Source organism: Paenibacillus sp. FSL k6-2145, from assembly GCF_037976585.1.
Taxonomy (GTDB): domain Bacteria; phylum Bacillota; class Bacilli; order Paenibacillales; family Paenibacillaceae; genus Paenibacillus.
This window is the reverse complement of record NZ_CP150267.1, coordinates 5,651,576-5,882,261: the sequence shown is the minus strand read 5'-3', so window position 1 is coordinate 5,882,261 and position 230,686 is coordinate 5,651,576. Positions and strand designations below refer to the sequence as shown.

Genomic DNA, 230,686 nt, shown 5'->3' with positions numbered 1-230,686 from the left:
AAGGCCTGCCAAACGGAGTCTAGGCAACGGTTCACCCAGCTTCTGCGAGTGAAGAAAAGCGAACAGCACATGGTCACTTGCGGCGGCATCACTGTACTGGACAGCAGTAACCCCCTTATGGCGAAGCGAAGTCAGGCGGAATTGTCTGCCGAATTGCACCAGGTGGCGAATGGATTTGTACTGACCGATGAATTCCCCGGACTGTTCAATCCATTCATCACTCCACTCGTTCAGATTGGAGCCGACACCAAGCGTGCCCATCATTGCACTGTGGAAACGATACTTCAGCGAGACGTTGCGACCGTTCATTCCTGTAGGTGACTCGGTTACCCAACAGGTCATCATACGTGGTGCGTACGTATACGAGAAACCTTCCTGAATGCTCAGGCGGTCGAACGCATCCGTGTTATCACTCGGCCAGGACTGATCGGCATAACGGAAGATGCCCAGATCAATCCTTGAGCCGCCTCCTGCGCATGTCTCAAACTCTACATCCGGGAACTTTGCTCGGAGCCGTGCCCAGATATCATAGAGACTCTGGACATGCCTTACCCATACTTCTTTCTGGCGGTTATTGGGGTGACCCTTCATGCCCGGCTCCGTGATCGTCCGGTTCATGTCCCATTTAATGAACTTAATCTCATGATTACCAAGCAGTTCGGTCATAAAATCGATAATGTATTGCTTGACCTCCGGCTTGGAAATGTTCAGCAGCAGCTGATTGCGAAGCTCCGTCCGTCCCCGGGTCTCAAAATGATATACCCAGTCCGGATGTGCTCTATAGAGATCACTATCCGGGTTAACCGACTCCGGCTCCACCCATATGCCGAATTCCATCCCAAGTCCGTGAACCCGGTCAATAAGCTCAACAAGTCCGTTCGGGAACTTCTCTTTGTTCACGTTCCAGTCGCCCAACCCCGCACGGTCGGAATGCCGCTGCCCAAACCAGCCGTCATCCACAACGAATAGTTCCACACCCATTTTGGCTGCCCTTTCGGCAAGTGCCATTTGGTCCTGGGCGTTAACATCGAAATAAGTAGCTTCCCAGGAGTTGTACAGCACTTTACCGATTTCACTGCGCGGCAGTATGTAATTGTATTGGTACTGATGCAAGCGATGGCTCATGCCGCCAAAGCCCTCAGAGCTGAATCCGCCGACAAAGACAGGCGTCTCAAACGTTTCTCCCACACCCAGCAACCATTCATTGTCAAAATCATGGATGCCACCTGTCACCCTCACATGTGTGAATGGCGTCTTCTCTGCAACAATCTTCCAGTTACCGCTCCAGGCAAGAGCACCAAACCATACCCCACCGCCGCTTTCTGTGGAAAGACCATCATCAATCGCAAACCATGGGTTGGCATGACCGTCCGTGAAACCTCTCCGCGATTCAAGTACCTTTTTTCCCTCTGTCAAAATGGTATTGCGCAGTTGGAATTCACCTGACCATTTCCCCGTAACATGCGTCAGGCGGTAATCCTGGAGATATGACAAGGTCCAGGCTGCGGATTGCATGCTTTCCAGCACGATATCCTCCTGTCCCTTATTTACGATATTAGCGTACCGCTCCACCAGGTCGAATTCCGGGATGACCCGATATACCAGCTGTGTTTCAAGTGCATACACCTGATCCTTCAACGTAATAATCAGCGTCTGTCTGCCATCCTGTTCAATGATCTCGTGACAGTCATATCTAACCTGAAGATCGCGGACACCATCAGACATGCGCAGTTTCAGAGATGGCTCTGTATAAGATGCGCCTCCCCAGAAGCTGTACTCCTCCACCTCTCCTTCCACTTCCGCGTCAAAAGAGCTGTGGGATTGTAGATGGAGCAAAGGGACACTGTCCTCGATACTCACTGGATCTCCCCAATACAGATGCTGAAGGTGCTCTCTCTCATTAATTCCGAAAATATAGGATGAATGTTGTGTCTGTATTGCAAATATACGCAATTGTTCATGATATTGAATCGTCATGTTTACCCCTTTCAGGTTCCGGTTATGGTACCTATATGCTGTGTGTTGTGAACATACATATTATTGTAGGAAGCAGCAGGCGGATTAGCCATATCGCAATCTTACAATCCATAGGGGAAATCATCTGTCATCTCAAAGTTATGAAAATAAGGCTGCGATATAATTCGCAGCCTTAAAGCTTACTTCAAAATCAGGTTATAAATGACCTGAGCCGCTTCTGCCCGGGAAGCAATCCCTTTAGGCACAAACTGTCCCTGTCTTTGGCCTTGGACCAGTCCCAATCGGGCTGCATCCTTCACCGAAGCCGTTGCCCATGAAGAAACCTGATCCATATCGGTAAACAAGATATCTGTAGAACCAACAGGCGGTACTTTCCCAACATTCCGCTCATAAGCTTTCATCAGCATCACCGTAATTTCTTCACGAGTAATCTGTGCGTCCGGTTGGAAACGGGCTGCGCTTCGGCCGTTTACAATACCAGCTTGGATCGCAATCGAGATGGGTTCCGCGTACCAGGCATCTGTCGCTACATCTGTAAAGTGTACTTCCCCTGCTACAGTCAGTCCCAGGGAATGAACGAGCATAGTGGTGAATTCAGCGCGGGTGACAGCGCGTCCTGGCTCAAATTGATCTACATGTGTGCCTTCAACATAGCCCTTTGCTACCAACTCCTTGATTACAGTGCTGGCCCAATGATTGGCGGGAACATCGGTAAACGTCCGATCCAGTTCCAGAACGGCATACTTGCTGAAGTGGCTCACTTTAGTCGTTAATACGCCATTCACGTTATCTGATTTGAGAAATTCCAATGTCCCATTTTCGTTAATATAATATATTCCTCCCTGCTTAACGTTGAAGCCTTCAGCCGCTGCCAGGCTCAGCGTAACCGGGTGATTGAACGAAGAAAGTATTTCGGTTGTACCTGATTTGGTTGTTGCCGAAAGGCTGAATTCAACGATTTCTCCCTTAAGGGAAACCGTTGACCGGGAGGAAGATTTCACTGCAGCAATGACCTCCTGGGCCTTGCTTCCAAGGGCAAGCATTTTCAAGGAAATCGTACTATCTTCCCGTTGCCCAGCTGGTAGCTTGCTCAACAGCTGTTGGAACAAACTTGCAGGTATTTGTAGGGTTAGCTTTACTGATTTTACTTCCAGTGTATGGTTGCCGAGTTGGCGTAAGACAGCTGATGACAGTTGCAGCTCCTGAGTACCAGCCTCGATGTCTATAACGACTTTCCCTGCCCCACTGTCCACCTTCAGCATATCGGCTGTGATGACCCGTGTTGCTGTATCGTTCTGCGGAGTCGCGCTGTTGCCCGAGTTCCCACTCCCGCTAGTATTACTGTTATTACCATTGTTGCCATTGTTGCCAGGATTACCTGGATTGCTTGGATTACTTGGGTTGCCTGGATTTTCTGGATTGACTGGTTTTTCGGTCACTTTAACCAATTTCGATTCAGCCGGTCCCAGCGAGATGGACCATGCACCCGTGGCTGACGAAGATTCACCTGTCCACAAGTCTTTTAACGTGTAGGTTTTGGATTCATTCAATCCGGCACGACCCAGATTAATCGTTTTGTTCGCTGAACTATTGGCGCTGTAATTAAATACGGCGAGGTAATAATCATTGCCGTCTTTCAGAACAAACGTATCTGCGGCATTTGCATTCGTATTTCCTTCAAGCGGCTTGAATACTTTGCCTTTCAGCGCCACCTGAAGAACATCCGTGTTATTGTACAATGCTGTCATGTATTCCTGTGCCTTGGGATCGTTCACATCATCGGAATCCATCATCACCGTGCCGGCAATTACACCGGAATTCACCCGGCTGCGGGCTTCCTCCAAGCTTGAAGCACGGCTTAATACCAAATGATCTGGGTCTGTATAAGAATAGATCGTTCCATTTTGCCAGAAGCCATAGGTCAGTGAATTGAGCATATACTCCGTTTCATTGATTTTGCCATAGGTGTCGCAGGAGATCCGTCTGCTGTGCGCATATTGGCTCGGAAAGATCGGTGCAATGGACGCACTAATAAACATTTTTCCATCCAATCGCTCTTCGACATAACGCATCCCTTCATTGTAAGCCTGGATTCCTGTCGTCACGGTTGTATCATAATGCTGACCTTCCAGTGAGCCGTGGGTTAGGAAATCCAGTTTGATGAATGTGAATCCAAGTGATTTAAACTTATCCAGAAAATAATTCATGCGCATTTTGCTCCCCGGATGAGTCACATCCAGTGCATATGCTCCATCCAGTGTCGGCAGAGGTTTACCCTCAGCATCCTTGAGCACAATATCACCATACGTATATTGTCCGTTGGTACCATCTACTTTTTGGCTCATATCGTTGCCCCAATACACAAATGGTCCCCAATAGATGCCTGCATGCTGACCATTGTCCTTAATGACAGATACGGCTTGGGCAAGCTCAGCATCACTTAGATTGTCCCAGTAGGAATCCATATTAATGAATACATTGCCGTTATTGTTGAACTTCTTAAGATTGTTCTTGAAATAATTGGACACATCCACTACGTTCTGATACGAAAGCCCGCTATCATAAGCTCCCCAGCTATTCCAACCTACTGGAACACCTTGTGGCAGCTCCGGATTCAACGCCAGCGGAGGAGTAATAATCGCATTGACTTTACCGTATTCTTCAAGTCCTATACGGTAGTCACTGAAACCACCTACCATAATCAGTGGTGAGGACAGTTCAGTACCAGTCAGGCTGCCATGTGGCTGAGTATCGCGAGTAACGTCACTCGCTGCACCACCATACACAGCAAATTCATTCAGACGATTAGCTGAGCCTTTCCAGTCAATACCGGTCTTCCAGGTGTCATGGGTTACTGAACCGATCACCAGACCGTTACGTGTCGAGTTATTGAATACCGTTGTCATCTCATAGCTGGTATCCGCCCGGTTCATCGTTTGAGATTTATAGCGAATCCAAGCGTCATTGTCAAATGGCACTGTCAGTACACGATTATCCGAGCTGACGCCGATATCCACACCGCCCGTATTTTTAACCGTAATTGGTGACATGTAATTACTCTGGATCTCTGTATCACTGATGGCGTCCAGACGGTTGAGGAAATACGATTTATCATCATAAAACCGATAGACCTGCTTCATGGTTGGTTTGCCAGTTGACGTATGAACAAAGCTCAACTCAATGCCTTTGCCGAATCCATCCTGAATCTCCAGCGGTGCTCCACCGCTCGCATGACTCTCATAACCTTTGGTTTCCACAAGACTCTCACCAAGTTTAATGCTGCTGAAAATCCCCCGCATCTTCTGTCCTTCTGCCCAGCTATAGCCGACGAATCCAGTCTGGGTATTATAAGACACTTCGTATTGTCCGTTCGATACCAAAAGACCATGAGTGTAATCAGTCACCGTAATTTCCCCGTATCGTTGCGAGTCACCCGGTGTTCCCAGATCGTCATCTCCTTCACCTGGATTTTCGTGTTCTGTCTCTATCGCAGGCTCTACGATAATCCGGTCCAGATCGGGAGAATAGCCATTGTTGTCTGAAAAGGTAATCGTATTCTCGCCTTCAGTTAATGGGAGTGTAAGATCATACGTACCTACCGTATCCCAATCCGGTGTTTTGGGCAGGTCGTGAAACTGCTCTTCCCCGTTATTTGCGCGGACATAGAAACTGCGCGGATCACCGGAAAAATAGGCAACCGTAACACGGTAATTACCTGTCATCGGGGCTATAATCTTATTGAATGTTAAGGAGCTCCCGCCATTCAGATATCCGACCTTTTTGCCACCTGATGCTGAGGGGCTGTCCGTTACACGCGCTTCACCAGTCAGCGTATTGTCCGAATCTTCGGCTTCATAACTAATTGTATACGGAATCACTTCAATTCGGTCCAAATCAGGGGAGTACCAGTCATGATCCGAGAACGTGATGGTATTGACACCCTTATGAAGAGATACCTCCACATCATACGTGCCAATCGTGTCCCAGCTTGCCGTTTTGGGCAGATCAATCATCTCGTCCGTGTCATTGTTCACCTGCATATATACAGGTCGCTGATCACCAGAAATATAAGATATTCGGATCAAATATGTACCATCTGCTGGTACGTTGATATTCGTAAATTGCAGTGAACTGTTTTTGTTCAGATCGGTTACTTTCTTCCCACCCGAACTAATGCTGCTGTCCACCACCTTGGCATTGCCTTTCAAAATATTGTCGGCCGCTTCTGCCTCAATAATTGCACCATGCAAATCTTTCTTCCAGTCGTCTCCGCCTCCTTCCTCTGGAGGACTACTGTCCAAACCGCGGATCACGATCTTGTCGATGTCGGGAGAATACCAGTTGTTGTCATCAATCAGGATTGTGTTGGTTCCAGCGTTCAACGGAAGGGTCACATCATAGGTTCCCACCGTATCCCAGTCGACTGTCTTGGACGGTTCTTCAAATTGTTTCTCCCCGCCGTTCGCACTAATATTGAATGGCCGCGAATCACCTGAAATGTAGTAAACGGAAATTTTATAATATCCTGTTTCACTTACAGTGACATTGTTAAATTGCAAGGAACTGCCTTGGTACATGCCTCCGACCTTTTTGCCGCCTGAAGCTGCCGGGCTATCAGAGATTTGCGCGTTGCCAAGCAAAATATTCCCCGCGGCCTCGGCTTCATAGGTATTCATATCATCGGCGTGAGCTGTTCGGGCGAACTGGCCTCCGCCAACTACCAAGCAAAAAATGATAAAGAACACAAATCCTTTTTTCATCATCCGTCCCAACATAACATGCCTCCATTTTCTAATGATTGAGTTAGATCTCCCTATGCCTATTCCTGCAGTGGTTCACAGCCATTGCCTGTAATCGCTTTCATAAAGAGCTGTTAAATCCCCTCTCTCCTCCTTTCTTTCCTATATGGTTAATTGTAAAAAGGAGGAGGGGGATGTTCCATACCACAATGTTACTATTCATACAGGAAAGCCTCTTTCATTTGCCATATCACAGGTTAGTAAGAGGGAGCCTATTCAAATCATGTTCAAGGAAAACAGAGCATCAATATCATCATTACCAGACAGTCTCTATCGTCACATACTTTTCCTGTATTCGTTGGGTGTTACGCCCTGTGTCTTCAGGAATAGAGAAATAAAATAGGATGTACTCTCATAGCCCACGGTCTGCGCGATATCGTGAATCTTGAGCGAGCCGTCTGCCAGTAGTTCCCTGGCTTTATCCAATCTGATGCGTGTCAGATAATCGTGAATTGTCATCCCTGTTTTGTCCTTAAAAATGGATCTCAAATAGTTCGGTGACAAATAGACCTGATCAGACAGGCTGTTGATGGTAATCGGCTGATTGTAATTCTGGTCGATGAGGGTACGGACCTTGTGAATCAATTTTGCATTTTTGTCCATAAACCGCTCGCCCAGCATGCTCACCGCATCTTCCGCAGTACCGAGAATCAGATCCTCGATCTCATGCAGAGTCAGCGCATTATAGATGGAATGATACAGCTCAGCCCGCTTCGGAACAGGTTTGTGAAGCTGCTCCAGCAGTTCATTCACGAGATCTATCGACCAGTCGCAGATGATTTTTTTCTTGACTCTCAGTGTTGCCAATCCCTCAATATACCCGTGCAGCTTCTGTGCCGCCCATTCAAAATCCAGTCGGTTAATGGAATCGAACCATTCCTTTTGGTCAAAAGGGGGCATATGCTCTGTATAAAACTGATTCGAAACGGTCCCAGCATGAATAATTGTGCCTGAACCTTCATAGAAACGCTCATTCAAGATGGTTCGTGTCTCTTCGTACAGACAGTGAATATGGGATAACGCGGTCTCTTGTCCGCCTACAGCAGCCGTCACCGTAAAATCCAGGGCACTACGGATAGCCTCAGCCAAGTCCTCCCACGCATAATGTCCCGGCTGCTGGGCCGCTTCCATAAATACACCGGTCTCTCCTTCCTTGTAATCCACAAAGATCGCTTTCAGGTTCTTCGCCTTGAAGAAATGATCGAGAAAAGACACCAGACGACCTGTACATTCCTCCAGACTTTGCTGTTCTCCTTCGGCCTCCTTGGGATCGATACTAAACAAGGCCATTGCATATCGGGTGGTCTCAGGTTGCCGGGTTAGACGGCTGAAACTAAAAGCGAGATCCATAGCACGATCCTCATTTTTTTCGTAAGATAACTCCTTCAGGATATTGGCTTTGGCCGCCTCCATGGAACGGTTCTTAATTCCAACTTCGTCACAGCGCTGTTTAACTTTATTGACAACGCTTTCAATTTCGTTTAAATCCAGAGGTTTTAGCATATATCCCACGGCGCCTACGTTGATAGCCGATTTTACATATTGAAATTCATCGTGTCCGGTCAAAAACATCACCTGGATCGAGTCGTAGCTCTCATGTATCTTTCTCGCCAGATCAATACCGTTCATGATCGGCATCTGAACATCGGTAAGAACGATATCAGGCTGGGTGGCCTCAATTTTCTCCATGGCCTCCCTGCCGTTACTCGCCGTTCCCATGATATAGATACCCATCTCTTCCCAACGGATATAATCCCTCATCATCTCAAGTCCCAGTTCTTCATCGTCTACCAAAAAAATACTGTACATCAACGTCCCCTCCCTTTGTATCTTTCTGTCTCTATTATATGTTTTTCCCTCCGTGGGACCATGGTCCATATAAATGAAAGTTATTTTCAAGTATAGATCGTTATTTTACCAACTGTAGCTCGCTATTGAAATAGTAACTTTCGCCTGCTTCGGCATGAAGGATCGTTCTATGTTTGCCCCAACAAATGGTGAACGTTCCTGCAGAGAAAGTATGAATGTTCGTAGAAATTAACTGTCCGTTCTCCCAAACGATATCAACCTCGGCATTCCCTTTTGCTCTCAGCCCGGTTATCGAGCCTGTGCTCCATGCCTGTGGCAGCGCTGGGAGAAGGTGAATCTCGCCCGCATAACTTTGCAGCAGCATCTCCGCTACGACAGCTGTACCGCCGAAATTTCCATCAACGACAAAAATATTACTCTCTGCTCCAGCAATTCCGGATTTGGAATAGGTGAACAGATTATCGAAGCACAGGCCGCCAATCAAATGTGAGAGGTGTTTATAAGCCGTCTCCCCATCATGCAATCTCGCAAAACCCAGTCCCAACAAAGCAGCTGTAAATTCAACATCCTCCAACTCTTCCTGGACCATGCGGTTCTCCAACGTTATCCGTACTGCCGCACTGAGTTCCGGTGTATGGTCAGGTGTAATCTGATTGTCTGGATATAGCGCATACATATGAGACAAATGCCGATGCTCCGGCTGCGCCTCCTCATAATCCTCAAGCCACTCTTGTAACTGCCCTTTCTTGCCGATCTGTAGAGGTGGAAGCTTGCCAATTGCTTCTTCCAGCTTGCGTCCGAGTTCTTTGTCTTTGTTCAAAAGTTCAACTGAATTAAGACAAAATTCAAAGAGCCTGCGCACCAGCATCTGGTCCATTGTTGTTCCCATAGACAGCTGCTGTACCCCCTCTCTCGAATTATCGGGATAAAAATGATTCTCCGGCGAATTGGAAGGACCCGTCACCAGCCAACCGTTCCGAGGATGCTCACACATGTAATCCAGATAGAAGGCCGCGGATTCTTTAAGTACAGGATAAGCCACATTCTCAAGGAAAACACGATCCTGACTGTACTCATAATGCTCAATCAGGTGTGCAGCCAGCCATAATCCGCCTGTAACGTTCAGCCCCCACGAGGTTTCCCATCCAGGCAGCGTAAAGCCCCATACATTGGAGAAGACATGAGCGACCCATCCGTCGCATCCATACACATGACGAGCCGTTTCCCTGCCCGCCTGTGCCAGATCCTCAACATACCGAAACAACGGAAGATGACTCTTCCCCAGGTTTGTAATCTCTGTAGGGAAATAATTCATCTGAGTATTCACATCAAGGTGATAGTCACAGCTCCAGCCCATTCGGCACGCTTCACCATCATTCCAGATTCCCTGGAGATGGAGTGGCAATGGAGAGTTCTCGCGAGACCCCGCGATGGTCAGATACCGTCCATATTGGAAAAACAAGGCGAACAGCTGCGGATCTTCATCTCCACCACTCTGTTCCAACAAACGAATACGCTGATCTGTAGTGAGGCCGGATTTCCCCGTGACCCCGAGCTGAATATCTATCTTGTCAAATTGCTCACAGTAATCGCGGATATGATCCTCTCTCAGTGAGGTATAACCTTTATTTAAAGCTTTCACTAGCGTATAATTGCTCTCTGTTTTCCAATCCGAATCGGTACGACGATAATCCGTGCTTACACTAAAATAAATCCAAGCCTCATCCGCTCCGGTCACGGTCAATCGGTTTCCATCTTTCCTAGCGATTGTCCCCCCGGATACAATCAACTTCAACAGGCCCTTGGCCCATACGCCGCAAGTTCCATCACTATGTACATTTTCCGTTGCCTGTCCTTGGAATTCAAGCGTGTTGTCATCTAAGGCTGCAACCTTGAATGATTCCGTTCCCCCTTCCAAACCTAGCGTAAAGGATACGCCACCAGGAGCTTCGCTCCAAATTCGGGAGGCCAGTATATCATCGGCGTGAGAAGCGAAAACTTCACGTCGAATCGTGGTGTCGTCATCTTTCCAGAACGCCCCAGCCAGTGCATGAGTCAGATCCAGCTCACGTTGGAAGCTTCCAGCTTCATCAGAACCCGGATTCCTCTTCTCAAAATCAATAACAACTTCACATAATCCAAGATGGGTGCCGAAATTACGCTTCTTTGGCTGCAGATGCTGTTTGGCAAGACGATCCCCTTCATCATAATCACCCGAGAAAAAATAGCTGCGCATCTCTTCCAAAGCAGCCTTGCCTCCCGCCGGAGGATACTCCGGGTCAATCTGTCCTGACCAGTAGGTAACCTCGCTCATACTCCACACCTCACGATGCGAAGACGCCATAACCACTGCTCCTATTCTACCATTGCCCAGCGGCAGGCCTTGAGACCAATCCGTAGCAGTAGTTGAATACCATAAAGTAAAATCGTTCATATCATGTCCTCCAGTCCCCAAACAAATAAACGCGCGATCTGTGAGATACAAAAGCGCGCGTTTGACTTTGTTTTTATTTTAAAATCGATCATGGTTCCGCTTAATTATTTGACTCCGATCCGTTTTCCTTCACGGTCAATCTAAAGATTTTGGATTCCGCCGGTTCCAGCGAGACAATAAGCTCTCCAGACGTTTCCCCTTGTGAGCCTTCCCACAGATCTTGCACATTGTATAGGGCATTGGCGTTTAGCCCGGCCCGTTCCAGCGAGATGGATTTCTCCGCAGCCTGTGCAGAATCAAAATTGAAGACGGCGAGATAGAAACTCTTTTCTTCCGGCGATTCCAGGACAAACACGTCAGAAGACAGCTTCCCAAAATCGCTTTCAACTGGACGGAAGGTTTTGCCCATACGAGCAACGTTCAAAATCTCCTTGTTACCTAGCCATTCTTTTGCTCGTTCGGCAGCTTCCTCTTTACGGAAGTCATCCCCGAGTAAAAGCACCGTACCGGCAATGACTGAAGCAGTCAGGCGGCTGCGTCCTTCATGCCAGCCTGTAGCTTCCTGGTTGAAGCTCTTGTATAACACCGAATGATCCGGATCATTGTAGCGATAGAGCGTATTGCTCATCCACCAGCCGTGTGTCAACGAGTTCAACAGATATTCCGTATCCGCAAGTGTACCGAAGACATCACAGGAAATACGGCGGCTGTGGGCAAAAGCATATGGAAATAATGGAGCGATGGACAAGTTTATGAAAAATGGTCGTCCGATTACTTCTGGCGAGAGTTTATGCTGCAAATAAGACATGCCATAGTGATAAGCTGCTATCCCTGTTGTAATACCCGAATTGTGGTGCTGTCCTTCCAACGAGCCATGCGCCAAGAAATCCAGTTTGATATATTCGAAACCTTCGGAGATGAATTTGTTCGTGAACCAATCGATTCTTTGCAGGTTGCCAGGATGTGTCGGGTCTATCGCCAGACCACCGTCTACATCTGGCAGAATTTCGCCCTCACTGTCACGCAGCAGAATATCTGCATAGGTGTATTTGCCGTTCGTTCCTTCGACCGCCTGACCGAACTGATCGGGCCCTCCCCAGAAGGCAAATGGAGTCCAGTACGTTCCGGCTCTATGCCCGTTTTGCTGCACCCGGTCCAGCGCATTCTTCATTTCTTCCGGCGTAAAGTTGTCCCAGAACGCATCAAAGTTGATGTATAACGTTTCCTCATTCTCGAATCCAAGCGGTTGTACTTCATTTTTCAGAAAATCGCTGGTCGCTGTATACAAATCATAGTCCAGATCACTCATGGCTGCGGACCAGCTGTTCCATCCAACTGGGACACCGCCCTCCCACGGTAACTGAGCCTCAATCCAGGTATGCGCCTGACCGTAGGCTTCAAGACCTTCACGGTAGTCTTCATAGAATCCGATGAATACCAGGGGGGATTCAACTCTCGTTCCCTTCACATAACCATGAGGCTGGGAATCACGAGTCAGTTCACTTACGGCACCGCCGTACAGATCAAGTCCCTCGATATGTCCACTTTGTTCGCTTTGCATACGGATCCCTGTTTTCCAAACCTTATGCGTAAGGGAACCCATCACAATTCCCATGCGGCTGTCGGGCGCGAACAAGGCAGTCACCTCGTAACTCTCCACATCCAGTGGCGGCTTGACCACCGTATATCTGACCCATTTGTCGTTATCAAAAGGTACGCGCAGAATGCTCGGTTCATCCTGGCCGGATTCTCCACCGATTGATATGGTTTTGGATTGGATCACAGCCATCCGGTTCGCCTTAAGCTCTTCATCCCCGACTATAGCGGTCTGCACCAGTACAACCGGTGAGGATTCATATATATAGAAATGCTGCTCCAGTTGCGGCAGCAACGAGGCTGTATGCAGAACAACCAAGCGGATGCCTTTTCCAAATCCTTCTCGAACAATATCTTCCTGTTCCTTCAGCTCATGGTTCTGATAATGATCCGTGCTGTATTCCCGGCCCCGCCAGCGAAAAGCACTTCGAATGCCCTTCACATGGGAAGAATGCTTGCCGATGCAGGACACTTCACCATTTTCAAGATTGATCTCCAGGCTCACGTGCCTATTTGTAACGCTTACAAGATTAACATTCTGTTGCTGCACTTGTACGGCTGTATCGCTAGTTAGCATCATATGCCTCCTTATTGTTGCATGCTGTGCCCTGAGCGGAGCTGGTTATGTCTCTCCTGCCCAAGTCTGCCCTCATTATAAAGACCGAATAGAGCATTTTCCATGCAACGATCTTCCGATCCATAACGCGATTTAATTCAATTTAACCTTCTAGGGATGGTTGAACCCGGACTGACCGCTGTTACGCCTTCCGCTGTCCGGAATTTATGCTCCGATGAACCAAATTATCAAGTATAAATTTAAACAACCGATTCCCAGGTAGAAATATCGGGAATCGGTCGTAAGCCAATTTTAGAGTATGAGATCTCAGGTTCTCCGGTTTGCCCAGCATCTGTTCCATCTGCTCTTCATTCGCTCTACGCGAAATCGCAAATTACTGTTCTTTATACACTCGTACATAATCCACTTGCATAGTCGCAGGGATATCAGAGGCGTTCGGAGTACGACCACCGTCAAAGTTTCCGCCGATTGCCAAGTTCATAATAAGGTAAAACGGCTCATCGAAAGGTGCATTCGGATTATTCGGTGCAGCTGCGGAATACCACTGCTCGTTAGTGACTTTATAGAAAAACTTGCCGTCTACATACCATTTAATGTTGTCCTCTTCCCAGACTACTGAGTATACATGATAATCATTGGCAAAAGTTTGCCCCGCCGGGAAGTGATAATCACCGCCCGAATACTGGTTCCCTGGCCATTGTCCACCAAAGTGTATGGTACCACTTACTGATCCAGGCAGACGGCCTCTCGCTTCCATAACATCAATTTCTCCTGATGCAGCCCAAGTGCCGTATACCGAATCTTTTGGAAGCATCCATAGTGCTGGCCATACACCATCACCTGTAGGAAGCTTGGCACGAAAATCTACTCTGCCGTACTTCAAGGACAGTTTATCCTTGGTGTTAATCTTTCCTGAAGAATACTGTGCATACCGATTTGGATCCTGCGGGAAAGATTTACTATCGTTCATGGCTTTGATATTCAGCTTTCCGTCCTGTACATATACATTTTGAGTGCTGTTTGTGTAGTGCTGCAGTTCTGCATTTCCCCATCCCCAAGTAGCGGGATCGTTGTTGAGATAATATCCTGTTTCATAGTTCCATTTGCTTGTATCCAGCGTAGTTCCGTTAAATTCATCTTGCCAAATGAGGTTCATGCCCGCGATTGCCGGGTCGGTTGGCGTTCCGATTGAGATATCCTCTTGATCGGATACATCCGGACGCGGGGCATTTGGATTGCCGATGAAGGTATAGTTGACGAAGTTGTTGCCAATATTTCCACCCGTCTGTCCATTCAGCGGATATCCAATACGGATCTGCATATTTTCTTGGATTGGCTGGAACCAAAGACCATAGACATAATCGGCCCAGTAACCCCACTGGTTGGCATCGGACATATTGTTATACCCATTACCGGAGTATGCAAATTTGCTCTGGCTGGAGTTACTCAAATCAACCCATTGTCCATTGATGTTAATTTGGTATACAAAATTACCCAGTTCCTTGGCGATTGGCGCCCCTCCATCAATTTTCGGAAGCGGAACCCCGATGGACCCATTTGCATCTGCTGTGAAGGTTGTTCCTTCGTATGGCGTAATGACATATGAATTTCTTGTAGGTTCATTAAACGTAATGGTATAAACAAGATTAGCTGAAGAAGTCTTTGATTCCAATTTGACATTGATCGACTCCGTTACGTTAAACCAGTACCCGCCGCCGCCATCCGTGAATTGACCAAAATTGTGATCGTAGATCCAGCCGCTGGCTGCGTTATTGTCAATATCAATCCAGGTGTTACTGTTTACAGGTTTGACATACACCTTCAAATCATCCGCAACAGCTTCATAAGTGACCGCAGGATTATTGTTGAACGTTGGATATGTAAAGCCTGCACCGCCTGTGAAACTTGCTGTGATTTGTGGACCTTGTGTCGGATTCATCGCTGTGATGGTTGTTTTGTTGATGTTTTGGAATACAAGTTGATACTCCAACTTAACACCATTCGCTTTGGAGTACAGTTGAATCTCGGTTGTTGCGGAGAGGGTGAACCAATAGCCATTGAAGCCGCCATCGCTCCAGTGCCCCCAGTTTTGGTTATAGATATAACCGCCTGCCTGGTCGATATCAACCCAGTTGTTGCCCACTTTTACATTAACGCCTACATCACTGTAAACATCATTCCATGTCGCGGAGCCTCCATTGAACTTAGGCATAACAAATCCGTAGCTGGCCTTGCCAACCCCTGATTTTGAAATAACAGGCCCGTCTGCTGGTGAGAAGTACTCCATTGAGGTTACGGTAGTTCCCGCTGCCTGAACCTTTGAAGCTGGCAGTATGCCAATACTAGCTAGCATCACAACCACAAGAAACATACCGAGTACCTTTTGCATAAACTTTTTTGCCGTAAAGTGAGATGGTTTCATAATTGCCCTCCTTTAATAGAATAATAGCTTCTCCCAATCCATGCGCATTAAGGAAATCGCTTACAAGTGGGAATATCTTTATTCTATCGAATAGGTTAATTTGCTGAAAAGGTACAATTGTTTTTGTGGTATCCCATTTTTTTGGCTTTTGATTCAATTGGCATATTTAACAAGGGAGATGGTCCGTTTGATTATGCTGTTTCATGGTATAGCGTTATAGGAATGAGCTTTGTGCTCTGCCTTCTGCCGCATCATCTGTCGGTACTCTGTGGGTTGGATCTGCATCACAAGTCGGAACGCGCGTGTAAAGCTTTTGTAGCTTTCATAGCCAACCATAGCAGCCACCTCCACAATTTTATGGTCGGTTTCGGCGAGAAGCCGCCGCGCTTTATCCAGACGCACATCTCGTAGGTATTCAGCAAAACCTTTACCAATATTCTTCTTAAACAGATTTGAAAAATAAGCATAATTAAGCGATACATGATTGGATACCATCGCGAGGTCCAGCGGTTTGTGGTAACTCTCGTGTATAAAACGAATGGCTTCATTTAGATCCTGCGAATGGCGATAGCTGCACTTATAGTCATAATATAACTGATTCAGCCGAAGCAGCTGCTGTTGCAGTGCTTGTATATACTCACGCATCCCTGGATAATCAAAGAGGTTACGCAATGATTCAAGGTCAAGCTTTTCTTCCCCCATATAAGGGCGGATAACCCGTTCGTATTCCTCCATCATCTGAATAGTGGCGGCGCAGAGCTGTTGAGTATAGCGAATGGGATAACGTTGCAGCACCTTTTTGTGAAATATTGCAGAAATACCCTTCGTTATTGTTCCACTGTTATCTGTTCCAACCGACTGGAACAGTTCATATAAGTCTTCATAGGGAAGTTGCCACTGCTGTTCCATATGCTCAATATGCGCTGGGAAGATACTGGACTGATCAGGAAACAGGTAACTGTGCCGATAGAGCTCAAGCACTTGGTTATAGCTGTCGGGTAGTTCTTTTAACCCCTGAATCGGGTTCGTCATGGCCGTTATGGCATCGATCTTTCCTTCCTTGAGCGCTGCAGGCAAAACACTTGGATCTATGGACGCATCCACCGCTAGAATCAGGTATGGGCGATGTTGCAGGCAAATACAACCTTGTTTGCCAAACACACGATAAGCAATGGCTTCCATGCTATGGGCGCTGCTGGCTCCGGGCTGGTTCATGCAAACTTCTTCCCGCAGCAGGGCTAGGCGATAATTACGCCATAACGCATCATTTTGTTCCTCAATCTGAAGAATCCATGCGTCATCACTTAACGCACCTTGCATAAACATTCTTAATTCTTTACGATCGGTCTCTTGGGCGAGACGGGATACACGCTGCATATTATGCGTAAGTGCCTGCCGTGTCTGGATCTCTTGCCATACATGCTCCAGGGAATTTTGCAGATCCTCTCGCTTCAAAGGTTTGAGCAAGTAGCCCTTTGCCCCAAGCCCGATAGCTTTTTGGGCATATGTAAAATCACGATAACCGCTGATAATGAGGTATTCCACATCCATGTATTCCTCTTTGGTTTGAGCCATGAGTGCTAATCCATCCATATCGGGCATCATAATATCGGTAATAACGATGTGAATGCAATACTGCCTCAATAGGCACAGCGCCTCAATCCCGCTTGCGGCACAGTATATGTTGTTCAGCTCCAGAGGAAATTGATGCAGCATGGCCTGCAGGCCGTCACGAATGTGTTTTTGATCGTCCACAATCAGGATATTAATCATGCTCTACCACCCTCCAAGATTTACATTTTCCCAAGGCAAGCGTATCGTTACGCAGGTATATGCACCTTGCACACTATCAATCCAAAGACCGCAATTCTTGCCATAATGAAGCTGCAATCGCTTATTCACGTTTTCCAAACCAAGTCCGCTCCTGCTAGTAACCATCGGCGTATCCGATTCGCTCCGCAGTACTGCCTGAAGACGTTGTAACATCTCAGGCTCTAACCCCTTTCCGTCATCTCTTATGTTAATGTAAAGCAGACTGTCATTCTCCACAGAAAAGGTAATCTCTATAGTTACCCTGCCGCCTGAAGGTGCCCCGTGATGAACTGCATTTTCAACGATGGGCTGCATACACATCTTGGGAATGGCGTAGCGAAGTATCTCCTGAGGAAGATCCGCCGTCATAACGATACTGCCGCCTTCCATAAAGTTGATAAATTCAATATAACTTTGGATATTGGCAAGCTCCTCACGAAAAGCAACGGTATCGCTACGCCACTGCATGCTGTAACGTAGTTGGGAGCCCAACGACACCAATGAATTGGCTATAGCAGGCTGCCTCTGTACCTCTGCCACCATACGGATCGATTCCAGGGCGTTATATAAAAAATGAGAATTAATCTGCGAATGCAAGGAGTGCAATTGTGCGTTTTTGGCAATTAACTGTTTATCCACGACCTGTGTCATTAGACGTTTGACCTCTTGTAACATTTTATTGTAATTCACCGCCACCTCATCGATTTCATCCCCTCTTTCGTTCTCATCAAGGCCTGTATCAATCGTTGCATCCAGCTCGCCTTTCCGTACCTGACGCATGGATACCAGTACGCTGTCCAACCGCCGGAAAATACGCCGCGTCGTTTGGGATACGAGTAGCATAATCAGCAGCAATACACATAATGTAATCGTTACCACAAATGCATACCAACTACGCGGCCCCTTCATCAATGCCTGATGGGAAGCAATATCAACCACATAAGTGTTCAACGGAGCAATGTATCGATACAATGCATAGAAGCTCTGATCTCCCACCTTAACCTGAAGCGGGCTTTCCTGCGGCAATATATCCAGCTGGCGATGAATACTGCCAAGGATCTCCTCCATCCCCTGCCCGTATTTCTCAGAAAACTCATGCTGGGGATTGTAAACATACTCGGGAGGATCGCTTGCGTTCATCAACACCGAAAAGAAGTCTCCCTTGCTCTCCTGGAGCAGGTCGCTGAAAAACATGCTGTGCGGGACTCGCACTTCCATAATACTAGGGCGTTTTTGTTCCTGCCCTTGAAGACGAACCAGACGATAGTAGGATAAAGTGTGTTCACCCTCCCTAAAAGAAAATAAACGGTAAGCCGCACCACCTTCGTCCCGAAGCTTTACCCAATAATCCTGCGGCCAAAATTTCTTATAATGATAGATTTCAGGCCAGATTTCATACAAGTTTGGGTTATCGACGTAAAAGCTAAGCTCACTGATCATCGCATTGCTTTGAATGATATTAAGCATTTGCTCAAACTGGTTTTGCTTAAACTTCACCAGACGTAATCCATCTACAAGCATATTGGAATGAATAAAATCCACAAATGACTTTTGAGTGAGGGCTATATTGGAAGCGTTCTCAATCATGTCCATTCTTCTGCGCAATTGTTCATTCAACCATGAAACGTGGCTGTTGCCCGTTGCCATAGCATCCTTATATAGCTGGGTTTCTTGCATGCGGATATACACAAAGGATATCAAAATAACAGGTATGGCAATCATCAGGCTAAATGCCAGAAACAGCTTTTGGGATATACGGGCATTGCGATAAAGCTTCCTCAATCTCGTTAGCGGGTATTTCATTCTGATGTATTCACCACCTTTGTTATACCATATACCATATATCACCAGTTAGCTGTTAGTTAACAATGTAGGGAATGGTTATCTGGCTATCTTGGCTTTCCGCAGTTCCAGTTCAGCCTGGCGATATTCCATCACCTGGTTAAAGCCGTAGTTCACACGACGTATCAGAAAATTCTCAAAAATTTTGTCAAAGGCAGCTTCATCCTTCGCTGTAATCAGTTCTGGCAGCACTTCTTCCCAATTCTGAGAAATACGTGACCAGGCTAACGCGATATCGGAATCCCCTATTGGATCTAGTCCCTTATAGATGCTGCTATCGAGATCGGCCTGTTGGTTGGCGAACTCCTCCATTTGCTTAATGGATGGGGCATTCTCTGGTCTCCACTTGTTAACAAAAGCAGGGTTTCGCAGCATCCAGTAGGTATCCATAATGCCATATTCCTTTTCCAGCCGCTCCCTATCCGTGTCATGCAACTGGACCATTGCCGCCGTCAACTGCGGTTTGCCGTTCTTCATCGCCCAGGTTTCACCTTCTTTGCCCAAAAATAAATCCCGTTGGCCTTCTTCACTGGCCAGATAGGTCAAAAATCGGATGGCTCGTTCAGGGTTTTCCGTGGATCTGCTAATCATCGTAACCATCCAGCCATCCATGCTGCCGGGAAACAGTTTGGCGGATTCTCCCCTGCTGCTCCGGGGCCCATCTACAGCAATATAGTATGAACTCTGATTCGTAAGGACTTCCAATTTCGAATTGAGGTCCGATATGTCTGTCCATTCCCGAATCATCATAAAATATTGGACATGGTTGGTTTTTTCCTGAACCTGTGCACTGGAGTCGACCAGAAAATCAACATTAATCAGGCCCTGCTCGTAAGCGATACGAAATGTTTTCAGCCACTCAATATAATCGGGATCTGTCATTCGGTCGTATACTTTACCGTTCTGTTCATGGGGGATCGCAAGCAGATTTTGCAAATATTCGGTCATCCCATAGGATGCATTCCCCTGTGCCCAAAACGGACTGATCAGCTGGCCTTTATAAACAGAATATTGATTCTTCAGCAATTGCAATGCATTTAGAAAACCTTTCGGTGAGGTAAGGTCCGGTTTGCCCATCGACTCATACAGATCTTTACGTACGAGAAAGGTTTGGTTCGCTCCCGTCAAGCCGGTTGAACGCATCTGTTCGGGACTGTACGCATCATTGGGGATGACATAGGTATGGCCGTCTTCCTGCCGATACCATTGTAGAGCACCATCACCTGTTACCTTGTAAAAGTAAGGATCATACTGGTTGGCTAGCTCATCCAGGGCATAGATGAGATTACTCTCCCGTAGTTTGTTAACCGCACTCTCCCAGGAGCCGATGGTTATCAAATCTGGCAGACTACCGGTCGTCAACATCCGTGATAACATCTCGCTTGGTTCACCAGTGGATACTTCAAATTCGATATTGACCCCTGTTTTTTGGGTGACATATTTGGAAGTCAGGCTCTCACCCCAAGTATGCCCGTACCATTCGGCTCCAACGAACCACGTTAGATTCACGGGGGTGGTATCCAGCTTCCATGACGGTTCTTCCAGATTCAGATTAAGGCTCTGTATCTGCTCCGTGAAGTCAGCCTTTGTCGAAGCACCCCTATCTTCCGATTGCTCTGACTCAGAACAAGCAGACAAGCCTGACATCAGAAACGTCATCAACAAGGCTATAATAAAAGGACTTCGAAACATAAACACCTGAGCGCCTCCTTTCTATGCTGGCCATCTCCTTCCCCATCTGCACCAGCATTCATACTAGTGGTGGTACAACCGATTTTACTATCCTTGGATTAAAATGGAAATGGTTTAGTGGTCGATTCGCAGATGATCCGCAACATTCCCCCTAACGAAACATAACTTGTAATAAATCAATGGAAGGGAGACCAATTCGTGTATTTAATCTGGATACTTATTGTCGGTGGGCTAATTGGCTGGTTAAGCGGAAATCTGATTGGACGGGATGTGCCGGGAGGCGTACTCGGAAATATCATTGCTGGCTTTGTTGGATCATGGTTAGGGTATGAACTGTTGGGACCGAGGGGGCCGGTGGTGGGTGGATTTCATATCATACCCGCGATCGTCGGGTCGATCATTGCTCTCTTGATTTTCTATGCTCTGGCACGCGGTGGAGCGTTCCGAAGACGTTAAAAGGCGGAGACGACAAGTTTTTACCCAATTGATTGGGTATTGAAGTAAAGCTTCTTTCACCACCGTTGCATAATCTTCTTCACAAAGCGTAGTTTCCACCCGGTAGTCGAATAAAGCCGCCGATCCTATTGATCGGCGGCCTCCTTTGGTTTTATGGAACATTGTTTCCCGTTAGCTTGATGAATTAAAGTGCAAAATAACGAATACACCTATTCGGTAATAGGAACATGTTCTTGTCCCTCGACATCTTTAATCAATCTTACATGGTCTAAAAGTTTCATGTGTAGCTTCATACTCTTCTATTAATCGGATTTTATTTCCATCAAATCTAATCATTGATATCCCATCAAATGAATAAAGTTGTTTTTCTTTTGCTTTAAAATACCATTCTACAAAAAATAAGGTTTCATTTACTTGATGAATATTTTTAATCTTCCATTTTAAAACAACTTGCTTGAGTAACATTTTTTTGATCCACAAATGGACTTCCTCTATACCCACATACATTGCTCCATAACATTCGCGGTAGATAATATCATCAGAAAAATACATATCTAAAAACGTAAAATCTCTAGTTACCCACATAGAGAAATATTTTTTTATAATTTCTTCTTTCATAAGTTACTCCTCTATTTTTTAATTAAGCGAAGTTCTTGACGAGTGTTTTGAATCTATTATATTAAATGAATTAATTCAGAAAAAAAGAGAATGAATAAACAAGAAAAAAACGAACGACTATAAACTAATTAATGATAATCGTTCACCCTGTGCATGGCAAAATAAACATAAGCCGCCACGTTCAGCCAGCTCCACCCTATCGTAAAACAACCACAAAAAAAGCCAACCAGTACGCCACCGATTACCTCTGCCTGCCCGTCTGTTATATGCGTTCATTAATTTTGATCAGTAATTTCTTTAAGATTTGCTTCTCCTCGTCATTAAGGGCTTGAACGATTTCATCCTCCACTTTTTGAAATGAGTTATTGAAGTCTTCAATTAAGTCAACCGCTTTTGGTAATACATAAATATTTTTTTGCCGTTCATTATTGGCCGGGATTTTACGTTCGATGAAACCTTTTTGCTCTAAACCTTGAAGCATGCTTGTAACGCTTGCCCCACGCAAATGAAACCGATCTGCAAGATCCTTTTGAATAATATGATTGTCTTGATTCTCATAAATATAATCGATTACTTTTCCTTGTTGAGAACTTAATCCTAGCTCTTTTATACTCTCATCCGCTCTTTTCTTTAACTTAAGACCGATAATTTGAAACAAATCCATATAAGGCGTATCTTCTCGGGAATGCATGACCGTCCATCGTCCCCTCTGTAATTGTTAGGAATCTAATTGTAAGTAGCTAAAATATACAGTGATCCCAGTAGGCTTGTCAAACAAAAGTTAGACTATTGACTGTTAGATATCTAACAGTTATACTCCGAAGTGTTGAATCACAAACACATTAGGAGGAGTTATGATGGAGAAATTAAATCAGAATGCTGGGTTAGAAAAAATTACGGCGATTACAAATGTACGAATCTTTGATGGATATCAAATTATTGTTCCCAGACATATTGTCATTAAAGGGGTGTCCATTATTTCAGTGGGCGGAGACATCCCAAGCGACGCAACAATTATCGATGGAGAAAATGCGACATTAATACCTGGTCTAATTGATGCACATGTTCATACCTCAATTGGCGGATTACGAGATGCCTTAAAATTCGGTGTTACAACAGAACTCGAAATGAACGGCGATTTTACTAAAAGAGGGCGCGAAATTCAGCTAAAAAATGTCGATGACATCGCAGACGTCCGATCTGCTGGTACAGCGATTACCGCTCCTGGTGGGCACCCAGATGAATTACTGCCTGATGGAGATGAAATACCTGAATTCGTATTAAAGAAACTAGAGCAGTTATCGGAGGAAGACCGGGAAGCAATGTTGGCCGCTTACGCTCACGATCACGACGAAATACCTCAAGTGACGACGGTTGAAGAAGCGATCAAACATGTGCATACCCAATTGGAGAATGGATCTGACTATATTAAGATCATGATTGAAGAGGGAACGGTTATGGGTGCACCCGGCCTGCCTGTTCTAAGTGATGAGATTCTAAAAACAGCCGTTACTGAAGCCCACAAGTTCGATAAGTTGGTCATTGCCCACGTTTTGACGGCTCTTTCATCGAAAGCAGCCATCGATTTTGGAGTCGACGGTTTGGGCCACTTGTTTATCGACAGACCCGAGTACACGTCCGAATTGGTTAAATCCATAGCTGATTCTGGAGCTTTTGTTACACCGTGCTTGGTTTTGAATTCATCAATTATTGGTAATCCGGCATCGGAATTGGCTAATGATCCACGAGTTCATTCCAAATTAAGTCCGGATTGGATCGATATTTTGAACTCAAGCTTCAATACATTCCCACAAGGCAATATGGAGAACAGCTTTAAAAATGTGATGGATCTTCACCGTGCCGGAGTTGATATTCTTGTAGGGACGGATGTCGCACCGGTTCCAGTTCCGAACCTTGGCGGCCTTGCTCATGGGGCCAGTGTTCACCACGAAATGCAGCTGCTGGTGAAGGCTGGGTTCACTCCGATCGAAGCTCTTCAGTCGGCTACTTCCAAACCGGCCCGTTGCTTTAATCTACATGATCGTGGTCGGATTACCGAGGGTGCACGTGCTGATCTTATTCTCATAAACGGTGATCCGATCACTAATATTTCAGATACCTTGTCAATCCAATCCGTGTGGTTCAATGGTTCGCGAAAACTAGGCTAAAACTAGAAGATTATATCTTCCTAATTGTAAAATCACTAAGAAGAGGGAGTGCAAAATGCATTCCCTCTTCGACTTTAATCTATTTATCCAACTCCCAATTTTTTAGGAACGATGCCCAGATCAATGAGATGTAATTATGCTTTTGGAATTGCCCCTATTTGTTGAAGCAAGCCAAGCATATCGGGTTGACCATACTCTTCAATAATTTGGCCATTAGAGATCCGATAAAAATTCATTGCATTTACTTCGATTTTTTTGCTCGTTGGTGGAAACCCGAGAAACTCTCCGTCTTGTGTGCCCTTCATGACAAAATGAGCTGCTATTAGATCCTCTTCTGCTACCAGCTCCTTAACAGTCCATTGTATATCGGAAAAACCAGATCTCATCATATGAATTATGGAGAGATAACCACTTGGACCATTCATTGGTTCTTTTTGCATAGGTACATAAAAAACAGCATCTGGAGCAATCAACTCTTCAGCAAGTTCTTTGCTTGCCGTATTAATGAAGTTCGTGAAACGATACATCAATTGTTTGTTTTCTGTAATCGTCATATTTAAACCCCTTTCTATTTTCGTGAGCATATGCCTTCACTTAAATTTTATCTCTACTTTAGATAATTGGTAAGTAGGCACCTTAATGTTGCATAGGAACCTTTTTGTAACTATTATTTTATCTTTAGGTTACAGAGAAGTTATCCCTTGTACAGATTCAAGTAAAGACATGGACACACCTTGTAACCCGGATACTGTATTCATTAGGTCCCATTTCTCGGAACGACCGTATGTAGTTGATAAGGTACCTAATGTAACTCCGATAAGTGTAGAACCCATCAATGCCAATAAACTGATCTTTAAATGCTGTCTCCAAGAATTCAAGAACGTTAACATATGATTCAAAAATATTCACTCAGTTGCATCCATAAACTCTCTTGCAAACTCCCTCCTCCCTTCATTCATTCTCATTTGATTTTTCATCGACAGAATTATAATATAAGCAATGTATTGTTTTGAAAGTAGGCACCTTTTTGTTATATAGGAACCTAATAGTAACTATTGGAGGTGATAATGTAGTGATTTCAAAAAAAGAGTTGCCGTTGTGTCCCGTCGCTACGACAGTTGGATTGATAGGTAACAAGTGGAAGTTATTGGTTATGAGGGATCTTTTGAAGGGAACTCATCGATTCGGAGAACTTCGTAAAAGTATACCTGAGATCAGTCAAAAGGTTCTCACTGAAAATTTACGTTCTATGGAAGAGGATGGAATTGTCATTCGTACTGTTTTTGCAGAAGTCCCTCCGAGAGTCGAATACAGCTTAAGTGATTTAGGAAATTCACTGAAACCAATTATATTCTCTATGGAAACATGGGGACTCGGGTACCAGAAACTCAATGATGAACTTCCAAACGATATTCATCAGAGTGAATGATGTCAAATTGTTACTCCACGGTCATTTCAAAATAGAATAAATTCCTCTACATCTTCAAGTTAAGTCAATGGAGGACTCATGCGTCCTCCATTGATTCGTAAGAGAAAGTTGATCTTCGAACACGAGTTTCTGCAATATTTCTATTGCATAAAGAAAAAACGGACAAGATCCTCATTAAATGAATGGCTAGTTAAAATCAAAATGGATATGCGCTGTTTTTAGATACATGAATTATTTCAGATGGGAACCTTGCCTTAAAATATTTTTCCACTTTTAGATGAATGCTTCTCTCATACCATTTGTCCCAGCCGTTCGCCTCAAAGAATTGTGGCATCCCTAAACGCTCAGATCTCATCCCCATTTGACCATCACCAATCAATAGCGTATCAATCCAAATTCGATCAGTTATGCCCTGTATCATGTTAGCGAAATTAGGTGAAAAAGGTAGCACAGGGGAAATAGATACTTGTGTATGTATCCCTGCATCCTTTATCTTTTTCAAGGCTTTAACTCTTAAATTTATTCCAGGAGCATAGGGCGAAAAAATGCGCTTCACGTCTTCGCGATCTGTCTCGATTGTCATTGAAACCATAATTCTACATTTTTCCTTTAATTTCAGTAGTATATCAAGGTCTCTGGCAACCAACGGGCTTCTAGTTTGAATTTGAAGTGAATCTGGTGGGTTTTTATCCATTTCTTCCAGTAGGCTTCTTGTAATATTTGCCCTCTGCTCTACAGGTTGATAAGGATCTGTGGCTGATGACATGAATATACTTATGGGTTTGTTTTTACGTCGTAGAAGAGAGACTTCCTTTAGATAGTTTTCTGCTGCATTTTTCTTGACATCCACCCACGATCCCCAAGGAATATCCTTAAACTTTTGAATATGCATTTCTCTGACGTAACAGTATTCGCAAGCAAATGCACAACCCGTATAGGGATTTAGTGAATGAGTAAAACCAATATCTAGATAACCTTTTACTTCACTTAATATTTTCTTAGACACAATGTCTTTGATTTCAATTGGCATGACGCTACCATCCCCTCAATTACTTTCGTCTAATCTCCAACTTAATCGGTAAATTGAACGATCACAATATGCATATCTTCTACAAAATTTCATCTTAAAATTTCTCATGCTACTTGAAAAGTAGGCACCTTTTTATTAGATAGGAACCAGAATGTAACTATTGGGTGTTAACAACAAAACAACCGTTTCAACTCGATTACTCTACTGCTCCAGTGGCGCCGATTCGAAGATCAACTTCCACATCAAAATGTGCTCGGGATAGTTCTTTCCCCCAGTCGGCCTGTGCTTCCTTGTATAAGGGATACTGATATGCCCTGGCATAAAAACCATACCCGAAAGGATCGATATTATAATTTTGGCACTTTTTAATAAGCGCCTCCATGTTTTTTTTCATTTCCTTGCTTAATTTATTTGCCATTTCCTCGGAATTTTCCAGAAGTTCAAATTCAAGAAACTTTTCAGTTATGCTGACGATCGACTTCACTTTAATGTTGAATTGAAATCTGCCTTTTTCATGAGAGGATTTCGTTTTTACCGAAATGTCACCTAAAGAAAAACTCACTTTGTCGATGTTAAATGGCATGGTTTGTTGTAAATCATCAACAGAAAAAGTGAGACTGACCCCTGGTTTAGCTTCATTTTTCAGAATGTGAAGAAGTGACGTCTCCTGATAGGTCAGCGAAGTTCTGTACTCCCCTTTTCGGGATAAAAGAGTTGTTCCTTTTAGCATGATTTTATTATTTTCGATCTTGATTTCCGATATGGAAGGCGTCATCGCTCGATCATACAATTGTCTATGTAGCTCCTGCGCGGTTGTTTTTACCGTAGCTGAACTTCTGCTTCCTGAATCGACAATTGCTTTTATAAATAAAGGTAACGGCGGTTGATCTTTGGCTTGAAAATTAAAAATATCCTCCATAGGACCGTCAAAAGCAATGATGCGGTCGGTAATCGTATTGCGAGGATCGCGAAACATGACATCAAGTACTTTAAACCAATCCTTATATTGAAGCAATTGTTTCCCTACAATGATGACTTGAAAATTACGTCCCGCAAGCGAACCGGGAAATTGGGCATCCTGCTGATTTCTCGACTGTCTTAAACCTTCTGCTATTCCTCCCCCTTCACGGCTTTTCTTTTGAATGTCTTTACTGAATACAGGGGCAGATATATAATAATGGAGCTTTTTATCTTTGACATCCAACCCAAGAGCCAAAGGAACCGTTGCATCTTCCAAATTGGTTTTGTCACTGGCGCAACCTGCGAGCGCAACCAATAAAATGCAGGAAACAACCGAGATAATGAATTTTCCGACCCATCTCATGTGCGTTGCCCCCCACCCATCTTTTTGCGGATCGCTACATATAGAAGAATACCCGCAGGCAGAGCAAACTCCATCATAAAACCAATATAATTGAGTGCGTAGTTTATTTGAGTAGATTTGATAAAGCTGGGCCGATAGAGGAGAAAGCTAATTTCAATGACAATACACCACACGGCAAGGTGGAATCTTTCCTGACCTTTTCCTACCAGGGACGCGGAGCATCTCGAGACAATATACATGGAGGGAATCCATATGCAAGAAAACACGAACAGATAAAATGCGATGAATACCACTTCCACCCGCTCAATAAACTGAAATTCAACGGACTTCATAATGCTAATCACGGGGTCGTTATACTCCCCGATCTCATCAGGACTAAAGTACACGTAACAAATCAGGGTGATTCCCAAGTAAACGATGCAAGTAAGCGTGTTGGAGATGATCATGGCAGGTAATGCTTTTTCTTTGTTGACTAGTTGGGGATAGAGAAACAAAACCAGGCCGATGCCAAGCATCGGATAGATCATAAATTTTACGGATGAAAGAATCGGAAGCCATCCCTCTTTTAAGATGGGCAGTAAATAGAGCCAATGGGCATTACTCAGTGTAGATATATAAATGAACGGAATCCATATGGAGAGCATTGTGACTATTTCGCTGTACCGCCCGATCGCCTGAAAACCATGTTGCGCAATCTGGAATGTGGGGATGAGCAGCAGCAGAACTAGAATATAGATATACGTGCTTGGCAATAACCATAATTTAATAACGAGTGAAGCGATCATGTAACCGTCATATGCCAGAAGCAAATAATAGATCATAAATATAAAAGCAGCTACTTTTGCTGCCCACACGCCAGTATAACGCTGAATCAATTCGAGTATTGAACTGTCTGGACTATGTTTCATCAGCTTGACGATTACTACAGAGGATATCGTGGCCAGCCCCCAGCCTAAGAAAATGACCATCCAGCCATCTGTTCCCGCATGCCTCGCCAGCTCTCTGGGAATAGACAAAAAAGCAACACTGATTTGGAAAGAAGAAATAATAAGAATGAATTGAAGCATCGTTACCGGGCGTAATGACTTCATGTTCTATTTATTCTCCTTCCATCCTCTGCTTTTACCCTGTCTTTTTGACTGGCGTGAATTCGTGCTTGCGGGGCGGTTGTTCATCATCCACAACGGTACCCGCAGTAAGGTATCCTTCCAATCCATGGCCCTAAATGGAGCTATAGGTGTGCTATAGGAGGCACCGAGCGAGTTTAATGTTATAAGTCGACCGATGAAGCTCATCATGCCCACCACCAGTCCAACAAACCCGAACCAGGTAGCTAGTATCATCATCATGAACCGCATGATGCGTACAGCTGCCATCATGTCTTGATTGGGAATAATAAAAGATGAAATAGCTGTAAAAGCCACTACGATAACCATTACATTGCTGATCAACCCTGCCTCCACAACTGCCTGACCAATGACAATACCGCCAACGATTCCTACCGTTTGTCCTACTGGAGCTGGAAGGCGAACTCCCGCTTCCCTTAACATCTCAAGTGTTATTTCCATAATAATCGCCTCTACAAATGGCGGGAACGGAACTTGCCCCCGTGACTCACCAAGCGTTAATAGAAGCTTCAAAGGTATAATCTCAAAATGAAACGAAATGACGGCTATAAAAATTCCAGGTAAAAAAATAGCAATGAAAAAGGCAAAGATGCGCAATATTCTGAGGAATGACGAAATGGACCATCTGGAACTGTAATCATCAACCGTCTGAAAAAAAGACATGAACGTAGCTGGCGCAACCAGAACACTTGGCGAACCATCGACTACAACGACACAACGGCCTTGCAGTATTTGAGAAGCTGCCGTATCCGGTCTTTCTGTCGTAATCATTTGGGGAAGCAACGCAAGTGGTTGGTCCTCAATAAATTCAGCCAATTCTCCGGTGTTAATGATGGCATCCACATCAATGGATTGAATCCGTTCTTCCAGTGCTTTAATGATGTCCGGCTGGATCACATCTTCCAAATAAAGCAAAGATACTGGCGTTTGTCCCCGCTGCCCAACAATATACCGCTTCACCTTTAACTCTTTGTCCGCAATATAACGACGGATCATGGCTATATTTTGAGAACCTGTCTCTATAAATCCTTGATGAGCCCCTTTCAGTGAGGGCTCCTGCTGAGGATCCTCAACAGCGCGTTGCGGAAATCCTTTTGTATCTAATGCGTATGCAGTACTTCTTCCTTCAATAAATAACACGCTGTAGCCGAGTATAATGGAAAGTCTGAGCTCTTCCCACTTGGAGTGAGGTTTTACATAACCCACTGTTGTAATGAAATCTCCGGAAGGATTTCCGGTTTCTAGTTGAAGCGGAGCAAGAACATTTTGATTAAGTGACGCTTTATCTGTCAATTCTTCCATATAGATTATAGCGGCTAGTTCTCCGGTCTGTTTTATGCTTAACTTTCGGATGATTAAGTCGGGAGTATTCGTAAAGATTTCTTCAATTCTACCCAAGGATTCGTTCAAACTTTTGGTGATATTTTCCTCTTTTGTGTTCATGGCAGATTGATCATCCACTACCCTTACCTCCCTTCTTACAGCAACATTTCCTTATTATGACGATTATTCTTCTTGATATACATCGCGGCTTGTTCGCAGGTACATCTTATTTTCTATGTTCATTTGAGCAAATCAGTAATATCAACGTTCATATGTTCAGTAAGCATTAAGGTTACATCCACTTTTACTTTGCTCCATAATAATGTCATTTTATGAATGTAACCTCTCACCGAATAATCTACCGTTAAACTCAGCTCAGATCTCACTTCATCTATGATTTTAATATGATGTTCCTTTAGCCTTTGTTTTGATTTGTACATCTCTAAAGCAATTTTCTTTTGGGTACCGTCCAGGTAGTCAACATACACAGATTTCATTTTGAAGTTGGAAGCGTATATTTTATGCTTATCTACCTCCAGAGCACCTAAAAGATAAGGGAGCTCCACCACCCTCTTCACGAGTGAAAGTTCCTCGAAAGTCTGTCGCAATTTACACGCCTCCTTCTTCAAGTTTTACAGCGACCAATTGATCAAAATCGACCCATTCAAATCCATTCTCCATTTCAATTTTGATTTTCTTCCCAAAGGTACTGACTGAAGTGACGATCCCGTGTTTATACCGATTGCCTGACTCAGTAAATATTTCAAAGGTGGCTTGCAATGTATAATTGAGCGACATATCTATATTCTGAGTAATAATCTCCCACTCATCTTCATGGATCAGTGGTTTCGCTTGATAATGAATTTGAGTTCGATGCTGTATAATTCGTTCTTTATGTTGAGGAAGCATCATGCGGCTCGATTCCCATAATCCATTGGCCTCCAGTTTTTTGCTCATTTATAATGCCCCCCAATTTTAGATGCTCGATCGATCGCTTGACCCGCAGCCGTAATGGAGCTCGCTCGTAGAATGGCAATGTCGCCAAATCGATCCTTAATGTCGTCCATCACCTGATCAATGGCCCGTTTCTGCTCTTGATCATCAAAAAAAGATAGTTGATATGTATCCGCGTTGGATAATTGAGACAGGGATACGCCTACACGGCGCACAGGTTGCCCATCCCAGTGTTGATGGAATATGCGTTTGGCTATCTTGCATACATCAACGGTTATGTTTGTAGGATCAGACAGTTTAACCTGCCTGTGAAAACCAGTGGGGTGGTCAAAATCCGCTCCAGACACACTTACGGATACGACACTACCCATCAGTCCCTTTTGCCGGGCTCTTCTGCATACTTCTGTACAGATATCGAGAATAACCACTTCGATCTCCCATGCCTCTGTGAAATCTCTAGGCAGGGTCATTCCGTTTCCGATATCCTTTTGTGTACTGTGCGTGTTCACGGTTACCGGCGAATTGTCGAGTCCATTTGCGACTCTCCAGATGACTTCTCCATTAACACCCCACTTACTTCTTAATTTGGAAAGAGGCGTATTCGCCAGGTCTCTAATGGTTCGGATGCCCATCTTCCACAGATGTTTTTCCATTCTTGAGCCTATCCCCCACATATCGCGGATGGGCTTATCTCCAATATGGAGGTGTAACTCCTCTTTCTTTAAGTGGAAAATGCCCCCCTCTGCTTTTTTAGCGATCATATCGCAGCATAATTTACTGATGATTTTGTTTTCACCAATGCCAGCTCTCGCGTATACGCCTGTTTCATTATAGATTTTGTCTTGAATTTGCTTGGCCAAATCGACTGGATCATTACCAAATAGATGCATAGACCCTGTAAAATCAGCGAATAATTCGTCTATACTGTAAGGTTCGACCAGATCGGTGAACTCCTCAATAATGGACATGATTTGAGTGGATACTTCGATGTATTCTTGCATGTGTGGTCTCACAATGATCAGTTCAGGGCACTTCTGAAGAGACTGCCAGAGTGGTTCCGCGGTAGATACACCCTTCGCTTTGGCTAGTGGACAAGCGGCAAGGATAATTCCAGAACGTCTTGCGGGGTCTCCCGCGACAGCTAATGGTCTATTTTTGTATTGAGGCATTTTTGCCTTTTCGACTGAAGCATAAAAGCTCTGCATATCAATGAGCATAATGGTTCGTTGCTTAGTCAACACTGAAATCACTCCTGTACTTTTAAGAACGTATGTTTGTATATATTATAAACCGAACACATGTTCTTTATGCAAGAGGTAAATATTTATATTTAGGCTACGACGAAGTGATGGATTCAAATCATACTAAGTCACACCAGCTTCTCCATCATTTGAACTCCCACCTGTAAACACAGTTTTCATTTTCCTGACTTAAATGCGAAAATACTTGAATATGTAATTAAGGGTGCTATTCAAAAGCCAATGCACAAAAAGCCGCTAAATTAGCGACTTCAATTGGACCATGTTCTTGTCCCGCGACAAATAAATAAAAGCAGCCGACATCAGCTGCTGCTTTTTTAGTATTTTATTGTTGGATGCTACTCCATCCGCTTACATCACATTGTCCATAATCATTATCACCCACAGCAACCATCGTACCATCCGATTTCAGTCCAATTGTATAGGCACACCCCGCAGAAATAGATCTAATTTCGTGCCAGCCACTTACATCACATTGGTGATGTTTATTCGAACCCACAGCAACCATCGTCCCGTCAGACTTAAGACCAACGGTATGATAACTCCCCGCTGCAACTGCTACAATATCGCGCCAAGCGCTTACGTCGCATTCCCCTTCATTATTTCTACCCACAGCCACTACCGTGCCATCCCATCTAAGCCCAACAGTATGAAGATACCCCGCCGAAACAGCTAATATGTCGCCCCAGTCGTTTACGCTACATTGGTTATACTTATTGTTACCAACGGCTGTTACTGTTCCGTCTATTTTTAGACCAACTGTATGCCAGTCACCCGTCGTGACCGATACAATATCATGCCAGCTGCTCACGTTGCATTCCCCTCCATTATTTCGCCCCACCGCAACCACGGTGCCATCTGATCTAACCCCGACAGTACGGCACCAACCTGCCGAAACGGTTACTATATTGCGCCATTCGCTTACATTGCATTGGTCATGCTTATTCCAACCGATAGCTGTTACCGTACCATCGGATTTAAGACCAACTGTATGTGCATTACCGGTGTTCGTAGCCATATGAACATTACCAGTCGCAACTGCGACGATATGGCACCAATCGCTTACCTTACATTGACCGTATTTATTATCACCCACAGCTATTACTGTTCCGTCAGATCTAAGAGCAACGGTATGACGACGACCTGCCGCTATGGTACAGTTACGGACCCGTTTCGCCTCAAATACTGCTTCCTTCCGTGAATTGTAGCCCATATCTTCCTCCTCTCCACCAATTGAAAATCCTCGGTTAGTTCAACTGTAAGTCATAAAGTTTGTTGTTACATCGTACTGTTACAAAAGAAAGGCTCGCACAGACAGGGTATTCTTACTTCCCTGCCCAATACGAGCGTCTACGTCAAATTGCACTCAAACAGTTGATCCATGTGTGTATTTTTAGCAATCGTTTCATTTCATGTAGCGATATTCTAGAAGATCCTTCAGATTTGAGATTTTCCACAGCAGCTTTTCGCCTACATTGGTTTCCCTCACCAGCTTCCGCGCCAGTTCTTTGTCCACCAATCTTTTTAGAGATAACACGTCCGTTCCGTTACATAACACATCTTCTTTTGAATTAAATTTCTGATGGGCGACGAGCTGCATACCAAAGGAATTGTATAACAAGGTATATCCGGCAATGCCCGTTGTGGACTGATAGGCTTTGGAAAAACCGCCGTCAATCACGATCATTTTTCCGTTTGCTTTAACAGGGCTCTCTCCACGACTTTCTTTGACTGGCGTGTGACCGTTAATGACATGTCCGTGATCTGGATTCAAATCAAACTCCTGCAAAATTTTTCGAGTGATCTCTTCATTTTCACGTAAATGGTAGTAAGGGTTCTTTCTCTCCTTATGTGCTTCTTTATCTTGGATAAAATACCGTTCAAAAGTGGTCATTTCTCTCTTTCCAAATAGCGAGGAGCATTCCCCTGTCCAGATGTACCATACCATATCCGTCGCCAGATCTTCTGTCTCTTCCGGATGCGCAAAGGCGTAACGTAAATAATCTTCAAAAACATCAAGCAATTGACGGCCCGCATATGTCTTGTCTTCAATCTGCATTTCTTCCATATTTCCTTCTTCATCCAAAGGAATACAGCCGTGGATTAACAAATTCCCGTTGTATTTTAAATAAAGACTACCCTTTTTCATAAGAAAATTCATATGTCTGGCCATCTTTTCGGAATGCTGAACGGAAAACAGCAGCTTTTCCATCACCTGGCGTTCTTCCTCCAGCAATTGTTCAGGCTTCTGCGGATTTATGGTTGCGAAACAGGTGTTTTCCAGCAGGTACGTTTTACCGCAGATGTTGATTTCATTTTTGTCGTAATCAATCTGCTCCAGCAAAAGTCTTTCAGACATATTAAAGTATGGGCGTCTCTTGATAATCGGGATTTCAAGTTTAAACTGAATCATGGCAATGGCTTGGTGAATTTTGGTGATCTGCAGAATTTCCTGCTCCGATACATGATGGCCAGCCTGTAACTTAGGTCTGAAGGACGGATTGTCTTCATAATATTTCTCCGCCAGGTTTAGCAGTGGGCGCAGATTGATTCCGTATACATCTTCAATGATGTCCAGATTATCGTATCTGGCGCAGATCCGAATAATATTCGCAAGGCAGACCAGAGAACCTGCGTAGGCTCCGATCCAGAGGACATCATGGTTCCCCCACTGTATGTCTACAGAATGGTAGTTGATCAGCGTATCCATAATTTTATCGGGGTACGGCCCCCGGTCATAGATATCTCCAACCACATGAAGATGGTCAACCACCAGGCGCTGTGTCGTATAAGCAAGGCCGATAATGAGATTGTCCGCCTGGCCCAAGGATATAATTTGCCGATATATTTCCTCGTAATAAGGATCCTTATTGTTGGTCGAATCCGTCTTGTATAAAAGCTCTTCTACAATATATACATATTGCTCCGGCAGAGCTTTACGCAATTTTGAGCGTGTATACTTGGAAGAGGCATAAGAAATAAGCTTAAGCATGTGTTCAATTGTTAGTCTATACCACTGGTTCAAAGCCTGTTTATTGCTCATTTCCCCTATAACCAGCTGTATTTTTTCTTCCGGGTAATAAACCAACGCCGCAAAATCATTGATTTCTTGATCCGTCCAAACCTTCCGGAATAATTCTTTGATTTTCTCTTTGACGGTACCCGAACCGTTTCTTAGTACATGCTGAAAAGCCTGGAACTCCCCATGCAAATCACTGACAAAATGCTCGGTTCCCTTCGGGAGATTGGAGATCGCTTCAAGGTTGATGATCTCTGTTATAATTTTTTCTTCGGTATCATATTTCTCGGCCAATAAATCTAGAAACTGCTCATCCAAAACAGATGTCCCCCTTCAAGATAGTATGGTGTTGTATAGCCGGGTCCAAAAGCTTTAGACCTACATAAAATTACTCTATACTTGGCATTGATTATATGGTAATTATCAGCATCGCCTTCCCCCATCATACTCCAGTTCATCATATATGAACAAATTTCATTGAATGGATTTTGAACGAAACAATGTTTTGGAGTTATAAATAAAAAAGCCGCTAAAATAGCGACTTTCAATGGGATCATGTTTTTGTCCCTCGACATTTTTTAACTAACTGCTATTTTACACAATGAAAAATAAACGATCTATTCTCAGAATTTGCTTGTTTGAATTCCCAATCACCATATGTTTTAATTTTCGAAAAACCGATTTGTTTCAGCGATTCATCGAATTCGTCTTGATTTCGAAACCTTAGCTGCATTTTTTCATGAACTAACACTTCGTCTGTTTTTGTATTTTTTACAATTTCATAGAAAGTGTAAATATCTCCCTCAAACCCTTCATATTCTGTATAAATTTCTAAAGGATCTCCGCTTAGTTTATCTTTAGCTAAGTCAGGAGTTTTGTCCTTCTCCCATTCTTCCCATACTTTTACCAAAGGGTTTCTTGTATCAAAAATAAAGTGACCCCCAATTTTTAGGGATCGGAATACGTCTGAGATTACTCGCTTCCAACTATCATCTGTAAGAAATACCTGTGCAACATTAGCTGTCATAATTACCGCATCATAGGTATTGGTTTGTAATTCTGCACTATCACCTATAATCCAATTCACATTTCCAGAATTATCTTTACTTCTCGCCAATTCAATCGCTTCTTCATTGGGATCTATAGCGGTAATTTTATAACCGCACTGAACAAGATGAGTAGTCCATCTTCCTGTTCCACAGCCCAAGTCAGCTATGAAGTCTACTTTTAATCTCTTTAACAATGCAAGGAAAAATTCATCGTCTTTTCCCCAATGGTTAATCTGGTCGTATACTAATGGAATCATAAATAATGTCTCCCTACTTTCAACAGCGTTTTACTGTGCTCAACAGTTTGATGTCTCATACATAAGCTATACGGTTTTATTTTCATTCTGTGAACCAAAAACTTCCCTGGTTGCTTCTATAAAAGATAACATCATTGGTGAAAGCCACTTGTCTTTATGCCACAACATCTGTGTATATACCTGCAAGTCCGGAATATGCCATGGGAGGACAACAAGTTCTCCACGTTCAACTTCAGATTCAGCGACGATCTCAGGAAGAAAGGCAATACCGATTCCTGAAATTGCACATTGTTTAATGGCTTCAGCACTTTGAAACTCTAAATATGTAATGTTATCAATGCCCTCTTTCTCAAATGACCGATCAAACATCGTTCGATATGGACACCCCTTCTCATTTGTCAGGAACACTTCTTCATGGAAATCTTCCAATTGCAGCACAGTTCGTTTGGCGAGTGGGTGATCAGGAGGAGCTAACAATCGGAAATGTTCTTCCAGCAAAGGTTCCACGGAAAGTCCACTCGAGCGAATGGGTTCATCCAATATATAAACAATATCCGTGGTTCCCTCAAAGAGCGTTTGCTTGAGCACTTGATTCGGAACTGAGCGGAAGATGAGGCGAACACCTAGCTCATCTTCCAATGCTTTAATTTGCATCGTGACGTTGAAAGGAACGTAGCTCAGGACTTCTGCTGCCCGCGTGAAATTCAAAGCAGTGCAATTCTCAATTCCGAAACTGAAACCTCTGCCAGTCTCATTTCTATGGCTTTCATCTTTAATTCTACCGGATAACTCACTCTGGTTGCCATTACAAACACACCTCCAAGATGATCTCCCCTATCTTACGACAAGGTTTCATTCTCTTAAAGGTGTGTTTGATTAATACATATTCCTAATGATTATAACTACAATTAAGTAAGTACAGTCATCGCCTCTCTTGTGAATGGAACCAGATCACCAGTACGTCCTTCTTGAATTTTCTTAGCCCATTCAGGGTCGACTAGAAGAGCACGGCCTACAGCAACCAGATCAAACTCATCATTCTGAAGTCGTTGTACCAATCCCTCTATACCGACGTTACTTGCGCCTTTACCTTCTGTGAACAGACTTGTAAAGTCACCATCAAGACCAATCGATCCAACAGTGATTGTCGGTTTACCAGTCAGTTTTTTGGTCCAACCAGCAAAATTCAGATCAGACCCTTCGAATTCCGGCTCCCAGAAACGGCGTGTGGAGCAGTGGAAGATATCGACTCCAGCTTGAACCAACGGTGCGAGAAGCTGCTCCAGTAATTCCGGTGTTTCAGCCAATTTAGCCTGATAATCATCTGTCTTCCACTGAGATAAACGCAGTACAATAGGGAATTCCGATCCCACTACTTTACGGCAAGCCTCAATCACTTCAACTGCAAAACGTGTGCGAGCCATCATATCTCCACCATAACGATCCGTACGAGAGTTGGTTTTCTCATACAGGAATTGGTCGATTAGATAGCCGTGTGCTCCATGGATTTCAACACCATCGAACCCAACGCGTTTCGCTTCTGAGGCTGCTTTTGCGAATTCTTGAACGATTGTAGCAATCTCAGCTTCCGAATAATCATTAACATGACCTTTGGCTCCCATATGCCAGATCTGTGGAATAATTCGACCGCCAGCTTCATGTACTTCAGATACAACATGTGCCCAGCCATTCATTGCAGCTTCGCCATAAAAGTGCGGCACATTGGCTTGATTGGATGCATCCGGATGATTAATTATTGTCCCTTCCGTCACAATCAGCCCCACTGCGTTCTCTGCTCTACGGCGGTAATAGCCCGCAACATTCGAACCCGGGATACCGTCCGGAGAAAATTGACGCGTCATTGGCGCCATCACGATCCGATTGGATAACTTCAAGTGACCTAACTCTATAGGTTGGAACAATGCTTCTACGGATTGAGAATAATTCATAATAACCTCCACATATTTCGTTTTATATAAATTGACCTAGGAGATGTTAAACAGCAACCAGCCTGGTTAACAACTAGATGTTACTTCCAAATGAATCAATACACGATCTTTATCGAAAAGCCCCACCTCCTTCAAGGTTTCGTGGTGTATTGATCCGCCTTCATTTATTTTTGACTTCGTAGTCAAGAATTTCACAAAAAAAAGATCAAGACATGATCATGCCAAATGAAGTACGCAGAACCGTCTCGATCTGTTCACGGGATGAACCAGATTTCTCCATAACTCTCACACCAAGGATGGTGTTATTTAGATAAGATGCAAGCTCTATACTCGTATACCGGTTGGAAATTAACTGTTGTTTCTGGCCACTACTTATGATCTTCTCTAATACCAGTTGAATCTCTTCTGCCATGAGCTCAGCTTCGCGGGTGACCTGCTCGTCATCTGTTCCGAATTCGAGTGATGCATTTACAATTAGACACCCTTGGCAGCCAGTTTCATCGTCTAAAAGGGAATATCGTAAGGTATCCAGTTTATCAACGGGAGACGAATCCAGGGTTTCAATCTCTTTCAGTTTCGCTATAACCTGTTCACGGTAAAGTGCCAACGCCTTCAGGAACAACGATCGCTTGTCTTTAAAAACACAGTACAAACTTTGCTTTTTGACTCCTGTAGTACGCGTAAGGTCCTCATAAGAAGTTGCTTTGAAGCCTTGATTCCAGAATACTTCCATAGACTGGTGTAATACACGATCGACATCAAATTCTCTTGGTCTGCTCATGGGATTAATGTATCAGTTATTGACCATGCAGTCAAGAATTGATCATTTTTCATCCTAATCTCTACGGTAATTTCCTGCAGGTCCATTGAATGCGGTCTAACTCTTCCGGTAAGCAACCTTGTGAAAAGCATTGATATAACGAAACAGTGCTTCACCATCATCAGGCACATGCGTACTTGTATCCATTGGCAGCATCATTGCCTGATACGGCTCTGGCACCATTCTATATTGATGGACATAGGAGGTTAGGATGAACCCGTTGCGTTGCCAGAACTGAATGCGTTCCTGATGAGCCTCCGTTGTCCCGAACTCCGCCTCGATAATCATACCTTTGATCCGGTGTTCCCTTAACGCCCAGGCTCTGAGCTGCTCCAGCATCCAGGTCCCTAAGCCCAACCCGCGCAGCTTCTGTTCAACCGCGAGGTAATCGATGATCAGAATGCGGTCCGCAACCTTCCCCTCCAGTCCAGTAACAGCCATCGCAACCACTTCTCCATGATGCACGCCCGTGTGTAAATAACCAATTTTCCGGTCCAGCATACTGCGCAGAATCGCTTTTGTCTTAGCACCGCGTTGAAAAGCCTCATGATAGATTCGCTCCATCCGCGCCCACAATGCTTCATCCCACTCCTCTATAGTCGTAAACTCTAATTCCAGCATTTCATTCGCCTCCAGCTTTAATTCAGATTTATCGTGATCACCCTTCTCTTGCCTGACGATAGGCACTCTACTGCCTAGTTCTTTTATACTTCCTTTGATGAATTCTGCGATTCTGAAGACTGTAGCATGTCTTTAATCTTAAAAGTTTATGTTTTTATCGTTCGCATACCTGGCGTATATTCACAAAATTCATCTATCCTGCCCGTCAGCGTAATAAGCATTAACTTTTAATATCTTCTTTAGTCTTTTGTCTATATCGAATTATGGAAAGAGGTAAATTAACTACTCCAAGAATAAAAGAAGAGCTAATGGATATCCATTGAGATATTGAAGGATAATTCGGTTTTCCGTCTCCTACAGGTCCTATTTTGGGTTGGTGGCTATCCCACAAAACATATAAGAGACCAACAGCAGGTAACAATATGCAAATTACACTTGCAACTATATGTAACACATACTTGTTCAATCCTACCCCTCCATTTATTGTATTCATGTCTTGAACTCTGTTTATATTATAACGTTAACTAAAACGGGAAATTACACTAACCTGACAATAGTCAACAAAATAAACAAAGCCGCGAAAATGACGACTTCATCATGATAAGTTATTCCATTAAAAGAGTTTTGCTTGCTTCCAGGTTGATTGCTCCTCACTCGTGGTCAATGATAGATTTCATATTTACAATCTTCTGGAGACTGTCATTAATCTGATTTGTAACTTCGTTACCATGATACGTAATCACTTTTTTAATATCTAGCTCTAACAGTTTGGCAATCGACTTCAATGCAGACGTGGTGGATATATCATCTTGAAGAAGATGTTACGGCAGAACAGATGGATGAGTATTACTATCAGATGGTTAACGAGAAAATCATGTTAGATTAGCACGAGGCTCACTCTACGCAACGCACCTAGCCCAGTTATTCAGCCTGACCTATTTTCACCAGAATAAGAAGGTATCTTATTGTTGAGATAAAATAAAAACCGATGGGCATTTACAAATGTAAAGTTCCATCGGTTTCTTTAGTTTTAGGATAGTTCGGTTGAAGGCCACAAATGCTGTGAATCTAAAATATAAGTCGATAAAATTATGCCTACTGATCAAAAAAATGGGTTACTATGTAGCAAACCAGCAATTGTTTCTTACCAAAGACCTAAGTAACAACTACCCTTACGAGAAATATTCATTGTAAGCATCTTCAGTCGTCTGCACGTTCTTCATATACATAATCTTTCCCTCTTCATTTAAACGCATAATATCTATACCTTCTTTGGTGAAAACCGTGCCATCTACTGCTTGACCGCATACTGCCCAGTTAGTTCGATAACTGCCGTCGGGCTGAAGTACCCATGCATCCCACATATGTTTAATGTCTTTGTTGTATTCATAAATAGTCTTAATAACTACTTCGAATCCTGTTCGGCTGCTACCGTTCGAAATAACTTCGACATCCTCCGTAAATAAGGATAACAAGTCCTTCATAGCCCGATCGTCAGTGCGAGATGCATCAAACAAGCGAAAATAATTATTTAACATCGTGATGTTTGCATCGGTTTTCAGAGAGTTAGTAGTATTGCCAGCGGTTGCTGTATTGGACATGTTATTACCTCCTGTATTTTCTATACTGTCTTACGTAGTATAGTTTTCAGTTCGAATATTTTCGAACTGTTTGGCCTGAAAAGAAATATATCACACTTCCCACATAGCTGCAATACATAATTCGAAAATTTTCGAACAATAAAAAAGAGGTTGAAAATGCTAGTATCTATCTTATGAGAACTTTAAGAATCCATACAGGTTCGGAGAGAGGTCTTCAGAGAAGAAATCTCGTTTGGTAGTGAAATGTACAAACTTCATAAATTCCTTCGTTTTTATACCACTCCTTCTTCATTTGAGTCCTGTAGTATGACTTACATCGGGATAACAAAGGAGCAGAACGAATGAAGAAAACGATGATGTTAAGCTTACTCATAGTCATTACGGCAGGAATGATCTGGTGCAACTGGGGGCTTGTTAGGACAGGTCAGAATCAGCTGGAATCTACAGCTGGCACCAGCGACTGGCAGGAAAATAGGCTTATTGCACATGCATTTGGTGGAGTTAACGGGGCTAGTTACACCAATTCTTATGAGGCATTTATAACCAATTACAATAGAGGGTACCGTTTGTTCGAGGTTGATCTTGTGCAGACGACGGACGGGAAGCTTGTAGCCAGACATGATTGGTCGCAGAGGCTACAGCCGGATTTGGCGGCTCATCGCGGACGAAACGTAACAAGGATTCAATTTGCAAAGTCGCTTATCATGGGAAGATTCCACCCTCTTACACTGCCAGACATACTGCAGCTGATGCAGCAATATCCTGATTTTGACTTAATTGTGGATACGAAAGCAGGCAGCAAAGAGCAAATTCAGCAGCAGTTTGCGCATCTAGTCAATGAGGTTCGACGTACGGATCCTGCACTGCTCAACCGGATTATACCTGAAATTTTCAGCCCGGAAATGTATGACGCGGTTATGGGAATCCACCCCTTTCCAAACAAAATATATTCACTTTACAAAACTGGCGCCTCCGCCGAAAGTATTGTAGAATTCGTTAGGGACAAACAACTGACAGCGGTTGCCATGCCTGTATACCGCGTGTATCTAAACCCCAATTTAGTTCCAACACTACATAAGTTTGGGGTGAAAAGTTATGTTCACACCGTCAACAGCAGACCGGTTATGCAGATTCTGTCCAGGTTCGGGGTGCATGGATTTTACACGGATCAGGAAGAATCACCAGAGGAGCTGATGCTTGCAGACGCTCTCCCCGGCCATGTTGAATTTTCTGGATACATGAGTTCCGGATTAGTAAGTATAAGAAATATCGTGATGAAGGTGAGAAATAATGGCTATAAATAACATTCTTGTTGTAGACGATGAACCGGAAATTCGAGAAGCGCTCGTTATTTATTTGAAAAGCGAAGATGTGGATGTATTAACTGCCTCTAACGGATTGGAGGCGCTGGAAATTCTTGAACAAGAAACCATTCATCTTATTATCATGGACAACATGATGCCACAGCTCGATGGAATTAAAACGACATTTAAAATTCGTGAAAACAAAAATATACCGATCATTATGCTTTCCGCCAAGTCAGAAGATAACGACAAGATTTTGGGACTCAACGTTGGGGCTGATGACTATATTACGAAGCCGTTCAATCCTCTTGAGCTGATCGCTAGAGTCCGATCTCAGCTGCGCCGGTTTACGAATTTAGGTTCCTTCCAGTCAAACGGGGATGAGCTCATTCAAGTAAGAGGACTCGTGCTGAACAAAAGCTCGAAGACTGTTGAGATAGATGGAGAGGACGTCAGATTGACCCCGAAAGAATACAAAATTTTGGAGCTGCTGATGGAGAATAAGGGTAGGGTTTTCTCAATCGAAGAGATTTATGAGCGCGTGTGGAATGAACTGATCTTCACTTCAGACAATACGGTTGCCGTACATGTGAGAAACATTCGTGAAAAAATTGAAATCAATCCCAAAGACCCAAAATATTTAAAGGTGGTATGGGGAATTGGATACAAAATCGAGAAAAAATAAAGCCGATCGGAAGGTTCCAATCGACCTTATTGTCATCATTGTCGCCGCGATTTTATGGAGCCTCGTACTCATAAACAGGTATTCATACACGGGGTTGAGTCTGAGCTATTCAACCTCAAGTTACATCCAGACACTGCTTGCCTTAATTATTCTTTGCCTGCTGGCAAGCAGACTGGTTTTTTATTTTAAGGCACCCCATAGTAGGCGTTCCTTCTGGCATGGCAGTCTGCTGATGGATTACTTTCATATTTGGAGAACCTGTCTTAGAGCCAGTTTACAAAACTGGAGACTAACGTTTGGCCTCATCATGATGCTTTTGCTAACCGCGATAGCCGGCATTTGTATTTGGCAGGCAGTCACATATTACGGACAGGGGTGGCTTCTACTTTATTTGTTGCTCTACGTGTTGTTCTTGGTTCCATATATACTTTCCAAGCTTAGAAGATTCATCGCCATTATCAACGGGAGCAAAGAGATTGCCGAAGGGAACATTCAGAACACAATTCAGGATACCGGCAAGGATGATCTATCCAAGCTTGCTGGCTATATTAACAATATGAAGGCCGGGTATCAAAGCGCGCTGGAGAATCAGATGAAGAGCGAACGGTTAAAAACAGAGCTGATTACCAACGTATCACATGATTTGAAAACCCCGCTTACTTCTATTATCAACTATGTTGATTTATTAAAAAAAGAAGATCTGTCTAGTGAGACCACCCGAGCCTATATTGAAACCCTGGACCGGAAGGCGCTACGGATGAAGCTGTTGATTGAAGACCTGTTCGAAATCTCAAAGATGGCCAGCGGTACAGTAGAGCTGGATATTGAGTACGTCGATGTCGCGACATTGTTGACACAGGCGATTGCCGAGTCCAACACCAGTATGGGACAAGCGTCGCCTGTGATTCGGGAGAGGATTGCGAAATTCCCGATCCATGCACATTTGGACGGCAATAAAATTTGGCGTGTATTCGAAAATTTAATTGGCAACGCGCAGAAATATTCGCTTCCGGGAACCAGAATCTATATTTATTTGGATGAGTCTGATGATCTGGTGCTATTCAAAATTCAAAACACTGCTGCTTATGAGATTGATTTTGCTGCGGAAGAGTTGTTCGAACGGTTCAAAAGAGCAGATGAATCTCGCCAGACAGAAGGCTCCGGCCTAGGGATGTCCATTGTGAAAAGTATCGTTGAGCTGCACGGCGGGGAGATCAAAATCGAAATTCATGGTGATCAATTCAACGTTATTATGCATTTGCCCAAGCAGCGCTTAATTTAAAGGTCCTAAAACTACGTTAACCCTCAATGCTCCTTTTCAGGAGTATGAGGGTTAACTTTTCATTGTTATTCAGGTGTTAAAGGTGAATCGTATGAATGGCTTACCAACATCGATTCCTAAATATTAGTCCAGAAGGCTGTAGATCTGAATGCTCTCCACCTTGGCATCCTTGATATGAAACGACATCACATCCACATAATTGGATGGCTCGTAACGGAAGTCATCCTCCTCATCTGGAGCTCCATCACCAAGCAGTTTCCCCTCAGGGTAGGCGTTTTTGAGTGTATCCAGGCTGTCTCCTGCTTTAATGTTTCGGACTGTCGCATACTTGGGGTCTGTGATTTCAATATGAAAGATGGAGTCTTGTTTCCCCTCCGGTATACTGATTGTTTTAATCTCCAGACCAGGATACGTGTACACTTTTTCTGTAAAACCGATTAACGTATCCATGTTTGTTCCATCGTCGGCACTGTACGTATGAGATTTCAGGTTATCGGGTTTGCCCAGCATCTGTTCCATCTGATCTTCATTCGCTGTATCCGAAATCGCAATGGTGTGCTCATTATAGACAAAAGCAAGCTCCTTCAGCACCACATTGCCTTCCTTTTCCATCGAACCTTCCTTAATCGCTTCAGTACCCTTTTCTTCCGAATTTTCTGAAGCAGGCGCAGTAGAATTGGTTGCTCCTTCGCCTTTGCTTTGTTCATTCGTTGTGTTCTGTCCGGTTGTTGGGGGCGTAGCATCACTGGACTGACAGCCCGTTAATGCCACCGTTAGTAAAGCACCTAGTACGATAAAACCTGCAGCTTTCTTTGTTAACTTCATCATGATCCCTCCATAAATGTGTGATTTGTTCTTATGAAGTGATTATAAATAAAACATTTGTTAGTCTCATAACAGAAATGTACCAATCTTGTAACGTTACCTATTCAGGCTTGGGTTTAGATGCAGGTCTACGAACGAGGCAAAACAATCGTAACGGTTGTACCTTCCCCAATTTGACTTTCCATGTCGATATATCCATTAAACCGCTCTACAATCTCTTTGCAAATGGAAAGTCCAAGACCTGAACCGTTCGCTGTGCTTGCATTTTTCGCCCGGTAAAAACGTTCCTGCACTCTCTCCAGCTCATCGCCCGCGATGCCGATCCCTTGATCACGTATACGTATAACCACCTCACTTGGCGTATGCTCCATCTCTACTTTAATCTGTGAGTGACTTCCTGAGTATTTGATGGCATTGTCCACAAGGTTGGCGATTGCATGGGACATCAACATTGGATTGACCTCGGCGTAGACTCTTGTCAGACCTCCATCTGCCGATCCTCCCTCCACTTTACTAACTTTGATCTCGATCCCTTTATCCTTAGCCTTGGCTCCCATATTCATTGTGACTTCCTGAATCAGTTCATTCATTTCCGTCTTTTCAACTTCCAGTTCGCTGGAACCAGCTTTGTCGAATCGGGATAACAACAACAGTTCATTAATCAAGCGCGTCAGCCGATCTGATTCCTGCAGCAGATGAGCATAGATTTTTTGCAGTTCCTTGTTCTCAGTCTCCCCTTCAACCAAGTATTGAGAGAAACCACGAATGGCTGCCAATGGTGTTTTTAACTCGTGAGATACGTTGGAGACAAATTGTTTCTGGTACTGAATGTAATCATGAAGCTGCCGCCCCATGGAATCCAGCCCATCTGCTAGCATGCCCAGCTCATCCTTCCGGTTTAGTTGGACTCTCCGAAACTCCTGTCTAGAGAAACTTTGCGCAGCGCCAAGCAACAGTTTAATCGGCTTGGTTGTGTTGCGGGCAATCCACAGACTGGATAATGTAATCAGTATAATAAATCCGCCTGCGCCGACAAACAGGATATAACGGATTTGATCCATAATTGCATAAAAGTAGGAAATGTCCTCCACGAACTCATACACATAAGCGTTCTCGTAGAATTGATCCTGAATGGGTGTCGCAAAATAAAGCAGATGATTTTCCGTAACGGTGTAGGCATAACTGCCGCTCAGTGCTTTCTCAATATTTTTGTCAAAAATAAGCGGTTTGCCATCATTAATGATGATGCCATCCACAGCCAGGCCCAGCAATTGCTTGGAGCTGTCATAGATACGTACTTCCTTGCCTGAAGCTTTCAGTTTCTCCAGAGCAAGTCTGGCAATTTCCTTCGTCTGGGGCTCTCCTGACGATGACCTATGCTGTGCCAACACCTCACGGAAGGACAACTCCGACAGATCTGCCTTCTCCATCATCTGTTTCTCAATGGTAATGAAGCTGTAGTAATCGATGGCTTTATTCACCGCAAAAATGATGATGCCAAAGGAGAGCACGGAGAAAAATAAATAATTCAGCAGTAACCGGGTTGCATACTTCAGGCCTCGCCACCTCCAAGTTGATAGCCAAATCCATAGATCGTCCTGACATACTTCGGTTCGTCCGCGTTATCCTCGAGCTTCTTCCGTAATCTCATGATGGTCATATCCACACTGCGACTGTCTCCCATAAAGTCATATCCCCATCCGATCTGCAGCAGTTCGTCCCGGGTAAAGATTTTTTCTGGCCTTTTCAGTAACGTTTCCAGAATTTTAAACTCTTTGGCCGTTAAAGACACGGGTACACCGTTTTTCAGCACTCTTCGGCTCTCCAGGTCAAAAGTCAGCTCTTCATGAATGATACGTGTCGATTGCACTTCTGTCCCTTCACTTGTGTCCTCCCTGCTCTCGTTTCTTCTCAGAATAACCTTGATCCGAGCGAGCAATTCACGATTGTCAAAGGGTTTGGTCATGTAATCTTCCGCCCCTAGCTCTAGTCCCAACACCTTGTCGATTACCTCATTTTTGGCAGAGAGCATGATCACTGGAATGGCACGCTTTCCGGTTATTTCCTTACACAAGTCATATCCAGAGCAGTCTGGCAGCATCAGATCAAGTACGACTAAATCGGGTTGAAAAGAGTCAAGCAGCTGCAAGCCCGTTTTGCCGTCCTCTGCGGTCTGCACATCGTAGTTTTCTCGCCTTAGCACCAGCTCAATTAAATCTCGAATTGCGATTTCATCATCAATGACTAGGATTTTCTTCAACTGTACACCCCTATCTAGCCTTGTTTTCACCAGCTTTAATCAATTATTAACCCATCTTAGCACAGGCGCTTTAGTTTCCTCCACCAACTGGAAGGTGAGGTATATTCCACTCAGCCCAACATAACTTGTAATAAACCCGAAGAAAGGAGAACAATCCATGGATCTGCTCTGGGTACTCATTGTTGGTGGACTTATTGGCTGGTTAAGCGGCAACTTGATTGGACGGGACGTACCGGGCGGTGTACTTGGGAACATTATTGCGGGTTTTATCGGTTCCTGGTTAGGAACGGAATTGCTGGGACCAAGGGGACCGGTGATTGGCGGATTTCATATTATTCCAGCCATTGTTGGCTCGATTATTGCCCTGCTCATCTTCTTCGCTCTGGCACGCGGCGGAGCCTTCCGAAGACGTTAACCAAGAGAGGCGGAAACCGATACCGTCGTTTATTAGATATTTTTATAATGATACTGCCAAGGCATAAAAGTACAGGATAAACATAAAAGGACCGAAAGCATTCATCGATGGAAGATGAACATTTACGGTCCTTTTTTTATTTTTGAACAAAAACGCAATCCGCATGATGGCTGATTTTCGTTTTAATTGGTACGAGGTGCATAAGCACAAAGAAAGACGCGTACGCCTTCAGTGATGATACGTTTGATTTGTTGCTCTTCCAATGCCTCTGTTTTTCTAGGTTGATTAAATACCAATAAAAACGTTAATGCAGCGAAGTGTTTTGTAGCCATTTCAGGATCGGGCACATGGAGCAATCCGGTATGTCCAAACTCTGTAAACCTCCTGATAATCCCCTCTTCAGTTGCGTTATCCAGCCTTTCAAAAAACGAGTCTGGCAGATTGGCGGCTTCCACCATAACCAGACGGATCAAAGCCATGTAATCGGACGAACCGTTCGCAGAAGCTACGATTTGTTCGCAAAATAAGATGAGCGCCTGTTTCAGATCCTCGAATTCCAAGAGGTGATCTGAAATTCCTTGCTCAATCATGTCTAGAACCGCCAAACTGGATTCTTCAACAACGGCAAGCAGTAGGTTCTGTTTGTCGCCATAATAATCATAAACTGTCCGTTTGGAAACTCCCGCTTTAGCTGCGACCGCATCGACGCTAGATCGATCAAACCCATCGGAAAGAAACAGGTCTCGTGCTGCCGCAATAATTTTAGCTCTTTTGTCTGAAGAGCCTTTGCGGATTTTCTTGTTTTCCGTATGATCCATTCTTACGTTGCCCCCTTATAGGTATACCATCAGAAATTGATTAGAGTTCTGTTCTGTTTACAAACTACACTGCACGGTGTAGTATAACAAATGTAGCATATCAAATCAATGATCAAGGAGGATTCTATTCATGAATACCAAGCCGTCTTTTGTTGATGTTCTCATTGTTGGGGCCGGACCTACAGGGCTTACACTTGCCTGTGATCTGGCTCGTCGAAACGTCGACCATCGTATTATTGAACGAAGCTCCTTATATCACGTTGCTTCTCGCGCCAAAGGCATCCAGCCTCGCTCGCTTGAAGTCGTCGATGATTTGGAGGCTGTCCACTACATTATTGACACAGGTGTTGTGGATTTGCCTGTTCGTTATTATACCGCAGATGGAAGGAGTGTGGACAAACCGGCTATTACCGTTGCAGCCAGCCCCGAACTTGAAACACCCTATCGTGATCCGGTCTGGATTGCTCAATATGATGTAGAAAAAGCTTTGCGCGACCGATATGCAGTGCTTGGCGGTCAAGTTGAGTTGGGCATGGAAGCTGTAGAGCTTGTTCAGAATGTGGATGGTGTAACGGTAACCGTAAATTCACCACAAGGAGAAGAGAAAATTCGCGCGCGTTATGTCGTCGGCGCTGACGGGGGCAAAAGCAATATCCGCAAGTTTATTCACTTACCGCTGGTTGGGGAAACACATGATCATGAGCGTTGGTATCTTGGCGATGTACGATTGGAAGGGTTAGATCGTGACCATATCCATATCTGGACATCTTCGGAGGGGATGGTTGGGGTGACCCCGCTGCCAAAATCCGATATTTGGCAACTGCAGGCTACAATTCCGCAAGAGATCGAAGAACCAGAGAAACCGTCGATAGAGGCGTATCAAGCCATGTTTGACCGCCGCGCCGGGGCCGGACGTGTTCGGCTGACGGATGCTTCCTGGCTGTCCATCTACCGGGTCAACGTTCGTATGGTTGAATGTTACCGCAACGGCCGGGTCTTCCTTGCCGGCGATGCTGCTCATGTTCATTCGCCGGCCGGTGGTCAAGGCATGAATACGGGGATGCAGGACGCGTACAATCTCGGCTGGAAGCTGGCGGCTGTGATACGGGGAGCGGACACCTCCTTACTCGACACGTACGATGAGGAGCGCCGCCCAGTGGCTCAAGCCGTGCTTGAGGACAGCACGAAGAAGATGGGAGTGGTCATAGGAACGGCGACTGAAGGCGGAGGATTGTCCCAATCCTTGAGCACCATATCCGACGATCTAACGAGTGGGCTTCTCATTTCCTATCGCTCAAGTTCGCTTACCCGTCGTTCTGCTCGAACCAATGCTACCCGTTCATTTCCTGGGGATCGTGCTCCTAATGCTACGGGCTTGCAAGGCACCGGATTTGCAGGAAGTCTCTTTGACCTATTGCGAGGCCCACACTGGACGCTTTTGGCTTTTGCAAACAGCATCCATCCTTCTCTGAAGAACTTCACCAACAACGAACTCCATATACATTATATCCTGCCATCCAACGTGGAGGGGGCGGCGGAAGGTTTAATAGATACAGCAGGTAATGCCTATCGAATTTACGATGTAACAAGTAAAGAACTTGTATTGATTCGTCCCGACGGATACATTGCAATGCGTACCTCCATTGATGATACTTCATCGATTTCGAATTACTTGAATTCCATTTATCGGGCGAACTGATTTGGACAAGGTCAGCGGGAAATAAGATAAATTCAAGAGGAAATCAAAGAAGGGCAACTTTTGTCACCAAAAGCGGCCCCTCTCCTTTTACTTCAATCCATTTTTTAAATCTACGCAATGTTACAATCCAGACTACTGAAAAATCGTTCAACAAAAACATCACCGTATATTTTCTTCATATGCGCTGTGTTAAAAATATATTGTTCCATAGGCTCAAGCCTGCGCAGACTGCGTACCAGTACTTTCCGATCATCATCAGATAGATTAGGGTCATCGTCTATCTTCGTCAGAGCATTTTTCACACGAGCGGATACCTGTTCAACATACACATGGTTTTTGGATTTTGGCGGAATACATTGCGTCAGGTCACAGCTTACAAAACGAACACCGTCAAGGATGCAGTTTTCAAAATTGGCGATTAGCTTTTGTTTGCCATTTCCCTCAAACGTAATATCCACTAGCTTGCCGGTAAAGGAACAATTGACGATATTCGCCGCTCGTAAAATCCGGTCATTGAATCTACATTTAACAAAAGTACAGTCGATAAACGTAGCGTTCTCCAATGTCATCCCTCTCATATCACAGGAGGAAAATTCGCAATTGGTGAAAACAGCCTCGTCTCTGGCAATACCAACAGAGCGCAAGTCGGAACGAATAAATGTACAACGATCAATTTTACTACCGGCAAAAAATCTCGCATTTGTAAGATCGCAGGTATCAAATATAAGATGCTGCAGGTCACAGCTCCAAAATATGGGTGAACCAACATTTGAGTTGATTATGGTCGTTCCACTTATCGTTTCGTGTTCATACCTGACAATATCAGAAAATAATTCGTTGTTTACTGACATACCAGACTCAAGTCTTCTCATCCCTATCACCCTATCATTTCTTCAGAATCTTTTTCAATTTATAATAACCTTATTTTGGAGTTGAATTCTCTTTGGTATCCCCTTCTCATTTTACTCTAAAATGGTTTTGAGCATATTTGGTTACGAGAAGGACAGCACTGGATAAATAGGCTAAAGTCAACACCATGATAACAGCGGTTAATCCCCATAGTGTAGGACCTAGTAACATCGCCACAATAAAACTCAATGAAATAAGGCCGTTTACGAATGAGAAAAGAGGACTATTGGTTTCCAACTCCGTTGTGTAGGGTTGAATTACATAGTATAACAACAGATGATGTATTGAGAAAAATACAGCAAGTGCAATGGTTATAACCCAGATAGGAAGTAGCAAACTTATATCCTGTCCTCCAGTTAATACAAGTATAGATACACTTAGCACAGCTGCTAAACAAGAACCTAACTTTAGATTTATGCTTAATATACTTCTAAATCTTAACAGAAAATGCTGCTTTGCATGCTGGCGATAAAATGGATAGCGCATCAGCGGCTTATCACAATGGCAAAATAGAGCCTTACAAATCTGGCTACCTACTGTCAGATTTAGCATGACCATAATGATTAAAGGTGAGAATCTATCAATTGAATTTAGTGAAAGATGATCTTTGAAAATGAGTACCAACAAAGGTAGGAGTATGCCCATGATCATAATAGCCAATAAACGTCTGTGGAACGGTGCACGGAGGAGAGTGGTATGCCTGGTAACAAAAATTTCGTGTAATTGCTCGTATCTCTTTTTTTCAAATGCGCTCTGCTCGTTGACATGAAGGTTAGACGAGGAAGGTCTGGCAAGATCATGATCTTTTGACTGAACCATTCTCTGTTGAAGATCAGCAATCCGTATTTCTGGATTTAACAATGGATCGGCATGGTTTGTTACTGCGCACACTGCAGATGTGAAATCTGTATATTTTAGTAAAACATAACCACACATAACCCCGGACAACGATATCAGTGTCATAAGCCATGGTTGATCCAATATCACAGACCCAAATAGAGGAAGGTTTAGTTTTGTGAAGGGAAGGTATGCAAAAGTAAGTGCCAGCAACATGCTCAAACTCGTAGCCCATGTTTTCTGTACAAGAACAATCCCCTTCCATTTAAATAATGCCAAATGTAAAAATTCACATATCAATCGCCAAAAAGTCATCATTCCCACAATCAGCAATGCATGAGTCATTGGAAATTTAAAGAGTACCGCAACCAGAGTCATTGCAATCCCTTGATAGATGAAAAATGTCGTATACCGATAAAATAGCGTAGCTCGCATATACTTGGTTGGATTTATCCGCATAAGTCGGATAGATGTATACTTCATTTTGTTTGATTCCAACACTTTTGCACTCGTTACCCCAGCCATTACGCCACTTATGCAAAAATACATGTGAAGAAGAAGGTTAAAATGCTCCGTACGATTAACATTTTCCGTCCATAAGAGCATGGGCAATGCAAACATTCCCCCGAAATATAATAAGCTTCCCAATAAACCAGCGACAAATAATAAAATAACCGCAATTGCACCGATGGTACGTTTCGTCCGAAAAGCAGCATAAGTTTGTGCACTGATTAAATTGCCTGCAAACGGTAACTTTTGCGTGAAATAGATTAAACGGTTGACCAGCGTAATCATCTGTAACTGCCACATGCGAGAAATTGTACTAAAGATTCCCGTCATAGGCGTTCTCCTTCGTACTTCCATTTTGGCTTTCATTCCGTAATAATTCAATTACATGCTCTTCAAAGTCGGGCTGAGTAAGGATTTCGGGTGAAATCTGTGTTAAACTTCCATGATTTAAAATAATTAACTCATCACAAAGATCCGTTGCCAATTGCAATATATGGGTCGAGAAAATTAGGATATGATCTTTTTTTAAATCACGTAACAATTGTTTCATCTCACTCGCAACGATGACATCAAACGAAGTTAAAGGTTCGTCCAACAGAATCACTGCAGGTTTTATGAGTAAAAATAACAACATTTGAACTTTATTTTTCATTCCATGCGAGTAATGTTTAATGAGCTTATGTCGGTCATCCTGCGCAATGTGCATCATATCAAACAGAGCATCAATATTGTTACCTCGTCCTTCAATTACATCTACGTTAACATCGATGAAAAAACGTACAAATTCATATCCTGTCAGAAATTCTGGTAACAGTGGCAGTGAATAAACGTATCCTACATCACCCATTTTCAAGTCACGCGATTTTGATCCGTTGACGAGTTTCATTTTGCCGCCATCTACTTGGATCTCGCCACCTAAACAATTGAATAACGTTGTTTTTCCGGCGCCATTGCGCCCAAGAAGACCATAGATTTTTCCCTTTTCAAATTGAAAACTTAAATTGGCTAATACTTTTTTTTCACCAAAACTCTTCTCTACATTTTGCAATACCAATTCCATTTATTTGTTCCTCGCTTTCAAACCATTTCGTTTTTTGTTTAACTGAGAATTCAATAGTTACATGCATGCCATTTTTCACGTTTTTATTCATATCTAATAATTGTTTAGTTTTCATCCGTATCAATCCCTTCAATTTCTTTGATAAAAGGATAAGAATTAATATCCCTTTAATAGGTGAATCGTCTCACTTGACCAATATAACTGATCTTGGAAATAGACAATCACTCTAAACTGGTATTCTATTTTGAACGTTATAATTCCTTGTATTTACATATAAAAGTCTAGTTGATACAACAAAAAAGCCGCTATAATAGCGACTTTCCATAGGAATTCGTTCTTTTACATAGATAATTATGCTCAGATTCCGGATTAATACAAATATCCTAATAAATCTTGAATCTTTGTCGCTAATTCCCCACTAAAAAAGGGAACGAATAAACCGACGGGTGTTTCATTACATAGCGGTTTGTTTTAATTTATCAACAGCTAGCTTTCCGAAATATTACAGGTCGGACTAGCACATACTAAGACATAGTTGGCTGAAGCTTACATAACGGAGGTCTCATCATGGTATTTACAATCACAATTATCATCGTTGCACTGTTTGCAATATGGGGAGCCGTCGCTCCTGATCAGCTGGCGGATGTGGCTAATGTTGCCTACAACTTCTCTATTCAGAATTTTGGCTGGTTTTATTTGCTAGCGACACTGTTCTTCCTGATCTTTGCTTTCTATCTGGCGTTCAGCCGATTTGGCGGTATTAGGCTTGGGGATGACGATGATGAGCCGGAGTATTCTACGGTTTCCTGGCTGTCCATGCTGTTTAGCGCTGGTATGGGCATAGGGCTGGTTTTCTGGGGAGTTGCTGAACCGCTGTCCCACTATTTATCTGCCCCTGAGGGGGCGGTACCCGAAACAACGCAAGCAGCCATACTTTCAATGCGTTACTCCTTTTTCCATTGGGGGCTGCATCCTTGGGCTATCTATACCGTCATCGGCCTTGCGCTTGCTTACTTCCAGTTCCGGAAAGGATACAAAGGGCTGATCAGTTCCACCTTTATTCCTCTGATAGGTGAGCGTCTTGCTTCAGGCTGGCTTGGTAAGGTCATTGATATTCTGGCGGTCATTTCCACCATCTTTGGTGTTGCGACCTCGCTTGGATTGGGTGCACTTCAGATCGGCGGAGGTTTGAATCACTTATTCGGTATTCCTAACTCGACTTTGACTCAGGTTGTCATTATCACAGTTGTAACCGTACTGTTTTTAATCTCGGCAACCTCCGGTCTGGATAAAGGTATTAAGATTCTGAGCAACGTCAACCTCGTTATAGCTGTGCTATTGATGTTGTTTGTATTGGTGACTGGACCGACTTCTTTTATATTTGACACATTCACAACAACCTTGGGCAGTTACATGCAGAATATTATTAACATGAGTTTGAGACTGACGCCGTTCTCAAGAGAAACCTGGATTGGAGCATGGACGTTATTTTACTGGGCATGGTGGATCTCATGGGCTCCTTTTGTCGGCACTTTTATCGCAAGGGTATCCAGAGGAAGAACCATAAAGGAATTTGTAATTTACGTCATGGTTATTCCAAGTCTTTTCGGTTTTATCTGGTTCTCCGTCTTCGGCGGAACAGGACTTCACATGGAGTTGTTCAATGCCGCTCATCTGGCGGAGGCCGTCATGGAAGATACGACAACCGCTTTATTCCTTATGCTGGAGCAGCTGCCTTTGGGCACAATCGTGGCATTCATCGCCACAATCCTGATCATGATTTTCTTTATTACGTCAGCTGATTCAGCTACCTTTGTACTGGGCATGCTCACTTCAGATGGCAAGTTGGACCCGAGTACAAGAGTGAAATTAACCTGGGGGATCATGCAGTCCGCCATCGCGGTAGTACTGCTAATCAGCGGGGGGTTAACTGGCCTCCAGACGGCATCCATTGTAACCGCATTGCCGTTCGCTATTGTCCTTATCGGTATGTGTTTCTCCCTGCTCAAGGCTCTAAAGGCTGAGGACAAAGAGCGCCGTCAGAAGGAAAAACGGCAGCGTCAAAAGCTGAAACGACTGCTGGAGGAACAAGAAATCTCGCTGAATGAAATTTCTGGCAGGTAATGTATACTTTTCTCTATAGAAATACTTCTGTAATATGACATCTTTATGCACAAAAGCTGATTATGTAGTTTGCAGCTTTCATGTTTTTGAACTAACCTGCCTTTTAACGTAATGAAGCTGCCGGTCCAATACAAGCAGCTTCATTTTTGTCGTTTATTCAGTTTATTGTTTCACGTTAGTTTAATTCGCTATTCAATACCCAGTTATTAATTATGTTTTTTAAGGAATTGAACCATCATTTTTCCTATTTCCTTAGCGTGTGTTTCTAATGCAAAATGACCCGTATCCAATAAGTGAATCTCTGCATTGGGAAGATCCCTTTTAAAAGCCTCAGCACCTGCAGGTATAAAAGATACATCATTTCTCCCCCAAACAGCTAATAAAGGAGGTTGATATTGCTGAAGATATTGCTGAAACAGTGGATACATTCTCACATTTGTTTGGTAATCGTATATTAAATCCAATTGCTTTTCATCGTTTCCTGGTCGATTCATATAAGCACGATCTAGAGTGTAGCCATCGGGAGAAACCAAATTATTTTTCGTTCCGTCCACATATTGATGTTTAATGGTATCTTGTGCAAAGGCTGTTCGATAACTGTCTCTCTTCTCCAATGTTGGATTCTGCCAATACTCTTCTCTCGCAGCCCACTTTGTCCCCAAGCCCTCACGGTACACGTTACCATTTTGACTTATGATCGCTGTAATATGTTCTGGATTACGCATTGCAATCCGGAAACCAATGGGTGCTCCGTAGTCAAAAACAAATAATGCGTACTTAGTAAGGTTTAGCTTAGCGATAAAACGTTCGATGATATTCGTGATATTATCAAATGTATATTCAAAATCAGTACGTTCAGGTGATGATGAGTTTCCAAACCCTGGGTAATCCGGAGCAATTAAATGAAAGTGCTCTTCTAATACAGGAATTAGTTCCCTAAACATATGACTCGCGCTTGGAAAACCATGTAGTAAAATAAGTACCGGTTTGTCTGCTGATCCCGATTGACGATAAAAGATTTCAATCCCATCTACATCAACTATATGGTAAGTTGTCACGTGTAGTAATCATCTCCTATTTCTAAAAAAATATCTTATAATTTTTTATTCAAAAACTGTTTGATACGGACGGTGCTCATGAAATTAGTGTATTAAATCAAGATTTTTCTAGCATCTGTAACTATTTGGTTAATAATATCGCCTGCTGCTTGATCAGCTGTAAGCATTCTTGTTCCTTGTCCTGCCCAAAGTGCCATATATTCAGCATTATTCTGACGAGCAGAAACATTTCTAATTTCTCGTGTTAAAGTATTCTGTGTAGGAAACCGAAGAGGCTCAATCCGACTCGTTTCCCAGTGTTGTACAAATGTATTTCGAATTACTCGTGCTGGTCTTCCCGAAAATGCGTTTGTGATCACTGTACTTTCCTCAGTACTTTCAAGCAATGCACGTTTATAGACTGGATGTGCGCCCGACTCTGTCGACGTTAGGAATCTTGTTCCCATTTGTACACCTTGTGCGCCTAAAGCAAGTGAGGCTACGAGACCCCTACCATCCATAATTCCACCAGCAGCAAGAACCGGAGTCTCTACGTGATCGACAATCTGTGGCACAAGTGCCATTGTTCCAATATTAGCTCCGGAGGGTCGAGATGACGTATCAAATGACCCGCGATGTCCTCCAGCTTCACTACCCTGAGCAACGATAACGTCACATCCCCGGCTTTCGGCCTGGATCGCCTCATCTACAGTAGTTACTTTATTTATAATCTTGATTCCTAATGATTTGGCTTGTTGCACTTGATAATCAGATAATAGGCCGAAAGTTGAACTAATAACTGGGATCCTTTCCTCTAATAGAACATGAAATTGTTCTTCAAAGTGATCAGGTGTCCATATCTCTTGTTTATCAGGAGATAGTATCCCTAATGATTCACGAATGATGTTCAATTCTTTGTTAACCGCATCAAAGTTTTCATAATTATCTGAACCTACGTTAGAAAAAATATTCACGGCAAAAGGGGCATCCGTTAGCTTCCTAATGGCTTGTATAGCATCCTTTATTTCTTCAGGTGTCATGTAAGCAGCTCCCAAGGTTCCAAGACCGCCTGCATTAGAAACTGCGGACACAAGCTGAACCATATGAGGAATCCCGGCCATACCTGCAAGTACAATGGGATAACGAATATCTAAAAGTTCACACAATTTGTTGGTTAGTTGTATAGAAATGGCTATTCCCTCCTTTATTTATCTTGCTTCATTGTTTAGTTTACATCCGTTCTTTCCATCATGTATAATTCGAAAACATGATCTTATCTATCTTGATTTCAGATACTTTAATTTTAGTGGAGGCTTTATGGACATTCATTTGTTAGAGATTTTTATTCAAGCAGCTCGTGAAAGGCAGCATTTCCAAAACAGCCAAAAAGTTAAACTATGCTCAGTCCAATGTCACAAACAAGGTACAGCAATTGGAAGCTGAGCTTCAGACAACATTGTTTTATCGCCATAAAAAAGGAATTACCCTTACTCCTTCTGGAGAAGTTTTGGTATCTTATACCGAAAAGATTTTAAACATGATGGATGAAGCAAGAGCGGCAGTCGGGAATGCTTCTATTCCTTCCGGCCCTCTTACCATTGGTTCTATGGAAACCACAGCAGCGGTTCGGTTACCCACAGTTATTGCTAAATATCATTTAAAATATCCTGCTGTAGACTTTTCTCTTATTACCGGACCAACAGAAAAGCTGGTTCAGGCAGTTCTTCATTATGAACTTCACGGAGCATTTGTCTCTGGACCTATCCAACATCCTGATTTATCACAGGAAAAAGTTTTTGAAGAGACACTTGTACTCGTAACGTCCCCTACACATCCTTGGGTTGATTCTATCCATGAATTACAAAATCATACCATGTTGGTATTCCCTAAAGGATGTACATATCGTGCCAAGCTTAATTCTGTTTTACAAGATGAAGGTTTACTACCCGCCAAACTAATGGAATTCGGAACTCTTGAAACAATTCTTGCTTGTGTAAGTGCAGGGTTAGGGATTACTTTACTTCCATACTCAATAATTGCCGATTATGAGGATCGAGGAAAGGTAATCAGTCATCCACTTCCCGCTAAGCTTTCTTCTGTAACAACCATGTTTGTAAAGCGTAAAGACACCTTAACTACACCGGCATTATCTGCTTTTTTAGTCGAAGTGAATAATAATCTTTCCGAAAAACTTCACTAATCTTAACCAAGTTTTTTTCACAACTTGTATCGAAAAAAGTCGCTAAACCGGCTGTGTATTGCGCCAGTTAAAACTAAACTGCCCGTTATTTAAAACAAAAGCAACCAATCTTAAATGATTGGCTGCTTGTTATTGTGATTAGGATACGTTTCCCGTTAGTTTAATGAGAGTTACAGATTGCAGTTAACTAATTAAAGACTATAAGAAATACTCTACTGTTACTTCACATTGAATCCATCATGGATTCTGTCTGTCTAGAATCAGCACTTGATAAATTTTTGTGTTTTTCTCCCCAGATTTTCATTTCCATAATGATCGGCACTAATGTGCGTCCGAATTCCGATAGCGAATATTCCACTTTGGGAGGAACTTGCGGGTACACTTCACGGTGCACGATCCCGTCTTCTTCAAGCTCTCGAAGCTGTAGAGTCAGCATCCTCTGCGTAATGGTCGGACATATTCTGCGAAACTCATTAAATCGTACGGGACCTTCGATCATATGATACAGAAGTAGACCCTTCCACTTGCCGCCAATGACATCCAACGTATACTCGACGGGACAACCTTCTTCATTCGGGCATTGGCCATATCCCGATTTGCGGTCACGCATGTATTTATCCTCCTCATTTAACAGTATACAAATTGATACTACATCACACTATTGTGCGTACTATTCATGATTGTTAATATACGTTATATTACAACCAGAAAGCAATAAGTGATGTACATTCAAGGAGGAATCGACAATGTCAAACCGACAAATGAAAGCCATCGGCCTGCTGAAGTATTTACCCATTAATCAACCTGAGAGCTTGCTGGACGTTATGATGGATATACCTGAACCTACAGGGAGAGACTTGCTGATCCGAGTCAAAGCCATTTCAGTCAATCCCGTCGACGTCAAAGTGCGCGCTCCCAAAGATCGGACCGAAAACACGCCAAAGGTTCTCGGTTGGGACATTGCAGGTGTCGTCGAACAAGTTGGACCGGAATCTTCGCTGTTCAAACCCGGCGATGAAGTGTATTATGCCGGTAGCATTGCCCGTCCTGGGGGGAACAGCGAACTTCATCTCGTCGATGAGAGAATCGTCGGTTTTAAACCGGCAACACTGGATTTTGCGCATGCAGCAGCTCTGCCATTAACCGCTATCACCGCTTGGGAAGGATTATTTGATCGTTTGGACGTGTCTGCTGTCACAGAGCGCAACGAAGGCAAAACGATTTTGATCATCGGCGCTGCGGGCGGTGTTGGTTCCATTGCGACACAACTGGCCAAACACGCTGGTATGACCGTCATAGGCACGGCTTCCCGACCGAAATCGGCTGAGTGGGCTAAAAACATGGGTGCTGACCACATCATCAATCATTACGAAGCATTTCTCCCTCAGCTGAAAGCGCTGGGTTTAGAGCATGTTGATTATATTTTCTGCCTGAATAGTACGGAGAAACATTGGGTCAATATGGCCGAGGCCATTGCTCCCCAAGGGAAAATCTGTTCCATTGTGGAGACGGATGAGCTGCTCGATCTGACCTTGCTGAAAAACAAAAGCGTAACTTTTGCCTGGGAGCTGATGTTCACCAGACCTTTGTTCCAGACTGCGGATATGATTGAACAACACAACCTGTTAAATGAAGTTTCCCGTATGATCGATGAAGGTCGCTTACGCACTACGGTTGCCCAGATCCTCTCTCCCATCAATGCTGCCAATTTGCGTAAAGCACATGCGATACTGGAAGAAGGACGTATGACAGGTAAGATTGTAATTGAGAATTTCGAGTAATAGCTATATTTGTTCCTGCCCTGCTGAATTGCTAATAAGGGTGGGAACGTTTTTTTTCGAGACTAATTTACCTCATAAGAAGTCTTCGCAAATGGATTATATGTCTACACCTCGCGTCGAGATCTTATCCCTTCGAATTGCTGCCCAAAAACAGCCGACTACGTTGATCGTACCTAAAATTGAGCTACTATCTTTTCTAACCTGACAATTTGTTCTATGTAATCTCTTATGATCTTTGACCTTATAGTAAGAATTATTATCATACTTACTTAAACATTATATTGCCCCCGCTTACCACAGCGGGGGCACAACAAAACCTGTATACGAGGGGTTCCTTTATACAAATACAAATACATACTTCTGCACTACAAATTATCTAACGACTTGTCCCATTGAATGTCAGAGTCAGTAGAGATTTAAGCCTCAACTGCTTCTGGTCTCTTCACCTGAAGAGGGGGAGGAATAAGCCACCCTTTTTCTTTGCTCATTTGAAGAATACGAAGGCCTAAAGCCGTTTTAGTAACGTGATATTTCGCAAATAAGGCGCCAATATCCTCTCTAATGGATTGGCCCATAACTTGACTACACGCCACTAATCCCATTGAAGTATCAGAAGCAATACTTGCTGCTATTTCCGGATCCGTAAATCTTGCACCAACAGGAATGTCTTCAAGCTTTACTGGAGGTCTTTCTGGTAATACTGGTGTTGAAGCAATTCCGTTATCTGTCAGCAGGGTATCGCACTCTTTAATTTCTAATTTAGCTTGATCAATTAGTGCTTCGAGTATTTTTTTCAGATCCTTATCTCCTGCGTGATTCAAAAAGGCTTGGTAGAAGGAAAGAGCTCCCTTTGCAACCGTTGAACATTGCCATACGCTGAAGATTTCACCATAATGCATAGGTTCATTTTTTGGATTACCACTTAATATTCCCACCATAACAGCTCCTTTTTTATTTTATTTCCCACCAAAAGTATAGTTCCATATTCATGAACAACATATTCAAAAGTAATAAAATACCAATGGAATAAGGAACTGATTTTTGGAGAAATTAACTTAATCACACATACAGGAGGGAACTCTTATGAAGAAAAAAATAACAACTGTTGTTGTATCCATTTGTCTATTAGGTGCCTTGGCTGTTCCTGCATCTGCTCAAGGTGTAAATGAAGCAGCCCAAGATGGACGAGGCATTAACACCTACCAAAACAATAGTTCTAATTATCAAACAAACAGTGTAAGGGCAAATGCGACCGATAACGATAATGATATGGACTGGGGATGGCTGGGTCTACTTGGATTATTAGGTTTAGCGGGAATGCGTAAAAGAGTATCCGATCATTCCACTCGATAACAGGTTATGTTTTTGATCTCCCTACGTCTTTGATGGAAAAAGGAACCCTGGTTTTATGGGTTCCTTTTTTGTTTCTTACCTTTTTACGTTTTATTTAAGTATTTAAATCATGTAAGCCTGGGCTATGCTCATTTGGAAGCTCCGGCATATACGGGAGTGGGAATCCCTGAGGAGGTTCCGTGACTTGTAGCTCACCACCATTACGACTAGGTGTTTGACCGCTGAATACTTCAGCGATTCGTGTATTGTCCAAACGGAAGTTAAATTGGGCATTGTGCAAGCCGAGGTCAACATATTTCTGACACTCTGGATATTTGTTGATATCGTAATTGGGAACAGGAAATACTTTGCCCCAATTTACGCCTAATGTCTCCAGCGCCTTCTCGAATGCATTTTGGTGAGCGTTGTCACGAACGATTAGAAATGCCAAAGTTTCACGGAACGCTTTGTTGTTACTCATTTCATAGATTCGTGTTTTTTGTAATACCCCGGTTGATTCCAGTACAACGTTATCAAGCAGATTGCTTACCAAGTTGCCATGATCATATACATAGTTCCCGAGCCATGGATTACCGGCAGCATCTACAGGTAGGGAACTTTGAGCGCCCATAATATAATGATGTGGGTTGGCATGTTTAATAGCTTCGTCCAGCGGAGCCCCATCAATGCCTGCATTTCCTACTCCCTCGGCTCCAGCTCCGGTCAGCAATTGATTTATTGTTTGTTGTACCAGTTCAACATGACTTAATTCCTCCATAAATACACCACGAATTAAGTCTCTATACTGCTTCTCTTTCCCACGGAAATTACTACTCTGAAAAAAATACTGCATCATAGTTCGCATTTCACCAAATTGTCCGCCAAGGGTTTCCTGTAACACTTTTGCGGCAGCCGGATCGGGCTTGTCCGGGACGATCATGTTGATCAGATCTTCTCGATAAAAAAACATGGTTGTCCTCCATTCAAGTAAATTACAACTTTTGGTATTTAATTCACCCTTGATTTTATGTAAATGTGTGATTAACCAATTGTTGGTACTCTATCATTTGCAGTGTTCCTTTGATTTTCTCCCAATAAGCCGCTTGTATAGCGACATGAATGCAAAATGCGCCTATTCTTGTCAATCGACTGTTTTTTACAAATCAACCTGTGGAGTCTGTGGAAGTCGGATAATTTTTAACTTCTGGGTATACTACAGCAAGTCAATTCAACAAATCAAGGAGGATGAGTAATGAATCAAGAATTGAATTACGGTACAGATTACAAGTTCGTCCCCGTAACTTCAGTAGGAAATGGTGTGGGGATTGAAATATTACCTGATTTATTTTGCTACACTATCCAAATCGTCAATATCTGTCTAGTGGGTAAACCGGAATCTGACGAGTTCGTTTTAGTAGATGCGGGAATGCCAAAGTCAGCAAATGAAATAATCTCTGTCATTGAGGAGCGTTTCGGTGTAAACAGCCGCCCCAAAGCGGTAATCTTGACCCATGGACACTTTGATCATGTCGGAGGGGTGATCGAACTTGTCAAACACTGGGGAATTCCGGTTTATGCGCATCCGTTGGAGCTCCCCTTCCTCACAGGGGTGAAAAACTACCCGGAACCAGATCCTACAGTTGAAGGTGGTTTGGTAGCGAAGATGTCCCCATCGTTTCCGAATGAACCAATAAACCTTGGAAGCCATGTACAAACGTTACCTCCTGACGGAACTGTACCCCACATGCCAGGATTTAGATGGATTCATACGCCAGGACATTCTCCAGGGCATATTTCTTTGTTTCGGGAAAGTGATGGAGCGTTAATCGCAGGTGATGCTTTCGCTACTGTAAAACAGGAGTATATGTATAAAGTATTTACTCAGGAATTGGAGATAAGTGGCCCCCCTCGCTATTTGACAACAGATTGGGAAGCTGCAAAGCATTCTGTTGTTAAACTTGAGAATTTAAAGCCCTTGGTTGCTGTAACTGGCCATGGATTACCCATGTCGGGGAACTTGCTGACAACAAGCCTGAAAAAACTGGTTGATGAGTTTGACCAAATTGCCGTACCGGATTATGGAAAGTATGTTAACTAATTTTGTTCCCTTCGAGCATAGTGGTTGAACATCCGATCAAAGCCCTTCTTGTTGCATAAGAAGGGCTTTACTTAGGGTTAGCCGTTTTTTTGCGTTAATATAGAATATGGTTTTTCATCTTTAGCGTCAGCATGTGAGCAACTATAGGAATATAGAAACAGCGGCATTGTAGGACACTAATATCCTGGAGTGCCGCTGGTTGATTCATACTACAAACGTTCCCCAGTTCCTGGAGGAGTTAATGTACAATGAGGACTGGGCAACTTGATAGCTGTGAAACCTTGTGGCTGACACTTCCAAGCATCATTTCTTTAATGCCCCTTAGCCCACGGCTTCCGATAATAATAAGTTGCTGCTCGGTATCCCTTGCATAATTCAATAGTTCATGCGCAGGATCTCCCTTAAGATGAACAGTTTCCGCGTTAATCCCCGCAGACTTTAATTTAGATTTCGCTTGATGCAACTGTTCCAAACTCTCTTTCTCCATTTCGTTCAGTATGTCTTCCAAAAAATTCTCTGGTACATATGTCATGCCATTTGACACATAATCCTGGCTGACATTAACCAAGGTAACTTGAGCTTGTTTATTTTGGGCTATTTCAACGGTTGCATCAAGGAGTTTGTTCGTTATTTCAGATTTATCAATGGCCACCATAATTTTGTCAAACATAGTTATCACCCTTTCCGTGGCAATTCGTAACCATTTCGACTACCTACAACACGATTACTTGCTGCTCCGATACCAACTATAAAGAGTAACACGGAAGCCCCAAGTAGAATGAAAAGTGGCAGGTTCCAACTATTTGTTGCATCGTGCAGATATCCTATAAGGGCTGGACCGATTGCGGCAAGAAGATATCCGATCGATTGGGCCATGCCAGATAGTTCCGCTGCTTGATGCGCATTTTCAGTGCGTAACCCGAAAAACATCATAGCCAAACTAAAGGCGAAGCCTCCACCAATTCCGAGTATGACGATCCACAACAGAATGACATTAGAACTTCCGTAAAGAAGTCCGAGCGTCCCCGTCAAAAGCAAAATGGTTGTGATGACCACTAACAAACGTTGGTTAGACATACGCCCAGCAATAACAGGAACAATAAAGGTAAATGGAAGCATCGCTAACTGCATGATCGAGAGGTACCATCCAGATTGGTTGGAGTCAATTCCTTGCTGCTTTAAAATTTCAGGCAACCATGCGATCAATACATAGAAAACCATAGACTGTATACCCATGAACAAGGTTACTTGCCAGGCAAGCGGGGATCGCCATACATTCACATCATTACTGACCATTTGTTGACTTGTCTTGGCTGTTTGTTTCGTTTGATTTCTTAATTGAGGTAACCAACAGAGGATCGATACAAAGCTTAGAATCCCCCATACTCCCAATGCTCCCTGCCATTTTAGCCCTGCGTTCATGGCTAGCGGTACACTGATTCCCGATGCGATTGCTCCACATAAATTCATCGAAATGGAGTAAACTCCTGTCATGGAGCCAATTTTATTTGGGAAATCCCTTTTGATTATACTTGGCAATAATACATTACATATGGCAATGGCGAATCCAAGAACTGCTGTTCCAATAAACAGATTAACTGCGCCAGATAAAGATCGTATTACAATACCAACAGTCAAAAAGATTAGGGCAATCAAAATGATACGCTCAACCCCATACCTCCGTCCTAATTTTGGTACAAGAGGGGATAATAAAGCAAAGGCTAGCAAGGGTACCGTTGTGATCAGGCCTGCTAATGTATTTGAAATATGAACGTCATCCCTTATAAAACCCACTAAAGGACCAACTGAGGTTAAGGGAGTACGTAAATTAGCTGCAATAACAATAATGCCGAGAATGATCAGCGCTACAGAGGATGGCACGAATTTATTATTTTGTTTATTCGGCATTCTTCATTTCTCCTTCCTGATTCTTAAGTCTAATATTTGCTTCTTGTTGGCTGAAAAACTTTGCTATAACATCCGCGCGAATAATAAAAGTATAGTATAATATACTTTTATAAACAATAATTATTTTATAACATACTAAAATTGATTAAAAAAATACAACTCTGAATTCCCGTCATGGAATTCGGAGTTGTATTTAATAAGTGGATTTTCGGCTTTTAGAAGCCATACTTTAAGGATATATGGAGCACTGTTTCGTTATTCGTATGATTGGTATAAGCGTGAGGATAATCTGCACGAAAACTGATCGTATCATATTGATTCAATGTGTAAATCTCTCCATTGACTTGTAACTCAATGGAACCAGTCATTACTGTCGCAATTTCAGTTGTATTCACATGATGACCTTCAGGGTAATATGAGCTATTAGGCTGTAAGTATGCCCGACACATTTCAATATCGTTGCTTTTAAAGACGGGTTCAATGATCCAATTTTTTTCATCATTAGAAAACCGCAGTCCCTCCCCTGCTCGATACAAACTAACAGGTTTCTCTGATGTGAACAAAGCCAATAGCGGTAAGGATATTCCTTTTGAAATTTTCCATATAATTGCTAAAGTTGGATTTGTCTCGCCACGTTCGATATTCCCCAGAGTAAGTTTGCTTACGCCCGTTAATTCTGATAAGTCGTCTAAGGTCATATTTTTTTCTTTTCTATACTTTTTTAATGCACCGCCGATTTGTAATACAATTTGTTTTGACTCATCAATTTCATCCATTTGATATTCACCTCAACAAAAAAACTATATAGCTAGTATATTGTTTATCTAGATTCTTTTCCATTCCGGTTCAATAGAACGTGATGAGATTTTCTTGATAAAATTGAATTAAAAGGATACAATGACGAGCATCAAACGGTTTTATTCGAAGAATGGTAGCTTATGAAAGGTGGTTTAGCAATGAAGATTCTCATCGTTGGCTATTTTAGCGAAACCTCAAAATCAAATATTGCAAGGTGTTTTCCGCAAGACTGGAACGTTGTAATTGTTCCGCCAGGAAAAGAAATGCTGCATCATATTGAAGATTGCCAGGTAATCATTCCTGAACATATTAAAGTGGACCACAGCCTGCTTTCTAACGCAAAAAAATTAAAATTGGTACAGACGGGTGCAGGATTTGATAATGTAGATGTCCCTGCCTGTACACAGCTCGGCATTTGGGTGGCCAATGCTGCAGGGGTGAATGCACAGGCAGTGGCCGAGCACGTAATGGCACTGATAATGTCTTATTATAAAAACATACCGTTTCTTGATACTTTCATGAAAAACAAGATGGATGAAAATCAATTGGACTATACAGGTAGTGAATTAAAGGGCAAAACGATTGGGATTATCGGTTTGGGTGCTATTGGAAAAAAAGTTGCTGCGTTTTGCAGGGTTTTTGATATGCATGTGCTGGCGTATGCGAGAAATGCCACTGTACAATCGGACGGTTTTGTGAAAATGACGGATTTCGATACTCTTGTAAGCACATCGGATATAGTCAGTGTACATGTACCCTTGAATGAGCAAACCAAACAGCTGATCAACAAAACGGCATTCAAAAAAATGAAAAACACCTCTCTTTTTATCAATACAGCCCGCGGCGGCATTATCAACGAAAGAGACTTAATTGATGCATTAAAAAACGGGGATATTTCAGGCGCATGCCTGGATGTGTTTGAATCTGAACCGCTTCCTATTGATAGTGAGCTCCGGAATCTGGGTAATGTGATACTTACTCCCCATACAGCGGGAATGCCTGATGGTCGGAAATTTCATAAAACAAGATATGATTTCTTTATAAAGAATATAAAACGTGTAGAAAATGGTGAGGAGCCTGAAAGCAAGCTCAATCAGTTATGATGTTTTGGTGCAATAAAAATTGATCGCCACCCTACAGCAGTTCAAAATGAAGTTGAGTCTCAGGTAACTCAGTATTCCCTTTCCACTGATTTGCACCGTATCCCAATTCCAGAACCGCAGCAATGCGCTCGTTACTCTGTACACCAAACATTTCAGTACGGCTCGGGTCGTACATCCAGTCATGCAAGGTACAGCGCACACCCAGACTTTGCTCATGAGCCAGCAAGCGAAAATTCTGAATTAGGCAGCAGACAGCCGCAAAGTCCTCTTCCCGCTTATATTGATCCGCCTCTTCCTTCACCAAGACCAGAAGATATGCAGGGGCAGGCTCCTGTAATCCCTGCATGATGTCCCCATACCGGTTATCGGCGAAGATGAATCGCCACGGCTCTCGGAGGCCATCATTTGGCGCCCATACGGCATGATTAAGCAATTCAAGGATTAGATCCTGCGATACCGATTGTTCCAAAAACTCACTCGGACCGGCCATGTCTCCTTCCAGATCTGACAATTTCATTTTTACATCCTCCTCTTCTATGTAGACTGTCCTCGCAATACGGTCCACTTCTGCTCAGCTGGTGTCCTTTTCCGACTTCTTGGCGCTTTGTCGTAATATCCTATATGAAGAATACCAACAAATCTTTCATTCTCACGTAAGCCAATTCCATTGAAGAACCCTTCATGCTGAATCATGGACTCTGTATCCCACAACATTCCTAACCCTCGTTCCCAGCCCAGCAGTTGGAAGCTCTGCATCACCCCGCAGGCAGCCGCATAATTACGGTCATTGGTCAGACGATTCGGTCCTACAGTCGACATAACAATGACGTGGGCAGGAATATCGGTAAATCTCTTTTTAAAAACATCCAGAAGTTTCCCTGGAATCAGCTTGCCGAGCTTGCTTTGTGACATCTGTTCCAGCATGCAGTCCACCAACCGTTTGCGTGCTTCTGGCGTTCCGGCATATACTACACGCCACGAGCCAGACTCGACAAATGGTTGAAGCCTTATAGCCTTACTCAGTAATTCTACAATTAACTCTTGGTCCACCGGCGTAGAGTTACATTTACGAATACTCCTGCGCTCCCTGATCAATTCCGCCAGACTCAAATGCCTCACTCTCCTTTGTTCTATCTGGATTCAATATTTATACTGCTGTCTTGAAGAAATTGATGGATTACTTTTAGCTCCGTTTCCGAATATTTGTCGAGAGTACGATAGAAGCGCTCAGCCTCATGTATATGCAGACGTTCATGCAGTTCAAAGATTTTTTTGCCTTGCGGTGACAACCGGAAATAGCTCTCCTTTTTGTTGTCGTTCATTTTTGTACGTTTGACGAATCCTTCCTCCAGCAGTTTGTTGCCAATTTTGGTGATACTTGCTTTGGACAAATTCATCGCCTCGGCAATCCCCGTGTTGTTAATAGGCTCATGCTTGCCTATGCAGTCTATCATATGAACCGCGGTCAAATGCTGAGGGATTTTCTCGATGCTTTCTCGCTGGGCGATACTTAGGAAATGCTCGATTTCTGTATCCTTGTGGTTCTCATACACATGTAAAAAACGGATGAATTGGTCATAAAGCAACTGTTTTGTTCGATCTTTTGAGATCATCCTGGATCGCTCCTTATTTACTTGTAAACAAAAATATCACTTAAATAATGGGGTTTTTATAAATAATTTTTTTATATTTAGTTTACTAGTGAACAATATAACATGAATGATAATGCTTATCAACTATATTCTCTGGCATTACAACATTACTCTATAATCCAGGCCAGAGACCTGCCTTGAACGGATTATCTTTTAACCTGCTCGTTAGTTAAACAAAAGCAGCCGATCATTGGATCAGCTGCTTTCTTAAACTTGGGTTATTGGACTCAGTATCATTCTCTCTACTTAAATTATACGGTTATTTTTTATTTTTTTATAGACTGTTTTTTTTAGAATTCCTACACTATACTGCTAGATACAAAACTAAAAAAGAAGAGGTGGATCAGTATGGATGACAAAAAAGTGATCATAGATCAAGGTCCTTTTTTTCATGGTACAAAAGCAGAACTGCAAATTGGTGATTTATTAGAACCACAGTTCTTATCAAATTATCAAGAGAAAAATTCTAACCATATATACTTTACTGCAACATTAAATGCTGCCAAATGGGGTGCTGAATTGGCAAGATCTAATGCAAAAGAAAGAATCTACATTGTAGAACCATTAGGAGATTTTGAAAGTGATCCAAACGTAACTGATAAAAAGTTTCCTGGAAATCCAACACGTTCATATCGATCTAAATCGCCACTTAAAATAATAGCTGAATTAGCTTCATGGGAAAGACACTCTGAAGAAGAGATTAATCACATGATTACATCATTAAGAAAACTAAGTGAAGAAGGAAAAAATATAATATATGATTGATTCCTCTCGTTAGCTGAATAAAAGCAGCCGATCATTGGATCAGCTGCTTTCTTAAAATGATTGATTTATCGTTTCCTGTCACTTTAAATTAACTTTTTCTGTATATCAAAAAGCTTAGAAATGCGGGGAAATAGACGAAAGGCATTGCCATAAGCGATCGCCTTCGCGTTTTCTTCGCTGATCTGCTGTGCTTCATGAAATACCGACTCCCGCTGTATACGAAGGACGCTGTCCGCAGGCCAAGGTATGTCCGCTCCGAACAGAATCCGATCAGGCGAAATCAACTTTTGGATTGTGCCGAGGTTCAACGTGGAATCATAATAAAGGTGGTCCAGTTTGGCTATTTCAGCTTGAAATTGTTCCGGTGTTGTTTCAACCTGAATCGAATCTTGCCCGATGGCGGCAAGCGCAATTCTCCATTTGATATAAGGAACCATGCCCCCGGTATGGGGAAGAATGAACTGAATGGATGGATATTGGTCGAAAATGCGATGAACAGCCATCGTAGTGACGGCCCGCGTCGTATCGAAGGTGCCCTCAAGCAATGCAGGACTAAGTCCAGCGATTTTTTGCGGTATGAGGATGGGATGCAGAAACACAACAGCACTGCGTCGGTCCAATTCGGTTAACAATTCGGTGTAATCCGGATGGCTTAAATATTTCCCCTGATAACTTGTCAGCATTGCAACACCATCCATCCCGAGAACATCAAGTGCATACAAGGTTTCTTCCATGGCTGCTGCGGGATCCGGGAGTGGAAGCGTTGCAAACGCACCATACCGCTCAGGATGAAGTTGAGCATACGATGCGAGCTCTTCATTCATTTTACGTGCCAATGTGTTGGCAGAAGATTGGTCGATGAACGTCAGGTCTGACGGGGCTGAAAGGAATGAAAACGAGATGTCACATACATCCATTTTTTGCATCCCGATCTCAGGCGTCCACTTCGGCATAAAACTTGGAATCTCCATTCCCAGCTCCCGCTGCTTTCGTTGCATTTCTTTAGAGATGATATGGTGGTGAACATCAATGACAGGATTAAACATGCGTGATCAGCTCCTTCTATTTATTTTCAAGCCATTGGTTTAACTGGTTTTGCTTCTCCGTCAATATTTTCTCTACGCCTGCATTCTTTAGTTTGTCGAGATAAGCACCCAGTTCTGACGGGTCAAAAGTTCCTGTCTGAAAGCCTGCATCATACTGGTTTTGGACGTTGGCCACCGAGGTAATTTGTGTTTTGACAGGATTGATGTCGAAGCTGAAACCCATCGCCCTTGATTTTACGGCACTCTCGTTTTCGCCCCTCAACTGCTTCCACATGTCAGGATCATTCCCTTCCCATATATAGGACAGGAAATTGTTCCCCACGGCATATTGGTTTGAATCGTATCCTGTTGCAGTGACACCTTCCGGTTTGCCGATCAGGTCATTATCCCGCTTAACATAATGCTTGCCCTCAATTCCATTGGTAAACAGATTAATGACTGCTTCGTCCGAGTAAAACAGTTCCAATACTTGAATCGCCTTATCCGGCTGCTCACTGTTCCTTGCCAAAGACATCATGTTGGAAGCTACGCTATTTCGCGTCATATACGAGTCCTCAAGAGGTACGCATACAAGTTCAGTCCCAGCCGCAAGTGATTCCGAGTAACACTCATTGATATTCCGGATATACGAGAAGGCTTTGCCTGCCTTGATCAGATTGGACCCCGTTTCCTGTGACGTTGCGACGTCTTTGCTGAAATAACCTTTTTGATACCAATCACGCATCAGGTCAGCCATTGTGGAGAACCGCGAAGTCGCAAAAAGGTTCTGCACGGTGAAGTCCTCCCCGCCAAAATCCAGTACGCCAGGTGCTGTTCCCAATGGATCAAAATTCAGCATGGCTTGTCCGGGTGTTTCCTGCGAGGTATAGCTGACAATCGGCGTGACACCTGGCTCATTGTCCTTGATAAGCTGCAATACAGCAGAGATATCATTCCAGGTTTTTATGGCGTTAAGGTCAATATCATGCTTATCGGCAAGCTCTTTGTCCATCACAAAACTAGGGGAAAGTGCCCAAGCTTTAATGCTGGGAACGCCATATGTTTCACCATTCATCTTACCGGCTTCTGCGGCTTCCTCCGGAACAGCCTCCAGTATCTTTTTACCAAATTCATTCAACGATTCGTCCATGGGCAGTAACTGTCCCCTGCCGATTTGGGATTCAAGGCCGAACCAAACGCTGGTATACACCAGATCCAGTTTCTCGCTGCCCGCCAACATCAAGTTCATTTGATTGGCATAGTTCGATCCATTAACAGGCAAGAGCTTCACGGTGGCGCCTACCTTCTCCGCTGTAATATCGCTGATGGCTTCCTGAATTTCCTTAACATCCGTTACATCCCCAAAAGCCGGATACGTCATGACCACTTCATACATATCTGTTGCTGAAGCTTTCCCAGGTTCTGCTCCCTCCTTACTGTCTGGATTTCCGCATGCCGTCAACAATAGAGGGGCCGCACAAATTAAGGACATTACCGTTATGAAACCCGCAGGTAATCTTTTTCTGAACATCTTCATTCACTCCCCGTGTTTGCTTTTGGATGAGACATCTTGGATACGAAGCATGACTAACCTTTTACGGCACCAATGGTCAATCCCTTGACGAAGAACTTCTGGAAAAACGGATACGCTGCGATCAGTGGCAACACGCCGATTACGGCAATAGCCATTCTCACACTGCCAAGAGGTACGGATGAGACAACAGCCGTCTGGCCAGACAAACTGTTTTGCTGTAAGTACTGGACATCAGACAACATTCGATTAAGCAGGTTTTGAATGCTGTAGAGGCTTCCGTCATTGATGAAGATTAGACCGTTAAACCAATCGTTCCAATACGAAATCATGAGCATCAGACCAATGGTTGCCAGGCTTGGGAGAGCAAGCGGGAGAACGATTTTGCAATAAATAATCCATTCGTTGGCTCCATCCACATAGGCTGACTCCACGACTTCGCCGGGAATTGATGTGGAAAAGAAACTGCGCATCAACAAAATGTAGAACCCGTTGGTCAATAAATTCGGGATGATTAGCGACCAAATGGTATCTTTCAAATGGAAGAGGTCCGTATAAACCAAGTACATCGGCACCAGCCCCCCATTGAAAAGCAGGGTGAAAAATACGAAGAATGACAGGAACGAACGAAATGGAAGCACATTTCTGGATAGCGGATAAGCGACCAGGGTTGTGATCAACAACCCAACGATCGTGCCCACGACCGTGATGAACGTCGTAATTCCATACGACCGCAGAATCAACGAATACTGATTAAACAGATACACATAAGCATCGAAGCTGAATTGAGTCGGTAACAAACGATAACCATCCCTGATAATGGCTTGTTCCTCGGTTAGGGAAGCGGATATCAGAAGTATAAACGGAAACACTGCAGCGATTCCCATCATGATGAGCACGAGGTGAACAGCCATTTGATATATCCTATTTGAATACATGTTGTCCTCCCCCTTAGCTAAAACAGCGCCAAATCCCGGTTTTTGCGACGAACAATCGCATTGGTCGTCAATACTAACAGAAAACCGACTATGGACTGATAAAGTCCGGCAGCGGATGACATTCCGAAATCCCCAAAAGTCATCAATCCACGATAAACGTATGTGTCAATGACATCGGTAGTCGTTTGCAGTGCACCCGAATTCAGCGGAACCTGATAGAACAATCCGAAATCGGAATTGAAAATGCGTCCCACTGCAAGAAGCACCATAATGACTATCGTGGGTTTAAGCAGAGGAAGGGTAATGCTCCAGACTTGCCTCCACTTGGATGCTCCGTCCAGCGTAGCGGATTCATAATATTCTTGGCTGATGCCTACGATTGAGGCCAGATAAACAATGCATGTATAACCGACGTTTTTCCACAGATATACGACACTTAATATAAAGGGCCATTTACCGGAATCCGCATACCACGACACGGGATCAATTCCCAGCAAAGGAAGCACGTAATGGTTGACGAATCCGTTTTCCTCGTTGAGCAATGCCAGAACCAAGTAAGCGACAATGACCATCGAGATCAGATAGGGCAGCAAAATGATGCTTTGGTACAGTTGGGAGGCAAATCGCTTTTTTACCTCGTTCAACAATACGGCCACAGCTATGGAGAGCACTGTTCCAAGCACGATAAATGCGCCGTTGTAGAGTAACGTGTTTCGGGTAATCACCCAAGCATCCTGCGTTTGGAACAGATAGGCGAAATTATCGAAGCCTACCCAGTCACTTCCCCAGATTCCTTTTGCAAAATTGATATCTTTGAACGCAATCACAATGCCGAACATGGGCAAGTAATTGTTGATGAACAGATAGACGATGCCTGGCAAAATCATGACCAATAACAGCCCATGCTTTCTGATGTTTTGGATGCGGTTTGCATGGAAACCTCGACGCATGTCTCTCTCCCCCTGTTCTTAACAATGATGTTTGGTTTGTGTAACTCCTCCAATATCCCTCCTATTCTGTTAATGTCAGTTTATATGACTCAAAAATGTTCTTATATGAATAATACGATGTAAGGAAGCCTCAGTCATTGGTGTGATTCACTAAAAAAAATGATTTCATTTGGATTATTACACCAAAAGAAAAGCCTGTTTAAATTAAAGCGTCATGTATTATGACATTCACTGCATTAAGCAACGTTTTATACGTCATGTGATCAGCCTTTTCATGCCAAAAAGCAACGCACCTGAAAAAGGATGCGCTGCTTCATGTATGATTAAAGATTGTTACGAATGGATGGCTGCCATCTGTCTGCTGTTCGGAAACATTCGACCACCAACAAGCACACCACCCGAAAATACAGCTTCGCGTGGAGGTGCTGCAGCCAACGCATGCATCGCATTTATGGCATTTACCAAAGAGAAAGCGCCTCGTTCACCCACTTTTGGAGTTAATGGCGCATTGGAAATAAGCTTGTACGTTTCTAACAACCAGAAGTCTTCCACCCAACCGGATACTTCAGCGAGACGTGAACCACGGGAGAGCATATCGCCATTACCAAATGGGCTCCACGAATCCAAAATGTTATCGGAACCGATATGCACGGACACTCCCGTTTCCATCAACAGTTTGATGGGGGGCATGGGTCTGTCAATGGGCACGCTCGTCATGATGGCTACGCCGGTCGCACACAACCTTTCCGCGAGTGAGCGCACCTCTGTTTCCCCAACCTGGCCCAAACAGTAGGCATGGCTTACCGCGGTACGGCCGGACATACCGGCTTGTTCTGTCAGTTCGGCGAAGCGGCTGATCGTGTATATTCCGAGATGACTCGGGTCATGCAGATGTAAGTCGATGCCCGCAGAGAATTCTGTCGCAAGTTCAAACATGGCTTCCAGACTGGCATCCACCCGGCGGTCCAGTCCGGCCGGATCCACACCACCAACATAGTTGGCTCCAGCACGAAGCGCTTGCCGCATGACGGAAATGGAGTCAGACCGAAGCAGGCCTTGCTGGGGAAACGCCACAATTTCCATATCGATGCGTCCTTGGTACATCTTACGCACTTCCAAGACCTCCTCAAGATGAGAGAGACCAATTTGCGGATCCACGTCAACGTGTGTGCGGATTGCCGTTGTACCTTGGGCTAGCATTAAATCCAACATTCGTTTCGCACGTTCTCCCGCCCCGGTTGGTAGTTCTCCCAACATACTTTTCTCAAATTCCAACTGTCCGGGCAGCGTGACAAACGGCTGCAAAGACTTCCACGGCTCTCCAATAAAATGCTTGTCCAGATGGGTATGCATATCTGCCATTGGTGGTACATAGTGGAGCCCATCCGCGTCAATGACGGTTGTCGCCCTACCGGCAATATTTACAGATGTGAGATCCGCATCAGTTCCGGCAGTCTCAATGCTGACAATAAGTCCAGTTGCTTGATCAATCGTTAGATCAAACAGGTTTTCCGACCATTTGACATTTTTTACGAGTGTTAATCCTTTCTCCATAACTCCATCCCCTTACTTCATAATTAGATTGTTTCCATCCCATCCGTCAACCACGGTAATTCCAAAAGTTTTGAGTCGGTACAAGCTACCTGTAATCCCGATTTCCAGACCGTACGGGCCTCCGGTTTATTAAGCAGCACTTCCCTTTCCGACCGCTCTTCGAACAATACCATATCAGCCGGAGCGCCAACCTTAACTCCATAATTATCAATGCCTAACGCCTGTGCCGCGTTATGCGTCAGCATGTTGGTCAAGATGAGCGCATCCCGTTTGCCGCCCATGTACGAAGTAATCGCCAATAGCCAGGCAGCCTCAATCGGGTCTGCCTTGCCAAACGGCGTGAATGGGTTGCGCACATTATTGACGCCAATCACCACATTCACTCCACAATCCTGCAGCAGTTTCACAGGAGTCAGACCTCTATGATAACCTTCGGAGCCTTCCCTTCCATTCAAAAAGAGGTCGGTCATCGGCAGCGTAATGACGCTGATTCCGGCAAGACACAGAAGCTCTCCGATAGCCGAAGCTTCGTGTTCAATGAGGGAACCGAGCGAGGTTACATGTCCCGCGGCTACATGCCCCTGCATTCCTGCAGCAATTGTCCTTTTTGCAATTTCCACAACGGCACGGTCGTTGGAATCGACCGAGAAATCCGCGTGGAAATCCAACGGTTTTCCGTACTTCCCGGCCAGACCAAATGCAAAATCCAAGTGTTCCCCCAGGTTTGCATCCTGATAAGTGATTCCTCCAATCACATCGGCTCCCATACGAATGGCCTCTTCCATCAGCTCAGCAGTCCCAGGACTCTTAAAGACCCCTTCTTGCGGAAAGGCAACTACCTGTAAATTCAGTTGATGTTTTAAGGATTGTTTGAGACGAAGAGCAGATTCGACAGCTTTGAGTCCAAGGACCGGATCAACCTCTGCATGGCAACGCATATGGGTTACACCATTCCTGACGGCTTTTCGAATGACAACCAGCGAGCGACGATACATGTCCTCCCTCGTGAACGAACTTTTAAGTTTGGATGTTATCCGAATCGCGTCCTGGATAGACTCCGCCTCCCGATCCATGGAATCCAGCAAATATGCTTTTTCCAAATGAATATGCGGCTCGACCAATCCGGGCAGCAATAAACCCCCTTTGCCCTGCACTACACGAGACGCTTCGGTTTTCCTCTCCCCGCATGGCGTGACAAATGCAATCTTGCCTGAGGATATCCCGACATCCATTCGCCTTTCATCCCCGGAAATCACCGTATCTGTGATAAGTAGATCAATCATTACATCCTCCGTTCATGTACGCTTTTATTACACACAAGAAACACTTTAAGCATAATTCACTCCTTACGAGAAATCATTGGATGAAAAGGATAAAAATAATTAGCATTATTGGATGATCAAACCAAAGATATTTACTCTACATGATCGTAGTGTTATATTACTTAACAATAAAATAACTTGTTCCAGAAAGGGATGGGTCGATGTGCTGCTGACAGATTTGCTGAAAAACGGCATTTACGATGATGCCAGAGTGATTACGGGGCATAAGGGTCTAGTACGTGAGGTTCAAACGGTCAATATTATGGACTGTCCAGATATCATTCGGTTTCTAAGGCCAAATGAGCTCTTGCTGACCAACGGCTTTTTCATGAAGCAGCAGCCAGATATGTTTATTCATCTCATCAGGGACATGCAGCGGCTTCATTGCTCGGGATTGGCCATCAAAACCAAGCGCTTTGAATTGCCGATCCCTGATGAAATACTTTGGGAAGCGGATCAGAACGAATTTCCCATCATCGAAATTTCCGATGTGCGTCTATCCCTCGGCGAAATTTTGCAGCGATCGACCAGTGTGATTCTGAATAACAAGAGCGACGAACTGCAATATGCACTCAGCATCCACAAAAAGTTCTCCGAGATGATCATGCGCGGCAAAGGAATTTCCAGCATTATCGATTCTCTATCCAAACTGTTCTCATCCCCAGTCATCCTGTTAAACTACAAATGGCAAACCATCTCCGCTTCCAGCCAGAATACAAGTATTGCTGAACTCACTGCAGCCGCTGTGAATACACTTCAAGACTTGTCCGATATTTCTAGTCCTACTTCGTTGTGCTTCATCAACACATCAGTCCGAGAGCGTTACTGCATGTTAATATATCCGGTGAAAACTTACCGCCACGAAGGCTATTTGCTATCCTTTCATTCTCCGGATGAATGGACTGGCCTTTTTGGTCTGACGCTTGAGCAGGCCTCCAACGTCATTGGAATGGAGCTGACCAAATCACAGGCTGTCAAAGAGCGCTCTCGCAGGCACAAAAACGAATTCTTTTCCGATCTGATTGAGGGATATATCACTTCTGAGCAGGAGGCGCTGAACCGTGGCAAGAGATGCGGGCTTATCAAGGGGCGTGCAAGTGTCGTGCTGACCATGCGTAATGACGAGGTGCATCACATGCATCAAAGATTTCCTAATCACGAAGGTTCGGCGTTTCCGAAAGGAGATAATATCACGGAGCAAGAGGAGCAATACGAGCACATCAAACGTGTTTTTGGTGGGTTAGATCATTCCTTCGTCATGTTTACCAAACATGATACCTACTGTCTTCTGCTATCTATCCCTGAGTCGGGGTGGGATGAGGCGAAAATCACCGAGCAGCTGTCAGGAATGCTGAAAGTGCTGCATCATGAGACTGGACTGAGTCTGTCTATCGGCATGGGCAAACCTGCAACAAATGTACTTGGCGTTCGTCATTCTTATACAGAAGCGGTTAATGCATTGCAATTCGGCTACTGGCTAAAACGAAAGCAATTTGTCCAATCTTACCAAGCCAAGGACATCGGATATTTATTCCACATGCTTCCCCACAACGAACTGAAACAATTTTACGACGCGACCTTAAACGGATTGCTGTACATTGCAGACGAACATGAAAAAAAAGAGTTGCTGCGCACCTTGAACGCTTTTTACGATACCCAATGCCAGCTTGTCGAAACATCCAAGCAACTTTTCGTTCATCGAAATACGGTGGTCTATAGACTGGAAAAGTGTGAAAAACTCTTGGGTGTGAAACTCAAAGATCCAACTGAAAGCTTACGAATCCGCATAGCGATAGCCATCGAACCTCTGCTACTGCAATAAGACTAAGTGAGAAATCTTCTTGTAAGGCTCTATTCCCACACAAAGTTATTCCGAGCGTTTAATCTACCTTACATCACCGGAACAAAAGTACTGTTATCAGCAATATGAGCACGGTTATCAGTAGAGCGTCCTTGTCCGTTCTGCAGAAACATGGGGAGTATAATCGCGAGCGACAGGCCATTCAGCATACTCGACGCATCATAAGCAGGCTGACATTGTACATCCAATATTCGCCGTATGTTTCAATTTTCGAAAAACCTATTTGTTTTAGCGACTCATCAAATTCTTCTTGAGTTCGGACTTTAGCTACATTTTTTCAATACATCATGATAATATAAAAAACCTCAGCTGAGTTAACCGAGCTGGGGTTAAAAAATTAAATATTTTTGTGTTTTCTTTATTTGATTCTGTTGAATACTTGAGTCGCATCTAGCTTCTTCATTTAATAACTTCAACCTTTTTATCCCCTGCTGATTTCGCTACCTCTAACGTTGTGTTACCTTGGATAGCGACTATCACGCCAGTAGCCAGCATAGAAACGATTAAAGCTGCGCTGAGGGCTGTGGAAGTTTTCTTCTTCACCATAACCATACCTCCGATATCGTTTGCTTAGACTCACTGATAAATTGAAATATTTAACTTTTTTGATGGGTAATCCACCTGGTGATTGTATTATAACGTACTGACAATGATTGTAAAAGGTTTTTCCTTGTGCAGCTAAGTTAGCGGCTTGGAATTTGCGCAGTGTTTAGCTTTTTGACCATTCGATATGAAGGTAAGTCTACCAAGGCAATTATTTAAAATCTTGCATTAAATCATGGATGACTGTTTCTACAGTTCTAATCTCTTTAATTGGTGTGATTCCTGTGCCAACAGTGACATAGCCATCATCTGTATTGCCTTCTAGCATTCCGATACGCATTCCAATTGATCCACGCATCAATTTTGCTGTTTCTTCACGACTGGCACCTTGTTTATCCATTTCGACTAGTTTATTCGCCAATTTAGTAGGTAAAGAACGATAGTATGCTGGTAAAGTACGAAACATTTGTAAGTCTTCTGCTGTGGCATCAACAATCATTTGCTTTACATTTTGAGCTGTCGGATTTTCTTTTGTCGGAATAAAGACACTGCCAGCAAACACACCTTCAGCACCTAAAGCAAATGCGGCACGCACTCCTCTAACGTCTCCAATACCACCAGCTGCCATTACAGGAATATTTATAGCATCAACAATCATTGGAACAATCGAAAATGTTCCAATAACTCGTTCTGGAACTGTACCACCTTCATCAAATCCAGTCGCTACATAAACATCTATTCCAAATTTTTCTGCAGCTTTTGCATTTTCAATAGTAGGCGTAAGGGGTCTATAAACAATTTTAATGTTGTTTTCTTTTAATGGTTTAAAGATCCTTTCATCCAGTGTATCATTCACCAGAACAACAGGAACTTTCTCGTCAATAACTGTTTCTATAAGTGGCCATGTGTAAGCTAAATCACGATTCACGATCACTGGAATTCCAAATGGCTTATTCGTTAAAGTTTTTGTTTTTTGTATTTCAGTTCTCATTCTTTCCGCACTTATTTCTGGTGAGCGAGTTATATCAACCTGACCGGCATTTGGACCTAGAAATCCTAATCCACCTGCATTGCTTATTGCTGCAACAAATTCGGCATTAGTAACCCAAGACATTGGTCCTTGTATAATTGGCTTTTTAATATCTAATATTTCACATACTCTGTTAGTCATTTTATTTGTTTCCCCCTTGTTAAATGAATTTTATATTATTACTTCGTATAATTATTTTCTGGGTAAGGTAAACCTAAATTTCCCCGAAGTGTGTCGTCCTCATATTCATTACGGAATATGCCTCTATCTTGCAAGATAGGAACAACCAATTGGATAAAGTCCTTAAATCCTGCAGGATGATCTTGTCTAATCAGCAAGATATCCATGACGCCTTCTCGATACCAATGTTCAATTTGTTCGGCAACCTGCTCTGCCGATCCTATCAATCCAGGTTTCGGCATTCGATAACCTTTAGGCATCCATGATTCAATTTCCCTTAGCTTTTCAAGGGCTTCTTTTTCCGTTCTACCAACGATCGGGTTATGAGAAGGCATCATCAACAGGTCATATGGTGAACGCCCTTGATTTTGAACTTTACGTTTAAGTTCATTAGTAAATGCCTTGAGATATTCCAAATCATGTCCAGGTGCCATGATGACTTCGGCATGCTCTGCAGCAATATCCATGAACTCCGGTGAAGTGCCCGCTTGAAAGACCACTGGTCTTCCTTGCCTCGATCGACTGATGTTTAAGGGTCCCTCCACGGAAAAGTAATTCCCGGTATAATCTAGTGGATGCATTTTACGCGGGTCATAAAATACCCCACGTTCCTTATCACGTATAAAGGCATCATCTTCATACGAGTCCCAAAGTCCTTCAACAATCTCCAAAAACTCTTTTTTCATGGGATAAAGATCTGCTTTCTTCAGATGGGACCGACTGTAATTGGCTAACCCTCCAGGATTGGAGGTGATTGCATTCCACCCTGCTCTGCCCTTGCTAATCTTATCAAGGGAAGCAATTTGCCTAGCAACCGTAAAGGGATCAGCATATGAAGTCGCTATCGTAGCGGTTAAACCAATAGAATGAGTTACCATACTCAATGCAGATAAAATGGATACACCCTCAAACATGCTTAGATAGTGCGGGATCATGCCAGGTCCGATATGACTTACGTCTGCTAAAAAGATGAGATCGAACTTCCCCTGTTCAAGTTGTATAGCTTTCTGTACGTAATACTCAATATTTTCACTGGCATCTGCTGGAATATGTGGGTGTCTCCAACCCGTGTAATTCCATCCCACGCCATCAATAATTCCTCCTAGTTTAAGCTTTCTTTCTTCCATAATTGAAAGATCCCCTTTTCATGAGTTCACTTACTTTCCTTGTAATACACCTAATTCCTTAGCCAATAATTTATGCCCTTTTTTCCGACTCTCTTGATTTGGATAGAAGTCAGCAATCCGTTACTCCTTGCCCTCTTAAGTTTATTATTTAGCTTGCTAACTATTAGGAGTGAAAATATTTGGTTGTGAGCCAATCTTAAGCGTAATCGTTTCGTTTGCAAAGAGGGCAATTTAAATGAACATAGTACATCTTTTTGTACGTATAGAAGGGAGTGGTTTGAAGATTAGACTCTATTTTAAATAATGAGTCTGTCTTTCAAACCCAAAAGGCCATCCTTTTTTGGATGGCCGTATGTGCTTTGATATAAACCTCCAGTTGTCGTCCCCTTTGAGTCTATCCCAACCAATATAATTGGAATATCTATGAGATACGCCGTCATGGAATAAATTTTGATTATTTCGTTAATATCCATTTTTGTCGATCAAGTGATGGATCCAGTTCACTTAGCAAGAGTTCGGTCCCATCTTCCGATACTTCTAATGCTTTTTGATGATGAGCTGAAGTAATATGAACTGATCCGTCTTTGTTCTGGTGAAGGACCCAACGCTGGTTATTGTACCCTAAGTAATGATATAGCTGAAGTTTATTTTGCCCTATATCCAGATCAAGCGTCTGACCGGCCGTAGTACGAATCGAATACGAACCTGCTTCGTCGCCTGTCGGAACAAATATCCACTTCTGTACGGAAGCTGCACTTGCATCTTGCAAGGTAACCGGCTCCCCGTTGACAAGGTTAACTGTATAAATGAATTTCTGTGTTGTGGCATTTACAAGGCTGGACTTAATGAGGTTCGCAGGTTCGCTGTTGCTCATATTGACGTTCTGATAAGATGCGGAGCCGCCAAATACATTGAGTCCAAAGTGGCCTTCTGCAAAAGTACCATCCATGATATCTATGACTTTTTGACTGTCCACGTGAACGACAATATGCGGACCATTCGCTTCTATTTTCACCTTATACGTATGGCCTGGCTGAATGAAAGTTGGTACTTTTGCAAGAACCTGCCGTTCTTCAAATCCTCCATTGATTTTATAGAACAGACGGATTGCCTTCATGTTAGGGTCTAGATTCAGATAATAACCACTGCGACCATCCTCGCTAGCCCTGAACAAAATAGAACCTGCCCCTCCTGTTTCACCAAGCATCATGTCTGCTTCATACGTAAAATTCCCAGCCTTCTCTTTGGCAATATAATTCGAATCGCTAAAATATTTACCACGAATCCCATGTTCACTAACTAACCATGAAGCAGCAGACAGATCTTTAGTCCATCCACTCAGGTTTGTCCGGAACTCGCCACCTGAGACTTTAACGAGCACACTACTGGAAGCTTTACCATTCGGTGTAGATACAGTGACTGTGGACTCCCCTTCTTTTTTTGCCTTAATAACTGCATGTGAATTGTCTACCAACTCTATGGCTATTACTTCGTTATTACTGGAATTCCACTTAAGTGGTTGAACGCCTGGACCTGGTCCATACTCGACCATGGCCTGCAGTGTATCCGACTCGCCTACCCCCAGTTCCCGAACGCTCGTATCCATCTTTATTTGAACTTTTGAAGGAATGTCCTCGTTCCAGACAGATTGAAGTTGATGCACTTTCAAGGAAACAACGTTCACCTTCCCACCTTTCACGTAAAAACTCATCGCTCTACTAGCAGGATCAGGAAATATAACATCTGAAAAGACAACTTTGCCGTCGTTACCAAAGGCTTCAACAGAAGACTCATCCACAAGAATACGCATCTTGATCCGATTATTCTCCATTTGCGTAGACGCTTCATGTTTCTTACTGAAAAGGTTAGAAAAATCCGTTTCACCGGATGCAGTTCGGTCCACAAACATACGACTATCACTTGCCTTATAACCCACGACCGTCTTCTGATTTGCACCCTCACGAATGTTAAAGCCAAACTCGGTCACCGTGCTGGCTTCAGGGATTTCAATTTCAGCTTCAATTTCGTAAGCACCTGAAATAATACCTTTTAGCAGATTCCCGGAAGAAGGACTCACCGACTTGTTGGAAGCAGAATACAAAGGTTTACGCAGTGATTCCAATTCTTTGATTGGACTTTGCACCATTCGAATTCCATCTTCGGTCGTTACCAATGATACTTCTCTCGGAATGGTTAGTTCACCTTTCCAATTGGACGTTGGGAAAGCGAACGGATAATCCCAATTCGTCATCCACGCCATCATCACTGTGCGATGATCAGGCATGTTAGCAAAAGACATCGAAGCGTAAAATTCTTTACCAAAATCTGTTCTTAACACCTTACCCGCCGGATTATCGTTCACGAATTTACCATCAGCTGTTAAATGACCGATAAAATACTCGGCATCTGATCCGCCTGTTTTGGGATTCGCTCCTGTACTGATCATCATAACCCACTTCTTCTGTGACGTTCCGTCTACCGGAAGCTGGAACAAATCAGGGCATTCCCATACGCCTCCGCGGACGTAATCCCCATATCCCCAATTATCTGTCAATGTCCAGTCAAGTAAATTCGTTGACGTATAGAAACGAATATGATCTCCTCCGGACACAACCATAACCCATCGGTTATTCTCATCATCACGGATCACTTTCGGATCGCGGAAATCCCAATTCCCAACTTCATTTCCGCTCTTACCTGGGTTCTCGATCACAATCGGGCGTTCCTTCGAATACTCCCAAGTACGACCTTGGTCTTTACTGTAAGCCAGACCTATACGCTGGTTCCCATTTGGGCTATCCGGATTAAAGGAAGTGTAGTATGCAATAAGGCCCTTGCCTCCTGAATCTCCGAATAAACCAGATGCATTTGTCATATCCGCAACAGCCGACCCAGACCAGACATGTCCGTGATCATTCCAGGGAAGTGCAATCGGAAGCCGTTTCCAGTTCAGCATATCTTTACTTACAGCATGCGCCCATGTTCCTCCATCCTGATGAAAGAGATGATATTCTCCTTCGAAGTAGACAAGTCCATTCGGATCACTCGCTGAACCACGTATTGGCGTGTAGTGATATTGTGGGCGATATATCTCATTGTAATATTGGCTCAATTCCGTCACATAAGTATCATTGAAGTAAGCCGTCCCCTTTTTTACGACGATTCCGGTACTTCCACTCCTGTAAGTTGTATCTTTCACGTCAATCGCGGCCGTAGTGTATCCGTCCAGGAAGACCTGAATTCGATCTCCCTTTGCCTTGATTTCCACATGATGTTTGGCTCCCATCTGACTCGGATAAGAACGTTGCGAACTTGCAATTACTGTTCCTTTTGTATTCGTCAAACTTACACGAACCTGATCCCCTTCCTTCGTAAGAGTAGCTTCATATCCTTCCGCTCCATCGGATGAAGATCGAAATGCGAGAGCTGCAATAGAATCGGGATGAAGGGTAATATTCCCTTCATACACCATGTCAGTCGCTTCTTTAGTATAGATTTGCTGTGCTTTGCTCTCCTGTTCTACTATCCCTCTTTTGCCGTTTATATCAGGCTGCCATTTTCCCTTGCTAGAAAGCAACGTACCCAGATTACCCTTCAGATCGCTCACTACGATGTTCGAAAACAAGGCGGATCCATCCCATACATGGAGTCCAAGCCTTCCGCTTTGATACGAAATGTCTTGAACATCAATTAATGGTTTATATTGATTGCCCCAATATACTTTTAGCGAGGAACCCACTGCCTTCACTTTGAGATGATAGATTTGCCCCATTTCAACAGAAACTTTACGCTCCTCCTTTAATTTCCCATCTCCATTTTTTGCATCTCTTAACCGAATCAGACCTGCGTCCGGAACGATTTGCAGCATGTACGAGCTAAAGCCGTCCTCATTAGAACGAAACAACAATGTTGCGTCTGCCTTCGTATCCCTGATCATGACATCAGCTTCATAGATAAAATCATCGGACACTGTCTCTGAGATGGCCATTACATTTTCTTTAGGCTGCGAAGTCAGCAAGATTCCTTCTGAAGTATCCTCTAATCCCCCTTTTCCTTTCACTTGCCAGCCTATCAGATTGGTGTTTGGTTTGGATGCGCTTTCAAAAATATCAAGCTCCTCCTTTGCCTGTTTATTTGTTTCCTGATCAGCGAGCACAGCACTAGCCGCAACTGAGTTAGATGTAAAAATACCGTTTGAAGTCAGAGCTAATCCCGTTGCCATCAGGAGACATATTGCGAATTTAGATTTATCGTTCATTCCTTACCCTCTTTTCTAATGGAATTGTAAAGTCGGTTCAAATTTAATTGGTTTTGGACACCCAGTTCAGTTCAGTTCGGTTGCCCAAAACCGCGCAGTAGCCATTATGTCGAATCCAGCCATTGCTAAAGTCTAAACACTCTCATTTCCCCAAATGCTTACGAGATCATTGATTTGAAGCGACACGACCTTTAGTTCTCCGCCAATGGCATAGAGTTCTAGTCCTCTACTTCCCAAGTCAGGGAAAATCATGTCTGAAATGATAGTTGTTTCATTGTTGCCAAAGATCTCTACACTTGACCAATCAACATAGATGCTCAACTGTATCCGTTTATGCTGTGGCTTCATGGGGGCCTTGTGTTTTGCACCAAAATCGGGATGGAAATCAACAGTGTTTGACTTCGTCCGATCGACGAACAACTCCTCATTCAAGACATTATATCCGATGACTGTCTCCTGGTTGGAAGAGGAAGACTTTCGCACCTTGAACCCAAATTCTATTGCATTACCGATTTCAAATTCTGCAATAATTTCCATCTTTGCAGCAGAAATAGCAGACAAAACGTTCATATCTGGTTTAATTGTAATGTCTTGTAGAGATAGAATTGATCTTCTAAGTTGATTTAACTCAGTTATGGGTGCTTGAATTAAGCGAAGTCCTTCCGAATGCGTCCTAAGCTGAATCTCTCGTGGGATTGACATATGGCCACGCCATTCTTTAGAAGGAAGAGTGGAAGCATAACGCCAATTATTCATCCAGCCGACCCAAATCTTTCGCCCATCCTCATTCGGGATACCATCCCAGGTCACGGCCGCGTAAAAGTCAGATCCGTAATCTATCCATTGGATTGTATCGAATGATTCCAATGGTTCATCTAGTGTAAAAACCTTACCATCAAATTGACCTATAAAATACATCATGCCAGAACCGCCTGCGGGTGGTTCTGAATCGTTTGGATTTACGCCATTTCTATCTCCGACACTTAGTGTCAGAATCCATTTAGTGGTATTAGGGTCCTCATCCACTTGGAGTTTAAAAACATCAGGACATTCAAATATTCCACGATGGATGCCCGGAATATCAGAACCGAAACCGCTTGCAAAAGACCAATCCTTAAGATTCGAAGATGTGTAAAATTCTACACGATCGCTTACAGCAAGAACCATTACCCAGTTTGAAGATTCTTCATGCCAGAATACCTTTGGGTCTCGAAAGTCTAGCGTCTCCATGGGGAATAAAACAGGGTTACCTTCATATTTTGTCCAGGTTCTACCTTTGTCCTTGCTGTAAGCGATGCTTTGAACCTGCGGTTTACCGGGTTGAGCGCTGTTACCATTATTGGTATAAATTGCAACCAATCCTGATCCTGCTTCGTTGAAGAATCCGCTTGTATTGTTCTTATCGACTACCGCACTTCCGGAAAAGATCGCTCCATCTTCCCCAGGTGAGATGGCTGGTGTAAGTTCATCCCAATGTACTAAATCATTACTTACTGCATGCCCCCAATGCATTCTGCCGAAGTCAGGCTGCGTATCATGAGGAGTATACTGGTAGAAAAGGTGATATTCTCCTTCATAATAAACCATTCCGTTAGGATCGTTAATCCAGTTTCCCTTAGGGGAATAATGTATTTGTGGTCTGTATTCATTTTTATAAATAAAGTTTTCCGGACCTTTGCTGATACTATTTTCTTCAGCTGATAGAAGTATTTTTTTGATTTTATTCACGCTCCTTTAAGGCTATTTAGAATCTAAAAGAAGAAATATGCATTCCTTATTAACAAAATAATCCACTCGTTTTCATTTGTCAAAGTATTTTTGTATAAATGAACATTATTTTTTTGTTTATATACCTGTTTTAGTTTACATTTGCACATTTTATGCCTGATTATAGAAAATATCAATTTTTATTTAAGTCGATCTAATCATTTTTTTTATTGTTTCAAACCTAATGGTTTACAAATGTAAAAAAGGTTACATCTAAACTTCTCTTTACTTGTTCAACAAAATATTGTTAGTATTAAACCCAATTTTACCGATAAAACAAAAAAAGCCGCTAAAATAGCGACTTCAATAGGAATATGTTCTTGTCTCTTGAAATGTTCTAAACAAATTAACGTCTCTTATGCTTTAACAACTTCAACCTTTTTATCCCCTGCTGACTTCGCTACCTCTAACGTTGTGTTACCTTGGATAGTGACTATTAGACCAGTAGCCAGCATAGAAACGATTAAAGCTGCGCTGAGGGCTGTGGAAATTTTCTTCTTGACCATAATCATACCTCCGATATCTATTATGTTGTAATAAGCGACTCAAAGAACTATGACGAGCCGAGTGTGACTGGATATTACAATATTTCACTTTTTTGTTGGGTAATCTACCTGGTGATTGTATTATAACGTACTGCCAATCATTGTAAAAGGTTTTTTTCCTTGTTTTCAAATAAAATAAAGTATGAACTGGCAGCATTGGGTCATCAGAAGCGAGTTTCCCGAACGGGGAGCTATCGCATCCATTCCATATCCGCACGTCTATATAGCTAAACGTGCTATTGAGTTACTGTTCTTGTTAAATGAGGATTCTTGGCAGGAACATTGTCACTGACGAACAGGTGGTGCAAAGACTGGAGCCAATCTAGACGGATGTACCTTTTCCCCAATACCATAAAACTCACAAAAGTTCATTATTAGCGGATTCCACTTATCTGGATCGATATAATTTTCTTCTCCATCCATCAATATCTGCTCGTTAATGTGCGACTTCACAATGTTAACTTCGATAGCAGCTAGTTTACTTGGATCCTCTCCAAAATCATGAACATGTTTGACAATTGCTTCAAGTTGCACGGGGCACTCCTTAACACAGGAAGGTTTTACTATATCTGATGGTGTTTGAGTTAATTGGGCCGCACCAAATTTGTCTGGTTCGTACCTATACCCCTGTCGTACTTTGTAATCAGGAACAGGGTTACGTCCAGTGAGAAGAGCCAGTCGATCCACAGCGTGAACAAGATCTACCGAAGCCAGGTTTAGGACACACTCACGTTCACGCAGAATATTTTGCACGGTTGAGATCGGTTACTTATTCCAAGCATAAATGACTGATTTAGCGACCATACAGATGAAATAGGAGCTAAATTTACCGAATGATCCTCGTTTAGAGTGCTGATAAGTACGACTGGAGTTCCAAAATACAATTTTATGCATAGATATGCTCCTTCGCATTCAATTTTACTCATTGATTATAACAAGGGAGCAATTTCGAAATCTTGTTGTCTTATTCAAAAAACTTTAGGGATTGTATTCTCAGATTCTTTTCAAAACTAAAAATTTGGCGGTCATTCTCCTTGATGTAAAGTATCCACATATTCAATAAACCTTTTCGCTGCTGGGGAAATATTATGATCATCTCTCCACTTTAATCCTATTTCCCAGTACCATCCTTCATCAATGATAGGGATCCAGACCAATTCATCTAACATCAACCCCAGCGTCTTAGGCAGCACTGATACACCTAGACCCGACTTTATAAAACCGGCTACAGTGATCAGGTCCTCCGCTTCATAAGCCGAAGCAAGAAAAAATCCGGTATTTCGGAACCGGGATATAATCGTTGCTTTTAACCCACAGTTGTTTTTCAATCCAATAAATGGCTCTCCAGACAGCTCTGCCAAACTAAGAGCGCTGCAATCTGCATAACGATGTTGGGAGGGAACAACAATGTATAAAGGAACATTTTGAATAGTCTTCCAGTGATGATTATCCATAGTAGATTCCCTCGATGTAATCATAACATCCGAAAATCCTTGCTCCAGATGTTCATCAATATCCCCTAAGTTCCCTTGTGTCAATTCGAACCGAACTTTGGGATACTTCGATTGATAACTTCGAATTAGGCTAGGGATCAATTCAACCCCGAGAATGTTTAGATAAGACAACGTAATCACACCAGTATCCGGATTGGACCACTCTTCAATTTCCCTTAGGCCATTTTCAATATTATGTAGGGCTCTACCAATCCATTTAAAGAACATAGTACCGTTTCGGTTGAGCTTTATATTTCGTCCATTTCGCTCAAATAAAGGAGCTCCTATTTCGTTTTCAAGCTTGGCAATTGCATGACTTAACGCTGGCTGAGTAATACCGAGTTTTTTGGAGGCTAAGGTCATATGTTCAAGCTGTGCAACGGTCATAAAGTATTCCAATTGTGTAAGTTCCATTAAAACACCCCTCCATATATTAATAATATTCATCATTTTTATTATTATAATAAATTGGACGTTATGAAAGTAGCAAGTGTAGTATTAGTTCTAGCTTCTCTCGAACTACACATTAAGGTTTAGAGACAGAGCACTTTCAAATTAATCATTGAATACCATCACTAGGAGGAATAGTTATGCATAAAGAATTTGAGTTCTCTGTATCAGAATTTGAAGGTAAAAAGGTGCTTGTAACCGGAGGAACAAAGGGAATGGGACAAGCAGTTGTAAAAAGACTTGCAAAAGGCGGAGCTACAGTCCTTACTACTGCCCGTTCTCTATCTACTGACTTGCCCAATTCGGTCAAATTTGTGCAAGCAGATGTCGCCACACCTGAAGGTGTAGAGCAAATAATTACAGCAGTAAAAGAGCAACTTGGAGGTATCGATATTATTGTCCATTGCGTAGGTGGATCAACGACACCACCAGGAGGCGCACTTGTATTGAGTGATGAGGATTGGCTTCATACATTAAATTGGAATTTACTCGCAGCAGTTCGACTTGATCGTGGCTTAATTCCACTTATGTTAGAGAATAATTCAGGCGTTATTCTTCATTTCACTTCCATCCAGAGACGTTTGCCTTTATATGAAACTACACTGGCTTATGCATCTGCCAAAGCCGCGCTGACTAATTATAGCAAGGGATTATCGAATGAATTTTCCCCTCAAGGAATTCGCATTAATACATTGTCTCCCGGATTTATTCAGACAGCAGCAGCTGACGCATTAATTGATCGGATCGCAACGGAAACCGGAAGTCGAGAAAGTGCGCTCGAACAACTTATGACTTCACTCGGAGGTATTCCAATTGGCCGGCCAGGATTTCCTGAAGAAGTCGCTGAGCTGGTCGCATTTCTGGTCTCAGACCGAGCAGCATCTATTACAGGTAGTGAATATGTCATAGATGGGGGAACGATCCCTACCGTCTAAAAATTAATTAATAAAGGGAGAGAACAATATGGATCTCAGTCATTTACCGTCTGTAATTGGCAAATACATTACTGCATCTAACAAGCCAGACCCAGTAGTATTTGTAGATTGTTTCTCAGAAAATGCTGTCGTGTTGGATGAAGGGAAAAAGCGAAATGGCAAACAGGCGATTCGGAAATGGAGTGATCAAAACCATTTCGCGGCGAATGTAACGTTAGAGCCAACAAAAGCAAAAAAAATAGGTGATGAAATTGTGTTAACATGCAAGCTGGATGGTACCTACGACAAGACTGGTCTACCCGATCCACTATTATTGGATTATCATTTTGTTATTGTTGACGATAAAATCGTCAGACTTTCCATTTTCTAAACGTATCCAAATGTAAAAACAATGTTTTCCGTGGGCTTATTACCAACTGGGATAGTAAGGTCAATGATTCATATAATGGGCATATAGTTGCTCGAAGGTTGTAAAATGTTCGACTTTTCTACCAACCTTATCATACTCTTCTAGATAATCATCCATCACTTCAAGGAGCTTCTCTTTCATAACTGGTAAATTACTTGCATCAAAGTACTGCATAAGATCAAATTTCTTGGTTCCTTTCTCCATGGCCATTTCATCAAGATATCCATGTGCTCCAAAGGCCGAAAGAAAGACGTAGGAAGGATCGTTCGTTGCAACACTCTTCAAAATTTTATTACGGTAGTTGCACCACAATTCTTCGTATGTCCCTCTCAGATTATCAAAGGTCGGAGCCGGTTTAACAATGAAGTTATCACACATTGTGTTATGTAACCTCGTAACGCTATTCAACATATTAAAGGATGTTATTCGAATATCTTCAATGGTATGAGCTTCGATGATTGACATGTATAAGGATTCGAGATTATCCGGAACATAGCGAAACGAACGTATCTCTTCCAAATATCGCTTGATCCCTCGTTTGATGCACGTGTTATTCATACTCACCAAGGCATTGACTAGATTGTACAGAACCTCAGCAGATGCATATCGCACTGAACCGATATCTTCACTAAGCATCGTATCGCTGTATGCTTGCTTAGCCAGGTCGATCCATTTATTTGCTCGATTAAGACACGCTTCTCCTATCGGTTTTGCAAGTGCATCAAGAGCTTTTTGCCGGAAGACGTTCAATTTCTCCAAATCCTCAGGCTTTGCATAGTAGAGTATTTTGAGCTCGGTTAGGCTCGATACGTTGGGACTCTCCAAGTTGGATTGCTCTTGTATTCTTGAATCCCATGGCGTGCAATAGATATCATATCCAACGTCGTCCAAGATGAAGCAATCGGATATTTCCCATCCCTTTTCTGTATTATTAATGATAATTAAATCAAGATCGCTCTTCTCGTGAAAGTCATCGGTGCTAAATGAACCAGTAAGCCCAATAATGGCGATATCATCTAGAAAATCTCTTTTTACGCGTTCAATCACCATATTAATTAGCAGTTCATTTTTGTCCAGCAGCTTCTTCTTTATGATTTCGTTCATTCGTTACACCTCTTTGTATGATCCGGCCGTCCTTCATCACAACAACCTTAACTTGAGTCTATCGATTTAGAGGTACGGTTACTATGTATAAGTTCATTTAAGTCATCTTTGCACAAAATCCGCTAAACCGTCGAAACGACGAGTTAGCGGATTTCATTAGTTCCTTGATTAGTTCTTTGTATAGACTATTTTCTTTATGCTTTCGCAGGACAAGAAATACCGACCCGCCAACTCCTCTATCCTGACTCCATTGCGGAATAAGGATTTAATCTCAGCGTTTCGAGCAGAGACCTTACTCTTGCTCTCTGTTTTCTCGCCCCATTTTAGGTGCGCCTCTTTGGGTTTGGGGATATAAACCAATTCGCCTTGAACGTATTCTTGAATGATACGTAGCAATTCTTCCGGAAAAATAGACTCGGCTTTTGAATATTTCATGGGCCTCACTCCTTATTTAATAGATCAATAAGGTGCAAAGCCAGTTAGTAGAATATTACGATTCGTCGTTGGCAATGTGATTCTTCCCAGGCTCTATGCAAAGCATTGCCATATCCTTCACTGGCTTTGCATAGAGCTGTGCATGTAAGAATCCTACCCCGATTGTTTTCAATAGCCTCACCTCCATAGAAAATAGATAGTTGCTATTTGCTTATTATATCAGGGCTTGTTGTTGAAATGTATAATCATGTCTTTTGGGGCTGACACGATTGTACGCGTAAAGTGGGATGTATATCAAAAGGTAGGAGCAGGTAATTCATCAATTTTCATGCGTAGTAAACTATAGGGTTTTTGTCGCAGGTCTCTTCCATAATGAAATCTCGCCTGCCTATGTAATTGGTTCACAATTACATATAAGTATTGATCCGGACCAATAGAAAACGTATCTGGCCATAAAATTCGGGGATCATGGGCGATGGTTTCCATGATTCCATTTGGCAATATCTTTCGAATACTATCGTTTTCATAATCTCCAGCATAAACGTTTCCTTTTGCGTCCGTGATCATCCCATCAGATGCACCCTTCTCTCCCCAATACTGCACAAGATCACTTAACTTAAAATCCGGTATCGTTCTGTCTCTTAACGATTCTGTTGAGATCGAGTATAGCTGGCGACTGGTTAATGGACAATAGAATAACATTTTTCCATCAGGGGAAATGGCTATACCATCAGAGGCCAATCGAAAGGGCGATGTTGAACCATCCGCGTTTCGATTCATCAAAATTTTACCTTCCACTTTCGGCACAAAATATGGATCGGGTGAGGTCGAGCTTGCTCCATGCAACCGTCTATACGCATTTCCGTTTTCTAAATTTACGACGATAATAGCGCCTGGACCATTGGAAGAAGAATCCGTTATATATGCGAAACCTGCTTTTCCTACACGAAAGTCAAATCGGACATCATTCAGATACGTTGTCGGCAAGACTACATCATCAGCAAATGTATATACTTTTCTTATTGTATTTGTTTCTAAATCTACCGCGACTAATTTTGCCCCTCCTTTAATTGGCTCAGAAAAATTTGGTGCAGCCGTGTCCAGTACCCACAAGGTTCCCCTTCCATCTGCAACAACACTTTGGACACTGATGAAGGACATAACGATATTCAATGGGTTGATCAAATTCGTTTCTACATTAGGATAAGGTTGCATCTGACCCTCAACAATTTCCGCTACCGTAAATCTAACGTCATCTCCCCATTTTGGAAAGCAAATAAAGATACGCCCGGTTTCGGATACACTAACGCCTGTAGGCATAGCCCCGTAAAAGGAATGAACGAGTTCTAACTTACCAAAATATTCTTCCATAGGTAACATAGGCTGTATGATGTCCTCCTCAACATAGTTGAATAGATATTACCTATAATTATGTTCGAGACTTTTTCTAATGCCTGGCCCTTAATCATTCTTTTTCAACCTCGATTTTGAAAATGTCCGATACATCTAAAAATACAAAAAACTTCGGCGTAAGCCGAAGCATGTTGACTGTAACTATATGTGTTCTAGGAAAAATGCTTCCTCCGATCGTCAACGCAGGGTAATTCCCCCATGCAGAGAGTATCGGAGAAAATTCGGAAAAGAAGGAAAAACTCTGCCAAGCTTATCAGTACCAAAACCGTTTTATTGTTGGTCCGGCAGACGTAATGCGTTGGCTGAAGTTTGCGCTTGATCTAAAAATTCATCTGCTCGGGTCAATTGCTGCCGGGCAATCTCCAACGCTTGTGAATTTGTTGCATTAGATTCATTTAACGAGCTTATTGCCTGATTTAAAGCCGTCTGCACCTCAGAAACCGCGTTAGATGCATGCTGCTCCAGCGTATTACCACTCGAGTTAAGTGCACCTTCTGCCGGTTTTCTTGCATTTTCGGTGGCTAGATCAATTTTGTTTTTATTGGGCACCGTGACTCCTCCTTCCTTGAGTAAGATCATTCATTTAAACAGAAATAAGTATGGGATTGAGATTTTGTTTATATCCCTGCGAGTACATGGGAATATTCGGATCTTACCTCTCCGGTGATCCATATTAGTATAAGATCCGATGCATTGGAAAATCTAATCTTGATGAAAAAGGAGGTGATCATTTCTGAATGGCTAATCCAACGCTAGCGCCGCACGAATCGATGGAACTGCATGAAGCGTTAAACTTCAAAACGCTCTGCATCGCTAAGTCGAAACTTATGCAAGGCCTGGTCTTTGACCAAGAGCTAAAAGCCTTAATGCAGAAAGACGTAACTCAATCCATACAACAGATCGCTGAGCTGCAAGCAATCTACGCAAGAGCTCCTTTCCAAGCACCCGTTCCAAATAATCCGACACCTATAACACATTAAGGGGAACTCAGATGAATACCGATTATTTAGATCTGATTAATTCATTGAATATGCCGGAAATGGCAGATATGACTTTTGCCATGGACTTCCTTCTTCGTGCCAAGGAGGGTGTACGTAATTTGTCCATCGCCCTGACGGAAACGGCTTCACCGGATGTAAGAGCCCTGCTGCATACTCATCTTAAGCAGGGGATTGCAATGCACCAAGAAATCTCGGAGCTCATGATGCGCAAAAAGTGGTTTCATCCTTATGAGTTGAACGAACAGTACCAACTCGATCAGCTTTCGGCGAAAAATACGGTGATGATCGGGCAGATGAATCTGTTCCCGGGTGATACGTCACGTAAAGGGATGTTTGATCGGACCCCAGATGAACATATTGGAGGACATAAAGCATGAAGGCGGTAACGTATCAAGGGGTTAAAAATGTCGTGGTCAAAGAGGTGCCGGATGCGAAGATTGTGAAACCGGACGATATGATCGTAAAGATCACCAGTACCGCCATTTGCGGTTCTGACCTTCATCTTATTCACGGGATGATCCCTAACCTTCAGGAGAACTATGTCATCGGGCATGAGCCGATGGGGATCGTAGAAGAAGTAGGTCCTGGCGTGACCAAGGTAAAAAAAGGTGACCGTGTGATCATTCCGTTTAACATCGCATGCGGAGAATGCTTTTTTTGCAAAAATCAGCTGGAAAGCCAATGTGACAATTCAAACGAACACGGGGATATGGGCGCATATTTCGGCTACTCCGGAACGACCGGCGGATATCCCGGCGGGCAAGCCGAATATTTACGGGTCCCGTTTGCCAATTTTACCCACTTTAAGATCCCTGAAAACTGCGAACAACCGGACGAAAAGCTAAGCTTGATCGCCGATGCCATGACGACGGCATTCTGGAGCGTAGATAACGCCGGCGTTAAGAATGGTGATACAGTCATCGTGCTCGGCTGCGGTCCGGTCGGACTCCTGGCCCAGAAGTTCTGCTGGCTGAAAGGTGCTAAGCGGGTCATAGCCGTCGACTATGTCGATTACCGCTTAAAGCATGCAAAGCGAACAAACAATGTGGAAATCGTAAACTTCGAACAGGATAAGAATATTGGGAACACTCTCAAGGAAATGACCAAAGGCGGCGCCGATGTCGTGATTGATGCGGTAGGAATGGACGGTAAGATGAGCGATCTTGAATTTCTAGCCAGCGGTATGAAACTGCAAGGCGGCACCATGAGCGCATTTATCATTGCATCTCAGGCTGTCCGCAAAGGTGGCACCATTCAAGTCACTGGTGTATACGGCGGACGTTATAACGGATTCCCGCTCGGTGACATCATGCAGCGAAACGTGAATATCCGTTCCGGACAAGCTCCGGTCATTCACTACATGCCATACATGTACGAGTTGGTTACGTCTGGCAAAGTGGACCCTGGGGACATCGTTACGCACGTCATTCCGCTCAGCGAGGCCAAGCGGGGCTATGAAGTGTTCGATACAAAAACGGACGATTGCATTAAAGTCATCTTAAAGCCTTAAATATGAATTGATACATGGGAGGACAATCTGAATGGATTCCACATACGCTTTGCATGAGATGCTCGAGGTGCATGAAATAGCTGCGTTCAAGACGGTTTGCATGACAAAATCCAAGACCATGCAAGCTCTGGTAACCGACCCGGAGCTCAAGCAAATTTTGCAACAAGATGCGACATTATCACAACAGCAGCTTCAGGAGCTCGGTGGAGTGCTGTCTAAAGCGACTGTATAGGAGATAAAAAAATGAACCCAATATTAGAACACATGACTGGTCTTAATACGCTGACCGATGAAGTGATCGCAATGGATTTTTTGATGAACGCCAAGAGCGGCGTCAGAAACTACGCCATGGCTGTGACCGAATGTGCTACCCCCGAAATCAAACAAATTTTGATGAAACAGCTCGATGAAGCCATAGACTCTCATGAAAAGATATCAAATTACATGATGCAGCATGGCTTATACCACCCTTACCATATTGCAGAGCAAATTCAGCTCGATCTGAAAAACATTCAGACTGCTATGAACATTCCGTCCTGACGCCCTTTTTGATTTCAGCCAGAGACTTCAGAGTATAAAATGCTCCTGTGTCAAGAATTTCAACAATGAAAAAAGGCGGATACACTCCGCCCTTTTTTTGGCATCGTCACGAAACACGCTTATACTAGCGTTCCTTTACGTAAATCTACTTATTTTCCATTCTGAGACTGATTACCCTTTGCAGCTCCACGACCGAGACCTTTAATCAACTACCAGTAAGCTCAAGCCTCCAGCCTCCATGACATCTCCCAAAAATCAAGTTCAAAGCGACTGCACATCACGAAAATATCTTCCATCCGTTGGTACGTTACCTCGCTACAGCCTTCTAATAGCTTATCCGTTAACGCGACAAGGGATTGATTGTTGCTGTTGTATTCAGAGGAAGCATATCCTGTGATCCATTCTCCATAAAAGGGATGATCAGCTGCACCTGGCTTTTGGGAAAGAACTTGACCAATCTCTGCATAGCTCCATGAGCAGGCCAGAATGGATACAAGTACTTCTGCTATGCCGCCCGCATGGGAAACAGAGAGCATATAGTTAGTATACGCTGCATTCTTCAGTGCAGGTTTTACCTGAAAAACATGATCCTCTGTAATTCCTAATCGCTCCATATAAGAACGATGAATTTTCATTTCACCATTCAGGATGTTATCTACGTTTTTACTAAAAAACTGCATCAATTTGGGGTCGTGCGACTTGACAATACCTAGTGCAAATACACGGGCATAATCGTACAGGTACATGTAGTCTTGCAGCAAATAATAACGAAATTGTTCAACCTGTAAAGAACCATCTCCGATCCCTTTAACAAAAGGATGCTCAAGACATTCCTTCCACACAGGCTGTGCTGCCTGATATAGTCTCTCTGAAATAGTCAACATGTGTTCCTCCAATTCATAATGTACGTATTTAAAAACAAAAAAACGAAACATCCATAGGATGTTTCGCAGACAAATACACTAAAACAAGGGGGTTCGCATGAGCTACCCAAGTACAGCGTTTCATCGTTGCATCCCTACGTTGGCATGATCCAAATCAGGTAAGGTCGGTTTAACACCCTCTCAGCCGGTTAAGGCTCCCTTGCAAACGGTTGTATGTAGTTGATTACTTTCTTATCCGCATAAAAGAAAAAATAACATCCATTTAGTATATCAAGGGCTGTTAAATATAGTCAAGGCAGTTTGTATCCCACCTCATCAGCTTGAGAGACGTATTTAAACGACGGAAACCATCACAACAATGGTTGAGTTTTAGCTACTGTTATGATGGTTTCTATTCTTTGAACTACTGCCAATGATTTAATGCCCGAGTTTGTTCTTTCCGACAAAAGTGAGTATTCCGTACTGGGAAGTGTTTCTCCAGCTCTCATTGGTCGTATCATTCCATTTGGCTACGTTCTGTTTACCTCCGCCCTGATTGTCGTTAATTTGAAGATCGAAACCGAGAACATTTCCTGCTTTGGGCGTCAGTGAATGTAACTGGATTCGGGCTTCTACGAGATATCCTTTATTTGTTTTCTTCACAGCACTTACAAGGCGTCCGGGTGAGGCACCCCCTGCAAAGGTTCCTACATTGTCTGCACTGATTCTGAACTGGGCATCATCATATTGAAAATACGGTGTGCGCTGGTGATTCTCATCCAGGAAAATCTCAATCGAATCCTGATCCCATGGGTTGATGCTATCTGTGATGATGTTTGGATCAGTGACGTCAATCAGCAGATATAGATACTCCCCTGACCACATTGCGCGAGCCACTGCCTCTGCACCTTCGGTCTCATTCAACCTTTTTACTTCAAATGGAACAGCCTTATTCCATAGGGCGTCTTTCTTCCCATCAATCTGAACAATCCCTTGCACAGCTTGTGCAGATTTGGGCATAGGGGCAAGCTGAATCACGCCGTATTTGCTTGTATCTTGTTCCTGAGATTGTGTTCGATCATTCCAGTACAGTGGATTATAAGGTTGTGTCCCACTTGCACCGCCATCAGTCACACGGATATCCAAGCCAACTTCATATTCTGAATCGGCTTGGATACCATCCCATGGAATGGACAATTCAACCTGATATCCAGCTTTTGTCTCGCGTACACGATATGAACGCCGCTCCGCGCCCTCAGCTTTGCCTGACCGCTTGATGATTACATGTCGGTCATCTGCTTCATATGTGGAGGTCTTGCCATTATTGAGATCAACAAAGAGTTCTACTCTGTCATTCACATCTGACTTCGCATCCTGAACATCCACAAGGATATACAGGTTACTTTGATCCCATAAGGTTCTGAAACTGGCTGATCCCGAAGAGTCACCCTTCAGTGGAGTAGACACCGCTTTGTTCCAGAGCGGATCTTGTGACTGTTTTTTGATATCCGGTTTACCCGAAAGTGAGACGGCTCTCTGTGTCAACACAGGCAAGCTGGATTCATCCACGAGTCCCCAGTATGCTTTTTTGGCCTTCAGGGCTGAATCAAACAGCATCGCCTGGTTGTTGTAAGACTTCTCATCTTGGAGTCCCCATAAGGTAACTGAAGAAATGTGATCTTTGTGTTTTTTGTACAAATCCAACAGTTCCTTATATCGATACGCCTGTTTTACCGCAACTTCATCCGACATCTCTTCACCAAATGGAATTCCGCTATCCACATCCAGTTCCGTGATCTGAATATCCAATCCAAGTTCGACGAACATGTTGATCGTTTTTTCAATTTCCTCGATGGGCGGGGATTCCAGGTTATAGTGGGATTGCAAACCCACACCATCGATGAGTCCCTTCTCTTTCAGTCGTTTGACCAACTGAAACATATGCTCTCTTTTCTCAGGGATTTCCGTGAAGTATTCGTTGTAGTATAATTTGGCATCCGGATCGGCTGCACGAGCGAATTCATAGGTTTTTTCAATGTAATCCGGACCGATTAGTTCATAAAAGGAACTTTTACGTAAACCGTTGGCATCACCATTGCTATCCGCAATCGCCTCGTTTACCACATCCCAGGCATAGATCTTACCTTTGTATCGGGTCATGACGGTTTCGACATAATCCTGAATCCGGGCAAGCAGTAATTCTCGACTCGCAGGGTTACCCTGAGGATCCTTGAACATCCACTCTGCAGCATCAATATGCCACAACAACGCATGTGCGCGTACGCCCATACCATGCTCCTCAGCGAACTGAACATATTGATCGGCTGCCTCGAACTCATAAACACCTTCGGAAGGAGACATGTACTTCGGTTTCATCTCATAGGTTGCGGTCAAGCTGTTAAAATGCTTTGTGAGCAGTTGTCCGTATGCGCCTTCCAACTGCCAGCGATACACCGCTGCACCAATGGGGAAATCATCTTGATACAGGTCCTCCAGAGACAGAATCCCTGCTTCAATCTCCAGTTGCTCGGCCAGAGTAAATGATACATCATCCACATAGAACGATAACGTATCTACGCTATCTTCAGAGATGTAGGGTGTTTCGATGAACAAATTCAATTCAGTGGGATCATCGCTATACTGAAATTTTCCGGTGATCTTGTGCCATGTGTTCCATTCTGTTTTGGCAATCTTCACGCTACCGATCGGGTTCCAGCTTTCGGCCGTTGTTTTTTTATATGTGGTGAGCTGTAGTGTTTGATCCGTGGTGGGCTCCTGGGTAAGTCTTACATATGCCGTAATTTCATACTCTTGGTTACGCTCAAGCAGATCCTTCATGGATAACATCGGTCCATGGTAGGAACGATCACGGTTGGAAACTAGCATACTAGACTGGCCTTCGTGTGCTTCCTGCTGTGTCACTGTCAGATTTTCACTACCGACACGTGGAGTCCATCCTTGAAGTGTACCGTCTTCAAAGTTTGTGCTTAAATGACTTCCCTCCACTTCCGTAACTGCCTTGGCTGCATGTGAGACATTCGAAAATGGAAGCATGGCGAGTACCAGCACAAGAACCAAGGCTGTTATATTCCATTGACCTAACCGTTTCATACAATTCCTCCTCATGATTTGGTCTAAGTATTTCTGAACGGATTAACATCCAGATAAATAGATTATAGTTCTTTCGATAGCGCTTACATATAACAAATTCCCAATAATTATAATAAAAAGTTATCATTTGGTAATCTCATGTGAGCTTAGGAAGCTGGAGTTCGTTCGCGTGGAATATCAAAAAAGCCGCTACATATTTGCAAAAATAAAAGACCGTTTCCCGATAAAATACGAGAAAACGGTCATAGTTAAAAAGTATCTTTTTTCCTGTCTGCTAACAGGCATATAAACTTTGTTTTATAATCGTCCCTCGTCACCCTGTTCCTCCTGCACAATTCGTGCAATGTGAATCATCAAATATAATAATTCCTCGTTTGATATGGAGATGTCCAGCATATTCTGCACGTAGGTTTTGATCATCTCCGCGCATTTGTATTCAAGCGGATGCTCCTTCACCATGTGTTGAAATATAAAATCTTTCGCCGAATTGCCCAGACGCCCTTCTTGTAAACGCTGGATGAAGAATTGCAGATGTGTGACGAGTCTCACATAATGGATAGAATTTTTGTTCAATTGCATATCAAAGGTGTATTGAATCAGGTTAAAAATATCTTTTAACATCTTAACGGATTGCATCGTGCGCTCCATATTCTGTTCATGCGTTTGGGCATTCACGAAATGAAAAGCGATATTCCCTGCTTCTTCTTCCGGCAGTTCAATACCCAATTCTAGATTCAGCATCTGAACGGCTTCAAGGCCCAGTTCGAATTCGACAGGATGAAACCTCTGTATCTCCCATAACATGCGATTCTGTAATGCTACACCTTTTTTCCATCGTTCAATGGCAAACGACAAGTGATCCATAAGCGTAAAGAAGATTTGGTCGTCAAGAGACAGCTTTTCTTTTGCATTGGTAATCAGTTTGTTTATGACATTCACATGTTTTTCTGGCATGCTTTCGATGGTTCGTACGTAAGCCTGGGCAGACGGATTATTTTGCAGAATGAATCGTTTCTGGATATGCTCCTCATCGAGTCGCTCGCCGACTCTGCCTTTGAATGCCAACCCTTTTCCCATGACAATCATCTCTTGTCCCTGTTCATCTTTGGTCAGAAGCAAGCTGTTATTTAATATTTTGATTACTCTCATGAATTCATCACGATCCTTTATTCTTTCGTGACCGCCTGATCCGAATTTCCGATACATCTGCCATTCTGTTTAATGACCTCTTGATACCACGAGAAGCTTTTCTTCTTCAAACGCTTCAAGTCTTTCAGATCCTGTTCACCGCGGTTTACATAGATCATTCCATAACGTTTCCCATACCCCTGATGTGTGCTTACCACGTCAATAACGGACCAAGGGCAATAACCAATCACATCTACTCCATCCGTTAGAGCCAGTCTGATCTGTTCCAGATGTTTCTCGATAAAATCAATCCGGTACGTATCGTTAATCGTGTAATCTGCCTCCAGTACATCTGGGGCTCCTATACCATTTTCCGTAATTAAAATCGGGAGACCATATCGTTCACATACCTTACGCAATGTCAGCCTTAGGCCAACCGGGTCAATGACCCAGCCATATTTCGTTTTTTCCGTATAAGGATTCTCCGCGGCCCGGTATACTCCCTGCTCGCCAAGCATAATTTGCTGATCACCCGCACGAGCTGTAACATCCGACGCATCGCCCATACTGGCGGCAATGGTTGCCGTCGAGTAGTAGTTGATTGCTACCAGATCGGGGCGGCCAGACTGGATATCTTCCATGTCACCCTGCTCAATAACCGGCTCGATGCCGCGTTCCTGTAAATAACTCCAGAATAATGGATTATACCGTCCCCACACCGATAAGTCGAGAAAACCCCATCCGCGAATCGTCTCCCAGTTATGTGCAGCGATTGCATCGGCTGGTCTGGAGGTTGCCTGGTACATGGATGTCATGTTTAATGCAGGACCAATCTTGCCTTGCGGGAGCATATCATGAAATAGTCGCATCGTTCTGCCTTGAGCTACAAACATGTGATGATTTTGCTGATACAGTTCCTTACTGGAAGGCAGACGTCCGTCTTTTGGTGTACCAATGGCACCTGGATGGAGAATCATCGTATTTTGCTCATTAATGGTCAACCAATATTTCACTTTATGCCCGTAATGCTCAAACAAGATACGCCCATACTCGACAAAGGCATCGATCGTCCCCCGGTTGTTCCATCCTCCGGTTTTCTCAAGCTCGTAGGGTAAGTCGAAATGGTACATGGTCACAACGGGTTCAATACCATGGAGCAGCAATTCGTCAATTAATTGGTGATAAAAATCGAGTCCCTTCTCATTAACAGCCCCTGTGCCTGAAGGCAAGATTCGAGTCCATGCAATTGAAAAACGATATGCTTTGAGGCCCAGCTCTGCAAAAAGCTTCACGTCATCTCTGAATCGGTGATAGTGATCGCTCGCAACTGTGAAATCGGCGGTTCCAGCCGGATGATCACACATATCGATGACGGACAGGCCTTTGCCATCTTCGTTCCAAGCTCCCTCCACTTGATAGGCCGAGGTAGAGCCTCCCCACAGAAATTCATTGGGGAATGGTTTGATGTGTTGATATAACATCTCAAACACTCCTTCATTTTAAATGTTGATCAAGATATGTGACGGACCATATTACGGTTGTTACGAAAGTTGGATAATCGTCGCTCCAACCTCCACAGGGCTCTGCTTCTCCAGCTTAATGTCCGGGAAACGATCCGAATTGGCGATAATGATCGGGGTTATGACTTCATACCCTTCCGCCTTTATGGCATCGATATCAAAGTGGATCAACAAGTCACCCTGTTTTACGCGATCCCCTACTTTAATGGAAGAGTCGAAATGTCGCCCCTTCAGGTTGACGGTATCCACTCCAATATGAATGAGCACCTCTTCTCCATCATAACCATTTAATTTGACCGCATGTTTGGAGTCCATGAAAGCCGTAACTTCACCTGCGATTGGTGCATACAGTTCTCCTTTTGAAGGAATGATTGCAGCGCCCTTACCCAGCAATCCCAAAGAGAAGACATCGTCTGGTACACGGTCAAGGTGGACTAATTCTCCTTGCATCGGGCTGGCGATTGTAAGTGGGCGTAATTCATTTTGGCTCGGCCCATTTGCATTTGTTGTTGTAGAAGACTTAGTGTCTGTGCTGTTGTCTTGAACAGGCTGCCCGGAAATTGTCTTGTCATCGTTAACGTTGGTATTTCCTTCTTCTTCATCGTCTACTGGATCTTCAAAACCAATGATCCATGTCAGAGCAAAGGTAACGACAAAAGCGATCAGACAAGTCACAATGGCATGAACGATGTTCATCGGATTGCTGCCAATGAAGGCAGGTAACGCGGCAAGCCCTGGTGACACGAAGGCATAACGTACTAATCCGGTCAGACCTGCGTATATCCCTGCTACACCACCACCGATCATTGCGGCTATTAAGGGTTTCTTCAGTTTCAGTGTTACACCGTACAAGGATGGTTCCGTGATGCCCAGTACGGCGGTGAAACCGGATGAAGCAGCGAGCTGTTTCAGTTTTTTGTTTTTTGTTTTTAATGCTACAGCAAGCGTGGCTCCACCTTGAGCAATATTGGACGCGAGCATTCCCGGACCGTTGATCATTTCATATCCATTTTTGGTCAGTTGGCTAGTTGCAATCGGCGTCATCGCCCAAGCAGTGCCTGTCACGATCAGGAAGGGTTGCAAAGTTCCCATTAATAAAGGAATCAGCCAACTGGCTCTGGCATTAATTGCTTCTGCACCCATCGCAACCAGATCATTGAGGTATGTTCCGAAAGGCCCGATTGCCACTAATGCAAGTGGTGCTGTAATCAACAGCACAATCATCGGTTTCGTGAAAAATTTGATCATGGAAGGCGATACCCGATCGGCAAAACGTTCAATGTAAGACATGAGCCAAACAACAATAATAATCGGCAAGACGGAGCCTGCATAGTCAGTTAATCGAACCGGAACACCGATGAAAAACACGTCTTTTCCTTCCGCCATCAGTGCGCTCCATCCTGGGTGTAACAATACGCCAGCAACCGTCATCGCCAGAATGGGACTTGTTTCAAACTTAATGGAAGCTCCATAAGCCAACAGAATAGGCATGAAATAAAAAGCCGCGTCCGCAATGGTATTAAGGATATAGTAGTTTTGGCTTTCCGTCGTTACAAGGCCTGTCAGCACAAGCACGGCTAATATCGCTTTGATCATACCCGCGCCAATGATTGCCGGAATGACCGGAGTAAATGTCGTTGAGATTACGCTGATGAATCTGGAGATCCAGCTCTGTTTTTGTTTTGGTCCGTTATTTTTGCCAGAAGCCGATTTGGAGTCCGCACTTCGGGTTGCAGAACCCATCTGTTGAGTGATAACACGATAGACCTGTTGCACCTCATTGCCCACGACAACCTGGTATTGCCCGCCATTATTCACAACGGTAATGACACCTGGAAGTGCTTTAAGCTTTTCTGTCTCTGCTTTGGAGATGTCGTGCAGTTCGAACCGCAGTCGGGTTGCGCAGTGCGTAAGCCGGGCGATGTTGTCTTTTTTTCCAACCAACTCCGTAATCTCTTGTCCCAATTTGCGATAATCCATACGTTTGCCTCATTTCTGAATTTGGATATAAAAAAAGACCAAAACGATATGCTTCCCCTACTCACATAAGGAAAATGCAAAATCATTTTGGTCATGCCTGCTTTACCAGTAACAGCCAAACACTGCTAATATTCAATTCGTTATCGATGTAAACGTTTACTGGATCATAATATCACACAATAAATTAGTTAGCAATCACTTTATTCGACATTTTTCTGCATTTTGATATGAAAATTTTTCTCCATCTGCGACCCTAAGAATAGCTCTAAATAATAGATATTTAGTAAAACATTTCATTTAATTGCTAAATAAGTATGATTTATGTTAAGTTTGATTTAAATAATGATAGGTTGACTATCATTATTTTGTGATTTCCAATCTACATTAAAGGATGGCGAGGAGACATGCGGACTGATAACAGATCGATCGTTATTCATCAGGTATCTAATTTAGAGACACCTGAAGAACTTTGGAATCCATATGCTTACTATGAGGACATGCTGGAGAATCATCCCATTTATTTTGACGAAGAGCAGCAGGTATGGAATCTGTATCGTTATGATTATGTCAATTCCGTTTTAACAGACTGGAAACGTTTCTCCAGTGTACGTAAACGGAGTGTATCCCCGGTTCCACCGGTAGTTACCCGAGTGGACATCAATTCTGTCGATCCCCCTGTTCAACGTGATATTAGAAAGTTAGTCTCTAGCGCCTTCACCCCACGTCAGTTAAAAACCTGGGAGCCTCAAATCGCGGCTATCGTTGATGAGTTAATGCTTGAGATGAAGGCAAAAGATGATGTGGACATCGTTCGAGACCTTGGGGTCCCACTTCCTGTTACTGTCATTGCCGATCTGCTTGGGGTGGAGAGGCAACACCGGGCACAGATCAAAGCCTGGTCTGACATGTTATTTTTCCCCAATGCTGCAGGTAATGAGCAGGAGCAGATGAATGCGAAGTATGCGGCTATGCAGGAATTTAACGAATTTTTGCTCCCCATTGTTCAGCAGAAGAGAAAGCATCCTGCCGAGGACATTATTTCCGATCTCACACTTGCCGAGCTGGATGGGGATCAACTGACCGATGAAGAGGTTGTTACCTTTAGCTTGGGCCTGCTTGCTGCTGGGAACGAAACTACGACCAATATGATAAACAGCCTGTTCTACAGTTTTATGTATGATCAACCCGGAATCTATCAGGATATTGCCGCAGATCCAGAGCTGATTGAGAATACCGTGGAAGAATCGTTAAGGTATCGTTTTCCAACGACACTTGATCGTGTGGTAGTAGAGGATACAGACATCCTGGGCGTGCCTATGAAAAAAGGAGACGTTGTGTTAACCTGGCTGGGTGCAGCCAACAATGACCCTAGACATTTTCCCGAACCTTCCCGCTTTGATATCTACCGTCCCAACAGCAATCGTCATCTAGCCTTCGGCAAAGGACCTCACTTTTGTCTGGGCGCTCCATTGGCCAGGCTAGAGGGCCAACTGGTGCTGAGAGGGTTCACGAATCACTTTTCCAATATTACTGCAAAAATCAAATTTGAAGCGGCAAGACAGCTCTACCCGGGTACACAGACTCTTCAAAACCTGCCGGCCATTTTAACACCCAAGCTTTTTTGAACTAATTGTATCAACATAAAAGCGCCCTTACACACAAGCGATTGGCTGTGTGTAAGGGCACCTTTATGTTATTATGCCTTTCTTCTATCTTCAAGCTCTCTAATAATGGTTGGATATTCCTTGTCCAGCTTGTTTTTATAAAGGAATACTGCAAGAAGTATGAATACAACAATCGGGACGTATATATTCAACGCAATGATGGCCTGCTTGGCTCCTTCTCCTTGGGTTGTGGCTTGTTCAACATATCCTCCCAGTGCGAGGAACCATCCAATCATAGCTGTGCCAATGGCTGTTCCTACTTTTGAACCGAAACCGATGACACTGTTCGTCAAACCAACGAGTCTTTTGTTAAATTTCCATTCACCGTATTCAATCGTGTCTGTGACCAGTGCTCCACCTACTGCCATGAGTGGAATCGTACCAAGCGTTTGGAAGATTGAACAGATCAGACCAAATGTAATGCTCTCTGGAGCGACTAACCGAACAGCTGCTCCGAGGAATCCGATAACAATACCGCCAAGGGCCGTGGTACGCTTGCCGTAACGTTTGATAAACGGTCCGGATAAGGCAAATCCGATAATCACGGGAATCAAGCCAATAGCGCCCATGATGCCGATCAGGCTGACATTACCCCAAATGTACTTGGCATAATAACTTCCTGCTGCTACACCCAGAGCAAACAAAATGTTGGCGAGAGCCATTACGAAGAACATGTACACCCAGTATTTATTGGCAAAAAGCAATTTCAGTCCTTCACGAATCGGCGTTTTATCCTGAAACATGCCGAGTTCGTCCAGTTGAACATTATTGTACTTTTCTTTATTGGACAGGAATGCAATGAAGATCCCGATTGCTGCAACACCAGCAAAAATTGCTGCGAGCAACGTCCAGTCACTTCTGCTATTCCCCATGGTTGTAACGACTGGAACAAATGCAACGGCAACAACCATACCTGCCAGATACCCGCTGCTTGAACGGATGATACCCATTAAGGAACGCTCGTAACTGTTACGCGTTGTTAACGCCATCAAGCTGGTATATGGAATCGAGGTTGGAGTGAACACCAAAATGTAGAACACAAGATTTGTAATAATCGCATATATTATTTTGCCTGTTGAACTTATATCCGGCACGGAAAACATTAAGAATAATGAGATGAACATTGGAATGGTCATCCATAACAACCAGGGACGGGCTTGCCCATATTTGGTTTTGGTTCGATCCACCAGTACACCCATACCGATGTCTGCAAACGCATCCAAAACTTTGGTCAGCAGCATTACTGTACCGACTACCGCGGCAGATACACCAACGACATCCGTGTAATAATACGTGATCAAACCCAACAATCCACTTGAAATGTTTAACCCGAACTGTCCCATTGAATCACCAATTAACTTTTTCGTTGGTATTTCCCGGGGTGGCTGAGTCGGCGTATTATCTACTTTAATATGCTGCTCATTCACTGCAACTCCCATAACACTCGCCTCCGTTACTCTTCATGTTGAATTTCTCTTCCTCTTCTATACTTTCATTTTATGTCCTGGCACATATAACAGATATAGCGCATTGTTAAGATCAAATAACGCAATCCAAACAGAAAGTATTGCTGCTGTTTGAACGACAAAAAAACTGATTCAGGTATGCTGAATCAGTTTTTTTGTCTTTATATTTTATGCGCGATTCTTATGAATAAAATGAAACGAAATAGATCAGGATTCTGCTTTAAAATCGCTAGAAACATGATCGAAAGACTTGCTGTTCATCCTTAAAGTGTCAATCCACCGTCTGCTACAATGATGGAGCCTGTCATATAACTGGAGCCGTCCGATGCCAAGAATGCAACGAGTTCAGCAAGCTCCTCCGGCTCTGCAAAACGCCCAATTCTCATATTCGGGAATTCTTCAGGCATGTAGTCGCTCTCTTGCAACATTTGTGGAACAGCTGCGGTCAGCGTAGTGGCTACACCCCCAGGGCAGATGGCATTCACACGAATGCCTTTTCTGACGTACTCAATCGCTGCGGCTTTTGTCAATCCAGCAACACCGTGTTTACTCGCTGTATAAGCGGCCAGACTGTGCTCAGCTCGCAGTGCTGTTGTTGATGCGGTATTTATCACATGGCCGTAGCCTTGTTGAACCATCACGTTGAGCGCATGTTTCATCCCTAGGAAAATCCCTTTTAGGTTAACGTCGATGATTCGTGAGAAATCGTTTAGAGACGTCTCATGGAAAGGCTGGAACTTCTGAATGATTCCTGCATTGTTGAACGCGACATCGATTTTGCCAAATGTTTCAACTGCTTTTTGAATATAGTTCTCTACATCCTCTTCCTTGGATACATCGGCTTGAACAAAAATCGCCTCGCCATCTTGCTCTTTCACAAGCTCAAGTGTCTCTTCCCCTGTAGTCACGTTGTAATCCACCAGAACCAGCTTGGCTCCTCTCGATGCCATCAACACTGCACTTGCTCGGCCAATACCGCTGCCAGCGCCTGTGATGGTAATCACTTTGCCTGCCAGCGAATCGGATTTGAGGTTCATAGCTTTGCTCGTTTTAGGAGCCTCTGCGGATTCGAAGGTTACGTTAGCAAGATCCGCTTTCAGTGCGGACAAAATGTCTTCTGGCAGATCGACCTGTGGAATGTCTGCGAGCTGGTCCAGCGTAAAATGGGAAGCCATTTTGAATGATGGCTCGTTAATGAATTCAGGCAGATGTTTGGTAAGCAATGCTGTGGCTTCATCATTATTCAATAGTTCCGAAATTTTAATGTTTTCATTGTAAGTTGTCATGGTTGTTTCCTCCGAATTTTTATTTTGATAGTTATACTATTATATAGATATAAATACTATCATTCCGTGTCGATTTTTGCAATTCGTCGTTTTAATAGATTTGGAACGAATCCGAAAATGGTTAAAGGGTTAAGCTGCTTCTGCTCTTCCTCAGTCAACAGGTCCCCGCCATAACTCAAAATCGTACGAAGTGGCACTCCCATCGCATCAGGATGTGGAGTTTCCCCGAGTTCAGGGATAGCGGCAAGAATCTACTAGTATTGCTGGGCGCTGTTTAATAATTGGAATCTCGGGTGAAGAATCCAGCAAGTAGGCGGTCAATGTGACGTTTGTATTGCTCAGGGTAACTGATTGTATTTTCATTTAAAATCTGTCTCCTTAACTCAGTGAAATGGCAAAGCTAAAAGGATACTTCTATTGTAGATTTCAAGTGAGACGATCGACTATAACGCGATACAAAGATACCGTAGCGTAATTCAAGCCCATTGCCAGTTGAAAACAAAGAAAAAACCGCGAAATCGCGGTTAAGTATGATGATCCTGTTTTATAACGAAGGATATTGTAATGGGTTAAAAGGAAACCGGAAAATCGTGCAGTCCGCGAATAATCATGCCTGGACGCCATTCCAGGGAATCAAGCTGTGTCTTTAATTGAATATCCGGCATTTTACGAAGCAACTCATTAATGGCGATCTCTCCTTCAAGTCTGGCGAGCGGGGCTCCAAGACAAAAATGAACACCTTTACCAAAGGCAATGTGATTATTGACCTTCCGTGTGATATCAAACGCATCCGGGTCAGCGAACTGATTCTCATCCCGGTTGGCTGAGGAAAAGGAAACAAAGAGCATGTCGCCCTTACGGATGTGCTTGCCCCCGAAATCTACATCCTCAGTAGCCCAGCGAATATTACTCACCTCAGCTGGCCCGTTATATCGCAAGATCTCTTCAATGGCAGGTCCAATCATGTCTGGCTTCTCCAGCAGCAAGCGCTTCTGCTCCGGATTTTCGAGCAAGGCCAGTATACCGTTGCCAATCAGATTTACAGTGGTTTCATGCCCTGCAATGATGAGGACAAAAACAAGGGCATACAACTCCTGTTCGGACAATACGTCTCCTTCCTCTTCTACATTGATGAGGTCGCTAATCAGGTCCTCCTGAAGAGACTGTCTCCGTTCTGCAATAAGCTTCTGCAAATATTCGACAAAGGCACGCATGACTTGATCACTCTGTTCACTCATTTCGGGGTTATTGAAGCCTTCCATAATTGTATTGGACCATTCACGGAACTGCTCTTGATCCTCGTGAGGAACCCCTAACATCTCACAGATTACAATGATTGGCAGAGGAAAGGCGTAGTCCTCGATCAGATTCATTTCTCTTTTACCTGTGGCGAGTACACCATCAAGCAAATCTTCACTAATTTCATGGATGCGACCTCGGAGACGTTCAATCATACGTGGTGTAAAGGCCTTCTGGATCAACCTTCTCAACCGACGATGGTCCTCTGGCGTCACACTAAGCAAGTTGCGAGAGATAATCTCCTGATGTGGTGGAGCTGAGCCGTCAGCTTCTCCCATGTACGGAGAGTTGGTTACAAAGCGTTTGTTGTCCTGCAAAATGGCAGAGGCGTCATCGTAGCCAGACACTAACCAGGCAAAGTGGCCGCTCGGCAGAAGAAAACGGTGAACCGGATCTTCTGTACGCAACTGTTCATATACCGGGAACGGATTTTGAATAAACGTTCTATCCATAAAATCAACTTTGGACTGGGGATCGTTTTTGCTCTCGTTTGTAAACATCATAACGCCTCCTAAATGATAGAATGGGTATCAACACAATATTAATTCTATCATTTCACCATTTGGCTTTCAAATTTTGATAAAATACTCATTTTTTGCTAATCAAAGATGCACACAAGATCAACTTGTGTGCATCGGTATGAGATGATTTGCATTTAAAGAACGCTATCCTGTTTTGTATCAATGAACAATGATTTTTCTAAACGAGTTGAATGGTCTCCAGCTTGAGATCGAGCTGGTCGAGTTCTTCCTCTGGGGTACTGAACGAAGGATAGCTGGATAGCTCACGCAGGCTTGCTTCCCCCATTGGGCCAATTGTCCCCGGGTCCAACGAAGCCAGCACCGGTGAAAGCTCGTGCAGCATACTCCGGCTATGCTCGTTACGAAGCAGTACATTCAGAGGTGTACGGGTGCTTAACGTTTGTTTGTATGGCACGGACGGTACATAGCTGAAATCATACGTGCCACTCACCACTTCGACGATCACTTCATCTTCACCCTGAACAACAGTCAGACCTGCATCTGAAAGTGTAATTCCGTTTATCATCACCTGATCGACTATGGCACGTGGCAGCTTGATCGTTGCTGTTGCATTAAACGGAACAGAGAAGCTTAAATACAGCTTGCCAGCTTCGTCAAACTTCCATTCACTGCGATAAGTTCCTGCTGTGGTGTCGATGCGCGCTTTGGTCCACTGGATTCTGAAATCAGGCATCGGTGCCAGCTTTGCATGGCGGAAGCCAGGCCGATCCTCTACTGGATTGATCCCCGCCATATGACGATACATCCATTCAACAACGGCACCGTAGGCATAGTGATTGAGCGAGTTCATACCATTTTCACTGATTGTACCATCTGGCAAAATGGAGTTCCAACGCTCCCAGATTGTTGTTGCTCCCATATTGACCGCATACAGCCAGCTTGGGTAATCATCATTGAGCAGAAGTGTATAGGCGATATCATTGCTGCCATGCGCTGACAGCACTCGGTTTAAATAAGGCGTACCTACAAAGCCGGTTCTCAGATGATTTTGATCTTTTCGTACACGCAAGCGAATAGCTTCTGTAGTCCGTGCCTTATGTTGCTCAGGAACGAGATCCATATACAACGCTACAGCGTATGCGGTCTGTGTATCTACTGCCAGACGTCCATTCGCAGTAAAGTATTCCTTCAGAATTGCAGCTCTAACCTCTTCCGCCAACTGCTCATAGGATGCGGCAAGATCATGATGTCCAAGTACTTTGGCAGCCTTGGCTACGATATCTGAAGAATAGGCATAGTAGGCTGAGGCAATAAAGTAATTATCTGTTCCCCCCATCGGAGAGTTCGGATCATCCCCATCTAGCGCGAGCCAGTCACCAAAGTGAAAACCTACCGTCCACAAACGTGTACCACCGGATTCGTCATCTGAATGCTTGATATAATCTACCCATGCCTTCATGCTGTCAAACTGCTGCTCCAGAATGGACTGGTCCCCGGAATGCAGGTACGTATTCCAAGGAATAATGGTTGCCGCATCTCCCCATGCGCTGGACCCTCCGCCCTGCACACGTCCAACCGGAATGACCATCGGAACCATACCGTTCCGATCCTCCTGTTCCATCCACAGATCATATCCATACTTGTTAAAAAAGGCATACGTGTCCATATTATAATTTGCTGTACCGGAGAATACCTGTGCATCCCCTGTCCAGCCCATGCGCTCATCGCGCTGTGGACAATCGGTAGGGGTATCTAGGAAATTTCCCTTTTGCCCCCATAGTGCATTTTCGAACAAACGATTCACGCCAGCATGACTAGTTTCCAGATATCCCGTGCGCTCCATATCCGAGTAAACCACACAGCCTGTGAAGTCATTCAGATCCAGTTCACCTACCCAGCCTTCAACCTTAACATATCGGAACCCGTAAAATGTGAAATACGGACGCACAATAGCTTCTTCACCGTTTGCTGTATAGATGTACTCCGCCTTAGCCGAGCGAAGGTTCTCCCGGTAGAAATTGCCTTTCTGCAACACTTCGCCATATTGCAAATGGATGACCGTTCCACTTGGTGCCGTAGTACGGAATTGTAGCCAGCCTACCATATTTTGGCCCATATCAATAACCGTTTCGCCAGCAGGCGTGGTTAAAATTTCGATCGGCTTTAAGGTTTCCTTGATCACGACCGGAAGACTTTTTCTTGCTTGCAGGCGCTCGTAGCCCAGATCACTTTCCCGAACGGGGAAAGTCTCGTTCGCTTCCAGCGTGGCATCATAGATTTCTCCGTCATAGATGTTTCCGTCCAAGACATTCGAGCGGATGGCATGCCAGGACAGATCTGACGGAACAACGTCTTCTGTTCCATCCGCATACGTAATCACTAGCTCGGACAGCAATGCAAAATGATCACCATACAAATTGGCAGTGGTATCTCCTTCAAAACCAAACCGTCCCTTATACCAACCATTCCCTAAACGAACATCTATTGCGTTGGCCCCTTCTTGCAGCAGGTCGGTAATATCGTAGGTTTGATACTGAAGCCACTTGTGATAGGCATTATAATGAGGGGCCAAGTACTCATCCCCAGCCTTTACTCCGTTTAGTTCCAATTCGTATACTCCCAAACCACAGATGTACGCCCGTGCTTTGGCTATGGGACCTTTGACTTCGAACGTTTTTTGGAGGACTGGATGAATCGTCGGTTCCAGCTCAGGTGTAATCCATTTTGCTGTCCATGGCTCATCCTGCTTCGCTGTTTCAAACCAAGCCGCTTCACTGGTCGCCTTTTCTCCAAGCTCGTTCCATACTCGAACTCTCCAGAAGTAACGCGTCCGTGCAGCCAATTCCAGATCCGGCGAATAAGCGAGTGAATCCATATCCTCTGTTATTCCGCTATCAAATACAAGCTCTGTAAAGGATTCATTTAGTGAAATTTCTACCTGTGCGGCGATCTGCGTTGTTGCTGTCGTATCCGTAACGGTATAAGAAAAGGTTGGCTTGATTACCGCAAAACCGAGCGGATTAGTGATGTGATTTGTTTTCATATGAGTAATGTTCATCGATGAAACCTCCCCCTGTCGATTACCTTTCGGAACGTTGTGACATCCTGTTTTAGGGCTGAGTCTGCGCCGATTGGTACCATTCATTCACTTCTTCCGTGATCTTTTTTCCACCTGAATTCAGCCATTTTTTCACGAATTCATCAAAAATGGCGAGTGGCTCCTCTCCATAAATAATGGAGTTAAAGGTGTCGAGTTCCATTTTTTGCAAATAAGTGTTTCGAGTTTGCATTGTTTTTGTCGGGGGCCCCTGAAACAGATTGACTCGATCAATCTGCTGCTGCCTGGTCTCTACAACGTTTGCGTTCATAGTGGCATACTGCTTCTCATCCTTAGGGTCAATTCCCATACTGTACAAAATGGCGCGATCATACGAGCTGAGCTCTTCTCCCTTGCCCATTCTCAGAAGTGCTGCTCTGAATCGGGAAGGGTAACTCGCATATTGTCCCATGAGGGTATATTTAAACGTTAACACTTTCCCCCCGGGAATAACGCGGCTGTCACTATCCACTGAACCATCCGGGTTCAGCACATAATCATATCCATTCTGATACGCACTCAGATACAACGGATTATCCGTCACCGTGGCCTTATACAGATAGTTCTGATACTTGAAAAAAGCTTGCAAGGCTTCTTCAGAAATGTCAGCGCTAATCATTATGGCCCCGCTGTAAGAGTTTCCTTTGAATCTCGCTGTGGTTCCGTCCATTCCTGCAGGAATCGGATAAGGTACAAACTCAGCCTTCGGATCCTTTTCATTAAGTTGTTGCAGCGGATAATCTCCAAACCAGCGTGGACCAGCCACCATGCCAACTTTGCCATCAATGATATTTTTATTGACCTGATTGAAGTCTTGCAGAGCTATGTTATTGCCCACATATCCTTTTTTCTTCCAGTCTTGCAGTTTTGCCAGCGCGCTTTTGATCTGAGGCTGAATACTTCCGTATACGAGCTTGTCTTGTGCATTCTTGCTCCATATACTTGGAATCGCTCCATACGCACCAAACACCCAGGATATGTCTCCTGTGGGCGAGGCCAGATACTGGTCCTTGATTGCAAAATCAATACCGTAGGTATCCTGTATGCCATTACCGTCTGGATCATCATAGGTAAAGGCTTTCATTACCGTTTCCAGTTCGTCGAGATTGCTTGGTGCCTTCAGGTTCAGATGATCTAGCCAATCCTTGCGAATCCAGAGTACGGACTGCGAGGCTTGCTCCGTAATGATCGGAATCGACATCCGTTTCCCGTCAATCTCAAAGGGCTTCCATACCTCTGGCACTTCAGCCATAGCCGCTTTCCAGGTGGATGAGGCATATCGATCAAAGGCTTGTCCAGCGTCCAACAGTTTGCCTGAGATCATGAATCCATTGACCGTGTCCATGACATTGGATGAGAAAACATCAGGTAACGTATTGTCGGCAGAGAGCATTAATCGAAGCTTCATATCGTAGTCATCGACAGGAGCACTCCATTTGGTCCGAATATCCACGCCAAGCGTTTCTCTGGCCCAACGGATATGAACATTATCCGCGGCGGTTTCGCCATTTTTGTAGTTCGTGGTTGGATCATTCATTTTGACCGTTGTTACGACCACACCTGTTTTTACAGGCTTAGGCTCCTGTGCTTTACCACTGCAAGCGGCGGTAAACAGAATCAAACAAGCAACAGAAAGAGACAGGTATATTTTGCTACAGCTCATGCGAAATGCGCTCCTTCATCTAATTCATCTTCATCATATCGTGCCAGTTATATAGTCGAAATAACGCTTTTCCAACATTAGATAATTCATTCTTAACCTTCATCTATATTACATTCCAAATCACTTGTATTTCATCCAATGCCAGCCTACAATAAGGTGAATTTACATCGTTGGCAGGAGGCGTTAAAGGTTGAAAAAGAAATACAGGACCTTTATGAACATGGTGGCCATCACGCTGATTATGCTTGTCGCCGTCCTGGTCATGTATACCTTCTCGGTTCAATCCAGTCTGGATACGGTTCAAAAGGATATTGAAACCAACAATCTCAATCGCGTGCAGTTTGTTGTTAACTCACTTGATCAGAGCATAAATCGGCTGAATATGTTATCCATCTCCATGGAAACGGACAATTCTATTGCCCTGCTGCGATCCATTGATGTGATGAGTTCCTTTGAGCAGGTACAGTTGATTCAAAATGTTGCTGCGAGAGTTAATCTGCAAAGTCTGTCCGAGGGATGGAATAACAAAATATCGGTCTACTCGGTTCTGTTGAATCAATGGATTATTTCTTCGGAGTTAAATATGAAGACTCCTTCTGTAGATTCACTGGAATCAGGTTGGAACTATGATGCAGCTACAGCTAAATATTATAAATACAAGGTCAGTCCACAGATCATTATTCGGTTGGAGTTCCCGCGCAGCAATCTGGAGGAAATAGTTGAGAACTCGCATCAGGGCGAGAATGAGACGTTATTTTATAACCCGGACGAACAATTGATTACTCGCAAAGAGGCCAATCCCATTACCCCTCTTATCATGAAGGAACTAACCGGATATCTACAACCATTCTCTGGTACAAAAAACGTTTCGGTTAACGGAGCCCAGTACATTGTCAATTATGTGTACTCTCATCAGCTCGGCTGGTATTTAATTGATTTTATGCCACTTGATAAAGCATTACAGCCTATACGAATGACTCAATTCTGGTTTTACTCTGCCTGTGTCATGCTGTTTATGGCGGGGGTCACGATTATTGTTGTTCTTTTCCGCAAGGTACAGATTCCCATACTTGCTCTATTAAAAGGTGTTCGTCTTTTGAAACATGGCGACTTCTCTTATCGGATTCAACGACAGAGCGGTAATGAATTTGATTACTTATATGGTCAATTCAATGATATGGCCGGACAGATTGAGGATTTGATTGAAAAGGTATACAAGGAAAAAATCGTCGCCCGCGAGGCGGTGCTGAAACAGCTACAAGCCCAGATTAATCCTCACTTTTTATATAATTGTCTCTTTTTCATTAATAATATGACAAGATTGGGCAATGAGGAAGCGGTTACTGCCATGACCCAGAACTTGGCTGAATATTTCAGGTACACCACACGCCTTGACGAGCCGATAACCCGATTGGAAAAAGAGTTGGGCATCGTCCGCAATTACCTTGAGATACAGAGCTTACGCATGGACCGTCTCTCTTATCAGATTGAGCTACCGGACGAGCTAAGATCTGTCCCGATTCCCAAACTACTTATTCAGCCTTTAGTGGAAAACAGCATCATCCATGGTATAGAAGCCAAGCGGGATTCCGGTTCCATTCATATCACAATTGAGCGCACGGAACACGGGATCTGTATTGTGGTTGATGATGACGGGAGAGGCATGACGGAGGAAGAAATCAATGCACTTAAGGCCAGAATATCCGAGCCGCCTGTGGACACGATGGGGTGTGCGCTCTGGAATATTGCGGAGCGTCTGCGCATCCAGGACGCTACCCATTCGGGTATCCAGTTTGAACAGAGTCCCCTTGGGGGCATGCGTGTGCGATTAAAATGGTCGCTCGCAAAATCGTAGGGTAAAGAAAACACTGTATAATAGAACAATGCCTCTGATCATCACTTCGAGTGACGGCAGAGGCATTGTTTGGCTTAATAGTAATTTTTTGATCGCCAATTGGCAGAATGAATCCTTGCGTTGACAGAAAAGAGTCTAGTTTGATAGCATAGTTTGAGTTCATTCCAACAAGGAGGTTTTTACAATAGAACCCCGTCAACGGCTTCAACAAGAGCGCAGTGACCTCAAAACAAGAAGACGAGCAGCTATAATTGAAGCAGCTAAAATTGCTTTTTTGAATAAAGGCTTTGAGCAAGCGACCATGCAGGATATAGCAGACGAGGCAATCCTGGGGGTGGCGACAATCTTCCGCTACTTTCCGCGGAAAGAGCAGCTTATTGTTGCCGTAGCTTCAGATATTGTCCAGTCCGAGGTACTGGTATTCTCCGATATTATCAGAGGTGAAGGCACCTGCTACGACAAGCTTGGCCGCCTTTTTGACTCGCTTATTTTTTTCCAGCAGGTGGAAAGCCAGCGAAGCTCCAAATTAATAGAAGCGTTTGAGTGTTACGTCGCAATGTCCAAGTCCCCGTTGGAGGATATCGAGATGTATCATTCTAACTACCAACAGATTATTATGCTTTGTGCAGAGCTTGCTGAGCTTGGTAAAAAGGATGGATCTGTTCGTAACGACGCCAATGTGGTTGAAACGATTAACACGATGATTAATGTCTTTGGCAACTTCTCCAAAAAAACAGCGATGCTCCATGGCATTAAAGCCTTCCAAACAAAAGTGGACGAAGCCGAGCAATTTAATATCCTCAAGAACATATTTTTGGATCATCTCAAGCCCTGAACAGCGGCTCCGATTTTAAGATATAACTGATCGCTATGCTATGAGGACCGCTGTGAGAGCAGATAGAGCAACCTCCTTCGATGATGTGCACATGTTGAATGGAGGTTTGTTCCTGGATGAAGTTGCGGACCCACTTCGCCTTCTCCTCCTCTAATGTTTGGGCGATAATGACCTGCGCGTGATCAATACGGTGGATCTGACTCAACATGTCATTTAACAACTTGTTCACGACTTTGTCCTTGCTGCCTCTGTATTTGACTCCGGCATGAACCAGTCCATCTTGAACATACAAGCCCGGTCGAATTCTCAGCAAGCTGCCCAGCATATGTTGAATGCTGCTGACTCGTCCTCCCCGATGCAAATAATCCAAATTATCCACAAGCACATTTAGTTGTACCTCATGACGTACTGCTTCCAAAGCCTGAGCGATGGTTAGTACGCTTTTCCCTTCCCTAGCCATCTGCACTGCAAGCAGTACATGCATTGCGGTGCCTGCCGATACATTGAGAGAATCCACCACTGTTACTCTGCCCGGGGGGAACTCTCTGGCCGCACTACATGCATTCTGATACGTAGATGAAAGGTGAGAGGACATACTGATGCATAGTATATCTTCTCCATTTTCAATGACCGGGCTGAAAGCCTTCATAAAATCTGCCGGTGGAGGAGCCGCCGTTTTGGGCAGCTCTCCATATAATTCGACCATGTTATACATCTCTTGCGGGGTGATTTCTATCCTATCCAAATACGATTTTTGCTGGAAAACGATATATAGTGGAATAATCCCGATATCATACTTTTCTACCCATTCCTTGGGTATATCAGAGATACTGTCTGTGAAAATGCGAACATTAGCCATTGGACTCCTCCTGCTCACGGTGTTCTATGATCTATGAGATGCAAACCTTGTTTTATTTGTTGGCATTGTCTGGGGTATTGGATGAGTGATGTCCTTGAACATCTTTCATCACAGATTCTCCCTCGATATCAATGTTAGGCAACAAACGATTTAACCATTTTGGCAAATACCATGCACTCCGACCCATGAGTACCATCAGCGCTGGAACAAGGGTCATTCTTACGATAAATGCATCAACGAGGATACCGAACGCCAGCGCAAGTCCCATCGATTTGATAATCGTATCCCCGGCAAAGATGAAGCTTGCAAATACTGCGATCATAATCAAACCAGCAGCCGTGACTACAGGACCGCTATGGGTTATACCGCTTCTTACCGATTTCACAGCATCTCCGGTGTGCGTATAATCCTCACGCATCCGGCTCACGAGAAATACCTCATAGTCCATTGCCAGACCAAACAGAATACCTGTAACCAAAATTGGCAGGAAGCTTAGTACAGGTCCTGGCTCAGGGATTCCGAAGAAACTTCCCAGATAGCCATCCTGTATGACCCAGACAATAAAGCCGAGCGTTGCACCCAGAGTGAACAAAAATCCGGCTACAGCTTTGATGGGAACGAGAATGGAACGGAATACAAGCATGAGCAGAACAAAAGCAAGACCAACAATCAACAAGGAAAACTTTGGTAAAGCTTCGGACAACTTCTCTGAAATATCGATATTAACGGCAGTTCCACCTGTAACCATGATCTCGACATCATGATCCTTGAGGACCTGCTCTGCCTGATCACGAATCGTTTGAACAAGTTCGGTTGTTTTAATATCATTCGGTCCTGATTTGGGTAACACCGTAATAATCGCCGTAGTACCTGAAGGACTTGGGATCTGCGGAGCTACAGAGGCTACATCCGGAAGTTTGCTGATGAATGTGGTTGCCTTTGTAATGTCTGCCTGTGCCTCCTCACTGTTTGCAGCCTTGGCAACGACGATGAGCGGACCGTTAAATCCTTTGCCGAAACCTTCGGAAAGCAGATCATAACCTCGGCGTTCTGTCGTTTCTTTGGATTTCAGACCATTATCGGGTAGGCCAAGCTGCATATATGTGAATGGAACGGTACACACCGCCAGAATACCAATACACAGAATGGTTGTGAGCCATGGCTTGCGAGTAACCATTTTGCCCCAACGATTTTCTGCTTCGGCAGATTTTTTGTGACCAGACCACTTGCGCAGCCATTTGTTCTCACGAGCAGGATGGATGCGATCTCCTGCTGCTGCCAGCAGCGCCGGGGTAAATATAATAGCGATCAATACAGCGACCAGTACACTGATTGCCGCAGCGAGTCCCATCATCGTGATAAACGGAATCTGTACAACGGACAGCCCTACGAGGGCGATAATAACGGTTAAGCCTGCAAATACAACGGAGCTGCCTGCTGTTGCATTAGCTTGTGCAATAGCGGTAGTCCGATCATAACCTGCGGCCAATTGCTGCCGATATCTGGACATAATGAACAAGGCGTAATCGATCCCTACCGCAAGTGCAAGCATAACAGCCAGCGTAATGGAGAATGAAGCCATCGATACCGTGTTGGAGCCGATGATGATAATCATGAGTCCTATGCCAAGCCCAACAACCGCAGTCAAAATGGGAAGTCCTGCTGCAAGGAAAGACGTAAAGGTGAACGCCAGAATCACAAATGCAATCAGGATACCAATCACCTCGGACACGCCGCCAATTTCAATCTCTGAAAAGGCTACGCTTCCTGCAAGTTCGGTTTGAACACCCTTGTCACGTAATGTATGGACAACATCAAGGATATGCTCTTTGGACATCTCACTTACATCTGAGGCTGGTTGCGTATATGTAATGTCCGCATAACCAACCTCTTTGTTTGCACTGATCGTTCCCCCATCATAGGGGTTAACAACAGCTTTTACAGAGGAATCGGACGTAACCTCTTTCAGCGCTGCGAGAATTGCTTTTTGGGTGGAGTCTGTTTCAAGCGTGCCCTTCTCCGATTTATATACCATTCGAACCTGTCCACCATCATCAGAGGACGGGAATTCCTGATTTAATACATCAGCCGCCTGTTCTGACTTGGTTCCGGGAATCGTCATCTCTCCGGTAAAGGAGGTTCCCAGCCCCATGCCGATTGCTGCCAACAGCAGCAGGATGACAAGCCCTCCTGTAATTACCCCTTTTTTCTTGGCTACAGCCCATTCACCTAATTGATACAAAAATTTAGCCATATATATGGATAGCTCCCTTCTAATCTGAAACTCAGGTTCTCTTGTTCGGACAACCTCATGACATCATCATAGTGGAAACTAAAACAAAAAAAATCGTACGTAGGGGCATGCCCTTCATGTACGATCGGGTTGAACCAAAGGGCAGCCTGCGTACAGGCTGCCCTTTGAAACCTACAACATTATTCTATATTCTACAGATGCAGAATGCCCCTCTCTACGGATACAGCAACCGCTTCGGAGCGCGAGTCTACCCCCAGCTTATTATAGATATTAGTCAGCTGAGCTTTTACTGTTCGTTCTGCAATGCCCATATCAAATGCGATTTCCTTGCTTCGCAGTCCGCGAGCGACTGCCTGAAGAATTATAAGTTCTTTTTCTGTCAGTAATGTATCTTTGTGCTTGTGCACTACCGCCGGCTTCTGGTGAAAGGCAAATACCCTTGCCGAAATTTCAGGTTGCAGCAATGTTTCACCGCGAAGGGCCGACTCCAGCGTACGGAATAAATGATCACGACTTGTATCCTTGAGCAAATACCCTTTTGCCCCCAACCCAAGCCCGTTGATCATTAGTTCATCCTCATTGTAGGTCGTCAAAATAATAACTGGAATGTTGATTTGTTCTACGTTCATCTGTTTTAACGTATCCAGACCGCTCAAGCCGCCAGGCATGTTCAGGTCCATCAGGATGACATCAGGCTGAAGTTCCTGCATCAGCTCCAGCGCCGTATGTCCCTCTTCAGCCTCGCCAATCACTTCATAATTGTCATCCGTCCCCAAAATCATTTTGATGCCTTCACGTACAACCCAGTGGTCATCTACAATCAGAACTTTATGACTCATTGTTTATGTCCTCCCTTCTATTCAAAATGGTATAGATAAGGTAATACATGTACCCGCATCGCTGCTTTCAACTTGAATCTGTCCTCCGATGAGTCTGGCTCGTTCATAAATGCCAATGAGACCGTAATGCCCGGTCTTTTTTCCGATAGTTGCTGTATTGAATCCTCTGCCATTGTCCTTGATCACCATTTGGAGTGAGCCGGAGATTTCTATAATAGATATATGAACCTGATCAGCATGGGCATGTCGTGCCACATTCATAAGTGTTTCACTCAAAATATGTAATACATGTTCCATGGTAAAACCGGTCAGAGCCGAACGAACCTGCAACTCCAGTTGGATTTGAACGCCTGTAGCAATTCGAAAGCGTTGTAATTGGTCTTGTACTGCCTCGTTGAAATCAAACACTGGAGTAGCCCTTGTTCGCAAGTCATCAATTGCTTTTCTTGCATCACCCAACGTTTGCCGAGCTTGCCCCATGGATGTCAGAACAATCTCGTGAGCACGCTGGATGTTTCCCCGGCTGAGGTATGCATCCATGGCTTCGAGCTGCATAATGAGACCTGCCTGTCCCTGAGCGAGTGTATCATGTAAATCTCTCGCCATACGTTGGCGCTCGTTAGCGAGTGTAAGCTCCTCAACTTTCTGATGGGTAAGCTCCAGATCACGCAAAAACGTTTGTGTGCGCACCCGGGCATTAACCTGCCTGTAGTACAGGAGTGCATAGGCCATTACCACAACAATCATCAGAAATAACAAGGGGATAAACAGTGCAAGATCCTTAGCATCTTTAATCCAAAGCGTAACCAGACAGAAAAGGAAATAGAGGAAAAACGCAAAAAAAACAACCTTTTTAGGTTCAAACAAAATAGCTACGGTCTGTCCAATCAATACAGGAATCAAACCAATGAGTATGACGGGAAGACCATCTGGCATCAAGGCAGCGCTCCCGAAAATCAAGCCGGCCTGAAGAAACAGATATAACACCCTGGATACCTGAATCAACCTGCTCACTCGCCAGTATAACTGAATATGTGCCGCCATCAAGCCTACAAAAAACAGGCTGGGCACCAGCAACGGTCCTAGCAAGGTTTGCATCGCTACCGTAACAATAGTGACCAGTATAATCCATAACGCAATGGGAAGTCGGGATGAAGCGATTCGGTCATCCTCGGCATCCTGACTCATTTGCAAGAAGCTGGATCGTTCCGTCGTCTCATTCATAAGATCACCTCTTCTCCAATGATTATATTACGGATGGTTGTCCTTTTGTATGTACGTTGGTGCATGCCCTTTCGTGCATGAGCTAACATCCCATAATATTTTAAATGAAAAACGCTCATAAGTCATGACTTATGAGCGTTTTTCGATGTTGTATAGTGAAAGCTGTTGTATAGTGTTTTACTGACGAACAGCGGCATTTAATCCAGCAAGCAACTGGGAAAGAGTTTCCTCTGTAAGAGCGCCTCCCGTAAACGGAATCAACGCACGAAGCGGCATATATTTCATGGATGCCTGAATCATCTCGGAGGATATGGCATCGGATTGGGCCTCTTCCGCTCCCTGTGGAGCCAGTCCCTGTAACTGACTCATGACAGCCATCGTTTTTGGATTGGCGAGCAGCTCACCCAGCGTTGTATTACGGTCAAAGGTAGGTACTGGCCCGGTTGTCGTGGACTCCACGTTGACCGTCTGTTGCAGCAGAATGGAACGAGAGGATGAGCCAATCAAAATATCATAGGAGCCACTCTCTACATGCCATTCCTTCAAATCAACATTATAATAAGCAAAGCTGCGTTTATCCAGTGTGAAGGAAACGCTACCCTCAGCGCCCGGCTCCAGTCCGATTTTGGCAAAACCTTTCAGTTCCTTGTCCGGACGACTTACTACGGTTTGCTGATCCCGCACATACAATTGCACAACCTCTTGGCCGTAACGAGTGCCCGTGTTTCGAATCGTAACAGTTACCGTAACCCGATCCGTATCCTTGAACTGTGTATCGTTCAGACTCAGACCAGTATATTCAAACTGCGTATAGCTCAATCCATAACCAAACGGGAACAACGGTTCAATGTACTTACGATCATAGTAACGATAACCAACATATATGCCTTCACGGTATTCCACACGATCTCCGTCCCCGGGGAAGAACAGAGCCGAAGGGTTATGATGCAACGATTGCGGGAACGTTTCCGCCAGCTTACCGCTTGGATTGGTTTCTCCGAACAACAGATCCGCCATGGCTCCTCCAGCTGCCTGACCACCCAGATACGCCTCCAGTACTCCCTTCACATCATCAAGCCATGGCATCACAATCGGTGATCCATTGCTTAACACAACAACAAGGTTAGGCTGCTCTGCTGCAACGGCTTTGATCAGCGCCGATTGGTTAGCTGGAATGTCCATGTGAGACCGATCATATCCTTCCGATTCATAGCGGTCAGGCAGACCGATGAACAGCACAGCGGCTTCCGCTGCTTTGGCCGTCTCGATGGCTTCCTTCATCAATAACGAGTCACTTTCATCTGAAGCAAGCTTATAGCCCGCAGCATAAGTCACCGATGCATCCGCTTCAGCAAGTAAAACCATCTGTTCATAAGCGCTATCCAGTTGAGTCGGATGGATATGCGAGCTACCACCGCCCTGATATCTAACTTTCTCAGCCAGCTCTCCGATAACGGCGATGCGGCTATTCTTGCTCAGCGGAAGAATATCGTCCTCGTTTTTCAACAACACCATCGTTTCTCTTGCCGCCTCTCTGGCAATCTGATGATGCTGCTCAGAATCAAAGGTTGCTTCTGGACGTTTATTTTCTGCCGCCTTGAAAATAATAGCTAACAACCGTTCCACGGCTTGATCAAGCTTTTCTTCGGATAACTCGCCGCCATTCACCGCCTCCACAATTTTGCGTGGTCCTTCTCCGTTGGAGGAAGGCATCTCCAGTCCAAGTCCCGCAGCGATGCTGGCTGCGATCTCATTCACTGCGGACCAGTCTGTCACAACAAAGCCCTCATGTCCCCATTCTTCCTTCAAAATGGTATTCAGCAAATATTCATTCTCCGATGCATATGTTCCATTCACTCTATTGTAAGAAGACATTACTGTCCATGGCTGCGCCTGCTTGACCGCTTTCTCAAAGCCGGTCAGATAGATTTCTCTTAACGTCCGCTCATCGAGTACCGCATCGGTAGTCATCCGGCGATGCTCCTGATTGTTCACTGCAAAATGTTTAATTGAGGTACCCACACCCTGGCCTTGCACACCTGAGATATGAGCTGCAGCAAGTTCACCCGTCAGGTAAGGGTCCTCTGAGAAATATTCGAAGTTGCGCCCGCACAACGGGGAACGCTTGATGTTCGCCCCTGGGCCGAGCAGAATGGCGACATCCTCCGCCTGCGCCTCTTTACCAATGGTTTCTCCGACAAGCTGTACAAGATCCCGGTTCCAGGAGCTTGCCAGCCCAACCGCCGAGGGAAAACAAGTGGATGGAACACTTGCGTTCAGTCCCAAATGGTCGGCATCACCTGCTTGCTTGCGTAATCCATGAGGACCATCCGTCATCATAATGGATGGAATATCCAAACGTTCTACAGCATGCGTTGTCCAAAAGCTGCTACCTGAGCAGAGTGTTGCCTTTTCGTTTAAGGTTAACTGTTTCACAATTTGCTTGATATCACGATTCATTATCCAGACACTCCTTCATCTATCGGCAGGTATCCTTGACATGTAATACGGCTATGTAAGGTCCCGCATAATATTATAGGGCTTGAGTTTAGTTCTCTTTTTAATAGTACTGTCTGGTTTAATGACATGAAATAGCGCTTTCTTAATGTGATATAACGCAATCCGAATAAAAAGAAAGATCTCTCATGCCTCGCTGGCCACTTGCAACGCTAATTCGCATAAGTATATCTGAACATCTGTATCGTTTTCTTAAGATTACAGGTCAGCCAAGGCGGCACGCATTGAAATGATAGTTCGGCCATCATACAATACAATAAGTGTTGTAACACTTGTCTATAGAGGGGGAATTAGTATGTACGGTTTATTAATAGTGGATGACGAGAAATCGGTTGTTGATAGTCTCGCGCTGACAATTCCCTGGGAAGATTATGGCATCCAGGAAGTACATAGAGCTTACTCGGCTGCGGAGGCTCTCGATATCGCTTCCAAATACGCTGTTGATATTATGATTACCGATATTCGTATGCCCGAGATGGATGGATTGGAGCTTATTTTGGAGATTCGCCGATTCTCCAGTAAAATTAGATGCATTATTTTGTCTGGTCACGATGAGTTTGAATATGCCCAAAAAGCAATTCAGTATCAGGCTGCTAATTATCTGCTGAAGCCGATTAATACTGATGAGCTCATCCAAGCTGTAACAAAGGCTATCGCCAATATTGAGCACGAATGGGAGCGCATCAGTTCATTTCAGCAAATTCAGCATGCCCTGCATGCCAATATGCCCTTGTTGCGCAATCAACTTCTCAAGGAACTTCTTCAGAACAAAGCCATGAGCCATCAGATTCTGGCCGAGCGTCTCAGCATGCTGGAGATTCCCTTTGCGTCCACTGACCCCTTTATTATGATGGTCATTCGGATGGAGGAGGAATTCTCCGGTTATGATCTGCGGTCATTATCCTTGCTCGAATATGCTGTAACCAATATAGCCGAAGAAGTGTTTCAGCATCCGTTCAAGCTGTGGCACTGCATTACAGAGCAGGGATATCTGGTATTTCTGATCAAAAACAGTGATCTTCATGCACTTGATTCAGTTGACTCCCACGCGGTCAGACTGCAAAACAATGTACAAAAATTTTTAAAGGGAGCCATCTCCATTTGTCTGAGTAAAGAGCAATGCTTCCCTGACCACCTCTCCGATCTGTATTTAGCCTCCGTGTCAGCCATCAATCGGAATGTGGGTAGCAATAAAAGCTATTTTATTACGCTGGACAAAAAGGATGCGGATTCCCATGAACAGCAAAATCTGATTAATTTGTATGAGCCACCCTTGCTCTCTAATTTGCTGGAATCAGGTAATTGGGATGAGGCCATAAGCAAAATTTCCAGAATTCTTTTCTTAAACGAAGTTGGCAAAGAACTGTCCCACGATCAATTGTTTACAGTACTACTCTACCTGTCTTCCACATTCTCGATTTCACTAAAATCGCAGGACACAACGGTTGAGGAAATGCTGGGGGAGGAGTTCGAATTTTTGCTTCGGAAAAAAAGCCAGTTATCAGGCCAACGCATATATAGCTGGGCAGAGAAAATGATTAATCAGCGGCGCAAGCAGGCTTCTAATCAGTTGATGAATGCGCATGAACAAATTACGTCTAAAGTGAGAACATACATTCAGGAGCATTTGGCAGAAGGCATCTCCCTTCAGGTCATTGCCGACTATATCGGCCTGCACCCCGTTTACCTGTCCAAGGTGTACAAAACGGTCACCGGAGAAACGATTGGCGATTATTTGTACAGCTTACGTATGAACAGAGCATCTTACTTGTTACTGAACTCAGACCTCAAAATTGCAGATGTCAGCAAGGCGCTTGGCTTTTTGGCTCCGCCGCATTTCATAAAAATATTTAAAAAGCATTATGGTTGCACACCGCAGGAGTTCCGTACTCGTTAACGAAATGAATGTAAAAAAACATATTGGGTTTATCGCCCATTTTAAAGGGAAAATGCACCGTGATTTTGTCCAATTTTCCTATAACATGAAAGAAACTGACTACTCCACACGCCTGAGAATGAATGGTCGCAGCTTGAGCATTTCTCTATTTTGAATCTCCGCCTGACAAGCTTATGACCAAATTAGCGGCCTTTTATAGGCTTTCACCCATTCCCCTGCTCAATTGCCTACATACAATACATTAGACTAATGAACAGGAGTGATGTGATATGACATTTTTACCTCCTTTTGGACCTGGTGGAGGGTTTGGCGGACCTGGGGGTCCCGGAGGACCAGGAGGACCCGGTGGACCCGGAGGATTTCCTGGTCCTCCATCGTTCCCCGGGGGTGGAGGCGGCGGACCACAAGGCGTGCAGGCACCTACAGGGCCGCCACCATCATTCATTCCACAGCAACCCGCTTCGTTATATGCGGTAGATCCAAGAGCCATATCCGGCTGTCTGTTTCGCTACACATATATTTGGCCGGATCGTGGTCCCGGCTTCTGGATGTATCCGGTATTTGTAGGTAGAAATTCGGTAGCTGGCTTCCGTTGGAATGGCTTCTTCTGGCTATACACCGGCATTGATCTGCAGCGAATCAGCTCGTTTAGCTGTTTCTAGAAGTAATCTCCCCTGTATGCGGATCAATCCGCATACAGGGGGATTTACATGTAAATAAATAGACGTTAGCTACTCAACCATTGACGATCGAAAATAGGCCATATATTTTCAACCGGTTACTACTTTTTTTAAAAATCGAACTTGATCACATAATCAAAAAAAGACGTAATTACAATAGCGCCAAGAGGAATCAATAAATAAACCCAAAGTGGATTATTAGGAGCTTCACCAGGAGCTGTTCTCCACCTGATATCACACTATTTTTTCAGCATTTCCCTTCGGAATAGTGACCCCACAGAACTCATACAAAATATCAGCCATGTACGTATCACTTTCTTTCATGCCATTTAAAGCCCATTCGATTAAAACGCAATAAAATCCACCTACATAAAACTTAGCAATATAGTTTTCTTTGAAAGAATCGTCGTAGGTTTTAACTACAATTCTTGTGGCTAATTTGTGTAGGTATTCATTACACTTGGCTAGCAATAAGTAACTAACGTTGGACTTTACCAGATTTTCTACTAAGATTTTCTCATTCCTGAAACATCTGAAAAATAATAGTGTTGAATAATAATTATCAAAGTTCTCCCCTGCCAATGCCTGATCAAAAAAGTCAGTAAACACTTGATCAATGCGTTCCACGATTACATCCTCAATGATGTTGTAATTTCTATAGAACCCCATGCGTGAAACACCAGCTTTTGTACACACCTCAGTAATAGATATGTTATTTAGATTTTTGGTTTGCATTAATATCATGAGTGCATTGAAGATCCATTCTTTCGTCAGTGCACTTCTGACTTGATTAGATGGGTTTGACATTACAACATCTCCTTTTATGTCACACTTGCCTTGAAATGCATTGATAACTTTATGTTATACACATTATACTGAGCTCAACAAGACGTTACAACAGTAACATCTTAGCGTTTAGCGAATAAAATTTGAGGAGGAATATAACATGTTTAAAAAATTGCAAGATACGGTGGCGTTGGTAACTGGAGCAAGTAGTGGAATCGGTGAAGCCACTGCCAGAAGGCTCGCTGCTCAAGGAGCAACCGTTGTCCTTGTCGCACGTCGTAAAGATCGATTGGAGAATCTGGCTTCCGAGCTAAAAAACCTTGGAGGTGAGGTTCTTGTAATAGAAACAGATATAACAGATAAGAAGCAAGCGGAACATGCAGTTCAGCAGGTTATAGATAAATATGGACGTTTGGACACCGTTATAAATAATGCAGGACTCATGTTAATCGGGGGTGTGGCAGAGGCGCCCTCAATCGAATGGGAACGAATGATATCCGTGAATATAAATGGGTTGTTATACATATCCCATGCTGCACTACCGTATCTAATCCAATCAGCCTTGACTTCCGACCGGAAAGTTACTGATTTAATTAATATTAGTTCAGTATCTGGACGCAGACCATCGGCAGGGCAAGCGGTATATAGTCTCACGAAATCTGGTGTTGCAGCGTTTACTGAAGCACTGCGGCAAGAGACGGCCGGGCTTAACGTTCGTGTGGCTGTTTTAGAGCCAGGTGCAGTGGGAACGGAACTAGGCAATCACTTACGTGAAGACGTGCGTGAGCAACTTTCCAATATTCTGAGCCATATTGAAGTTCTTGAAGCAGAAGATATTGCAGAAACGATTGAATTTATTGTAACTCGCCCACGTCGCGTTGCGGTCAACGAGATTTTAGTTCGTCCAACGGATCAAGCAATGTGATCTGATCCGATTCTTATTAGATACAGTTGCGATGCATTAAGCATAAACATGATTGACCTTCGATTGGACTACTAAACAAAAAAAGTCGCTAAGATAGCGACTTTTTTCTGGTCTATCATTTCAATCAAAGCGTTGTAACTTAAAGCAACTTAATCAGCTTTTCTAGCTCATCAACCAAACTCTTTGCAAGTTCAAAATTAGTATCTTTTAAAGCCAATTCGATTTTCATTTCAACAGACTTTTTCTTTTGTTCATTTTCTAGATAGTTTTCATCAAAATGACTCGTATAAATCATCTCTCTAAATTCTTCTATACTCATTTTACTAATCGTTTTGTCCCCAATAATTAAAACATAATCCATACCATTGACAACCGAATAGAAATCATGAGAAATCATGAGAATCGCACCTTTGTAGTCCTCAATAGCTTTCTCCAATGCGATTTGGCTATAGATGTCTAAATGGCTTGTCGGTTCATCCAGAAGCAATACGTTGGCTTGACTGGCAGACACTTTAGCCAATTGAAGCATGTTTTTTTCTCCGCCAGATAACGATTCAATCTTTTGATCAAAGATTTCTCCTTCAAAGCCATAGTTTGGAAGATACGATCTAATCTCGTCATACGTTTGAAACCCTGAATCAATGAATTCATTTAGTATGGTATTCGAATCTTTTAGCATTTCGCCTTGAACCTGAGATAAATAAGCCACATTAACATCAGCATCGATTTCAATGGAATCCAGATTGTTTTTAAAGATTTCTCGGAGTAAAGTCGTTTTCCCGGTACCGTTAGGACCGATCAGGGCTACTTTATCTGTCGATTTGATCTCAAAGTTCACATTTTCCAAAAGCAACTCGTCAAAGGAAACGCTATAGTTATTGACGTTAACCACAACGCTGTCTTCCATTTCCTTATCGATCCCAAAACGGATATTCGGCTGTTTGATATCGACAAATGGCTCTTTTATTCGACGTGCTTCCAATCTCTCTTGAAACTTGACTCTGGCTTTTAACGCTCTGCCTCTGGAGGCTTCCGAATTATACGTGGCGATCTCTCTAAGATTGTCGATGATGTGATCGTATCTCTCAATTTCTTCAGCCTCAGCAACCGCGATTTCTTGCAGCTCAATCTTCGTCTGAAGCAGCGAGAAGTTATAATCGATATAGCGCCCGTCAAACTCTTGGAGCTCTGTGTTTTCTAGGTGTATGATCTTGTTGAAACAATGGTTCAATAGATATCGGTTGTGCGTAACGACCAGCAGCATTCCCTTGTGGGAATTAATCAATTTTTTAAGCGCGTTCAGGTTTTCAAAGTCTAAAAATACATCAGGTTCGTCCATAATCATTAAATCTGGACGATTCAGCATTTCCTTCATCACTTGAATAAGTTTGAATTCCCCGCCGCTTATGGCGGATATACTAAGATCTTTGAGCTTCATGAGGTTGGCAAGGTTTAACTGTTTATTGATGTTTTTTTCGTAATTATCCCCATCCATCGCTTCGAAGGCATCCAAAGCCAATTGAAGCTTTTCCATCAGGGAATCCATATCCGATGTGGTAGCCATCTCCGCATAAATCGCTGTAATTTCATCTTGTATCTTGATGAATTCTTCTGCGATATATTCAAAAACGGTCACTTCTTTTGTTTTGTCTACTTGCAAAAACTGACTCACATACCCGATTCTGCAATCGGGGTCTATCTCTAACTTGCCCTCGAACAAATATCGTTCCGGATCCATCAGGATATCGATCAATGTACTTTTTCCACTTCCGCTTGTTCCGATAAAAGCACAATGTTGTGCCTCTTCAAACGTAAATGAAATGTTTTTATATAGTTCCTTTTGTGGAAATGAGAAGGATAGGTTTTCAACTTGTATCATAGTGTTACCTTTCTTTATAACTAAATTGGTGGCTAGTATTAAATATATTGTCGAACACAGACTTTTAGAGTAACACTGTTTACCACCAAGTACAATCGATTTTTAGCCCTTACCCTCACTTCGTGTCTATTAGCCTTCCAGTGTAAAAATGAGTATCGAACGTTATGGATGAATGCAAAGAGAGCCGACAACTGCGATTCTGCTCGCGGTCATCGGCTCTGCACTTTACGTCTGGCTCTGAGATAACGGATACATTCAGTTGTACTATTTTGATTAATGTTACCTGTTTTTGCCTCATAATTCTTTACGGCTTAGCCATCTAGGGCATATGATCCATGAGAGTATATATACGACAACACTAAACGCAGCTACTACTCCGTATAATAAAAGTAGATTTTCTTCTATATTCATATAGTAACCTAGCAATGTTCTTAATCCTGCAATGGCAAGGGCAGTGACTACATAAGAAAGGATTATTCCGGCAATACTTTTTTCTCCATCGAGTAAAAAAGAACTAGGGATATTCACACTGGCTGGAAGAAATGCAAGAATAAACGCAAAGGATACATTCACATATACAGCAGATAACTCAAAGCTCGATAATATCATAGAAGCAATAACACAAATTATCGTGGCAATCAAAATTCCAAATAGACTAAGGAGCACATACAAACCATATTTGCTTGAAGCGCTTTGAATCCTTGAGACAGGGAGTGTTGCGCAAAATTTATCCCACTGGGCTGTTTTGTCACTTTGAATGCTCATTACTGCCATCATTCCAAATGAGGTTCCCGCGATTACAATCAAAAGCCAAGGAGAGCTTACGACGGACAAAACGATTCCAATGACGACCATTAATAATAGGGGGATAAGCAACGCATCCTTAATAGCATAGAAATCTTTAAGCATAAGTCCTCTCATGTTCTCTCCCCCTTGATATACAACAGCATAATATCATCAATTGTGGCAGGATCAATCACTGCATTCGGGTATTTCTTTTGTGCCAAATCTTTATCAGCAACTAATACTTCCCAAGCATAATCCTGCTTTCGGGAAGAGATTATATCTTGTTCGTCGAGAGCATCAAACTGTGCTGCACCACATTTAATGATCCCGTACTTATATCGCAATTCGTCCTTTGGTTTGTTAAAAATAACCTTGCCGTTATGAATGAATACGATATAATCAGCGACTTTCTCCAAATCACTTGTGATATGTGAGGATACCAGGATAGAGTTGCTTTCGTCCTGAACAAAATCCAAAAACATATCTAAAATATCATCACGGACAACAGGATCAAGTCCGCTCGTCGCTTCATCCAATATCAGAAGTTTGGAGCCGTGAGAAAGTGCGACAGCGATAGACAGCTTCATTTTCATCCCTTTGGAAAACTCTTTGATCTTTTTGCCCGCAGGTAAGGATAATTCATTTAGTAAAGAATAGTATTTTTCTTCATCCCAAGCTGCAAAGATATTTTGGAAGACACGGTTTAGCTTTTTAGGTGATAATCCTTCCGGGAAATTACTGCCGTCAAAAACAACACCAATCTGATTGCGAACGGCATTATCAATTTCCTGATCCTGCTTGCCCAAAATTGTCACCGTGCCGGAATCCTTGTTTTTCAATCCAAGAATCGAATTGATCGTTGTACTTTTTCCTGCCCCGTTCTGGCCAATCAATCCCACAATCGACCCGCGAGGCACATGAAACGATACATTGTCCAGAACAAAGTCGTGATAAGCCTTTGTCAGTCCATTTACAGTCAAAGCATGATTCATGATTCTTACTCCTCCTCATAGAATAGCTTTAATAACTCGATGAGTTTTTCGACAGGAATACCATTTGTGCGCCCAATATCTGCGGCTTCTTGCAAAAGTCCCTCAGCTTTGCGCTGAATTTCTTCTTGATAGAAATTTTTGTTTTGTGCGGATACGAAACTTCCCCGTCCTACGGTAGTCTCTATAAAACCGTCCCTCTGCAAATCCTCATAGGCTTTTTGAACAGTAATCACACTGACATGAATAGATTTTGCCATAGATCGCATCGATGGAATGGGGTCGCCAGTCTTTAATTCACCGCTCATAATCATCGCTTTGATCTGTGATGTAATTTGTTCATAGATGGGCTTACTTGTATTGCTGCTTATGATAATCTCCATATTAGTACTCCAATTAGATTATTTTTTTAGTAAAGGTTTGCCGTTTTGAAATATGCTGCACTCCAAATCTGGTTTCTTTTTTTCATCATTCTCCTCCTTGCTTTTCGTTTAAACACCGTCTTTCTGTTAAAAATTCAGCGATGCCTGTGTACTATATTGTACTCATACAACAAGTACAATATAGTACACAGGAGTACAATTGTCAATTATTCTTATAAAGTCTTTAGTGCTTCCCCATCAATGCTATAACCGGCCACTGTGAGATCCCTCCCCGCGTTATCGTTTCTCGTTAGTTCAATCCGACCATTTTTATTCTATGGTTAATTCATAAAACACTACTGACATACCGTTGTCAGTAGTGTTTTTGTATAGTCGGAGTAAGTAATCGTAATACTTATTATAGGAAGGATGATATCTCGTGAATTTTGCTTCTGTGCGCATCATTACTGATGACGTGGATCGTCTCGTCGAGTTCTATGAGAAAATTACGGGTGTTTCAGCAGAACGCCCTGCACCTGTCTTTGCCGAACTCGTTATGCCATCGTGCACTCTAGCGATCGGCCACTCCCAGACGGTGCAACTGTTTGGTGCTGGTTCCGCTGTGGCGGCCAACAATCGTACTGTCATTATTGAGTTCCACGTCCACGATGTTGATGCCGAATACGAGCGCTTGAAGCCGTTGGTCGATGAGTGGGTAAAGGAACCTACCACAATGCCGTGGGGGAATCGTGCTTTGCTGTTTCGCGATCCTGACGGTAATCTGGTTAATCTCTTCACGCCGGTGACCGAGGAAGCAATCCAACGGTTCAGTGGTAGGTTATAAAGGACAGTTGAAATAAGTAAGGCAATTTTTTATTAATTTTTATGACCAGTAGAAAGAGACCATAGCGATGAGCTATAGTCTCTTCATTTTTGTATAAAACGGAAGAAGTATTTTAACAAGAAATTAACAGAAGACACTCTTCTCATTTCTTACCATAGGGAGGCATGCTTTCTAACGATCTCAATAAATGCTTCTACTTGGGGAGAGATCCACTTGTTTTTGGGATACAGCAACTGCGTAGCTAGATTTTGTTTGTACTGCTGACCTGAAAGTTTTTCTTCCTTCAGCTCCTTCTCTACCGTAATTCGAGGTAACAAGGATATGCCCATACCGCTCAATATCGACTGTTTCACAGCTTCAATACTCCAGAATTCAATATTGGAAGTAATCCCAATCTGATACTCTTCAATGCATTGTTCAAACAATGTGCGATATCCACAACCTTTTTCGGTAAAAAGTAAATTGCTTCTCACAATGTCCCGTTGTAGCTCAAATGAATTGGGGTACAGCAGCATCATGGGCTCCTCAGCCAATTTCTCACTGTACAGATTGGGATCATGCACCTCTGTCCCCAGCATGAAGGAAATATCACTTTTACCTTGCATCAAATTCTCTTTATAATGTACGGAATCTAATTGGTGCCACTCGATATTGACATGAGGATGCAATTTTTTGAACTCTTCAATAATAGGTGGAAAACGATAGATCAACAACGTTTCTCCAATACTGATCACGATATTACCCGTTAATTCACCTTGTGCAGCAGTCACTTCCTTAATCATTTGATACAGCTCAAGCATTTTTTGTGCATGTGGCAACAATTTTTTCCCGGTCTCCGTTAAAATAACCCGCTTACCAATTCGATCAAATAAAGGGTAGTTAATCTCCTCTTCCAACGCCTTGATATGCAATGTAATTGTAGATTGCGCGTATCCAAGATGCTCAGCAGCTTTGGTAAATCCCTCGTGTTCCACAATTGTGATAAATGTGACCAAATGACGTATTTCCATCATTGGCTCCCTTCTTTTTAACATCATTAAAACTGATCGTTTACATATAAACTATCAATTTCACTAATGGAAAGCAATCGTTTATATTCAATCTAGCTCATTAAGAGCCCATTTCATTTTTAATCTCAATCGTTTATGGAAGGGAGTAATCACTATGCAAACGGCAGCAACGTCATCCATCTTGATTAATGGATATCGAATCGCTTATGAACAATATGGAGAAGGCTCTCCCATATGGCTCCTTCATGGAACACCGTCTTATAGCTATGAATGGAGAAAAGTAATACCCTCTCTGGTTCAAAAAGGGTATAAAGTCTACGTTCATGACCTTCTTGGATATGGAGCATCCGAAAGACCACTTGAAGCAGATACTTCTGTGGCAGCACAATATAGGATTTTCAGTCAGCTTTTAGACGAACTTGGAATGGATCGTTTACATGTCGTAGCCCACGATCTGGGTGGAGTTGTTGGCCTCCAACTGGCTCAGGAACAACCTGAGCGTATACAATCGCTTACGTTACTTAACATGCCCAGCTATGATTCGTGGCCCTCACCAACCTGGAAGAAAATTATCGAAGAACAGCTAGAACAGTTTGAACAAATGCCCCGTGCTGATTTTGATACCATGCTAAAGAAACAATTACCCATGGCAGTGTATAATAAAGAGCTTATGACTGGAGATACACTGGATGCATATCTGGAACCCCATGCAGGTTCACTGGGGAAAGCCTCTTTTTTCTCCCATCAGGTAGCTCACTATAATGCAAAATATACTGAATCCTATGGAACAGATTTACCCAAGCTGAAAGTCCCCGTTCAAATTATATGGGGGGAAGAAGATGAATGGCAGCCCCTCGATTATGCAAAGAGGCTTGTCCAGGATATTCCCCATGCCTGCCTACATGTCATTCCCAAAGCTGGTCATTTCGTTATGGAAGATGAACCTGGGCAATGTTCTGATTATATCGACCGTTTCTGCAATAAACATCCGTGAGTATGTATGTATATTGAACAGAATGTCTTAGAGAAAAATTAAGCTTTCCACTGGCATAAAGCTGGTGGAGCTTTTTTGGGTTAATGGCAACGTTTCTTGGTGCAAGACGTAACTTCTACATTCGGTTTGAATGCACTGGCACCACAAATGATCACATTCTCCAATGTATATGTATATACAAATTTAGTGTTAGTCTTCATTTCCCCCTTCAATATTACGATAAATAGTATGGGGTCATACGAATAACCATATTTACTTTATTACATCCAAGGGGGAACCGAACGTGAGACAGACTCTCAAAAAGAAGATGGATTTAAGATTCAAACTGTATTTGATTATTCTGGTTCCGCTACTGGCCATGGGCGGTCTAATCATGTGGGCCACCATCGACTCCAGTGAAAATGCATCATTAATGACCATGCAGCATAACAATCAGCAGCTGGCTGTGAATACCGCCTCTCAACTAGGTCAGGAATCGGAATTAATTAAGACATTAGCTTCTACTGCTTCAGAGGAGAGCAACGAATATAAAAGTCTTAGGGACGAACTCGTTAAAGTTAGGCTTCAATCGGGAGCCTTGTATGTTTATATGTATAACAAAACTTCGGACGGGTGGTTCTACACCGTAGATGGAGCGGATTGGAATGATACGGAATATAGCCCTTACGGGACTGCAATGGAATTCAATCCCCAGATTCAGGAACGCTTGTTACGCGGTGAAGTCGTCACAACAGGCATTGTAGACGATCCGACCTGGGGCCAGCTATTGTCCTCCTTTACACCAATCAAGGATTCGCAAGGCGTTGTTATTGGTTATCTGGGCATTGATATTTCTGCTGGAGCAGTGAATCAAGTCTCCGCGACATCTGTGAATAATGCCTATCAGACCATTATCCCGATTTTTGTGGTTGTACTGATTCTTTCTTTGGTCATGATGTTATTCGTAGTACGAGGTATTCTTAGACAAGTACGCGATATTAAGTCAAGCCTCGAGCAGGTTGCTGATGGGAATCTTAAAGTCGTATCCACACATATGACCAATGATCAACTCGGTGACATCAGTGATTTGATTAACATCATGGTTGCCCAATTGACGAACATTCTGATGGGAATACAGCAAGGATCAAATACGTTACAGCAGTCATCAAAAGATATTTCGGAAACCGCTCAGACGAACCAGCGTCAGAGCGAAGAACTTTCCAGAGCGATTGAGGAAATTGCCATAGGTTCAATGAAACAGGCTGAAGAGACAGAACACTCCGTCCAGCATTCAGAGAATCTCGGCAAAATAATGGATGAAGTAGGTTCATATGTGAAACAGTTTACTTATACTTCAGAGCAGCTATCTTCTGTTCAAGTACAAGTTACACGTGAACATGAGGTTCTGCTTGAGAAGGGCCGAGAGAATGCCAAGCGTGTTGAGCATCAACAGGATATTTCCAGGTCTCTGACGACTCAATCCGAACTCGCTTCCTCTATTAGCGGTCAAATTCACAACATTTTAAAACAAACTCAAATTCTATCCCTGAATGCTTCAATTGAAGCAGCCCGAGCTGGAGAAGCGGGTAAAGGCTTTGCAGTCGTTGCTGGGGAAATGGGACAGCTCGCTCAACAATCCGAACGTTCGATCCAGGAGATTGATGAGATCCTGGGTTCATTTGTTCAAGAGATACATCGGATGGGCAGTCATTTTGATGCGAATATGGTAGCTGTTAAGGAACAGGAGAAACAGATCGCGGATTGTCTCCAGGCATTTGGACAGGTTAGCCGCTTATCGACCGAAGTGCATGAGTTGGCTCAGAGTTTAGACAGCCGGACGATGGATATGCACTCTATTCGTCAGGAGTTGGAACAAAACCTCAGTTATATTGCTTCCGCAACCGAGGAAACTTCAGCCATGGCCGAAGAAGTCACGGCTAGTGCTGTGGAGCAGCAGCGTTCGGCGAGCGAACTGTCGAACATCTCCGGGGAACTCGCCGGTCTTGCAGGCAACCTGAAATCATATTCCGATCAATTTCAGATCGAAATCACTAAATAAGTGCCCAATCTCATTAAGACTGTTGTTAGATGACAACTTAGAATCGCCGGAAACATAACTTTCTTGGAGCGTTAATGTTTCGGAGGGCCCAGGGTTATGATCAGCACATAGAATGACCGTGTTCTTCTCCTGTGTCACGTTGACTTATTAACGATTCCTCATTTATAATTCGGACATTAAGAGCCTTGCTGACATGGCTTACCATGGATGCCTGGAGTATGGACCTGTAAACAAACTCAAACTCAAAAGTGAAAGATGTGAATGCATTATGGTTAAAGAGAAATTATACTACGGTAAAGATATCGAGGTTATGTTTAATTCGGATGTCTGCATTCATTCCGGTATTTGTGTAAAGGGCCTCCCTGCTGTTTTTGATTTAAGCAACCGTCCTTGGGTTGATCCTGATGGTGACACTTCGGAGGCCATTGCCCGACATATTGACACATGTCCAAGCGGAGCATTGACGTATAAGCTTCTGGACGGTGAATTTTCAACAAAGAAAGAGGATGAACATGCATAATGTAGAACATGAACCTGCCAATAAAAGATTCCTTATCCAAGATAACGGTGATATTGCTGCGGTGATGACCTATGTAATCTCGAGTCCAGAGCTATACATAATTGATCACACTTTAGTGGAAAATGCTTACCGAGGACAAGGGCTTGGCGATGAACTTATCAAAGCTATGGTGGAATACGCGCGGGAAAACGGTATTAAGATTCTACCTTTATGCCCGTTTGCCAAGGGACGTTTCGAACGTATCTCTGAATACGCGGATGTTCTCCATCAATAAAACGAATATTCACAGCTAATTTTCATGTGGTTGCACAACAATAAAAGGCGTCTATATCATTCAGAAAATGATATAGACGCCTTTTGCCTTTTTTTACGTATCCTACTCAAACTTTATCGCTTAATCCAACAATGGTTTCAAACGGTCGCAACACCAGTGGCAGCATGCCATTCTCATAATTGGTAAGCCAGATCTCTGAGAAGTTGAGGCCAAGCTCATCTTCCTCAAGCTCCACCATGTGTTCAGTAAGATTGATTACTACCAGCACCTGTTCGTCTGCCAGTGTACGTGTATATGCATATACACTCGGATGATCCGGCATATGAAGCTCATAGATCCCATAAGTCAACGTATCGTGCTCTTTTCGCAGCTGAATCATTTGTTTATAAAATTGAAGAATAGAACGTGGTTCATGGAGTTGTTTCTCTACATTAATATTGACGTAATTGTCATTCACCTTTAACCATGGCGTACCTGTGGTAAACCCGGCCTGTTTGGCCGAAGACCACTGCATCGGCGTTCTGGAGTTATCGCGACTCGAAGCCCAAATGATGTTCATGATCTCCTCATGCGACATCCCCTCTTCGCGTTTGATCTGATATAAATTCCGATCGGCTATGTCGTTATAATCCTCTATGGAAGGGTAAGCCACGTTTGTCATGCCTATCTCTTGCCCCTGATATATAAAAGGTGTGCCTTGCATGAAAAAGTACATGGCTCCAAGTGCTGTAGCACTTTCATACCAATACTCTGTATCATTTCCCCAAGATGAAACTTTGCGAGGCTGATCATGATTTTCAATAAACAAAGCATTCCAGCCTATGCCTTCCAATGATTTTTGCCACTTGGTCAAGACGTTTTTCAATTTGGGAACATCCAGTTGCCTGTCTGTACTGTTTTTCCAAAGGTCCAGGTGTTCGAATTGAAAGACCATATTAAATTTCCCTCTGACTTCACAGATCCAATCCAGCAGATCTTCTTGGTCCTCTACTTTAACTCCATTCGCTTCCCCAACAGTCACGACGTCATATCTGGATAATGTGTTCTCTTTCATTTCTTGCAGATAACTCTGGATTCCCTTGACATTCATATGCTTTTCAAAAGAAGAGATGTACTTGACACCTTCTCGGATTGGCATGTCCAAGAGGCCCTCTTCTTTGTGAATATGGCTGATTGCATCCACACGGAAACCATCAATCCCTTTATCCAGCCACCAATTCATCATTTCATATATGGATTTCCGGACCTCCTGATTTGCCCAATTCAAGTCTGGTTGTTTCTTGGAGAACAGGTGGAGATAGTATTGTCCGGAGACTTCATCATATTCCCAAGCAGAACCGCCAAATATGCTTTCCCAGTTATTCGGTTCGTCTCCGTTCTTCCCATCTCTCCAGATGTACCAATCTCGTTTGGGGTTATCCAGCGAAGCTCTGGATTCAATAAACCACGGGTGTTCGTCACTTGTATGATTGATCACCAAGTCCATAATAAGTTTCATGCCGCGGTGATGCACTTCATGCAGTAATTGATCAAAGTCCGCCATCGTGCCGAATTCATCCATAATGGAACAGTAATCACTGATGTCATAACCATTATCATCGTTGGGTGACTTATACATCGGACAGATCCATATCAGATCAATACCGAGATCTTGAATATAATCCAGTTTGGATAGAATCCCTTTGATGTCACCAACCCCATCTCCGTTGGAATCCATGAAACTTCTCGGATAGATTTGATAGGCTACTGCTTCTTTCCACCATACTCTTTTCATTGAATATAATCCTTCTTTCTTGAGAACTGAACATTATATAACATATTACGTATTATGATTTAATTATGAATAAGGTACATTCTTGCTTCATATGGACGTAATTTGCTCTCGGAGAGTTCACCTGTATAATTGGATATCAATAGCTGGTTCGACCCTGTTAATTGCTCCTGAAGCGGGAGTTCGGTCGTATATCCTTGGAAATTGCATACCACAAGAATCGTAGAATCATTCAGCGTTCGGGTATATGCAAACACGTCTGGGTTCTCTGGAAAGATCAGCTCATAATCACCATATACAATGACTTCATGATCTTTTCTAAGTTGAATCAACTTCCGGTAATAATGGAATATGGATTCGGGATTACTCAAACTTTCCTCGGCATGGATATGCTTATAATTCGGACTCACCTTAATCCAAGGTTCCCCTTGTGTAAAACCTGCGTTATCGGAAGTATCCCATTGCATAGGTGTGCGTGCATTATCACGTCCCTTGGCGTAGATCGACTCCATCACGCTTTGTTCAGGATAACCTTTCCCCATTCTTTCCTTATAAAAGTTGAGCAATTCAATATCCCGATAATCCTCGATCGAATATTGAACATTCGTCATACCCAGCTCTTCACCCTGATATATGTAAGGCGTACCTTGCATGCCATGAAGAAGGGTAGCCAACATTTTAGCCGATTCAACTCTGAATTCTCCATCATTTCCCCAACGTGACACGATTCGAGGCAAGTCATGGTTGTTCCAGAACAGACTGTTCCAAGCATCACCTTTGAGCTCCGTTTGCCACTTGGACAGCACTTTTTTTAATGCCATCACATCCAAAGGTTTAAGATCCCACTTTCCTTTGCCTTCTTGTTCATCCAAACTGATGTGTTCAAATTGGAAGACCATTGAAAACTCACTGCCGTCTGGATTGCTGTACAGTTTGGCGATTTCCGGAGTGGCGCCCCATGTTTCTCCAACCGTAAGCAAGTCTTCCGCTTTTTGAAACGTCTCCTTGCTCAGTTCCCTGATATATTGATGCAGATTAGGTCCATTTCCCGTAATCTTCGAATCCGGTTCTTTACCGATTAAGTCGATCACGTCAAGTCGAAAACCACCAACACCCTTGTCGATCCACCAATTGATCATGTTGTATATCTCCTGCCGGACTTTGGGGTTTTCCCAGTTGAGATCGGGCTGTTTTATGGAAAAGAGATGCAAATAATATTGCCCGATCTCAGGCACCCATTCCCAGGCTGAACCACCAAAGGTGGAACCCAAGTCGTTCGGAGGTGTTCCTTCAACACCATCTCTCCAAACGTAGTAGTCATGGTACGGATTGTCTTTGCCTTTTTTGGCTTCTTGAAACCAGGGGTGTTCATCCGATGTATGGTTCAACACCAAATCCATGATGATCCGAATGTCTCTTTTCTTGGCTTCAAGTATTAACGTTTCCATATCTTCCAAAGACCCAAACATCGGATCGATATCCTGATAATCTGAAATATCATATCCGTAATCATCTTGAGGAGACTTGCAAACAGGGGATAACCAGATCGCACCAATGCCGAGTTCCTGCAAATAATCCAATCGGGATACAATGCCCTTCAAGTCGCCGATGCCATCTCCGTTATGATCTTGAAAGCTCCGTGGATATATTTGATATACAACGGTTTCTTTCCACCATTTTTTATTTTCCATTCTTATTCAACCTTTCTAATGCTATTCTTTGACCGATCCTACAACAATGCCAGTCACAAAGTATTTTTGCAGCAGCGGATAAATCAGCAATAGCGGGATAACAGCAACTACGATTTTGGCTGCATTCAGGTTTTTGTTCGAAATTTCAGTCAGGTTGCTGAGTTCGCTGGAATTTGTGCCGGCTTGAAGCAAGTCGGCAATATTCACGTTAAGAGACTGAATATAGGTCATTAGCGGATAATTGCTGACTTTGGTCATATAGATCAAACCGCTGAAGAAGTCATTCCATGTACCCACGATACTGAATAAAGCAACTGTCGCCAGCGCAGGAATGGACACGGGAACATACACTTTGAACAAAACCTGAATGGGATTTGCTCCATCGATGAATGCTGCCTCTTCAAGCGCTTTAGGTACAGCAGAGAAGAAATTCATCACGAGGATGACACTGAATATCGGGACAGCGCCTGGCAGAACCAGTGCCCAAATCGTATTCAGCATATCCAGGTTTTTGATCAGCAGGTAACTCGGAATCATGCCTCCACTGAACAACATGGCAAAAATCATGATATTCATATAAATGTTTCTGCCTTTAAAATCCCTCTTTGATTTAGATAAAGGATAAGCCATCAAAATAATCAGAATCATATTAAGCGCAAGGGTAAGCGCGACACGTAAAATGGAGATGCCAAAGGAACGCCAGAACTGTGCATCATCGATAATTTTGGTATACGCTGCGGTTGTAAAATTGACCGGAACGAGACCTACTGCATTTGCGGATACCGCCTCGCTGCTGCTGAATGATATGGCAACGATATTCCATAACGGAAGAAGGCAGACCAATGCCAGCAGAATGACGATGGCATAGATGACAAACCGGCCAATTCGTTCTTTGAAGTTTGCAGAATAGGACACAGGTTTGGCCTCCTTAGAATATTTTTCGATCCGTATATTTTTTGGCCAACTGGTTGGCAGACATAAGCAATACAATGCCGATTACGGACTTGAACAAACCAACAGCCGTACCGAAGCTATACTGTCGCCCAACGAGACCGATCCGATAGACGTATGTATCCAGAATATCGCCCGACTCATAGACAACCGGGTTATACAAGTTATAGATTTGATCAAAACCAGCGCTCAAAATGTTGGTCAGGCTCATTACGCCCATGAGCAGAATAATAGGCAGCATGCCTGGCAATGTAATATGCCACACTTTTCTCCACCAACTGGCTCCATCCATTCCTGCCGCTTCATATAGACCGGGATCAATCGACGTAATCGCCGCCAAATAGACGATAGAGCTGTAGCCAAACTCTTTCCATACGTCTGTACCTATAATCAGTGGCTGGAACCAGGTGTTGCTGCCAAGGAAATTAATATTCTCCAGGCCAAAGAACGCGAGCATTTGGTTCACAATGCCGTCCAAACTGAACATGTTGACAACGACGGATGCGAGTACAACCCAGGATAGAAAGTGCGGCAGATAAACAATCGTCTGCACGGACTTTTTAACGTATTTGATACGAATTTCATTTAATAAAACGGAAAAAATGATGGCCATCATCGTTCCAAGCAAAATCTTGCCAATCGCAATCACCAGCGTATTGCTGACGACCTGCGCGATATCCGGCAGCTTGAACATATACATAAAATGCTTCAGTCCTACAAATTCGGAGCCAAACATCCCCTTCGCCGGAACATAGTCCTGAAAAGCTGTGATGACGCCGACCATTGGAATATAGCTGAATACAAGCAAAAACAAAATGCCCGGCAGCATCATCATATGGTACATGGCACCTGGGCCGAGCCGCCCTCTCGCTTTCAAATTCCCCTGTTTCATGGATGAACCCCTTTCGTTGAAGAAAGGCTGCGTATCGCAGCCCTGCTACTGTTCATGAATATTATTGTTTCGATGCGATCTCGTCTTCAATTTCCTGAATGACTTGATCACCACCCTGTTTCTTCCAGTTACTGACGAATGTATCGAAGTAATCAAGCGGTTCTGAACCCGTTATGATTTTAATAAACGACTCCTGCTCCAACTTCGTCAGATTGGCCCACGTCTGTTTCATGCTTGGTGTAGTGCCAGAAAAGGCAGGTGTCATCCATACAAATTTGTTTTCCTGTGTCAGTTTGTCGATCAGTCCCACTCCGTTGATCCGTGAATGATATTTTGACCAAGCAGTCACATCATCCGTATCCATGTCGCTTAAATAGGTTTTGATGCTTCCGATATTGTTCTTCGATTCGGTTGTGCGAACCTCGTCGAGGCCGATCTCTCCCTTAATCCCGCGAACAACGTCAGAGTAATCATCCAGCAGCGATGTAGCCGAGTTAACTTCGATATTAAAAGGTCTCGTAGATCCGTCTACCCCGGTCTCCTGATACTTGGCAGCTTCCGGCATGGTTGTTGCGGCATCTTTATCATTGGCCAGTTTATCGTAGAACAGGTTAAGAATCTTAACGGCCAGTTCAGGGTGTTCATATCCCTTTCTTACCACGATAAACTGATTGGATGGATTGGCATGCGCTACGTTGACCTTGCCGTCTGCATCCTCCAGTGTATAAGCCGAGAATTTCGCGTTTTTATCCATCTGTTTTGCACTGATCAGTCCCCAGTCAGGGATATGCCACGGTCCAAAGGCGATGCCGCTTTGGCCATTGGCGTAGAGTGCAGTAATATCGTCAAACGTGCGGGTTCCAAATTGCGGGTCAATGATACCATTCTTGAACCAATCGGCCATGATGCCCAGCATCTGCTTCGTTTCTTCTGTCGTGGAACCATACACGATTTTGCCGTCTTCACCATTCATCCAATATTGCGGGAAGGCTCCCTCGGTTGAGGCCACACCCAGCATCGTATAAGCAGAGCCATTATAATCTGTTGTGTTCATCGTGTTCACAAATGGAATACCTACCGGGTTCCCGGATTGGCCAGGATCTCTTTTCAGGAATTCCTGTGTGGTCTTCTCCACTTCATCCAGTGAAATGGCGCCGTCACCATCTGCATCAAGTTGAATCCCCAGCAGATCCAGCCAATCTTGACGGACCCAAACCATCGTTGGTGCGGAATCCAGAGAAGTCGCCGGAAGTCCCATCAAACGTCCATCAATCGTTGCATTTTCTAATGCACGACCATCATAGGAATCGTACATCTGCTTGATGTTATCCGTAGCATATTGATCATAAATGGCGGTCAGATCCTCAATCAGATCGTTATCCACCAGTTCTTTCAGTTCATCTTTGGAATCAACACGCATCATGTCGGGCAATTCCCCCGATGCGATGGCAAGCGATACTTGACGGCTATAATCTTCGCCATTGGCTTCAAATTGATCTGTAATCTGAGCGTTAAACGTGTCTTTGACCAGCCGAGTATATGCATTGTTCTCATAGGTATCACCAGCCGGCAGTTTTGGGTTGGCTGTGGTAACCCGTCCCATGGTTACGGTGATTTCGTCTTTATAGGCACTGAACGGATCTCCAGGCGTTACCTCATATTTGCCTGCTTCCTCTGCAGTAGGAGGATTGGAAGAGTCTCCACATGCCGCTAGGGCTGCAACCATCAAGGCGGACATGGACAGCACGGCCAGACGCTTTGTCACCCGTTTGCTTTTTATAGACCATTTTGTTCTCATCTAGTTCGATTCCCCTTTATTCTGATGTTCAATATATTTGTTTGCGCTTTCATTATAAAATGAAGTGAAGGCCAATCGAGATAGGGATTACACGTCCGTTTGGATAGAGAAATGGTTACAGTTTTCATTCCGTATGATGAAGTATGGTTATCTTGTGATCATTTACCCTACCTGCTGACCAACATTCGTCTATCTACTTCTATTCTCGATCAAAAACAAAAGCCGGCAGCTCCTAAAACAGGAAGCTGTCGGCTACTTATTTCCTCTACCTAGCTGCCGATATTCGCTTGGCAGAAGACCTGTCAGTTCGCGGAAAATCCGGCTGAAATATTTTTCATCCGTATAACCCACTCGTTCCGCAATCCAGAAAATTGTGTTGTTTGTATTGAGCAAATACTCCTTGGACTTCTCTACCCGGATGAACCGGGAGTACTCATTAAAGGTTTTCCCCATCAGATCTTTGAAACATTGACTGAAATAACTTCGGCTGATGTTGAGTTGTTGGGAGAGACCTGAAGCTGTATAGGCCTGCTCCAAATCATGCTGCACGATCATCACCGCTTTTTTCACGGCATCGATGATTTCCTGTGAATATGAAGTCTGTTCATCAGCCTTTCGAATGCTTGTAGCAGTCTGTTTGATCCATTCTTCAACCTCGTACCAAGACTCGAAAGAATGGATCATCGAGATTCTTCCAAGCGTAGTTTGGGCAAAAATACGGTTCCACTCCATTACGATCGAGTACAACAATCCCATCAACTGACCTTTATGTAATCGTAATGATTTGAACTGGTCAACAAGTTGGTTGTAGTAACTATCGTGGTGGGTCCATGGGGTTTGGAACCAACTTTGTTTAATCCGGTCAAGGTCCTCATCCTGCGGTTCTTTTGAACATGTGTCTTCCTCATTCGTCGAAACGGTAATGACTTGGTTATTGGGATTGTACGCATAGAATAAAGTCGTCTCTGTATAATTCCTAATCCAGTTTTTGATTTGCAACCACGTTCGCTCTTGTACATCAGACAAAACCAACAACGTACTATGGGGAACTTGATGCAGGCCTTCCTTCAATTGATGAAATAGTTGATCCTCTTTGGATGGGGGTGCAACCCACATGCAGCTATTACGCTCAACCTCCCACCTTATCAGATCTTCATGCGCAGTTAACTCTATTGGCCACTTCTGCTCTGATTTACGATCCTGTGAAACAAGTGCATACACATTTGGATAATGGACATTGATTTCATCCTGCGAAGGCATCTTTCTTGTCGTGTTTGTCAACCCGCTAATTCGGGTATGTATCCGTTGCAGAACATGTTCGAATTGCTCTTTCTCCAGCTGCACTTTGGCTATATAATCGATCGCTCCGAGTCTTAGCGCTTCCTGGATATAATCGAAATCCTGATGCAGTGTTAACACAACGATATGAAGTTCCGGATAGAGCTGCTTCGCAGCTCGCATCAGTTCAATCCCTGACATGACGGGCATCGCAAGATCCGTTAGCATCAAATCGACCGGTTGGGTTTTTAGGAAATCCAGCGCTTTCGCCCCATTGCTGGCCTCTCCTACAACCTCCATGTTGAACTCGTTCCATGGCATCGCAGAGCTAATGCCTTTGCGTACCAACTTATCATCATCTACAATCAATACCTTAATCATGCCGAGATATCTTCTCCTTTAATAGGCAATACGAGCAGTATGCTTGTCCCAGTTCCCAATGCACTCTTGATCACCAGTTTTGCTTGGTCCCCGTACTGTACTTTCAACATGCGGTGAACGTAATTGAGTCCGATCCCCATCCCTACTTTTTGTTGTTCAGCTTCACGATTGTTCAGCAGATTATGAATGGTTTCCTCAGTCATACCTGCGCCATTATCTTGTATCAAAATGTTCAACGTTGAAGTGCATGTCACTTCAATCTGAATAAAACCTTCGTCACTCAATCCATGATATAACGAATTTTCAACCAGCGGTTGCAGAATAAAGCGGGGCACAGGAATTTGAAGCACTTGTTCATCTGCAGTAATGCGAACGTCAAATTCAAAGTCATATCGAATTTGCTGCAAAATCAGATACTGTCTTAACGCATCAATCTCTTCTTCCATGGTGGATACTTGCCCTAATTTGCCTAGATTGTAATAGAGCAGCTTGTTCAATGACTGCACCAGCTTGTCGATTTCCCCTTGTCCGTTCATGACGGCCAGCCAGTGCACCGTATCGAGCGTATTCATCAGAAAGTGCGGATTGATCTGATAAAGCAGTTTTTCCACTTCCAGGTCTGCACGTATCTTCTCTTTCTGCTGAACTTCCTTGAAGAGGTCACCAATCTGATGCTGCATATTCGAAAATTCACTGAGCAGAAAATCAAATTCAGGAATCTGAGTGCGAGCTCGGCTTCCTTTCGTTTGTGGATTCTTGGACATTCCATTGATCTCCGAATGAAACAAACCGAGTGGTTTGTAGACCATCTTCCACAGGAGCCAAGCGAGAAACACGGTAAAGCCGAGGAAAAATAAAGCGACCAGCAAAATTTGAAGCAACCACTGGTTTTTCTCCTGTTGATATTGAGACTGCGAAATGACCGATACGACACTCCATTTCTGTGAGGAATCCTCCTTGAACCAGTGATACCCGCGGGATATTCCATCCTTGGCAGTATCGGCCGTTAAGCTGGTGAAATTCTCCCCTAACTTCATGGCTTCCGGTATTTCGCTGTACACAATGTTTCCTTCACCATCCAGGATGAGATGAGATAATGCGCCGTTGTATTGATTGTAACCCAAGATATCCTGTGTAAGGCGAAAGCCTGATTCTACGTAAATGAACACGTCGTTCCTCTCGGAAAGTTGTACTTTTCGCATAGCAGACAGAACGAGTTGATCATCAAATCGGTTCATACTCATATGGGGGCCATAGTACTTAATGCCATAGGTTTGGAAGAGCACAGGCAGAGACTCAGGAGAGAAACGATCCTTGATTGGAAAGTTGCCGAACTGAGTAGTACCTTCTTTTTGAAAGTAATACAGGGTCAATCCGATATTAGGATTGGTGAAGGTGACAACACTTAACTCGTTCTTTAATTCGTCCCTGGCCTCAATCAGTTCGAAGATATCGGAGGACGGATTCAAGAATTCATCTAATCTTTTGCCTAAAGTACCCCTGTAAGATAATTGCTGCGTAACATGATTCAGATTGGTGATGGAGTTCTCCAATGAGGATGTCACCTGTTGTAAATTGCTGCGAATGCCATCATCGATCTTATTTGCGAAAATGGAGTCAATCGTATAATAAGAAATCGCAAATATACTGATAAAGGGGATAAACGCACTGACAAAGAACAGTAAAAAGATTCTTTTTTTAAGTGTCATGGGAACCTATTCTCCTTCTGAAAATGAAACAGCAAGCCTCCTGCGTATGGAAGCTTGCTCTGAATAAACATATAGGTATGCCGATTATTGTTTTTCCATAGGCCTCGGCCCATTTTGAAGCTCGTCGGCATTTCTAATTCATTCAAGCGGACACGCTGTCTGTATCGTGTCCAAGTCCAATTTCCTTTCATCATTATAGATTGATATTCAAATAAGTCAAACGCTTTCATACTGTGCGCATATAAAAAGTGCTACTCCTCAAAATGATGAGGAATAGCACTTTTATATGCGTACCTTACTTCAGTTGTAATCATTTCTTGTTAATGGAATGCTCAAAAATTTCAATCTACTCTCGTACCGTCACATTTAATTTGTGTGATCTGGTTTCCCCTGAAGAATTACGAAGTACAGCTTCATACTCGTAGATTCCAGGTACCCTTCCAGAGATTGCGGTAACCGCAGACTGTGCACCAGGCGAATGAGATTGCAGTGATTGTGTGTCAATCAATACACCATTTTCGTAAAGTTCGTATTCGGTTGCGTTTGTTCCCCACCACAGATTCATGGTGATATTATAGTTGCCGTCACCGTCCCAGTTGTCGTTCGACAGAACAGCTTGCCCCGGGGAAGCATCCATGACGATGACTGTCAGCGGAACACTCATGGTTGAACCCAGTGCATTGATCAATTCTCCAGTATAGATATAGGTGCCATTTTTCTTTCCAGTAATATCAACTTGAACAGATTGGGCGGACGGGGATTGATCGACCAGAGAAATTTCCTTAATCAATTCACCATTCTCATACAGCTTGAACTGATTGCCGTTATTCCCCCACCACAGATTCATCGTGATTGTATAGTCTCCGTCCTTGAGCCCTGTGTCGTAACCATTATTATCAGATAACACCGGAGTGCCAGGGGCACCGTTTGCAAGTGGCGTTGTCTGATGGAGCCATTCTTCCCACTTAATCAGCACACTTGCTTGCTCATCCGGTAATACGGTTCCTCTAGCTGCTTGAACGTCATTACCGTAGGATGCAAGCAATTGACGCGCTTTTGCTCCTTCACGATCGTTTGCTGCCTGTTTGGCCTGCTTTAACGTGTTTGTAAGCTGATCAGCAAGAGCGCCGGCATTAGGATCGGTCGATTCATCAGCAAAGGCGTTGGTCAGATTGATCAGGCTGTCGAATGTGGCAATAACGCCAAAATTATATTCTACCGTCTGTTCCCAGCCTGCCAAATCGGAGACGGTTGCCGTAACCTGGTTCAGGCCGGGTTCCAGTGCATACGCCGGAGTGTCCAGGAGCACACCTTCCGGTTCTGCCACACCGGATACCGTATCGGAAGCTGTATAGCCAATTTCCACGTGCTGATCAATGGTGTATTCGGTTTGACCATGAATTTCAATGGTTGGAGGTACGAGATCAATGGATATGGACAAAGATTGTTCGCTCTCTTTGTTACCGTCAACATCGACGCTCCAGTAGGTGATGGTATGTGTACCTTCTTCAGTTAGGGTCAACTGTGTGCCACTCACCGTTTCGCCACCATTGATTTGATAATAAGTCCCTTCGATTTCGGAATCTTCATCGCTTGCTGTGAAGGTTACTTGTGCCGGAGAAGTATACCAGCCGTTCTGCAATTCTCCTTCCACAGTTGCCTTAGTATGCGGGGCTTCCTGCTCCGGAGTTTCTCCTTCCAACGTAACAAAATCAGATAAAGGTATATTCAATTCCTTCACAAGACGTGCCACGAGTTCAGACACCTTGATTGCGCCATTCATCTGCAAATGTGTATTGTCTTCCGCTGTACCTACCCACATGAATATCGATTTGGTTCCTTCTGTGCCAAGCGCCTGGAAATGCTCCCAACTAGCTTGGTTCAGATCGATGATAAGCGTTTCCGTTTCCTGCGCCGTTTCTTTCATCGCCTGTACGTATTCCGGGAAGCTCTTGTTCAGCACCTCGCCGGTAAAATCACGACGATTCACTGGCGTGACCAGAACCGGAATTGCCCCTCTCTGAAGAGCACCGTTAATGTATTCTTTTAGATATACCTTAAACTGCTCTGGTGTAAGATAACGCTCTGGGCGTGAAGGTGTGGAATCATTATGAGACCACTGCATGAACAGATAATCGCCTTCTTGAATGTCGAGTAAAATATCGTTGAGATATCCACCGACCAGGAAGGTTTTGCTGCTCAAACCTCCAACTGCCCGGTTATCAATACTGACTTCATTTGGATCAAAAAATCCACCCAATGTTTCTCCCCAGCCTGCTTGCGGACGATAGTTTTCCGCGTAATTAGCCACAGTGGAATCGCTGGCCAAATAAATAACAGGTTTATCACTTGCACTGTGATCTGGCAGGCGCTCCAGCTTCATCGCATTGATCTTCGGTGCATTTCCGGTAAAGTTGAAGTTAAACACCCCATCGATCAGGGCAATGTCATACGTGATTTCTTTGAATTCGCCCTTGGCAATGCTTGTCAGCGGCAGCTTTGTCATCTGCTCTACAACGACATTTGCGCTGGTTGATTCCTCCGCATCCCCGATGGTCATCGTTACCCGGTAATTCGCCGGCTCCATTTCCACCAGGAAAGAGGTACCATTTACTCGTGTGAAATCTTCCTTAAGCAAATCTCCGGTTTCCCGGTTCTCATCTTTGGTCAGTGCAGTATCAGCAAAGCCGTACCCGTTGCCTTCGATGTATGCTCTTTTGGCATCTACTTTGATGTATCCGTCGGCTGCGCCACCAGAACCAAAGTCAAATTTGTATTCGTTTATCTCTTCGCTCGCTTCACTTGTCAAAGAATCCTTCGCAACAGTTAACATGTTAAACGTATGGTCAACTTGAGCTTGGGTAGCTTCCGTATTGAAAATGGCTTCCGCAGCTACCAAAGCCCGGTTCACCACGGCCTTCGACGCATCTGTATAATCTGACAGATCTAGTGCTTTGATCTCATCATACAGAGCGATCAATGCAGTCTGATCGCCACCCTCTGAAGAGAGCTGAGTGCCTTCAATTCGCACGTTGTCGATCTGGGTAGTCCAGTTCAACGTGCCTCCACCACCTTTTCTCGTGCCCAGGAACCGCATGGATCTGACGTTGTCCGCATATGCGGCGGAACTCAGTGGGATATCTTGAATCGTTTGTGTAAGTGTCTGATTCGCTAGGTTCGTTAATGTCAGATCAAGTGTTTTCTCGGCAAAATTAACGGTAGCATCCACATTGACCCACTGGTTCTTGGAAATATCTGTAGCCGTTCCCCCTTCAGGTATGGCTGTATCACCCGCGCCGTAGTCCGGATTATATGCACCGACATAATAATGAATTTTGGTACTTCCGGTTTTGGTAAACAGCGTGAAAAGGGCATTTTCGTTCGAATCCTGGACCGTGAGATGACCTTCTGACGGATAGGCACTTACATTACCGGATTGCCAGTCAAAGTTCACATTCACCTGATCGCCGTTTACTGCATCAAACAGACGGAACACCTTGGCTCGATTGCCCGATCCGGACCCTGTGACGGACAGTATCTTATTTCCGGACTGTTCAACTACCGTTCCCGCCATGGTTCCTGCGATACCCGTAGCATTGACCATCGCATACTGGTAGTTGGCAGCGTCGCCTTCAAAATCCTCCTCATAGAGCTGGGTTTCTGGCTCTGGTTCTGGCTCGGTAATATCTGGGTCAATGACCAGCGATGAGATACTCAGCTCCATGTCTTTGACTGCACCAGCAACGAGTCCGGCAATTTTCTGTGCACCATAGCTGCTGAAATGGGTATTATCGTTGATTCCATTCGGGTATTTCGGATATTCACCCGGATTAGCGTATAGGAATACTTTTTCCGTAGCTGTATTACCAATTTTGTCGTAGTACGCAATACTTAACTTGCTCAGATCAATCAGCGGCACGTCAAGCTCTTCTGCCACTTCTTTGGCAGCCTGCACGTATGCTGGGAAGCTGACGTTGAACTCCTGAGTCACCGTGTTGAAATCTCTGCGTCCAACCGGAGTGAGCAATACAGGTGTAACGCCGCGCTGTTTGGCACCGTTTACATAACGAGTTAAGTAGATCTTATAATCCTCAGGGGATGCATACCGGTCCGGTATCCCTGCACTAGCGTCGTTATGACCAAAGGAAATGAAGAAGAAGTCCCCCGGCTTAATTCGTTGCAGGATTGTATCCAAACGACCGTCTACCATAAAGGATTTACTGCTTCGGCCACCGATCGCATCGTTCACGACGACTGCCCCATTGGAGAAATAACGTCCGAACTGCTGGCCCCATCCTTCTTGAGGAGCCTGCGCTTCACTATAAGATTGCATGGTTGAATCACCAGCCATATAGATCGTTGTTGCCGCACCAGCCGCTTTCTCTGGATATTTCTCGATGATGACGTCTTGGATGTCTATGGCTGTACCCGTGAATATAAGATCGAGCTGTCCATCCACCACAGCAATATCATAGGAATACTCCAGTGGTGCTCCTGCTGTCACATTGGTTACGGCGAGCTTCTGGACGAATTCGGATTTGACTCCAACGTTCGAGTCATTTGCATCATTGCCCAATCGCAGCGTCACCTTATAGTTTGTATTGGGCAGATCAACGGCAAATGTCGTGCCTGCCGCGACCGAAACCTGGTTTGCCCCTACCGTAACACCACTTGTATCCTTGAAGCCGTATCCCGGATCTTGTGCGTAGAGCGTATCCTGTATGTTTGTACTTCCTGACGCAGTCTCTGTACCGAAATTAAAGCGGTAGACCGGCTCCGGCATTTCAGCTTCGCGAGTCAGCGCCAGATCGGCTTTAGGGAATGCTGTAGCTTCCGCTCCAAGATAAAAGCCGGTATGAGGTGGCTGGTTGTAGGCTACATTTTGCCAGGCTACGCCAAGTCGATACACAGGGTCCTGCATCAGCGTAGGGATGCGATAGTCTGAAGGAATGGTCGTTGTGTAGAGACGATACTCCGAACTATCTTCGCTCCGCAGCAGAAGCTCCTCACGCCAGTCGCCCAGAATGTCCGCCTGAAGTGCCGGATTGCCTTTGGTATGGTTGTTCGTTAACGTACCGGTTGCCCGGAAGATTTCATTCAGCTTTTTGTTTTGGTAATCCCACTTATAGATGAGCGGAATTCCTTTGGCTGTGCTATTATCCCACTCATGGTCCAATAGCTCCCGCTGAAGATCTCCATCCCACCAGATGGCGAAATTGGCGGTTTTGGGCCCTTCGTCCACAGTGTAGATAGCCTCTCCGGCAGCTGAATAAGTATTGGTTACTGGGACACTTTGCCCGTTGGTAACGGTCGTGGCCCATGATTCGTAACCCGGATAGTTCGGATCAATGTCCGCCGACATCCCGCGACCGGTGTCAAAACCTGTTTTCTCACCCCAAAGGATTTCACCTGTTGCCGCATCGCGCATCTCCAGTCCGTATGCCGCATCCGAATGCTCATGCACACTTACGACCTGATAGCCCTCCCGGTTCGGATTGAGCTGGCCGGCATGCATAGCATCACCGTGTCCGAGTCCGGTGCTGTACAGCAAGCTGCCGTCATCGTCAATGGCCAAGGCGCCAAACATAATTTCGTCCTTGCCGTCCTTGTCGACATCCAGCACACTTAGATTATGGTTGCCCTGTGATTGATATTGTGATCCTGCTTCGTTTGTGTCGAACGTCCAGCGCTTAACGAGTTCCCCGCCAACATAATCATAAGCAACAAGCACTGTGCGGGTATAATAACCCCGGCTCATCACGACACTTGGCTTCGTGCCGTCCAGATAAGCGATGGCGCCAAGAAAACGGTCTACACGATTGCCATAGCCGTCACCCCAATCACTGACGTTTCCTCTTGGCGGATCATAATTCACGGTGGATACAGCCGCGCCAGTCTCACCGTTAAACAGTGTGAGATATTCCGGTCCTGACAGTATGTATCCGCCGTCGTTGCGATAATCTTTCGTGCCGTCACCAATGACCGTGCCTTGGCCATCCTTTGTCCCGTCCGCCGTCTTGACAACAACCTCGGCCTTTCCGTTGCCATCGAGGTCATACACCATTAACTGCGTATAATGCGCTCCGGCGCGGATGTTGACTCCCAGGTCAATCCTCCACAGCTTTGTGCCATCCAGTTTGATGGCGTCGATATAGACATTTCCCGTATAACCGGCCTGCGAATTGTCCTTGGAGTTGCTCGGACTCCACAGTAAGACGATTTCATATTCGCCATCCCCGTCCAAATCAGCTACGGAAGCGTCACCTGCATAATAGGAGTAGGTTCCACCGTCCTTAGTCCGTCCGTCGGCTGGTTTATCGAGCGGAATAGGCAAATAATCGTTATGCCAGACTGATACAACCTCCGGTTGCATTTGCTCTTTGCCTGCAATAACGGTGGAGATCTGATATTGCGAGCTGTCGAAACCAGTCGTGTCCACATAGTTCGTCACATCGCTTATGGGTGATGCGTTCACTTTTGTTCCATTTTTATATATATTGAAAGCGATATCATCTGGGTCGTTGTTTAAATACCTCCAGCTTAAAAAAACGCCGTTGTCTACAAGAACCGCAACCAAACCCCGGTTCAGGTATTCTGCTTGGCGACCCGGCAGGCCGTTTGATGATGACTCTGCACGCATCGGTGCCGGAGGAACAGCCAGTGAAATAACCATAAGGAGTGCTAAAAAAGATACAAACATCGATTTCTGGATGGAAACAGTTCTTCGGATCATTCGATTAACTCCTCCTTATCTAAGAATTCATTTTTAGAATCATCAGTTCGATCCTGCCCTGTTTGTTGTCAAATGAACACAATTTACAGCCACCTCCTCTTTATGTTACCGCTTACATTTATCTTACAGGTCTAAAAAAAGACAGACAATCTAAAAAATGTGACGTATTATATAAAATAATTGACTTTTTTAGGAAGGAGATGAAACGATGGTTCATACGGTTTCTTATGCTTTTCGTAATGACGATACATCAATCATGACACTTGACTCTATTGGATGGCAGATCGTTTCAAGCGAGGAATATCGTTGTCCAAGTGATGATAGACCGGACCCGGGGCACGTCGTTTTTCAATACACACTTAATGGTCAGGGTTATCTGGATATTGAAAATCAAACGATTCCTTTACCAAAGGGGCATGCCCTACTTGTTAAAATCTCCGGAGAACATTGCTATTACTATAAACAAGAGAACAACGAACCGTGGGAATTTATATGGATCAATATTCGCGGGGATGAAGCCAACCGAATTTGGGATATGATCCATGATAATGAGGGACATGTCATTCGACGAAACGCGGACTCTCCCTTGATTCAAGAGTTATGGCAAATTATCCATTTGATTCATCAAGAGAAAGTTACGGAAAAGTATCGCTTGTCCATGCAAGTCTATCGGTGGTTGCTTATCTTGGTACAGACGAGTCGGGATGCGGAGAAGGATATCGGTGCCCTATCCATAACAACGATTGAGAAATGTAAAAAGTTCATTCGAGAGAATTATGCCTCCCCTTTGACACTGGATCTGCTGGCCAGTCATTGTGATATCAATAAACACTACTTGTGCAGGTTATTTCAGAAATCCGAAAAAACATCACCGCTAGCCTATCTCAAAGACAGACGCATTGAGGTTGCAATCCGGCTACTCCGCACAACGGAACTTCCGATTTCTCAAATTGGCCAACATTGCGGCTTTGAGAGTCCCAGCTACTTCGGCAAAGTTTTTCGTCAATATATGTCCATGTCGCCCAAAGAATATCGTTTGAATAAGTTAGAGTTTCCTTATGAGGCCATCTATTATGAGTAGCTAAACTCGCTGTTTGCTAGATGTCCTTGGCTCGGGAACTGCTCTTGTACTAATAAAAACAAAAAAAGCCGCTAGAATAGCGACTTTTAATGGAACTATATTCTTTCTTGTGTACTTCGACACTGCTGCACTTATTGAGCGGTGTATCCTCCGTCTACGATCAGGCTATTTCCTGTCATATATGAAGAATCGTCGCTAGCTAGGAACAGAACGGCTTTCGCCATCTCTTCTGCTTGACCCAGACGTTTCATTGGTGTTGCCGCAGAAAGTGCTTGCTTGCTCTCTTCCGGGATAATCGGTGTATCGATGAAGCCTGGGCAAAGGGAGTTCACCCGAATATTCTGCTCAGCATACTCCAGCGCGAGGGAACGAGTCAGATTCACAACGCCGCCTTTAGCTGCATTGTAGGCTGCTGAACCAGGCGAACCAACCCACCCGTACATGGAAGCCGTGTTGACGATTGTACCTCCGCCAATTTTGAGCATTTCGCGAATCGATTCTCGAGCGACCAAGAAAACGCCGTCCAGATCAACATTGACTGTATTGCGCCATTCGGCATAATCAAGCTCATGCGTCGGATGAACACGTCCGATTCCCGCATTGTTGAATACGATATCCACTTGACCAAATGTTTCTACGGTTTGTTTGAAAATCTCAGAAACCTCTTCTTCACTTGTTATGTTTGCTTTAATAAAGAGAGCCTCTGCTTTAAGCGCTTTCAGTTCCTGCTCAAACGCCTTGCCTTTTTCCTCATTCAGATCCACCAAGACCACTTTTGCTCCCTCGGAAACGAATAAGCGAGCTGTCGCTGCACCAATCCCGGATGCTCCTCCTGTGATGACTGCAACTTTATCTTGAAGTTTGCCCATGAATAAATCCCCCAGTATAATATTTTGAATAGCGCCTATATAAATAGTGCTATATGATGTTTACAAAACTAATTCTATGCTTAAAATTGTAACAATCCAATCATTAAGATGTGACCAAGTGTCTACCTCGTAGACACTTTATAAAACTATGTCTATATTTATAGGAGTTTTTTTGAATGAATAATGAACTTATTGTGACATCTCAACATCGTAATCGAACCAAGGAGCACCTGAAAACCGCTCTGATTCAGCTCATTAAGAAAAAAGGATTCCATGGTGTTTCTGTCAAAGACATCGTTGATCAGGCCGGTTATAATCGCAGTACGTTTTACTTACACTACCAGGATAAGTATATTCTCGCCGAAGAGTTGTTGAGTATGACACTCGAAGGATTGAGGGGCGCAGTAGGTAAACCCTATTGGCACGGTCAAAAGGTTTCAACAAACAAGCTGGATGCCGAATCTTTTCAAATCGTGGATTATATCTACGAACACCGTGACTTCTTCGAACTGATTCAATACGATGATACGTTACCTGGTTTACATACAGGCTTTCCACAAACCATACTCAAAATCTATCAGGAGCAATTTGTCTTTGAGACGATCAACAACTCGCCAGTTAACATGGACTATTTCAAATACTATACCGCCTACGGTTTTTTTGGACTGTTGAACAATTGGATATTAAGCGGATATCGTGAGTCACGCGAGGCATTTATCAAAAACGTGATTGAACTCACCAGAACGCATATTCACTCTTTTCATTATGTCGGTAACACGTTTGAATCATGATCTCGAGTAAGTTGATTTGAAAATCATGATGAACGATATGTCTGCTTTAGATAACAGGCCAGTTGCAGATGGAGCAGATGCTCCTGATTACTCAGGGACATGCCCAGAATCTCTTCGATTTTATGAATACGCTGATACAAAGTATTGATATGAATATGAAGTGCTGCCGCAGCTTGGACCGCAGAACTTCCGCACGCCATATACGTCATGAGAGTTTCCTCTAGTCCGCTGGTCTGCCCTTTGGCAGGCCGAAGCGGCTCAAATATCTCTGCCATAAATGCATTTAAATCCTCAGCCGGTTGCCGGATAAACAACCGGTTAACACCAATATCCGTATATCGGATCGTCCCCTGTTCTCCTCTTGTCTTCTGGTATGCAAGCGCCTTGTCCGCTTCCTGGTATCCCGTATTAATGGCATCGACCCCAGACCGCACTGAACTTAATCCTCCCAACAATTTCACATGATTACGATGTTCCCACTCCGGCAGTAATGCGCTGAACTGTTGTTCCAGTTTGCCTGGCTTGTGCGACTCGTTTAGCATAAGCAGTATTGTAATTCGTCTTTCATTGCCAAACGCAATGGGCAGCGCTCCTGCTGGCATTTTGTCTCTTAGATAAGCTACCAATTGAACAGACAACGCGCTAAGCGTAGAAGGGTTGACCCACTCCGCAAACTCCAGCAGTCCCACCACGATGGAGGTTGAAGGAACGATTCCGATCTCCCCGGACTTCTGCCAATAATCCTCAGAATCCTGACTGAGCCTCAAATCGTTGAAAAATTGCTGTGTTTTTTTAAAATAAAATTCGGCCAGGGACTGTTTGCGCATCAATTCCAGGGCCAAAATGGAGCTTCCCTGCTCCAGCGCAATCAACTGCAATGGTTCAAGCTTTGTGTTCATCTGGATAATGAGATAACCAAGGCACTGATTGGCTGAAGCGATTGGATACAGATATTGATACGATCGGTCGGCTTCTCCCTCGATACACGTCAGATAATCTGGATGATGCAAGGATTCGTATAAGCTGCGAAGACTTTCTGTATTCCAGCCATTCATGATTTTGCTGCGTTTCGGAATCCATTCGTTGTCGATAAAATCCACAAAGGTCATCGGTACGCCAATAACACGTGTCAGTTCGTTAACAATAGATACCACGCCCTTATTTTGCAGCGAAAGCCGCATAAGCGAGGAGTGAATCTCATCCCGTTTCATGAGTGTCTCGTTCTGTTTGCTCAGATTCTCGTAAAGTTTGGCATTTGTGATCGCAATCGAAACCTGATCTGCAAAGCTTTGCAGCAGTCGCACATCCGACTCCGTGAATAGCGGGACCCTTCCTTTTTGATAAACGATTAACACACAATCCGATTGACCTTCTACCTTGATAGGCACCGAAATAATTGAACCTATATTTTGAAAATTGTACGCTGAATTCAGATGATATTTGTTGTCCGATGTCATATTGCCAAAGTCGTCTTCTACTGTAGATAAACCGTTGTAGAGCTTTGGTGTACCTCGCTTAAAGGTGTTCCCAATGATCCCTTCACCTGGTTTCAGTTTCATCCTCAGCATGCCTTCACCCATCTCCCCTGCTCTTGCCTTGACCGTTAACGCGTCGATCGCAGGGTCATACCTCCACAACACACCTATGCACTCATAAGGGATAACCGATAGTGCACTTACCAAAATCCGTCCAAGCAACTCGTTCAGATCCAGAAGTTGAGTCACAGCCCTAATGCTGTTCATGATTTCATTCAAGGCTCGTTCATTCTTGCTTGCCACAGCTTCCGTATAGTATGGGTAAAGCAAAGACGATAGTGTAACTAAATCTTCCGCAGAAAACTCCCAATTCTTAAATACCCGGATAGCCACACATATATTGTTATTGTATGGAAGAAAAACTAACATCTTTTCTTCTGATTCCCGTTCTACTTTGGGATGTTGCAGTGGAAGCTGTTCCGCAAAACAAGGCGGTGTACTTTCTCTTCTGCCTATCGCTTCGATCAGTACCCAATCCGCCCAGTTACTGCTGATCCACACCTCATAATCACAGTTCCCCAAGCGTTCTTGCAGGATTTTATGTAAGATTCCATTCAACGCAGCCGCCTCCTGTCAATGTAGGTTTTCACATCATGATTCAGATAATTATACAGAGATATACATTGTCTTGGAACCCCTTCATCATGTAACTTTAAAGCAACACAGAAATTTAGTTAACATTCGATGAGAAAGAAGGTAACGCGATGTCTAAAATCATGCACAGTAAACACTTCAAGTACATTGTTCTCACTCTCTTGTTTCTCGGCTGGTGTCTTGGCAACCTGGATCGTTTCGTCATCAACTATGCCATTGTAGGCATTACTCAGGATCTGGGCCTAGGTGCTTCCGCACAAGGAATTATCCTCAGCAGCTTTTTTCTCGGATATGCCATTATGCAAATTCCAGGCGGAGCACTCGCCGACCGTTTCGGTTATCGGAAAGTTATTCTCGTTTCCTTATTCTCCTGGTCTGTGTTCACTATTCTGACGGGTTCAGCCTGGTCGCTGTTTTCTCTCATCTTTGTTCGTTTCCTGTTTGGGATCGGAGAAGGCAGCTTCTTCCCTTCCGGTTCCAAAGCGATTGCCACAAACTTTCCCATTAATCAGCGCAGTGGAGCCATGTCCATTATGCTGTCATCCGCAGCCATTATGGGGGTAATTACTCCGATTCTTACCGGACACGCCCTTGTGACCATTGGCTGGCGCAACCTGTTCTATATCATTGGTGCGGTAGGGATCCTCATCACAGCCTTGATGTTCTTTTTATTAAAAGAACCCGCCAAGCCTGCACTTGCGACCTCCGGCTCGGGCCAACAACCCAAAACATCACTGAAAACCGTCCTGAAGACGCCCATGATCTGGAATTTGTTCATCAGCTACTTCAGCATTTATGCAGTGAACTGGGGGCTTCAATCCTGGATGCCGACGTACATGGTCAATGTCCGGGGATTGGATATGACTCAAATGGGATTGCTCGCCGCCATTCCGGCTTTGGTCAGCATTTTCACCATGATTCTCAGCGGATATGTGCTTGACCGTATCCCGGCAGGCAAAGATCGAATTATCGCTTCTGTGTTCGGTGTACTTGTGGCCTTGTTCCTGTATCTGATGGGCTCCGCGGGCAGCATCACCACATTCATTACGTACATGACAATCGTTACGGCAATGGCCGGATTTATCTCAACACTGATCATTTCGAAGTCCCTTAAAACGATGCCCGAATCTGTCGTCGCAACAGCCAATGGATTCATTAACACAGGAGCTCAGCTTGCAGGTTTTCTGACTCCGATGCTGATCGGATTCCTGGTTGAAGCTTCCGGGGGATCTTATGCCACCGCCTTTATGATGCTGATTGCTTTCGCTCTGATCTGCTCCATTACCTTGATGTTCTCTCGTCGTTCGAATTCGGATCAGGATAACACAACTGAGATGCAAGCAAAAGCTGTATAAACACAAGAGTTTGCCGCCACATGTTACTTCGACATTTAGTTCATGTTCTATACGACAATACAACCATTTTAACGAATAAGAGGTGCTATGAATTATGACTACAACTGTAGATTTGACTCAATTTATCTCGGAAGCCATTGAAGGAAAACGCGATATGTTCACCAATGCCAGTGACCGAGTCTGGGGCTTTGCAGAGACACGTTTCGATGAATTTCAATCAGCAGAGCTGCTTATGGGGATGCTGGAATCCGAAGGCTTCACGATTGAGAAAGGTGTGGCAGGATTGGAAACCGGGTTTATCGCTTCCTATGGTTCGGGGTTGCCCGTTATTGCTCTATTGGGCGAATACGATGCCCTGGCTGATCTCAGCCAGGAAGCCGGAATCAGCACATATCAACCTGTTCAGCCGCGTGGAAACGGTCATGGATGCGGGCATAATCTGCTCGGCATTGGTGCATTGGCTGCTGCAGTTGCGGTCAAAGACTATCTTCAGGAACATCCGGAAAACCCAGGAACGGTGCGCTTTTACGGATGTCCTGCCGAGGAAAGTGGATATGGTAAAACCTATCTGGCTCGCGAAGGTTATTTTAAAGATGTAGATGCCGCTCTCTCCTGGCATCCTCATTCCTTGAATGCCGTTATGCATGGAAGCTCCAATGCTGTCATTCACGGCACATTTACCTTTAAAGGCATTAGTGCTCATGCTGCTGCCGCTCCTCACCTGGGACGTAGTGCTCTCGATGCGGTTGAGCTGATGAATATCGGTTCGAACTATATGCGTGAACATATGATTGATCAGGCCAGAATTCATTATGCGATCACGAACTCAGGCGGCTTGGCTCCCAATGTAGTGCAAGCGGAAGCCGAGGTCACTTATCTCGTTCGAGCTCCCAAGAGCGCACAGGTACGTAGTCTGTTTGAACGTCTGGTGAAAGTGGCCGAAGGGGCTGCCCTGATGACCGAAACAACGATGAACTTCAAATATGAAGGCGCCTGCGCCAACCTGATTCCGAACAGTACGCTTGAAAAAATAATGCATCAACATCTCGTTGCCTTCGGCGCACCTGAGTATGAAGAGGATGAATACAATTATGCCAAAGCGATCTATGAGACGCTGCCCCTACAGAACCAACAGGAAGCTGGCGCGTTAGTTGGCCCTGAGCTTGCGCCGCTTTTGGCTGAACGCCCCCTACCAAATTTTATTGCTCCGTATTCGGATGAGCGGGAAACGTTCATGGGTGGTTCAACCGATGTAGCAGATGTTAGCTGGAATGTGCCGACAGCACAATGTATCACGACCACGATGGCCTTTGGCACGCCGCTTCACGCATGGCAAACCGTTGCTCAGGGCAAGAGCAGCTTTGCTCACAAAGGCATGTTGCTCGCAGCTAAAGCGATGGCGGCTACGGCCATTGAATCCATTTTACATCCAGAGATCGTCAAGGAAGCGCAGCAGGAATTACTGGACAGACTCGGTGGGGAATCCTACGACTGTCTCGTTCCGGCAGATGTGCAACCTCCGAAACGGGGAGAATAAGACCGTGAGGTTCAAAGACGTATTTTCTATTATTGGTCCAGCCATGGTTGGACCTTCAAGCTCCCATACCGCTGGAGCAGCACGGATTGGACGTACAGCTAGACATCTGTTCGGGGAGTGTCCCTCACATGCTGAGATCCTCATGTTTGGTTCTTTTGCCGCAACGTACAAAGGACATGGAACCGACACCGCCATCGTGGGTGGTCTGCTGGACATGGACACGGATGACCCCGGACTGCCTGATGCATTTGCCCATGCAGACACTGCTGGTATGGAAACCATCATCCGTCCGGGGACGGGGCTGTACCCTCATCCGAACACGGCCGAGATTGCATTAACCAACGCTGCGGGAAATCGTACATTGAATATGGTAGGCACATCGATCGGCGGAGGAAATATCGAAATCGTCCGGATCAACGGCTATAACCTGAAATTGACGTCGCTCTATCCTACACTCATCATCCGTCACAGCGATGAACCGGGCGTCATTGCCATCGTCACTCGGTTGCTCGTGGATAATCACATTAATATTGGACACATGTCCGTGGATCGAAAGAATCGGCGCGGTGAAGCTATGATGGTACTAGAATGTGATGGCAAGATGGATCCTGTCGTGGTCCACCAGATTGAGGTGCTCCCGGAAGTCCATGATGTCACTCTACTCTGTCTATAGCTTAAATATCTGACTTCAGCTTTCTTAAAAAAGGAGTTTCGCCAATGAATTTTCAAACGTTAAAACAACTTGCTGAACTGGCGGAGACCCGTAATCTCACCCTCGGCCAGCTCATGCTGGAAGAGCAATGTCATGAATCGGGCGAAGACAAGGATGCTGTCTTCAACCAAATGCAAGAATACTATGAAATTATGAAAAGTGTGGTGCATCAAGGTCTGCATACCGATACTACTTCCAAAAGCGGCTTGACTGGCGGAGATGCCCGCAAAATGATGGGTTACCGCGCAGATGGACAATCCTTACTTGGCGACCATGCCAGTCTGTCGATGAGTTACGCCCTTGCAGTTTCTGAGGTCAACGCCTCGATGGGTCGAATTATTGCTACACCGACGGCGGGTTCCTGCGGCATCATTCCCGGTGTATTTATTAGCAGCCAGGAACGGTTTGGGTGGTCCGATGAACAAATGGTTTACGGCCTGTTCGCGTCTGGAGCCATTGGTTACGTCATCGCCAATAATTCGTTCATCTCTGGTGCGGAAGGAGGTTGTCAAGCCGAAGTGGGTTCTGCCATCGGGATGGCAGCCGGGGCGTTGGTGGATATCCGGGGCGGGTCCCCTTCTCAGGCGATTCATGCCGTTGGACTTGCTCTGAAAAACACCCTGGGCCTGATCTGTGATCCGGTAGCCGGATTGGTCGAGATACCATGCATCGTACGCAATGGCTTTGGTGCAATTACTGCTCTGGGAGCCGCCGATATGGCTCTTGCTGGCGTACGCAGCATCATCCCTTCGGATGAGGTAGTGCAGGTCATGTTGGAGGTTGGATCAGCCATGCCTGAATCTCTTCGCGAAACAGCCGGCGGCGGCCTCGCCCAGACACCAACGGGACGTAAAATTACAAGGGATTTACAGCATAAATAAAAACAGGCATGTCATTTATACGAGAGGAATAAAAACCTCAAGGTAAATGCATGCCTAATAATAAAAGAGACCATGACACCAGCTGGACAATGTTTTCTAGAGGCAAAATAATTAATGTTCTAGGGTTGCATAAAATTTTTCAGTGCCTGTTTTATTAATTAAAGCAACTTCAAAATCAGATACCCATGTAAGTTCACCTAGATGTTTAGCATAGGCAAATTCATCTGGTTGTTCTGATATGACCTTCTCTAAAAGTACTTGCGTACCATCTCGTTGTAAAATAGATAGGAATATGTCCATGCTATCTACATTATGGTGGCAAATGACTCTAGCATTGTGCTTCTTGTTAGGGCTCTTCAAGTCTTTTTTCCAAGTCCATTCATTTGCATAATCTAACGCCTCTATTTGCAAAGCTATCTCCCTAAATGGATCAACCTCCCAATTATTACGTAGAGCAAGTTTCTCTATACCTTCCATTAGCAGTCGAAGCGTAGTCTTTTTTTTCTCCAACTCATTTTTTTCATTAAAGTCATTCAAACTAAATTGGATTGGTACCGAACACACACCAGAAACGTTAACAATCCGTTCATCCGTAATGTTTTCTACACATTCTATTAGGACTTTCCGACAATCTTTCGTATTGTATTTCCCAAATAGACGTTCATACATCGCTGTAATACAGCGAGTTTCCAAACTAAAAGAGCGTCTTTTCCATTTCCAATTCAACGCATAATCTAATTTTATTGCTTCGTTCCGCTCGCATTTTTGCTTTTTCATTATGGATTCAATATTTTCATCATCTACAACATACGGTAAATCCAAATTAAATTCTTTTAGATACATATGGTTCTCTCCTTAGATTACTCCCGATGGTTATTGCATTATTAACTTATATCCAAACTTGAAGCCCAATCTTTAAAGCAATGAAGCATCTCTTCTAAATTTCTTGCTCCCCCTGCACTGTGAAACACTCCATCTCTCACGATACAGTAGAACCAATCTTGTTCATTTCTCTCTTCTTCAATTGAATCAAATGGCAGATCTTCTAAATATGTATCCGTCAAATCGATTTCGACAGACCAACCAGGATTATCTACAGTATCAATTCGCACACCGTATGAATGTTCCCAATCACCGTCACAGTTTTCATAATACCAGCTTTGAATCCATTTTAGGGTATCCATCATTGTGACCTCTTTTTAGTTTTTTCTACTCTAGGAACTAATAATTTAAAGGAATCCTCATGCCATATGTCATACTTTTTTCGTATCAATTACTTTTTAGTAATAATTTACTTTTTTTTACGTAGGGTATACTTAAAAGCAAGGGGATAACTTTATTTCAAATCAAGGAGGTTATTATGAAAAAAATAATATTATTTATCTTCATTAGTATGATTATACTTGCGGGCTGTTCTAACAAGGATGAGAAAGAGAATTATCCAGTTTTCGAGGGCACTGTAGTATTTAAAACAGATGAAAATGACAAGTACAAATTTCTTGTACTACAAAATATAAGTAAGGAAGACCTGGAGAATGGAAATCTTGAGGATTTTATAGAACTAGCACAAGACCAGGAAGCTTCGTATTATTTGGTCGATAGAGAAACATATGAAACATTTGAAGTAGGGCAAAGAGTAAGAATCACTGCTGGCTTTGACCAACTAGAACCCTCGCCACCCATTAGAACGGTTGTGAGTATTGAACAAATAGGCTAAGAATCCTTCGATTGTTCAAAACGATAAAAAGACCTTAACGTTTCCACGAACGTATGGTCTTTTTACCATTTTGGTTTCAAGAGTTCGGAGTTAAATCTCATGCGGTTAAATCCGTCCGCCCTCTTCTCTCGTTACCCCTTCTGAAAACTCCAGGCAAATCAATACTAAGGCTTTTGAGGTTTCTTAATCATCTCTACGCCGTCAAAGGTAAGGCTGTCAATATCCGTATCCTTTTTCAACATATATTTATCAAAGAACGCCTTTGTATAAGAAGTGATGATGTTGCGCTGTTCCATCGCGTCTCGGGTTCCTCTGGATTTTTTATCCGTAGTTGTAAACAAGGAATCGGAGAAGTCACCATGGACTACATTATCAATAATGGCAAAGTAGGTGTCCTTACTGTTGGATTCAAGGAGAAATGCATTTGTATTATAGGCTAGCACGGTGCTAAGCTGCATGAAAGGTTTCTTAAAATCGCTATCCAAGGCACCTAACATATTACCGTCAAGGTTTACAGCGCCGACAAATCGGTCATCGTCACGGCTAACAATTGCCGCTGTCGTTCCTCCAAAAGAATGTCCGAACACACCCATACCGAGATCAAGCTGTAATCTGCCTTTAAATATGGATTCCATGTCACCTGTATTCATTTTGTACAAGTTATCTGCAACATATAGAATATCCTCGCTCTGTAAAACGGCATATTTTGCAAACTTGACTGCTTCAGGCGCGGAAGTTAATTTGCGAGCAATCTCAATAGCTTCTTCTTCCTCAAGCTTCTCAGTCACAATTTCAGGTGGTGTTAGGGTGGCCGCTTCCATTCCGTATTTCGTTACTTCGTCCATAAATTTCTCTGACAACCCAACCGTTCGTCCATCTTTAAGTTTGTACACACCACTTTCGGCATGGCCAATGGATACCACAATATAGCCAGCGCTTGCCAGGTCTTGAGCGAACAAAGTACCTTGCTGTGGGTAAGCGCCTGCGCCATGAACAAAGAATAAAACCGGATATTGTTTTTCCTTTTCAGACAAGGCCAGATCGTCGTAAGACCACGTCTTGAAATTGGAATCAAAAAGCTGCTCACCACCCGCTGTGCCCCCTAATCTAACCAAAAGCTTATCCCTCAGTGAATGAAACTCCGGAAATGCATATTCTGCCGTCGGCTTGCCCTCATTACTGTCGGACGGATAGAAAAATAATGCCGTCAGTTCTCTTTCTGAATGGTCTGATGCTGTGTACTTGAAGTCCATCTGTGTACGCCCGACCGTATAACTTCCCATCGGTTTCGGAAACTCATTCTGTGCGGAAGCAACGCTATTTTCAGGTTTCGGAATTTCCTCCTGTGTGGAAGTCCCGCTACTAGTGCTGCTGCAGGCGGATAGCATGGTCAGTGAGATAACAGTTGCCAGAATCGTTGTCAGTCTTTTTTTCATCATTTTTCCTCCAATTTGTATTCATGCAACTATCATAAACGGAGGAAAAAAATAAAAAATCGTACAAAAGGGCAATCCCCACATGTACGATCGGGCAACTCTATAAAAATTCTATTATAAATGCAATATTCCACGCTCCACCGCGACGGCGACGGCCTGCGGTCTCGAATCCACACCCAATTTATTGTAGATACTCGTTAAATGAGTCTTTACAGTCCGTTCCGATATGCCCATATCAAAGCCGATTTCTTTACTTCGAGAGCCACGGGCAATTGCTTGAAGCACGATTAGCTCTTTGTCTGTGAGAGATATCCTCGTCGAGGATGATTCTTTCGCCTTTTCTGATGTCTTGTGAGCAAATACTTTCTCGCTGATCTCCGGAAGTAGCAACGTTTCTCCCCGCATCGCTGCATCAATCGAACGAAATATCATCTCTCTTCCCGTGTCCTTTAGCAAATACCCTTTAGCACCTAAAGCCAGCCCGCGGATCATCATTTCATCCTCGTTATATGTAGTCAAAATAATGATCGGTATATCCATTCCTTTAGCTCTGAGCGCTGTCATGGTATCAAGGCCACCCATTTCAGGCATGTTTAGATCCAATAGAATAATGTCCGGCTTGTAAGTATCTACCCGTCGAATCGCTTCCATACCGTTAGATGCTTCTGCAACTACCTCGTACCTGTGATTGGTTTCCAGGATCAGCTTAAGTCCCTCCCGAACGACGAAATGGTCGTCCACGATAAGAATCTTGATTGTCATACGTTGGTGTCCTCCTGTTGTAATGGGATGCGAACAGAAACTTGGGTTCCTTGCTTTCCGCTTTCAATTTCGATCTCCCCGCCCATAATTCGGGTTCGTTCATATAAGCCAATTAGACCATAACTACCGGATTGTTTCTCGATAAGGTTGGTATCGAACCCTATTCCGTCATCCGTTATGCTTAGCTCGATTTCGTTTTCCTGCGCAGCAACCACGACTTCTACATTCGTAGCATTAGCATATTTAGCTGTATTGGCCAAGCATTCTCGGATGATATGTAAGCTATGTTCGAAGATCAACTTCGGCACCACCAGATGGGGCATCGATAACCGAGTGACAATACGAATCCCTGTCATATGTGAGAAATGTTCAGCCTCTTCTTTCACCGCTTTAGAAATATTTATGACCTCTGCAGAGTACGAACGCAAGTCGTCAATTGCGCTTCTTGCTTCTGAAAGCGTGCGCTTGGCTTGGGCTTTTGACAACTGAACAATCTCGTGGGCACGGTGGTTATTATCATTTTCTAAATGCGCATCTACGGCATCAAGCTGCATGATGAGACCTGCCAGCCCTTGTGCCAAGGTATCATGTAAATCACGGGCCATCCTTTGACGTTCATTGGCAATCGTTAGCTCCTCAACTTTCCTGTGCGCTCGTTCCAACTCACGTAAAAACGACTGGGTCCGTAATTTGGCACGAACTTGTTTATAGAACAAAGCAGCATAGCCGATTACGAAAAACATGATAAAGAAGAGCGATGGTACTGTAGATGGCAAATCCTCGGTAGTCCCGAGCCAAACCAGGGAGACAGAAAACAAGGTACAGTAAAAGGTACATACCAGAAGCACCTTCATCCGTTGAGCGTATACGCCAATACTCTGACCGGCCAAAGCCGTCAATAGACTTACAAAGATGAGAGAATGAGCATTAGGCATGAATAACGCACACCCCCAGACAATACATCCTTGTGTCACAAAATAAATCCAGGGTCTTCGATCGACAACGTATCCGGCATACCAATGCAGCAGAATGTGAACCAGAATGAGAGCTGTAAACATCATAAATTCAAACCATGTGGGCAACATCGGTAGCTGGGAATACAATGCAGAAAAATAAATCAGAATGCCCCAGATCAAAGCAGGCAAACGAGAATCACGCAGAACATTTTGAATATCAGATCGGGAGCTTGTATACGGTTGGTTTATCGAATAATTACTCATGCTTGATCACCTCTATCAGGTACTATCTCAAAACAATCTTCCTAAACACAAAAAAACGGTACATTACTGTACCGATCATTATCTCACTCCATCTATGTTAATGTACGAAGTGTCTCGAAGTCCAGCCCCAGCAGAATCGTCATGATCACACTCAGCCTTCCTGCTCCGCACTATGCCCTGTTCCTTTACTTCTGCGAGCATATATTCCTCTATTCTTGCTGCTTTACTTTCCATGTTCATTTCATGCTGGTTTCCATTATTGTCCCTAACGATATCAACTGATTTATATGGAATAATGTTCCTTTTCAAAGACCGTCACATGTTTTCCAATACACCTGCTGCATGCTTTCTTTCTCTATACATAAAGTAATCAAAATCGGCATGTTTGCGGGTTCCGCCAAGATCCTGTACACAAAGACCGATATAGGTTCCCGTAAACCGGATATACTCCGGAGATTCATCGGACAGATGTGTGATATCAACCCACTCCCCTGCTGTATTCCAGGATGAATCACTATTTATCACATAGTAAAAGCGGGCGCGATCTTGATTCACCACAGCCTTTAAACGGAGCGTGCTCACCGACTCTAGCGGAATATCCTGAAGCAGTTCGTCGTATACCCCGTATTTGGACTGAATAATCCCCAAGCAAGGTCCCTTCTCTTCATGATAAGTTACACGTAAGTAGAGATAGTCCTGGGTATCGTAGTACAAAATCAATCCTGCCATTTGCTGTGGATGGTCCGGCGCAAATTCCAGAGAAGTCTCGACTTCACATTCCAAGGCTTGGAGTCTACGTGCGATCATGCTTTGTCTGTGTGTTGAACTCATTGATTCCATTCCGCGCAAACGCAAGTAACCTGAACGTTCCGTCAAGCTGAGCCAAGTCGAGTCGGGTGGAATGCGAAGTGTATTCCAATCCTGCCGTAGCTCGAAGTGATCAAAGTGATCCATTTCCGCTAACGGTTCAAACGGATGGGACGGGATCATTGGTGCAGGCACCTGAACCTCCGGATATCGGTCACCGCTCGCAAGTCTCAACCAGCCGTCCTCGCTCCATGTACATGGCTGAAGTGCGGTCTCACGTCCAAGAATGCAATATTTGTGATGAACGGGTCGTCCGACCAGATGAGCCATATACCACTCGCCGGTGTGCGTTTCGACGAGACTGCCGTGACCCGCTTTTTGTAGAGCTAAATCTGGTCTGCCGTATGAAGTGAGGATCGGATTGGCAGGATCGACCTCGTAAGGGCCTTGTAACGTACGAGAACGTGCTGCTGTAACCGCATGCTCATAACCGGTTCCTCCTTCAGCAGTAATCAGATAATAATAACCCTTGTGTTTATAAAGGTGGGGTGCTTCGGTCAACCCTAATTCTGTTCCCTTAAAAATGTTAACGGCCGGTCCGATCAGCTTATGTTCCTGGACGGAATATTCCTGAAGAACGATGCCTGCAAACCGATTTTTGTCCTTACGGTGATCCCATATCATATTGACCAGCCACTTGCGCCCGTCTTCATCATGAAACAGGGAAGGATCAAAACCACTGCTGTTCAGATACACCGGCTCGGACCAAGGGCCCTCGATATCCGTTGCTGTCACAAGGTAATTGTGGGTATCTTTAAAAGCGCCTACCCGGCTTTTGACATCGGTGTAGATCAGGTAAAACACACCGTTGTCGTAACTAAGACAGGGTGCCCATACGCCTCCGGAATTAATGTTGCCCTCCATGTTCAACTGCGTTACACGAGTCAGCGGAGAAGCAATTGGCCGCCAATGAACCAGATCCCGGGAATGGTGAATCCGTACACCAGGGAACCATTCAAAGGTGGAAGTAGCGATATAATAATCCTCTCCTGCTCGGCATATGGACGGATCGGGATGGAAACCGGGAAGGATGGGATTGGTGATCATTTTCTTGATCTTATTCATGGAAGAAACCTCCGGTATGAAAGTAATGATCTGTACAACAACAGATACACAAAAGGTAGATATCAGTACCAGCCCAGCGCTTTTTTGCCGGCTTCCAGGGCGGTTATGATCCGCTCTACATCATATACATTCCCTCTCCAAGTCCCACCGCTGACCGATTGCAATGCAGCCCAGAGCTTTGTATCATCCGGCAAAGCTTCATCAGGCCTCATATCTGGATGAAAGGCCCTTTGTGCCAGGATGAGTGCACCTTCTTCCGGCGAAAACTCCAGCTCTCCTTCTCCGACAAAGTTAATGCTGCCCTCCAGCGTGTTACGATCAACCGCGATGTCAATCAGGTCTCCGTTCCGCAGTTTGCCAATCGGTCCGCCTGCCAGCGCTTCGGGGCCAACATGACCAATACACGCTCCGGTGGAAACACCGGAGAACCGGGCATCCGTAATCAGAGACACGTATTTGCCAAAAGGCAAATGTTTAAGCGCAGATGTAAGCTGGTACGTTTCCTCCATTCCGGTTCCCGATGGACCTCGCCCGAGAAGCACAACAACGTCGCCAGCCAGAATTCCTCCGGTCTTAATCGCATGGATCGCCTCACGTTCGGTGGTAAACACCTTTGCTCTGCCACGATGACGGTATACGCCATGCTCATCCAGCACAGCAGGATCAATAGAGGTGGATTTGATGACAGAACCTTCCGGAGCGATATTCCCGGTTGGAAATGTTACGGTCGATGAGATTCCAAGCCGCTGAGCGTGTTCTACACTCATGATGACACTGTCCGGATCAATGCCGTCCTTCTCTTTTAACTGCTTCCGCATGAGATGACGGCGTTCCGACGATTCCCACCAGTCCAATACCTGACCCAGTGAAGTACCTGTAACCGTTGGTACAGACTCATCCAACAGACCCAGCTGTCTGAGGTGAAGCATGACCTCTGGTACCCCTCCAGCCTGAAAGACGCGTATGGTCGGATAAAAGATCGGTCCGTTTGGCAGGGCACTCACCAGTCTTGGAACATTCTTGTTGACTTGTATCCAGTCCTGTACCGTAGGCACGGTTAAACCAGCCGCATGGGCAATTGCCGGTATGTGAAGAAGCAGATTGGTCGATCCGCCAAACGCAGCATGGACGGTCATCGCATTGCGAATGGATGCATCCGTGACAATGTCTGCCATCCTCATCCCCTGTGATTCCATATGGATGAGTGCACGTGACGATTGGCGCGCCATTTCAAACCAGATCGGCTGCCCGGAAGGTGCAAGCGCGGCATGTGGCACTGTCATACCCATTGCCTCGGCTACAACCTGGGCTGTAGCCGCGGTACCTAGAAACTGACAGCCTCCTCCCGGTGTAGCACAAGCTCGGCATCCTAAATCCGACGCCATTTCCAGAGAAAGTTCCCCGTTGACGTACCGTGCACCGATGGTCTGAATTTTACCGGCATCCTCTCCATCCGTAGGCGGAAGTGTGACGCCACCGGGAACGATTACACCAGGCAATTGCGGCATGCCGGCAAGCGCGAGCATCATCGCCGGAAGGCCTTTGTCACAAGTGGCGACACCAAGCACGCCTTTACGTGTTGGCAGCGAGCGAATCAGTCTGCGAAATACCATAGCGGCATCGTTCCGGTACGGAAGCGAGTCAAACATGCCGGTTGTCCCCTGAGATCTGCCGTCACACGGATCGCTGACATATCCAGCAAACGGGATTCCCCCCCGGCTTGACAGTTCTTCTGCGGCAGCCTTCATCAGCAGGCCGACCTCCCAGTGACCCGTATGGTAACCGAGTGCTGCCGGGCTGCCATCTTCATTGCGTATGCCACCTTGCGTACTCAAGATCAGATATTGTTTTCCGTTCAATTCCCCGGGCTTCCAGCCCATTCCAACATTCTGGGACATGCCAAACAAGTCGCCGCTTGGAGCATTCCGCAGCAAATCATCCGTTAAAGGCAGACGTCCGTCAGCCCCGGGAGCATGTGCTATGATATCGAAGCAGTTGGACGCGGTCTCTCCCATAATCGACGTAATCTGTTCGTACATGATAGCCTCCCACAGTTTATGACTTCACAAAGACCGTTTTGATGGCCGTGAAAAACTCGATAGCCGCTTGCCCCTGTTCTCTTGAATGTGAACTTGACATCTTCATTCCGCCGAACGGAGCCTGCAGCTCTACGCCAGCCGTTTCTGCATTAATTCTGACCAGTCCCGCATCCATGTCCCGGATGAAAGACAACATGGCTCCGACGTTCTGTGTATAGATGGAAGCACTTAAGCCGTAATCGCTGTCATTAGCCGCTTCGATCGCTTCCTCCAGGGAATCTACCGCAATCAAGGCCAGAACCGGGCCAAAGATTTCTTCTCGGGCGATGGACATATGGGATTCGACCCCTTCAAATACGGTCGGCTGCACATAGAATCCCTCTTCGAGTCCCGGACCGTCCCCTCTTTTTCCGCCAGCGAGCAGAACGGCACCTTCATCCTGACCTTTTTGAATATAACTCAGCACGGTATTGAGCTGTCCTTCGCTTGCACATGGACCCATCCAGCTTCCAGAAGACATGCCGTCACCGAGCCGGATTTCCTGGATTTGCGAGAGCAGCTTTTCTTTGAAGGCATCGTATACTTTTCGTTCAATAATGACCTTGCTGGTGGCCGTACATTTTTGCCCGGTCGATTTCAACCCACCGCTGATCGTGGCTTCCACAGCCAAATCCAGGTCAGCGTCAGCCGCGATAATAATCGGGTTTTTCCCACCCATTTCAAGTTGATACTTGGCCCCACGTGCCAGTGCTGCGCTGCCGACCCGTTTGCCCACTTCATTGGAGCCTGTGAACGTTATTCCGCCCACATCCGGATGCTCAGCAAGTGCAGATCCGATCACTGAGCCTCTGCCGCATACCAGATTAAGAACGCCTGCCGGAATGCCCGCCTCTGCAAAACACTCCATTACTTTAGCCGCAGTGACCGCGGTTTCCTGAGCAGGCTTTAACACAACCGTATTGCCGTAGATCAAGGCCGGAGCCGTTTTCCAAATCGGAATGGCTACTGGGAAATTCCAAGGAGCAATAACCCCTACAACGCCAAGGGGTACACGGGTTGTAAACATCAGTGCTTCGCTGTCCGTTGATGGAATGACATCACCGGTTTTTCGCATGCCTTCTCCAGCGTAATACCTTAAGATTGCGACACCGCGCAGTGTCTCTCCTTTGGCTTCAGGGAGTGTTTTGCCCATTTCCCTGGTCATCGCCTCTGCAACTTCATCGGCCCGGCGTTCCAGCACATTGGCTGCCTGAAATAGATAGTTGCCGCGTTCCGCACCCGATAACCTCCGCCAATCTTTTGCTGCTTCCTTCGCCGCTGCGACAGCCCGGTTCAGATCCTCTACGCCGGAGGTGGGTACATAGCCAACTACCTCCTTCCGCTTCGCCGGGTTGATGCTCGGTTCGGTTTCACCGGATGTCGCCTTCACCCATTCTCCGTTAATGTAATTGCTGTATGTCTGCTCTACCTGAAATGTGGTCATCACATTCATCCTCCTTGTACATTAGTTTGAAATGACTGGATTAATAAGTGTCCCGATATCGCTAATGGATATTTCAATGCGGTCCCCGGGTGCAAGTGTAAAATCATTGGGTGGCACGATGCTAGTGCCTGTCAATAACACCGTACCGTCAAACAGATCGTTATCTCTGGCCAGAAAAGAAACCAGCTCATCGAGTTTTCGGTTTAACTCACTCGTGCTTGCCTCGCTTTTGACGACCAAATCTCCTTCACGATATATTTCGCAGACGATGCTGAACGCATATGGATTCTGCACCGTTTCCGCTAGACGAATGGCCGGACCTATGGAGCAGGAATTGCGCCACATTTTTGCTTGCGGCAGATACAGCGGGTTTTCCCCTTCAATATCGCGGCAACTCATGTCATTGCCAACGATGTATCCCACAATGCTGCCATCCGCGGCAAGCACCAACCCCAGCTCAGGCTCCGGGATCTGCCAATTGGAATCGCTGCGAAGCGTGACTGCCTCAAGCGGTCCTATAGTGCGGGCTGCTGTGGATTTAAAGAAGATCTCCGGTCTTTCGGCATCATAAACTTTATCGTAAAAGGTCTTTGCATCCAGCTTGCCTTCCGTTGCTTCATAATTTCGCGCTTCGCGGCTGCGCTGATAAGTCACACCCGCCGCCCATACTTCCGGAGCTTCCAATGGAGTGATTAGATGCAAGGAAGTCCAATCGTCAGTTAACTTGTTCAACGGTTTAAAAGCGCTTTCAACAAGGTGAACTGGAGAAATCCCCTGCTTTCTTGCTTGATAGATCAAAGTCATAAAATCTGCTTGCGGCAAACGATACGCTTGTTCATCATCCGTAACGGCTGCCAGCCACTTCTGTTGTCCGTCCAGAAATCGAATAATTCTCATTCAAGCTTGCCTCCATTTTCCCCCATCGGGTTGATAATACTACCATAGCACCCGCTATGGTTCATGACGATGTTCTAATCACTCCGACGATTTACCCTTTTCACGCATTTTTTTTCTGTTAAGATGAGGTTAGATCCGTTGAACTAAAGATGATTTACGAGGACACTCCGATGACAGGATGTTGGTATATAGAATAGTACAAGGGGGTTGGCTTGCTGTGACCAAGCTTTCGGATGCTGTGTATTTAGGTCGTCTGCCCGATGTTCGCATGTCTTTTCAACTATTGGGGCTGCACGCAAGAAAAGTAGATTCCAGCTGGACTTATCCGTCTCACGAACATTCAATGTATGAAGTCCACTGGATGATGGACGGGCAGATGAACATGGTTGTCAACGGGCAGTCTTATCATCAGTCGGTTGGCGACCTTCTGTTCATCCGGCCTGGTATGACCCATTCTTGCACGGGTGCCGGACCAGAGGGTTTCACTTATTTCTCGGTGCATTTCAGCATACACGATACGTCCTTTTGCAGGGAACTTAACCGTTGCAAAGACATCTATTATCCGGCAAATTCGAATTTGGCTCTGGGGCTGTCCTCTTCCCTGTCTACCTTGTATAATCTGGCCACAGAGAATTTGTCGAGTTCGCTATCTTCTTCCAAACAAATGAAGGTACATGCCGCTGTGTTTGAACTGCTTGGTTCATTGGTCGGCCAGTTATCTCAGCAAGCCTCCGTTACATTGTCGAGAAAAGAAACCATTGCCCATCAGATTGCCGAGCACATTGAGGATTCGGTAAGATATATCCATCTTCACGGGGAAATTCAAGAGAGTGAGCGAACCTGGATTCAGGACATTGCCAAATCGCTGAGCATTAGCCCGTCACAGGTTAATCGTATTTTTCGGCAGGTATACGGCATCGCCCCACGCAAGTTTCTATCCGAAACTCTTCTGAACGAAGCGCAGCGCTTGTTAAAACAAACGGACCTGAACATAGACCATATTGCGATGATGCTGGGGTATAAGACCAATGCGCATTTTAGCCGCCAGTTCAAGCGGTGGACAGGCATCGCGCCAAGTGAATTTCGCAGTCATTCACAGCAGGCCGGAGAAGCCACACATTCAGATTGACTATACTTAACTTTTTGAGATTCCTGAGAGAATCTCTGTAATCCCAGAGCCACCTGACCATTGCAGTAAGAGTGTTACGACCATGAGATGCAGCAATCTCTGAGCCGCAGGAAGCTAACCAATACAAAAAGCAGCTGCTGGATGTCCAGTAGCTGCTCTATCTTTCTCAGGGGGACTATGTTCCTCTGTTATACTTACGCTAAAATAAATGCAGCGAGGCTCGCACTTCCCGAACCCCGATATGTAAAATACAACGCCTGTACGCCATCAGGAATAATAATCTCGGCTGTATAGGGTTTCCAATGATTTGTAAAATGCACCGGGATTGTACCCAGTGCTGGGCCGTCCCATGCTGTTTTGACCTCGAATACCCCGTTACAATATCCGCGCACCTTGATTGAGACTTCGCGAATTCCTCTGCAATCAAAATACTTAAATCCTGCAGTTGCGGATTCAACCATATTGGCAATATAACCAGTCTCTTCATCACCGTCTCTGCCATCCTGGGTTATCTTCGGAAAGCGGCTGTCCAGCCAGGCTCCTGCTCCGAAACCTCCAGTGTACTTCTGATCATCTTTGGTCAAAAGATTACATGCAAGATATGCGGGGTACTCGCCTTTTCCTTCTAGCGGTCTCCCACTTGGACCAGAGGAGGTCATTTCCACCTGAGGAATGCTGCCGTCCTCTTTAAAAGATATCTTCTCAATACAGCCCTGTCGGTTGAATGCGTCCCCATTGGTATGACGGTGATAAAAGATATACCAGTCTCCATTGATCTCCACAATGCTGCCATGGTTATTGCCTCCATAATACATGGGTTTGTCAGCAGGTTTGTAGGAGTCGATATGGAGATCACAGTTGCTTACGATGACGCCCTGATATGTAAATCCTTTGTTTGGAAACTGACTTGTGGCATAACTTAATTCATGCATAACGATGGAGGAATACACCAGGTAGTAGGTATCACCTCTCTTCCGGATGGAAGGCGCCTCAAAAAATGCATGGCCCTCATAACCGCTGCCCTCACTGTAAGGCTCGCTAGGTGCTACGAATACGGGTTCTTCCACAATCGTCAGCATGTCTGAACTGAGTATCGTAGCCATCGCGCCATGTCTGGATTGGTCTCCAGGTGCACAAAAACCGGTATACAGATAGGTATGTTGTCCTTCAGTCATCACGCCGGGATCGAACTGCGGCTCATCCCCATCTCTTTCGCCCAGACGAGTGCCGTCGGCATATTGTACATACCCATGGAATTCAAATTTGCCAGCAGGTGTGTCACATACAGCCACCGAAACTACGGGTACTTTATCCAGCACGTAATACAGATAATACCGTCCATCGGGACCTAGCGTAACATCTGGTGCATACAGACACATATCGCCATCCGGATTCAGTGGATCATCTGTTTTCCGGTAGATCACGCCCTCATTTCTCCAATTCCCAAGGTCATTTACGGGTGCAGACCAGCATACATAATCGTTCAGACAGAAGGCATGTCCGTTAAAACGGTCATGTGAACCGTACACATATACTCTGTCATTAAATACGTAAGGCTCGCCGTCAGGGACATATTCCCAGGATGGAAGGTATGGATTCAAACCTTGTTTATTCATTCAACGTACACTCCTCATACAATCGTAATAGTACATTCGTTCTATGAAATAAAGATAACTCTCGTATAATAGAAAATAGCTTAAGTAGTGTAGTGACTATTCATTTCTACAAATTAAAGAGAAAGGAGAAGAACCATGACCTCTATTTTTTACGTGGAATGTGACGCGGTACATCAGAACCATTTTGTTTTTGATATCCCTGAAGGGCATGATGCCTGGCTATTGGTCATTACAAAGACCCCTGCCCAGTTTTGGGTTGATGGACAACTTAAGGATTACCCGGCTCATTGTGCCGTACTTTTCAAACCGTATCAAAAAATATATTATCGGGCTTGTTCAGAACGCTATATTAATGATTGGATTCGTTTTGAAAGTGATGAAACGTTTGTAACCGATACCTCCCTTCCGTCAGGCACACCTTTCCCGCTGGATGATCCGGAATATTGTCATAAGCTGTTCCAATTGCTTGTTGCAGAGCATTCTTTTCAGAACGATTACCGGGAATCGACCATCAATTGCCTGCTGCGAACCTTGTTCAATAAATTGCTTGAGTCTTGTGTCCAAGTGGATATTAGTCCTCAGCACTATCCCTTGTTGAAGCTTCGAACGGCAATTCATAACCATCCAAGCCATCCTTGGACAATAACAGAAATGGCGAAGACCATAAACGTCAGTCCGGGATACCTGCAATTGATGTACAAGAAATCCTTTGGTCTCTCGTGTATGGAGGATGTTATTCATAGCCGAATACGTTTGGCCAAAGAATATCTCAGACATCACACATATACGGTTGCAGAGATTGCCGATCGATGCGGTTACCGTAATGTCGAGCATTTTTGCAGGCAATTCAAAAAAATGACCGGTTCCTCGCCTAAACAGTTTCATAAACGACATGAAGAGCCCGGCTGACATAACAGAATGGAGAGATAAATCTCACTCATCCACTCTGTCCAATGGGCGTTTACACATAACCTAGTCGTCCAATTGATATAAACGTCATCGAGCTTGTTAGCGTTCTCTGCTGTCATTTTAAGTTAAGGTTTTAGACTGTATGTTGCAATGACATATTCTCAAGCATAATTGATCAATTATCATATTGTGATACTTTATAATGATATTTTGTTTTTGGCATATGCAGCCGCACCAATCATTCCTGCTTGCCCACCTAATTTCGCTTGCACTATTTTACATGCACGGGATGAAAGCTTTAACGCATGTTTCTCAACAGTCTCACGTACTGTATTCAGTAATCGATCACCCGCTGCCGACATTCCTCCACCAACAATAATTACTTCTGGATTGAACATATTGATTACATTGGAAAGACCAAACCCGAGAATCTTTCCGGTCTCATGCATAACCTCAATAGCAAGTGAATCCCCAAGATCATATGCTTCCGAGATCATACGTGCAGTAATTGTCGTGCAATCCTCCCCTACCCATTCCAGAATCATACTTGATCGGCCTTCCTCCAGCTTGTCTGTAAAGGTTTTGACGATTCCTATCGCAGACACGTATCTCCCCAGACAGCCCGAACTTCCACAACGACAAGGCCGGCCCTCCCGGTACATATTCATATGACCGAGTTCGCCTGCACTTGATGTAGTACCGTAGAGAACCTTTCCGTTATTAACAATACCAGATCCCAGACCGGTACCTAACGTAATCAATATCAGGTTTTTATAGTCGGTGCCTGCACCAAACTGCCATTCACCATACAGATTTACACGAACATCATTGTCGATGTAAACGGGAAATTCAAAATGATTTTTCATATAGTTCACGACATGGATGTTTTCCCAGTCTGAAAAATTAGGTGAAAATATGGATAGTCCCTGCTCCGGATCTAATAATCCAGGAATGCCCATACCCATGCACAGAATAGAAGCTGGCTGGATTCCCTCGGAAGATAGCATCTCTTGAATAATGTCTACGATTCGGTTTAATACATGAAACGGTCCTTTTGCTGCCTCTGTTAGGTCGCTTCTTTCGTGAATTTTTTGAAACTCCAGGTTGAAAATGGAGGACTTAATATTGGTTCCACCCAAGTCAATTCCAATTATGTATTTTCGCATAATAATCTCCGCTCTCATTTATTTGGATACCGAGGAACGTTACCCTACTTGATTCACTGGATCATCCAACTCTACATATGCTCAAGCTGCTCCATAACTCAATCATCTTGTCAGAGTGACTCACTATAGTATAGGTTCAGAGCTCGAAATTGAACAAGCGCCTCCAGACAAAAAGAAGCCACTACATTAGTGACTTCTTGGGACATAAAGTTTACAATTATCAATTTACTTTAAGTGTAAGGTTCCGATGCACTACTCCTTATTCAAGGGTTCTATTGGGATGAAGTGCACGAGCCATTGCATCCATATAACCCTGAACAGCGCGCTGACTCACTTCTGTTTCTGGAGCAAGAATTTCGAAAAGGTGGAAGCAACCTGGATAGAGATTAAATTCTACATCCACACCTGCTTGTGCTAGTCTTGCCACATACTCCATCGTCTCGTCCCGGAATAGATCGAGCTGACCTACACAAGTATAGGCTGGCGGCAATCCGGCCAAGTTCTCTGCTCTCGAAGGTACTGCATAAGAAGAACTTCCATTGACATCGTTCTCCTCACCAAGGTACATTTTCCAAGCAGCCACGTTGTCCGTTCGGTTCCAGATTGAACCCTCTTCTGTAATCTCATGACTAGATGGCGTGATGTTGCGATTATCTAACATCGGGTACAATGGCATTTGGAAGATAATAGACGGACCTCCTTTATCACGTGCCATCAGCGCGAGTGCTGCTGTCAGTCCTCCACCACCGCTAGCACCGGCAATTGCAACCCGATTCACATCAATACCAAGCATTTCTGCTTCCTCCGTCATCCATACCAATCCAGCATAACAATCTTCAATCCCCGCAGGATAAGGATGCTCAGGAGCGAGCCTATAATCGACTGATACGACAATACATTCTGCTGTCTGAACAAAACGTTCGCACAATTTGTCGTCCATATCGGGATGTCCTAACACGTACCCACCCCCATGAATCCATAACATGGCTGGTAGTAAATCATTCGTTCGTTCGGCCGGCTCATAAATTTTGACCAGCATCTCACCTCCATCCCTCGGAATTTTCCGACTAGTTGTGTTTACATGCTCTGAATTTTTCACCGATGCAGCCGATACTAAGTTTCTGCTCCACTCTAAATTTTTCTCCAACTCAAACCCTGGAAATTGTGAATAAACCTCTCTTAATTCTGGTAATATACGTTTCTCAATACTCATGATAATTCCTCCAAATATAATAATGAATTCGATCGTGTACGTTTTTTCAGTTAATTCTTATCTCATTTCAGCTTCCCACTTGGAAATTTCCTCTCGTACTCGCGGTGCAACCTCTTTACCGAGCAATTCTATAGCCCGCATTACCAACTCATGTGGCATCGTGCTTAAGGGAACATACATCATGAAACGTGTAATTCCTACATGCTTGCGCAGATGAATGATTTTTTGAGCAACAGTTTCTGGATCCCCTACATACAACGCACCATCAGAGCTGCGGGCAGCGTCATAGCTGGAACGATCGTAATATGCCCACCCCCGCTCTTTGCCGAGTTTATTCATGCCGTACTGAGTGGACGGGAAAAAGAGTTCTGCGGCTTTTTCCGTATCTTCTGCAACAAATCCGATTGAATGTGAACCTACCCGAAGCTGTGATACATCATGACCAGCATGAGTTGCCGCCTTTTTATACAGTTCTACAAGTGGCGCGAATTTCGTTGGATTACCCCCGATAATTGCCAGAACTAGTGGCAGACCTAGAATTCCAGCACGTATGGCAGACTCCTGAGTACCTCCGCTACCAATCCATACAGGGATGGAATCCTGAACAGGACGCGGGTATACCCCCAGATTATGTATCGCTGGTCGATGGCCTCCACTCCAAGTTACTTTCTCGGATTCCCGTAATTTAAGAAGCAGTTCAATATTTTCATTAAATAAATCCTCGTAGTCATGCAGGTCATAACCAAACAGTGGAAAGGACTCAATGAAGGAACCCCGACCCGCTATAATCTCGGCACGTCCATTGGAGAGACCGTCAAGCGTGGCAAAATCCTGAAACACACGGACAGGATCTGCTGAAGAAAGCACCGTCACAGCACTTGTCAATCGAATCCGTTTTGTGAGGGGCGCCGCAGCGGACAACACCATTGCTGGTGAAGATGCTGCATAATCATCACGATGATGTTCACCTATGCCAAACACATCAAGTCCTACCTGATCTGCAAGGACAATTTCTTCCACAACTTCTCGCAATCGCTGAGCGTGACTCATCACAACTCCGGTCTTCGTATCAGGTTTTGTTTCTACGAATGAAGTAACACCTATTTCCATAATTAATCTCTCCTTATATTTTTCTTTCTTTAAGAGGAATGCTCAAGACAACGGATTAAAGCCGTCCAATCCAACTCACCATAACCATGGGTAATTCCTTCAGAGAGGTGTTGATGAATAAGCTGACCTAAAGGAAGTGGAGCTTGAACTGACTTGGCTGCCTCGATAGCTAATGCAACATCCTTTAACCCAAGCTTCATTTTAAAACCGGCTGGTTCAAAGCGCTGTTCAGTCATGATCGCGCCATAGTTCTGATATACCGGAGATTGAAAAAGAGCATTCACAACATCCATATATCGGGACGGCTTAATGCCGTGCTTTTCAACCATGAGCTGCGCTTCCGACAAAGCTTCCAGCATTGAAGCAATCAGAAAGTTAACGCCTATTTTGACAATGTTACCTTCTTCGCCATGATCTCCAATCTCAAATATCTCTTGACTTAGTGCTGTTAACATGGGAAGTACTCGTTGTCTTGCATGTTCCGGACCAGCTAAAATAATGCGCAATGTAGCTGCTTTCGCGGCATCCGGACGACCCATTACGGTGGCAGACACAAAGTGCTGGTGTCTCTCCGCATGCAAAGCGGATAATTTCCGAGCCAGATCTACGCTGATCGTACTGGCAGATACGTGAATTCCATTTTCAGATAATCCGTTCAGAACGCCAGTTGGTCCCTCAACAATCTCTCTCAAAGCAGCATCATCAGATAACATGGTAATTACAAGATTGCTTTCTTTCGCTGCCTCTAGTGGTGTTTGGACATACCGTGCTCCCTGTTTTATTAATGGTTCAGCTTTTTCAGGGGTCCGATTAAAGATGACTACGTCATAACCCGCTTTCAACAGGTTTTGTGCCATTGGAAGGCCCATATTTCCAAGTCCAATAAACGATACCTTCATTGGTTGCATCTCCTTATTGTTGATGGATTGTTTCGATAACGGAATGAATGTTCCAGAATGATCAAAAAAAATTATGGTCTTACAGATACTCTTCAAATGGAACCTTCAAAATATGAGGACTATAATAACGGAACAATCATTCCAATATTGCCAAAAAAAATTATATCCCTGCAATTACAAAGCTAATCATCTCTTTTGCACGTTCTGGATTTTGACCTGTTTTGGCCATAATATTTATGCTTTGATGTAAATTCAGCAATAAATAAGACAATGTTTTGATATCTGTTGTTTTATCTATCTCTCCCGATTGTTGGCCCTTCTCCAAAAGCTCGCAAAATGCTTGTTCCAAATCCGAAAAACTAGTCTGTATCAAGACATTTATCTGTTCATCTGGTGACTCCAATGTTGTAGCTGTATTCGTTACAAAACATCCGCCCGGTAGGCTCGTATCGTATGCTGAAGCAATATGATATTCAAAAAATTGAAGAATTCCATCTCTTACGTTTGATGCTTGTTCAAGAATGGTCTGCTTATTGGAACTCCCTTTTTTATAATGCTCCAGGGCATCTCTGTACAAGGTTTGCTTGTCGGAAAACGTATCATAAAGGCTGGATCGGCTAATGCCCATCACTTCCAGTAAATCCGGTATGCTAGCAGCCTCGTATCCTTTTTTCCAAAACAACAGCATTGCTTCGTGTAACGCTTGATTTTTGTCAAATTCTTTAGTCCTGGCGATAAGTAACACCTCCCGTTTCAGAAATATAACATATCTGAACCGATCAGTCCAGAAAAAAGTGAGCAGATCTTTTGGTCGGCTCTTCGGACATACGAAAAGTGTTTCTTTATTCAGAAGTTTCTATAGCTGGTTAAGAGGTTTGATTATTGTTTTTTAATGTTTCTTTTTCTCAGGAGGATAATAATAAATAAAAAAAATGGAAGGATGATTTGAAATACAGGCGAAGAATAATTCAATGTAATTCCCCGCCCAACTTCTATATATTCCGTAAAAGTCGGTGATAGGAATGACAAACCATATAGAAGGAGCCCTACGGGCAATACCCACTTCTTGTAATTCAATCTGGTTACTCTTTCGAGTCCGATAACAGCCCCATGAAAAAAAGCTGCTATTTTAATGCCCAATCCTAAAAAAAGAAGCAAAGTAAATAATACATCCATCCGCTCGAATACCTCGACCATGTCAATCAATTGAACTGTTTGCAGAAGCGGAAGTGTGCTAAACATGGCAATCCGCGGTCCCATGACAAAAATGATCAGTTGATTAATAAAGGTTAAAGCGATCGCGGTTATGATATAGGCAGTGATTACCACTTTATTTAGGTTCTTACCTTTACGAGCATATGGATAAAAAACCAAAAACAAGACAACCTGTCCGAATGGAAACGAAATAATCTCCGGAAATGCAGCTTGAAAAATGGGTCCCCATCCATTCTCCATAACAGGCATACTTAGATCTGTGTGAAAAAGGTCGGTTGAAGGAATTAAAATGCTGATTAACGTATAACCCAAAACCATAATAGGAAACAGAATCATACACATAAGGAACAATACCCGATATCCATACCGAACTGTGTTGGAGACTACAAGAATTGTGATTACACTGACGATCCACATCGGTGTTTTGTTAAGTAAAGTCAATTCGGTGACTTCACTTAGATCCCGCAAATTTCGGGAAGCTTCATACGCGAAATAACCTATAAATAATAGATTTATTATCGTACCCAGAATCTTGCCCATATAGCGCCGAAATAGAAGAAACAAATCTAGTTCAGGTTCCTGATGATGAATAGCCAAATGAAGAAGTAATAACAACAATCCGGCAAAAGCCCCTGCCAGCATGGCTAACCATGCATCCTGCTTGGCCTCGCCGCCAATAAGAAACAAGGTTGTGCTTCCCACTTCAAATAGGGAAAGACAAATAGCCAATTCGGATACGCGAAGAGTCCTTGCTGAATTCATAATTAAACATCTCCTTGATGTTAGTATTCCCCTTCACTATTTGTTTCAAGCAACCGATTAAATGAGTCCTGAAGTAAGCCTACTCGTCTTAAGGTAACGGCCACGTTAATATTAATATCCATGTGTGCCAATTCCTCTGACCAATTGTTTTTTAATACTTTCCAGTCTTTAGGATGTCTTTGATGTATTTTATTTGCTATTCCCAGCATATCTACATGGAGTCGTTGGCTTGCATTCCAACCATCCATAATCTCTTTTCTGATAATTTGTTCAGCTTGAATCTGCAATTCGTCTACGATCTGTGTATTAACTATATCTTTCAAGGCTGTGCTCTCATCTAGCTCAGCATCAACTTTTGCACTCACTTGAACAGTGTAATGAGAGCCGGATTTGATTGGGATTACCTTAACGCTTGCTTTTCGGACCAGAAAAGAATTAACCTCACCTTTTACCCCTGTATAGCTCAAATTAGTCCTATCTACTCCATCTGTTAGCCATGAAATGCCCTTACTTTCTGTTTCATTCAAATTCCCGATTTCCTTGTCTTTAAAGAACACACTTAATCCATCGAGTCTTAAATGGCTTGATGTTGATGTTTGCTTAAAAGTGTCAATGGATTCCAGTTTACTCGCATCCCCACCTTTAAGCGTGACAATCGGGATTCCGGCAACTCCACTGTCGGAAGTGATCTTCAACGCGACTTCATGAAGATTCATAACAGGATAAAATGATCCTCTCTCTTTGTTTCGTTCCAAAATCTCGGATAGCGCCCGGCCAGGCTGTTTTTCTGGAGGAACCAGTTTATTAAGATAATCTCTCGCTTTTCCATCAGCAATGATAATCTTTACCGATTCTCGAGCATCAATATTGCGGTAATAGTCATCCATAATTTCTGAAATTCCATATTTTGCAGCATCGTCTCCAATCAAAAGGACGTTAGTATGAGCAAAGTATAACTTTTTAGGATTCTCTAGACTGCTTTTCGCTATGGCTTCTCGAATAGTTTTTCCTTGAGATGAAAAGGTAGTTACGGCTGCCTGAGAACCACCTGTTGAGGATCCATTCGTACTGCTCGCTGGAGGGACAATAATTTGATAGCTAATGTTCCAATTACCATTCTGTCTGTCAACCCCTGTTGCAGTTGTAATACCCAGATCATTCAATTCAACGCCATTACCGCACCCGGCAATAGACATAGTTGAAATGAACAGTATTAAAGCGAACCACCGTCGAAACATAGAAACCGCTCCTTTACTTGGAAGAATCAGGGTCATTGACACTATCTATAACATTGTTTGAGCCTGAAGGATATTGATGAGCGGCTTGCCTTGTTTTGTTTAATCCCACTTTTTCTTCAGGTCTGGTCTTCATCGCCCACCAAGGTACCCTTAATATCAGATCTTTATAGTTCGACTTGTAAAATGGACTGAAAGGCATCAAATAGTCAACACCCAATGACTTTAATGATACCAAGTGGGCCAATAAAGGCACTGCACCCGCCAGAATTCCGAACAAACCAAGGGTTCCTGCCAGCAACATGAATGGAAAACGCATTAACCGGACTGCTGTTGCCATGCTGAAATACGGGATAACAAAGTTGGATATCGCCGTGAAAGATACTACAATGACCATCGCTCCCGAAACCAATCCTGCTTCTACGGCTGCTTGACCGATAACAAGTGCACCAACAATGGATATCGCAGGCCCAATAGCTCGTGGCATTCGAACTCCTGCTTCACGTATGACTTCGAACGTCACTTCCATCAGCAGTGCTTCCAGTAAAGCTGGAAATGGGACGCCTTCTCTCTGAGCTGCCAGGGTCACTAATAATGTGGTGGGTATCATTTCTTGCTGGAATGTCGTTAATGCAATGAAAGTGGAAGGCAGCAATAAAGAAATAAGAAAACTCATCATCCGAATGGCTCTTAAAAAAGTTGAAATATCGTAACGCTGGTAGTAATCTTCAGGAGTCTGAAAGAAATTAAAAAAGGTGACCGGGGCAATAAGGGCAAACGGGGTTCCATCTACCAGAATGGCAACTTGTCCATCGAGTAAGCTGCCTGCCACAGTGTCTGGACGCTCTGTATTAATCATGGTCGGAAAAGGAGTAAGCGGTGAGTCCTGAATGAATTCTTCTATGTAACCACTCTCAAGTATACTGTCTGTATTAATAGAACCTAGCCTTTTCTTGACTTCAGCAACCACTTCAGGCTTGGCGATGCCTTGTATATAAGCCAATGCGACTGAGGTTTGAGTGTACTCTCCAATATTGTGCATTTGAAACTTCAGGTCAGGCGACCGTATTTTCCGTCGAACCAGGGTTATATTGGTTGTGAGTTCCTCTGTGAAGCCTTCCTTTGGTCCCCTGACGACCGTCTGGGACGTAGGTTCCTCCACTGATCTTCTAGCCCCACCGGAGATCGGCACAGCTAAGACATTTTGTATACCATCCATAAGAATAACTACGTTCCCTGTTAATATGGCTTTATGAACTAGTTGAACGGAATCTAAAATTTGGATATTTCCTGAAGGTAGAATTCTTTTCACTTGTACATCTAATGGGCGGTCTTCCAATGGAGATGTCGTGTTAATAAATTGATTGACACTTTCCATAAGTTCCACAAGGAGCGCAGGATCTGTTAAACCTTCAATATAACAAATGGCCAGAGAAGAGTTCTTTGTACCACACCCTGAGAAATCGCGAACCACAAAATCAGGACTATGTTCATAAGCTTCTTTGATTGAGGTGAGTTTAAGTGGAAGTGATATCTCCATACTTTCAATATGCTTTGGTTTCTTTGTTTGAGATCCTCCCTCCTCTGGAGTTTTAAATACATTTTTGATCCATCGGAACACCATAAACCCACCTCCTTTATTTTCCCATTACTATGGATCTTACCCTCAAAAATTATGCATAAATTTGGTCTTCTACTTTCATCCCTACTAGTTAACCCTGAAATTTTAAAATTAGACAGATGGAGATACTGGAACAAAAAATGCCACTTATCGTGGCATCCTCTTGGTGTTCATTCAATTATCCTGCTCAGTCAGGTTTGTATTAATTTTCCGGTTTCAGCAAACGTTCTAATACGCTCCCCAATCTGGTCACGAACCCTTTGGAATATGGCCATTTCTCTTCATCAACTCTTGCGCTTTGGCAGGATCATCGAATCCCCAGTGATCCCGCTTCACATGTGGTGGTGTCATTGGACATTTATCCGCGGCGTCTCCACATAATGTGACTACAAAATCAGCATTGTTCAACAACTCTGAATCAATGATATCGGAAGTTTGAGTCGAAATATCCAGATCAACTTCGTTCATGGCTTCAACCGCTTTTGGATTCAGACCGTGGTCCTTCAATCCTGATTCTCGATTTCTTAAATAGTAAGATGGCAAGAAGTAAAGCTACGCTTACAGCTCCAAAACCCAACCAATTCAAATACATGACAGATGTATGATTGATCACAAGCCCGCCTAATCCAGATCCCAATGCAAAACCAAATTGGATAAACGACGTATTTACGCTAAGGGCAATGTCAGGATTACGAGGTGCCAGTGTAACCAGATATAGTTGCTGGGCCGGAGATATACTCCACGTTGCTAACATAAAAATCATTAAAATGAAGATTAAAATCATAAGATTGATCCCCGCTAGAGCGAACAAAAGAAGAGTCACCCCTTGTAACAGAAGGCCTAGACAAATTGTAAACTTTGATCCCTTTGCATCTGCCAATTGTCCGCCCACTTTTGATCCGACAAAGCTGCAAATTCCCGCAAGAAACAGAACACCGCTTATCTCGGTCATGGAAAGAGAAGACGTAGCTTGTAAGAAAGGCGTAATGTACGTGAACAGTGTCGAATAGCCGCCGATATACAATAACGTAATAAGCAAGGCAGTCAGAATGAGTGGATTTTTCAAAATGGAGAGCTGCATTCGGAGGGTGATCTTTTCTTCCTCTTTGATTGCCGGAACCTTTTTGTAGATAATAAGTAATGGAAGAACACTTAATAAACCGATTAAAACAAATAGAACTCTCCATCCAAACATTTCACTAAAAAATGTGCCCAATGGGACACCGAGCACTAGCGAACTGCTTAGCCCCATCAAAATGATCCCGATGGCATTGCCCCTTTTTTCTTTTTCAACCAGTCGTGTCGATACGGCCATCGCTACTACGGTAGCGATTCCTCCGCTCGCCCCTTGAATAATTCGCACCCATAGTAATGTTTCGTAAGAAAGGTTTACAAGCATAAGTCCGTTACTGGCTATAAACACACTGAGGGTGGACACCAGTAACTTCTTGCGTTCTATATTTATTGTAAATGCAATGAGAATCGGGGCGAAAATGGCCGCTGCTAGAGCAAACACAGTCACCAGCAAACCCACTTCGGAAGTAGATACGCTTAAGTCTGCGGCGATCATTTCAATGACTCCTGTAATAATGTATTCAATGGTTCCGATCAGAAAAACAGCCAATGCCAAGATATATATGATCCATTTATTTTTCACTTTACTCCACTCCATCTTCTTCAGTTATCTATTTAGTATTGGAATTTGTATTTCTATGAATTGTGCATCTTGTTCTTGTGATAAGGGTAAATATAGTTCCCTACCAGCTCCGTTCTCCTTGATCTGATAGTTATTCTTCTCAATCCATGTAGCTAGATGAACACAGGCTTTACAGGCAAATGTGGCATTGGAACGATAAGCTATGGTGGCCATCATGGGTTCAGCAGGAAGAGTCCGCAATTGAAATGGGTCGGGAGGTGATCGCAGCTCACAGGTTAAGAAGTAACCTATCTCAAACTCGAACTCTTCCTCTTGTCCAGCGATTTCTCTCCACAAAACAACCTGTGGTCCGTGGATTAGTTGGCGCATTTCTTTTGTTAATGACTGATCAAACTGATGAAATAAACTCGGGATCTCCTCTTCCCTCCCGCACCCTGTCTGAAAAAGAAACTGTCGAGCACCTTCCTCTTTGATTCGTATTTCTTGCCCGGTTTCGACATGCCCCTCTTCCTCTATAAGCTGCATGCGTTCCTCAATTCGGACGAGTTTAGCTTGTTCCGTATCGATAATCTGCTGAATTTCGCTTCTTTTAAGCTTAAACATGCCTTGAATATTCTCCAATGTAATATGTTCCTGTAACAGCTGTGTGATTTGTGGCAACGTAAACCCCAATTCTTTATAAATGAAGATTCGGTTGAGCTCGAGAAGCTGATCTGCGGAATAGTAACGGTAACCCGTATCGTGATCCACCTTTCTCGGCTTAAGTATGCCAATTTGGTCATAATAACGCAGTGTTTTTAATGAGACCCTACTTAACCTGGAAAACGCACTGATTTTGAACAACATATCATCTCCAATCAATTAACATAATGCGAGTATATAGTTTCCCGTACAGGGGAAAGTCAAGGGTATATATGCTTCTCACTTTTATAGGTAAAATCAAATACCGTCCTTGTCATCACTCTATGTTGCTGTTATGGGTAAGTCAAAGAACCGTTTCTGAATGAAACGTTCATTTTTTTTGAACAAAAAAAATGCCACTCATCGTGGCATTCTCTCGGTATTCATTAAATTGTCCTGCTCAGGCAGGTTTGTACTATTTTCCAGTTTCAGCAAATGTTTTAATGCGTTCCCCGATCTGGTCACGAACCCTTTGGAATACGGCCCATTTCTCTTCATCTGACCCTTGCGCTTTGGCAGGATCATCAAATCCCCAGTGTTCCCGCTTCACATGTGGAGGCGTCATTGGACATTTATCTGCGGCATCCCCACACAACGTGACTACGAAATCAGCATTGTTCAACAACTCTGAATCAATGATGTCCGAGGTTTGAGTCGAAATATCCAGATCAACTTCGTTCATGGCTGCAACCGCTTTTGGATTCAGACCGTGGGCCTCAATTCCTGCACTATAGATATTCCAGTCCTCACTCAGATATTTCTTGGCCCAACCTTCGGCCATTTGACTCCGGCAAGAATTACCTGTGCATAGGAAGTACATTGTTTTTTTACTCATGTTCATCGTCTCCTCGTTACTTGAATTATAGCTTGCTTTTATAAAATGCTTAACCACAGATACAGACCCATTAGCGTAATAAACAGAGTCGGAATCGTGATTATGATACCTGTCTTGAAGTAAGTACCCCATGAGATTTTGACACCTTTCGTGCTAAGCACATGAAGCCAGAGCAACGTCGCCAGTGAACCAATCGGGGTAATCTTGGGACCCAAGTCTGATCCAATAATATTGGCGTAAATGAGCGCCTCCCGAACCGTTCCTGTAGCCGTTGTTGCATCAATGGCAAGCGCATCAATTAACACGGTAGGCATATTGTTCATCAGGGATGAAATGATTGCCGCGATAAAGCCCATACCCATTGTTGCAGCAAACAATCCTTGATCAGCCACAGCCTGAATGACTACGGCCAGCAGATCGGTCAAACCTACGTTACGTAGACCATAAATCACGACATACATACCGATGGAGAAAAATACGATGGCCCAAGGTGCTTCTCTGACAACTAATGCAGTCGGTACAGCAGAACTCCGGGAAGCCATGATCAGGAAGAATATCGCGACGATACCTGCCACAAGAGATACGGGAATTCCGATAAATTCACTGGTAAAGTATCCAATGAGAAGAACCCCTAATACCACCCATGACAACCGAAACATCTTCATATCCTTAATGGCAGTTACCGGAGGTTTTAATTCACTGGCATCAAATCGTTTGGGAATACTCTTGCGGAAAAAGAGATACAGTACACCGATACTCGCCGCCAGTGAGAACAGATTTGGAACAAACATCCTTCCTGCGTACTCCATAAACGTAATACCAAAGAAATCGGCAGACACAATGTTGACCAGGTTACTTACAACCAGCGGCAATGAAGTTGTATCCGCAATAAATCCGCTGGCGATAATGAATGGAAATACTTTTTTCTCATCGAAATTCAGTGCACGTACCATGGCTAGAACAATCGGTGTCAGAATCAGTGCGCCCCCGTCATTGGCAAAGAAGGCAGAAACCACCGCTCCCAGGATGGAGACGTAAACAAACATCCGTACACCATTGCCATGAGCGGCTTTGGCCATATGTAAGGCAGCCCACTCGAAAAATCCGATACGATCCAGAATTAGTGAAATCAGAATGATTGCAACAAAAGCAAACGTGGCGTTCCATACGATTTGTGTCACATCCCATACATCTTCCAAATTGACCACACCGACAAGTAAAGCAAGGATTGCTCCGCCGCAAGCAGACCAACCAATGGACAGGTTTTTAGGCTGCCAAATAACGAGTACAAGTGTAATCAAAAAGATGATGCAGGCTAACAGCGTAGAAAACAAAACCATATACCCCCTTTCAGTTCAGCTTAATTTACATTGGTATATAATGATATGCTTATATATCGATCAAAAATTAATTACAAACAGATGTAAAGTTTTCTTTATTTAACGATTTAAGAATAGTTGCTGTATCCGGCATCAATTCCAGGACAGATGTAATATAGGGTGTATTCTCTACATTTAAAGAGTAGTATACCCACTGACCACGTTTACTTTCTTTAACCAAGCCTTGATCCTTCAGTTTGCGCAAATGCTGACTAATTCCAGGTTGTGACATGTCTAAAATCTCTACAAATTCACACACGCACCATTCACGTTCTTTGAGAAGTGTAAGGATCGTAAGGCGTGTTTTATCACCCAGCAATTTAAGCTTATCCGCTACCTCTTGCATAGAATCCATAGCACTTCCTCCTTCAATAACATATAAGTGTATGCTTATATTATAATATCAAAAAAATGAAGTCAATGTTTACTTTATGATTAAGTCCAAAAAAGCGTTGGTTCGAATTCGAATCAACGCTTTTTTGAGTTTGTGATAAATTATTAAATAAACAGATTATGATTGGCTTGTGATGCTTGTCCAAGATAATAACCGACACCACCAATTTTAACTTGGTCTATTAATTCTTCACGCTGAATTCCCATTAAATCCATGGACATTTGGCAGGCAACGATCTCTACTCCTTGTGCAATTGCGCTCTCAATTAATTCCTCCAACGAAGGCACATGATGTTTTTTCATCAAACCACGAATCATCTTCGGGCCTGCTCCGAGCATATTCATTTTGGACATGCCAAGCTTCTGGCTGCCGCGAGGTAACATCATATCAAACATACGACCGATCATGGTTTTGGATAACTTCTGCGGTTGCGGCTTACGAATAATACTCAATCCCCAAAATGTGAAAAACAGGGTTACTTTCCGTCCACTCGCTGCTGCCCCATTTGCAATAATGAGTGAGGCGATCGCTTTATCCAGATCACCACTGAAAACAACCATCGTGCTGGCAGGATCGCTGATGGGGGAATCCGATACGGGTTGTGCTGCATTTTTAGCAATGACAGACTCAATCGTACCGCCTTTCAGTCTATCCAACTGCAAGATTGTGGAACCCGACATTGTGGCCCATGCTTTGACATCTTCATAGAATCCTGGATCGGAAGCTTTCACGCGAAGGGTTTCCCCGTTCGAGAGTTGATCCATTTTCTGCTTAACCTGAATTAGCGGACCAGGACAACTTAATCCGCATACGTTCAACTCATGATCAATACGTTGCGGCTGTGTTGAGTCAGTGGGAATAGACTTTTTTTCCTTAACGTCCACCGCAGGATCATGATGATCTTGTTTTGCAGCAGTAAATGGAGCAGGCTTAAACTGGGCTTGACGGTATGTTTTATAACCACCACTCAAGTTTTTTACGCTAAAACCATGCTGACGCAAAATTTGCGAAGCAGTGTAACCACGTAAGCCGACTTGACAGTATAGCCAGATTTCTTTGGATGGATCTAATTCATCTAAACGTTGACGAAGCTCATCAACTGGAATGGAGAGTGAATCCGGAATATGACCATTTTGATGCTCGATTTCACTGCGAACATCGAGAAGTATCGACTGCCCCGGCTGACGATCAGCCAGTTGATTATAGGTGAACGTCTGAACACGTCCAGTGATCATATTCTCTGCTGCATATCCAGCCATATTTACGGGATCTTTGGCAGAAGAATAAGGTGGCGCGTAACTCAGTTCAAGTTCTGTCAAATCCCCGACATGTCCTCCGAAATGAATGGCTACAGCAATGTCATCAATTCGTTTATCCACTCCATCATAACCGACTGCTTGTGCGCCTAAAATTTTACCTTGCGGAGTAAACAGCAGTTTAAGAGTAATTGCACTCGAACCCGGATAGTACGATGCATGAGAAGCAGGGTGTACGATAACGGTTTGATATTCCACGCCGAGACGCTGCAGTGTTTTCTCATTACTGCCTGTCGTGGCTGCCGTCATTCCAAAGACTTTGATAATGGACGTACCTTGTGTTCCTTTATAGGTAGAAGGAAGCCCTGCGATACGGTCAGCAACAATACGACCTTGTTTGTTGGCAGGTCCGGCAAGTGGAATCGTTGCCTTCGTACCATGAATGGTTTCCGTTACTTCGATAGCATCTCCAACAGCATAGATATGTGGCACACTGCTTTCTAAAGCTTCATTTACGATAATATGTCCACGTGCACCCAGCGAAACGCCGCTATCTTTCAAAAAATAGGTGTCCGGCGTTACGCCTATCGCAAGAATAACCATGTCAGCAGTCAGCGTATGACCATCCGCAAGTTCAACCCCTATGCCCTGCTCTAGGGAATGGAATCCCTGAACACGTTTGGAAAACAGCAGATTCACACCGTGGTTCTCCATTTCCTGTGCCAATGCGGCTGCTAACTCGGGATCATATGGGGTGAGTACTTGTGCGTTCCCCTCAATCAGCGTTACATCCAGACCAGCTTCCTTTAGATTCTCAGCCATTTCTACGCCTATAAATCCACCACCTATGACGATCGAAGACTTGTTGTTAGAAGAACTCACCTGTTCTTTGATCCGATCAATATCCGGAATACTTCGCACGGTGTAAATTAGCGGATTGTCCTTACCCGGCAGATCGGGAATGATCGGTTTTGCACCTGGTGACAATATCAACTCGTCATAGCTTTCTTCATATGCACCGCGCTCCTGAGACTGTATCTTAACCACTCGCTTCTGCGAATCAATAGCTACGACCTCACTTCTTGTACGCACATCGATACAAAAGCGATCTGCCATCCCTTTTGGCGTCTGCACCAGCAGACGCTCTCGATCATCGATTGTGCCACCTATATAATAAGGTAAACCACAATTGGCAAATGAGATATAGGGTCCCTTCTCAAAGATAATAATTTCGGCATGTTCATCCAGACGGCGAAGACGTGCAGCTGCAGAAGCACCTCCAGCTACACCGCCAACAATAAGTACTTTTTTGCTCATGATTCACAATCATCCTTTTCAAACAAAGTTTTAATAATCTGTTCAACCCGTTGATCGGCAAGCACATAGTTTACTTCAAGACCATTCCGCTCCGTAGCAACAATACCTGCACTACGAAGCTTCTGGAGGTGTTGCGAGACTGTTGATTGGGGAAGATCCAGACATTCCTGCATATAAGAAACATTACATTTTTTTTTCATCATCAGTCCCCGAACAATGCATAAACGAATGGGGTGAGACAAAGCTTTCAGCAGATTAGCTGGTTCATCGAACTGTTTAATGTTATTGCTGTCAAAAGCGGGAGTGTTCACAAGTATTCCTCCTAAATCGTTATATCGTAATAATACGATTTATTAATTCGCATGTCAAATGTATTCTGGATTGAATGCGTTCAATTAGTCACATACCCGCTCAACCCTAAGGTTTTTGCTTGTTCCAGGTGAAAGATAAAGATGATAAAAATGCCTGCCAAAACCGCTAAAAGCGACATTTAACAGGCATTCATGTTGTATCAGGCCATTATAGATAGCGATTTATTGAAACGTCTTATATTAGAGTATAACAGGCTGAATCAGTCCGTCCTTACCAAACAGAAGCGGGTCCATACATATTTCGCGGTGATAACCCTTTCCAGAGGAAAATCTGGATAGTGGCGTGACAAAACGGTGATAGGCAATCTGATATTGACCCGTTTGGGAATCATTAAATATACAGTGATGACCTGTGCCCAGCATGCCCTTCTCGACATTTTTGCTCAGAATCGGGTATTGATAGGTAACAGGACCGTATAATTGCTCTGACGTACCGTAATTCACATGATAATCTTCGCTGCCTGTATCATCACAGGACCACGTAAAGTGGTATAGTCCGCCCTGCTTTAACACGGTTACCGCCTCACGAAAATCATGCAATCCCGCCAGATTGCTCATTGTGTCCTCCACTACACTTATCATGTCTTCACCGAGCTCCACAATGGCAGCATGTCCATTGCCAAATAGTAGATACGGTTTTCCATTATCTTCGACATAGATAGAGGGATCAATCGCTTGTCCCATGGTAATGCCCAGACGTTTCAACTGCTCCATTGTGATTAAAGGCTGCGACTCGGCCAGGAATGGACCAATCGGTGTATCTGCTACAGCAACGCCAATGGCACTCTCGCCGTTCCGCATTTTGCCACAGAAATAAAAATAGAACTTTCCGTTTCGGCTTGCAATTGCCGGTGCCCAGGCATTACCGGTTGCCCAGGCAACATCCTCTGTTCCCAGATCAAGGATCACGCCTTCGTCTCGCCAATGCTTCAGGTCTGAAGAAGAAAACACCTTGAACTGTGTCCCCGACCACCCCTCGAAGCCATCTGTTGTTGGATACATATAGTAACGATCCCCAAACTGTGCGACATCAGGATCGGCATATTGTCCGGGAAGCACCTGATGACCATCTCCGTAAGCAGCGAGAAGCCGGCTGCACTCCTCAGCTGTGATTGGCAGGACACTTCCATGACGCTTTTGATTCGTTCCCATATCAAAATCACCATAAGGGACAATTCGGAATTCTCCGCTTCCCAGATCTGTAGTCAACAGAGGAAGATACCCCTTGCCTTCAGCAAATCGATCAACAATCAGGCACCATTCCTCCCGGTCATTGAATTTAAAGATTTGAGGTCCCTCCACTCCTGCCAAAGCCTCCAGTACCGGGGCTTGCAGCGTAACAAACGCCTCTTTGTCGAGAGAGTCTCCTTTTTCTACCCGTATGTTTTTGGTTGTTTCATCCTTGGAGTATCGATAGTAAGCTCCATCCGCAGGAAGAATCGTTGTATCTATAATGTGATTATCCCGCTCAATGTATTTTTCCGATGCAGAAAACGTACGAAAGTCTTTTGTACGAGCGCTGTATATTTTTTGCTTTCTTTCTTGCTCTTGAGGTTCCTGCGTCGCAGAAGCCCAGAATACAAGAAACTCATCTGCCATTTCATCATACACAGCTTCTGGTGCCCAGACACATCCAGCGCCCTCGACACCTAGTGTAACGTTCCATGGGGATGACCAGTATACGAGATCGCTGGATTCCCATACAATTACGTCACGGCTCCCGGCATTAACGGCTTGAGACCATCCTTTGCCGCTTGTGATGCGGAGATCCGTAGCAATCAGATAAAATTTATTATCCTTGACTGAACGAACCAGAAACGGGTCCCGTACCCCCTTTTCTCCAAGGTCGGAAAACAGCACAGGTGAGCCGCCATTAAGGTCCTTCCAGTGAAGACCATCCTCGCTATAAGAGAAATAAACCTGCTCTCCATCTGGTTGTTCGCCAATAAAATGTACAAAGAGATACCCATCATAATTTGGAGTTGTTTTGGTCAATGGTAAAGAGCCTCCTGAAAATGAAATTGATTTTATATTAACAGTAATATAAAAATGAAAGCGTTCTACTTATGTTGTATCATACTTCAAAAACAGCGGGATGAGTATATGTTTGTAATCTCGTATGTTGCATAGAATTAACACATCGCCTTTATTTTACCTCAGGTATACAAAATTCTTGGTTTTCATTTACAAATAAATGCTAATCTTCTTAATGATGAACAAATGAATATAGATTCATGCATTCATTTTGTTATTGAGATATTATGAGGAGGAATCATTTTGAAATTATCTAAAAGAGTATTACCAGCGGTAGCGCTGACTCTGGCTGTATCGGCTTCTACTCTCTTGTCTGCCGGACAAGCAAGTGCCGTTCAAGCTGTAAGTGTGGAGAAAAAACAAATTAAGAACATCATCTTCCTCATTGGGGATGGCATGGGGACCTCTTATACTTCCGCCTACCGTTATATTAAAGATGACCCTTCAACGAAGGGCATGGACAAAACCGTTTTTGACCCTTATCTGGTTGGTGCACAAATGACCTATCCGGATGATGATAAACAAAATGTGACGGATTCCGCTTCGGCAGCAACAGCCATGTCGGCAGGTGTGAAAACCTACAATGCGGCCATTGCGGTTGACCCTGAGCAGAAGGAAGTCAAAACCGTACTTGAGCAGGCAAAAGAAAACGGGAAGGCCACCGGACTCGTGGCTACATCGGAGATCACTCATGCCACACCAGCTGCATTTGGTGCCCATGATATCAGCCGAAAAAATATGGATGCTATTGCGGACGATTATTATGATGAGTTGATTAACGGCAAGCATAAAGTGGATGTACTTCTGGGTGGAGGGAAATCCAATTTTGTACGCGAGGGTCGTGACCTGACGAAAGAATTCCAGAAGGCCGGATTTAGCTATGTCACAGATCGTTCCTCTCTCCTTGCGGATAAGAATCAACAAGTTCTTGGACTGTTTGCGGACGGAGGACTGGACAAGTTGATTGATCGTAGTGCTTCAACTCCATCATTGGCTGAGATGACCAATACAGCGATTGATCGTCTCAGTTCGAACGACAAAGGATTCTTTCTAATGGTCGAAGGCAGCCAGATCGACTGGGCAGGACATGATAATGATATCGTTGGCGCGATGAGTGAAATGGAAGATTTCGCAGCAGCATTTCAGGCAGCTATTGATTTTGCCAAAAAAGACGGTGAAACACTTGTTGTAGCTACTGCCGACCACTCCACGGGCGGACTTACGCTCGGAAAAGACGGAGAATACAACTTCTTCGTAGACCCGATCAAAGCTGCACTGCGTACGCCTGACTTCATGGCAGCACAAATTGCAAAAGGTGCTTCGGTTGAAGAAACACTCAAAAGTTATCTGAAACTGGAGTTGAAGCCGGAAGAGATTCAATCCGTGAAAGAAGCAGCCAAAAGTGCGGACGTAACAAAGATTGATAATGCCATTGAAGCAATTATTGATAACCGTTCATTTACGGGCTGGACAACAGGTGGACATACAGGTGAAGATGTTCCGGTCTATGCTTACGGCCCGGCAAGTCATCGCTTCGCCGGTTTGATCGATAACACAGATAATGCTAAGATCATATTTGATATTCTCAGCAAGCATCAATAAAAATAACTCCATACATTTCGGTTAATCTTAGAAAAACTTAAGCCCTTCTCTCCATTTGTATAACTGAATCCGATATAATGTAAGGTTCCTGATTATCCGACTCATTTTTGCATAAACTGCTTTGTGTGTAAGCGACTTGATAAGCTAATACCGTTCTGAGTTGAATAAGATGGATATGAAAAAGGGTGAACCGAAGTTCACCCTTTTTGTCGTTTATGTTATAGTCCATTGTTTGAAATCAAGTTTTGATACCAGAAGAAGCTTTCCTTCCTTCTTCTCTCCAACGTGCCATTGCCGTCATTATCCTGATCTACGTGGATTAAACCATAACGTTTTTCCATTTCCGAAGAGGAATAACTGATTAGGTCGATAATTCCCCATACCGTATACCCGATGATTTCAACTCCATCCAACAATGCCTCATGCATTTGTTCAATATGAGAACGCAGGTATTCAATGCGATAAGGATCGCTGATTGTACCGTCTTCTTGAACGGTATCGTAAGCACCTAGTCCATTTTCTACAATAAACAACGGAACCTGGTAACGGCTGTACAGATTGTTGAGTGCCAGTCTCAGACCGATCGGATCAATTTGCCATCCCCAATCACTGACAGGCAGATATGGGTTCTTGATGCCTCCCATCGTGTTACCACTAACTGTTTCCAAGCCTTCGCTATCCGCGCTGGCCACAAATGAATTATAATAACTGAACGATATGAAGTCGGCCGTATATTCTTTTAACAGCTTGCTGTCGTCTTCGGCTTTTTCAATAACAATGTTATTCTCTTTAAAATATCTCTCGATGTAACCTGGATAAGCGCCGCGCACCTGAACGTCGGTAAAGAACAGATTAAATTGATTATTTTTGTGTGCTGCCAGCACATCTAACGGATTACATGTATGAGGATAGTGCAGCAAAGTTGTCAGCATACAACCTATCTGGGCAGTCGGAATAATCTCATGACAAAGCTTTACAGCGTAAGCACTCGCAACGAATTGATGATGGAGCGATTGGTATACAGCCTGCTCAATATTCTCAAATCGATCCGGAACAATTCCACCATTGGTAAACGGATGCCGAACGATCCCGTCAATTTCATTAAAGGTGATCCAATACTTGACTTTATCTTTGTACCGGTTAAATACCGTTGTGCTGAAGCGCACAAAGAAATCAACAACTTCTCTGGATGTCCATCCCCCATAATGATCAACGAGATACATCGGCATCTCATAGTGAGATAGAGTAACCAAGGGTTCAATGCCATTTTTAATCATCTCATCAAACAGGCGATCGTAGAAAAGCAATCCTTCTTCGTTTGCAGTTGTTTCATTTCCATTCGGGAAAATTCGAGTCCACGCAATAGACGTACGCAACGTTTTGATTCCCATCTCGCCCATTAATGCGAGATCATCTGGATAGCGGTGATAGAAGTCAATTCCTCTTCGTTTCGGATAGTTCACTGTAGTTTGATCCTGAAGTGCGGCTTCCAGCTGCTCCGAGCTCACGGCGTTTTGCTTTTTATAGTCAGCTTTACTTATATTTTTCTTATTCATCGCCAGATCGGCAGTGGAAATCCCTTTACCCGCAACGTTCCAGGCACCTTCAGCCTGATTCGCTGCAATTGCGCCGCCCCATAAAAATCCTTCGGGAAACCTTCTGATTGTTGTCATCTAATCATCCTCCTGTTAATCAGTTCTGTCCATCACACGGCTAATGTGAATGATGAGGTATAACATCTCTTCGTTGGACATGAATCGTTCAAATTTGGCACCGATGTAGTTATTAATCTTCGAAACACAGCTGCTCTCCTCCGGATATTTGCCAGAGATCCGTTCAAGCAATTCATCGTCCTTGGATTCAAGCATTGTGTTCTCCAATAATCGCTGAACAAAAAACTGTAAATGAGTCAAAAATCGTGAATAGTTAATACTTAAGGTGTCCAGTTCAATACCGTAATGAATGCGAATGATATTCAAAATATCCTTTACGGTGTTGGTCATAATCATCACCTGACTCATGTTCTGTTCCGTTTGTTGCGCATTGACCAGATGGAAGGCGATGTTAGCTGCCTCCTCTTCTGGCAGATCCAGTCCAAGTTTAATTTCAATAAACTTCAACGCCTGCTTTCCAATGAGGAACTCTTGAGGGTAGAACTTCTGAACCTCCCACAACATTCGATTTTGTATCGTGATGTTGGATTTGAATCGTTTAGCAGCCATATGAAGGTGATCTGTTAACGAAAAATAGAGATTTTCGCTTAGATCGCGTGATAATACTTGTTTTGCATAAGATATGATTTCGTCTGCCAAAATTAAATACTCTTCTGGCGTCTCTTTCATCAGAGCTGTCATATCCGAGGACATGTCTTCATTCTCAACGACGTATACCTTTTCGATCTCATTTTCGTTAATGATGTCCCCGGGTCTGCTTCTGAATCCGATTCCCTTGCCCATTGCGATAATTTCTTTGTTGTCATTACGCTTGGCCAAAACAATACTTGTATTGAGAACCTTAACTACTCTCATATCCATGCTCCTCTATGTTCAGGGTGAATTTCACCCCATAATATTACAAAATGGTTATAAGTGGTGTCTCAGGTCCTATTTTCTCTGTTTTCTCATATCCAAGGATTTCAAGATAATCACCACTGTTTGTGACAATAACCGGTGTTGTTGTATCGTATCCTGCTTTTTCAATGGCTTCCATATCAAACTCAATCAGAAGCTGACCGTGTTTCACGGTATCGCCCTCTTGCACAACAACATTGAAATACTGTCCTTTTAATTTTACTGTATCAATCCCAATGTGAATCAGAATCTCAATGCCTTCTACCGATCTCAGACCGATGGAATGTTTGGTGCGAAACACCGTTTCAACGGTTCCATCAAATGGAGCTACGACTTGACCTTTGGAAGGTCTGATCGCCATGCCTTTACCCATCGCTTCTTGAGAAAACGCTTCATCGTTCACATCTTTTAACGGAATGGCCTCTCCTTCAATCGGGGAGAACACAACCAGACGTGATTGTAATTTCTCTTTCTTCGGTGCCGCTTGAGTGGTTTCCACTGGAGTAGGCTCTTCTGATGAAGCTTTTGCAGTCCCCTCTGCTCCGGGATCATTGAAGCCGATGAAATACACGGCAATTGGAGTCACAATGATTGAAATTGCTGCCGTAATCAGTGCATAGGTAAAGTTGTTCTCAGCCCCGATAAACATCGGTAAAGAAGCCAGACCAGGCCCTACTGCTGCATAGGCCTTCAAGTTGACAATCCCCGCAAAGAGTCCTGCTGATCCCGCTCCAATCATACAAGCTACCAAGGTTCGTTTCAACCGCAGATGTACCCCATACAGCGCAGGTTCCGTAATGCCGAACAACCCGGATATCCCGGCTGGCAGGGCAACTTGTTTCAATTTTTTATCTTTCGCCAAGAACCAGACAGCAAGAGCTCCGGCGCCTTGTGCCATGTTAGAAGAAAGCATCGCACTGTGAATCAACGTTTCATATCCTGGTGAAACCATCGCTGCGAAAATAACGGGGTAAAACACTTTGTGCATTCCGAACATCACGATAAATGGCAGAAATACAGCCAAAATAACAACAGTTAACCAACCAATTTTACCTTGAATCCAGAATAAACCGTCAGACAAACCTACCCCCAAGTAGTTACCAATAGGGCCCAAAATCGTAAGAGCCAAAGGTGCCATCACAAGTATAACAATCAAAGGTTTAAGGAAAATCTTCACTGGTCCAGGGGAGACCTTATCTGCGAATTTCTCAACATAAGACATGAGCCAAACGGTCAGAATGATCGGTAAAACGCTGGATGCATAACTTATGTTAGGAACAGGAATACCGGCAATATGCACAGGTACTTCTCCTGCGAGCAGCGCAATCATCTTAGGGTGTAATAAACTCCCCGCCAGCGTGGCTGCAATATAAGGATTCGTTTTGAATTTTTGTGCACTTGAGTATGCCAGCAAAACAGGTAAGAAATAAAAAGCTGCGTCAGCGATGTTAAGCAGTAATGCATAGATCTGACTATCTTTTGACATGATGCCAAGGGATGTGCACAACAACAGCAAAGCTTTAAACATCCCTGCTGCTGCGATTGCCGGAATAATCGGCTGGAAGATGCCCGTAATTAATCCCGCAAAGCTTTCAAATAAACCTTTGAAACTCATATCTCTTTTTTTCTTGGGCTGTGAGTTTTCTTCCGGGTTCATATTCACCATTGGTTTCAGTTCATTATAAACATAGCTTACATCATTTCCGATAATGATCTGATATTGTCCCCCGCTGTATACCGCTCCCATAACACCATCCATGGCTTTAATCTCTTCGGTTTTTGCTTTATCCGGGTTTTTCAGATTCATTCTTAACCGGGTGGAACAATGGAGAAAATCATTAATATTTTCTTGTCCGCCAACCTTTTCAAGGATAGCCTTAGCGGTATCTTTGTAATTCATAAAAACACCTCACCCCTAAATTTGTGCATAAAAAAAGGCCTAAATAGGGTGGGTATAATAAATATACAAACCACCCAATTTAAGCCTTGCCTGCCGAACAGTAACACGCCAAATTGAATCATATATGATGTTGTTTAAAACTTTATAAACGTTTACATCGATAATTTAGCATGTATTTCGACAAAATGCAACACCTTTTCGTGTGCAATATACTTCATCGCTTTAAAAATAAATATATTTTATGAAATATTGTCCACAAGAAAGTTGAAAGTTCATTCGCTTTTATTCTGAACTGTGAGTATCAGCGGACAAAATCTATGAATTCACATTCGTGTATATGAAACGATTATGTATAATTGAAAGCAGAAGTTGACAACCCAAAAATGAAAGCGGTTGAATGTGGGGAAGGCGATTCCAGGCTATCGAGAATTCATAACACTACCAGCCGATTGGCGAGGCAACAGTCGGAATTCAGCGGAATGGACAGTTCCACGTTTGTGTATCGATTTCTGCTGTTGAAGTCTATTTAAGTCCTCCAGATGTGAATAAATAATAAAAAGGCCGCTTATCCTTGTTGGGTAAGCGGCCTTTTTGACGTTCGGACTCACACATACCTATTCCGAATTTGCTGATATGCATTATATCCCATGGATTTGGTTACCTTATACAAAACCACTTGCATTGAAGGGAGAGAAATCCGATTAATGCAGTTAACGATTGGTTAAGGCAGCTTGCCCACAATTATATTCTCATTGTCATTGCTGCGGTGCTCTTTTTTGCAGTCAAAGCAGTCATTGGATTTTATACGTACAAGCATTATGATAAAAAATTGGATGCACTTACAGATAAGGTGGATCGCCTTCTGGAAGACAAGACAACGGAGTGATGCAGCTTATAGTGAAACTACAGAAGTAACAAAGCTTTGGAGGAAAATGGCATGTTAGGAAACATTCTGTTGGGTATGGTCATTCCCATTATATTGGGTGTGTGGATTCTGCGTCGGAACTTTACAATCCTCATTCTATATTATCCACTTGGTGTGGCTATTTCAGCATCCATCAACAATATCGGGTTTAATTACTTCTGGAATATTCTTCCGAATACTCATAATCAATCCTTGGCTGCTCTTCCAATGGACCTTGGAGTCTATCCGATCGCTGGCTGCCTGATGATGTATACGATTTTAGATAAAGGCGCCAAGCCATGGTTAGCGATCCTTGTTGCATCCTTGTCGCTGACATTAATCGAATGGGTTGCCAAAATGATGGGGCATGTCATTTATTTTAATGGATGGAACATTCTTTGGACCTTTTTGTCATACCTCCTGCCATTTGTTCTTGCCTATGTTTACAGTAAAATATTGAGGTATACCAAGTAAAGTTCCACTGAAGCTTTCGATTAATAAGACGGGACAGAGTATATGGGTTAACGCTGATGGGCATACGTGCATATCTTAACTCATATTTGTCTTGGAGGGATTCGTAATGTATGTGGCATATCCTTATGGTTACAGGTACACTTTTACTCCGGTATGGGCAACATCATCAGTCGAAGCACTTGAATTAATCAAAACGGCTGTACAGGGAGAACGAAACGATGAGATGTTCTATGATTCACTGATTCAGTTGTCACCCGATGCTACTCAGGCTGCCATCATCACGAGCATCCGCAATGATGAACGCGGACATAATCAAATGTTTCGCCAAATGTACAAGGATCTGACAGGCCAGGAGATTTCAGGTGTAAGCAGTGAGCCAGTTGAGACGCTCCCCTCTTACCTTGCCGGATTGCAAAAGGCGTTTCAGGGTGAATTGGCGGCCGTGGAAAAGTATAGAAAAATATGGTTTGGTCTCCCTTATGGCATATATAAAGACACGGTGTGGGGAATCATCCTGGACGAACAGAAACATGCGGATAAATATAACAATCTGATTACCTATAATTTGCCGAGATAGTCATGTATGGGATATATAACGCGCGGATTCTTTTAAAAGTGAACAATTGAAATCAGCAAAAAACCAGTGAATAAGTAAAGCTTACTGGTTTTTTTGTTTTGCCGAGTCTCTCTTAATATAAGCTTGCTATCCAATGCACTCTTTCAAAATATCAGGTTCCACATGAACGTGAACAGTGTACACGTCATGCTCCTCCATCAACTCGTTCTCCACGTCTGTACAGATATCGTGTGCTTGTTGAAGATCCAGCTCAGCATGGACTGTTATGACAACGTCTACTACAACGTTATTGCCATAGTTCCGCGCTCTCACGTCTTTAACTGTCTCTACGCTATCAATTCCGGCAATCGTTTTTTTGTACTCCTGAATCAGTTCAACATCAAAACCGTCCGTCAGATGATGTGTGGCTTCCTTGAAAATGTCCCAAGCGGTCTTGCAGATCAGGAAACCTACAATGACAGCCGTTACAGGGTCCAGCCATGGGAGGCCGAACTGGGAACCCACGATCCCAATGACCGTACCGGTGCTCACCCAGGCATCGGAAATGTTATCACGAGCTGCAGCCATGACCGCCTGACTTTTAATACGTGTAGCAAGTCTCTTGTTATAGCGATAGACCACATACATGACAACCGCGCAGAAAATGCCTGTATACGCAGCGATGATATCCGGAGATTCATATGTACCCTGAAACACTGAACCAATGGCTTCAAACAGTACTTGTAAACCTACTGCCATCATAATGAAAGAAGCAACAAGTGACGCAACGGTCTCTGCTCTCCAGTGACCATATGTATGATCTGTGTCGGCTGGGCGTTGGGCAAGCTTCAAACCGATCAGTACAGCTATTGAGGCCACAATATCGGTGGCATTGTTTAATCCATCCGCCTTGAGCGCTTCTGATCCGGCCATATTGCCAACGATCAGTTTTAATACGGTCAAACATATGTAGGCGATAATGCTGATGATAGCTCCGCGCTCCCCCAGCTTTAGATTATCGTATTTAAGTTGATCCACATGATATCCTCCTGCAATCTTCAATTCAAGCACGTGTATGATGGTACCATTGAAGATTTGTGTGGGTCTAGAGAAACGTTTTGAGTGTGACGAAACATAATCTGAAAGCGGCAATTTTTTTACGAGCATCCAAAAAAGTTGGATTTGGCAAACTTAAGTGATCAATGGGTGGTAAGAGGAAGTTGGCCGACTGCCTTCCCTTGTAACCAAACTTTCTTGCACTTAGACATAAAGAGCCGAATGGATCGTTTTGATCCACTCGGCTCTTAGCGTTATTTTGCAATCATTTGTATAACATCACTTACCGTTGTTCCACTTCCATTCATAAATCACTGCCCTTATTCAGAAAGTGTCGGTTCACCTTGAACCTCATTTGCAAGCAGATCCGAATCATCGGAATGCCGTTCGAACATAACAGCGTCAACCCTCGTATAGATCATATCCGCAGGAAGCGTTGGCGGGTCTACCGTTGTAGGCGTAACCCTGGTTAATCGGACATACTCGCTGCCGTCACCCGTAAAGTCGAACATTCCCAGATTAACCCAACCTGATGAGCCGACCGTTGCATCCATATAGATGACCTCGGTACCCGTTTTATGTTTCACTTCCACTTTGACATTATTATCGTTTCCCGTCGTATGGACAAGTTTGTAGATCGAGACCGTATATTTCCCCTCTGGAAACTCGCCTTTCCACGTGGCTGATGATCCTTGAACTGTTGAATAGCGGGATTTAACCCCAATTTTGTATCCGGCTAAATTGCTTTGGCTCCAAGACCCTTCTGTCGTGTATAACCCTGTTGTATTTGTACTATCGACGATAACCGTTAGGTCCCTGATCGTGATGGTCAAAGGCGGTGTGGTTAAGGTCACTCCGTCAATCGTGACAGTAGCCCATACCTCAATGTGATCCGTGTCTCCATCAAGATTAAGAAGGGTCAACACCCCACTGCTATTCACTTCAGCCAGATCCGTACGATCAACGAGATACTGCACATCAGCCTGTGTAAGATCACCGATCAAACCGTTATCTAAATAACCGGTTACGCTCAGTTGTGCGGTTTGAGTCATCTGCAGCTCGTTCCGATCGGACATGATCACAGCAGACTCCAATTGCGGTATCCTGTTTGGGTCCACCCACATGATTGCATCGGCAACGACTCTGGATTTGTTGGCCTTATTGGTTAATTCCACGTACCCGCTATCGCCTGCAGCAAAAGGATAATCTCCCAGTTGCACCCAAGTACCATTCGCTGTTGTCTCATCAACTGTCACCGTTTCGGAGCCGCCGCTGTGATAAACGGTAAATGAGGCATTTGTTGCCCAATTTTCACTCGTTGCAGTGATTTGCGGAATCTTGTAATACACACTGTAAGTGACACTTTCCGGCAGCTCAGGCCGCCATCTCATTTTGCTTGTCGCTGTGCCGGTCGTAGATTTGGCATACACATAGTTATCATAATAATAATCGTTAGCCGTCGTATCCCTTATCCAGACGCCTTCTGTCTCCGCCTCCGTATTATCCACAACGATGGTTGAACTATCCTGTCCATCGGGTTGGACTGGAGTTTCCGATACCTGATCCGGCAGATAGAGTGTCCGCTTACGGGTCTGTTTCCCCTCCGATTCCACGTAATACGTAAAGGTTTGGGATAAATCATTCACCCGTATCGACCATTCCATCGGATAGATCGTATCTGGGACGCTCGTATACGTGGCCCCGCCATCCAAGGAATAATGGATTGTCGCTGGTTTTGTCGTTTTGGCCTGCACATAAGCATCACAAACCGTTTCGTCAGGCTTAACGATCAGCATGCCTTTAACCGCATCAATTGGACTGTGTGTATCAAAGAAATAACTTGCATCCGATGTATCTGCCGTTCTGACCTGATGCAGCGGTACATCAATATCAAGTCCCTCTACAATGATCGCAGTGATTCCCTTGCCTGAAACCGTAGCTTGAATGATTCCGCCACTCATAACTGCTTGCTCTGGTGTACCATTGTCGCGGATGATCGATACGGTATAATCCTGTGCCGGGTTGAATCCAATGATTTGTTCATTTAATTCAATTGGAGTCTGAACTTCATCTGACGATGCGTTGCTTAACCCGATGTAGAATTTATCCCCGCTCTCACCCGTTATCCAATTCAATTGAGGATGGTTGGTCTTAATAATCCCCTTGGGCATCCATAGCCAAACGTCGGAGTTACCATAAAATTGACCTGGTTTATTCCCATAAAGGTGATATTTGAACCATAAAAAATTCGTTTCAAAAACGGAAGGAAACGTAATGCTCCCTTTTGATTTCAATGATTGTTCGCTGATCAAATAATCCATCGTTTGCCCGAGTTGCCCCGGAATATGGTGATAATAGATGGATGTAGCCCCGCTTGGGCCTTCCAGAGGAAAGTCCGGTTCAAGTTGGCTAACGGCGAAGCCTTTATAATAATAACCTGGATAACTGGAATATCGTCCAATAACCGCATTATGAGCAATATCCTGCAGCAGTTTATCCCCTGTATAAAGCGACAATCTCAGCATGAATGGAGCTTCCTGAGCATTCATCCGATAATAACCGGTTGTACTTCCTGCTTCAAACGTCAGTCCGCTCGGTGAAACAAGCCAACGCTCCGCTTGAACGCCTCCGGCAATATCTTCGGGAAGCTTAAGCCTAGGATATTGAAATTTACCACTTTCCGGCCAATGGAACGACTCCGCGTAATTATATGTCTCCGGCTGAGGAATCGTAACGTTACCTTCAGGAACTGGACGAGCAACAAACATGGTTGCATACCGTTTGGCTTCCTTATAGGCGGCATCCAAGTATTTGGGATCCTGCGTTTCCTCATATAGCTCCAAGATCTCCATCCACAGCTTGCTATAATAATAAATGAACTCATTTTTACTCACATCGACAGATGCAGGCGTATCGATATGTTGCGTGATATAGCTGTCGGCTGCATCCTTCGCAGCTTGCAAATACTTCGCATCTCCCGTCATCCGATACATCATCAGGGGTTGAATGACCGGCCCCCTGTCTTTCTGATCCGGGTCACGCACAAGGTACTCTTCCTGAGCGAGTGCACCAATTCCTGCCGAAGTGCCCATCATCTGATTGACAGCGGCTACGCTTGAAACATCGAACGGCAGAGTAGCCATTTTCCATAACGAAGGCACACCGTATACTTTTTTCTGCGTTGGCGACCAACCGATACCATTTCGCGATACGCCATACTGGACGGACGGCAGTGCTCTCGTATCGTATAGCTGGTCATCTCCAGTCAAATAGTAAGCTCCCAAAAGAACCGCATTTGAGCTTGTTCGGACGCTATCTTCGTTTTCGATATCGATAAAACCCTTGGCACGGCTCCACCACCCGCTGGGTGATGGGACATAATTCACAGAGTCGTCCCCTTGCGGCTCAATTTTAAGTAGATCAATCATATTAAACATCGCGTCAGTAAGCGATTTATTTGAAACATTTTCCCGGTATGCAGAATAATCGTACTCATTGCGAAGAATATCCACGTAGGACTCATACAGATTGCTTTTTTGAGCGATTAGCCCCATATGAAATTGATAGGTACTTTCAGCCGTCATTTGTGAATAATTCCCCAACTGAGGCGCATACAGGATTGGCTGCACGCTACCTTCGTTGTTTACCAGGCTCATGCCAAGGCGTTGTTTCGTAACGCCTCCCGTCGGTTCAAATTCAACCGGAAGCTCTTCCGAAGGTACAAATACGCCATACGTCAATGGATTTCCCGAACCATCCTTCTTCTCGACCAGGCTCATCGGAGCGCTCAGCTCTCTCAAGCTTGTTGATTCCACTGTACCTACCATTTTGGCATGTGACCTGAATCCATTTAACACTTCATTGATGCCCGAGGCGGACTCTGTCGTGAAGGACTGATATCCAATCACATAATTGCCGTCGCGGCGAGGCGTAAAGGCAAAAGAGACATCTGGTTTATCCCCTGCCATGGACCAGTTCACTTCAAAATCGTAATCACTGCCATGTGTAGAGTCTGTTAATATCGCCGTCTGGCTGTCGGGAAAATGGACCCCGTCGAATGTAATCCAGCGTTTGTTCATCGTATCATAGTAATTGGTTCGGCTCCCCGCATTCCCGTCCAATAAAACCCATTGTTCCTCAAGTCTTTCCGATTCATTATTGATTGGAACCCAGTTCCCTGTCTCCGTGTTTTTGTAGAACATGTCACGAACGATAGATTTACCTTCATCCCATGCTGCCTCATAAAAGGTTGCCTTGTAATTAGCATTTTCGATGCTGCCTTTCTCTGTGTAACTGAGATTCGCTAAGGTACGGCTTCTTAGCGGGGGCAGCGGTGGTGCTTGTTGCCGGATATTCCCCTCGAACTTGACTGCATCGGCCCGCGTAATAATTGTACCCGTAGAAGGCTGCGTTCGAGTCAGCCTGACAAATTCGCTATCATCACCACTAAACTCATACTCCCCCAGATCCACCCATCCAACCGATGGACCTGACGAAGGTCTAAGATCCATAAACTTAACATCCGTAACCCCGTTATGAACAATCTCAATTTTCACATTACTATCTGCTTTATCCGCCCAATCCAGCTTATAGAACGATATTCTCGCCGTCCCTGCTTCCAAGCGTGGATTCCAGGTGATGCTTCTACCTACAGCGTCTGTAAATTTGGAACTGGAATTATTGTATCCCTTCACTCCTGCACTTGTCGTCCAATAAGGAGCGGAGAACCCGTTACTGACGTTTCCTGAATCAACAGTGACGACATTATCAATTGTGAGGCTCCCATCATCAATGATAATTGTCTTATGTGGCTCTTTCTGCTTTATATTCCCTTCGAACTTGACCGCATCCGCGCGCGTAAGGATCGTGTTTGTGGTGCCGGTAGACCGGGTCAATTGAACAAATTCTTCGCCAACTCCAGAAAAATAGTACTCTCCCAAATCAACCCACCCTGCTGGAGCGCCAGATGAGGGTCTTAGATCCATAAAGACTACATCCGTTGTTCCATTATGAACGATCTCAATTTTCACATTGCTATCTGCTTTATCTGCCCAGTCCAGCTTATAGAACGATATTTTCGCCGTTCCTGCTTCCAAGCGTGGATTCCATGTTATCGTTCTGCCTGCTGTACTTGTATATTTGGTGCTGGAAAGATCATACCCCTTCACCCCTGTGCTTGTAGTCCAATTTGGAGCCGAATATCCATTGTTCTCGTTACCCGCATCAGGTGTCACAACATCATTGATCTTAATGCTACCGTCATCGATGATAATGGTCTGATAAGGTAAGGTCTCCGCGTAAGCGGCCCTTATTCCGATCAGGCTGAAAGGAACTACGATCGTCAACATGAAAACGATGAAAAAAAACAGCTTCCTTTTGACCATACAATTCACAGCCTCTCCTCGTAATGATAACGCTTCCATAAATGCATTGCCTTTTGCTCGAATGATCGTAAAAAAGCACTTAATTTTATCCTTCTGCCTAAATCCCGTTCTGTCGTTTTCATCTTAGCATGTTACGTCACGGTGAAATTTCTTTCATTTTAAGAATTTCTTATACGATTTTAAGTAAAGTAAAAAAAAAACCTACATCCTAATTGATTGCTCAGTTGCAGCCAAATAGAATATAGGTCTTCCAAGTGTTCCAAGTGAACCAATCAATTATAATGGCGGCTGCACCAATAACAACTTTCCAAGCTGAATGACCGTTTGATCATACCAAGCTGGATGTTGCCGAACATGTTCCATACTTCGTTCATTGCCACTTGCCTCAAACACGGCCGCTTTGTCAGTTTTCTCGTGATCGATCTCGAAGCGAACGGTATGTTTCCCATTTGGTAGCTCTGGCAAGAAAACATATTGATTTCGATTATGATCGTTATATGGTGTGAACCGATCAACAAGGAAGGGTTCCCTTCCATCCACCGACACCTTCAATCGGCCAGAATCCGGCCCCCCGATATCAAATAAGCCGATGTGGGTTCCCTCAAACTCCACTGTGATCGCTTCTCCGGGATCAACTGCTCGCCATAGACCGGGGAACAACCAATCATACTCACGCACTAAAGGAAAATCATCAGGGGTCATGTAAGACCACCCAGCGGAAAAATGAGTAAGACGATCCAGTGGCAGCATGGTTGCATACTCCCAAGGATTGGCCGGGACCAAGGGGTCCTGCGGCAAGTGATGTTCGACCTTTCCCACGTGATCTCGAAGCTCTCTCATTTTCTCAAAAGACCGAATGATTGTATCTGTGTAAATCTGATGTCCTTCGGGAATCGTTGGATGGATCGAATCATGCGTGAAAATAACAGCTCCGGGAATGGCCACATCTGCACTTGAGGTGAAAATGAGCTTTCCATCCAAAACCAATTGACTGACCGCCACGCCCAGATGAATCGAAGGAATACCGTAATAGTCGGCGATTTCCTCTTGCATAAGAGCGCCCTTCTGGTATTCGCCGGATTGAAATGAGGTCAAATCCCGCTCCTTAACCGTATATACAAACAGGATATCGGTAAACCGGTTCCGCTTGCGAATCTGTCGGACAATGCCTTCGATCCGCGCCTTGGATTCGGGAACTCCGCCATCGTTGCCAACAAATTCAACAAACACGAGATCAGGCTGATGACGAAGCACATCTGTCTCCAAACGGGCGCAGCCGAGGTCCGATCCTGTCCCATCAATGCCTGCATTCACAGCGCGGATATCGGCATGGGGATATTGCCCTCGCAGCCAATCCGCCGTCATGACCCTGTATCCTTTCGAACGTGTATTACTGCCGCCAAAATAGACGATGGTCACGGTTTCTCCATTTTCTAACTTCTGAATGACATTAGGCAGCCCTCTTCGTGGGAAAAATTCCTTCATCACGACTTCACCCGCCCTAACTTAGCGTTTTTAGGAGCAAAAAATTTTACAGCAAACACTTCATAATAAGATGAACCATACGTTGCACAGAAATCAAACCGGATTTGGGTTACACCTTTTGCAAACACTTGATGTTTATTCAACGAAAGATAATTCCCGCGGACTTTAATTTCGCTTTTGGTTCCGTCTTCTAAGGTTAAGGTCACATCATAATCTTGAATCAACGACTCGATTGGATCGTCGAAATGCTCCAAATTCAGCTGCGAATTAAAAACAAGATGGATTTCATCCAGATTCTTGGGGCTTGCAAAACCAAATTCCAACCATTCCTGTCCTTCTGTACGTTCCGAAATCCAGCCGTTTGGCAGACCATAAGGTCTAGAGAAGCCGTTGACGACATTTGCGGGATTATACATATCCTGGGATGGTATCAGGTCTTTGAAGCAAATGCTCTTATTAAGTTTCTTCAGCCTGGATGGCTCTTCCGGTCTATAAAGGAAGCTCACCGTTCCAGTCATTTTCTCTTCATTGTTGTGTACGGTAAGGCTCGCCGTACCTGCCAATACGATATAGATTTTGTCGTCTTCTGGCTTCTTGCAGCTGAGGTCCAGTGTAATCCAGTCATCGTGACCCGCTGAAATCACCAAGTTGTAGCCCTTCAGTTCGTTGGCGGGAATATAGTTTTCCTTCCGCTCCCCGCCAAACAGCTTCACTTGCAACGTTTCCGAATGCTCGGATCTATTTTTAATTTTGATCTGCACACTCTCAACCACTGATGTCTGAATCGGCAAGACCAAACATAACGCTTTCTCCAAGGAGACCTCTTCGGTTGGATGAAGTTGTTCATAGCTTCGCTGAGACGAGGCACGAATCGTTAATCCGTCTGCGAAATAAGGGTCCAACGGCTCTTGAAGGCCTACAATCGTTTGCCCGTCTCGAAGAAGCTGCGCCTGAAGCTCACCCATATGCGCTTTGACGATGTCAGCGGGATCTGTCTCATATTTTACGCATAACGAAGCAGCCGTTCCTACGGCCTGCCCCATACAACCACAGGTTGCCATGACCCTTGTAGACCCAAAAGCTACATGAGTAGCGCTTATATTACGGCCAGCGAACATGAGATTTGGGATATTACGTGAAAATAAGCTGCGAAACGGGATATTATACAATCCCGGCACAAAGTTCCACGCGGTAGCCGGCCCCTCATCGTAGATGCCTTTATTCGCATGCAGATCCATATACCACCCTCCGACGGATACAGCATCTTCGAAATGAGGCTTTGCTGTAAGATCGTTTTGAGACAGCATGTGTTCCCCTATAAACCGTCTCGACTCTCGCTTTCCCGGAATCGGGCATACATAATCCAGGATGAGATTGTCTACATCATCAAACTCACCGCTATTTTTGATATAATCCCATATCCCGTACACCAATTTCCGCAGTTCCAAGGCGATGTCTTCATTATTCTTGATAATATCCATATGTCCGCCGTATTCCAGCCACCACAATCCGCCAAGCCCGTTGATTTTCCTTGGAAAAGACCGATGGTTTAATCCTTTTCTGATACTATCAAAAAACTCCAGCTTCGTAATATCATACGCAAAGCCTGGCCTTTTGTAAGGAACGGCATAGTCTACGTCACGGGCTTGAAACAGAATCGTATCGCCCATGGTGTAATGATCCGCCACTTCTGGAGCGAGCTCCTCCTGGTATTCATGCTTCGCCTCTCTTCCCCATCGGAAGTGAGCACCTGCTTGGTACCCAACAATTCCATCCCCGGAGCAATCGATATAGGTAGGGCTTTCAAAACGAAATTTTCTCTCTGAAGCCAATTGAAGGCCCTCCACCCATTTGATTCTGCCGTTCTCCATGCCCGTTTCATGCACACATGTATTCAGAAATAGAGAAATGTTGGGCTCATCATACACCATGTCGAGCAAAACCGTATCCGAAAGCGAAAGCATAAGTTTTTTGTTGTATAACGGATTATAATGAAAGATCTTCAGCTTGAGTTCTTCCACCAACCCGCCTTCGCGAGCATAATAGGATGGACTGTTTCCAAGATATGCCGACCCGTTGATATGAACTCTGACCTCGCTGCTCGCATTTCCCCCAAGCACCGGCCGATCGTTGATAAGTGAAACCTGTAGCCCTTGGCGTGCGGCAGCAATGGCAGCACATATCCCGGCAATTCCTCCACCTATGACGGTTACATCTGCTTTCATAAGCTCCATTTTGATAACCTCCATGATTAGATACTCCTATCATGGTAATGGTTTTGGTCCGTTTTTTTTTACAGGATTTCGCGAGAAAATCATACATTTTTTGCATCCTTATTAGGATTCCTACCGTGTCATTTTTATCCGATATTGTTTAGGTGTATCCCCCGTATATTCTTTAAACAGTTTGCAAAAATACCCTTCATTGACGATGCCTACTTCCTCGCACAATTCCAATAAAGAATAATCCCGAACGTTTAACAACTCGAGGGCGAGATGGATTTTTTTACGGTTGATGTAGCTGATCACGCCTTCGTTCATTGTTTTTTTGAATAAGCTGCTAAAATACGATGGCGCTAAATTCACTTCCTCCGCAATGGTCTCCAACGTTAAACGTTGTTTCAAGTTTTTCTCTATAAAATGCATAGCACTCATAATTTCTGCACGATGTAACAGTTGGCCCGCATGCACATATTCGAACGTGAAGTCGCCAATATAGGCGAGCTGCTCCTGAAAAGCCATAAATTCCATGGGGAAGTCTGGAACTTCCGTGGCCATCTTATTCCCCGACTTAAATTTCACGGTAATGTCTCTGTACAAGTCTCTAATCATTGGCACCATGATGGACTTGTGGATTTTATGGTCCGTAACAAATTGCGACAGATCGGCAAGTGCATTATCCAGCTCTTCCTTGGAAATCTTCCTTTTAAGCCGTATAAGAAAATCAGCCAGCTTCTGCTGAAAGTCTGCTTTTTTGTCATTATGGTATTGGAACCGATGCATCGGTGTTTTTACGACTTTCTCGGTATGATAATAGAAATCCTCACTCACATTTTTAGCTTCCGTATACGCCTGTTTGATCGATTCCCAGCCCCTGTGCGGACTTCCAAAAGCAACCGATACCTTTTTATTCAAATATTGATGCAAATGAGAGACAATCTGCCCTCCCAAGGATAGGCAAGCATATTCCGTTTCCATATCACTGCGGTTATTTTCCCAGGATAAAAAGCCAATAAAACGATTATCCGACAGATCCGCAGCTACGCCGCTGCCACCACTCATCACCGTTTCTTCAATGATATTTGTAATCGCATATTTCAAGATGTTTTGATCTGCCGCTGCGTATTCGTTGCGGAAACTTTCATACGTATTCATCTCAACGATGAAGCAGCAATAGTTGGCTTGAAAAAAATGAAACTGCATACGATTGGCAAAATCCGATGCCCGATGAGAAGGAATTTCACCTCGAATCAATTCGTTAAAAAATTGTTTGCGGACTCTATATTTATTTTCAAGTACGGATACGTTTAATGAGTGAAATTCCGCTTCTTTTTTCTCAAACTCATTTAAAATTCCGGCTGCCTTATCCAACGCTCGATTCAAATCGGCTTCCCTCAGCGGAACCTTTACAATGTACTCCAATACGTTGGCTTGAATCGCCCGCTGAGCGTATTCGAAGGATGAATAGGCGGTCAAAAGTATGTATTGGGTATGGGGGAGCTCCGCCTTGAGCTGCTCAATCATGGAGATGCCATCCATTCGCGGCATTACAATATCAGATATAACGATATCCGGTTTAAGTTTTATGATCTCCTCGATCCCATTCAGCCCATTATTCGCTTTGCCCACTAGAACAAAACGTCTATCCCTATGAGAGAGTTCATTAAAAAACAATTCCAATCGTTGAATAATCAGGTCTTCATCGTCAACAATGAAGCAGGTATATTCTTTCCCCATTATGCATCTCCTTTTTGCAATTCTGCCGGGAATAAAGCACGTATACGGGTTATTTCCTTAGGTATGCTAATAATATCCAGTCCGAATTGATCTCCGTAGTGAAGTCTTATTCGACCCTGAATATTATTCAGCCCGATTCTTTTTCTTTTCACTTCCTCTTCACTCGGTTCTGAGATTAAAATATGCTTTATTTTATCGGCTGGAATTCCCTCACCTTGGTCAACAACTTCGATGATGACGATGCCACCCTCCCTGTAGGCATGAATCGTAATAGGGCCCTCAATTGCCCCACCGTTATAACCATGGAAGATACTATTCTCCACAAGAGGCTGCAGCAGCATTCGGAAAACCGGAAAATCCATTAACCCTGCTTCGATATCTTCAATCAAATTGAAGTTTCGGTTATACCGAATGTTCTGGATCTCGATATAGTCGGCTACATTGCGTAGTTCCTGACGTAGGGAAACCTTCTCTGAAGCGTCGTCTATCCCGTATTCCAATAATGAAATGAGCGACCCGATTACCACATCTACTTTCTCTATTTGTCCGAGACGTATCACATTGCTGATGGAACCAAGCGTGTTATACAGAAAATGAGGGTTTATTTGAGACTGTAACACTTGGATTTCCAGCTTCCGCTCAAGCTCATTATGAAGCTCGGCCCGGCGAATCAGTTCCACAATTTGCTGCAACATACGATCGAATGCTCGTGAAAGATCTCCAAACTCATCGTTTCGATTAATGGTTATTGTTGTTGTGAGGATGCCTTGCTCTACCTGCTTCATTTTTGTTTTGAGTGTATAAAGTGGTTTCCTGATATATTTGGCAACCAAATAAGAAATGAACAAACTTAAGAGAAGACCTGCAGCAAGAAGCTCAATATAATAGGTTTCCAATCGGGACAATGCTGCTTTCAAGCGTGACTCGTCGTTAATCGAGATGATGGTCCAGTTGAATTTCTCCGTCGGTTTTTTCAAAAGGGAAACCGGAGTACCATCGTTGGTATACAGTTGAAGGTTTGTTTCTGTTGTATTCAGAATTTCTTCCGCTGACGTCTCTCCGATCGAAAAAGAATGATCTTGAATATTCAGAGGTCCTTTATTTTCAGAAAATCCGGCAATGATCTTACCTGACGCAGTGATCAGAGCCAGATTCATTTGTTCCTGTTTATTAATCTTAAACAAGGTTTCTTCAATGGCATTTAGATCCAAATCAACCGCAATGGCCATAGGAAACGGAGCACCGTTCAGGTATCGAACCATCGTAACGGTCCAGCCGGAATACTTTGATTTGTAAGGTTCACTAACAAAGGTAGTCCTTCTATTCTTGTCAGCCGCATCAAATAAAGGTGCTCTTTCAGCTAAAGGTTCATCGAATATTCGAGTAGGTGTACTTCCACCCAGAATCGATAAATCGTTTTTGATCAAATAAATATTACTGACATAAATACTGTTGAGTTCATACAGCTCTCTTAATTGCTTTTTAATCACTTCGGTATTGTTAATGTTGGCTTTCACTGATGTTTCAACTGAGAAGAGAATCGTCTGGAAGGAGGAAAAGTTAACGGTGAAATACTGGTCTACCTTGTCTAGTATTTGATTGGTGTAAAAAATGTCATTGGTTCTTATTTCCTTTTGCACATAGCGATAAGATAATTGGCTTATCAAGATGATGCAGCCTAATACAAAGGCAAACACGATAAAAAATAATTTTAAAGGCAAGCTGATTCTTCTTCGCATTGATCATCTTCCTTTTAGTTCCGTTTTAAACTAAGAATAGCATATGCTAATAAAGAGAGGGGCTACGAATAGCCACTCTCTCTTCGTTTATTTTTACTTGATAAGGCCGGCTTCTTTAAATTGCTGGATTGCTGTTTCCTTATATTTCTGCATGTCAAACTTGGTATCCAGCGTCTGGAGGAAATTGTCCCAGTTGGAGAGAGGCTCTTTGCCCGTCATAAACTTAACCAAGCTTTCATTAATGAAACGTGTGCGGTCAGCATCCAAGGTATCGCTTGGGTCAGGGGTCAATAAATTTCCGGGCAACGTTGGCCCCACATATTGCTGATTGTCCTTGAAAGCTTCCGCTGTCTTCGGATTTTGGAAACTGAAGTACTCCGCATCATCACCACGGCGCGGCATTCTATAATGATCGACCCATAGGTACTTCTCTTTCATTTCCTTTGATAACTCGGAGGTTTTATTCTTGATCTTGCCGTCTACGACATCCCAATGGATGCCTTTAATTCCGTATGCAAAGTTTGGATAAGCTTCTTCATCCGTAAAGAGATAATTTAGCATGGACAAGATCCGAATGATTTTGTCCTCGTCCGCTTTTGCGGATATGGCCCATGAATTGCCCTGGAATGATTTTCTCTCTACAATTTGATCCCCGTAAGGACCTTTCATCGGAGGGATGACAATCCATTCCGGAACTTCTCCACTAATTTCTTTCATTTTCTGTTGATAATCCGGTTCCAGTCTGCGAGCATCTCTGATCATAAAGCCAATTTTACCCTTAAACATCTTTTGGTCCAACAAATCAGGCGAATTCATCGTCACCCAGTCTGGGTCAACCACCTTGGCTGCCATCATTTTATTAATGTAAGCAAGTGCCTCTTTCATTTTGGGATCGATAAACAGGAATACCGGTTCATTATCTTTTATCTCAACGGCCGAAGGAGGATTAACGCCAAACATCCACATCAAGCTATCAAAGCCGTAGGTTTGCAGATTACCTTCTTTATTCATACCGCCAATGAATCCGTACGTATCATTTTTGCCATTACCGTCCGGATCTTTCTCTGTAAAGGCTTTCATAACTTCGAACAACTCGTCAGGTGTCGTTGGTACCTCCATATTTAGCTTTTTCAGCCAATCGTTACGGATGAAGAAGCTTCGACTGATACCGTTTACATTATCATAACCTGGAACTCCAATGGTTTTTCCTTGATAGGACATTGCCTCCCATGAATCGGTGCCAAATCGTTTCTGTAGTTCAGGGAATTGGTCCATATACGGTGTCAAATCCGCAAGAACACCTTGGTCGTAATATTGCGCGAGATCAGCACGGCTCTTCAAGAAGATCAAGTCTGGAATATCCCCGCCTGCAATGAGTGTATTCAGTTTGGTTGTTGCTTGACCCGCTTGAGGAATCATCATATCCAAGTCGATGTTCATCTCTTCTTCCAACATTTGGCGTTGAATATCTTCATCACGTGGAGGTACTGGAGCAGCAGCATTAAAAGTACCTTGGTTAAACATTGAGATTTTCATTTTGGTTGCAAACTGGCCTTGAGAATTAATCGAAGTTGTCGATGTAACTTCTTCATTTCCCCCACATCCTGACAATAGCGTTCCAAGTCCTAAGATTGCCGACAGAATAGCAAATGAAATCTTTTTACGCTGCATATTGACCTCTCCTTTGCTTGTATATTATCACGGTTTCCCCGTAATAAGTTAGGTTGGAACACCTTTTAACCTTTAACGGATCCCAGGAGTACACCTTTGGTAAAATGTTTTTGCAAAAATGGATAAACGATCAATATCGGGACCGTAGTTACAACAACTGTAGCCATTTGCACAGCAAACGTACTGACAGCGCCGGAATTGGCGAGCGAATCAGCACTTTGAGTTGCGACGTTAAGCAGGATGTTGCGCAATATCACTTGAAGTGGCATGTAGTTGGAATCATTGATATATACAATGGCATCAAAATAACTGTTCCAATGCCCGACTGCGTAAAATAGGGAAATGGTAGAAAGTACGGGTAAGGACAAGGGTAAAATGATCCGCCATAACGTCTGAAGCTCACTCGCACCGTCTACCCTCGCTGATTCCTCGATTTCACCAGGTAATTGCTCAAAAAAACCTTTGATGATCACCAGATTAAATGCACTAATGAGATTTGGAATGATCAATACCCACGGACTGTTTAACAATCCCAAGGAACGAATTAGTAAATAAGTCGGAATTAACCCCCCACTGAACATCATGGTAAACACAATGAAGAGTAAAAACGGACTTCTTCCGGGCAAATATTTTTTGGATAACGGGTAGGCCGCGATTACCGTAAAAAACACATTTAACGCAGTGCCTACAATCGTTCGGAACAACGTAATTTTATACGCCTGCCAGATCCCATGAGAAATGAATACTTCTTTATAGGCCAGAAAGGTAAAGGATTCTGGTATAATCACAATCCCTCTTCTTAATACTTCCGATTCTGGCGTTACGGAGACAGCAACCACATATAGAAACGGTAGCACGCACAGTAGGGATAACAAAATAAGAATTACATAAACGACGGTTTGCCAGACTTTTTCTCCGATTGTCAAATGGATCATTCTAAAGACCACCTCACCAAATTTGCCCATCGAATTTTTTGGCGAGCTTATTCGCTGCCAATACTAAAGCAAATCCGATGACAGCTTTAAACAATCCTACAGCAGTAGCCAAGCCGATCTTAAGACGCTCCAACCCTTCCCGGTATACCCATGTGTCGATAATATCGATCTTCTCTTGGTTAAAGGTGTTGGCAAACATGAATATTTGGTCAAAACCTGCATCCAGGATATGACTTAATTTCAGAATCAGCATCAGAATAATGACTCCTCGAATGCCAGGTAACGTGATATGCCAGAGCTGTCTCCATTTGGAAGCGCCATCTATTCGAGCCGCTTCATATAAGCTTGGATCGATTCCTGCCAAGGCGGCAAGGTACAAAATCGCCCCCCATCCAATATCCTTCCATACTTCAGATAAGATGATCAGCATTCTGCCCCAGGCAGGTTCCGTTAGAAACGAGATGGGTTCAACACCAAAATCCTTTAAAATCATGTTAAAGAGACCGTCGCCTGGGGCTAGTAATGCTACCATAATTCCATAAACGATGACCCATGACAGAAAATGAGGCAAATAAGTGATTGTCTGTACGATTTTTTTAAACCATTGGCTATACACTTCATTGAGGAGTAAAGCTAGTACGATGGGAGCGGAGAAACCGAACAATAGCTTATAAAGCGATATGATGATCGTATTTTTCATGATGTCCCAGAAATAAACGCCGTTCATAAAATCCGTAAAATTTTTGAATCCTACCCATGGGCTATCCCATAGTCCCAAAGCCAGGTTGTAGTTTTTAAAAGCAATCATGATTCCCGCCATAGGAATGTATTTGAATACCGCAAAGTAAATTAAGGCTGGTAATAAGAGAGCATACATCACTTTGTACTTTTGTATTGTCCTTATCCATGTCTTTCGCTTTTTGGAGATGGGAATGGCGTCCGCTGCCAACTTTGCTTGCATTTCATCACCTCGTCTTTGTTTGTATTTGTATAATAGCACCCACCTATCGGATAAATTTCTGAAATATCAAGAATTTCTTATAAGATTTTAAGGAAGTGTGCCTGGGCTCGTTCCAACAGCTAATCCCGGCAACTGAGACAAGAACTTGTTCCACTAAAATAAAAAAAAGCCGCTATAGTAGCGACTTTCAATGCCGTATTTATACTTCTCCCCAAAAAATCTCAGTTTCATAATCGAAATGAACAGTACCCTCTTGATTATTTTTATCAAATAAATTCCGCAGTTCCGTCATCATTGGATCGTAATTTGCATGCCCGGGTACAGGGCTGTAAGAAGATGATAACAAACGGCCTTTCAATCCTTCGAAATCGAACTCCTGACTCATTCTGAATCGCATTTCATGCATTGAACCTTCCTTGAAAAAAGAGAGCAACATCGTCTGAGAAATATTTTTATGATTAACTTTTTCATAGTCGGTTCCATATGTATGGAGCAGTTGATTGTACTCTTCACGAAATGGAGTACCGTCTGTAAGACGTGAATTCCAGATGAGTATTACTCTCCCACCTGGCCGCAGAATTCTGCGAAACTCGATTTGGGCTGCAGAGCGATCAAACCAGTGAAATGCCTGAGCGCAGACAATAAAATCAACCGACTGATCAGGTAATCCAGTAGATTCTGCGGAACCTGCTATACTCTGGAATTGCGGATTACTTTCTAACATTTGCTCGGCGGCCTCCCGCATTGCCTGATTTGGCTCGACTGCGGCTACATAACTTCCGCGTTCCAGAAGTAGTTTTGAGATGATGCCAGTACCTGAACCGATGTCTGCTATATTACTGTTCACATGTAAACCAACGACGTCGTACAAATAGTCAATAGCCTCTTTTGAATAACTCGGGCGGTATTTCAAATACGAATCGACCCGGCTCGAAAACCGTTCTCTATTGTTCATCGATTGTCACGCTCCCATTACTATTTTGACATCCTATATACTGGCTTCAGTAACAGCTTCAAAATCTTACTGCCCCAAAAAGCAAATACCGTCGTTCCGGTCCATGAGCTGCGCTTATCTTGGCTGTATTGATCGTTGATCATATAGGTTCGAGTCGAAATAGGACTCTTCAGACCGAACTGTTCCCATTTCGCCGGATCATTCGAACCTCCAAGTTTTCTAAGCATATGGGCCGACTCATGATCTATTTTAGCAGAAATTTGCTCGAATGCTTGGGTGATTTGCGTATGAAACTCGTCGATCGGGTTGCGACTGGTAATGCTCTCGAGATGAATGCTTTCACGAATGTAAGAAACGAATGCCAGATGGTCAGCCCAGAACTCGTCGATATAAAAAAGCCGTACCCGCTGCTCCGATGGGCTCATCGGTCTCTCAGCTTTCAAAATTCCGAGCCGCTCCTCGTATAGAATTCGCCTCTGAT

The 230,686-nt window shown here is 44.0% G+C and carries 179 protein-coding genes, 3 pseudogenes and 1 riboswitch (2 of these 183 cut by a window edge); of the genes and pseudogenes, 46 read left to right on the top strand and 136 right to left on the bottom strand.

Annotation, left to right across the window (positions count from 1 at the left end):
• From NZ043_RS25885 to NZ043_RS25845, 9 genes are all read right to left on the bottom strand, one after another.
• Positions 1 to 1,977: the 5' portion of an alpha-galactosidase gene (locus tag NZ043_RS25885; protein WP_339309608.1), read on the bottom strand. The gene continues 135 nt to the left of window position 1, outside the view; only the first 1,977 of its 2,112 coding nucleotides appear in the window; its start codon is at positions 1,975 to 1,977; its stop codon lies off the left edge, out of view.
• A 179-nt stretch (positions 1,978 to 2,156) separates the two neighbouring features.
• Positions 2,157 to 6,752: an S-layer homology domain-containing protein gene (locus NZ043_RS25880; protein ID WP_339309607.1), complete on the bottom strand. Its 4,596-nt coding sequence runs from the start codon at positions 6,750 to 6,752 to the stop codon at positions 2,157 to 2,159.
• A gap of 300 nt (positions 6,753 to 7,052) precedes the next feature.
• A complete protein-coding gene (locus tag NZ043_RS25875; protein WP_339309606.1) occupies positions 7,053 to 8,585 on the bottom strand; it encodes a response regulator in 1,533 nt (510 codons plus the stop codon).
• Positions 8,586 to 8,685: 100 nt separating this feature from the next.
• Positions 8,686 to 11,019 (bottom strand): glycoside hydrolase family 95 protein, encoded by a 2,334-nt coding sequence (locus NZ043_RS25870; RefSeq protein ID WP_339309605.1) that lies wholly within the window; start codon positions 11,017 to 11,019, stop codon positions 8,686 to 8,688.
• A gap of 100 nt (positions 11,020 to 11,119) precedes the next feature.
• Complete coding sequence (locus tag NZ043_RS25865) at positions 11,120 to 13,195, bottom strand: alpha-galactosidase (RefSeq protein WP_339309604.1); 2,076 nt, start codon at positions 13,193 to 13,195, stop codon at positions 11,120 to 11,122.
• Positions 13,196 to 13,565: 370 nt separating this feature from the next.
• Complete coding sequence (locus tag NZ043_RS25860; RefSeq protein WP_339309603.1) at positions 13,566 to 15,614, bottom strand: glycoside hydrolase family 16 protein; 2,049 nt, start codon at positions 15,612 to 15,614, stop codon at positions 13,566 to 13,568.
• A 201-nt stretch (positions 15,615 to 15,815) separates the two neighbouring features.
• Positions 15,816 to 17,387, bottom strand: coding sequence for a response regulator (locus tag NZ043_RS25855; RefSeq protein WP_339309602.1), 1,572 nt, complete (start codon positions 17,385 to 17,387; stop codon positions 15,816 to 15,818).
• A gap of 3 nt (positions 17,388 to 17,390) precedes the next feature.
• A complete protein-coding gene (locus tag NZ043_RS25850) occupies positions 17,391 to 19,229 on the bottom strand; it encodes a histidine kinase (protein WP_339309601.1) in 1,839 nt (612 codons plus the stop codon).
• A gap of 78 nt (positions 19,230 to 19,307) precedes the next feature.
• Positions 19,308 to 20,960 (bottom strand): extracellular solute-binding protein, encoded by a 1,653-nt coding sequence (locus tag NZ043_RS25845; protein ID WP_339312873.1) that lies wholly within the window; start codon positions 20,958 to 20,960, stop codon positions 19,308 to 19,310.
• A 198-nt stretch (positions 20,961 to 21,158) separates the two neighbouring features.
• Between NZ043_RS25845 and NZ043_RS25840 the strand changes: the two genes are divergently transcribed.
• The gene (locus NZ043_RS25840; protein ID WP_074095306.1) at positions 21,159 to 21,416 is read left to right on the top strand and encodes a GlsB/YeaQ/YmgE family stress response membrane protein; all 258 of its coding nucleotides are present in this window, start codon (positions 21,159 to 21,161) and stop codon (positions 21,414 to 21,416) included.
• 249 nt (positions 21,417 to 21,665) lie between these two features.
• Here the strand turns inward: NZ043_RS25840 and NZ043_RS25835 are convergent, their stop codons facing one another.
• Both NZ043_RS25835 and NZ043_RS25830 read right to left on the bottom strand, forming a co-directional pair.
• A complete protein-coding gene (locus tag NZ043_RS25835) occupies positions 21,666 to 22,034 on the bottom strand; it encodes a nuclear transport factor 2 family protein (RefSeq protein WP_289389288.1) in 369 nt (122 codons plus the stop codon).
• A 262-nt stretch (positions 22,035 to 22,296) separates the two neighbouring features.
• A complete protein-coding gene (locus NZ043_RS25830) occupies positions 22,297 to 22,725 on the bottom strand; it encodes a MarR family transcriptional regulator (RefSeq protein ID WP_091029863.1) in 429 nt (142 codons plus the stop codon).
• 166 nt (positions 22,726 to 22,891) lie between these two features.
• On the opposite strand from NZ043_RS25830, the gene NZ043_RS25825 reads away from it, so the two are divergent.
• On the top strand, positions 22,892 to 24,202 hold the full coding sequence (locus tag NZ043_RS25825) for an amidohydrolase family protein (RefSeq protein ID WP_339312871.1): 1,311 nt from the start codon (positions 22,892 to 22,894) through the stop codon (positions 24,200 to 24,202).
• A gap of 134 nt (positions 24,203 to 24,336) precedes the next feature.
• Here NZ043_RS25825 and NZ043_RS25820 read toward each other — a convergent pair whose 3' ends face one another.
• Positions 24,337 to 24,756 carry an ester cyclase gene (locus NZ043_RS25820; protein WP_091029868.1) on the bottom strand — a complete coding sequence of 140 codons (420 nt, stop codon included), beginning with the start codon at positions 24,754 to 24,756 and terminating at the stop codon, positions 24,337 to 24,339.
• A gap of 518 nt (positions 24,757 to 25,274) precedes the next feature.
• On the opposite strand from NZ043_RS25820, the gene NZ043_RS25815 reads away from it, so the two are divergent.
• Positions 25,275 to 25,631 carry a helix-turn-helix domain-containing protein gene (locus tag NZ043_RS25815; RefSeq protein WP_036613919.1) on the top strand — a complete coding sequence of 119 codons (357 nt, stop codon included), beginning with the start codon at positions 25,275 to 25,277 and terminating at the stop codon, positions 25,629 to 25,631.
• A 196-nt stretch (positions 25,632 to 25,827) separates the two neighbouring features.
• Here the strand turns inward: NZ043_RS25815 and NZ043_RS25810 are convergent, their stop codons facing one another.
• The 15 genes from NZ043_RS25810 to NZ043_RS25740 form a co-directional block, all read right to left on the bottom strand.
• Entirely contained in the window at positions 25,828 to 26,661 is an 834-nt protein-coding gene (locus tag NZ043_RS25810; protein WP_339309600.1) for a radical SAM protein, read from the bottom strand.
• Positions 26,662 to 26,857: 196 nt separating this feature from the next.
• Complete coding sequence (locus NZ043_RS25805; protein ID WP_339309599.1) at positions 26,858 to 27,985, bottom strand: Ger(x)C family spore germination protein; 1,128 nt, start codon at positions 27,983 to 27,985, stop codon at positions 26,858 to 26,860.
• Entirely contained in the window at positions 27,982 to 29,076 is a 1,095-nt protein-coding gene (locus NZ043_RS25800; protein WP_339309598.1) for an endospore germination permease, read from the bottom strand. The genes NZ043_RS25805 and NZ043_RS25800 overlap by 4 nt, the downstream gene beginning before the upstream one ends.
• Positions 29,077 to 29,079: 3 nt before the next feature.
• Positions 29,080 to 30,555, bottom strand: a complete 1,476-nt coding sequence (locus NZ043_RS25795) for a spore germination protein (protein WP_289392800.1) — start codon at positions 30,553 to 30,555, stop codon at positions 29,080 to 29,082.
• Between the two features lie 119 nt (positions 30,556 to 30,674).
• The gene (locus tag NZ043_RS25790) at positions 30,675 to 31,043 is read right to left on the bottom strand and encodes a hypothetical protein (RefSeq protein ID WP_091029878.1); all 369 of its coding nucleotides are present in this window, start codon (positions 31,041 to 31,043) and stop codon (positions 30,675 to 30,677) included.
• 1 nt (position 31,044) lies between these two features.
• Positions 31,045 to 31,392: a YolD-like family protein gene (locus NZ043_RS25785; RefSeq protein ID WP_249913582.1), complete on the bottom strand. Its 348-nt coding sequence runs from the start codon at positions 31,390 to 31,392 to the stop codon at positions 31,045 to 31,047.
• On the bottom strand, positions 31,389 to 32,627 hold the full coding sequence (locus NZ043_RS25780) for a DNA polymerase IV (protein ID WP_249913581.1): 1,239 nt from the start codon (positions 32,625 to 32,627) through the stop codon (positions 31,389 to 31,391). Before NZ043_RS25780 ends, NZ043_RS25785 begins: the two co-directional genes overlap by 4 nt.
• Positions 32,628 to 32,973: 346 nt before the next feature.
• Positions 32,974 to 33,861, bottom strand: a complete 888-nt coding sequence (locus NZ043_RS25775; protein WP_339309597.1) for a chromosome condensation regulator — start codon at positions 33,859 to 33,861, stop codon at positions 32,974 to 32,976.
• Between the two features lie 192 nt (positions 33,862 to 34,053).
• On the bottom strand, positions 34,054 to 35,985 hold the full coding sequence (locus NZ043_RS25770) for a fructose-1,6-bisphosphatase (protein WP_249913579.1): 1,932 nt from the start codon (positions 35,983 to 35,985) through the stop codon (positions 34,054 to 34,056).
• Positions 35,986 to 36,256: 271 nt separating this feature from the next.
• Entirely contained in the window at positions 36,257 to 36,973 is a 717-nt protein-coding gene (locus tag NZ043_RS25765; RefSeq protein WP_339309596.1) for a class I SAM-dependent methyltransferase, read from the bottom strand.
• Positions 36,974 to 37,039: 66 nt separating this feature from the next.
• Positions 37,040 to 37,681 (bottom strand): LysR family transcriptional regulator, encoded by a 642-nt coding sequence (locus tag NZ043_RS25760; RefSeq protein ID WP_339309595.1) that lies wholly within the window; start codon positions 37,679 to 37,681, stop codon positions 37,040 to 37,042.
• 200 nt (positions 37,682 to 37,881) lie between these two features.
• Positions 37,882 to 38,922: an NADH:flavin oxidoreductase gene (locus NZ043_RS25755; protein WP_206105745.1), complete on the bottom strand. Its 1,041-nt coding sequence runs from the start codon at positions 38,920 to 38,922 to the stop codon at positions 37,882 to 37,884.
• Between the two features lie 205 nt (positions 38,923 to 39,127).
• On the bottom strand, positions 39,128 to 39,703 hold the full coding sequence (locus NZ043_RS25750; protein WP_091029895.1) for a TetR/AcrR family transcriptional regulator: 576 nt from the start codon (positions 39,701 to 39,703) through the stop codon (positions 39,128 to 39,130).
• Positions 39,704 to 39,799: 96 nt separating this feature from the next.
• On the bottom strand, positions 39,800 to 40,363 hold the full coding sequence (locus tag NZ043_RS25745; protein WP_091029898.1) for a GNAT family N-acetyltransferase: 564 nt from the start codon (positions 40,361 to 40,363) through the stop codon (positions 39,800 to 39,802).
• Between the two features lie 1,172 nt (positions 40,364 to 41,535).
• On the bottom strand, positions 41,536 to 41,964 hold the full coding sequence (locus tag NZ043_RS25740) for a nuclear transport factor 2 family protein (RefSeq protein ID WP_091029903.1): 429 nt from the start codon (positions 41,962 to 41,964) through the stop codon (positions 41,536 to 41,538).
• Positions 41,965 to 42,305: 341 nt separating this feature from the next.
• Here NZ043_RS25740 and NZ043_RS25735 point away from each other — a divergent pair, with 341 nt between their 5' ends.
• The 3 genes from NZ043_RS25735 to NZ043_RS25725 all read left to right on the top strand — a co-directional run bounded on the left by NZ043_RS25735 (position 42,306) and on the right by NZ043_RS25725 (position 45,235).
• The gene (locus NZ043_RS25735) at positions 42,306 to 43,268 is read left to right on the top strand and encodes a phosphatidylinositol-specific phospholipase C/glycerophosphodiester phosphodiesterase family protein (RefSeq protein WP_339309594.1); all 963 of its coding nucleotides are present in this window, start codon (positions 42,306 to 42,308) and stop codon (positions 43,266 to 43,268) included.
• The gene (locus NZ043_RS25730) at positions 43,255 to 43,953 is read left to right on the top strand and encodes a response regulator transcription factor (protein ID WP_091029908.1); all 699 of its coding nucleotides are present in this window, start codon (positions 43,255 to 43,257) and stop codon (positions 43,951 to 43,953) included. The genes NZ043_RS25735 and NZ043_RS25730 overlap by 14 nt, the downstream gene beginning before the upstream one ends.
• Positions 43,954 to 44,344: 391 nt before the next feature.
• Positions 44,345 to 45,235, top strand: coding sequence for a HAMP domain-containing sensor histidine kinase (locus NZ043_RS25725; protein WP_339309593.1), 891 nt, complete (start codon positions 44,345 to 44,347; stop codon positions 45,233 to 45,235).
• 123 nt (positions 45,236 to 45,358) lie between these two features.
• On the opposite strand, the gene NZ043_RS25720 is transcribed toward NZ043_RS25725, so the two are convergent.
• From NZ043_RS25720 to NZ043_RS25710, 3 genes are all read right to left on the bottom strand, one after another.
• Complete coding sequence (locus NZ043_RS25720; RefSeq protein ID WP_339309592.1) at positions 45,359 to 46,063, bottom strand: hypothetical protein; 705 nt, start codon at positions 46,061 to 46,063, stop codon at positions 45,359 to 45,361.
• A gap of 125 nt (positions 46,064 to 46,188) precedes the next feature.
• Complete coding sequence (locus tag NZ043_RS25715) at positions 46,189 to 47,541, bottom strand: HAMP domain-containing sensor histidine kinase (protein WP_339309591.1); 1,353 nt, start codon at positions 47,539 to 47,541, stop codon at positions 46,189 to 46,191.
• A gap of 71 nt (positions 47,542 to 47,612) precedes the next feature.
• Positions 47,613 to 48,320: a response regulator transcription factor gene (locus tag NZ043_RS25710; protein WP_133384964.1), complete on the bottom strand. Its 708-nt coding sequence runs from the start codon at positions 48,318 to 48,320 to the stop codon at positions 47,613 to 47,615.
• 157 nt (positions 48,321 to 48,477) lie between these two features.
• Between NZ043_RS25710 and NZ043_RS25705 the strand changes: the two genes are divergently transcribed.
• On the top strand, positions 48,478 to 48,735 hold the full coding sequence (locus NZ043_RS25705; RefSeq protein ID WP_024630063.1) for a GlsB/YeaQ/YmgE family stress response membrane protein: 258 nt from the start codon (positions 48,478 to 48,480) through the stop codon (positions 48,733 to 48,735).
• Between the two features lie 182 nt (positions 48,736 to 48,917).
• On the opposite strand, the gene NZ043_RS25700 is transcribed toward NZ043_RS25705, so the two are convergent.
• A complete protein-coding gene (locus tag NZ043_RS25700) occupies positions 48,918 to 49,553 on the bottom strand; it encodes a TetR/AcrR family transcriptional regulator (protein WP_091029920.1) in 636 nt (211 codons plus the stop codon).
• Positions 49,554 to 49,683: 130 nt separating this feature from the next.
• On the opposite strand from NZ043_RS25700, the gene NZ043_RS25695 reads away from it, so the two are divergent.
• Complete coding sequence (locus tag NZ043_RS25695; RefSeq protein WP_133384962.1) at positions 49,684 to 51,252, top strand: FAD-dependent monooxygenase; 1,569 nt, start codon at positions 49,684 to 49,686, stop codon at positions 51,250 to 51,252.
• A gap of 110 nt (positions 51,253 to 51,362) precedes the next feature.
• Here NZ043_RS25695 and NZ043_RS25690 read toward each other — a convergent pair whose 3' ends face one another.
• The 4 genes from NZ043_RS25690 to NZ043_RS25675 form a co-directional block, all read right to left on the bottom strand.
• The gene (locus tag NZ043_RS25690; RefSeq protein WP_133384961.1) at positions 51,363 to 52,124 is read right to left on the bottom strand and encodes a pentapeptide repeat-containing protein; all 762 of its coding nucleotides are present in this window, start codon (positions 52,122 to 52,124) and stop codon (positions 51,363 to 51,365) included.
• Between the two features lie 85 nt (positions 52,125 to 52,209).
• On the bottom strand, positions 52,210 to 53,838 hold the full coding sequence (locus NZ043_RS25685) for a hypothetical protein (protein WP_133384960.1): 1,629 nt from the start codon (positions 53,836 to 53,838) through the stop codon (positions 52,210 to 52,212).
• Complete coding sequence (locus NZ043_RS25680) at positions 53,822 to 54,568, bottom strand: ABC transporter ATP-binding protein (RefSeq protein WP_133384959.1); 747 nt, start codon at positions 54,566 to 54,568, stop codon at positions 53,822 to 53,824. Before NZ043_RS25680 ends, NZ043_RS25685 begins: the two co-directional genes overlap by 17 nt.
• A complete protein-coding gene (locus NZ043_RS25675) occupies positions 54,528 to 54,683 on the bottom strand; it encodes a hypothetical protein (RefSeq protein WP_165980182.1) in 156 nt (51 codons plus the stop codon). The genes NZ043_RS25680 and NZ043_RS25675 overlap by 41 nt, the downstream gene beginning before the upstream one ends.
• A gap of 452 nt (positions 54,684 to 55,135) precedes the next feature.
• Between NZ043_RS25675 and NZ043_RS25670 the strand changes: the two genes are divergently transcribed.
• On the top strand, positions 55,136 to 56,692 hold the full coding sequence (locus NZ043_RS25670) for a BCCT family transporter (RefSeq protein WP_249913568.1): 1,557 nt from the start codon (positions 55,136 to 55,138) through the stop codon (positions 56,690 to 56,692).
• 206 nt (positions 56,693 to 56,898) lie between these two features.
• Here NZ043_RS25670 and NZ043_RS25665 read toward each other — a convergent pair whose 3' ends face one another.
• Both NZ043_RS25665 and NZ043_RS25660 read right to left on the bottom strand, forming a co-directional pair.
• On the bottom strand, positions 56,899 to 57,750 hold the full coding sequence (locus NZ043_RS25665; RefSeq protein ID WP_249913567.1) for an alpha/beta hydrolase: 852 nt from the start codon (positions 57,748 to 57,750) through the stop codon (positions 56,899 to 56,901).
• A 92-nt stretch (positions 57,751 to 57,842) separates the two neighbouring features.
• Positions 57,843 to 58,913: a nitronate monooxygenase gene (locus NZ043_RS25660; protein WP_289392797.1), complete on the bottom strand. Its 1,071-nt coding sequence runs from the start codon at positions 58,911 to 58,913 to the stop codon at positions 57,843 to 57,845.
• Positions 58,914 to 59,046: 133 nt separating this feature from the next.
• Here NZ043_RS25660 and NZ043_RS25655 point away from each other — a divergent pair.
• Positions 59,047 to 59,929 (top strand): annotated as a pseudogene (locus tag NZ043_RS25655) (LysR family transcriptional regulator).
• Positions 59,930 to 60,152: 223 nt separating this feature from the next.
• On the opposite strand, the gene NZ043_RS25650 reads toward NZ043_RS25655, so the two are convergent.
• Positions 60,153 to 60,539 (bottom strand): helix-turn-helix domain-containing protein, encoded by a 387-nt coding sequence (locus tag NZ043_RS25650; RefSeq protein ID WP_339309590.1) that lies wholly within the window; start codon positions 60,537 to 60,539, stop codon positions 60,153 to 60,155.
• 136 nt (positions 60,540 to 60,675) lie between these two features.
• Here NZ043_RS25650 and NZ043_RS25645 point away from each other — a divergent pair, with 136 nt between their 5' ends.
• Positions 60,676 to 61,710 carry a zinc-binding alcohol dehydrogenase family protein gene (locus NZ043_RS25645; RefSeq protein WP_339309589.1) on the top strand — a complete coding sequence of 345 codons (1,035 nt, stop codon included), beginning with the start codon at positions 60,676 to 60,678 and terminating at the stop codon, positions 61,708 to 61,710.
• Between the two features lie 416 nt (positions 61,711 to 62,126).
• On the opposite strand, the gene NZ043_RS25640 is transcribed toward NZ043_RS25645, so the two are convergent.
• Positions 62,127 to 62,645: a DUF3231 family protein gene (locus NZ043_RS25640; protein WP_091034868.1), complete on the bottom strand. Its 519-nt coding sequence runs from the start codon at positions 62,643 to 62,645 to the stop codon at positions 62,127 to 62,129.
• 148 nt (positions 62,646 to 62,793) lie between these two features.
• Here NZ043_RS25640 and NZ043_RS25635 point away from each other — a divergent pair, with 148 nt between their 5' ends.
• Complete coding sequence (locus NZ043_RS25635) at positions 62,794 to 63,063, top strand: WGxxGxxG family protein (protein WP_289389255.1); 270 nt, start codon at positions 62,794 to 62,796, stop codon at positions 63,061 to 63,063.
• 94 nt (positions 63,064 to 63,157) lie between these two features.
• Here the strand turns inward: NZ043_RS25635 and NZ043_RS25630 are convergent, their stop codons facing one another.
• A complete protein-coding gene (locus tag NZ043_RS25630) occupies positions 63,158 to 64,012 on the bottom strand; it encodes a manganese catalase family protein (RefSeq protein ID WP_339309588.1) in 855 nt (284 codons plus the stop codon).
• 282 nt (positions 64,013 to 64,294) lie between these two features.
• Between NZ043_RS25630 and NZ043_RS25625 the strand changes: the two genes are divergently transcribed.
• Positions 64,295 to 65,140, top strand: a complete 846-nt coding sequence (locus tag NZ043_RS25625; protein ID WP_091029950.1) for an MBL fold metallo-hydrolase — start codon at positions 64,295 to 64,297, stop codon at positions 65,138 to 65,140.
• 238 nt (positions 65,141 to 65,378) lie between these two features.
• Here the strand turns inward: NZ043_RS25625 and NZ043_RS25620 are convergent, their stop codons facing one another.
• From NZ043_RS25620 to NZ043_RS25610, 3 genes are all read right to left on the bottom strand, one after another.
• Positions 65,379 to 65,810 carry a universal stress protein gene (locus tag NZ043_RS25620; RefSeq protein ID WP_339309587.1) on the bottom strand — a complete coding sequence of 144 codons (432 nt, stop codon included), beginning with the start codon at positions 65,808 to 65,810 and terminating at the stop codon, positions 65,379 to 65,381.
• 5 nt (positions 65,811 to 65,815) lie between these two features.
• Complete coding sequence (locus NZ043_RS25615) at positions 65,816 to 67,048, bottom strand: MFS transporter (protein WP_091029955.1); 1,233 nt, start codon at positions 67,046 to 67,048, stop codon at positions 65,816 to 65,818.
• Positions 67,049 to 67,263: 215 nt separating this feature from the next.
• The gene (locus tag NZ043_RS25610; RefSeq protein ID WP_091021004.1) at positions 67,264 to 67,824 is read right to left on the bottom strand and encodes an XRE family transcriptional regulator; all 561 of its coding nucleotides are present in this window, start codon (positions 67,822 to 67,824) and stop codon (positions 67,264 to 67,266) included.
• Positions 67,825 to 68,004: 180 nt separating this feature from the next.
• On the opposite strand from NZ043_RS25610, the gene NZ043_RS25605 reads away from it, so the two are divergent.
• The gene (locus NZ043_RS25605) at positions 68,005 to 68,949 is read left to right on the top strand and encodes an NAD(P)-dependent oxidoreductase (protein ID WP_339309586.1); all 945 of its coding nucleotides are present in this window, start codon (positions 68,005 to 68,007) and stop codon (positions 68,947 to 68,949) included.
• 31 nt (positions 68,950 to 68,980) lie between these two features.
• Here NZ043_RS25605 and NZ043_RS25600 read toward each other — a convergent pair whose 3' ends face one another.
• Genes NZ043_RS25600 through NZ043_RS25590 form a run of 3 tightly spaced genes read right to left on the bottom strand, consistent with a single transcriptional unit; the run spans position 68,981 to position 70,562 of the window.
• Positions 68,981 to 69,466 (bottom strand): nitroreductase family protein, encoded by a 486-nt coding sequence (locus NZ043_RS25600; protein ID WP_339309585.1) that lies wholly within the window; start codon positions 69,464 to 69,466, stop codon positions 68,981 to 68,983.
• Positions 69,467 to 69,483: 17 nt separating this feature from the next.
• On the bottom strand, positions 69,484 to 70,068 hold the full coding sequence (locus tag NZ043_RS25595) for a nitroreductase (protein ID WP_339309584.1): 585 nt from the start codon (positions 70,066 to 70,068) through the stop codon (positions 69,484 to 69,486).
• Between the two features lie 11 nt (positions 70,069 to 70,079).
• Positions 70,080 to 70,562 (bottom strand): MarR family transcriptional regulator, encoded by a 483-nt coding sequence (locus NZ043_RS25590; RefSeq protein WP_017688279.1) that lies wholly within the window; start codon positions 70,560 to 70,562, stop codon positions 70,080 to 70,082.
• A 387-nt stretch (positions 70,563 to 70,949) separates the two neighbouring features.
• Between NZ043_RS25590 and arr the strand changes: the two genes are divergently transcribed.
• The gene (arr, locus tag NZ043_RS25585) at positions 70,950 to 71,366 is read left to right on the top strand and encodes an NAD(+)--rifampin ADP-ribosyltransferase (RefSeq protein ID WP_047843187.1); all 417 of its coding nucleotides are present in this window, start codon (positions 70,950 to 70,952) and stop codon (positions 71,364 to 71,366) included.
• A gap of 83 nt (positions 71,367 to 71,449) precedes the next feature.
• On the opposite strand, the gene NZ043_RS25580 is transcribed toward arr, so the two are convergent.
• The 6 genes from NZ043_RS25580 to NZ043_RS25555 all read right to left on the bottom strand — a co-directional run bounded on the left by NZ043_RS25580 (position 71,450) and on the right by NZ043_RS25555 (position 78,647).
• Positions 71,450 to 72,412, bottom strand: a complete 963-nt coding sequence (locus tag NZ043_RS25580) for an amidohydrolase family protein (RefSeq protein ID WP_249910527.1) — start codon at positions 72,410 to 72,412, stop codon at positions 71,450 to 71,452.
• Positions 72,413 to 72,428: 16 nt separating this feature from the next.
• Positions 72,429 to 73,922 carry an ABC transporter substrate-binding protein gene (locus NZ043_RS25575; RefSeq protein ID WP_249910528.1) on the bottom strand — a complete coding sequence of 498 codons (1,494 nt, stop codon included), beginning with the start codon at positions 73,920 to 73,922 and terminating at the stop codon, positions 72,429 to 72,431.
• 56 nt (positions 73,923 to 73,978) lie between these two features.
• A complete protein-coding gene (locus tag NZ043_RS25570) occupies positions 73,979 to 74,860 on the bottom strand; it encodes a carbohydrate ABC transporter permease (protein ID WP_339309583.1) in 882 nt (293 codons plus the stop codon).
• A gap of 17 nt (positions 74,861 to 74,877) precedes the next feature.
• On the bottom strand, positions 74,878 to 75,810 hold the full coding sequence (locus tag NZ043_RS25565; RefSeq protein WP_240768022.1) for an ABC transporter permease subunit: 933 nt from the start codon (positions 75,808 to 75,810) through the stop codon (positions 74,878 to 74,880).
• Positions 75,811 to 76,143: 333 nt separating this feature from the next.
• A complete protein-coding gene (locus tag NZ043_RS25560) occupies positions 76,144 to 77,364 on the bottom strand; it encodes an amidohydrolase family protein (RefSeq protein WP_339309582.1) in 1,221 nt (406 codons plus the stop codon).
• 23 nt (positions 77,365 to 77,387) lie between these two features.
• Positions 77,388 to 78,647, bottom strand: a complete 1,260-nt coding sequence (locus NZ043_RS25555) for an amidohydrolase family protein (RefSeq protein WP_091029972.1) — start codon at positions 78,645 to 78,647, stop codon at positions 77,388 to 77,390.
• A gap of 202 nt (positions 78,648 to 78,849) precedes the next feature.
• Between NZ043_RS25555 and NZ043_RS25550 the strand changes: the two genes are divergently transcribed.
• A complete protein-coding gene (locus tag NZ043_RS25550) occupies positions 78,850 to 80,508 on the top strand; it encodes a PucR family transcriptional regulator ligand-binding domain-containing protein (protein WP_249910532.1) in 1,659 nt (552 codons plus the stop codon).
• Positions 80,509 to 80,946: 438 nt separating this feature from the next.
• On the opposite strand, the gene NZ043_RS25545 is transcribed toward NZ043_RS25550, so the two are convergent.
• From NZ043_RS25545 to NZ043_RS25510, 8 genes and pseudogenes are all read right to left on the bottom strand, one after another.
• A complete protein-coding gene (locus NZ043_RS25545; protein ID WP_165980179.1) occupies positions 80,947 to 81,093 on the bottom strand; it encodes a hypothetical protein in 147 nt (48 codons plus the stop codon).
• Positions 81,094 to 81,301: 208 nt separating this feature from the next.
• Positions 81,302 to 82,261: a nitronate monooxygenase gene (locus NZ043_RS25540; protein ID WP_339309581.1), complete on the bottom strand. Its 960-nt coding sequence runs from the start codon at positions 82,259 to 82,261 to the stop codon at positions 81,302 to 81,304.
• Between the two features lie 38 nt (positions 82,262 to 82,299).
• Entirely contained in the window at positions 82,300 to 83,427 is a 1,128-nt protein-coding gene (locus NZ043_RS25535; RefSeq protein ID WP_091029979.1) for an NtaA/DmoA family FMN-dependent monooxygenase, read from the bottom strand.
• 454 nt (positions 83,428 to 83,881) lie between these two features.
• Complete coding sequence (locus NZ043_RS25530; RefSeq protein ID WP_339309580.1) at positions 83,882 to 87,685, bottom strand: GH32 C-terminal domain-containing protein; 3,804 nt, start codon at positions 87,683 to 87,685, stop codon at positions 83,882 to 83,884.
• 132 nt (positions 87,686 to 87,817) lie between these two features.
• A complete protein-coding gene (locus tag NZ043_RS25525) occupies positions 87,818 to 89,413 on the bottom strand; it encodes a glycoside hydrolase family 32 protein (protein ID WP_339309579.1) in 1,596 nt (531 codons plus the stop codon).
• A 395-nt stretch (positions 89,414 to 89,808) separates the two neighbouring features.
• Complete coding sequence (locus NZ043_RS25520) at positions 89,809 to 89,958, bottom strand: hypothetical protein (RefSeq protein ID WP_164783315.1); 150 nt, start codon at positions 89,956 to 89,958, stop codon at positions 89,809 to 89,811.
• Positions 89,959 to 90,282: 324 nt separating this feature from the next.
• A pseudogene (locus NZ043_RS25515) lies at positions 90,283 to 90,923 on the bottom strand (flavin reductase family protein).
• 99 nt (positions 90,924 to 91,022) lie between these two features.
• Entirely contained in the window at positions 91,023 to 91,904 is an 882-nt protein-coding gene (locus NZ043_RS25510; protein WP_091029987.1) for a LysR family transcriptional regulator, read from the bottom strand.
• Positions 91,905 to 92,080: 176 nt separating this feature from the next.
• On the opposite strand from NZ043_RS25510, the gene NZ043_RS25505 reads away from it, so the two are divergent.
• Complete coding sequence (locus NZ043_RS25505; RefSeq protein ID WP_091029989.1) at positions 92,081 to 92,875, top strand: SDR family oxidoreductase; 795 nt, start codon at positions 92,081 to 92,083, stop codon at positions 92,873 to 92,875.
• Between the two features lie 28 nt (positions 92,876 to 92,903).
• Positions 92,904 to 93,245: a nuclear transport factor 2 family protein gene (locus NZ043_RS25500; RefSeq protein ID WP_249910539.1), complete on the top strand. Its 342-nt coding sequence runs from the start codon at positions 92,904 to 92,906 to the stop codon at positions 93,243 to 93,245.
• A gap of 60 nt (positions 93,246 to 93,305) precedes the next feature.
• On the opposite strand, the gene NZ043_RS25495 is transcribed toward NZ043_RS25500, so the two are convergent.
• The 4 genes from NZ043_RS25495 to NZ043_RS25480 all read right to left on the bottom strand — a co-directional run bounded on the left by NZ043_RS25495 (position 93,306) and on the right by NZ043_RS25480 (position 96,785).
• Complete coding sequence (locus tag NZ043_RS25495; protein ID WP_339309578.1) at positions 93,306 to 94,388, bottom strand: nucleotidyltransferase domain-containing protein; 1,083 nt, start codon at positions 94,386 to 94,388, stop codon at positions 93,306 to 93,308.
• A 168-nt stretch (positions 94,389 to 94,556) separates the two neighbouring features.
• Entirely contained in the window at positions 94,557 to 94,823 is a 267-nt protein-coding gene (locus NZ043_RS25490; RefSeq protein ID WP_133384936.1) for a CD3324 family protein, read from the bottom strand.
• A 294-nt stretch (positions 94,824 to 95,117) separates the two neighbouring features.
• Positions 95,118 to 96,203 carry an L-dopachrome tautomerase-related protein gene (locus tag NZ043_RS25485; RefSeq protein ID WP_176872639.1) on the bottom strand — a complete coding sequence of 362 codons (1,086 nt, stop codon included), beginning with the start codon at positions 96,201 to 96,203 and terminating at the stop codon, positions 95,118 to 95,120.
• Positions 96,204 to 96,506: 303 nt separating this feature from the next.
• On the bottom strand, positions 96,507 to 96,785 hold the full coding sequence (locus NZ043_RS25480; protein ID WP_133384935.1) for a hypothetical protein: 279 nt from the start codon (positions 96,783 to 96,785) through the stop codon (positions 96,507 to 96,509).
• Positions 96,786 to 96,973: 188 nt separating this feature from the next.
• Here NZ043_RS25480 and NZ043_RS25475 point away from each other — a divergent pair, with 188 nt between their 5' ends.
• Genes NZ043_RS25475 through NZ043_RS25455 form a run of 5 tightly spaced genes read left to right on the top strand, consistent with a single transcriptional unit; the run spans position 96,974 to position 99,287 of the window.
• A complete protein-coding gene (locus NZ043_RS25475; protein WP_076253190.1) occupies positions 96,974 to 97,216 on the top strand; it encodes a spore gernimation protein GerQ in 243 nt (80 codons plus the stop codon).
• Between the two features lie 11 nt (positions 97,217 to 97,227).
• Positions 97,228 to 97,614: a spore coat protein gene (locus NZ043_RS25470; RefSeq protein WP_339309577.1), complete on the top strand. Its 387-nt coding sequence runs from the start codon at positions 97,228 to 97,230 to the stop codon at positions 97,612 to 97,614.
• Positions 97,611 to 98,747: a zinc-dependent alcohol dehydrogenase gene (locus NZ043_RS25465; protein WP_036615410.1), complete on the top strand. Its 1,137-nt coding sequence runs from the start codon at positions 97,611 to 97,613 to the stop codon at positions 98,745 to 98,747. The genes NZ043_RS25470 and NZ043_RS25465 overlap by 4 nt, the downstream gene beginning before the upstream one ends.
• Before the next feature lie 31 nt (positions 98,748 to 98,778).
• Positions 98,779 to 98,979 carry a hypothetical protein gene (locus tag NZ043_RS25460; protein WP_076253188.1) on the top strand — a complete coding sequence of 67 codons (201 nt, stop codon included), beginning with the start codon at positions 98,779 to 98,781 and terminating at the stop codon, positions 98,977 to 98,979.
• 11 nt (positions 98,980 to 98,990) lie between these two features.
• Positions 98,991 to 99,287 carry a spore coat protein gene (locus NZ043_RS25455; RefSeq protein ID WP_339309576.1) on the top strand — a complete coding sequence of 99 codons (297 nt, stop codon included), beginning with the start codon at positions 98,991 to 98,993 and terminating at the stop codon, positions 99,285 to 99,287.
• A gap of 221 nt (positions 99,288 to 99,508) precedes the next feature.
• Here NZ043_RS25455 and tenA read toward each other — a convergent pair whose 3' ends face one another.
• The 5 genes from tenA to NZ043_RS25430 form a co-directional block, all read right to left on the bottom strand.
• Complete coding sequence (gene tenA, locus NZ043_RS25450; protein WP_339309575.1) at positions 99,509 to 100,171, bottom strand: thiaminase II; 663 nt, start codon at positions 100,169 to 100,171, stop codon at positions 99,509 to 99,511.
• Between the two features lie 113 nt (positions 100,172 to 100,284).
• A riboswitch (TPP riboswitch) is annotated at positions 100,285 to 100,382 on the bottom strand.
• Positions 100,383 to 100,588: 206 nt separating this feature from the next.
• Positions 100,589 to 103,261 carry an endo-1,4-beta-xylanase gene (locus NZ043_RS25445; protein WP_339309574.1) on the bottom strand — a complete coding sequence of 891 codons (2,673 nt, stop codon included), beginning with the start codon at positions 103,259 to 103,261 and terminating at the stop codon, positions 100,589 to 100,591.
• Between the two features lie 297 nt (positions 103,262 to 103,558).
• Complete coding sequence (locus tag NZ043_RS25440) at positions 103,559 to 104,410, bottom strand: PRD domain-containing protein (RefSeq protein WP_339309573.1); 852 nt, start codon at positions 104,408 to 104,410, stop codon at positions 103,559 to 103,561.
• 17 nt (positions 104,411 to 104,427) lie between these two features.
• A complete protein-coding gene (locus NZ043_RS25435) occupies positions 104,428 to 105,870 on the bottom strand; it encodes a glycoside hydrolase family 1 protein (protein ID WP_091030014.1) in 1,443 nt (480 codons plus the stop codon).
• Between the two features lie 60 nt (positions 105,871 to 105,930).
• Positions 105,931 to 107,889 carry a beta-glucoside-specific PTS transporter subunit IIABC gene (locus tag NZ043_RS25430; RefSeq protein WP_339309572.1) on the bottom strand — a complete coding sequence of 653 codons (1,959 nt, stop codon included), beginning with the start codon at positions 107,887 to 107,889 and terminating at the stop codon, positions 105,931 to 105,933.
• A gap of 404 nt (positions 107,890 to 108,293) precedes the next feature.
• Here NZ043_RS25430 and NZ043_RS25425 point away from each other — a divergent pair, with 404 nt between their 5' ends.
• Positions 108,294 to 109,514 carry a cytochrome P450 gene (locus NZ043_RS25425; RefSeq protein WP_339309571.1) on the top strand — a complete coding sequence of 407 codons (1,221 nt, stop codon included), beginning with the start codon at positions 108,294 to 108,296 and terminating at the stop codon, positions 109,512 to 109,514.
• 71 nt (positions 109,515 to 109,585) lie between these two features.
• Here NZ043_RS25425 and NZ043_RS25420 read toward each other — a convergent pair whose 3' ends face one another.
• The 5 genes from NZ043_RS25420 to NZ043_RS25400 all read right to left on the bottom strand — a co-directional run bounded on the left by NZ043_RS25420 (position 109,586) and on the right by NZ043_RS25400 (position 118,846).
• Positions 109,586 to 110,992 carry a glycoside-pentoside-hexuronide (GPH):cation symporter gene (locus NZ043_RS25420; protein ID WP_339309570.1) on the bottom strand — a complete coding sequence of 469 codons (1,407 nt, stop codon included), beginning with the start codon at positions 110,990 to 110,992 and terminating at the stop codon, positions 109,586 to 109,588.
• 290 nt (positions 110,993 to 111,282) lie between these two features.
• Complete coding sequence (locus NZ043_RS25415) at positions 111,283 to 112,056, bottom strand: glucose 1-dehydrogenase (RefSeq protein ID WP_339312867.1); 774 nt, start codon at positions 112,054 to 112,056, stop codon at positions 111,283 to 111,285.
• A gap of 818 nt (positions 112,057 to 112,874) precedes the next feature.
• On the bottom strand, positions 112,875 to 114,107 hold the full coding sequence (locus NZ043_RS25410) for a cytochrome P450 (protein ID WP_339309569.1): 1,233 nt from the start codon (positions 114,105 to 114,107) through the stop codon (positions 112,875 to 112,877).
• A 196-nt stretch (positions 114,108 to 114,303) separates the two neighbouring features.
• Complete coding sequence (locus NZ043_RS25405; RefSeq protein ID WP_339309568.1) at positions 114,304 to 117,144, bottom strand: family 78 glycoside hydrolase catalytic domain; 2,841 nt, start codon at positions 117,142 to 117,144, stop codon at positions 114,304 to 114,306.
• Positions 117,145 to 117,196: 52 nt separating this feature from the next.
• Positions 117,197 to 118,846 carry a sugar ABC transporter gene (locus NZ043_RS25400; protein WP_339309567.1) on the bottom strand — a complete coding sequence of 550 codons (1,650 nt, stop codon included), beginning with the start codon at positions 118,844 to 118,846 and terminating at the stop codon, positions 117,197 to 117,199.
• Positions 118,847 to 119,036: 190 nt separating this feature from the next.
• On the opposite strand from NZ043_RS25400, the gene NZ043_RS25395 reads away from it, so the two are divergent.
• A complete protein-coding gene (locus NZ043_RS25395) occupies positions 119,037 to 120,701 on the top strand; it encodes a sensor histidine kinase (RefSeq protein WP_339309566.1) in 1,665 nt (554 codons plus the stop codon).
• A gap of 184 nt (positions 120,702 to 120,885) precedes the next feature.
• On the top strand, positions 120,886 to 121,536 hold the full coding sequence (locus NZ043_RS25390; protein ID WP_339312865.1) for a TetR/AcrR family transcriptional regulator: 651 nt from the start codon (positions 120,886 to 120,888) through the stop codon (positions 121,534 to 121,536).
• Here the strand turns inward: NZ043_RS25390 and NZ043_RS25385 are convergent.
• From NZ043_RS25385 to NZ043_RS25365, 5 genes are all read right to left on the bottom strand, one after another.
• On the bottom strand, positions 121,526 to 122,395 hold the full coding sequence (locus tag NZ043_RS25385) for a DegV family protein (protein WP_339309565.1): 870 nt from the start codon (positions 122,393 to 122,395) through the stop codon (positions 121,526 to 121,528). The genes NZ043_RS25390 and NZ043_RS25385 overlap by 11 nt on opposite strands.
• Before the next feature lie 52 nt (positions 122,396 to 122,447).
• Positions 122,448 to 124,649, bottom strand: coding sequence for an MMPL family transporter (locus NZ043_RS25380; protein ID WP_339309564.1), 2,202 nt, complete (start codon positions 124,647 to 124,649; stop codon positions 122,448 to 122,450).
• Between the two features lie 191 nt (positions 124,650 to 124,840).
• Positions 124,841 to 125,488 carry a response regulator transcription factor gene (locus tag NZ043_RS25375; RefSeq protein ID WP_315935581.1) on the bottom strand — a complete coding sequence of 216 codons (648 nt, stop codon included), beginning with the start codon at positions 125,486 to 125,488 and terminating at the stop codon, positions 124,841 to 124,843.
• 21 nt (positions 125,489 to 125,509) lie between these two features.
• Complete coding sequence (locus tag NZ043_RS25370) at positions 125,510 to 126,712, bottom strand: sensor histidine kinase (RefSeq protein WP_339309563.1); 1,203 nt, start codon at positions 126,710 to 126,712, stop codon at positions 125,510 to 125,512.
• Between the two features lie 177 nt (positions 126,713 to 126,889).
• On the bottom strand, positions 126,890 to 129,172 hold the full coding sequence (locus tag NZ043_RS25365; protein WP_339309562.1) for a glycoside hydrolase family 3 C-terminal domain-containing protein: 2,283 nt from the start codon (positions 129,170 to 129,172) through the stop codon (positions 126,890 to 126,892).
• A 352-nt stretch (positions 129,173 to 129,524) separates the two neighbouring features.
• Here NZ043_RS25365 and NZ043_RS25360 point away from each other — a divergent pair, with 352 nt between their 5' ends.
• Together NZ043_RS25360 and NZ043_RS25355 are read left to right on the top strand one after the other, a co-directional pair.
• Entirely contained in the window at positions 129,525 to 131,126 is a 1,602-nt protein-coding gene (locus tag NZ043_RS25360; protein WP_339309561.1) for a response regulator, read from the top strand.
• Between the two features lie 269 nt (positions 131,127 to 131,395).
• Positions 131,396 to 131,788, top strand: a complete 393-nt coding sequence (locus tag NZ043_RS25355) for a hypothetical protein (RefSeq protein WP_036671465.1) — start codon at positions 131,396 to 131,398, stop codon at positions 131,786 to 131,788.
• 252 nt (positions 131,789 to 132,040) lie between these two features.
• Here NZ043_RS25355 and NZ043_RS25350 read toward each other — a convergent pair whose 3' ends face one another.
• Entirely contained in the window at positions 132,041 to 132,613 is a 573-nt protein-coding gene (locus tag NZ043_RS25350; protein ID WP_339309560.1) for a TetR/AcrR family transcriptional regulator, read from the bottom strand.
• 139 nt (positions 132,614 to 132,752) lie between these two features.
• On the opposite strand from NZ043_RS25350, the gene NZ043_RS25345 reads away from it, so the two are divergent.
• Positions 132,753 to 133,517, top strand: a complete 765-nt coding sequence (locus NZ043_RS25345; RefSeq protein WP_249910543.1) for an SDR family NAD(P)-dependent oxidoreductase — start codon at positions 132,753 to 132,755, stop codon at positions 133,515 to 133,517.
• A gap of 139 nt (positions 133,518 to 133,656) precedes the next feature.
• Here NZ043_RS25345 and NZ043_RS25340 read toward each other — a convergent pair whose 3' ends face one another.
• The 4 genes from NZ043_RS25340 to NZ043_RS25325 form a co-directional block, all read right to left on the bottom strand.
• Positions 133,657 to 135,396 (bottom strand): ATP-binding cassette domain-containing protein, encoded by a 1,740-nt coding sequence (locus NZ043_RS25340; RefSeq protein WP_339309559.1) that lies wholly within the window; start codon positions 135,394 to 135,396, stop codon positions 133,657 to 133,659.
• A 294-nt stretch (positions 135,397 to 135,690) separates the two neighbouring features.
• Entirely contained in the window at positions 135,691 to 136,317 is a 627-nt protein-coding gene (locus NZ043_RS25335; protein ID WP_339309558.1) for an ABC-2 transporter permease, read from the bottom strand.
• A complete protein-coding gene (locus NZ043_RS25330; protein WP_338586908.1) occupies positions 136,314 to 137,174 on the bottom strand; it encodes an ABC transporter ATP-binding protein in 861 nt (286 codons plus the stop codon). The genes NZ043_RS25335 and NZ043_RS25330 overlap by 4 nt, the downstream gene beginning before the upstream one ends.
• Before the next feature lie 5 nt (positions 137,175 to 137,179).
• Positions 137,180 to 137,554, bottom strand: a complete 375-nt coding sequence (locus NZ043_RS25325) for a GntR family transcriptional regulator (protein ID WP_062834670.1) — start codon at positions 137,552 to 137,554, stop codon at positions 137,180 to 137,182.
• 418 nt (positions 137,555 to 137,972) lie between these two features.
• Here NZ043_RS25325 and NZ043_RS25320 point away from each other — a divergent pair, with 418 nt between their 5' ends.
• On the top strand, positions 137,973 to 138,377 hold the full coding sequence (locus NZ043_RS25320) for a VOC family protein (protein WP_339309557.1): 405 nt from the start codon (positions 137,973 to 137,975) through the stop codon (positions 138,375 to 138,377).
• Positions 138,378 to 138,526: 149 nt separating this feature from the next.
• Here NZ043_RS25320 and NZ043_RS25315 read toward each other — a convergent pair whose 3' ends face one another.
• On the bottom strand, positions 138,527 to 139,390 hold the full coding sequence (locus NZ043_RS25315; protein ID WP_339309556.1) for a LysR family transcriptional regulator: 864 nt from the start codon (positions 139,388 to 139,390) through the stop codon (positions 138,527 to 138,529).
• A gap of 151 nt (positions 139,391 to 139,541) precedes the next feature.
• Here NZ043_RS25315 and NZ043_RS25310 point away from each other — a divergent pair, with 151 nt between their 5' ends.
• The 4 genes from NZ043_RS25310 to NZ043_RS25295 all read left to right on the top strand — a co-directional run bounded on the left by NZ043_RS25310 (position 139,542) and on the right by NZ043_RS25295 (position 143,213).
• Positions 139,542 to 140,381 carry an alpha/beta hydrolase gene (locus NZ043_RS25310; RefSeq protein ID WP_339309555.1) on the top strand — a complete coding sequence of 280 codons (840 nt, stop codon included), beginning with the start codon at positions 139,542 to 139,544 and terminating at the stop codon, positions 140,379 to 140,381.
• Positions 140,382 to 140,664: 283 nt separating this feature from the next.
• Positions 140,665 to 142,419, top strand: a complete 1,755-nt coding sequence (locus tag NZ043_RS25305) for a methyl-accepting chemotaxis protein (protein WP_339309554.1) — start codon at positions 140,665 to 140,667, stop codon at positions 142,417 to 142,419.
• Positions 142,420 to 142,687: 268 nt separating this feature from the next.
• Positions 142,688 to 142,939 (top strand): (4Fe-4S)-binding protein, encoded by a 252-nt coding sequence (locus NZ043_RS25300; RefSeq protein WP_339309553.1) that lies wholly within the window; start codon positions 142,688 to 142,690, stop codon positions 142,937 to 142,939.
• Positions 142,932 to 143,213, top strand: coding sequence for a GNAT family N-acetyltransferase (locus NZ043_RS25295; RefSeq protein WP_036615433.1), 282 nt, complete (start codon positions 142,932 to 142,934; stop codon positions 143,211 to 143,213). Before NZ043_RS25300 ends, NZ043_RS25295 begins: the two co-directional genes overlap by 8 nt.
• 106 nt (positions 143,214 to 143,319) lie before the next feature.
• Here the strand turns inward: NZ043_RS25295 and NZ043_RS25290 are convergent, their stop codons facing one another.
• The 8 genes from NZ043_RS25290 to NZ043_RS25255 all read right to left on the bottom strand — a co-directional run bounded on the left by NZ043_RS25290 (position 143,320) and on the right by NZ043_RS25255 (position 160,417).
• Positions 143,320 to 144,987 (bottom strand): alpha-glucosidase, encoded by a 1,668-nt coding sequence (locus NZ043_RS25290; RefSeq protein ID WP_339309552.1) that lies wholly within the window; start codon positions 144,985 to 144,987, stop codon positions 143,320 to 143,322.
• Between the two features lie 59 nt (positions 144,988 to 145,046).
• On the bottom strand, positions 145,047 to 146,675 hold the full coding sequence (locus NZ043_RS25285; protein WP_339309551.1) for an alpha-glucosidase: 1,629 nt from the start codon (positions 146,673 to 146,675) through the stop codon (positions 145,047 to 145,049).
• Positions 146,676 to 146,696: 21 nt separating this feature from the next.
• Positions 146,697 to 147,590 (bottom strand): carbohydrate ABC transporter permease, encoded by an 894-nt coding sequence (locus tag NZ043_RS25280; RefSeq protein WP_091030048.1) that lies wholly within the window; start codon positions 147,588 to 147,590, stop codon positions 146,697 to 146,699.
• Positions 147,591 to 147,603: 13 nt separating this feature from the next.
• Positions 147,604 to 148,518: an ABC transporter permease subunit gene (locus NZ043_RS25275; protein ID WP_249910553.1), complete on the bottom strand. Its 915-nt coding sequence runs from the start codon at positions 148,516 to 148,518 to the stop codon at positions 147,604 to 147,606.
• A gap of 61 nt (positions 148,519 to 148,579) precedes the next feature.
• A complete protein-coding gene (locus NZ043_RS25270; protein WP_339309550.1) occupies positions 148,580 to 150,316 on the bottom strand; it encodes a sugar ABC transporter substrate-binding protein in 1,737 nt (578 codons plus the stop codon).
• A 252-nt stretch (positions 150,317 to 150,568) separates the two neighbouring features.
• Positions 150,569 to 151,975 (bottom strand): response regulator, encoded by a 1,407-nt coding sequence (locus NZ043_RS25265; protein ID WP_339309549.1) that lies wholly within the window; start codon positions 151,973 to 151,975, stop codon positions 150,569 to 150,571.
• Positions 151,972 to 153,684, bottom strand: coding sequence for a histidine kinase (locus NZ043_RS25260; RefSeq protein ID WP_339309548.1), 1,713 nt, complete (start codon positions 153,682 to 153,684; stop codon positions 151,972 to 151,974). The genes NZ043_RS25265 and NZ043_RS25260 overlap by 4 nt, the downstream gene beginning before the upstream one ends.
• Positions 153,685 to 154,030: 346 nt before the next feature.
• Positions 154,031 to 160,417, bottom strand: a complete 6,387-nt coding sequence (locus tag NZ043_RS25255) for a GDSL-type esterase/lipase family protein (protein WP_339309547.1) — start codon at positions 160,415 to 160,417, stop codon at positions 154,031 to 154,033.
• Positions 160,418 to 160,625: 208 nt separating this feature from the next.
• Between NZ043_RS25255 and NZ043_RS25250 the strand changes: the two genes are divergently transcribed.
• Positions 160,626 to 161,498 carry an AraC family transcriptional regulator gene (locus NZ043_RS25250; RefSeq protein ID WP_339309546.1) on the top strand — a complete coding sequence of 291 codons (873 nt, stop codon included), beginning with the start codon at positions 160,626 to 160,628 and terminating at the stop codon, positions 161,496 to 161,498.
• Positions 161,499 to 161,629: 131 nt separating this feature from the next.
• On the opposite strand, the gene NZ043_RS25245 is transcribed toward NZ043_RS25250, so the two are convergent.
• Positions 161,630 to 162,367, bottom strand: coding sequence for an SDR family NAD(P)-dependent oxidoreductase (locus tag NZ043_RS25245; protein WP_339309545.1), 738 nt, complete (start codon positions 162,365 to 162,367; stop codon positions 161,630 to 161,632).
• Positions 162,368 to 162,543: 176 nt separating this feature from the next.
• Between NZ043_RS25245 and NZ043_RS25240 the strand changes: the two genes are divergently transcribed.
• Positions 162,544 to 163,158 carry a TetR/AcrR family transcriptional regulator gene (locus NZ043_RS25240; protein WP_249910558.1) on the top strand — a complete coding sequence of 205 codons (615 nt, stop codon included), beginning with the start codon at positions 162,544 to 162,546 and terminating at the stop codon, positions 163,156 to 163,158.
• A gap of 23 nt (positions 163,159 to 163,181) precedes the next feature.
• On the opposite strand, the gene NZ043_RS25235 is transcribed toward NZ043_RS25240, so the two are convergent.
• Positions 163,182 to 165,251 carry a helix-turn-helix domain-containing protein gene (locus NZ043_RS25235; protein ID WP_339309544.1) on the bottom strand — a complete coding sequence of 690 codons (2,070 nt, stop codon included), beginning with the start codon at positions 165,249 to 165,251 and terminating at the stop codon, positions 163,182 to 163,184.
• A gap of 146 nt (positions 165,252 to 165,397) precedes the next feature.
• Between NZ043_RS25235 and NZ043_RS25230 the strand changes: the two genes are divergently transcribed.
• From NZ043_RS25230 to sdaAA, 4 genes are all read left to right on the top strand, one after another.
• On the top strand, positions 165,398 to 166,642 hold the full coding sequence (locus tag NZ043_RS25230) for an MFS transporter (RefSeq protein ID WP_240768021.1): 1,245 nt from the start codon (positions 165,398 to 165,400) through the stop codon (positions 166,640 to 166,642).
• A gap of 94 nt (positions 166,643 to 166,736) precedes the next feature.
• Positions 166,737 to 168,179 (top strand): M20 family metallopeptidase, encoded by a 1,443-nt coding sequence (locus NZ043_RS25225; RefSeq protein ID WP_133384914.1) that lies wholly within the window; start codon positions 166,737 to 166,739, stop codon positions 168,177 to 168,179.
• A 4-nt stretch (positions 168,180 to 168,183) separates the two neighbouring features.
• A complete protein-coding gene (sdaAB, locus tag NZ043_RS25220) occupies positions 168,184 to 168,852 on the top strand; it encodes an L-serine ammonia-lyase, iron-sulfur-dependent subunit beta (protein WP_091030065.1) in 669 nt (222 codons plus the stop codon).
• 44 nt (positions 168,853 to 168,896) lie between these two features.
• On the top strand, positions 168,897 to 169,772 hold the full coding sequence (gene sdaAA / locus NZ043_RS25215) for an L-serine ammonia-lyase, iron-sulfur-dependent, subunit alpha (protein ID WP_339309543.1): 876 nt from the start codon (positions 168,897 to 168,899) through the stop codon (positions 169,770 to 169,772).
• 111 nt (positions 169,773 to 169,883) lie between these two features.
• On the opposite strand, the gene NZ043_RS25210 is transcribed toward sdaAA, so the two are convergent.
• Positions 169,884 to 170,615, bottom strand: coding sequence for a hypothetical protein (locus NZ043_RS25210; RefSeq protein WP_339309542.1), 732 nt, complete (start codon positions 170,613 to 170,615; stop codon positions 169,884 to 169,886).
• A gap of 41 nt (positions 170,616 to 170,656) precedes the next feature.
• Positions 170,657 to 170,959 carry an immunity 53 family protein gene (locus NZ043_RS25205; RefSeq protein WP_339309541.1) on the bottom strand — a complete coding sequence of 101 codons (303 nt, stop codon included), beginning with the start codon at positions 170,957 to 170,959 and terminating at the stop codon, positions 170,657 to 170,659.
• Positions 170,960 to 171,132: 173 nt separating this feature from the next.
• Between NZ043_RS25205 and NZ043_RS25200 the strand changes: the two genes are divergently transcribed.
• Complete coding sequence (locus NZ043_RS25200) at positions 171,133 to 171,489, top strand: DUF3221 domain-containing protein (RefSeq protein WP_091030073.1); 357 nt, start codon at positions 171,133 to 171,135, stop codon at positions 171,487 to 171,489.
• Positions 171,490 to 171,653: 164 nt separating this feature from the next.
• Here the strand turns inward: NZ043_RS25200 and NZ043_RS25195 are convergent, their stop codons facing one another.
• The 7 genes from NZ043_RS25195 to NZ043_RS25165 all read right to left on the bottom strand — a co-directional run bounded on the left by NZ043_RS25195 (position 171,654) and on the right by NZ043_RS25165 (position 181,258).
• Positions 171,654 to 172,928, bottom strand: a complete 1,275-nt coding sequence (locus NZ043_RS25195) for a choline esterase (RefSeq protein WP_339309540.1) — start codon at positions 172,926 to 172,928, stop codon at positions 171,654 to 171,656.
• 111 nt (positions 172,929 to 173,039) lie between these two features.
• On the bottom strand, positions 173,040 to 173,687 hold the full coding sequence (locus NZ043_RS25190) for a response regulator transcription factor (protein ID WP_091030076.1): 648 nt from the start codon (positions 173,685 to 173,687) through the stop codon (positions 173,040 to 173,042).
• Positions 173,684 to 174,907: a sensor histidine kinase gene (locus tag NZ043_RS25185; RefSeq protein ID WP_091030079.1), complete on the bottom strand. Its 1,224-nt coding sequence runs from the start codon at positions 174,905 to 174,907 to the stop codon at positions 173,684 to 173,686. Before NZ043_RS25185 ends, NZ043_RS25190 begins: the two co-directional genes overlap by 4 nt.
• 315 nt (positions 174,908 to 175,222) lie before the next feature.
• Positions 175,223 to 176,839 carry a glycoside hydrolase family 43 protein gene (locus NZ043_RS25180; protein ID WP_091030082.1) on the bottom strand — a complete coding sequence of 539 codons (1,617 nt, stop codon included), beginning with the start codon at positions 176,837 to 176,839 and terminating at the stop codon, positions 175,223 to 175,225.
• 62 nt (positions 176,840 to 176,901) lie between these two features.
• Positions 176,902 to 178,878 carry a YjhG/YagF family D-xylonate dehydratase gene (locus tag NZ043_RS25175; RefSeq protein ID WP_091030085.1) on the bottom strand — a complete coding sequence of 659 codons (1,977 nt, stop codon included), beginning with the start codon at positions 178,876 to 178,878 and terminating at the stop codon, positions 176,902 to 176,904.
• 16 nt (positions 178,879 to 178,894) lie between these two features.
• On the bottom strand, positions 178,895 to 180,361 hold the full coding sequence (gene gucD, locus NZ043_RS25170) for an alpha-ketoglutaric semialdehyde dehydrogenase GucD (protein ID WP_091030088.1): 1,467 nt from the start codon (positions 180,359 to 180,361) through the stop codon (positions 178,895 to 178,897).
• A 21-nt stretch (positions 180,362 to 180,382) separates the two neighbouring features.
• The gene (locus NZ043_RS25165; RefSeq protein WP_091030091.1) at positions 180,383 to 181,258 is read right to left on the bottom strand and encodes a fumarylacetoacetate hydrolase family protein; all 876 of its coding nucleotides are present in this window, start codon (positions 181,256 to 181,258) and stop codon (positions 180,383 to 180,385) included.
• A gap of 217 nt (positions 181,259 to 181,475) precedes the next feature.
• Here NZ043_RS25165 and NZ043_RS25160 point away from each other — a divergent pair, with 217 nt between their 5' ends.
• Entirely contained in the window at positions 181,476 to 182,387 is a 912-nt protein-coding gene (locus NZ043_RS25160) for an AraC family transcriptional regulator (RefSeq protein WP_091030093.1), read from the top strand.
• Positions 182,388 to 182,581: 194 nt separating this feature from the next.
• Here NZ043_RS25160 and NZ043_RS25155 read toward each other — a convergent pair whose 3' ends face one another.
• Complete coding sequence (locus NZ043_RS25155; protein ID WP_091030096.1) at positions 182,582 to 184,003, bottom strand: family 43 glycosylhydrolase; 1,422 nt, start codon at positions 184,001 to 184,003, stop codon at positions 182,582 to 182,584.
• A gap of 135 nt (positions 184,004 to 184,138) precedes the next feature.
• On the opposite strand from NZ043_RS25155, the gene NZ043_RS25150 reads away from it, so the two are divergent.
• Positions 184,139 to 184,912: an AraC family transcriptional regulator gene (locus NZ043_RS25150; RefSeq protein WP_091030098.1), complete on the top strand. Its 774-nt coding sequence runs from the start codon at positions 184,139 to 184,141 to the stop codon at positions 184,910 to 184,912.
• A gap of 197 nt (positions 184,913 to 185,109) precedes the next feature.
• Here NZ043_RS25150 and NZ043_RS25145 read toward each other — a convergent pair whose 3' ends face one another.
• From NZ043_RS25145 to NZ043_RS25065, 17 genes and pseudogenes are all read right to left on the bottom strand, one after another.
• On the bottom strand, positions 185,110 to 186,078 hold the full coding sequence (locus NZ043_RS25145) for an ROK family protein (protein ID WP_091030101.1): 969 nt from the start codon (positions 186,076 to 186,078) through the stop codon (positions 185,110 to 185,112).
• Positions 186,079 to 186,337: 259 nt separating this feature from the next.
• On the bottom strand, positions 186,338 to 187,291 hold the full coding sequence (locus tag NZ043_RS25140) for an alpha/beta hydrolase (RefSeq protein WP_249910572.1): 954 nt from the start codon (positions 187,289 to 187,291) through the stop codon (positions 186,338 to 186,340).
• Between the two features lie 57 nt (positions 187,292 to 187,348).
• Positions 187,349 to 188,401: an LLM class flavin-dependent oxidoreductase gene (locus NZ043_RS25135; RefSeq protein ID WP_091030105.1), complete on the bottom strand. Its 1,053-nt coding sequence runs from the start codon at positions 188,399 to 188,401 to the stop codon at positions 187,349 to 187,351.
• Between the two features lie 29 nt (positions 188,402 to 188,430).
• A complete protein-coding gene (locus NZ043_RS25130) occupies positions 188,431 to 189,300 on the bottom strand; it encodes an NAD(P)-dependent oxidoreductase (protein ID WP_249910573.1) in 870 nt (289 codons plus the stop codon).
• A 160-nt stretch (positions 189,301 to 189,460) separates the two neighbouring features.
• Positions 189,461 to 190,045: a TetR/AcrR family transcriptional regulator gene (locus NZ043_RS25125; RefSeq protein ID WP_240768019.1), complete on the bottom strand. Its 585-nt coding sequence runs from the start codon at positions 190,043 to 190,045 to the stop codon at positions 189,461 to 189,463.
• Positions 190,046 to 190,179: 134 nt separating this feature from the next.
• Positions 190,180 to 191,277, bottom strand: a complete 1,098-nt coding sequence (locus NZ043_RS25120; RefSeq protein ID WP_133384896.1) for an endospore germination permease — start codon at positions 191,275 to 191,277, stop codon at positions 190,180 to 190,182.
• 20 nt (positions 191,278 to 191,297) lie between these two features.
• Positions 191,298 to 192,515 (bottom strand): Ger(x)C family spore germination protein, encoded by a 1,218-nt coding sequence (locus tag NZ043_RS25115; RefSeq protein WP_133384895.1) that lies wholly within the window; start codon positions 192,513 to 192,515, stop codon positions 191,298 to 191,300.
• A gap of 13 nt (positions 192,516 to 192,528) precedes the next feature.
• Positions 192,529 to 194,136, bottom strand: a complete 1,608-nt coding sequence (locus tag NZ043_RS25110) for a spore germination protein (protein ID WP_339309539.1) — start codon at positions 194,134 to 194,136, stop codon at positions 192,529 to 192,531.
• 188 nt (positions 194,137 to 194,324) lie between these two features.
• Positions 194,325 to 194,646, bottom strand: a pseudogene (locus NZ043_RS25105) (arsenate reductase); the annotation flags it as partial.
• A complete protein-coding gene (locus tag NZ043_RS25100) occupies positions 194,606 to 195,790 on the bottom strand; it encodes an MFS transporter (protein WP_339309538.1) in 1,185 nt (394 codons plus the stop codon). The pseudogene NZ043_RS25105 and the gene NZ043_RS25100, both read right to left, overlap by 41 nt.
• Before the next feature lie 24 nt (positions 195,791 to 195,814).
• Positions 195,815 to 196,633, bottom strand: a complete 819-nt coding sequence (locus NZ043_RS25095; RefSeq protein ID WP_339312863.1) for a helix-turn-helix domain-containing protein — start codon at positions 196,631 to 196,633, stop codon at positions 195,815 to 195,817.
• A gap of 253 nt (positions 196,634 to 196,886) precedes the next feature.
• On the bottom strand, positions 196,887 to 197,306 hold the full coding sequence (gene arsC / locus NZ043_RS25090; protein WP_091030114.1) for an arsenate reductase (thioredoxin): 420 nt from the start codon (positions 197,304 to 197,306) through the stop codon (positions 196,887 to 196,889).
• A 38-nt stretch (positions 197,307 to 197,344) separates the two neighbouring features.
• On the bottom strand, positions 197,345 to 198,646 hold the full coding sequence (locus tag NZ043_RS25085) for an arsenic transporter (RefSeq protein WP_339309537.1): 1,302 nt from the start codon (positions 198,644 to 198,646) through the stop codon (positions 197,345 to 197,347).
• Positions 198,647 to 198,713: 67 nt separating this feature from the next.
• Positions 198,714 to 199,040 carry a metalloregulator ArsR/SmtB family transcription factor gene (locus NZ043_RS25080; RefSeq protein ID WP_036671386.1) on the bottom strand — a complete coding sequence of 109 codons (327 nt, stop codon included), beginning with the start codon at positions 199,038 to 199,040 and terminating at the stop codon, positions 198,714 to 198,716.
• 143 nt (positions 199,041 to 199,183) lie between these two features.
• Entirely contained in the window at positions 199,184 to 201,652 is a 2,469-nt protein-coding gene (locus tag NZ043_RS25075) for an FAD-dependent oxidoreductase (protein WP_339309536.1), read from the bottom strand.
• On the bottom strand, positions 201,649 to 201,963 hold the full coding sequence (locus NZ043_RS25070) for a metalloregulator ArsR/SmtB family transcription factor (RefSeq protein ID WP_036615511.1): 315 nt from the start codon (positions 201,961 to 201,963) through the stop codon (positions 201,649 to 201,651). The genes NZ043_RS25075 and NZ043_RS25070 overlap by 4 nt, the downstream gene beginning before the upstream one ends.
• 240 nt (positions 201,964 to 202,203) lie before the next feature.
• Positions 202,204 to 204,018, bottom strand: coding sequence for a family 43 glycosylhydrolase (locus NZ043_RS25065; protein WP_339309535.1), 1,815 nt, complete (start codon positions 204,016 to 204,018; stop codon positions 202,204 to 202,206).
• A 282-nt stretch (positions 204,019 to 204,300) separates the two neighbouring features.
• On the opposite strand from NZ043_RS25065, the gene NZ043_RS25060 reads away from it, so the two are divergent.
• Positions 204,301 to 205,659, top strand: coding sequence for an alkaline phosphatase (locus NZ043_RS25060; protein ID WP_339309534.1), 1,359 nt, complete (start codon positions 204,301 to 204,303; stop codon positions 205,657 to 205,659).
• A gap of 218 nt (positions 205,660 to 205,877) precedes the next feature.
• On the opposite strand, the gene NZ043_RS25055 is transcribed toward NZ043_RS25060, so the two are convergent.
• Genes NZ043_RS25055 through NZ043_RS25045 form a run of 3 tightly spaced genes read right to left on the bottom strand, consistent with a single transcriptional unit; the run spans position 205,878 to position 210,129 of the window.
• On the bottom strand, positions 205,878 to 207,332 hold the full coding sequence (locus NZ043_RS25055) for a glycoside hydrolase family 1 protein (RefSeq protein WP_339309533.1): 1,455 nt from the start codon (positions 207,330 to 207,332) through the stop codon (positions 205,878 to 205,880).
• 15 nt (positions 207,333 to 207,347) lie between these two features.
• Complete coding sequence (locus tag NZ043_RS25050; RefSeq protein WP_339309532.1) at positions 207,348 to 208,187, bottom strand: PRD domain-containing protein; 840 nt, start codon at positions 208,185 to 208,187, stop codon at positions 207,348 to 207,350.
• A gap of 43 nt (positions 208,188 to 208,230) precedes the next feature.
• On the bottom strand, positions 208,231 to 210,129 hold the full coding sequence (locus NZ043_RS25045) for a beta-glucoside-specific PTS transporter subunit IIABC (RefSeq protein ID WP_339309531.1): 1,899 nt from the start codon (positions 210,127 to 210,129) through the stop codon (positions 208,231 to 208,233).
• A gap of 937 nt (positions 210,130 to 211,066) precedes the next feature.
• Between NZ043_RS25045 and NZ043_RS25040 the strand changes: the two genes are divergently transcribed.
• Together NZ043_RS25040 and NZ043_RS25035 are read left to right on the top strand one after the other, a co-directional pair.
• Positions 211,067 to 211,507, top strand: coding sequence for a CBO0543 family protein (locus NZ043_RS25040; RefSeq protein WP_339309530.1), 441 nt, complete (start codon positions 211,067 to 211,069; stop codon positions 211,505 to 211,507).
• A gap of 106 nt (positions 211,508 to 211,613) precedes the next feature.
• On the top strand, positions 211,614 to 212,084 hold the full coding sequence (locus NZ043_RS25035; RefSeq protein WP_091030130.1) for a ferritin-like domain-containing protein: 471 nt from the start codon (positions 211,614 to 211,616) through the stop codon (positions 212,082 to 212,084).
• Positions 212,085 to 212,210: 126 nt separating this feature from the next.
• Here NZ043_RS25035 and NZ043_RS25030 read toward each other — a convergent pair whose 3' ends face one another.
• From NZ043_RS25030 to NZ043_RS24980, 11 genes are all read right to left on the bottom strand, one after another.
• Positions 212,211 to 213,101, bottom strand: coding sequence for a cation diffusion facilitator family transporter (locus tag NZ043_RS25030; protein ID WP_339309529.1), 891 nt, complete (start codon positions 213,099 to 213,101; stop codon positions 212,211 to 212,213).
• A gap of 338 nt (positions 213,102 to 213,439) precedes the next feature.
• The gene (locus NZ043_RS25025) at positions 213,440 to 218,503 is read right to left on the bottom strand and encodes a hypothetical protein (RefSeq protein WP_339309528.1); all 5,064 of its coding nucleotides are present in this window, start codon (positions 218,501 to 218,503) and stop codon (positions 213,440 to 213,442) included.
• 276 nt (positions 218,504 to 218,779) lie between these two features.
• Positions 218,780 to 219,988 (bottom strand): SGNH/GDSL hydrolase family protein, encoded by a 1,209-nt coding sequence (locus tag NZ043_RS25020; RefSeq protein ID WP_091030140.1) that lies wholly within the window; start codon positions 219,986 to 219,988, stop codon positions 218,780 to 218,782.
• The gene (locus NZ043_RS25015) at positions 219,988 to 222,237 is read right to left on the bottom strand and encodes an FAD-dependent oxidoreductase (RefSeq protein WP_339309527.1); all 2,250 of its coding nucleotides are present in this window, start codon (positions 222,235 to 222,237) and stop codon (positions 219,988 to 219,990) included. The genes NZ043_RS25020 and NZ043_RS25015 overlap by 1 nt, the downstream gene beginning before the upstream one ends.
• Before the next feature lie 96 nt (positions 222,238 to 222,333).
• Positions 222,334 to 223,944 carry a response regulator gene (locus NZ043_RS25010; protein ID WP_339309526.1) on the bottom strand — a complete coding sequence of 537 codons (1,611 nt, stop codon included), beginning with the start codon at positions 223,942 to 223,944 and terminating at the stop codon, positions 222,334 to 222,336.
• Positions 223,944 to 225,683, bottom strand: coding sequence for a histidine kinase (locus tag NZ043_RS25005; protein ID WP_339309525.1), 1,740 nt, complete (start codon positions 225,681 to 225,683; stop codon positions 223,944 to 223,946). Before NZ043_RS25005 ends, NZ043_RS25010 begins: the two co-directional genes overlap by 1 nt.
• Before the next feature lie 93 nt (positions 225,684 to 225,776).
• Complete coding sequence (locus NZ043_RS25000; protein ID WP_339309524.1) at positions 225,777 to 227,354, bottom strand: extracellular solute-binding protein; 1,578 nt, start codon at positions 227,352 to 227,354, stop codon at positions 225,777 to 225,779.
• Between the two features lie 65 nt (positions 227,355 to 227,419).
• The gene (locus NZ043_RS24995; protein ID WP_017688329.1) at positions 227,420 to 228,289 is read right to left on the bottom strand and encodes a carbohydrate ABC transporter permease; all 870 of its coding nucleotides are present in this window, start codon (positions 228,287 to 228,289) and stop codon (positions 227,420 to 227,422) included.
• A 13-nt stretch (positions 228,290 to 228,302) separates the two neighbouring features.
• Positions 228,303 to 229,250: an ABC transporter permease subunit gene (locus NZ043_RS24990; protein ID WP_091030155.1), complete on the bottom strand. Its 948-nt coding sequence runs from the start codon at positions 229,248 to 229,250 to the stop codon at positions 228,303 to 228,305.
• A gap of 199 nt (positions 229,251 to 229,449) precedes the next feature.
• Positions 229,450 to 230,205 carry a class I SAM-dependent methyltransferase gene (locus NZ043_RS24985; RefSeq protein WP_339309523.1) on the bottom strand — a complete coding sequence of 252 codons (756 nt, stop codon included), beginning with the start codon at positions 230,203 to 230,205 and terminating at the stop codon, positions 229,450 to 229,452.
• A gap of 20 nt (positions 230,206 to 230,225) precedes the next feature.
• On the bottom strand, positions 230,226 to 230,686 hold the 3' portion of the coding sequence (locus tag NZ043_RS24980; protein WP_339309522.1) for a DEAD/DEAH box helicase. It continues 1,825 nt past the right edge of the window; 461 of the gene's 2,286 nt are visible here — the last part of the coding sequence; the start codon falls outside the window, past its right edge — the gene reads right to left on this strand; it ends in the stop codon at positions 230,226 to 230,228.

What these genes read in the sequence shown, in the direction of transcription:
- NZ043_RS25510 (WP_091029987.1), bottom strand. Translation starts at nt 91,904, where the DNA reads ATGGAACTTACACAATTGGAATACTTTATGACCGTTGCACAGCTTGAA.
- NZ043_RS25255 (WP_339309547.1), bottom strand. Translation starts at nt 160,417, where the DNA reads ATGATCCGAAGAACTGTTTCCATCCAGAAATCGATGTTTGTATCTTTT.
- NZ043_RS25560 (WP_339309582.1), bottom strand. Translation starts at nt 77,364, where the DNA reads ATGGAGAAAGGATTAACACTCGTAAAAAATGTCAAATGGTCGGAAAAC.
- NZ043_RS25380 (WP_339309564.1), bottom strand. Translation starts at nt 124,649, where the DNA reads ATGGCTAAATTTTTGTATCAATTAGGTGAATGGGCTGTAGCCAAGAAA.
- NZ043_RS25875 (WP_339309606.1), bottom strand. Translation starts at nt 8,585, where the DNA reads ATGTACAGTATTTTTTTGGTAGACGATGAAGAACTGGGACTTGAGATG.
- NZ043_RS25535 (WP_091029979.1), bottom strand. Translation starts at nt 83,427, where the DNA reads ATGGAAGAAAGAAAGCTTAAACTAGGAGGAATTATTGATGGCGTGGGA.
- NZ043_RS25265 (WP_339309549.1), bottom strand. Translation starts at nt 151,975, where the DNA reads ATGATTAAGGTATTGATTGTAGATGATGATAAGTTGGTACGCAAAGGC.
- NZ043_RS25570 (WP_339309583.1), bottom strand. Translation starts at nt 74,860, where the DNA reads ATGTATTCAAATAGGATATATCAAATGGCTGTTCACCTCGTGCTCATC.
- NZ043_RS25375 (WP_315935581.1), bottom strand. Translation starts at nt 125,488, where the DNA reads ATGAGTCATAAAGTTCTGATTGTAGATGACCACTGGGTTGTACGTGAA.
- arsC (WP_091030114.1), bottom strand. Translation starts at nt 197,306, where the DNA reads ATGAGTAAAAAAACAATGTACTTCCTATGCACAGGTAATTCTTGCCGG.
- NZ043_RS24990 (WP_091030155.1), bottom strand. Translation starts at nt 229,250, where the DNA reads ATGCAAGCAAAGTTGGCAGCGGACGCCATTCCCATCTCCAAAAAGCGA.
- NZ043_RS25270 (WP_339309550.1), bottom strand. Translation starts at nt 150,316, where the DNA reads ATGAGAACAAAATGGTCTATAAAAAGCAAACGGGTGACAAAGCGTCTG.
- NZ043_RS25695 (WP_133384962.1), top strand. Translation starts at nt 49,684, where the DNA reads ATGAATACCAAGCCGTCTTTTGTTGATGTTCTCATTGTTGGGGCCGGA.
- NZ043_RS25575 (WP_249910528.1), bottom strand. Translation starts at nt 73,922, where the DNA reads ATGTTCAGAAAAAGATTACCTGCGGGTTTCATAACGGTAATGTCCTTA.
- NZ043_RS25190 (WP_091030076.1), bottom strand. Translation starts at nt 173,687, where the DNA reads ATGACAATCAAGATTCTTATCGTGGACGACCATTTCGTCGTTCGGGAG.
- NZ043_RS25720 (WP_339309592.1), bottom strand. Translation starts at nt 46,063, where the DNA reads ATGATGAAGTTAACAAAGAAAGCTGCAGGTTTTATCGTACTAGGTGCT.
- NZ043_RS25180 (WP_091030082.1), bottom strand. Translation starts at nt 176,839, where the DNA reads ATGAATAAGATCAAGAAAATGATCACCAATCCCATCCTTCCCGGTTTC.
- NZ043_RS25455 (WP_339309576.1), top strand. Translation starts at nt 98,991, where the DNA reads ATGAACCCAATATTAGAACACATGACTGGTCTTAATACGCTGACCGAT.
- NZ043_RS24995 (WP_017688329.1), bottom strand. Translation starts at nt 228,289, where the DNA reads ATGATCCATTTGACAATCGGAGAAAAAGTCTGGCAAACCGTCGTTTAT.
- NZ043_RS25245 (WP_339309545.1), bottom strand. Translation starts at nt 162,367, where the DNA reads ATGGGCAAACTTCAAGATAAAGTTGCAGTCATCACAGGAGGAGCATCC.
- arr (WP_047843187.1), top strand. Translation starts at nt 70,950, where the DNA reads ATGGATGACAAAAAAGTGATCATAGATCAAGGTCCTTTTTTTCATGGT.
- NZ043_RS25225 (WP_133384914.1), top strand. Translation starts at nt 166,737, where the DNA reads ATGACTACAACTGTAGATTTGACTCAATTTATCTCGGAAGCCATTGAA.
- NZ043_RS25250 (WP_339309546.1), top strand. Translation starts at nt 160,626, where the DNA reads ATGGTTCATACGGTTTCTTATGCTTTTCGTAATGACGATACATCAATC.
- NZ043_RS25635 (WP_289389255.1), top strand. Translation starts at nt 62,794, where the DNA reads ATGAAGAAAAAAATAACAACTGTTGTTGTATCCATTTGTCTATTAGGT.
- NZ043_RS25600 (WP_339309585.1), bottom strand. Translation starts at nt 69,466, where the DNA reads ATGAAATTGTCAGATCTGGAAGGAGACATGGCCGGTCCGAGTGAGTTT.
- NZ043_RS25430 (WP_339309572.1), bottom strand. Translation starts at nt 107,889, where the DNA reads ATGGATTATCGCAAATTGGGACAAGAGATTACGGAGTTGGTTGGAAAA.
- NZ043_RS25370 (WP_339309563.1), bottom strand. Translation starts at nt 126,712, where the DNA reads ATGAATGAGACGACGGAACGATCCAGCTTCTTGCAAATGAGTCAGGAT.
- NZ043_RS25040 (WP_339309530.1), top strand. Translation starts at nt 211,067, where the DNA reads ATGTTAGGAAACATTCTGTTGGGTATGGTCATTCCCATTATATTGGGT.
- NZ043_RS25580 (WP_249910527.1), bottom strand. Translation starts at nt 72,412, where the DNA reads ATGTTTAATCCTGTCATTGATGTTCACCACCATATCATCTCTAAAGAA.
- NZ043_RS25405 (WP_339309568.1), bottom strand. Translation starts at nt 117,144, where the DNA reads ATGAACATTACTCATATGAAAACAAATCACATCACTAATCCGCTCGGT.
- NZ043_RS25365 (WP_339309562.1), bottom strand. Translation starts at nt 129,172, where the DNA reads ATGAATCGTGATATCAAGCAAATTGTGAAACAGTTAACCTTAAACGAA.
- NZ043_RS25045 (WP_339309531.1), bottom strand. Translation starts at nt 210,129, where the DNA reads ATGAATTACAAAGATACCGCTAAGGCTATCCTTGAAAAGGTTGGCGGA.
- NZ043_RS25855 (WP_339309602.1), bottom strand. Translation starts at nt 17,387, where the DNA reads ATGATTAATATCCTGATTGTGGACGATCAAAAACACATTCGTGACGGC.
- NZ043_RS25825 (WP_339312871.1), top strand. Translation starts at nt 22,892, where the DNA reads ATGGAGAAATTAAATCAGAATGCTGGGTTAGAAAAAATTACGGCGATT.
- NZ043_RS25140 (WP_249910572.1), bottom strand. Translation starts at nt 187,291, where the DNA reads ATGAGTATTGAGAAACGTATATTACCAGAATTAAGAGAGGTTTATTCA.
- NZ043_RS25755 (WP_206105745.1), bottom strand. Translation starts at nt 38,922, where the DNA reads ATGAATTATTCTCAATCCGTAGAAGCATTGTTCCAACCTATAGAGTTA.
- NZ043_RS25880 (WP_339309607.1), bottom strand. Translation starts at nt 6,752, where the DNA reads ATGTTGGGACGGATGATGAAAAAAGGATTTGTGTTCTTTATCATTTTT.
- NZ043_RS25440 (WP_339309573.1), bottom strand. Translation starts at nt 104,410, where the DNA reads ATGAGAGTAATCAAAATATTAAATAACAGCTTGCTTCTGACCAAAGAT.
- NZ043_RS25565 (WP_240768022.1), bottom strand. Translation starts at nt 75,810, where the DNA reads ATGCGTCGAGGTTTCCATGCAAACCGCATCCAAAACATCAGAAAGCAT.
- NZ043_RS25630 (WP_339309588.1), bottom strand. Translation starts at nt 64,012, where the DNA reads ATGTTTTTTTATCGAGAAGATCTGATCAACATGATCGTCCCGGACAAG.
- NZ043_RS25410 (WP_339309569.1), bottom strand. Translation starts at nt 114,107, where the DNA reads ATGATGTTTACAAACGAGAGCAAAAACGATCCCCAGTCCAAAGTTGAT.
- NZ043_RS25670 (WP_249913568.1), top strand. Translation starts at nt 55,136, where the DNA reads ATGGTATTTACAATCACAATTATCATCGTTGCACTGTTTGCAATATGG.
- NZ043_RS25205 (WP_339309541.1), bottom strand. Translation starts at nt 170,959, where the DNA reads ATGATGGATACCCTAAAATGGATTCAAAGCTGGTATTATGAAAACTGT.
- NZ043_RS25005 (WP_339309525.1), bottom strand. Translation starts at nt 225,683, where the DNA reads ATGCGAAGAAGAATCAGCTTGCCTTTAAAATTATTTTTTATCGTGTTT.
- NZ043_RS25870 (WP_339309605.1), bottom strand. Translation starts at nt 11,019, where the DNA reads ATGAACGATTTTACTTTATGGTATTCAACTACTGCTACGGATTGGTCT.
- NZ043_RS25810 (WP_339309600.1), bottom strand. Translation starts at nt 26,661, where the DNA reads ATGCCAATTGAAATCAAAGACATTGTGTCTAAGAAAATATTAAGTGAA.
- NZ043_RS25705 (WP_024630063.1), top strand. Translation starts at nt 48,478, where the DNA reads ATGGATCTGCTCTGGGTACTCATTGTTGGTGGACTTATTGGCTGGTTA.
- NZ043_RS25475 (WP_076253190.1), top strand. Translation starts at nt 96,974, where the DNA reads ATGGCTAATCCAACGCTAGCGCCGCACGAATCGATGGAACTGCATGAA.
- NZ043_RS25325 (WP_062834670.1), bottom strand. Translation starts at nt 137,554, where the DNA reads ATGGAGATTATCATAAGCAGCAATACAAGTAAGCCCATCTATGAACAA.
- NZ043_RS25290 (WP_339309552.1), bottom strand. Translation starts at nt 144,987, where the DNA reads ATGAAAAGAGTATGGTGGAAAGAAGCAGTAGCCTATCAAATCTATCCG.
- NZ043_RS25055 (WP_339309533.1), bottom strand. Translation starts at nt 207,332, where the DNA reads ATGACAACAATCAGAAGGTTTCCCGAAGGATTTTTATGGGGCGGCGCA.
- NZ043_RS25530 (WP_339309580.1), bottom strand. Translation starts at nt 87,685, where the DNA reads ATGAACGATAAATCTAAATTCGCAATATGTCTCCTGATGGCAACGGGA.
- NZ043_RS25685 (WP_133384960.1), bottom strand. Translation starts at nt 53,838, where the DNA reads ATGACGGGAATCTTTAGTACAATTTCTCGCATGTGGCAGTTACAGATG.
- NZ043_RS25835 (WP_289389288.1), bottom strand. Translation starts at nt 22,034, where the DNA reads ATGAAAGAAGAAATTATAAAAAAATATTTCTCTATGTGGGTAACTAGA.
- NZ043_RS25795 (WP_289392800.1), bottom strand. Translation starts at nt 30,555, where the DNA reads ATGAACACAAAAGAGGAAAATATCACCAAAAGTTTGAACGAATCCTTG.
- NZ043_RS25615 (WP_091029955.1), bottom strand. Translation starts at nt 67,048, where the DNA reads ATGCCGAATAAACAAAATAATAAATTCGTGCCATCCTCTGTAGCGCTG.
- NZ043_RS25495 (WP_339309578.1), bottom strand. Translation starts at nt 94,388, where the DNA reads ATGAACGAAATCATAAAGAAGAAGCTGCTGGACAAAAATGAACTGCTA.
- NZ043_RS25010 (WP_339309526.1), bottom strand. Translation starts at nt 223,944, where the DNA reads ATGGGGAAAGAATATACCTGCTTCATTGTTGACGATGAAGACCTGATT.
- NZ043_RS25460 (WP_076253188.1), top strand. Translation starts at nt 98,779, where the DNA reads ATGGATTCCACATACGCTTTGCATGAGATGCTCGAGGTGCATGAAATA.
- NZ043_RS25315 (WP_339309556.1), bottom strand. Translation starts at nt 139,390, where the DNA reads ATGATGGAAATACGTCATTTGGTCACATTTATCACAATTGTGGAACAC.
- NZ043_RS25730 (WP_091029908.1), top strand. Translation starts at nt 43,255, where the DNA reads ATGGCTATAAATAACATTCTTGTTGTAGACGATGAACCGGAAATTCGA.
- NZ043_RS25830 (WP_091029863.1), bottom strand. Translation starts at nt 22,725, where the DNA reads ATGCATTCCCGAGAAGATACGCCTTATATGGATTTGTTTCAAATTATC.
- NZ043_RS25690 (WP_133384961.1), bottom strand. Translation starts at nt 52,124, where the DNA reads ATGAGAAGACTTGAGTCTGGTATGTCAGTAAACAACGAATTATTTTCT.
- NZ043_RS25015 (WP_339309527.1), bottom strand. Translation starts at nt 222,237, where the DNA reads ATGGAGGTTATCAAAATGGAGCTTATGAAAGCAGATGTAACCGTCATA.
- NZ043_RS25675 (WP_165980182.1), bottom strand. Translation starts at nt 54,683, where the DNA reads ATGAAAACTAAACAATTATTAGATATGAATAAAAACGTGAAAAATGGC.
- NZ043_RS25145 (WP_091030101.1), bottom strand. Translation starts at nt 186,078, where the DNA reads ATGCGAAAATACATAATTGGAATTGACTTGGGTGGAACCAATATTAAG.
- NZ043_RS25330 (WP_338586908.1), bottom strand. Translation starts at nt 137,174, where the DNA reads ATGAATCATGCTTTGACTGTAAATGGACTGACAAAGGCTTATCACGAC.
- NZ043_RS25850 (WP_339309601.1), bottom strand. Translation starts at nt 19,229, where the DNA reads ATGAAATACCCGCTAACGAGATTGAGGAAGCTTTATCGCAATGCCCGT.
- NZ043_RS25865 (WP_339309604.1), bottom strand. Translation starts at nt 13,195, where the DNA reads ATGATGCTAACTAGCGATACAGCCGTACAAGTGCAGCAACAGAATGTT.
- NZ043_RS25445 (WP_339309574.1), bottom strand. Translation starts at nt 103,261, where the DNA reads ATGAAACGGTTAGGTCAATGGAATATAACAGCCTTGGTTCTTGTGCTG.
- NZ043_RS25285 (WP_339309551.1), bottom strand. Translation starts at nt 146,675, where the DNA reads ATGGAAAATAAAAAATGGTGGAAAGAAACCGTTGTATATCAAATATAT.
- NZ043_RS25135 (WP_091030105.1), bottom strand. Translation starts at nt 188,401, where the DNA reads ATGGAAATAGGTGTTACTTCATTCGTAGAAACAAAACCTGATACGAAG.
- NZ043_RS25860 (WP_339309603.1), bottom strand. Translation starts at nt 15,614, where the DNA reads ATGAAACCATCTCACTTTACGGCAAAAAAGTTTATGCAAAAGGTACTC.
- NZ043_RS25590 (WP_017688279.1), bottom strand. Translation starts at nt 70,562, where the DNA reads ATGATCTCAAAAGATCGAACAAAACAGTTGCTTTATGACCAATTCATC.
- NZ043_RS25415 (WP_339312867.1), bottom strand. Translation starts at nt 112,056, where the DNA reads ATGAACCTCAAATCCGATTCGCTGGCAGGCAAAGTGATTACCATCACA.
- NZ043_RS25490 (WP_133384936.1), bottom strand. Translation starts at nt 94,823, where the DNA reads ATGAAATATTCAAAAGCCGAGTCTATTTTTCCGGAAGAATTGCTACGT.
- NZ043_RS25230 (WP_240768021.1), top strand. Translation starts at nt 165,398, where the DNA reads ATGTCTAAAATCATGCACAGTAAACACTTCAAGTACATTGTTCTCACT.
- NZ043_RS25335 (WP_339309558.1), bottom strand. Translation starts at nt 136,317, where the DNA reads ATGAGAGGACTTATGCTTAAAGATTTCTATGCTATTAAGGATGCGTTG.
- NZ043_RS25195 (WP_339309540.1), bottom strand. Translation starts at nt 172,928, where the DNA reads ATGATGAAAAAAAGACTGACAACGATTCTGGCAACTGTTATCTCACTG.
- NZ043_RS25345 (WP_249910543.1), top strand. Translation starts at nt 132,753, where the DNA reads ATGTTTAAAAAATTGCAAGATACGGTGGCGTTGGTAACTGGAGCAAGT.
- NZ043_RS25470 (WP_339309577.1), top strand. Translation starts at nt 97,228, where the DNA reads ATGAATACCGATTATTTAGATCTGATTAATTCATTGAATATGCCGGAA.
- sdaAA (WP_339309543.1), top strand. Translation starts at nt 168,897, where the DNA reads ATGAATTTTCAAACGTTAAAACAACTTGCTGAACTGGCGGAGACCCGT.
- NZ043_RS25175 (WP_091030085.1), bottom strand. Translation starts at nt 178,878, where the DNA reads ATGTACGAACAGATTACGTCGATTATGGGAGAGACCGCGTCCAACTGC.
- NZ043_RS25360 (WP_339309561.1), top strand. Translation starts at nt 129,525, where the DNA reads ATGTACGGTTTATTAATAGTGGATGACGAGAAATCGGTTGTTGATAGT.
- NZ043_RS25240 (WP_249910558.1), top strand. Translation starts at nt 162,544, where the DNA reads ATGAATAATGAACTTATTGTGACATCTCAACATCGTAATCGAACCAAG.
- NZ043_RS25680 (WP_133384959.1), bottom strand. Translation starts at nt 54,568, where the DNA reads ATGGAATTGGTATTGCAAAATGTAGAGAAGAGTTTTGGTGAAAAAAAA.
- NZ043_RS25035 (WP_091030130.1), top strand. Translation starts at nt 211,614, where the DNA reads ATGTATGTGGCATATCCTTATGGTTACAGGTACACTTTTACTCCGGTA.
- NZ043_RS25740 (WP_091029903.1), bottom strand. Translation starts at nt 41,964, where the DNA reads ATGTCCAATACAGCAACCGCTGGCAATACTACTAACTCTCTGAAAACC.
- NZ043_RS25505 (WP_091029989.1), top strand. Translation starts at nt 92,081, where the DNA reads ATGCATAAAGAATTTGAGTTCTCTGTATCAGAATTTGAAGGTAAAAAG.
- NZ043_RS25785 (WP_249913582.1), bottom strand. Translation starts at nt 31,392, where the DNA reads ATGAGCAAAAAACTGGAGGCCAATGGATTATGGGAATCGAGCCGCATG.
- NZ043_RS25120 (WP_133384896.1), bottom strand. Translation starts at nt 191,277, where the DNA reads ATGAATTCAGCAAGGACTCTTCGCGTATCCGAATTGGCTATTTGTCTT.
- NZ043_RS25155 (WP_091030096.1), bottom strand. Translation starts at nt 184,003, where the DNA reads ATGAATAAACAAGGTTTGAATCCATACCTTCCATCCTGGGAATATGTC.
- NZ043_RS25805 (WP_339309599.1), bottom strand. Translation starts at nt 27,985, where the DNA reads ATGAGATGGGTCGGAAAATTCATTATCTCGGTTGTTTCCTGCATTTTA.
- NZ043_RS25050 (WP_339309532.1), bottom strand. Translation starts at nt 208,187, where the DNA reads ATGAGAGTAGTTAAGGTTCTCAATACAAGTATTGTTTTGGCCAAGCGT.
- NZ043_RS25110 (WP_339309539.1), bottom strand. Translation starts at nt 194,136, where the DNA reads ATGGTGTTCCGATGGATCAAAAATGTATTTAAAACTCCAGAGGAGGGA.
- NZ043_RS25275 (WP_249910553.1), bottom strand. Translation starts at nt 148,518, where the DNA reads ATGAAACAGGGGAATTTGAAAGCGAGAGGGCGGCTCGGCCCAGGTGCC.
- NZ043_RS25150 (WP_091030098.1), top strand. Translation starts at nt 184,139, where the DNA reads ATGACCTCTATTTTTTACGTGGAATGTGACGCGGTACATCAGAACCAT.
- NZ043_RS25555 (WP_091029972.1), bottom strand. Translation starts at nt 78,647, where the DNA reads ATGATTGATCTACTTATCACAGATACGGTGATTTCCGGGGATGAAAGG.
- tenA (WP_339309575.1), bottom strand. Translation starts at nt 100,171, where the DNA reads ATGTTGACTATTTCAGAGAGACTATATCAGGCAGCACAGCCTGTGTGG.
- NZ043_RS25400 (WP_339309567.1), bottom strand. Translation starts at nt 118,846, where the DNA reads ATGAGCTGTAGCAAAATATACCTGTCTCTTTCTGTTGCTTGTTTGATT.
- NZ043_RS25540 (WP_339309581.1), bottom strand. Translation starts at nt 82,261, where the DNA reads ATGACTAACAGAGTATGTGAAATATTAGATATTAAAAAGCCAATTATA.
- NZ043_RS25750 (WP_091029895.1), bottom strand. Translation starts at nt 39,703, where the DNA reads ATGAGCAGACCAAGAGAATTTGATGTCGATCGTGTATTACACCAGTCT.
- NZ043_RS25350 (WP_339309560.1), bottom strand. Translation starts at nt 132,613, where the DNA reads ATGTCAAACCCATCTAATCAAGTCAGAAGTGCACTGACGAAAGAATGG.
- NZ043_RS25800 (WP_339309598.1), bottom strand. Translation starts at nt 29,076, where the DNA reads ATGAAGTCATTACGCCCGGTAACGATGCTTCAATTCATTCTTATTATT.
- NZ043_RS25165 (WP_091030091.1), bottom strand. Translation starts at nt 181,258, where the DNA reads ATGAGAATTATTCGATTTCTGGACGGACAACAGAAGTGGCTGGCAGCC.
- NZ043_RS25435 (WP_091030014.1), bottom strand. Translation starts at nt 105,870, where the DNA reads ATGTTATATCAACACATCAAACCATTCCCCAATGAATTTCTGTGGGGA.
- NZ043_RS25385 (WP_339309565.1), bottom strand. Translation starts at nt 122,395, where the DNA reads ATGGCTAATGTTCGCATTTTCACAGACAGTATCTCTGATATACCCAAG.
- NZ043_RS25185 (WP_091030079.1), bottom strand. Translation starts at nt 174,907, where the DNA reads ATGAGTAATTATTCGATAAACCAACCGTATACAAGCTCCCGATCTGAT.
- NZ043_RS25465 (WP_036615410.1), top strand. Translation starts at nt 97,611, where the DNA reads ATGAAGGCGGTAACGTATCAAGGGGTTAAAAATGTCGTGGTCAAAGAG.
- NZ043_RS25700 (WP_091029920.1), bottom strand. Translation starts at nt 49,553, where the DNA reads ATGGATCATACGGAAAACAAGAAAATCCGCAAAGGCTCTTCAGACAAA.
- NZ043_RS25605 (WP_339309586.1), top strand. Translation starts at nt 68,005, where the DNA reads ATGAAGATTCTCATCGTTGGCTATTTTAGCGAAACCTCAAAATCAAAT.
- NZ043_RS25610 (WP_091021004.1), bottom strand. Translation starts at nt 67,824, where the DNA reads ATGGATGAAATTGATGAGTCAAAACAAATTGTATTACAAATCGGCGGT.
- NZ043_RS25200 (WP_091030073.1), top strand. Translation starts at nt 171,133, where the DNA reads ATGAAAAAAATAATATTATTTATCTTCATTAGTATGATTATACTTGCG.
- NZ043_RS25085 (WP_339309537.1), bottom strand. Translation starts at nt 198,646, where the DNA reads ATGGTTTTGTTTTCTACGCTGTTAGCCTGCATCATCTTTTTGATTACA.
- NZ043_RS25210 (WP_339309542.1), bottom strand. Translation starts at nt 170,615, where the DNA reads ATGTATCTAAAAGAATTTAATTTGGATTTACCGTATGTTGTAGATGAT.
- NZ043_RS25545 (WP_165980179.1), bottom strand. Translation starts at nt 81,093, where the DNA reads ATGGTGAAGAAGAAAACTTCCACAGCCCTCAGCGCAGCTTTAATCGTT.
- NZ043_RS25845 (WP_339312873.1), bottom strand. Translation starts at nt 20,960, where the DNA reads ATGTTTCGAAGTCCTTTTATTATAGCCTTGTTGATGACGTTTCTGATG.
- NZ043_RS25775 (WP_339309597.1), bottom strand. Translation starts at nt 33,861, where the DNA reads ATGGGCTACAATTCACGGAAGGAAGCAGTATTTGAGGCGAAACGGGTC.
- NZ043_RS25765 (WP_339309596.1), bottom strand. Translation starts at nt 36,973, where the DNA reads ATGATTCCATTAGTATACGACCAGATTAACCATTGGGGAAAAGACGAT.
- NZ043_RS25420 (WP_339309570.1), bottom strand. Translation starts at nt 110,992, where the DNA reads ATGGGAGTTGCAGTGAATGAGCAGCATATTAAAGTAGATAATACGCCG.
- NZ043_RS25075 (WP_339309536.1), bottom strand. Translation starts at nt 201,652, where the DNA reads ATGAGCAAAAAAGTACTTATTGTTGGCGGTGTAGCTGGAGGTGCTTCT.
- NZ043_RS24985 (WP_339309523.1), bottom strand. Translation starts at nt 230,205, where the DNA reads ATGAACAATAGAGAACGGTTTTCGAGCCGGGTCGATTCGTATTTGAAA.
- NZ043_RS25745 (WP_091029898.1), bottom strand. Translation starts at nt 40,363, where the DNA reads ATGCTGGAATTAGAGTTTACGACTATAGAGGAGTGGGATGAAGCATTG.
- NZ043_RS25625 (WP_091029950.1), top strand. Translation starts at nt 64,295, where the DNA reads ATGAATCAAGAATTGAATTACGGTACAGATTACAAGTTCGTCCCCGTA.
- NZ043_RS25485 (WP_176872639.1), bottom strand. Translation starts at nt 96,203, where the DNA reads ATGTTACCTATGGAAGAATATTTTGGTAAGTTAGAACTCGTTCATTCC.
- NZ043_RS25520 (WP_164783315.1), bottom strand. Translation starts at nt 89,958, where the DNA reads ATGGTCAAGAAGAAAATTTCCACAGCCCTCAGCGCAGCTTTAATCGTT.
- NZ043_RS25115 (WP_133384895.1), bottom strand. Translation starts at nt 192,515, where the DNA reads ATGTTTCGACGGTGGTTCGCTTTAATACTGTTCATTTCAACTATGTCT.
- NZ043_RS25425 (WP_339309571.1), top strand. Translation starts at nt 108,294, where the DNA reads ATGCGGACTGATAACAGATCGATCGTTATTCATCAGGTATCTAATTTA.
- gucD (WP_091030088.1), bottom strand. Translation starts at nt 180,361, where the DNA reads ATGACCACATTTCAGGTAGAGCAGACATACAGCAATTACATTAACGGA.
- NZ043_RS25080 (WP_036671386.1), bottom strand. Translation starts at nt 199,040, where the DNA reads ATGGATTCTATGCAAGAGGTAGCGGATAAGCTTAAATTGCTGGGTGAT.
- NZ043_RS25645 (WP_339309589.1), top strand. Translation starts at nt 60,676, where the DNA reads ATGTCAAACCGACAAATGAAAGCCATCGGCCTGCTGAAGTATTTACCC.
- NZ043_RS25310 (WP_339309555.1), top strand. Translation starts at nt 139,542, where the DNA reads ATGCAAACGGCAGCAACGTCATCCATCTTGATTAATGGATATCGAATC.
- NZ043_RS25340 (WP_339309559.1), bottom strand. Translation starts at nt 135,396, where the DNA reads ATGATACAAGTTGAAAACCTATCCTTCTCATTTCCACAAAAGGAACTA.
- NZ043_RS25500 (WP_249910539.1), top strand. Translation starts at nt 92,904, where the DNA reads ATGGATCTCAGTCATTTACCGTCTGTAATTGGCAAATACATTACTGCA.
- NZ043_RS25355 (WP_036671465.1), top strand. Translation starts at nt 131,396, where the DNA reads ATGACATTTTTACCTCCTTTTGGACCTGGTGGAGGGTTTGGCGGACCT.
- NZ043_RS25735 (WP_339309594.1), top strand. Translation starts at nt 42,306, where the DNA reads ATGAAGAAAACGATGATGTTAAGCTTACTCATAGTCATTACGGCAGGA.
- NZ043_RS25000 (WP_339309524.1), bottom strand. Translation starts at nt 227,354, where the DNA reads ATGCAGCGTAAAAAGATTTCATTTGCTATTCTGTCGGCAATCTTAGGA.
- NZ043_RS25260 (WP_339309548.1), bottom strand. Translation starts at nt 153,684, where the DNA reads ATGACACTTAAAAAAAGAATCTTTTTACTGTTCTTTGTCAGTGCGTTT.
- NZ043_RS25620 (WP_339309587.1), bottom strand. Translation starts at nt 65,810, where the DNA reads ATGTTTGACAAAATTATGGTGGCCATTGATAAATCTGAAATAACGAAC.
- NZ043_RS25650 (WP_339309590.1), bottom strand. Translation starts at nt 60,539, where the DNA reads ATGCGTGACCGCAAATCGGGATATGGCCAATGCCCGAATGAAGAAGGT.
- NZ043_RS25130 (WP_249910573.1), bottom strand. Translation starts at nt 189,300, where the DNA reads ATGAAGGTATCGTTTATTGGACTTGGAAATATGGGCCTTCCAATGGCA.
- NZ043_RS25820 (WP_091029868.1), bottom strand. Translation starts at nt 24,756, where the DNA reads ATGACGATTACAGAAAACAAACAATTGATGTATCGTTTCACGAACTTC.
- NZ043_RS25020 (WP_091030140.1), bottom strand. Translation starts at nt 219,988, where the DNA reads ATGAAGGAATTTTTCCCACGAAGAGGGCTGCCTAATGTCATTCAGAAG.
- NZ043_RS25300 (WP_339309553.1), top strand. Translation starts at nt 142,688, where the DNA reads ATGGTTAAAGAGAAATTATACTACGGTAAAGATATCGAGGTTATGTTT.
- NZ043_RS25025 (WP_339309528.1), bottom strand. Translation starts at nt 218,503, where the DNA reads ATGGTCAAAAGGAAGCTGTTTTTTTTCATCGTTTTCATGTTGACGATC.
- NZ043_RS25295 (WP_036615433.1), top strand. Translation starts at nt 142,932, where the DNA reads ATGCATAATGTAGAACATGAACCTGCCAATAAAAGATTCCTTATCCAA.